Genomic DNA, 230,686 nt, shown 5'->3' on the forward strand with positions numbered 1-230,686 from the left:
CAGGCAAATCAACCGATGATGCCAATGAATATGGGTCCACAGGCAAATCAACCGATGATGCCAATGAATATGGGTCCACAGGCAAATCAACCGATGATGCCAATGAATATGGGTCCGCAGGCAAATCAACCGATGATGCCAATGAATATAGGTCCGCAGGCAAATCAACCGATGATGCCAATGAATATGGGCCCACAGGCTAATCAGTCTATGCAATCAATGGCTCAAACGAATCAACAAATGCAAATGATGGGGCAAAGGAATCAACCAACGATGTATGGAACAAATGGACAAATGATGTCAGCTAATGATTATGAACAACTTCAACATCTTAATCAATATCGTGAAACTGATGATTATGAAGATTAATGATTAGAAGCAGCCTATTTTGGGGCTGCTTTTTCTTTTGATTTAATCATTTCGCTTATTATTTTCATTTCTCCCCAATAACTAACAGAGTAAAGTTAGATGATTTCAGCCACATTAATTGTTGAAAGGGGGAATTCAAAAATGAAAAAAGTAGCATTGACGGTTGCCGCAGCAACAATGATTTTAAGTAGTATGACTGCATGTGGTACAGACAATCAAGCTAGAACCATGAACAACAATTATCAAAATACAGGTTTTGAATCACAAGACATGAGTGGTGCTTATACAAGTTCACGTTACGGTGGTCAAGGTCCAGTTACAGATATGATGACACCTGATAATCGTCGTGCTGGTGGCGCTTATGGAAGACTCGATCAACCTGCAGGACAAAGAACACGCACACATTTAAACAACTATCAAACGCGTGACAAAGGGTTCCAATCTGCAGGACGTGATGGGTACCGTGCTAACCAAACTCGACCTGGAATGGGACGAGCAGGTATCACAGGGAATGATCGACCAGGTATGGTTGATGAAAATGGATTGTTACGTGGCCATGCCAATACGCGCTATGGTACACAAAATCGTCAAGGAGGAATGAACTTCTTTGGCTTTGGGCAACGCGGTACGATGAATCGTACAGGTGAAGGTCTAGGAATGACAAATCGTGGTGCAGGAACAATGGAGCATGGTGTTCGCCGCGGAGCTGGAGCGCTTGAACAAGGAGTGCGTCAAGGTGCTGGTACTCTTGGTCAAGGAGTGCGTCAAGGTGCTGCTGCACTAGAGCATGGTGCAAATCGTGGAATGGGTGCTGCAAGACGTGGTGCGGAATCATTAACGGGTCAACGCACAACTACGGCTAATTACCATAAAGATTACGACGGGAAAACGGCTCAACAATTAGCAAATCGAGTCGATGATATTGAAGGTGTTGAGGACTGTCGTGTCATTGTACATGAAAACGACGTCGTAGTAGGTGTTCAAACAGATGCTAACAAAGAAAAGATCAAGAATCGTGTCCAAAAGGTCGTTCAACAACAAGTTGAAGGAAAAGATGTACGCGTTGTAACAGATAAGAATACAGTAGGGCGCATCCGTACAATGGATGATGAATTACGTACTGGTGCTGCTTTTAATGAAGTTGGAGCAACATTTAATGACATGCTACAAGATTTAGGTCGCGCTGTACAACGTCCGTTTGAGCGTTCACGTTAATACAATACAACCTTAATTAAGACAGGGGATCCTCCCTGTCTTTTTTCAATTTTGAAGATTTTTTTAAGAGAGGAATGAAAACATCGATTTACGGAGAGACTGAACTTATAAATGGAAGTTTTTATCTATTATAGTGATTTCACTAATGAATTGAACGGTGGTGAACATGGTGAAAGTGCTTCAAGAAATAAAAAAGAAAAAGGGAAACACTATTCTCATCATGCTTCTGTTGATACTAGTTACAACCTTTACGTTACTATTTGTTCAAACAGAACGAGGGCATGTTCAATCTGATTCTAACGAGAATAATGCGTTTGAAGTCTTAGGTCCTACGACGATGAATGTGACCTTGCAATACCTTTACATGGACGGTGAAGTCATCGAAGAGCAGACTGAAGAAACAATTTGGGCAATGGAAGATTTCTGGGCTCAGTATGAGGAGTGGAATTTACTAACTCAATCTGAGGAGCGAATGGTCTTTCAAAAAGAAATTGATGATATCTCTCCAGATTTAAAAATGAACGGTTATTTTGGGATTACTGAAGATGGAATTTTATCGATTTTTGAAGGCGTTCCCCAAGATGAACAAGTGATTCAGTCGTTTTTTCAAGTCGATACAAAGAAATTGAAAAGTAAGCAACATTCTGAGCTCGCTAAAGGTATTCCTGTTGGAGATAAGGATCATTATGAAGAAGTGTTAGAAGTTTTTGCAGAGTATAAAGAAGCTGAATTTTAAGGCTGTCTGTTAAACAGGCGGCTTTTTTATTTTGAGCAGGATGCGATTATACGAAGGGAAGGGAAATATGCTAAAATAGAAATAAACGTTCGTATAATGGAGAGGGAGTTCAAAGTGATTGATTACATAAATGGAGTGTTAGTGGACATCGAAACACAATATGTCGTAGTGGACCACCAAGGGTTAGGCTATCAGGTCTATTGTCCGAATCCTTACCGTTTCCAGCGCCAATTAGAGGAGAAGATTAGGATTTTTACCTATCAACATGTGAGGGAGGATCTTCTTCGGTTATTTGGGTTTGAGACAAAAGCAGAGCGGGCTTTATTTGAGAAATTACTCAATGTATCAGGGATTGGTCCTAAAGGTGCATTAGCGATTCTTGCTTCAGGTCAACCGGAGCATGTGGTACGGGCGATTGAAGAAGAAGACGAGGCATTATTAGTGAAGTTTCCTGGCGTCGGTAAAAAGACAGCTAGACAAATTATTTTAGATTTAAAAGGGAAGCTTGATGAATTTGCTCCAAGTTTATTCACAGATTCAGACGGATTAATTTCTGGATCAAAACAAGCCGTTAACCAAGTAAATGAAGAGCTTGAAGAAGCGCTTGAAGCACTACGGGCACTTGGATATGTAGAAAAAGAATTGAAAAAGGTTCGTCCTAAGCTTGAAGAGGAAGCAATGGAAACGGATGCTTATATTAAAAAAGCTTTGAAATTAATGCTGAAAATCTAAAATGAGGAGGTGGAGATGAATGGATGAGCGTATGGTCTCTGCGGAAGCTCAAGGTCTAGAGGAATCACTTGATCAAACCATTCGCCCAACGGATTTAAATCAGTACATTGGGCAAGAAAAAGTAAAGCAAAACCTGCAAGTTTTTATAGAAGCTGCCAAAATGCGTGAAGAGTGCCTTGATCATGTGCTTTTATATGGGCCACCTGGTCTTGGTAAAACCACTTTATCTGGTATCATCGCAACAGAGATGGGAGTACAAATGCGAACCACTTCAGGTCCAGCAATTGAGAGGCCAGGTGATTTAGCAGCTATTCTTACAGCGCTTGAGCCTGGTGATGTTTTGTTCATTGATGAAATACATCGTCTAAATCGCATGGTTGAGGAGGTACTTTATCCAGCAATGGAGGACTTTTGTTTAGACATTGTGATTGGAAAAGGCCCAACCGCCAGGTCCGTTCGTCTAGACTTACCACCTTTTACCCTCGTAGGAGCAACAACTCGAGCAGGGATGCTCTCAGCACCGCTACGTGATCGCTTTGGAGTAATGGCACGTTTAGAATATTATACAGAAGCGGAACTTGCGGTCATTGTAAAGCGAACAGCAGCTATTTTTGAAACGGAATTAGAAGAAGCTGCCGCAGTAGAAATTGCTAGACGTTCAAGAGGAACTCCTCGTATTGCGAATCGTCTGCTACGGCGAGTAAGGGATTTTGCGCAAGTTATGGGCAACGGCACGATTTCTGTTGAACTTGCAGCAGATGCTCTAGAGAAATTACAAGTTGACCGTCTAGGACTTGATCATATTGACCATAAATTACTAATAGGGATGATTGAAAAATTCCGAGGTGGTCCTGTTGGCCTTGAGACAATCTCTGCGACTATAGGAGAAGAGTCTGAAACGATTGAAGATGTATATGAGCCCTATTTATTACAAATTGGTTTCTTACAGCGCACACCGAGAGGAAGAATGGTCACACCTGCTTGTTATAAACATTTCAATCTTAAGGAGCCGACTAAATGAGTACAATATCGAAAGTGTTGATTGGGATTGGGATTATTTGCATTGTGGTTGGGCTGTTATGGCCGCTACTCTCAAAAACATCAATTGGCCGCTTGCCCGGAGATATTTTAATCAAACGAGAGAATTCCACGTTTTACTTTCCGATCATGACCTCGATTGTCGTAAGTATCGTTCTTTCTTTGATTTTATTTTTATTTGGACGATTCCGGTAAGCGAGATGAATTTCCCTTGCTTAATAAAACAAGGTTCGGTATTCTAGAAAAGATGTCTTAGAACGGATGAAAAGGTGAATTTACATGGATGTACGTGATTTTGATTTTTATTTACCAGATGAATTGATCGCACAGACGCCGCTCCTTGATCGAACGGCGTCTCGTTTGCTTGTTTTAGATAAAGAAAATGGCTCGATTAAGGATGATGTCTTCTCTTCAGTAACCGACTATTTGAAGCCAGGTGATTGCTTAGTATTAAATGATACAAGAGTGTTACCAGCTAGATTGTACGGTGTGAAAAAGGATACCGGAGCTAAAATTGAGTTGCTGTTATTAAAGCAGCTTGAAGGTGATAAATGGGAGACTCTTGCGAAGCCTGCAAAGCGAGTGAAGGTTGGTACAACGATTGATTTTGGAGATGGCCTTCTCACTGCTACTTGTGTAGCTGAAAGCGATCAAGGTGGACGAGTAGTTGAGTTACAATACGACGGGATTCTTCATGAGGTTCTTGACCAATTGGGAGAAATGCCTTTGCCACCTTATATTAAAGAACAACTTGATGACCAAGAACGTTATCAGACAGTTTTTGCTAAAAATAGAGGATCTGCAGCAGCTCCAACGGCAGGGTTGCATTTTACAGAAGAACTGCTGCAAACTCTACAAGATAAAGGTGTTCACTTAGCCTTTATCACTTTGCATGTCGGGCTTGGAACATTTAGGCCGGTTAGTGTGGAGGATGTTGAATCCCATGAGATGCATGCAGAATATTATCAAATGAGTGAAGGAACCGCACGCTTACTTACAGAGGTTAAAGAGAATGACGGCAAAGTGGTAGCAGTCGGTACCACTTCAGCTAGAACACTTGAGACAATCATGAATGAACATGGTGCGTTTTGTGAGGCATCTGGTTGGACGTCCATTTTTATTTACCCAGGTTATACATTTAAAGGGATTGACGGATTGTTAACGAATTTTCACTTACCTAAGTCTACGCTTGTCATGCTTGTAAGTGCTCTTGCGGGAAGAGAGCATATCATTGGGGCATACAACCATGCGGTTAAGGAACGGTATCGTTTCTTCAGCTTTGGTGATGCAATGTTTATTCGTTAGATAAGAAATGAGAGTGACAAGGAGGATGGGACGCTATGGCAGCAGTCACCTATGAATTAATTAAAACGTGTAAACAATCAGGTGCTAGACTTGGGCGTGTACACACACCACACGGTACATTTGAAACACCCATTTTTATGCCTGTTGGAACACTTGCAACAGTTAAAACAATGAGCCCGGAAGATCTTTATGATATGAACGCTCAGATTATTTTAAGTAACACCTATCACCTTTGGTTACGTCCGGGGCATGATATCGTCAAAGAAGCAGGCGGCCTTCATAAATTTATGAACTGGGATCGTCCAATTTTAACGGATTCTGGTGGATTTCAAGTATTTAGTTTAAGTGCTTTGCGTAAGATTGAAGAAGAGGGTGTTCATTTTCGCAACCACATGAGTGGGGAGAAACTTTTCTTAAGTCCTGAAGGTGCAATGGATATTCAAAATGCGCTTGGGTCAGATATTATGATGGCATTTGATGAATGTCCTCCTTATCCTGCTGAATATGACTACATGAAAAAATCGGTTGAGCGTACGAGTCGCTGGGCTGAACGTTGTTTAAGTGCTCATAAACGTCCAGAAGACCAAGGTTTATTCGGAATTGTACAAGGTGGGGAGTACGAAGAGCTGAGAAAGCAAAGTGCTAAAGACCTCGTATCAATGGATTTCCCTGGTTACGCTGTTGGTGGGTTATCAGTAGGCGAACCAAAAGATGTGATGAACCGTGTGTTAGAGTTTACAACACCTTGGTTACCAGATGACAAAGCCCGTTATCTAATGGGAGTTGGATCTCCTGATTCACTAATTGATGGTGCGATTCGTGGGATTGATATGTTCGATTGTGTGCTTCCTACTCGTATTGCTAGAAATGGTACTTGTATGACAAGTGAAGGTCGCTTAGTCGTCCGAAATGCAAAGTTTGCACGCGATTTCCGTCCTCTTGATGAGAACTGTGATTGTCATGTTTGTCAAAACTATTCAAGAGCGTATATTCGCCATTTAATTAAGTGTGACGAAACGTTCGGATTTAGGCTTACGACTTATCATAACCTGTATTTCCTGTTAAACTTAATGGAGCAGGTAAGACAAGCAATTCGTGATGATCGTTTGCTTGACTTTAGAGAAGAGTTTTTTGAACAATACGGCTTCAACAAGCCAAATGCAAAGAACTTCTAATCATATAGCTTGTAAAGTAAGGAAAGGGGGGAAAATGAATGGAGATTCTTGGTACATTATTACCACTAATTCTAATGTTTGCGATTTTTTATTTCTTGCTTATTCGTCCACAACAAAAGCGTCAGAAATCAATTCGTGACATGCACTCAAACCTTCAACGTGGTGACAAAATCATCACAATTGGTGGCATACACGGTGTAATCGATGCAATCGATGAGGATGTACTCATCGTTCTTGTAAACGATAACCGCAAACTAACGTTTGACCGTGCAGCAGTCCGCGAAGTAGTCAACCCAGATTGATAAAAGAAAAGCGGAGGTGACTGTTCTGGCATGCGGTAAAATAAGGGGGAGCGATATGAAGTCGCAGTTTGACTTCATTCGATGCACCATTTTTACCCGCATGCCAAGGAGCCGAAGCTAGACAAGAAAAGCGGAATGATTCGTTTAGATATGAGGAGGCTGGAGGTTTGGCAATGAGAAGCGCTTTTGCTTCGTTTGCCAAAGTGACGCGGACGATTATCTGAGTCAATGAAGCTAGACATCAGTCATACATAAGAAAGCACAGCCATTTGGCTGTGCTTTCTTTATTTTTGTGAGTTGCTTGCTATATTCACTCCAATGATGCCACCTAATGCTGCGAGTAGCAGGTAGGCGCCGTGAAAGGCGTACTGTCCAGTTGTGAATACCTCGTTGTAGCCAAGGAATTGGACAAGAAAAGTTATTATTGTAAATAACAAGGCTGTTAGAGCACCTGCCATCCAACCTCTTGACTTTGCTTTTGCTCCTGACATAAACCCGCCAATAAACATTGATAAGCACGCTACTCCAATGATAAGCCAGCCGATTGATTCCTCCGTATAAGAAGTAAATGTTAAAAATAAGGAAGTAAGTAAACTAAAAGATAGAGCAATTACTAAAATTGCACTTAATCCCCAAAAGACAGCTGGGAGAAAACTTCTAGAAGCCAATTTTTCACACCCCTTTGTAATGTATTTAACCTCTTTTTAAAGCTTATTCAGGCTTGTATAAAATAGACATAAAAGATTGGATAAGCAGAATAAAGGACATGTTTAAATCAAGCGTGTCATAGGATGATAGAAATGTGGACGAGAGGAGTACAAACATGGCAGTAACCTTTGCGTTAATCATTTTTATCATCAGTTATTTCTTTATTATGACCGAAAAACTGAACCGGGCCGTGGTCGCTTGTCTAGGTGGCGTGTTGATGCTTGTGTTCGGTGTATATGAAATAGAAGCTGCCTTTTTGCAGCATATCGATTGGCATACGATTACCCTTTTACTGGCAATGATGATTTTAGTTTCCATCACAAGTCAGAGCGGTTTTTTTGAATATGTTGCTGTCTCTATGGCGAAATGGGTAGAGGGCAGACCCATCCCTTTACTTATTGTGATCTCAACTTTTACTGCTTTTGGCTCTGCTTTTTTAAACAATGTGACTACGGTGCTTTTAATTGTACCGATTATTTTTACATTAACCTCTCTTTTAAAGCTCAATGCGGTTCCGTTTTTATTATCCATTGTCATGGCGTCTAATATTGGTGGGACAGCTACATTAATTGGAGATCCTCCTAATTTAATGATTGGTCAGGCAGTTGGGCATTTAAACTTTAATGATTTTATCGTGCACTTAAGTCCAGTTGTTATCATCATTTTTTTATTAGTGATGGCAGGATTGGTTTTTTATTACCGAAAACAGCTTTCGGTTAAAGTTGAGCATCAGACGAAGTTAAAAATGCTCCAACCTGCAGATTTCATCAAAGATAGAACCTTGTTAATTAAATCGGTTACTGTTCTAGGAGCAACTACTGTTGCCTTTGTGATTCAACCTTTATTACATATTGAGTTGACTAGTATTGCAATGGTAGGGGCTTTATTATTGATGTTAATTACTCAAGATGAGCTAGATGTAGAGGAAGTATTCAAGTCGGTTGAATGGGTAACTCTTTTCTTTTTTATTGGACTATTCATGCTAGTTGGTGGATTAAAAGAGGTCGGGATCATTGATGAGTTTGCAAAGGCCATTATATATTATACGGACGGTGATTTGCCTAAGACGGCGATGTTTATTTTATGGGGATCTGGCATCCTTAGCGGATTTGTAGATAATATTCCATTTGTAGCGGCAATGATTCCAGTCATTTTAGAATTTCAAGAGTATGGAATGACTAATCTTGATCCATTATGGTGGTCGCTTGCTCTAGGGGCTTGTTTAGGAGGAAATGCAACCATTATTGGAGCGACGGCAAACGTGATTGTAGCTGGAATGGCTTTAAAAGCAAAGCAACCATTCAGCTATCTGGAATTTTTAAAAGTAGGTGCACCGATTGCTCTTATTTCTTTTATTATATCAAGCATTTATATTTATTTACGCTATTTAATTTATTTTTAACTGAGTTCTCTTTCCAAAAGCTTCAATTCATTAGCTCACAATCTCTGCACATACTACTCATTAAAGACTGAGTTTGAGATTGAGGGGGCGTGAGCGATGGACTTTGTGACAATCATCCTTCGTACAGTTTTGGTGTATGTCATTATTCTACTTGTCTTACGCTTGATGGGTAAACGAGAAATAGGGCAATTATCGGTTCTTGATTTTGTTGTATCAATCATGATTGCTGAACTTGCGGTGATTTCGATTGATAACTTTCAAGCGCCGATGATTCATTCATTAATCCCCATTTTTGTGCTGTCCATCATTCAAATTACGTTTGCAGTTATCTCGTTAAAAAGTGAAAAATTACGTGACTTATTAGATGGGGAGCCTTCTGTATTAATAAAAGAAGGAAAGATCGATGAACATGAAATGCGTAAGCAACGCTATAACTTTGATGACTTACTTGTGCAGCTAAGACAGAACAAGATAGGAAAGCTTTCTGATGTTGAATTTGCCATTTTAGAACCTTCTGGCAAACTTTCCGTTATTGAAAAATCAAAGGATGCTGACAAGAAAGGTTCCAATCTCCCCTTACCCCTTATCCTAGATGGGAAGGTTCAAGAGGAGCATTTGAAAAAAATCGAAAAAACACCGTTATGGTTAAGGCAAGAAATGAGAAAAATTGGATACAGAGATATTAAAAAGATATCGTATTGTGCTTTAAGGGATGATCAATCGTTTTTTGTAGATCTTAAAGACGAACAATAAGCTAAAACTAGTTATAGGTGGAGACATGCTTTTTGGTTTGTTCATATCTTATATATGAACGACAAAAAGGAGGTTCGCTTGTGTCTAACTATTATGAGCTTGCAAAAGAACATCAAGGTCAGCGAGTGACGATTACAGATGTTTCGGGAACAACTTATACAGGGAAATTAGTCAACGTTGATTCGGGCCATGTTTACTTGGAACTTGAACAAGCTGGGGAGCAGGAATCATATGATCGTAGCGGAGGGTATGGTTATGGCTATTACCAGCCACCTTATCCACCATCCTGTTGTCCATCTAATAATGTGGTCCCAATTGCGCTTGCCGCCATTGGAGGATTTGCCCTCGCTAGTGCCTTTTTCTTGTGGTAAGATCCTGAATATTTGAAGCTAATCTTGAGAAAAAGGTTAGCTTTTTTCTATCGCTTTAAAAACTTACTATTCTGAATATATCGTTAATCCTTGTTTTCTAAAAAAAATTATGTAAAATAGCAATATACATTTGTTCTTCTTAGAGAGACAATTCGGAGGGTAGAAGATGAAACTTTTAGCAAAATTAGTCATTGGTATTATTGTCGGTATTTTAATTGGATTGTTTTTTCCGGAATCAGTTGTGCGAGTGCTAGTTACATTTAAAAGCTTATTCGGAAGTTTTATCACATTTATTGTTCCATTCATTATTTTATTCTTTATCGCAAGTGGGGTAGCAGGCCTTGGAAAGAGTTCAGGAAAATTAGTGGGAAGCACAGTAGGACTAGCCTATGTATCAACCGTTATTGCTGGGTTGTTTGCCTTTGTTGTCGCATCTCTCATTATCCCTCAATTAACGACTCCAAATGAAGTTGTAGAGGAAGCTGGTGGACTTGAACCATTTTTAAATCTTGAGATTGAACCATTAATGGGCATTGTGACAGCTCTTGTTATGGCCTTTGTATTTGGAATTGGGGTTTCGAAAACAGGCAGTGAGAAGATCAAAGCGTTCTTAGATGAAGGTAGAGATATTATTGAGCTTGTGATTGCAGCTATTATTATTCCTCTTCTTCCTTTCTATATTGCAGGGATCTTCTCAGAACTTGCATATGAAGGAACAGTCTTTAAGACGCTGAGCTTGTTTGCAGTCGTTCTTGTGCTAGCCATTTCTCTTCACTTAATATGGTTAGTGATTCAATATTCAACTGCAGGTGCGCTTCGTAAACAAAATCCATTTAAGCTTTTAGCAAATATGGCACCAGCTTATGCAACGGCCATTGGAACAATGAGTAGTGCAGCAACGATTCCAGTGACGTTGCAATCGGTGAAAAAAAACAACGTAAAAGAAAATATCGCCAACTTCGGAGTGCCATTATGTGCAACGATCCATTTATCAGGAAGTGTGATCACGATCGTCACATGTGCAATGGCTGTAATGATGATTACACCAGAACTAGCAACACCAACGATTGCAAACATGTTGCCGGTAATCTTCATGCTTGGACTCATTATGGTAGCCGCACCTGGTGTTCCGGGTGGAGCGATTATGGCGGCCCTTGGTGTGTTAACATCAATGCTTGGATTTAGTGAAGCGGCAATCGGGTTAATGATCGCCCTCTATATGGCCCAAGATAGCTTCGGGACAGCAACAAACGTAACCGGAGACGGAGCGATTAACCTGATTATCGATCGATTTACAAAATGATAAAAAAGAAAAGCGAAGGCGACTGGACTGGCATGCGGAAAAATAAGGGGGAGTAATATGAAGTCGCTCTTTGACTTCATTTGATTCACCGTTTTTACCCGCAGGACAAGGAGCCGCAGCTAGACAAGAAAAGCGTAATTGGCTCGTTTAGGTATGAGGACGATGGAGGTTTGGCAATGAGAAGCTTCTTTTTGCTTCGTTTGACAAAGTGAAGCGACCGATGACCTGAGGCAATGCAGCTAGACAAGAAAAGCGAAAGGAGCTTCAGCCACTATAGCTGAAGCTCCTATTCTTTTATTTAGCTTTTCGGTACAAATTTTGCGATTGTTTGGCCGATGAATGGAAGACGTTTTAATTCATCGTGTTTGATAAGGCCTAATAAGATCATGAGAATGCTATAGAAGGTCGTTGTAATTGCAATGCTTAGTAACGTTTTTGTAAGCAATGACTGATCCAAGAATGCGTGATGTAAACAGAGGTACCCAATCCAAGTAGATGAACTGATTAGTAAGATTACTTTAACAATTAATTTTACGTTGATGGTGAAACTCACTGTTTTAACGACGGTTGCAAAATGGAGTAGGGTGACTAAGATAAAGCCAATCACAATAGCGAGTGCCGCTCCCATGATTCCAAATTCAGGACGGGTTGCTAGAGCAAAGATTGCTCCAATTTTCACGACTGCTCCAAACAAGCTATTCATCATCGCGGCTTTCGCTAAATCGAGAGCTTGTAGAGTTGCTTGAAGTGGGCCTTGGAAATAAAGGAAGATGCTAAAAGGAGCCATGACTTTAACGTATGTTGCAACAGATGGTGCATTGTACATCAGGTCCATAATCGGTTCGGCATACACATACAAAATAACGACTGAAACCCCTCCTGAAATAAGGGCTAATCGAAGGGCTTGCCCGAGTCTATGATGAATCGTTTTGTATTGTTTTTTTGCCGCTGCCTCACTGATAGCAGGAACCAACGAAACAGACAAAGAAAAGGTGATAAAAGTTGGTAGAAGTAAAAGTGGAATAACGAAGCCCGCTAATTCACCATACTGCTGAGTAGCCATAACGGTTGCAACCCCTGCAATAGCCAAACTTTGTGCAACAACGATCGGCTCAAAAAATAAGGAAAGAGAACCGATTAGCTTACTGCCAGTTGTCGGTAAGGCAATTCTCATTAAATCATTAAATGTATGTTTTCCTTCTTTTACGTAACCAAAGAAGCCTGAACGAATTTTGAAGCGTTTATTGGTCTTGAACATGAACACCATATAAAGAAGTGAAGCTAGCTCACCAAACACAACTGAAATCATGGCCCCAGCTGCTGCATATTCAACGCCCATTGGTAGAAAGGCACTTGTCATTACTGCAACTAATGTAATGCGGACAACTTGCTCAATCACTTGCGAGTAAGCAGTCGGCTTCATATTTTGTCTACCTTGGAAATAGCCGCGCATGACAGAGGAGAGAGCTACAATTGGGACAATTGGTGCAATTGCAATCAATGGGTAATAAGCCCGTGCATCTGTTAAGAGGGTTTTTGATATAATGGGAGCGAAGATGACCATGGCTGCTGTAAAAATAATGCTTAGTGTTCCTGTTATGGCAATGGAGACAATCAAGATTTTTTTAATTCTGCCCCGATCCTTTTTCGCTTCGGCTTCTGCCACAAGTTTAGAGATGGCTACAGGAAGTCCGAGTTGAGTGATCGTAATAACAAGAAGCAATGTTGGCACGGCCATCATGTAAAGGCCGACTCCTTCTGCACCCATAATTCGAGCTACCACAATTTTATTAACAAAGCCTAAAAAGCGCGTTATAAGTCCCGCTATGATCAAGATGAACGTCCCTTTTAGAAAGGTCTGTTTTGACATGTGCAGCCCTACTTTCATAAAAAATAATGGATATTTTCCGCTATTATTTATATGCTTAGTAGTGGGGCAAGCATGACAAGATGTTTTATCGCATTTGGTAAAGAGAGAGGAAGAGTTTAAGTGAAACACACTATTGAACAGTTTTTAATTGATACGTTTGGCTTTTTGCCACCTGAATTATTAGTCATTGTGATATCAGCAATGCCGATTTTGGAGTTGCGTGGAGGAATTCCGCTTGCTCATCAACTAGGCTTTTCGTTCAGTGAGGCTCTATTCTATGGGATGCTTGGAAACTTACTACCAATTATTCCAATTCTGCTATTATTCCGTCCTATTAGTAAGTGGATGCTTCGTTTTTCGGTATATAAACGCTTCTATGATTGGCTTTATAATCGTACGATGAAAAAGAGTAATAATGTTGAGAAGTTTGGTGCGCTTGGCTTGATATTGTTTACAGCGGTACCGCTTCCGACAACAGGAGCTTATTCTGCAAGCTTAGCAGCGATCTTATTTTTTATCCCTTTACGATCAGCCTTTTTAGCCATTGCAACAGGTGTGGTTATTGCTGGTGTTGGGGTTGCTGCTGTGATGTATACAGTCTTTTAGAGGTAAGAAGGAACTTAATAGAGGGGAGCATGATACGATGGAAAGACAGCAATTTGAAAGTTGGAGATACGATGTAGAGCCGGCACTTGCTTCAAAGGTCGAGGAGTTTCATTTTCTAGGTTATGACCGAGTAACTGTGGATCAAGTGTGGGCTTGTGTGATGGATCGTTTGCGAAAACAAAAAGAATTTATTCATCTTCATGCTTTTGTTCAAGTCATTCTTACATTAAAAGTTCAGGATTATATGACATGGGTAACAAAAGAAAGTTACCGTGAAGGCGAGAATTGGTTTAAAAAACAAGAATCGTTTGGGTAGGTCGCATGAATACATAATGTGATGTTTAAGTGAGAATCTTCTAGATGAAATTGACAGGATTTTTCATGAAAAGCTATAATAAGACTATTGTGTAAATGCTTGTCTCTTAGTAGACAAGCATTAGTGCGTTAATAGGAGGAGGCATTTGAGCAACATGGTGAAAAAAGGCCGAATTATTGCTTTTTTTCTCATCGTACTCATCTTCGGAGGGCTGATTAGCCAGACGGTTATGGGAATTACGAAGGAAATCAAGCTAGGACTCGACCTTCAAGGCGGATTTGAGATTTTGTATCAAGTTAATCCCGCTAATGAAGGAGATGTAATTGATCAAACAGCACTAAGTGCGACGGTTAGTGCGCTCAATCAACGTGTAAATGTGCTCGGTGTATCAGAGCCGAATATTCAAATTGAGGGCGACGACCGCATCCGTGTGCAATTAGCTGGTGTGGAAGACCAACAAACGGCACGTGACCTACTTTCTACAGAAGCGAACCTAACATTTCGTGATGTAAATGATGAAGTGTTATTAGATGGAAGTGATTTGCAGCAAAATGGGGCAAATTCTTCTTTTAAAGACCAAACGAATGAACCGATCGTGACACTCACTCTCCGTGATGCACAGCTTTTTGGTGATATTACAAGAGAGATTTCAAGCAGACCACCTGGTGAGAATTTACTAGTCATTTGGCTTGATTTTGAAGAGGGTGTTGATTCATACGAAGCTGAAATGATGAGTGACGACCCTAAATATTTATCTGCTGCATCCGTACGTGAACCGATTAATTCACGTGATGTGATGATTGAGGGTAACTTCGCACTTGAAGAGACTCGTATTATTGCAGAAGTATTAAATGCAGGATCATTACCTGTAAAACTAGAAGAAATGTACTCGAATTCAGTCGGGGCTTCTTTAGGGGAACAGGCGATGGAGAAAACGATTTATGCTGGGTTTATCGGAATTGCGTTAATTTTTATTTATATGCTGTTTTATTACCGTTTCATGGGTGTGATTGCTCTTGTTACACTCTCCGTGTACATCTATTTAGTACTTCTTATATTTAACTTAATGAACGCGATCCTGACGTTACCGGGTATTGCAGCATTAATCTTAGGCGTAGGTATGGCAGTGGATGCCAACATTATTACGTACGAACGAATTAAAGAAGAGATTCGTTCTGGAAAATCGATTATGTCTGCATTTAAAGCAGGTAGTAGACGCTCTTTATCTACGATTTTAGATGCAAATATTACAACCATCCTAGCGGCCGGTGTGTTATTTGCCTATGGGACAAGTTCTGTACAGGGATTTGCTGTGATGTTGATCGTTAGTATTTTAACAAGTTTCTTAACGGCTGTTTATGGTTCACGTTTATTACTCGGTCTATGGGTGAATAGTCGTGCACTCAATAAAAAGCCACGCTTGTTCGGTGTGAAAGAAGGTGAAATCGATGAGCTTTAATTTTCAAAACCGCGAGATCGATTTTGTTCAACATCGTAAGAAGTTTTTTATGTTCTCCCTTTCTTCAATGCTCATTGGTGTCATTCTTTTACTTACAATGGGATTGAATTTAGGGATTGATTTTCAGAGTGGTTCTCAAGTTGAAATCTTATCAGAAGAACCATTGACGGCAGAAATAGTTGAAGAAGAATTCGCTCAAATTGGTGCGGGGTATACACCTGATGACATTACCTTAGGTGGAGATCGCAATGAATTAGCTACGGCAAGATTCATTGTTGTACTAGATGCTGGTGAAATTGCGGAAATTCAGTCGCATTTCGCGGAGCAATATGGAGCTGAGCCAAATATCGGAACAGTATCACCAACAGTCGGTCAAGAGCTTGCTCAAAATGCTTTGATTTCTGTACTGATCGCCTCTGTGGGGATTATCATTTATGTGACAATTCGTTTTGAATTCTTATATGGGGTTGCTGCGATTGTGGCACTCTTACATGATGCCTTTTTCATTATTGCAGTGTTCAGTTTGCTTCAAATCCAAGTAAACGTGCCATTTATTGCAGCCGTTCTAACGATTGTCGGGTATTCTATTAACGATACAATCGTAACGTTTGACCGAATTCGGGAGAACATGAAACTAGCTAAGAAAGTGAAGGGCTTTGATGATTTAGCTGCAATCGTCAATAAAAGTTTAGTTCAAACACTTGCTCGTTCCATAAACACCGTCTTAACTGTGGTCTTTGCAGCTGCCGCCCTATTCATTTTTGGAGGAGAGGCAATTCGTTCATTTGCTCTTGCTTTGTTAATTGGCCTCGTAGCTGGAACGTATTCTTCTATGTTCCTTGCTTCTCAACTGTGGTTAATTTGGAAAGCGCGTCAGCTTAAAAAGCAAAAATTTAAAAGCAAGCAACAACCAGAAGAAGAACCACCGGTTTAGTATTGGAGGAAATTAAGATCATGGTGCATACCATGATCTTTTTTTTGGAACAATAACGTGGAGCGGTGGCAGGTTTTGGTATATTATGTAGAGAGTGGGGTGAGCATATGGAAGAAGCAGATATTCGCTACCGAAAAGTACGCTTTGCTGCCTGGGTTGGAATTATCGGCAATATTATCTTAGCTATTATTAAAGCCATTATTGGTTTTATGGCAAATAGTCGAGCATTAATTGCAGATGCTGCTCACTCAGCATCAGATGTCGTCGGATCTGTAGTGGTGTTGATAGGAGTACGCGCTGCAAAGCTCCCACCAGATGAAGATCATCCTTATGGTCATGGAAAAGCAGAATCGGTTGCTGCGATCATTGTTGCGGTACTGTTGTTTCTTGTTAGTTTTGAAATCGCACTTACTGCATTCAAGTCCTTTTTTGAGCCAGTTGTTGTCCCGAAAATGATTGCGATCTATGCTGTAGTCTTTTCAATTGTGACAAAGGAATTAATGTTTCGATATAAGTATCAATTGGGTAAAAAATATAAGAGTGAAGCATTAATGACTGATGCGTGGCATCACCGGTCAGATGTGTTCTCCTCAATGGCTGCGCTTGTAGGGATTGGGGCTGCGATTTTAGGTGGAATGTTGAATATTTCTTGGCTTTTGTATGGGGATGCACTAGCCAGTGCCTTTGTCGCCATTTTGATTGGTAAGATGGCATGGAGCCTTGGGAAGCAATCGATTCACAATGCGCTCGATCATGTTCTTCACCCAGAAGATACAGTAGAGATGAAGCAAGCTGCAGCAGAAGTAGAAGGTGTGTTAAATATTGATGAATTCTTTGCTCGTGAACACGGTCACTACGTCATTGTTGATATTAAAATTGGCGTAGACCCGTACATTACGGTAGAAGAGGGTCATGCAATAGGGAAGAATGTGAAAATAAGGCTCATGGAAGAGAAGAATGTTCAAGATGTACTCGTGCATATTAATCCATATAGAGAAAAAAACTAATTGAGGAGGTTTATGGGATGAGGGGACAATGGAATATTATTTTAGGATTGTTAGTGGCGATTATTATTGCCATCTTTGCCGTCATTAATGTAGACGCGGTTCGTGTAAATTATTTATTTGGGGTGGCGGAGTGGCCGTTGATCCTAGTTATTCTTGGTTCGGTCTTTATGGGGGCAATCGTTGCTGGTGCCCTAGGGATGGTAAAAATATACCGTCTCCAAGCAGAACTTAAGAAGCTAAAAACATTAAAAGGCCATCAAGAAGCTGCTGCAACATCAAAGCATGATGTCGATACAGTTGATGGTGACGAGAACACCGTCATCAACGATACTACATTAGATCAAGATCCCAAATAAAGACAGCGATCATTATAAACTCAGACATTGTCACCCCTTGGCTGCTCCTGTATAATAGGAGGGTCAAGGGGTGAACTTATGTTAAAACCTAAGGCAAGATGGAAAATACAAGAGCAAGATGATAACAAAGTAGAGAGTCTTGTCAACGAGCTAGGTGTAGATGTACTTGTTGCGCAATTATTAATTAATCGTGGCATTGATACACCAGAAGCTGCAAAAACGTTTTTAAACAGTGAAGAAATGACTTATCACGATCCGTATTTACTCTCGGGTATGAAAGAGGCCATTACACGTATAAATGAAGCTATTACCAATCAAGAAAAGATCCTGATTTTTGGAGATTATGATGCTGATGGAGTGAGTAGTACCTCGGTCATGATCTACACGTTAAAAGAGCTAGGGGCTATTTTTGATTATTATATTCCTAATCGGTTCACAGAAGGCTATGGTCCTAATGAGCCGGCTTTGCGCCGTGCAAAAGAAGAAGGCTATACGCTTGTTGTAACAGTAGATACAGGAATCTCTGCTGTTCATGAGGCCAATGTGGCAAGAGAAATTGGGCTTGATTTTATCGTAACCGATCACCACGAAGCACCACCGACACTGCCTGATGCGTATGCGATTGTAAATCCGAAAAAGCCTGGATGTACGTATCCATTTAAAGGGCTAGCTGGGGTAGGGGTTGCTTTTAAAGTAGCTCAAGCTTTACTTGGAAGAATACCAAAAGAGTTGCTCGATATTGTGGTGATTGGAACGATTGCTGACTTAGTTCCATTAGTGGATGAGAATCGATTAATGGCAAAAGAGGGCTTAAGAGCTCTGCAATCCACATCAAAACCAGGCTTACGTGCGTTAATGAAAGTATGCGGCGTTGGTCAAGATGCCTTAAATGGAGACCATGTCGGCTTTGGCATTGGTCCGCGTATTAATGCAGCCGGACGACTAGATTCAGCTGATCCAGCAGTGGAATTGATGATTACAAATGACCCTAGCGAAGCTGAACATTTAGCAGCTGAAATTGACGCTCTTAATAAACAACGCCAAAGTATTGTGAATGCTATTACAGAAGAGGCAGTAGAAATCGTTGAAACGACATATCCACCCTCTGAAAATGACGTTTTGATTATTGCCAAGACAGGCTGGAATGCAGGGGTTATTGGGATCGTAGCATCACGTCTTGTAGAACGCTTTTATCGTCCGACTATTGTGCTTAGCATAGATGAAGAAAAAGGGTTAGCTAAAGGTTCGGCAAGAAGCATCGAAGGCTTTGATATGTTCTCAGAGTTATCAAAGAGCAGAGACATCCTTCCTCACTTCGGCGGGCATCCGATGGCAGCAGGGCTTACGATGAAAGAAGCCGACTTAGATCTGTTACGCGAACGGTTAAATGAACAGGCAAAAGAAGTGTTAACGGAAGAAGATTTCAAGCCTCTTACAAAAATAGATCTTGCAACAAGTGTCGATCACATATCGTTATCGGTTATAAAGCAACTTGAAGCACTGGCACCATTTGGGGTGAGTAACCCAACACCTAAAGTTATGATTGAAAATGTTCATATTGATCAGATGCGTCGAATTGGTAGTGAGGCGAATCACTTAAAAGTAAGCTTCGCTCAAAATGGCGCTAGTCTTGATGGCATTGGCTTTCATTTAGGGCACTTGCATGATGAGATTAGCCAAACAGCTAAACTATCTGCGATTGGGACGTTATCCATTAATGAGTGGAATGGACATGTGAAACCACAAATGATGCTAGAGGATCTCGCTGTTAATGAATGGCAACTCTTTGATTGGCGCAGTATTCAACAAAAGCGATTAGACGATCGATTGTTGGAGATACCAGTAGAGAAACGAATCATTATTTCTTTTCAAGAAGAATCGGCGAATCAACTTGGCTTGCATTGTGAAGATATTGGAAAGGCCGAAGAAGTCTTTCGTGCTACGGGCTTGTTTGAAGATAAATATGTGATTTTACTAGATGCTCCGAATACAAGGGATGAGTTAAGACGTTTATTTACGGGCCAAGGAACACCTAGTCGGGTTTATACGATTTTTCATCAGCAAGAGGACTCCTTTTTTACAACGAATCCTAACCGTGATCAATTTAAATGGTTTTATGCGTTTTTGCTGAAACGTAAAACATTTGATTTGAAAAAGCATGGTTTAGATTTAGCGAAACATAAAGGTTGGTCAAAACACACAATTGATTTCATGTCACAAGTGTTTTTAGAGCTCGGTTTTGTTACAATAGACAATGGTATTCTCGCGCTTAGTGATTCACCTGAGAAAAAAGGGTTAGATGAATCTAAAAGTTATTTACGAAAACAAGAACAAGCAAAAATAGAAAATCAATTCGTTTATTCTTCCTATGAGGAATTAAAGCAATGGTTCAACCGCGTAATTCTTCCGACTGAAATAGATGAACGACAGACCAAGGAGACGGTGTAAAGATGGATTTTAAACAGTATATTACAATTGTAGAAAACTACCCTAAAGAAGGCATTCGTTTTAAGGATATTACGACGTTAATGCAAGATGGTGCGGCTTACAAAGCAGCAATCGATGAGATGGCTGAATTTGCAAAAGACAAGGCAGTTGATCTTGTTGTCGGACCAGAAGCGCGCGGATTTGTTGTTGGTTGTCCAATTGCTTACTCACTAGGAACTGGATTTGTACCTGTTCGTAAAGCTGGAAAACTACCACGTGAAGTCATTTCAGTTGACTATGGCTTAGAGTATGGAAAAGATAGTTTAACAATCCACCGCGATGCGATCACAAAAGGGCAACGTGTTTTAATTGCTGATGACCTACTTGCAACTGGTGGAACGATTGAAGCAACAATTAAAATGGTAGAAGAACTTGGCGGCATTGTTGTAGGAATTGCATTCATGATTGAACTAGACTACCTAGCTGGTCGTGACCGTCTTGATGGATATGAGCTTTTCTCACTAATGACGTATAAATAAACGATTAGAATAACAGAGTACTCATAAATTATGAGTGCTCTTTTCTACTATTTAGTTAAGAAAAATGAAAAAAAGGGAGGACGTTGGAAATTATTTTCAATGCTTCCTCGACATTTTTCGCCTTTATCTCTTTACATCGTGTGGAAACTTAACGATAATAAGAAGAAATCGAATCGTGAATAGGTGATTTCATGACCATAGATCAAGTGTTAGAAAAAGCAAGTCAATATCTTAGTGAGGATGACATTGCTTTTTTACGTAAGGCGTATGAATACGCTGAAAAATCTCATACTGGCCAGTACCGCAAGTCTGGTGAACCATATATTTTACATCCCATTCAAGTTGCAGGGATTATTGTAGAACTTGAGCTTGATCCAAACACTGTGGCCGCAGCATTTTTACATGATGTTGTAGAGGATACAGATGTGACCGTAGAAGAAATTGAAGCTGAATTCAATGATCAAGTCGCGATGCTTGTGGATGGTGTAACGAAATTAAAGAAATTTAAATACAAATCAAAAGAAGAACAGCAAGCAGAGAATCACCGTAAGATGTTAGTTGCGATGGCAAAAGATATCCGAGTGATTTTAATTAAGCTTGCCGACCGTCTTCACAATATGCGTACATTAAAATACATGCCGCCAGAAAAACAACGCATCACTTCAAACGAAACACTCGAAATTTTTGCACCACTTGCTCATAGACTAGGTATTTCAACGATTAAGTGGGAACTTGAGGATACAGCTCTCAGGTATTTAGATCCGCAGCAATATTATCGAATCGTTAACCTAATGAAGCGTAAACGTGCTGAACGAGAGCAGTATTTATCTCAAGTAATGGATACGATTAATGAACATTTAACAGATGTGAATGTTAGGGCTGAGCTAAACGGTAGACCGAAGCATATTTACAGCATCTATCGCAAAATGGTCCTCCAAAACAAGCAGTTTAATGAAATTTATGATCTATTAGCTGTTCGTATTATCGTACGAAATATCAAAGACTGTTATGCTGTTTTAGGTGTGATTCATACATGCTGGAAACCGATGCCTGGTCGATTTAAAGACTATATTGCGATGCCTAAGGCGAATATGTATCAATCACTTCATACGACGGTTGTCGGACCATTTGGTGATCCACTCGAGGTTCAGATTCGTACAGAAGAAATGCATCGAGTTGCTGAATTTGGAGTTGCTGCTCACTGGGCATACAAAGAGGGTAAATCTGGTTCTTCTAAAGACTCATTTGAAGACAAACTTACATGGTTCCGTGACATTATTGAATCTCAAAATGAGACCAATGATGCACAGGAATTTATGGAATCTTTAAAAATGGATCTGTTCAGTGATATGGTCTTTGTCTTTACGCCCAAAGGTGACGTTCTAGATCTCCCACGTGGATCGGTTCCGCTAGACTTTGCTTACCGTATTCATAGTGAAATCGGGAATCGCTGTATTGGTGCGAAGGTGAATGGAAAAATGGTTCCGCTCGACCATGAACTGAAAACAGGAGACATTATTGAGGTGATGACCTCAAAACATTCCTATGGGCCGAGTCAAGACTGGTTGAAGATTACCCAATCTTCACATGCGAAAAATAAAATTAAGCAATGGTTCAAAAAAGAACGTCGCGAAGAGAACATAGAAAAAGGGCGCGAGATCGTTGAAAAAGAAATTCGTGCACTTGAATTTGAACCAAAAGAAGTATTAACACCTGAAAACATTCAAGAAGTAGCAAATAAATTTAGCTTTGCTGGTGAGGAAGACATGTTTGCGGCCGCTGGTTATGGTGGTATTAGTGCAAAGCAAATTGTGAACCGTATGACCGAGAAGCTTCGTAAACAGCTCGACCAAGAACAAGAAGAGCAATCTTTGGCAAAAGCCATTTCTGAGATCCCGTCCTTTACACCAAAAAAGAAGACAAGCTCAGGAGTTCGTGTAAAAGGTGTCGATAATTTACTGATCCGTCTTTCGCGTTGTTGTACGCCTGTACCTGGTGATGACATTATTGGCTACATTACTAAAGGTCGAGGCGTCTCCATTCACCGTGCAGATTGTGCCAATGTGAATACTGAAGAGGCGAAAACACGTTTACTTCCTGTTGAATGGGAAGGCAGTCAGCAGCAATCAAAGTCATACAATGTCGATATCGAAATTAGTGGATATGACCGTAATGGCTTATTGAATGAAGTATTACAGGCAGTAACAGAATCAAGAACGATGATTAATGCAGTCTCTGGCAAGAGTGATCACCGTAACAAAGTAGCAACGATTAATATGACTATCTTAATTCAAAATATTGATCACCTTCATAAAGTTGTGGAGAAGATCAAACATTTACAAGATATTTATTCAGTACGTCGAATTATGCATTAATTGAAGTAGAGGTGTGGGTAGTGCGAGTTGTGTTGCAACGATCAAAAGAAGCGTCCGTAACAGTTGATGAAGAAGTAGTTGGCAAAATTGATGCTGGACTAGTATTACTTGTTGGAATCACGCATGAAGATACAAATGAAGATATGGAGTATGTGGCTGATAAAGTCATCAACCTTCGTATTTTTGAAGACGAGGAAGGGAAGATGAATCATTCCCTTCTAGACGTAGGCAAAGACATCTTGTCGATCTCTCAATTCACCTTGTACGGTGATTGTAAAAAAGGGCGTCGCCCGAACTTCATGAATGCAGCGAAGCCCGATATTGCAAACGAACGCTATGAATATTTTAATCAAGTGTTACGTGATAAAGGTATTCATGTTGAAACAGGAACCTTTGGTGCGATGATGGATGTATCATTAATCAATGACGGACCAGTCACACTGATAGTTGAATCTAAATAAGAAAAGTGGAACCGAATGTTCTGGCATGCGGTAAAATAAGGGGCAGTGATATGAAGTCGCACTATGACTTCATTCGATGCACCGTTTTTATCCGCAGGACAAAGAGGTGAAACTAGACAAGAATAGTGGAACCGCCTGACTTTGTGATCATAAAAACAAAATGATCATTTCTTGAAAGTTTTTGATGAAATTGGGTCATGCTAGAAGTAGATAAAATGAGGAAGGACGATTTTATATGCGCTCTAGCATGCGGCAATTATCACTGCATCAACAGTCAGACCAAATGTTTCATGTTGATTTTCATAACTTTGTGGAAAAAGAACAGGCTAATTCAAATCTAGAACTTGCTTCAGAATTTGGGTTGTCTTTACGCGATGTTCGCACATTAAAGCAAAAGCTAGGTCGAAATTAGCCTATTGACAGAGATGAGTTTCATTCGTATAGTAGTAAACAAACCAATTACAAATTTACATTATTCCGGTGACGGGGCATAGTAATCAAGGTAGCAAGTTAATCAGAGAGGAGAGGTCTTGGCTGAGAGCCCTCCAAATTTGTCTTGATGAATGAACACCTTTGAGGATCTTCTCTGAACATGTATATAAGTAGGAGATGACGTATACAGGCGTTAACTGTTGAAAAGTGGAAGTCGTAATTTAGGCTTCAATTAGGGTGGCACCACGGGTATATAACTCTCGTCCCTGATGTATTAAACATCAGAGGCGGGAGTTTTTTGTGTGGATAAAAGACCGAGTAAACAAGTAGGAGGAACAGTGATGAGTATTCAAATCCCACGCGGTACACAAGATTTATTACCAGGTGAAATTGAAATCTGGCAATACATTGAACAAAAATCAAAAGAAATATGCAGTCGTTACAATTACAAAGAAATTCGCACTCCTATTTTTGAGCATACAGAAGTGTTCGCGCGTGGCGTAGGGGAAACAACGGATATCGTCCAAAAGGAAATGTACACATTCACTGATCGCGGTGAAAGAAGCTTAACGCTACGTCCTGAAGGAACGGCTGGTGTTGTGCGTTCATTCGTTGGAAATAAACTATATGGTGAAGCAAGTCAACCGACAAAGCTTTTCTATACAGGACCCATGTTCCGTTATGAGCGTCCTCAAGCAGGTCGCATGCGTCAATTCGTTCAATTTGGTGTTGAGGCATTGGGCAGTAAAGACCCAGCTATTGATGCGGAAGTGTTGGCCTTAGTAATGAGCATTTATTATGAGCTTGGCTTAACTGATATCAAGCTTGTCTTAAATAGTTTAGGTGATAAAGAAAGCCGAGATGCACACAGAGAGGCGCTTATTAATCACTTTAAACCAAACATCAGTGAGTTTTGCTCTGATTGCCAAAGTCGTTTAGAGAAGAATCCACTGCGTATTCTTGATTGTAAAAAAGATCGTGAGCATCCATTAATGGCTACAGCTCCTTCGATTCATGATTACTACACAGAAGAATCAGCGACTTATTTCGAACAAGTAAAGGCACATCTTGATCAGATGGGCTTACCATATGTCATTGATCCAACATTAGTGCGTGGACTTGATTATTATAACCACACTGCATTTGAAGTAATGGCAGAAGGTGAAGGCTTTGGGGCGATCACGACATTATGTGGAGGAGGACGCTACAATGGGCTTGTACAAGAATTTGGAGGACCTGAGACACCAGGAATTGGATTTGCCTTTAGTATTGAACGATTAATCATGGCGCTAAAAGCTCAAGGGAAAGTGCCTGATTTCGGTAATCAACTCGATTGCTTTGTCGTGACTTTAGGTGATGCTGCAAAGGAAAAGTCGGTTGAGCTTCTATACCAATTACGTCAAGCAGGCATTCGTTGTGATAAAGATTACTTAGATAAAAAGATGAAAGCTCAATTTAAGGCAGCTGATCGTCTAAATGTACGCTATACAGCCATTCTTGGTGATAATGAACTTGCTGAGAATCGTATTAATGTTAAGAACATGGAAACAGGTGAGCAAGTCGAGGTTGCACTTGATACCTTTATCACATATATGAAAGAGCAAGTTGAGGGAGGCAAATAAGATGATAGGTAGAACGCATCATTGTGGAGAGTTAAGAGAAGAGCATGTAGGTGAAGTGGTACAACTAAAAGGATGGGTGCAAAAGCGTCGTGATCTTGGAAATGTCATTTTCCTTGATTTCCGTGACCGTTCTGGTATTGTTCAGGTTGTATTTAGCCCCGAGGTAAACAAAGAAGCATTAGAAATTGCTGAGCGTGTTCGTAATGAGTATGTTCTAGAGATAGAAGGAACAGTTGTAGCCCGTGAGGAACGTACAGTAAATGATAAACTTCCTACAGGGAACATTGAGATTCATGTAACAAAGGTTGAAGTTCTAAATGCTTCAAAATCACTTCCGTTCCAAATTGAAGCAGATACGGATGCTTCTGAGGATGTTCGTCTACGTTACCGTTACTTAGACTTGCGTCGTCCTGATATGCAAGAAACATTTAAGCTGCGCCATAAAACGACGAAACTAATTCGTAACTTCTTAGATGATGAAGCATTCCTTGAGATTGAAACACCAATGCTGACAAAGAGTACACCAGAAGGGGCACGTGATTATCTTGTTCCAAGTCGCGTGCATCACGGTGAGTTCTATGCGCTGCCACAATCACCACAAATCTTTAAGCAGCTTTTAATGGTGTCAGGCTTTGAGCGTTACTACCAAGTCGTTCGTTGTTTCCGTGATGAGGATTTACGTGCGGATCGTCAACCAGAATTTACTCAAATTGATATTGAGACATCTTTCATGGATAAAGAAGACTTGCTTTCAATGACTGAGAAAATGATGGCAAAAGTAATGAAAGAAACAAAAGGCATCGATATTTCTCTTCCCATGCAACGCCTAACTTATGATGAAGCAATGAATCGTTACGGTTCAGATAAGCCAGATACTCGTTTTGAAATGGAACTTGTTGAGCTTTCTGAGGTTGTAGCTGACTCTAGCTTTAAAGTATTTACTAGTGCAATCAACAGCGGTGGCATTGTAAAAGGGTTAAACTTAAAAGGTGGAGCAAGTAAAATGTCTCGTAAAGAGATTGATGCTCTAACTGAGTTTGTGAAGCCTTATGGTGCGAAGGGTCTTGCTTGGTTGAAAGTAGAAGCTGAAGGTCTTAAAGGTCCTGTGGCTAAATTTTTTGAAGGCGAGCAAGCAGAGAGTTTACTTGAAGCAATGAACGGTGAAGAAGGAGACTTATTATTCTTTGCTGCTGATAAAAAACAAGTTGTATTCGATAGCTTAGGTGCTCTTCGTCTGAAGTTTGGTAAAGAGTTTGACTTGATTAACAAGGATGTATATAACTTCCTATGGGTGGTTGATTTCCCGCTCGTTGAATATGATGAAGATGCAAAACGTTTTGTCGCTCTTCACCATCCATTCACAAGTCCGAAGAAAGAAGATCGTGATCTTCTTGCAACGGATCCTGCAGCAGTCCGTGCTGAAGCCTATGACCTTGTCTTAAATGGATATGAGCTTGGTGGTGGATCACAACGTATTTACGAGCGTGAGATCCAAGAGCATATGTTCAGAGCACTTGGTTTCACAGAAGAAGAAGCAAAAGAACAATTTGGCTTCTTACTTGAAGCATTTGAATACGGTACACCTCCACATGGCGGTATTGCGCTTGGACTTGACCGTTTGATCATGCTACTTGCAGGTCGCACAAACTTACGTGACACGATTGCATTCCCGAAAACAGCAAGCGCAAGCTGCTTGTTAACCAATGCACCAAGTGAAGTAAGTCTTGATCAATTAATTGATTTAAACTTATCGGTCATTGGAAAGAAGTCTGATAAAGTAAAAGCTTAATAAATAGAGCCCCGCTAAAGCGCATCCCGCGCAAGCGGGTTTTTTTTTTATGTGGCAATCGCATTACGTTTTCGCACAAACGAAAAAAACCATTGACTCTTCAATTCGTGATGCGTATAATCAGTTTTAATAGAAAATTCGAAACAATATGAGATAGAGATCTCATCCTTATCAAGAGTGGTGGAGGGACTGACCCTATGAAACCCGGCAACCGGTTTGTATGCCATACAAACAAAGGTGCTACGTTCAGCAGAATGTATTCATTCTGGTAGATAAGGGAAGGCAGAAAAACCTTTCCTTAGTGAAAGGTTTTTTTTGTTTAATTCTAGATATAAAGCTAAGACGAGATAGATAAGAGGCGAGGAGAGAGAGTTATGTTAAAAGTAGCGATTCTTGGATTTGGTACAGTAGGTGGAAGCGTATATGGACGGCTAGAAAAAAGCCGTAAAACCATTGAGGAGCAAATAGAGGAGCCGTTTCAAATCACAGCCATTTTGGTAAAAGACCGTCAAAAAGATCGTGCCAATCTTAAGGATGTCTTCATCACGACTGAGTGGGAACAGTTTAAAGCTCATCAAAAGTACGATATCGTATTTGAAGCGATTGGAGGTATTGAACCAGCCTTTACGTACACTCACTATTTTCTCGAGCAAGGAATTCCAGTTATCTCCGCAAATAAAAAGCTTGTGGCGCAAAAAGGTGAAGAACTTGAAAAAGTAGCGACTTCAGGTGGAGCTTTTTATGGTTACGAAGCGGCTGTGGCGGGAGCTGTTCCAATTGTAAATGCTCTTCGTGGAACACTTGCAACGACAGCTATTAATCAAGTGAGAGGGATTTTAAATGGAACGACTAATTATATGTTGACGGAAATGATTCAAAAAGGACGCAGTTTTGCGGATGTGTTACTTGAAGCCCAGCAGTTAGGTTATGCTGAAAGTGATCCTACTGATGACATTGAAAGCTTTGATGCATGGTATAAGTTAATCATCTTAAGCCGACTCTGTTTTGGGAAGTGGGCTGACCCTGAGCAGATAAGCCGTTTCGGAGTGAGTGAGATTGAAAATTGGCATGTAGAGGTGGCAAGTGATATCGGCTGCCAAGTTAAATTAGTAGGAGATTCGAGGCTTGAAGAGGGAGAGATTAAAGGCATTGTATCGCCGGCATTTGTGGTGAACGAAGAACTGTTAGCTTCCATTAATGGCGTTACAAATGGGGTGGTTATTTACGGCGAAGATATTCATGAATTAGCTTTTGTCGGGCCTGGGGCTGGAGGTGCTGCTACCGCTAATAGTATGGTTGAAGATTATCTTTTTCACAAACGCTACAAAGGAGATCGAGTTGTTATAGCAGAAAGTAATTCAAAAGAGAGTGCTAGTTATGATGTGGTGTTTGTCAATCAAGCAAGCTACGGAGAATGCTTGCACTGGGCTGAGGCACATTCGATCAACATCATTGAATCCATTCCTCATGCAGAGGGAGAGGCATGGATTGTGAAGGATGCTGCAGTCGATTACCTCCATCAGCCTGTTTATCAATTATGTGGTGACCTCAATAAAGTGAAAAGTCGTCAACATAGTAAGGTGCTCTAATCACACTAGGGTTTAATGAGATTTCGATAAGCTTCAATGAGAGCAGTAGGTTCTTCTTTAATATAATAAGTCCTTACTCCGCGGCTTGTGTGAAGATACAAGAAGCCCATCGCATTTTTTTCGGGTTTCTTACGATATGAAATATCAAATATAGATTGAATAGGGTAATGATCATCTTTTACTGTTAACTGATCTGGAAAAAGCATCATATCATACGAGGTTTCAACAATTCTCTTTTCAGTCCAACCAATTTCTTGACTAATTTCGATACAACGTTGGGTGGCAAGTGCTTTTTTCATAACTAGATGAAGCCTCCTAAATAAGTTTATATCTACCGTACCACAGGAGTAAAAAAAGAACAAAAAAACAAATGACAGAAAATTAAGATAAAATACTTGCATGTCGTTTTCGGTCATGTTATATTTAGTTCAACAGATAAGAATCCTACGTTGTACGTAAAAACTGAGTGTTTTGAGCCAACACTTTTGAAAAGGGAGCAAGTAGTTGTTTGTTGGATTACATGCCTTTGTGTACTCTTGGAAGGAAGTAAGATAATAAGCACTGTGCACCCACCTGTGAGAGCAGGTTCAAAGCGTAAGTCAAATACGGCATAGTTGGGATTCTTATCCTACATAACTGGGAAAAGAAGCTAAATTGTTCAATTGAACAATTTAGCTTCTTTTTGTGACGAAACGCCTTAGACTTTTTCATCATGCTGTGATATATTCAAATCCGACAATCGATAGCTTTTTAGTATGCTACTAAAAGGGTATACTAGCTGGTAAATAAACCTTTTGCTTGGAAGGAGAAACGATACATGTTACATCAATTTTCACGGAATGAATTAGCTATTGGTCATGATGGATTAGACCAATTAAAAAATAGCACAGTAGCGGTACTAGGTATTGGAGGAGTTGGGTCTTTTTCAGCTGAAGCACTTGCACGATCTGGTGTTGGCCGTCTTGTATTAGTAGATAAAGATGATGTAGATATTACTAATGTCAACCGTCAAATTCATGCTTTGCTCTCTACTGTAGGACGCGAGAAAGTAGAGTTAATGAAAGAACGGATTGCAGATATAAATCCTGATTGTGAAGTTATTGCTCTAAAAATGTTTTATACAGAAGAGACCTATGAACAGTTCTTCAGCTATGGACTTGACTATGTTGTTGATGCAAGTGATACGATCTCTTATAAAATTCACCTCATGAAACAATGCTTAGAGCGTAAAATCCCTATTATCTCAAGTATGGGTGCCGCTAATAAGATGGATCCTACTCGCCTTCGTATTACGGATATTTCTAAGACAAGCTATGATCCTATGGCAAAAGTGATTCGCACAAAGCTACGTAAGGATGGCATTCATAAAGGAATCGAAGTTGTCTTTTCTGATGAACAGCCTATTAAAATACGAGAAGATATCCGTAAAGAAATTGTTCCACAAAAAGCTGAGGAAGGTCCGATTCGTAAGGCGAAGATGCCACCTTCTTCAAATGCATTCGTTCCATCTGTTGCTGGCTTAATTATGGCTGGTCATGTTATCACGAAATTATTAGATGGCATTGAAATCAATCGTTAATCAATAAAAAAACATGCTCCCACTCATAGGAAGCATGTTTTTCTCTATTTTGCGAGCTTTTCTAAATTTCCATTCTTGTCCATTTTAAAGGAGGCACTAGAGAGCGCTTCTTCATCTTCTAAGATTGCCATTCTTCGTGCTCTATTCATGATTTGAATGAGAGACTGGTAATCTTCTTCAATGATCGAACTATCTTGTTTTAGCTTTTGAATTTCACCTTCAAGCTCACGATTACGGTTAATGAGCTCTAAATTCGTCTTAATCAAAGCTGCATTTTCCTCTTCTAGAGAAGATGAGTCTGACTCGAGCGAAAGATTTTGTAAATAATGAATCACCGAATCTAGTGACATCTCTTTTGGTGCTGGTTGTAGTGATGGTTGTACATTTATGGTTGGTGGTGGACTCCACAGTGGCTTTCGTTGAGTGAAATAGGAATAAGACATCGCGCGCTTTCTTTCTTTCCGTTCTTTTTTTGCTTCAGCAATTTGTCTTACATAACGTTGCCTAACGACAGCATTCCATCTAAATCCACAAGCAGCAGACGTACGATTCAATTCATCTCCGACTTCTTCAAACGCCTGCAGTTGTGTGCTGCCTTCGCAAATATGTTTAATCACCGTTTCAGCCAGTAATACATCATCTTCATGAGACCAAGCATCTTGTCTAACTTTCATTCTGTTCAACTCCTAATCCATAAATAGTTTTTGTTACTAGCTACTATGGTCAGAATAAGAAAGGTTTATACAAGGCTCATAGAAAAATGTGGAGATATCCTTCGATCTTTTTAAAAAAGAAAGCCTAATCATTATGAAAAAGTATGAAAGAACCTTTTTTTATATGGGGGAAACGTGTAAGATATAGAAGGTAAAATTATTTGTTAGTTTTCGACAAAATTCGAGGGGTACAAAATGATAAAAACCTTACGAGCAAAATTATTGTTCTTCTTCTTTTTTGCGACGTTACTGCCTTTATTATTTGTAGGCTATATTACATTTCAGTCGCAAAAAATCGATATGAATGAACAGCTTCATCAAACGATGTATACAATGACGGATAACTTCGCTGTTTCTATAGAGAATATTGTAAATGAACGAATGAAAGATGTTATTATTCTAGCAAACAATCCAACGCTTCGAGATTCGGAGCAATCAAGAGAGTTGATTCGTGAAGAATTACGATTATTTGTGAATGCACACTCGGTATATTACGGGGCAATATTTGTGAATACAGAAGGAATTGTCACTGTAGACCTGGATAATACCATTGTAGGAACGGATGTCAATGATCGTTCTTGGTATCAAGAAACGATTTCTGGGAATGGCATTTATTTTTCTGATATTTTTTATTCAGATGTGATTAATCAGCCTGCGCTTGTCTTAACACACGAAGTAAAAGGGAGTGAAGGAGAGACATTGGGTGTTGTCTCCGCCATCTTTGATGTAAACTTTTTATGGGAACGTTTGGCTCACTTTGGTAAGCAACAAAAAAGTCATGGATTAGATGGGTATGCTTTTTTAGTGAATGATCAAGGAAATCTCATTGCACATCCAAATGAGAACTTAATCCTTTCATATAACTATTTGGAGCAAAATGAATTAACAAGTGAGGCCTTATTAGGCTTGGTCCAAAACCGAAACTTATTTCATAGTAAGAGCAACGATATGATTCAAACCTTTGCAAGAGTCGCTAAAGCTCAAGGATTTGATAACGAATGGTATGTTGGGGTCTCTGTTCCACAGGATCGTATTAGTTCTCCAGTAAATGAACTCATTATTAAATACTTGATCTTATTTGGTTGCGTGCTTCTTATTACTTCCTTTGCTGTATTAAAGTTATCATCTTATATCGTAAAGCCGCTGCAACGACTTGTTTTTGCAACGAGTGACTTTGCATTTGGGAAAAAAGTCTATCCACTTGCACCTGATGCTTATCATGAGGTTGATACGTTAACTAGAACATTTAATATGATGACAAGGCGCTTAGTGGAAAGAGAGAAAAGTCACCGTAAGTCTACGCTTATATTAGAAACAACGGACAATGGTGTGCTTGCTTTTCAACAAAGTAGTCAGCGAGTTACGACGTTTAATAGACAGTGTGAGCAGTTGTTTGCGCTTGAAAAAGAGCAAGTCATTGGGTCAACACTTGATCAAGTAATTGAGACGAATAAGGCATTCGAGCAATTTATTGAAAACTCAAAGCTAGCTGATGTGCTGCATAATAAAGATTTTAATAAGAAGTATGAGTTTGAGTTTTATTTTAATGGTCAAAAACGAATCTTCTTTGCAAGTGTCTCAACCTTGCCAAAGCTTAATAACAAAGAAGAGTTAGAAGATGTTTTATTGATTTTCATAGATATTACAGATAAACGCAAAATGGAGCAAGAGCTTGTACGCTCAGAAAAGCTCCAATTAGTTGGTCAACTAGCAGCAGGTTTCGCTCATGAAATTCGTAACCCGCTGACAACCATTCGTGGATTCATGCAAATTTTCCATCAATCTGATGCGACAAAGGGTGAGCATAAGGTTCATTACGATGTGATCATTAAAGAGATTGACCGAGTGAATTCGATTATTGGTGAACTACTGCAGATGGCTAATCCAAAATCGGTCTCCACCAAATCGGAAACGAATATTGGTGAGCTTTTAACTGATATTTATACGTTGTATAAACCAGAAGCAACGGAGAAAGAGATCGCAATGAAGTTGCATCTAGAACCAATGCCAACGGTGTATCTCGATCGGAGTAAGCTTCATCAAGTTGTCATGAATCTTGTCAAAAATGGACTTGAAGCGATGGATGGAAGTGGAAAGTTAATTCTAAATGCTACTGAGAATAGTGAAAGAGAAACGATTGAAATCTCCATTGAAGATACGGGTGTCGGAATGGATGAGAAAACAGTTGAAATGCTTGGAACACCTTTCTTTACAACAAAAGAAACAGGGACAGGCTTAGGGTTGATGACCTCCTTCCGTATTGTTGAAGAACTGGGTGGAGAGATATCTGTGAGTAGTATTGAGGGAGTTGGTACAACATTCACGATTCAATTACCCTTACATGCAGTGAAAATGTATCAATAAAAAGTCTGGCTGCATCATGCAGCCAGACTTTTAACGTTGATCGAGTTTTGTGTAAATATCAGCTAATGCTTGTTCGAACTTGCCCGTTCGTTTTGGTTCGAAATAGCGGGCCTTTTTTATTTTGTCGGGTAAGTATTGCTGTTTTACCCAGCCATGCTCAAAATTATGTGGGTATTGATATTCTACGCCTCTACCTAGTTGTTGTGCCCCTTTGTAGTGGGCATCTTTCAAGTGCTTAGGAACATCACCAACGGCTCCTTGGCGAATATCAGCAAGTGCGGCATCGATTGCCGTATATGCAGAATTCGATTTGGGAGAAAGACATAGCTCAACGACAGCATTGGCAAGTGGAATCCTGGCCTCTGGCATCCCGAGTCGTTCGGCAGCCTCTATTGCCGCAAGCGTTCTTGCACCAGCTTGAGGATTAGCGAGGCCGATATCTTCATAGGAGATGACAAGAAGCCGTCTCGCGATACTTGTGAGGTCTCCTGCCTCAAGCAACCTTGCTAAATAATGAAGTCCAGCATTCACATCACTTCCCCGAATCGATTTCTGGAAAGCGGATAACACATCATAATGGGCATCGCCATCTTTATCGTGATGAAAACTTTTCTTTTGGATACACGATTCAGCGGTTTTGAGAGGGATTTTTTTAACACTCTCCTCGTTTGCAAATGTAGATTTAACAGCTAACTCTAATGCATTTAGGGCAGAGCGTACATCTCCTCCACACATATGAGCGAGGTGGGTGAGTGCCTCATCTGTGATCTCAATTTTTTCTTTGCCAAAGCCTACTTCCTGATCGTCTATTGCTCGTGTTAAGGCAACTTTTATGTCCTCAGGCGTTAAAGGCTCAAGCTCAAATATTTGACAGCGACTACGAATCGCTGGATTAATAGAATGATAAGGATTAGAGGTAGTGGCTCCAATTAAGATGATCAAGCCTTTTTCTAGATGAGGCAGAAGGAAATCTTGTTTTGCTTTATCGAGCCTGTGAACCTCATCTAAGATCACGATCAGCTGACCGTGCATTTTTGCTTCAGCAACAGCTACTTCCATATCTTTTTTATTATGAACAACTGCATTTAGCAATTTAAAAGGAGTATCTGTACTCCCTGCAATGGCTGTAGCAATTGATGTCTTGCCGATACCAGGCGGCCCGTATAAGATCATGGATGAAAGTTGACCAACGTCCACCATTCGACGTAGGAGCATTCCTTCCCCAACGAGATGCGTTTGACCGATTATATCTTCCACTTTTTTAGGGCGCATTCGATATGCAAGAGGTTCTTTTTTCATCTAATCATCTCCATTGCACGCAACATTTCTCTCTAGTGTAGCGGATTGATTGTAAAAAGCCAATGAAACCGATTAGCAAGTAGATTAGACACCAATCTACTCGGAATTCATGCTATAATTACAAAGAATTAGCAGGAGAGAAGGGGTAACCTTTGAGCGGAGTCGAGAAAAGTAGAAAGCCAAGTAAGCTTTTTGTTCGTTGGGCGGTATTTATGATTGGTCTAATCATCATGTCGTTTGGGATTTCGATGATGATTCGGGCTGATTTAGGAAGTGCACCGTGGGATGTCTTGCACATTGGATTAACGATGCAACTAGGGTTAACAGTTGGCTCATGGTCGATCATCATGGGTTTTATTATTATTGGTCTTACAAGCTTACTAACAAAAAAATGGCCACAATTTGGCGCTTTCATTAATATGGTGTTAGTCGGAGTTTTCATTGATATCTTTTTGTGGATTTTACCATCACCTGAAGGTTTCTTGTTGAAACTGGCTATGCTAGTAATAGGAATTATAGTGATTGGGTACGGGATTGGCTTATACATTGCGCCACGTCTTGGAGCAGGACCACGTGATAGCTTAATGCTTGCTCTTACATTGCGCACAGGCTGGAAGGTACAATGGGTTCGAAGTTCCATGGAAGTGATTGTACTCTCATTTGGATGGTTACTCGGTGGGCCTGTTTTTATAGGAACATTATTATTTTGTTTTGGCATTGGATCAGTAGTAGGGTTTACGATGCCACAATGTCAGCGAATCGTCGATATTTTGATAGAAAGAGGGTCAAGAAATGAAAATTTCAACCAAGGGACGCTACGGACTCACCATCATGATGGCATTAGCTAAAAAATCAGGTGAAGGTCCGGTTTCATTAAAGTCAATAGCAAAGGAATATAACTTATCTGAGCATTATCTTGAGCAGCTCATTTCGCCGCTTCGAAATGCAATGTTAGTGAAAAGTGTACGTGGGGCGTATGGCGGCTATATGCTTTCAAAGGATGCAAAAGAGATTACAGCCGGAGACATTATTCGCGTGCTAGAAGGGCCGATTAGTCCTGTTGAGGTCATGGATGATGAGGAGCCAGCAAAACGTGATCTATGGATAAAAATTCGTGATGCAGTAAAAGATGTACTTGATAACACGACATTGGATGATCTGGCGAATTATGAAGACAAAGGCAAACAAGAATATTATATGTTCTACATTTAACAAATAAAGAAGGTGATCAACGATGGAGTCTATCTATCTTGACCATGCAGCAACGTCGCCTATCGACCCTCGTGTGGTTGATGCGATGTTGCCGTATTATTATGAGCATTTTGGAAATCCGTCAAGCATTCATCATATCGGACGTGCTGCACGTCAAGCAGTTGATGAAGCCCGCCAAACAATGGCTGAACTTCTTCATACTAAGGCGAATCAGCTTACGATTACGAGTGGAGGAACGGAAGCTGATAATATGGCGATTCTAGGCTATGCTACTGGGCATGAAGCTAAAGGAAAACATATTATTACAACAATGATTGAGCATCATGCGGTCGGACACGCTTGCAAGGAATTAGAACAACGTGGTTTTGAAGTGACGTATTTACCAGTTGATGAGGCAGGGAAAGTTCATCCGGCAGCAGTTGAGAGTGCACTGCGTGAGGATACGATTCTTGTAACGATTATGTATGGAAACAATGAAGTAGGAACGATTCAGCCAATTGTTGAAATTGGTGAATTGTTACGTGATCATCAAGCTGTGTTTCATACAGATGCGGTTCAAGCTTGCGGTTCTATGGAATTACAGCTTGATGATCTTCCTGTAGATATGGTGTCCTTATCCGCTCACAAAATCAATGGTCCAAAAGGAATTGGCCTTTTATATACGAAAAAAGGAATCACCTTAAAACCGTTATTATTTGGGGGAGAACAAGAGCGTAAGCGAAGAGCTGGTACGGAAAATGTAGCAGCTATTGTTGGCTTTAGTAAAGCGTTGGAACTAACGCTAGAAACTGCCAGCGAAAAACGTGAGCGTTATCTTCGCTATTCACGTGTCTTTTTTGATACATTTACAAACATGAATATAAGCTTTGTGATTAATGGAGACCAAAATGATCGTTTGCCGCATATTTTAAATGTGAGTTTTCCAGGAATTCAAGTAGAGGCACTGCTCGTTGCACTTGATATGGCACAGATTGCAGCGTCAAGTGGCTCCGCATGTACAGCAGGTTCGCTTGAGCCATCTCATGTGTTGCAGGCTATGTACGGGGAGAAAGGTCAGGAGCGAGTCAACTCCGCTGTGCGCTTTAGCTTCGGTATAACCAACACAGACGAGGAAATAGACTTCGCTGCAAACGAAATAGCGAAAATTGTGAAGAGGCTCCAAGATCAACAAGCATTCATAAGCTAGGAGCATTAGGTGGTGGAAAAGATGAAGAAAAGACCAGAAGATACAAAGGTCGTTGTCGGGATGAGTGGTGGAGTTGATTCATCTGTGACAGCTCTTGTTTTAAAAGAACAAGGCTATGATGTAATCGGGATCTTCATGAAAAACTGGGATGATACAGATGAAAGTGGTTTCTGTACAGCTACAGAAGATTATGAGGATGTAATCCGTGTATGCAATCAAATTGGCATTCCATATTATGCCGTTAATTTTGAAAAGCAATATTGGGATAAAGTGTTCACTTATTTCCTTGAAGAATATAAAGCAGGTCGCACGCCAAACCCAGATGTGATGTGCAACAAAGAAATTAAGTTTAAAGCATTTTTAAATCATGCGATGGCTCTAGGTGCTGATTATGTCGCAACTGGGCATTACGCACGTGTTGAAGAAGTAGATGGTGAATTCAAATTGTTACGCGGAATCGATAACAATAAGGATCAAACCTACTTCCTCAATGCCTTATCTCAGCAGCAACTATCGAAAACGATGTTTCCAATTGGCCATATGCCGAAAAAAGAAGTCCGAGAAAAAGCACTCGCAGCCGATCTTGCTACGGCAAAGAAAAAAGATAGCACAGGGATCTGCTTCATTGGGGAGCGTAACTTTAAAGACTTTCTCAGTGAGTTTTTACCAGCGCAACCAGGTGAGATGCAGACACTTGATGGCGAAGTGAAAGGCAAGCATGACGGGTTAATGTATTACACGTTGGGCCAACGTCAAGGTCTTGGAATTGGTGGAGCTGGAGAGCCTTGGTTTGTTATTGATAAAGACCTTGAGCGTAATGTATTACTAGTTGGACAAGGGTTCCATCATAAAGGCCTTTATTCAGAAGGGCTAGAGGCGATTAAGATGAATTGGATTTCATCGAATCACCCGACTGAAGAATTTCGTTGTACTGCTAAATTCCGTTACCGTCAAGAAGACCAAGGGGTTACGGTTATTCCTAAAAGTGATGGAAGCGTCCTTGTGAAGTTTGACGAGCCAGAACGTGCCATCACTCCAGGACAAGCAGTTGTCTTTTACGATGGAGACGTCTGCATGGGCGGGGGAACGATCGATCGCGTGATTAAAAAGTGGGAAAATGCCTAATTGGTATTTTCCCTTTTTCTCTGTGTGTAAGAGTGAGATAATAAATGCAATGAAAAGGTATGGAGAGGACGTGCAAGCATGAGTTGGAATGAAAAAGGAATTGCCTATATGAATGAGCAAAATTATGAGGAGGCAGCTAAAGCCTTTAATGCAGCAATTGAAGAAAACCCCAAAGACGCTACAGCGTTTATTAACTTTGGCAATTTACTCGGAGCAGTCGATGAGAATGAGCGAGCGCTAATTTTCTTTGATAAAGCGATTGCTCTTGATGAAGAGGCGGGTACAGCTTACTACGGAGCAGGAACGATTTATTTTAAGCAGGATCAATTTGAAGAAGCGGCGAAAATGTTTAAGCAAGCACTTGTTCATAAGCTAGAAGAAGCGGATGTGTTTTTTATGCTTGGTATGAGCTATTACCAGCTTGGAGCCCTTCCACACGCAATGGCTAATTTTAAACGGGCTGTAGAGCTAAATGATGCAGATATTGATGCTCGCTTCCAATATGGATTATGCTTGGCACAAACTGAACAAATTGAAGAAGCTGTAAATGAACTTGAACGAGTCGTAGAAGATGCGCCTAATCATGCGGATGCGTATTTTAATCTTGGCGTAGCGTATGCATACAAAGAAGAAGCAAAAAAAGCGCTTGGGGCGTTTGAAGAGGCATTACGTATCCAACCAGATCATGCGCTTGCAGCAAATGGTAAGAAGACGGTTGAACAAGCCTTGCAATAAGGGTGATAAATGATGACGGATGAACAGCTAACTCTTGCAGAAGAGAATGGAATAGAGCGAGGCTATATTAAAGGTGAGGTATTGCACCTTGTATTTCGTAATGAAGAAAATGCGTACACAGTTGCCCTAGTACGTGTCGATGAGACAAATGAGGAATTAAAAGATAAAAAAATAGCGGTAGTAGGGATCCTCCCTCAGCTAGATGTAGCCGAGACCTTTTTATTTTTTGGAACCGTGACAGAGCACCCTCGATTCGGAAAGCAGTACCAAATTGATCAATTCAGGCGTGATCTGCCACAAACAAAAAGCGGGATTATTCTATATTTAGCAAGTGATCGTTTTCCTGGGATCGGCAAAAAAACAGCTGAAGCCATTGTTGATACATTAGGAGAGCGGGCGATTACACGGATCGTAGAGGATCGTGCTGTTTTAAAAGTGGTACCAAAGCTCTCAAAAGAAAAAGCGGATCAATTGTATCAACAGCTTGTTGACCAACAAGGGGTCGAGCAAGTGTTGATGACGCTCTCTAAGCATGGTTTTGGTCTGGAGCTTTCAATGAAAGTATATCAAGCGTATGGGTTTCAGGCACTCGATATCATCCAAACGAACCCGTATCAATTAATCGCTGATGTCGAAGGGATTGGCTTTCGTAAAGCGGATCTACTCGGCGCTGCAATTGGATTAACTGGTAGTCATCCTGAACGAATTCGAGCGGGGCTTTTATTTGTGGTACAAGAATTGTGCTTACAAGACGGCCATGTGTTTTTGGACAAGGATTCGCTTATTCCCCATGTGAGAAGCCTATTATCCTCTCCTGGGGATGTCATTACTGCTGAAGAAATTGAACATGAGCTTCTTTCAATGGAAGAAGATGACGCACTTGTAATAGAAGACAATCGTGTCTATGTAAAGTCATTGTATTTTGCTGAAAAAGGAATCGTCTCGAGTGTTCGGCGCCTAGCAGCTAATGAGGTAAAAGATGAATTTCCGGAATCAGAGTTTCTTAAAACATTGGGTCAGCTTGAAGAAGAGCTGAAAATTGAATATGCGCCTCAGCAAAAAGAAGCCATTCAAACAGCTCTTTCTTCTCCGTTTATGCTATTAACAGGAGGGCCTGGAACTGGGAAAACAACAGTTATTAAAGGGATTGTTGAAACATATGCCAGGTTAAATGGACTATCGCTTGATCCTAGAGCTTATTCAAAGTCTAATCCTTTTCCGATTCTGTTAGTAGCTCCGACAGGTCGAGCAGCTAAACGAATGAGTGAGGCCACCGATCTCCCAGCTGTCACGATTCATCGTTTACTCGGTTGGAAAGGGGGAAACGGAGGCTTTGAAAAAGGAGAGCATGAACAGCTTGAAGGAGAATTGATCATTGTTGATGAGGTATCAATGGTAGATATATGGCTCGCAAATCAACTGTTAAAAGCAATTCCTAAGGGTATGCAGATTGTTTTTGTTGGAGACCAAGATCAATTGCCATCGGTAGGTCCTGGCCAAGTATTAAAGGATTTTCTCGATTCAGAGGTCGTACCAACCGTTCCGTTAACCGCTATCTATCGCCAAAAAGAAGGCTCCTCGATCATCGAGCTTGCCCATGAAATGAAACAAGGGAAAATGCCAAACGATTTATCTGAAGCAAAGGCTGACCGCCGTTTCTTTCCTTGTACAAATGATCATGTCCAACATGTAGTCACTCAAATTTGTGAAAATGCGATGAAAAAAGGGTATTTGGCAAGAGACATTCAAGTTTTAGCCCCGATGTATAAAGGTCAAGCTGGGATTACAGAGCTTAATCGGATTTTGCAGGAGCTATTTAATCCTAAAACTGAGCAAAAAAGGGAGCTTTTATATGGTGATTTAGCCTATAGAACAGGTGATGTCGTCTTACAGCTCGTCAATAACCCTGATGAGAATGTGTACAACGGCGACCGTGGGGAAATAGTCGCGATTTTTTATGCGAAAGAAAATACCGAAAAACAAGACCAAGTCGTCATTAGTTTTGATGGAACCGAGGTCGTTTATAACAAAAAGGATTTAAATCAAATTACTCACGCATATTGTTGCTCCATTCATAAATCACAAGGAAGTGAATTTCCGATTGTCGTCATGCCAGTCGTTCGGAATTATTCGAGAATGCTTAGACGGAATTTACTTTACACAGGCATCACTCGTGCGAAAAAATTTCTGCTCTTATGTGGAGAATTGAAATCCTTTCATACGGCAGTGACAAGAGAAGATGAATTAATTAGACACTCGATGTTAAAGGATAAGCTTGTCGCTTTAAAAGAAACGCAGTCTGACTTTCAAAATGGAAATGGTCGACTAACATAACGAATGATGTAAGCCACATACTAAGACTGTTCGGAAAGGTGGGGAGTACTTTGCGAACTTTTTCAACCATAGAAGGACTACCTGTGATTGAACAGTCTTCTGGAATAGAGTGTGGTCATGTCCTTGATCTCTTAATGAATGATCAAGAGCGGATTGAGGGGTTTGTAGTCGATCGAAAAGGGTGGCTAAATCATCATCTTTTTCTTCCTGTTGAAGCGGTTATGAGTTTTGGTTATGACGGCGTAATGGTGAGGAGTGAAGAAGACCTCTCACGTTACAACAGAAAAGACCACCACTCTCATTCTTTAAAATTGGGAAAGAGACGTCTTCAAGGCCTAGCTTTACTAACCACTGAAGGGGAGAAGGTAGGACTGGTAGAAGATGTATATTTTGAAGAAGAAGTGGGGACAATCGTAGGGTATGAAGTGACCGATGGATTGGTGGCTGACTTAGTAGAGGGTCGAAAGGTGATTAAAGCCAAAGGACCTCTTATAGTTGGCAAGGACAAAGCCATCGTGTCGATTTAAGGAGGCCCTACGTATGCAATGTCCAAACTGTAAATCAAAAGATATCGGTAAAATAGGCACAAACCAATATTATTGCTGGAATTGTTTTGTTGAGATGAGCTTGCTAAAAGGGAAGCTTTCTTTGCATCAAGTCGAGGAAGATGGCTCGCTCAGTTCTTTAGATGATTTGTTTGAAGATCAGGATCTGCATGTTGGAATGTAATCCAATATAAAAGGTGGTGTCATCCGATGAGGAAAGCTTTTACGTCTCTACTAGCTGTTGGAGTGGGAGCTGCTGCTTATTCGATGAGTAGTCGCCAAAACAAGCGGAAGTTTGATCAATTCATTCAACCGATTAAAGAGTTGGATATGAATAAGTATTTCAACAACCGAACATGGAAAAAAACGAAGAAACAATTAGCGAAACGTTTCTCGTAGGAAATGCGACAAGCTTGTCTACTTTGTAGGCAGGCTTTTTTGTTTGAACTGATAAACAAACTCAAATTGTACACACTACAAGTAGAGAAGCCCAAGGAGGTGTGTATAGTGGAGAAACGGCTGAATGAGTATAAGTGGATCAACAAGCTCGTGCTTGTGTTATTAGTGCTGCTTATTGTCTTTATGGCAGTTCAATTACTTCCTTTGCTTGAACCGATTTTCAAAGTCATAAAAGCTCTCCTTCTCCCACTTACCTTAGCGGTTCTCTTTACATACTTTCTCCATCCACTTGTTGAAGGATTGCACGATTGGGGGCTACCACGTTCAGTAAGTGTACTAGTTGTTTTTTTAATCCTTCTTTTAACAGTAGGATTTTTGATTGTATGGGGAGCTCCAGCTTTAGTTGAACAAATACGTCATGCGATGGAGAGATTGCCTGAACAAATTAGAGCATTAGAGGACTTCATGTTTCAAATTCAAAGTGAGGTGCGAACACTTCCCTCTCCCATTAGAGTTCACATTGAAGAATGGTCCACTCAAGCAGAGCAACTCGGAGCCAGGGCATTGGACCAAACAGAGGCTGTCGCCTTATGGGTGATTCAATCAATGTTTAGTTTGATCGTTATTCCATTCTTGGTGTTTTATTTTCTGAAAGATTTTGATCTTGTCCAAAAGGTTGCTTGGTATCTAACACCGAGAAGATGGAGAGGTAGATTAAAACGTTATGTAGAAGACGTGGACCATACATTTGGCAGCTATATCCGTGGACAGCTTCTTGTTGCGCTTGCAGTAACGATTATTTCTAGCCTGGGCTTTTGGCTTATTGGAGTGCCGTATCCCATTTTATTAGGAATTTTTATGGGAGCGACTGAGATGATTCCTTATTTCGGGGCTTATATTGGAGCTGTACCTGCTGTGGCCGTCGCCTTACTTGAATCTTGGCAACTTGCTCTTATCACTTCGGTTTTTATATTAATTTTACAACAAATTGAAGGTAATGTACTTTCCCCTGTAATTGTAGGAAGGACTTTGCATATGCATCCCATCTTGATCATCCTGGCGTTAGTAATTGGGGTTGAGGCAGGTGGTGTTATCGGGTTATTGGTAGCTGTTCCCCTCCTTGCGATTTTAAAAGTCACGTTACTGCATATTCGACTATATTTCATCAGTCATTGACAAGAGTATTACCGCTTTTCTATAATAAGAGACAAATGATCGATTAACGAACACGTTGACGGAATGAAGTACGAATCAGTCCCCACCAAGAGAGGTGACCCCTATGGCTGAGAGGGTTGCTGTGTGAAGGGATTCGGAAAGCTACTCCTGAGTGCAGGCAAAAACCTGCCGTTCGCCGCGTTAAGGCTTCGAGTGATGGATGAATGATCATCCATAATTAGGGTGGCACCGCGTGAATACAACTCTCGTCCCTTCTTTTTGGGATGAGGGTTTTTTTGTATGTAAATAAAAAGGAGATGACGATGATGAAATCACTAACTTCAGCACAAGTACGCCAAATGTATCTTGATTTCTTTAAAGAAAAAGGACATGACATAGAGCCAAGTGCATCACTTGTTCCGCATGAGGATCCATCTTTGCTTTGGATTAACAGTGGAGTTGCAACACTTAAGAAATACTTCGATGGCCGTGTCATTCCTAGTAATCCTCGTATTACAAATGCTCAAAAATCGATTCGTACAAACGATATTGAAAACGTAGGAAAAACAGCTCGTCACCATACGTTCTTTGAAATGCTAGGAAACTTCTCAATCGGTGATTATTTTAAAGAAGAAGCAATCGAGTGGGGTTGGGAGTTTTTAACGAGTAAAAAATGGATTGGGTTTGATCCTGAAAAATTATCCGTAACTGTTCACCCTGAAGATAATGAAGCCTATGACTACTGGGCAGAGAAAATTGGCGTTCCAGAAGAGCGTATTATTCGTCTTGAGGGGAACTTCTGGGATATCGGAGAAGGCCCAAGTGGTCCTAATACCGAGATTTTCTATGACCGTGGACCATCTTATGGTAATGATGAAAACGATCCAGAGCTGTACCCAGGTGGAGAAAATGAACGCTACCTTGAAGTGTGGAACCTTGTGTTTTCACAGTTCAACCATAATCCAGACGGTACATACACGCCACTTCCTAAGAAAAACATCGATACAGGAATGGGTCTTGAGCGTATGGTATCTGTTATTCAAGATACGCCTACAAACTTTGAGACTGATCTATTTATGCCAATTATCCAAGCAACAGAGCAGTTAACACCAGTTAAATACAATGCAGACATAGAAACTGATGTCGCATTTAAAGTCATTGCTGACCATGTACGTACTGTCACATTTGCTGTTGGAGATGGAGCACTTCCATCAAATGAAGGTCGAGGCTATGTTCTTCGTCGCCTTCTTCGCCGTGCAGTACGTTATGCAAAGTTGATTCAAATTGATCGTCCATTCATGTATGAACTTGTTCCGGTTGTTGGCGAGATCATGGTTGATTTCTACCCAGAAGTAAAAGAAAAAGTAGACTTCATCCAAAAGGTAATGAAAACAGAGGAAGAGCGTTTCCATGAGACGTTAAACGAAGGCCTTGGCATCTTGGATAAGATCCTGACTGAAGCAAAAGCAAAAGGTGAAGACGTCATTTCTGGGCGTGATGTATTCCGTTTGTATGACACATATGGCTTCCCGGTTGATCTAACGGAAGAATATGTAGAAGAAAAGGGCTTGACGATTGATCGAGCTGGCTTTGAAGTAGAAATGGAACAACAACGTAACCGCGCTCGTGCAGCTCGTCAAGAATCAGGATCGATGCAAGTTCAAGATGAGCTATTAGGTGATATTAATGTGAGTAGCACATTCGTAGGCTATGATCAGCTATCAACGCAATGTACTGTGAGCGTATTAATCGCAAATAAAGAACGTGCAAACAGTGTACCTGCAGGTGAGACGGCTCAATTAATTTTAAGTGAGACACCTTTCTATGCAGAAAGCGGTGGACAAGTAGCCGATACAGGAACGATTGTCGGTGAGGGAGTAGTAGCACGCGTAACAGAAGTAACAAAAGCTCCTAATGGCCAGCATCTTCACAAGGTAACAGTTGAAGAGGGAGAGTTAACAGAAGGTGTGACGGTAACAAGTACAGTTGAGGAGACTGCTCGTATTGGGATTGTCAAAAACCATACAGCAACGCACCTATTGCACCAAGCACTTAAAGATGTCCTAGGAACACATGTGAACCAAGCTGGTTCTCTCGTATCAGAAGAACGTCTGCGTTTTGATTTCTCTCATTTTGGTCAAGTAACGAAAGAAGAGCTTACGAAAATTGAAGAAATCGTCAATGAGAAGGTTTGGAATGCGATTTCGGTAAACATTAGTGAGAAAATGCTTGCTGAAGCAAAAGAAATGGGTGCGATGGCGTTATTTGGAGAGAAGTACGGTGAGACGGTTCGTGTCGTACAAGTTGGAGACTACTCTCTTGAGCTTTGTGGTGGTTGTCATGTAGCCAATACAGCAGAAATCGGGCTATTCAAAGTCGTATCTGAATCTGGTATTGGAGCGGGGGTACGTCGTATCGAGGCGGTCACAGGCCAAGGTGCTTATGAATTTATGAACGATCAATTACGCTTACTTTCAAAAGCATCAGATCTAGTGAAAGTGAAAAATGTGAAAGATGTACCAACTCGTATCGAAGCACTTCAGCAACAAATTCGTGAACTGCAACGTGAAAATGAATCAATCTCTGCAAAATTGGGCAACATGGAAGCTGGAAACCTAATTGACGAGGCAGTAGAAGTAAATGGTGTTCGCGTTCTTGCAAAACAAGTCAATGCTAGTGATATGGACGGTCTCCGTGCAATTGTCGATAAACTAAAACAAGACCTTGATTCAGGTGTGATTGTTCTCGGTGCAGTGTCTGGTGAAAAAGTGAATCTAGTTGCTGGTGTGACAAAAGATTTAATTAGCCAAGGGCATCATGCTGGAAAACTTGTAAAAGAAGTCGCAACACGTTGTGGCGGCGGCGGTGGTGGTCGTCCTGATATGGCACAAGCAGGCGGTAAGAAGCCAGACCAGTTAGCAGATGCTCTAGCATATGTTCCTGAATTCGTTAAAACAATTTCCTAATTTGAACAATTTCGTGTACAATAGAAGAAGACAACCTTTTTGTATGCATGTAGTCAATAAAGGTAAAGAAAGAGAGAGGTGTTTGTGATGGGCTCTATGGACAAGACAATGCAATTTAACTTTCCTGATGATTCCGTTGACGTTAACGTCCAAGAGGTATTACTTTCGGTATATGAGGCACTTGAGGAAAAAGGGTACAACCCGATCAATCAAATTGTAGGCTATTTACTTTCTGGTGATCCGGCGTACATCCCTCGTCACAAGGATGCTCGTGCACTTATTAGAAAGCTTGAGCGTGATGAACTGATTGAACAGTTAGTGAAGTCTTATTTGTCACAGCACCGTAAGGAGAATGAATGAGAGCTTTAGGACTTGATGTAGGAACCAAAACAGTTGGAATTGCCCTTAGTGATGAATTAGGTTGGACAGCACAAGGTCTTGAAACACTTCGTCGCAACGAGGAAGACCCTGATGATGATATGCAAAAGATCGCTGCTATTGCCAAAGAACATAAAGTGGGTACAATTGTGATTGGTTTGCCAAAAAACATGAATGGCTCCATAGGACCAAGTGGTGAACGTTCGCAGGAATTTGCAGAATCGCTCAAAAAGCATTATGATTGTGAAATGGTGATGTGGGATGAGCGCTTGACAACGGTTGCTGCTGAGCGAATGCTTGTCAGTGCTGATGTGAGTCGTAAGAAACGTAAAAAAGTAATTGATAAAATGGCTGCTGTGATGATTCTTCAAGGGTATCTTGATCGAAAAAGCATGTAGCATGAATAGAAGAGGTGTAGACGTATGTCACAAGAAGAAAAAGAACGTATTGTAATTCCAGATGAGAATGGTGATGAGCATCTATTTGACGAGCTTTTCAAATTTACTGTTGATGAAACAGGTAAAAGCTATATCTTAGTCACTCCAGTTGGAGAAAACGAAGATGATAGTGATGAAGAGGAAGTTGAAGTATTTGCATTCCGTTATGAAGACCGTGAAGACGTTGATAATGATATCGCGTTGTACCCAGTTGAAACAGACGAAGAGTGGGAAATGGTTGAGGAAATGCTTAACACATTCTCTGGTGAAGAAGAAGAGTAAGTTTCGCATAAAGACAAGCCCTTTTGCTCAAGCTGAGCAGAAGGGCTTTTTGGAGGTTTTAGTACCGTTTTTTCAATCTGACGCAAAAGTGTCACATTTTTGTTTGCTATGCCTTATAGATAATGACTTCACCTATAACTTGGTGAAAATTCCCACCTATTTACTCACATGCAGGCGAGCTTTTTCCCCTCTTAAACAATTTGTTTACTGACAGACGCTTGAAATATAGTATAATGGGACGGTGGAAGGGGGAGAACAATGTCTGATTCCAACGAAAAACCACGAAATGATGTATATGAAGAACGGGTATCAGAGGCGAAAGTGGTTCGCAAAATCGTCTTATATAGTGTCATCGGCTTAGCTGTTATGACCTTAATAGCCATTATAAGTGGTTATTTTTATTTTAAAAATGCTCTAGGGCCAGTGGACTCTGGTGAAGGGGAAACCGTTGAAGTAACTATTCCAATGGGGTCTTCCTCCTCGCAAATTGGCCAAGTTCTTGAAGAGGAAGGTCTTATTAATAACGGAACGATCTTTCGCTATTATGTCCGTTATAAAAATGAATCAGGTTTCCAAGCGGGAAATCATACTCTCTCTACTTCAATGACGATCGATGAAATAATCGAAGAGTTAAAAAAAGATGGGAATCTACACGCAGAGCCTGAACTAGTGTTCACGATTCCAGAGGGCAGATGGTTAGAAGATGTCGCGACGATGATTGCCAATGAAACAGGGCATGAAGCGGACGATGTGATGGAAGTGTTGAATGATGAGGAGTATCTAGAAGAACTCATTGGTAAGTACACGATGCTGACAGAAGACATTTTACAAGAGGATATTCGTTATCCACTTGAAGGGTATTTATTTCCGGCTCGTTATGATTTTGAAGAGGAGCAGCCTGAAATTAAAACGGTAATCGAAATGATGTTAAGTCGTACTCAAGGAATTATTGAACAGAACGCATCTGCTATTGAAGAAAGTGGTTACTCAGTCCATGAGATTTTGACACTTGCTTCAATTATTGAACGAGAAGCGCAAACTTCAGAGGATCGTTATAAGATCTCAGGAGTCCTATATAATCGCCTCGATGACGAGATGAGGCTAGAAGTGGATCCTACTGTCGCTTATGCGATTGGTGAGCATAGATACATGACTTCGTTCAATGACCTTAACGTTGAATCTCCTTACAATACTTATCGAAATGTAGGAATTCCAATTGGACCAATTGCCAATCCAGGTGAGGATTCAATTAAAGCTGCACTCGCTCCAGAAGATACAAATTACTTGTTCTTCTATGCACGCTATAACGGTGAAGTCATTTACAATGAAACGTACGAAGCACATAATAGAACACACCAACAGTATCGTCAAGAGTGGGTAGACGCTGCACAAGACGAAGGTGAAGAAGAAACAGAGACAGAGTAGGACAAGCAGAGGGGGATGTGGCGTATGCACACTCCCTCTCTTTCTACGTGAACGAATGTGAGGTGTCAGGCAATGATTAAAGCCGAAGTAGAAGAATATTTAAAGTCACTCGTACCTACAAGAGAGCCACTTGTTTTGGAAATGGAGCATTATGCCAAAGAGCATAACGTGCCGATAATGGATTTAGTAGGGATGGAGAGCTTACTCCAACAACTGAAGCTGATTCAACCAGCTCGTATTTTAGAAGTTGGCGCAGCTATTGGGTACTCGGCGATTCGGATGGCACAAGCTCTACCGAGTACAACAATTGTGACAATCGAACGAGATGAACATCGATATCAGGAAGCATTGGATAATATTCGCAAAAATGAGTTAACAGACCGAATTCAGGTACGATTTGGAGATGCACTCGATTTAGCCGAAACACTTGAATCAGAGCCCCTTTTTGATGTATTATTTATTGATGCCGCAAAAGGGCAATATCAACGTTTTTTTGATTTATACGGAAAAATGGTTAAGCCAAATGGCGTCGTATTTTCAGATAATGTTTTATTTAGAGGTCTAGTGGCCGAAGATGAGATAGAGGAAAAAAGACTGAGATCGATTGCCAAGAAGCTACGCATATATAATGAGTGGTTAATGGAGCATCCGGAGTATGAAACGAGAATTTTACCTCTTGGTGATGGTCTTGCAGTAAGTATTAAGAAATGAAGTGGTAGGAAGGTGTGATCACATGAGTAATAAGCCAGAGTTGCTTGCTACACCAAAAGATGTAGCAGCTGCAGAGCGATTACTACATGCAGGAGCAGATGCGTTAATCATTGGCGAACAGCGATATGGTTTACGTCTTGCAGGTGAATTTACAAGAGCGGATGTTGAAGCTGTAACAGAGCTTGCACATGATGCGGGGAAGAAAGTATATGTGGCTATGAATGCTCTTCTACACAATGATACAGTAGGTGAGTTAGCTGACTACATTACCTTTTTAAAAGAAGCAAAAGTTGATGCGATTGTCTTCGGTGACCCAGCTGTTTTAATGACGGCTAGAGAAGTGGCACCAGAGATGAAACTACATTGGAATACAGAAACAACGGCAACCAACTGGTTCACAGCTAATTATTGGGGCCGTAAAGGAGCTAAACGTGCTGTACTTGCACGCGAGCTGAATATGGATTCGATCATCGAGATCAAGGAGAATGCAGAAGTAGAAATAGAGGTTCAAGTTCATGGGATGACCTGTATGTTCCAATCGAAACGTACATTAATTGGCAACTACATGACATTCCAAGGCAAAAACCTTGCTGTTGAGCGTACGGATCAATCGCGTAATATGGTTTTATTCGATGCAGAACGTGATGCGAAATACCCAATTTTTGAAGATGAAAATGGTACACATATTATGAGTCCAAATGACATCTCGATTATTGATGAACTTGAAGAAATGATTGATGCAGGAGTCGATAGCTTTAAGATTGACGGGATCCTAAAGTCAACGGAATACATGGAGAAGGTTGTAGCGATTTATCGCAAAGCAATCGATTTATGTGTGGATGACCGTGATGCCTATGATGATAAAAAAGATGAATTTGTCGAACAAGTTGAAGCAGTTCAACCAGATAATCGCAAATTAGATACAGGATTTTTCTTTAAAGAAACGGTTTATTAAGGAGGGAATACGTGATGCAGACGATTGCAGAACAAACAAAAGAAGGCAAACGCATTATTGTCAAAAAGCCTGAACTTCTTGCACCAGCTGGTAGCTTAGAGAAGTTAAAAGTCGCTGTACATTACGGTGCGGATGCGGTCTATATCGGCGGACGTGAATTTGGGTTACGCTCGAATGCAGACAACTTCTCGATTGAAGAAATGCGTGAAGGTGTTCAATTTGCAAGTAAATATGGAGCAAAAGTATATGTGACAACAAATATTTATGCTCATAACGAGAACATGGACGGACTTGAAGAGTATTTACGTGACTTGCAAGATGTCGGCGTAACTGGAATTATTGTTGCTGACCCGTTAATCATTGAAACATGTAAACGAGTCGCGCCTAAAGTAGAAGTTCACTTAAGTACTCAACAATCTCTATCAAACTGGCTAGCTGTGAAGTATTGGAAAGAAGAAGGTCTTCACCGTGTTGTATTAGCACGTGAGGTCAGTCTTGAGGAAATGCTTGAAATGAAGAAGAATGTTGATATTGAAATTGAAACATTCGTTCACGGTGCAATGTGTATCTCTTACTCTGGACGCTGTGTGTTAAGTAATCACATGACTGCTCGTGATTCAAACCGCGGTGGCTGTTGTCAGTCTTGCCGTTGGGAATACGATTTGTATGAGACAAATGAAAACGGCGAAAAAGCATTATTCAATCCAGATGATGCATCGTACACGATGAGTCCAAAAGATTTGAATCTTGTTCAAGCCATTCCAAAGCTTATTGAAGCAGGAATTGATAGCTTAAAGGTAGAAGGACGTATGAAGTCGATTCACTACGTGGCGACGGTAACGAGCGTTTATCGTAAAGTGATTGATGCTTATTGTGCAGACCCTGAAAACTTTGTAATTGATAAAGCTTGGATGGACGAGCTTGAAAAATGTGCAAATCGTGACTTTGCCCCACAATTCTTTGAAGGTAAGCCAACCTATGAAGAGCAAATGTATGGCATTCATCCAAAACGTACAAAGTTTGACTTTGCTGGCCTTGTGCTTGATTATGATGCAGAGACGAGGATGGTGACATTGCAACAACGTAACCATTTTAAGCCTGGTGATGAGATTGAATTCTTTGGTCCAGAAATTGAAAACTTTGTACAAACGGTAGGAACGATCTGGAATGAAGACGGAGAAGAGTTAGATGCAGCTAGACATCCACTTGAGACGATTCGTTTTAAAGTGGACCGTCCAGTATACCCTCAGAATATGATGCGTAAAGAGGTACGATAAATGGTGAAGAAACCGATAATTATTGGTGTAGCAGGCGGAACAGGTTCTGGGAAGACCACTGTAGCAAAAGAAATTTTTCAGCAATTTAATGAGCAATCAATTGTGTTAATTGAACAAGATGCTTACTACAAGGATCAAAGTCATCTCGAGTTCGAAAAGCGTCTGCAAACAAACTACGATCACCCTTTTGCATTTGATAACGATTTGTTGCTTGAACATTTGCAAATGCTCGCTCGAGGCGTCGGCGTGAATAAGCCAATCTATGATTACAAAATTCACACACGCTCTGAAGACGTGATCGTAATTGATCCAAAAGATGTTATCATTTTAGAAGGTATCTTAATTTTAGAAGATGAGCGTTTGCGTGATATGATGGACATTAAGCTATTTGTTGATACCGATGCTGATATTCGTATCATTCGTCGTTTAGTTCGTGATATACAAGAGCGTGGTCGTTCAATTGAATCCGTGATTGATCAATACACAACCGTGGTAAGACCAATGCATCTTCAATTCATTGAACCAACAAAGCGATATGCGGATGTGGTTATTCCTGAGGGTGGACAGAATCGTGTCGCAATTGATCTAATGGTGACAAAAATTCGCACAATTATTGAAGAAAAAGCCATTTTGTAATAGCATAAGGAAAGCGAGGTTTTTATACCTTGCTTCTTTTTCTACATATGTATAGAATTTCTTCTAGTAGATGGGAATACTATATACAACTGATATTGGATATATGACGAGGAGTGAAAGTCAATGGCAGAAGAAAAAAAGCATTATATGACCGAAGAGGGTAAGCGTAAATTAGAAGACGAATTAGAATTTCTAAAAACAGAGCGACGTAAAGAGGTCGTAGAACGTATAAAGATTGCACGTAGTTTTGGGGATTTATCGGAAAACTCCGAGTACGATTCTGCTAAAGAAGAGCAAGCATTCGTTGAAGGACGTATCATTCAGCTTGAGAAAATGATTCGTAATGCTGTTATGATTGAAGAAGAAGCTGGCTCATCTCATGTTGTATCACTAGGTAAGCGTGTAAAGTTTGTTGAACTTCCTGATGGTGACGAAGAAGAGTATACAATTGTAGGTAGTGCAGAGAGTGATCCGGCAGAAGGTAAAATCTCGAACGACTCACCAATGGCTCAAAGCATCCTAGGCCGCTCAGTTGGAGATAAAGTAACCGTACAAACACCAGCTGGCGATATGTCGATTGAAATTCTAGAAATTAACTAATGAGATTCATGAAAACCGTCACAGATGTGGCGGTTTTTTGTTGGAATAGAAAAGCCCTCTACTCATTACGAATAGAGGGCCCTAATTGGATAATTAGTAATTAGCGTTCAAATGCCTCTTTTGCAAGCTGTATGACGGTCATATCGTCCATTGGCGGGTTGTGAAGCCCTGCGCGTACGTCACGGTAATAACGCTGCAATGGATTGTCATGAAATAAACTATTGGCTCCGACTACACGCATGGCTTGATCGACCACTTCATTCGCCGTATTAACGACCATCATCTTAACCGCTGCTAACTCGGGTTTCATGAATGCGCGCTCTTCTATTGTCGCATCATCCCATTTTCTTGCGACCGAATGAAGAAAATACCTACTCTGCATTAACTTTGCTTCATTTTCACCAATACGTTGTTGCACATTTGGAAGTTCACTTATGGTTCCGTTAATACTATTTGGTGAATAAGTCTTAGCATAGTCAATCGCCGTTTGTTGAGCTGCCTGGGCAATGCCTAAATAGCAGGCAGGAATATGAAGTAACCAGCCCATTGCAGGCTTCGCACCACCAGTGAATCGTTCTAATAAATAACGAGCAGGGACACGTACATCTCTTAGAATCAAGTCATGACTTCCGGTTGCACGCATGCCAACTGTATTCCACGTCTCCTCAATCGTTACACCCTCAAGTTGACGAGGGATGAGAAAGTTTGCGATTCCATCGTCCTCATTATGAGAGGCCGTTACGATGAAATAATCAAGGACGGGTGCCATCGTCGTGAAGGTCTTCTTGCCATTTATGACCCAGTCGTTCCCATCCCGTGAAGCAGTTGTTTGTGGCTTACCACCACGGGTAGGACTACCGGTATCTGGTTCAGTGGCAGCAGCATTGATTAATTTGCCATCTCGCAACACTTCTTCAGCGATCTCTTTAAATAAATTCGGGTCCCATTTTCCTTGTTCTCCTAAATTTTTTATGATCCCCATATGCCAACCAATTGAGAGGGCTGTAGAACCATCACCTTGGGCTAATAGCTCTTGAAGACGTACGAACTCATATAACGATATATCAGCTCCACCGTAACGTTTTGGAACAGTTAGACTTGTGTAGCCGATTTGTTTTAGTTCTTCTATATTTTCAAAAGGAAAGCTTTGTTCTTGATCATGCTTAGCAGCTCGTTTATGAAATTGAGTGATGAGTGGTTGTAGATCTTTTTTTCGATCGTTTGATTGCTTTAATAATTGAGACACGGATATCCTCCTCATTCATTGAATCATACAAGTAGGATACGCAAAGTTAGATTAAAACGCAAAAGGAAGACCTTAAACCTTTCATTGATCTAAATTTTGATTCAGTCGTGAAAAAATATGTAGATTTTCGTTAAATTCCCAACGAAGATGCGACGTTTGCTACTATAGAGTAGGTAAAGCAAATAGGCGCAATAAATTTGTCCATTTTTATAAAAAAGGTAAGACTGATTAGCCTTTTTGTTTAAGATTTTGTATAATACTTTCATAGATTAAGAGAGAGGACGTGACTCGTGTGCAAGGAACACGTTTTGAACATCGAAAAAAGAAGCGCATGAATACGGTTTTAAACGTAGCTATAGGATTAGTTGTGGTCCTAATTATCGTGTTTGCTGCGCAAATATTCCTCGGCTCTTCTGATACAGAAGATGTAGCACTTGAAATAGATGAAGAATCAGAAGAAAGTGTAGAGATCGAAAGTGAATCTGAACCTGCACCAGAAACAGATGAAACGACTGAAGCACCTGAAGAAGCACCTGATGAGGATGCTTTAGAGGAAGATGAAGACGAAGAAGGTACAGAAGACGATGACTTAGAACCAGCAGAAGATGGTGAGTGGGAGCCAGTTGGTACAAATCAATCAGGTGACTTTTCACATGACTTTACAAGAGGTGGCACGAACTGGAATGAAATGGAGCGTGCACTTAGATATGCAACAGGTCTTGGAGAAGACATGATTACATGGCGTTTAGAAAATGGCGGTCCTACCTCTGTGATCGGAACAGTAAGTGCGCCTGATCAGCAAACGTCGCCATATCAAGTACGTCTTGAGTGGGTAGATGGACAAGGCTGGCAACCCGTATCAAAAGAACAATTATCAAACAATCCATACAGAAGAGGATAATTTGAGGAACCTGAGTCTACATTGACTCAGGTTTTTTGTTGTTAAAGACGTAATTAGACTGGTAAAACATCCCACTAAAAACTTTTAAGAAAGCTGTTTATCTTTTGGGAATCGAGGGAACATAATATCTAAGCACAGAGAGAGAAGAGAGGATGAAAAAGATGCTTAGAACAATTTTAATGATTATTGGTGCAATTGTAGTTATTAGTTTAATTATGTCTTTACTGTAAGACACATAAAAGGAAAGCCTGCTTCTTTAAATAAGAAGCGGGCTTTCCTTTGTTTTGATTGAACTTTTTTTCTAAATAAGAAGGGAAAGGCTTTTAATAAACAGAATAGTATGTATATAACAAACATACTAAACGGTTAGTATTTAAAATGTTATATGAAAGCGTATACATAAAAGGGGGAGAAATGATGTTAGAAGCGAAACAAGAAAAGCTGAAACCTGCTCAAGCAGTAGAAAGACCGGGTACTAAGGAAATGTTGAATTATGGTTTAGGTTTCTTTGGAATCATCCTTGTTTGGACGTTGGTAGGCTCTTTTCTAACCTTTTACTATACGGACGTGGCAGGGATATCCGCTGCGGTAGTTGGTACATTGATGCTTGTAGCTCGTCTATTTGACGGGGTAACAGATATTGGGATGGGAACGCTTGTTGATCGCACCAAGTCAAAGCATGGGAAAGCTCGTCCTTGGATTATTTGGATGACACTTCCGCTGGCAATTGCGACGATCATGCTTTTTACTGTGCCAGATATTAGTATGACCGGGAAAATCATTTATGCCTACATTACATATATCTTATTAATTTTAGTGTATACAGCGATCTCGATTCCTTTTAAAACTCTTCTTGGTTTAATGACTCAAGATCAACAAGGCCGTTCAATGACAAATGTATATACAGGAATTTTCACGATGTCGAGTACGCTCCTTGTGATGACAATGGCTCAACCATTAGCCTCTGCAATTGGTGGACAACTCGGGTGGACGGTTGTTGCTGCACTAGCAGGGATCATCATTGTGACGACAAGCATCATTGCTTTTAGAGCGACAAAAGAACGTGTAGGAACTGCTAGCACACAACCAAAAGATGATGTCCCGTTAAATCTGGGTTTAAAAGCGCTTATGACCAACAAATACTGGTTAATCATTACGGGTTATTGTGTCGTCACTTACACAGTGAATGCGCTACTTACAGGAGCAGGACTGTATTATGCCATTTATGTATTAGGAAGTGGAACGTATTTTTCTTTAATAAGTTTAGCATTGTTTATACCGAGCATCATCTGCTTCTTCTTTATTGCCCCATTGATTAAGCGATATGGGAAACGAAATATCGCACTAGTTGTCTCAGTTATTGCTATTTTTGGTCCACTTGTGAAGCTTATTGATCCGACTAATGCTACAGTTTTTCTAGCAGGTACAGTGATTCAAGGTTTTAGTTTGATCCCAGTCCTGACCCTGCTCTATGCGATGATTAATGATACAAATGAATACGGTGAATGGAAAAATGGTTTTCGGACAGAAGGACTAATCAATAGTGCAGCAAGCTTCGGTATGAAAGTCGGAACCGGGGTAGGGAGTGCATTAATTGGGTGGCTGCTAGCATTTGGCGGTTATGTTGGGGCAGCTAATGAGCAATCAACAATGGCGATTACGATGATTCTTACCCTCAATATTTACCTGCCACTCGCGTTATGTTTTCTACAAGTATTCTTACTGTGGATGTATAAACTTGATCGAAAGTATCCGATTATTTTAGCTGAGTTGGAACAGAGGAAGGTGTAAATGGTATAAAAAAGGTTAGCTCAAAACGTTGATGCTTATATGAAAGGAAGAATAGCTTATCAAGTTGAGGAGTTAATTGAAGAAGAGGTTAGTCAGTATTTGAGTGTGTGAGTAAATTTGAATGAAATAAAAAGAAAAGGACAATGTTCCGTCATTGTCCTTTTTACTATTTAACTTCCAAATATGGCTCGGACAACTAAGAAGAGAATGGAAGGTGCTAAGAGGCATCCTAAGCCCGTATAAAATGTTGCGGTCATAGCCCCGTAAGGTACAAGCTTAGGGTCTGTAGCAGCCAGTCCACCTGCAACACCACTAGTGGATCCCATTAATCCCCCATATACAATCGCTGATCGCGGGTTATTAAGCCCAATGTATTTTGCAATGAAGGGAGTTCCGATCATAATAAGTATCGCTTTAATTAACCCTGCTGCAATACTTAATGCAATCACTTCAGAGCTTGCTCCTACTGCCGCCCCCGTTACTGGGCCAACAATATAAGTAGTTGTTCCGGCACCAATTGTGGCAAGGCTGGCTGCATCTGTGTATCCAAAGGCTAGTGCAATCACAACCCCAACGATAAAGGATGACATAATCCCAACAAAAAGAGCTAATATTCCACTTAATCCTGCCTTCTTCACTTCTTCAAGATGAACCCCAAATGCAGTAGCAATGATGGCAAGGTCTCGAAGCATGGCTCCACCCATAATACCAATCCCTGCAAATATTGGTAGATCTGCTAGTCCCTTATCTCCACCGGTGGTAATGCCGCCAAAATAAGCAAGAGTTAGACCTAGAATAATCGCAATGGCTGAACCATGTACACGTCCTCTCGTTAATACCTTAGATAAAAAGTAGGAAATGTACATCATAATTCCAATCGCTGCAAAGGCTGTTACTAATCCGTTTTTTTCTAGTACTGAAATGACTGCATCTATCATTTAGTTACCCCCCTTTTTTTTATGCATCATGAGTATGATCAAAAGTGTCATTAGAATCTTTACCGACCTTACTAATAACAGGAACTAATGCGAAGCTTACAATAACAGCTAATGTACCGGATAAAATAGCAACAGGACCACCTGCTATAGCTGAAACAACATTTTGTTGTGCTGCCATAGCGACTACTACGGGAATATAGATCGCACTCCAAAACTTAATGCCTTCTTCAGAAGGAATATCGAGTTTCTTTTTTCTACGTAAATAATCAATCACTAAGACTAACAGTACCATTCCAATTCCTACGCCCCCGACATTTGCACTCACACCAATTAAGCTACCGATCAGATCTCCAAATAAGACTCCGACTAACATACAAACCGATAACAAGGCGACTCCATAAATAACCATTTGTTCATCTCCTTCTTTTAGTTATAAACCTTAGATTAGTAGTTCATGGTGTGAGAAAAATTGAATTGAAGAGTTATGAGAGGACTAAGATGATAACGCTTACAAAAAGTGGTAAAGTCAACAGTCGACTATTCTATACCTCATATTAGTGAACAAGTTCTTAAAAAGCAAGATAAAATTTTAAATATTCAAAAAACATTGAATTTAAAACCTGATCTGTGTATAATGAAAATCGACAGTCGACTATTTACAAGTTAAGTTATTTTGTTTTTGAAGGAGATATTCCTAATGGAGCCAATTAAATTTAAAGATAATTCTTTATCCACTCAAATTGCTAAGAGAATTACCCAGCAAATTATTTCAGGTGAATTACAGCCAGGAGAGAAGTTGAGCGAATATATGTATGCTGATGAATTTGGAACGAGCAGGGCTCCAGTTCGCGAAGCTTTATATCTATTAACAATTGAGGGGTTGGTAGAGAGGATCCCTAGAAAAGGGGCATTAGTAAAAGGATATACCTCTTCTGAAATTTGTGATTTGCTTGAAATTAGAACGATGCTAGAAGAGCTCTCTATGAAAAGAATAGCAGAACATGGCGTGAGGGAAATAAGCTTAGAAAAAATGAAAACCATTTTACAAAAGATGCACACTGAACAAGATAGTAAGCAATACACTCAACTTAATCATGATTTTCATATGTGCTTAATCGAAATGAGTGGAAGTGAAATCATTAGTAAAATGTATGAACGATTAGAAATGCCACTATTATCGATTCAAAACATGTCTTTTTCAGCTGTAGGAAAAATTGAAAAATCAATTCGAGAACATAAGTTACTTTTACAACTGCTTGCAGAAAATCAAGTACAAGTAGCTGCGGAACTTTTAAATAAGCATAACCGAGATGTGATCAAGAGTATCCAAGAGCAAATCATTGAACAGCAACAAAAAGAATAGAGACCTAACTATAGCGTTAGGCCTTTCTATGAAATTATAGTCGACAATCGACTAAATGAAGGAGGTGATGTTGTTTTGAGTGTCGCGTATTTATTTCCAGGGCAAGGCTCTCAATTACCATCCATGCTTCATTCACTACCAGAACATTCTACTATTACAAACACGATAGTAGAAGCAAGTGAAGCAATAAAAGAAGATGTATTAACACTCGACTCACCACTAGCCCTACAGTCAACGATCAATGTACAAATTTGTTTACTCACTGCTGGAATAGCTGTTGCTAGAACGTTAAAAGAAGAAGGAGTACACCCGCTTTTTGTAGCTGGGCACTCTGTCGGCGCATTTGGTGCGGCAGTAACTTCAGGTGTGTTAGAGTTCTCAGAGGCAGTTAGGTTAGTAAAATTACGAGGAACCTTAATGGAGGATAAAACACCTTCAGGGTACGGAATGGGGGTAATAGTAGGCTTGTCAGAGAAAAAATTGGCCTCTATTATTTCGGGTATTCATTCAGAGACATCACCAATCTATTTAACAAATCGAAATTCTCCTGATCAAATGACCATTTCTGGTTCAGATCAAGCGGTGAAACAGGTACTTTTGATAGCAAAAAATGAAAAAGCTAGAAAAGCCGAACAGCTAGATGTAAACGTCCCTTCTCACTGTCCTATCTTTTCACATGTAAGTGACCTCTTAGAATCACACCTACAGAAGTTAAAAGTAAGTGATCCACTCATTCCTTATGTCTCTAATTTAAAAGCAAGAAGGTTGATAAAAAAAGAAGAGATTATAGCAGATTTAGCCCAAAGTATATCTTCACCAGTATTATGGCATGACGTCACGACGACTCTCTATGAATTGGGGGTTAGACTATTTATTGAAATGCCACCAGGTCAAGTGTTGACGGATTTGTCTAAGCAATCATTCCCAGAAGCAAGGTCCATAGCAGTTTCGATGAGTGGTTTAAAAACAGTTCAAGTTTTAATGAAGCGTGAACTGAATTACTAAATGCGAATGAATTTAAGGAGGATTATTATGGCGAAGTCACATTTATCTGTTGCAAAACGTTCATGGACAACCAAAAGAGAGGCAAAAGCGAGACGGTTAGATAATGTAAGAAGATTAACGACCACAAAAGTGATACCGACCGAATCCGTTGTTGAAGCACTTGAATTATTAGTCAATCCTCATGATCGAGTCGTAATGGAGGGGAATAATCAAAAGCAAGCCTCGTTTCTATCAAAAGCTCTGTCCTTAGTTAACCCTAGTAAAATACATGATCTTCATATGATCATGTCGAGTATTTCAAGACCGGAACATCTTGATATTTTTGAAAAGGGGATCGCCCATACCGTTGATTTTGCATATGCAGGACCTCAAAGTTTAAGAATTGCACAAATGGTAGAAGATGGACAACTTAAAATGGGTGAAATTCATACGTATGTTGAGCTGTACGGACGACTGTTTATTGATTTAATTCCAAATGTTGCTTTAGTAGCAGCAGATAAAGCAGATTCAAACGGCAATCTTTATACAGGGGCAAATACAGAAGAGACACCAACTCTTGTGGAGGCTACAGCTTTTAAAGATGGCATTGTCATCGCCCAAGTAAATGAATTAACGGATGAACTTCCACGAGTAGACATCCCTGGTTCATGGATTGATTTTGTGGTGGTAGCAGATAGCCCATATCAACTCGAACCTCTATTTACAAGGGATCCCAGACATATTACAGATATCCAAGTATTGATGGCCATGCTCACCATTCGAGGCGTTTATGAACGTCATCAAGTAGAGTCCTTAAATCATGGTATTGGGTATAACACAGCAGCAATTGAACTTCTTTTACCAACGTTCGGTGAATCATTGGGGCTAAGAAATAAAATTTGTAAGTACTGGGCATTGAATCCGCATCCTACGTTAATTCCAGCGATTGAAAGTGGTTGGGTGGAAAATATCCATTCCTTTGGTGGGGAAGTGGGGATGGAACCATATATTGCTGCGCGCCCAGATGTGTTCTTTACAGGACGTGATGGGAGCATGCGGTCAAATCGTACTCTTTGTCAGCTCGCAGGCCAATATTCAGTTGATCTATTTATTGGTTCAACATTGCAAATGGATCCGGAAGGGAATTCCTCAACGGTAACATCAGGTCGATTAGCCGGTTTTGGGGGAGCTCCGAATATGGGGCATGATCCTGGTGGTAGAAGACATTCGAGTCCAGCATGGTTAAATATGATTCAATCCGATGATCCATTAGCACGAGGCAAGAAACTAGTCGTTCAAATGGTTGAAACACACCAAGCGGCCAATAAACCTGTATTTGTTGAATCCTTAGATGCAATTGATGTGGCAAAGGATGCCAGTCTTGCAACTACGCCAGTCATGATATATGGAAAAGATGTCACGCATGTTGTAACAGAAGAAGGGATTGCTTATTTATACAAAACAGATAGCGTTGAGGAACGTCGTCAAGCTATCGCTAGTGTAGCTGGTGTGACACCAATTGGCTTAGATCGTGATATGAAAACAGCGAAAAAGTTAAGAGACCAGGGCATTATTGCATTGCCAGAAGATCTAGAAATCCGAAGGTCTGATGCGTCCCGCTCATTACTAGCAGCTAAAAACATTGAGGATTTAGTTGATTGGTCAGAAGGTCTGTATGAACCCCCTGCAAAATTTAGAAGTTGGTAAGGAGGAAGAAGATGGATATTAATGATATTCAAATTTGTAAGCGTTTTCTAGCCGGATGTGCTGTTCAAGCACTAATTGATGAACTGCGACTTACACCCAAACCAGGCCTCGTTGATCTTAATGATACGGGAGTTCATGACGATTTAAATGTTTCGATTATGATGCGATCTGCAGAGTCCTTGCGTGAAACATTTGAAAAGATGGCAGTAGTCTCTTTCAACGAAGAACCTTCTCAAACGCTTAGGGAAGAAATCGCATATATAGGTCGACAAGGAGAGCAAGAGATGTTTCAAGCTACAGGGGGGACCAACTCTCATAAAGGAGCGATTTGGTCATTGGGATTACTTGTTTCAAGTGCCTCCATTTATCGAGGTCATGTAGAAGCTTCGCAGTTATTAGAAACGGCTGGGAGGATCGCTAGATTTGAAGACCGTTATGTCCCACAAGAGGTGACAAACGGTTCGGTCGTGAAGAGAAAGTACAAAGTCAACGGAGCGAGAGAAGAAGCTGAGTTAGCTTTTCCACATATCAAACATTTTAGTTTACCCACGTTATTAAGTGGGAGAGCAAGAGGTATTAATGAAGAAGATGCTAGGTTGAATGCTCTGATCTCTCTTATTGCAAATTTAGATGATACATGTATTTTGCACCGGGGAGGCAAAGAGGCTTTAATAGATGCTCAAAGATTAGCGAACCTCATTTTAGCTTCAGGAGGAGTATCGACCAGTGAAGGTTTCCAGACCCTGAGCAATTTAAATTCTTCCATGCATACACATAATGCGTCACCTGGTGGATGTGCTGATCTATTGGCTGCAACCCTTTTTGTAGATCGAATTTCTACTTATTCAGATCAAGTCATGAATAAAAAGCTTGATATGGCAATCATTTAAATTTTAGCGGAGGTGGCTAGAAATGGAACGTCTTGTATTTGAATATCCCGCGACAACTCAACTTACAGAGTGTTCACATGTTGGAGTAGTAGGTTCTGGGGACTTAGAAATTATTATGGTCCCCAATGATAAGAAACTAGTAAGTGTTGAGATTAATACGAGTATTGATGGTTTTGCAGATATCTGGAAAGCAGTACTAGAACGTTTTTTTGAAGAGAATGCTCATGCGATGAATTTAAAAATAAATGATTTTGGTGCGACGCCTGGTATGGTGACTATGAGATTAGCTCAAGCTTTGGAGGTGACTAGTTCCCATGAATACGCTAAAAGATAGTTTAGTTGAACGCTATGCAAGGGATCGAGTAAAAGCTTTATTAGATGAAGGGAGCTTTAGGGAATTAATTGGTCCTTATGATGGGGTGGAATCACCTCACCTAGCAGATCAACAAATTGTTCCACAAAGTGATGATGGAGTTGTGGTAGGTAAAGGTACGCTTGAAGGAGTTCCAACAGTCATTATTGCGATCGAAGGGAACTTTCAAGGAGGGGGCATTGGAGAAGTATCTGGTGCAAAAATCGCTGGCGCTCTAGAATTAGCGATAGAAGATAATAAAAAAGGGAAGAAAACGAGAGCAGTCATTGTTTTTGATACTGGTGGTGTACGACTACAAGAAGCCAACTATGGTTTAATTGCCATTTCTGAAATTGGTTCAGCAATCGTTGAGCTTCGGCAATACGCTCCGGTTATTGGCATTGTCCCTGGAAAGATAGGTTCCTTTGGGGGGATGTCGATTAATGCTGGTCTGTTAAGTGCGATCATTGCTACAAAAGAAGGGCGAATTGGATTAAATGGTCCAGAAGTTGTTGAGCTTGAAGCAGGAATCGAAGAAATTGATTCTCAAGATCGACAAAGCATCTGGGGAATGATCGGTGGAGAACAACGTTTGGCTATGGGTTTAGTAGATCATCTTGTTGACGATGACGTAGATCAGATAAAGAATTGTTTACACCAAATATACAAAGATGGATTGAGCCAACCTCGCAGCTCTCAAGTAGAACGTTATCTCTCTTTATTAAATTCCATTTCTCTTGAAGAAAAGGTCTCTCCCTTGAAGGCAAGAGAACTTTGGAGTGAGTCAGATGAGGTGCATAGTGGCTTTGAAAATGATGCAAGCTCTCAATCGGAACAAACGAGAGGAGCAAAATGGTTTAACTTGCTTACAAAAGGAGCAGAGTCTTATAAGAGAGACGCTGAATCTGTCTTATGTGCAGATCAAGATGGGATACGTTATTTATGTGTGACAGCGCATCCAGAAGCCTCCTTTTATAGAGCTCGGAACGGAGAGCTTGGTCTGAAAGAAGGGTGGATGTTAGCAAAATACATTCGTGAAGTGATCGAAGCGGATAGAAACGGAGAGAAAAGGCCAATTGTGGCGATTGTGGATGTTCCTAGTCAAGCATATGGTTATCATGAAGAATTGTTTGGGATTCACCAAGCATGTGCAGCTAGTGTTGATGCATATGCCACAGCTAGACAGAAGGGGCATCCGATTATCAGTCTTGTAGTAGGAAAAGCTATCTCTGGAGCGTTTTTAGCGCATGGACTTCAAGCGAATCGAATTCTAGCATTAGATGATGAAGGAGTAAACATCCATGTTATGTCAAAGCAATCAGCAGCTAAAATTACAAGACGGACGATTCCAGAATTAGAAGAAGCTACAAGTAAGGTTCCTGCTATGGCATATGATATTGGTTCATTTGCAACATTAGGGACGCTCGATGAATTAATAAAAGACGTACAGGCAGATCAACCTACGAATGATCAGGTAAAACGAATTGAAGAAAAAATCTCCTCTACAATCGACTTAGTTCGAATGAGCCAACATGATTTCAGTCATCGACTAAAATCAGACATGGCAGTTGAAAATCGCGTAGCTTCTATTAAAGTAAGAAAGTTGTTAAAAGAACAATGGTAAGAGTTCATGACCTAATCGAATTAACAAATGTGGAGGGTTTTCTTTTAAAGGGAACCTTCCCCGATTGGGTGCGTCAGTCATTAAGAGAGCTTCCATATGTTGTTGTACGGAGAGCACCGATTATAGATGGGCTCATCCCTATAGGTATAAGGGGAAAGCACCGAAGTGAACGTTGTGCAAGTACGATCTCAATTTCATCTATTAAAAAAATCTATACTCCGGAGTCCATTGATGTAAGTAAAGTACAAACTCATACTCCTCCTATAAAAGAAGCGTTGAAAGCAATTGAGGAAATGATGGCTGAATATCCATTAACATGGGGGCCGACGGGAAGTGTCGGTTTTGAATTAATTACAAGGAATCCTACTACTCATTTAAAAAGTGACATTGACATGATTATTAGAAGCGACGTGACCCTACAACGAACAACAGCTGAAACTCTTATAAATCAACTATCAAAACTTCCTGTAAAAGTTGATATTCTTTTGGAACGTGATGAAGGAGGATATGCCCTTTCTGAATATGCAAGCGGGGCGAAGAAACTCGTCATGAGATCAACAGAAGGACCAAAGCTTGTAACCCATCCTGTGTTACAGCTTCTGCATGATGGAGGGAAGTATGATGATCATACAGGGACATAAATGAAAAAGGGTGATTCTTGAGGTTGTATGATCAAACCTCTGAATCACCCTTTTGAGTTGAATCCCCATCCTTACATTTGCTCTTATAATAATCTCTCTCTAGCTTGTAAATTTGTCTGCGCATCGCATTCCAATCTTCATTTCCTAATGAAGATTTTCGTAATTCATCCGTGATGGTTTCTAATTCATCCATGTTAATGTCTTGACCGTTCTCAATTCGATGTCTCATTTCTTGGATATCATCTTCAAGCTTTTGTAAGCAATGATCCCAAGTGAAATAAAAATCGACCGGCTGCATTTCCTCAGATAAGATATGTTTTACTTCACAGACTTCTTGTCGTGGTCCAACAATCGAAATATCAGTTGCATGAACGGTGATCTCGACTTCATTTTCTTCAAGCGTTGCAGTGATGTATTTCATCTTTTTTGCAATCGTAAAGTTGAAAATATGTTCGAGTACATAGGAGAGCATCATGAAGTTTAACATGACGATCTTTTTTGGATCGTGAACATGAGTTTTAATGTTGTGTTTTGATAAGGTATCATCAACTTCTTTTAAAACATCATCATATTTTCCTTTATGAATCATGATGGCAAATTGTTGCTGTGAATGCATCTTTAAAACATTCGGTAGCTTAATGATAGGAATCAACACAAGCAGAATCATCGATATTCCGCCAAGAATCAGTGTATAAGGATAACCCATTAATGTCTGCTTGATTTTGGAACAAGATGGATCTCGGTTCTTCATTTTAGTGGAAGTGTATCCGTTCACGAGTGGAATCAACACAATTAAAACAATCGAGGCAATCCGGACAATTGTGTCGTCCTCAGGCATGAGAGGGATAAAGGTCTCCGCTAAATCTGGAAAAACAGTTGTCACAAGGATGTATATCCAATAAAGAGACAAAAGACCCATGAAACTTACTTTAGAATCATCTTGTGAGGGAATGCGACCAAAGAATGTCAGAGTCGCCATGCTGAATACTTTGCTTAGCATCTTGGCTATTCCAGTTAATATTATGCGAAAATAAGGCAACCCCTTCACCTACTTCTATGAAATTTTATATGCGTAAAGTTTACTATTCCCTTATTAATGCGGGTTAAACGCAAATGACAAGGATTGGCGGACCTAGCTTAAACGAGGTATGCTATGATAGATAAAAGACTATTCTTATAAAGGATGATCGAGCCTTGACGACTGTACTTAGTGAATTTTTGATTCGACAATTAGCCTCAAGTCAAGCAACGTATACACGCGGGGTAGAGTATTACCAAGCAGGCTTAGTGGAGCATGTCCATTACAATGAACTTTATAATTCGTATGAAGCTGATGTTGTTGGCACCCATATATATGAAGTAGAAATAGATATCGAAGAGGATGGAAGCCTTGATTTTTCTTGTGATTGTGAGGCCTCTTATTCGTATCCAGGAGCATGTAAGCATGTTGTTGCCACATTGCTTGAACTACAAGAACGAGGGGCAACATTTACGAAACAAAAACAAACAATTTCTAAAAAAAGCTCGCTCCTAACAGAATTTAAATCGGTTCAAAAATGGAAGCAGCCATCGCTTAAAAAAAAGCAAACCTTACTTGTAGAATTTGAAGTGAATATCATGGCAGCTGGTGGTTATTTTCAACATATGGTTAACTACATTCAGTTAGGAATGAAAGTCGGTGAGAACCGTCTGTATGTTGTAAAAGATCTATACGCCTTCTTAAAAGCGGTCAAAGAAAGTCGTCCTTATGCGTTCACTAATAAGTTCGCCTTTCAACCAGAGGAGCATGTGTTTAAAGAAGAGGACGAAGTAGTGTTTGACCTTATTTTTAGGTTGTTAGCCGTTGAGGAACACCATACAAGAAATACATACGGTCACAAATCAACAAAGCGCCATCTCCTCATCCCAGCCGTCTATATGCATCAATTTCTTGATGTCCTAGCACCACAGGCTACGGTTTTGCATGTGGATAGTTTGACTGAATATAAAGAAAAGCTTAACGTGTCAACCTTTGAAAAAACAGATAAGCTTTTTACGTTCACACTAGAACAAGTAGAAGATATGGTTGAACTTCAAGCGCATCTTCTACCTAGAGTTTTATTTATTGATGAAGAATTTAAATGTGTGTTAAAAGAAGATACAATCTATAAGCTGACAGAGGAACAAGCAAAAACACTTGAGATCTTGTCAAAGGAATATGAGCCCGATGAGCCACTAGATTTCATTCCAAATGAGCAGTTAGAGTCTTTTTGTTCTGAGGTTCTTCCGGTCCTTTCTCATTACGGAACCGTGGAAATGGAAGAACGACTAAAAGAAAAAATCGACCAAAAACCGCTTCAAGCCTCGTTGAAAATTGACTATGAGGACGAAGAGCTTTTCATTGATGTTTCCTTTCGATATGGACAAGAAGTGCGGAATCCTTTTACAACCAATGAAACAGAAACAAATCAGACCATTATCGTCCGAGATGTGGAAAAGGAACAGACGATTTTACACGTGCTCGACCAGTTTCCGTTTGAAGTCGAAGGGCAAAAGCTCGTCTTAAGCAGAATCGATACAATTGTCGAATTCCTTTATGAGCATTTGCCACAATTAAAACCCTATGCAGATATCTTTTTAACGCGTGATGCGAAAAAATTATTGTTCCAACCTGCTGCAACACCATCTGTAACGGTTGATGTGGAGAGTGAGTCGAACTGGTTAGATGTGACTTTCTCAATAGACGGAATTTCAGATGAAGAGATTATTGACGTCTTACGCGCTCTATACAATAAGAAGAAATACCATCGTCTCTCAAACGGAGCTTATATTCATCTTGAGGAAGAACAATATACGACGGTTAGTAAGGCCGTTCAATCCCTTGGAACCTCGGCAAAAGACTTGAATAAAAGTATGAATGTCCCACTTCATAAAGCGTTCTCTCTTGATGAGAGCCAAGCAGGGTTAAAATTATCGAAAAAAATTCATCGTCTGATTCAAGACGTTCAATCACCGGAATTTAGTGAATGGACGATCCCAACTCGCTTACAAGCAGACCTGAGAAGCTACCAAGAAACAGGATATAGATGGTTACGAACCCTTGCAAAATCAGGCTTAGGCGGAATTCTTGCTGATGATATGGGACTTGGAAAAACATTGCAGACCATCACACATTTACAAGCAGAAAAAGAAGCCAATACAAACGGTAAATCGCTCATCATCGCACCAGCATCGGTTATTTACAATTGGGAAAAGGAGATCAAACGATTTGCGCCCGAGCTCGATGTGGTGGTCATTGCTGGGGTCAAGTCAGAAAGAGATCAAGCTCGCGCTCACCTAAAGGCTGATGTCTGGATTACCTCCTACCCCTTGATGCAGCGCGATTTCAAAGCCTATGAAGAGATTACCTTTGAATCACTTGTCCTAGACGAAGCTCAAGCGATCAAGAACGAACAAGCAAAAACAACGAAAGCCGTTCGTGCAATTAAAGCTTCAAGCCGGTTTGCATTAAGTGGAACACCGGTTGAAAATCGCCTTGATGAGCTTTATACGTTAATGCAGACGATCTTGCCTGGCTTATTTGGGACGAAAAAGCAATTTAGAGACCGGTCGAATGAAGAGATTGCAAAGCGGATTCGTCCGTTCATTTTAAGACGACTAAAGAAAGAGGTACTAAAGGAACTACCAGAAAAAATGGAGTCCGTTCAATACACTGACCTCTTACCAGAACAAAAGAAGTACTATTTAGCGCAAGTGAAGCAGCTAAAATCCGATGTTGATAATGCAATCTCAACGGATCAATTTCAAAAGAAACGAATTGAGATTTTGGCTGGTTTAACGAAGCTTAGACAGCTCTGCTGTCATCCGAGATTAGTAGTAGAAGATGATCAGGTAGAGTCAGGAAAGTTGCAACGACTGTTGGAATATGTGGAAGAGGGAATGGAAGCTGGTCAACGAATCGTCATCTTCTCACAGTTCACTTCGATGCTATCGATTATACGAACAGAGTTTAATGAGCGAGGGTGGGAGTTTTTCTATTTAGATGGACAAACGCCAGCTCAAGAACGCTTGAAGCTTGCTGATCAATTTAATCAAGGAGAGAATAGTCTGTTTCTCGTCTCACTAAAGGCAGGCGGAACAGGGCTTAATCTCACCGGAGGAGACACCGTCATTCTCTATGATACGTGGTGGAATCCAGCGATAGAAGAACAAGCAGCTGACCGAGTGTACAGGTTTGGTCAAACAAAAAATGTACAAGTCATTAAGCTGATTGCTAATGGAACAATTGAAGAGAAGATCCTTGCTTTGCACGAGAAGAAAAAAGCACTGGTTGATGCCGTGATTCAACCAGGAGAACAACAAATCTCATCCTTATCAGCAGCTGAAATTAAAGAATTACTAAACTTTTAATTCAACTCCGCCCTCCTAGTGGGGTGGAGTTTTTTAGTGGTGCCTGATTCCGTACATAAAGTGTGGATAACGCACGTAAATCCTAGATTTCGCACCTATAGTCTCGATTCCGCGCATAAACCCCAGATTCCGTCCATATCGTCCAAATAGCGCACATAAATACCTAATGTCGCACATAAGGCCATCTTTTTAACACATCCGAAAACGAACTTTTGTTCGCTGACACAAGTGGGACAACTTAATGTGTTAAGCTAGTTAGGTAAATAGATAGAGGATTATAGGATTGTGTTACAGAATTTAGTAGATACGACCAATGTAAAAGTAAGGGGGAAGTGTAAAATGGCTAAAAAAGGAATGATTGTAGCTGCGGTCACGACTCTATTGGTGGTGGGAGGGGCAGTCTCTTATTATATGTTTGGAACACCAACTGAAGAAGAGGTAATCGTTCAAGCAGAAGAACAGGTAGAAGAAGTCATTGAAGACGATGAAGATGGTGAGTATGATCAAAAGCCTGTTGAAATAAGTGACCATCCAGACCCAGAATTGATGGCACAAGAAGCGGACTTTCTAGTGACTTTACAGTACGGAGAGTATGAGGAAGCGATTGCTTATCAGCCAGGGCAAGAAACGAAGGCAAATAAAATCATCGCAACACAACATACCTACTTAAACAAATTAGCAGGGTGGGGTAGAGCGGATAGTTTAAACTACGAGTCAACGATCTCTGAAGAAGAATGGAATCAATTAAGAGATGATATTAATTGGTTATATAATGAAGGCTTTGCCGACTCACATGTTAAAAATGATATGAAGAATGCTCGTGCGTTTATGTATGTCGCAGAAAGTCGAGATGCGATGGCTCTGCGCTATTTACATCGAATCTTCCATGACCTTGATGCAGAGATTAATGGAAATGAAGTCGATAAAATTTGGCAAGTCACTCATTCCTTTGGAAAATCATCACAGCATAAGACCCTGCACAATTACTTAAAAGGAAGCTAGATGAATACAAACAAGCAGGATGGGCTATAAGGCTCCATCCTGTTTGTTTTTTTTTGAAGCGAGCGTAAGGGACGTCCATTCCTTACGAGTCTTTATTTAATAATTCCTCATTCGTCCAGTCTGTGATAAACATATGCCCTGGTGCATGGGTAATCATGATCGGAAGCTTAGCGTTTTGAGCTGCTGCTTGTGGAGTGACACCGCATGCCCAAAAGATTGGTACTTCATCGTCTGCAATCTCAACATATTCACCGTAATCCGGCTTCTCTATTTCACTAATGCCAATTTGCGCTGGGTCGCCAATATGGACGGGGCCACCATGCATTTGCGGATACTTCTCAGTAATCGAAGTAGCGAGTTGAACAAGCTCTTTTTTTATGGGTCTCATTGATACAACAAGTGGTCCAGAAAAAGGTCCAGCGGCAACGGTTTCGATATTTGTTTGATACATGGCGACGTTCTTTTGTAATTCGATGTGTTTAAGTGGGATGTTTGTTTTAATCATTTCACTCTCAAATGTAAAGCTGCAGCCGATTAAAAAGGAGACGAAATCATCCTCCCAAATAGCTTCAATCGATTCCACTTCCTTTTCAAATGTTCCACCTTCATAAATGTGATATTTCGGGATATCTGTACGAATATCAGAGGCTTTCGCTAGAAGAGATTCTACTTGGCCTGGCTCTAGAACATCAATGACGGGACAAGCTTTCTGATTTCTGAATGTATAAAGGAAAAAATCGAATGCATATTGTTTCGGGACGATAACGAGATTGGCTTGTACGAATTCTTGGCAGTAGCCTGCTGTACTTGAGGTGAATTGTTGCTCTCTAATTTGTTGTCTAAATGCTACAGGGGTGATCATGAGTACTCGCTCCTTCTTTAACTTTTTCTACGAATGACCCTTCTATACCACAATAAAGTAGGGAGGAATTTTCGTCAAATTATTCTGTCAGTTAGTTCTGGGTCATTATGCCTAGGTCTATAGATTTTTATTTAATATGTGCAGATCAGGGATATTACGCGTCATACAAGCCTATCAACCTATTTTTACCATCATCACTTTACATCCAGAGAGAATAGCGATAACGTACTATCTTGTAATAGAAAAATATGGATTATCTCTGTATGAATAAGGGTACTATACCTTATCAATGTCAGAAGAGGGGGGAAGAGTTGAATGAGTGAGGTTACTGTTTCCAATGAAGAGTTGGGCCAAAAGGACGATCAACTTGCAGTATATGTAGGGAAGAAATACTCGTCTTATTATGAGAAGAAATGGGCAAAAATTGATGAAAAGAACAATCAAACGTCATGGAATTTTGCCGCTTTTTTCTTAAGCTTGTTCTGGTTAGGCTATCGTAAAATGTATGGGAATGTCTTATTAATCATCGGAATTTTTCTCGTGATCGACCTGTTTATTTTTTTAGTAGCAGATCCAGGAAATGAAGCGTTGATGTTGAGGTTAAATAACTCTGTCGGACTCGGGATGGCAGTGACAACAGGACTCTTTGGCAATTATATGTATCGTCACCATGCTAGAAAACAAATCGAAAAAATCACATCAATGGACTCAAACCGCGAGCAACATGAAGAAATCTTACGCAAAAAAGGCGGAAGAAGCTGGTTAGGTGTATTTTACACTATACTCATCGTAATAGGGTATGGCCTTGTATCGACTGTATTGTTTGGATTCTAATAGGTAGAAAAAGTGCTAACTTACGATTGTTAGCACTTTTTTTGACTGAATAAAGGGGATCTTTAGTACACTTAGAGTAGGAATATAGAAGAAAGGAGTGGAGAAATGAATGGCAAATGGAAGGCATTAGTGTTGATAGCCACTGCTGAGTTATGTGCATTGAGCTTATGGTTCAGTGGCTCGGTTGTAGCCCTGGAGCTGATCAACGTTTGGAAGGTCGGGGATTCTGTTTCAGCCTGGATGTCAGCTGCTGTTCCAGCTGGCTTTGTGATTGGTGCACTGATTAGTGCGTACTTTGGATTGGCCGACAGATTTAATGCGAGAAAGGTCTTTGCATTATCAGCCCTAATTGGTGCGGTATTAAATGGGTTATTGCTCTGGACGGACCATGCTGCAATCGGAATCATCGTGAGAGTACTGACGGGGATGACATTAGCAGGCGTTTATCCAACGGCGGTGAAGCTATTGTCTCAATGGTTTCCGACAAAAAGAGGTCTTGCGATCGGCGTTTTAATAGCGGCTTTAACAATTGGCTCTGCTCTCCCACAGTTTTTTGTCACGATCTTTTCTGCTGTTAATTGGAAGCTCGTCATTATGACAAGCTCTTTCCTTGCATTAGCGGCAGCAGGTATTGTCTACTGGCTATTGGAAGATGCTCCGGTTGCACAAAAGAAAGCATCTTTCTCCTTTCATTTATTAAAAAAGGTCATCAAAAACAGACCAGTTATGTTAGCTAACTATGGCTACTTCGGTCATATGTGGGAGCTGTATGCGATGTGGACCTGGCTTCCACTGTTTTTGGCTGCTAGTTTCCTAACTAATTCACCGACAACTTCAACCGCCTTTGTAGCTTTTGCTTCATTTCTATCGATCGGAATTGCTGGTGCAATAGGCAGTCTGATTGGGGGACTTGTTGCTGATAGGGTTGGGAGAGGTCCTTTAACAATTTATTCAATGGCAATAAGTGCGGCTTGTTGTGTGGCAATTGGATTTACATTCGGTCAATCGATTTGGCTAACGTGGATAATCGCGCTCATTTGGGGAGCTTCTGTGATCGCCGACTCAGCACAATTTTCAGCAGCTGTTTCAGAATTTGCCGATGTTGAATACATAGGAACGGCTCTTACCTTTCAAATGTGTGTCGGGTTTTTGATCACCATTTTCTCTATTAATCTCATTCCATACGCACAGCTTTTCCTCGGATGGGAGTGGGTGTTCATCCTTCTTGCGATTGGTCCTATCTTAGGGATCATTTCTATGATTCGCTTCAACCACTATGAGGCGTGAAGAGGTTTAACCCTAGCTTGCACTGCCTATACTATTAAAATGAATCACTATTTAAAGTTGGTGGTGAATAGATGAAAGTTTTAATAGTATTTGGTATAGTTCTTGTTCCGGTTCTTATGCTAATTGTAGATCGTTTTTGGTATGTAGGGAGATTGGTGTTTAATGGTGCAGCATATGTAGCGTTTGTTACGTTTGGCTTTATTACAGCAAGTGCAATACATACGATCTTAAGAGATCATGAGGTGTTTATGACAAGCATTCATGGCATTTTTTTAAATCCTTGGTTTTTAGTTACAGGCGCTTATATTGGTTGGTATACACTTTTTCGGGTGTTAGTAGCCACGACAACAGAAGGGAATCTACATAGAAAGAGCACCTGAATCTTCAGGTGCTCTACTTTTGTCTCCTAGCCTTTTGTCACGTTTATCGCATCTTCGTAGATATCGACGGAAACAGCTCCAATACTTTCGTCATCTAATAGGAGATCGGTAATTTGATCTTCTAAGTGCTCTTGAATCACGCGACGTAGCGGACGTGCTCCAAATGCTGGGTGATATCCAAGCTCAGCGATTTTTTCTTTTGCCGCTTCGGTCACAGTGATCGAGATTCGTTGTTCCGCTAATGTGTTTTCTAAGTCAGTGAGTAAGAGGTCCACAATCTTCACAAGGCTTTCTTTGTCGAGTTGATTAAATTCAATAATCGCATCAAATCGGTTTAAAAATTCAGGCTTGAAGTAGGCTGATAGCGCATCTAGAATCGATGTTTCAGTTACCGCATCGCTTGCGTCAAAGCCAAGTGGTTTCTTCTTCACACCGACTCCTGCGTTACTTGTCATGATGATCACGGTATCTTTAAAGCTTACTGTACGACCTTGGCTGTCCGTTAGGCGACCATCCTCTAAAATTTGTAGGAACATATGTTGAACATCTGAGTGCGCTTTTTCAATCTCGTCTAACAAAATAATAGAATACGGGTTGCGACGAACTTTCTCTGTTAATTGACCGGACTCATCATGTCCAACATACCCTGGAGGTGAGCCGATTAGTTTAGAGACAGAGTGCTTTTCCATGTACTCACTCATATCAAGACGAACCATCGCTTCTTTTGTTCCGAATAGTTCCTTCGCCAATGACTTTGTCAGCTCCGTTTTCCCGACTCCAGTTGGTCCAACAAATAAGAACGAACCAATTGGACGGTGCTTCGCTTTAAGGCCAGCGCGAGAACGACGAACAGCTTTCGCTACTTTTTGAACAGCCGTTTCTTGTCCAATGACGCTTCCGGCTAAGTGATCAGCAAGGTGTTTCATTTTCTCTTGATCATTCGCTTGAAGCTTCCCAACCGGAATGCCTGTTTTCTTTTCAATGATCGTTTCAATCAGAGCAGGTTCAACGACTGCTTTTGACTCATCCGTATCATTCAGGCGGGCAACGAGTGATTCTTCCTCATCACGTAATGTAGCCGCCACTTCGTATTTTTCTTCTTTTAAGGCTTGATCTTTCTCTTTGGTAAGCTCAGCTAAACGAGCTTCGATATCCTCGTGACTTGTTACACCTGCTTGTAGATTCAATTTTGATCCTGCTTCATCCAGTAGATCGATTGCTTTATCAGGTAAGAAGCGGTCTTGAATGTAACGATGTGACAAGCTCACACATGCGTTAATTGCCTCTTCTGTATAGCTTACTTTATGATAATCTTCGTATTTCCCTTGAATGCCTTTTAAGATCTCAATTGCAGCTTCGACAGTCGGCTCATTGACCATCACCGGTTGAAAGCGACGCTCAAGTGCCGCATCTTTTTCAATCTCGAGGTACTCCTTAAGTGTAGTTGCCCCAACAACTTGTAGCTCTCCACGGGCGAGTGCTGGCTTTAAAATATTTCCTGCATCCATCGATCCCTCTGCAGAACCAGCCCCGACCAGTAAGTGAATCTCGTCAATGAAAAGCATCACATTTTTACGTTGTTGCAGTTCGGCAATCAACTGATTCATTCGTTCTTCAAATTGACCACGAATCCCAGTGTTCGCGACAAGGGAGGCAACATCTAATAAAATCACTTCTTTATTTAAAAGTTTTGAAGGGACGTTACCTTCTACAATTTTTGATGCTAATCCTTCTACAATCGCCGTTTTCCCAACACCTGGCTCACCGATTAACACCGGATTGTTTTTATTGCGACGATTAAGAATTTCAATAACACGTTCTACTTCCTCATCACGTCCGATGACTGGATCAATTAAGCCTGCTTTTGCTGCGTGAGTTAAGTTTCGACCAAATTGATCTAAGAAACCGCCACCTTTAGTGCCACCACCCATCGCTTGTTTATTAGGGGCGTGTTGTGGAGGCTCCTGTGCATTCATCGAAGGATTCGTGAATTGTTTAAAGAGATCATCGAAAGGCATATGAGAAAATCCATGCCCGAATCCTGTTGGAATCCCGCTCTGTGTTTTTATTTCTTGATAGCATGTTTGACATAACTTAAATTGCTTTTTCTCTTGATTAAATTGAAGACTTACATTCACGCTTGCTTGACGTTGTTCGCAGTTTTGACATTTCATTTTACATAACCTCCTCGATTTTTATAGTTCAGATTAAGTGAAGACTGTTTTTAAGTTTTTAAATTGATAAAAGAAAGGTCAGAGTTTGACTTTGACTTACTTTGACCTTTGTTGACTTTATTATACTTTGACCTTTTCTGACTTTCAAGTATTTTGCTTCATTTTTTTAATGGATCAAAATGGACTAAAGACATTAGAGAGTGAAGCTAATATGATTTACAAAAAGGAGGGATTTTGTTGAAAAATATTCTATTATTTACCTTTATCTTGTTATGGATGGTGAGCTTTAATCCTTCTATAAACCTAGCAGAGGAAGCCGGTGACCCAGCTGCTCAGTTGGCAGTAGACTTGATCGGCCCTAATGATCAAGGATTTATCACTTCAGAATTTGTTCAGTATGTGTATGCTAAGTCGAAAAATATTGACCTTCCACGCTTTGCACGAGATCAAAGGTTGATTGGAATGGAGATTGAACGTGATGATTTAGTTGCTGGTGATGTGCTCTTCTTTCAAGGAAGCTCGTTAATGTCAGGTATTTATATCGGAAACGGTCAATTTGTGGTTGTGACAAGTTCAGGGATAGCACAAGTGAATCTGAACAGCAGTAGTTATTGGTCTGGAATTTATATCGGAGCTAATCGATATATGAAAGACTCCATTACGATAGAGGAGCCTGTAGCGAAACTAGCGTTAGACATGGTTGGAGTCAATGAACAAGATTTTATAACCTCAGAGTTTGTCCAATATGTTTTTAATGAAGCAAAAGGATTCGCGCTTCCAAGAGCCGCTAGTGATCAATGGCTTCTTGGAGAAGAGGTGAATCAAGATCAGTTACAGCCTGGTGATGTGGTCTTTTTTCAAGGGACATATTTAATGTCAGGAATTTATATAGAAAATGGCCGCTTTGTGATTGTAACAAGTGAGGGAATAACAGAACGAAATTTAATCATGAGTGAGTACTGGTCTAAGGCGTTTGTTGGTGCCAAACGCTATACCGAAGAAAATCTCACTCCGCCTTCTTCATCAAACGAAATTGTAAAGAAAGCTCGTTCTTTAATTGGGAGTCCTTATAATAGAAGGGGAGATAATCCAGAAGATGGCTTTAATACAGGGTCATTTGCTTATTACGTCTATCGGGAAGTAACAGGGAGCTGGCTCTCAAAGCTTTCGTTCCCACAATTTGAGGCCGGTCTTGAAATTGAACGCGATGAGCTTCAAGAAGGAGATCTTGTTTTCTTTTTAAATAATGAGGAGTGGCTGACCGGTATCTATACGGGGGATGATCAGTTCATAACCGCTACTTCAGAAGGGGTGCAGGAACGTCATCTAGAGTTTCATACCTATTATGCAGATCGTTATGTGGGGGCAGTACGTTACACCGAAGAAATTCTAAAAAAATCCAACCCTGAAACGTATGTAGCTCATGAAAATCCAGTCATCCAAGAGGCAATGAATTATATGGGGACTCCTTACCTTATGACTGGGAGCACACTAGATGCATTTGATTGTTCTTTCTTAATTCAAACGTCCTTTAGAGAAGCAAAAGGAATATACCTCCCAAGAATCAGCTATAAACAATGGGAAGTAGGAGAAACGATTCTATCAAAAGGCACAAATATAGAAGATGTCTCCCTTGATGACTATATCAGACCTGGAGATGCTCTTTATTTTTCAGGCACATGGCAAGAAGGGATCTCACATGTCGCTATTTATTTAGGGGACGATTATATGATTCATGCAACTGGTGAAGAAGGAATGACTACGATTTCCTATATGAATTCGTATTGGCGTGAACATTTTACAGGGGTTAAGCGTTTTGATAATCTTTCAGTCCGCCTAGATAATCCAGCTATTTATGAGGCTTATCAAGTACTTGGAAGCCATTATCAATTAGGGGGAGCTGATCCGGATCAAGGGTTTGATACAGGAGGACTTGTCCAATACATCTATAAACAGGCATATCAACTTGAGCTTCCTCGCTATGGTAGCCAGCAATGGCAAGAAGGCAGCGAGATCTCGCTTGAAGATGCGGAGGTAGGAGATCTATTATTCTTTGAGGGGTCCTCATTAATTCCTGCTGTCTATATAGGAAATAATCAAATGGTGATCGCAACTCAGGCAAACGGAGTGACTATTGTTGATCTGACTGTGAGTACGTATTGGCCTCCGAGGTTCTACGGGGCAAGAACATATGAAAAAACGAACGGAGATCTTGAAGCCGTGGCAACCCTAACGGAAAGATTTATCGGGGTATCATTTACTGGATCTTCTATTGAATTTGTTCAAAGTGTTTATCAAGAAGCTGCGAACATTGAATTATCAGGCAACCTGCACACTCTTCGTTCGAGCGGGGATTGGATCCACATTGAAGAACTAGAAAGAGGCGATATGATGTTCTTCAGCGAAGAGCCAGATGGAAGCAGGGCGGATTTTGTTGCCATTTATTTAGGAGAAGGAGTATTTGCAACAGTGATGGATGATGTAGTAGTCACATATGAAATGAATGATGATATTGCATGGATTAATCGTCTAATTGAAGCTAGAAGATATTAAAAAGTACTAACAAAGGAGTTGCCTATGGCAGCTCCTTCTTTTCATTTTAAAAAGGATATTAGGGTAAGTAAATCGAATGTATAAAAGAAGACTATACATCCTGGGAGGACAAGTATGGATATTAATCAACTTTCAAAACGATTTATTATTTTTGCCAATGTAGAATGTGCGGGCCGAAGTGTACTATATGAGACATTATCAAAAGAAATTGCTAAAGACGAAGCGTTATTAACACTATGCTCACATGCAAGAGCTGGCCAGCCAGTTCCTAACCTTCTCTTTGGAGCAGTTCATTATCTTTTGTTAAGTGGAGAGAAGGATGTACTAGCAGACTATTACCCGAGCTTAGTTGCCCAACCGAAACGTACAAAAGAGGCATTCATTCCTTTTAAAACGTTCTGTGAGAACCATAAAGAACAAATACAGACACTTCTTCAAACAAAGTTGGTGCAAACGAATGAAGTAAGAAGATGTAGCTATTTGTATCCGAGTTTTTCGGCAATTTATGAAAAGGCGAAACGTCCACTTGCTTTAATTGAAATTGGTACGAGTGCTGGTTTGCAGTTATTATGGGATTATTATCGCTATTCCTATGAAGAAACAGAAGAGTTTGGCAACCTAAACTCACCTGTCCATATTCATTCACAAGTAAAAGGCGAGAATGTACCGGCGTTGCTTAAGGATCGTCCGCAAATTGAGGCTCGATATGGGATAGACCTTCACATTAATGACCTAACAAATGAAGATGATTATCTATGGCTTAAAGCTCTTATTTGGCCTGAGCAACATACGAGAAGAGCCTTATTCGATGCTGCAGCAATGTGTGTAGCGGAAAATAAAGAGTCATTGCATTTAATAGAAGGAGATGGAGTAGAATTGCTCCCATCCATCGTGGCTGACATATCGGATGATGCTGCCATTTGTGTATTCCATACTCATGTTGCCAACCAAATGCCACAAGAGGTCAAGCAACGTCTACAAGTAACAATAAAAGAAATCGGTCAACGACGTGATATTTACCACTTGTACAATAATATGAGTGATGGCGATCTTCATCTGGATTCCTATCAAAACGGTACGTTCCAGAGTGAAAGAGTAGCCGAAACAGATGGTCACGGAGAATGGTTTAGTTGGAAGCGGAGTTCAAAAGTAACCTCTTAAGGGGCTTTGAAAAACTTACAAAAACTCGATGAAATGAAATCGCTTCCTATAATTTTAGAAGGATTCAAATAAATAAAGTTGATAAATGAAACAGTTGTGAACCCACAACAAAAAAAGGAAAAGCATCTTACGGCATGTAAGGTGCTTTTTTAGGAGGGATTTTACGAGAGGATGTTGAAGTGAGTAATTAGTTTGAAATTTTAGATAAAGGGGCATTGAGATGCATAAAGAGAGAAGAAAAGCTTATTGGCAAGTGTTAGCTTGGGCTTTGATTGTTTTTGCCCTTATAAATATATGGTGGTTCTTTCGATGAATGCCTATTGTAAAAGTGCGCTTCATCAAATTCAGATTGCGATCAATTCGATCATTGCCATCATGCATGAGCTTAATAGCGATGATTTACAAAGTCGCCCAACAGACATGAAATACTCGATTGGTGAATTACTTCAGCACATCTCCCTCCTCCCTAAGGCAGACTATAAGATTAGTAATGGGGCAACAGAAGAGGAGATGTCAGCGTTTTACAGTGAACATTCTTTTCATACGATCAAAGAAATAGAAGGGGCGCTTATTAATCACTATCAATTTTTAGAAAAGAGGTATCTGACGTATACAGATAGAGAGTTGCAAGAGAAGATGGTTTCGTATTGGGGAGCGACTTATTCAAGATATGAATGGCTTCTTCAGATCGTCGCTCATCTGTACCACCATCGAGGCCAACTTCATGCGATGCTCGTTCATTGCTGCCGGAAAGACCCTCAAATCTCCCTTTTCGAATAAGGGTACCTTGATAATTTTCATACATATTGGAAAGAATAACGGCTATAAATCATTTAAACTAAGTAGGCTAGCCAACCCACTAGATGGAGGGCATACAATGAAAAAAGAAATCGAAATGAAGATGAAAGGTGAGCTTTCTAGGCTAACCAATCGAACTTTTAAATTTGATAAACGAATCAAAGAAGGATGGTATTCAGCCGTCTATTTTTTAAAAACAAAAGAAATAGCTAAGAAGTACAAGCCTGATAAAGTTGTAACGATGCAGTTTTTTCAAAAAGAGGAAGCCGTTCTATGTGGGATTGATGAGTCAATTGCTCTTTTACATACGTTTGCTGAAGATCCAGATGAGCTAGAAATTCATGCCCTCCATGATGGTGATCAGATTAGGCCATTTGAAACCGTCTTAACTATTCGAGGTTCGTATCATAAATTTGGCTACCTTGAAGGCATTATCGACGGTATTTTAGCAAGACGAACGAGTGTCGCAACAAATGTGTACAGAGTTGTATCAGCAGCTAAACATAAACGAGTTATTTTTATGGGAGACCGGGATGATCACTTTAGCAATCAAGCAGGAGATGGCTATGCTGCCTTTATTGGCGGGATGTCCGCTCAAGCGACACATGCGATGAATGAGTGGTGGGGCGAAAAAGGTCTTGGCACGATGCCTCATGCTTTAATTCAATTGTTTAACGGAGATGTCGTAGAAGCGTCGAAGGCATATCATGCCACGTATCCAGAAGATGATCTGATTGCGCTTGTGGATTATAATAATGATGTGATTACAGATTCTTTAAAGGTCGCTCGTGAATTTGGTGAGACACTAAAAGGTGTACGGATTGATACATCAAGAACAATGATTGATCAATACTTCATTCGTAATCAGCATATTTTAGGTAGCTTTGACCCACGAGGTGTGAATATTCCACTCGTTAAAGCATTACGAGAAGCATTAAATGAAGAAGGCTTTCATCACGTGCAAATTGTCGTCAGTGGTGGTTTCTCTGCTGATCGCATTAAAGAATTTGAAAAGAATGATGCGCCCGTAGATGTGTACGGTGTTGGCGGGAGCCTCTTAAAGCTCACGATTGGCTTTACAGGGGATAATGTGATGCTAGATGGTGAACCAGAAGCGAAAGCAGGCAGACGTTATAACCCGAATCCACGGATGAAGAAAGTAGAGCTGCAGGTATAAGTGTGCTTGAGATCGTGAGATTTTAATAATTGACTGGTGGCTTTAGGTGAGATACATTCTACACTCATTATTAAAACCAATAAGGTAACTCTGTCCCATTTGAAAAATATATCATTTGTAGGCTTGTTTACTTCGGGGAAATAAGATATCATAATTTTCAGATATCCATTTACTCTGATCACATATAAGCAAAGCTTCCTGTGATCAATCAGTAAGTGGCAAGTAGGTGAAAATCATGTTTGATAAAGATTCGATTTATCTAGTTGGAGAAGCAAAGTCCCCATCAAATAATCCGATAACAGAACAGTATAAAGTTTTCTTTATCGGGTTTGTGGTCGATCGCACTACTGGTAAAATCATCGAGGCTGAAGCAACGTCGATTTTATCTATCACGAGTTCATTTATAAGACATTTATTTGTTGGAAAGAATATGCGTGATACTGATCAAGTGATACAGGCAATTGAAGAAAGTTATCACGGATCTTCTCAGAAAGCTGTAATTGTTTCTTTTCGTCATGCAAGCCAAAAGTTTAATCAAATACATACTTTGTAAGCTGCTTTGCCCCTTACAGGATAAAATCCAGCTAAGTTCTCTCCTAGAACTTAGCTGGATTTTTTGTTCTATAATCAACTATTCCGTTAAGAGGGAGGGGCTCAAAATGAAAATTTAACAAATAAATGAAGCAAGAGCAATTGCAGACCAGACATTGCTCAAACCGTAAGAATGCCTTGTATGGTTGGCAGCATGATGGATTCACATCTTTTGCTTGCTCCGATCACAGCTATGGCCAGTGCCCACTCGAATATTACAATGGTGGAACTAGATGCCCCGCTTTGGTTAAAAGAGGAAGACAACCAAAGCAACTTGTTTTATGAAGGTTGGATTGTTTCATGCCGCAAGTCAGCTGAGTCAAGGCTTTCACTATAAATAAAAATTGAGAGGGGTAAAACAGATGAGAAAATGGTTGCTTATGCTTTTGATGGTCATGGTCGCTGGATTTGTTCTAACACCACCTGGTTTGGCAAAAGAGGTAAAAAAAGGGGATATTGCTTTTGTTGATGTATCGGTGTTAACTGTGTGGGCACAGCCGAATCTTGATCGTCCGATTGATGCACCAGCAGTGTCTAATCCAGTGGATCATTGGAAGTGGACAAATGATATGTCATATGAGGAGAAACTTTGGTTAGTCGGGAAATTAGAAACACAAGCTTCATATGGAATGAGAGTAAATGTATTAGAAGAAGATGGTGACTGGGTAAAGATTTCAGTAGAAGGTCAACCGACCCCTCGTGAAGAATCGGGCTATCCGGGATGGGTTCCTAAAGGACAGCTGACAAAAAATGAGCGTTTAGAAGACTTATCAAACCGTCCTTTTGCGACAGTGACCACGGCAACTGCTTCTCTGTATGAAGATCGTTCGTTATCAAAAGAATTCATGGAAGTGAGCTTTAATACAAGACTTCCGGTCATGATCGAGCAAGGAGATAAAATCCTTGTAGGTACCCCATCTGATGGGAATAAATGGTTTGATCGTGCAGATGTAGAAATTTATGAATCAGTGGATGATATTCCTAAGCCGACAGCGGATGATTTACTTGCTACAGGTGAATTATTCTTAGACTTACCATACTTATGGGCTGGCGTGTCTGGTTTTGGATTTGATTGTTCAGGCTTTACACATACGATCTATAAAGCACACGGCATTACAATACCACGTGATTCCAGCATCCAAGCACAATATGGTACATTTGTAGAAAGGGAAGACCTGCAACAAGGAGATCTTGTATTTTTCGCACGTAATCACGGAACAGGAGCCGTTCACCATGTTGGAATGTACATTGGAGAGGGCCAGATGATTCATTCACCTAATACAGCAAGTACAGTTGAAGTCGTCAAAATCGATGAATCTAGTTATGCATCAAGCTACCATAGCGGACGTCGGTATTTGGACAATTAATAAGCGGAGAACCTATCCAATGAATAAATGGATAGGTTTTTATAAATTTTAATCTGTAGGGGTTTACTAGTTCAAACGGGTTTGCAGTTGCAGTTTTCTTATTAATAGGGATGGGGGAAGTGACGCTATTTATGGTTGACTTAGATAAGAATAGGTATGGTGAAGAAGGTAAATATGTTGCGTTAACTTTTGATGACGGAACACATCAAAAGGTTACACCAGAAGTACTTTACATTTTAAGGGAATATGAGGCGAAAGCGACATTTTACATGTTAGGCATACAAGCAGCAAATGACCATGCACTTGTTAAACAAGTCGCAAAAGAATGACATGAACTAGGCAATCATTCCATGAATTGACAAAGCTCGGATATGAGCAGATAAGAGCAAAACTTTAAGAGTTAAATAATCGAATTACTGAAGCATAAGCGTACCAGCATTCACAATGTGACCTCCTTACGGTGCTTATGATCAGAATTTGGTCAAGGTCGCAAGTAATCTAAGGTCCCATATTATCCTATGGTCCGTTGATTCACTTGATTGGGAAAGTAGAGATGCGGATTTAATTAATAAAACAATCATGGACGGTGTGCATAACGGGGCCATAGTGTTAATGCATGATATTCACCAAGCAACAGCAGAAGCCTTACCTGAGCTGTTAGAAACATTAGAGAAAGAAGGATATCAATTTATTACGGTTTCTGAGCTTCTAAACTTACATGAACAATCTGATATTGGGCCATATAGGAGAAGATAAAAGAAAGAGCGTGGATTATCCACGCTCTTTCTTGTTATTGCTGAATGGCTGCTAATGATTGTACTAATCCATTCCCATATTGTGTAGAGGACCCTAGATTGATCGCTGTTTCATTCAAAAGGTTACGAAGCTCAACATTTGATAAATGTGGCTTAGCTTGCCAAACTTGTGCTGCAACTCCTGCCACATGCGGAGAAGCCATTGATGTTCCGTTAAAAGATGCATAATTGTTATTTGGAGTCGTGCTAAGAATTCCTACTCCAGGAGCTGAGATCTCAACTGCTGGACCTGTGCTTGAGAACGTTGCACGCTGGTTATTTTGATCTGTAGCAGCTACTGCGATTACTGAATCATATTTAGCAGGGTAGCCGACTGTGTCGTTCCTACCACTGCGTGTGCCACTGTTTCCAGCTGCAGCGACAACAAGCACTCCCTCAGCATATGCTAGATCACTAAACTGTTTTAAAATAGCAGAACTTTGCGAGCCACCAAGGCTCATATTAATGATGTCGATATCATTATTGATTGCCCACTCGATTCCCTCGGCAATACCAGCATATGAACCACTACCCGCGTTGTTCAATACTTTTACCGCATAGAGAGAAGCTTCGTTTGCGACACCAATAACACCAATATCATTGTTGACTGCCGCTACAGTCCCAGCGACATGAGTACCGTGTCCATCACCATCAAAAAATGGATCCGCGTTAGCTGAATCAGTGAAAACAGAATGTCCACCTTTTACGTTGGCTGATAGATCAGGATGATTGCGATCAATTCCCGTGTCAAGAATCGCTACCTTTACACCATTTCCTGTGAAGCCTGCATCTTGTGCAGCAGTCCCTTGTACACGAGGAATGCCCCACGGAGTCGTTTGAGCTAATTTAGTTACCTCAGCATTTTCTTCAACCATTTGAACATGAGGATGATTTTGCAGACCACGAGCTTGATTTTCTGTTAAATTCAGATGCATGACCGGAAGGAGGTCATATTCGTGAATAATATCTTTATTATCAATACCAAAAGCTTGTACTAACCCTTTCTGTGCTGCACCATCAAATTGAACTAAATAATCTTTTACCTCTGCGTTCGCATTTCCTGCTAATACAGCTTGTCCAGGTACTGCCATCAAGATTACAAGTAATAGAGCTAAAAATAATCGTCTCAAATAGGTAGCCTCCCATAGTAATAGATTTTGTTCGTTACATACCATTCACTAAGTGTAAAGCCTCCCTTCAAAAATCGAATAGTTTGTTTTAAAGAAGCTTGGTGTGTAATCTAAGAGGTTGGGTTATTAATAGAAAATTCTTTCTATTTAAGGATAATATTAACATTGAGAATATTCAATAAATTTTTATATAAACATACTAATAGGAAGTAATTTGGAAGCGGGTGAGAGAGCTCTATTATTTAGAAATATGTGGTAGAATTGAGAGGTTATATGTTGTAGATAAATCAGTAGGATGTGGGTCATATGTCAGTAAAATGGATTGGCTGGGTCGGGATTTTTCATGTTTTGTTTATTGTGGGGTGGATCGTTTACAATTTATCTCATCACTTGATCTATCCAGCTCCTCTATTAGGAGAAGATCAGTCATTAGCAGAACTAGGAATTCTTTATTATAGCGAGCATAGAGGTTTGCTAGGATTTGATCATGGGAGTAAATCATTGATGATGCTTTTATCAATTGTTTTACCAGTTGGAATCTTTTATATCCTAAAAAGAGATTCAGCATTCGACCTACTAAACATGCTTGCATTAGTGGCTGGAGTGGTAGGGTTTACTCTCTATAGCTTATCTTTAATGTTACAGGCAGTAACGGTTGAATATGCATTTCAGTTGTTCATAAATAATAATGATGCATCAGCGCAAGCTTTTTGCGACATTGATTTATGACTGGACGATGTTACAAGGCGGATTCTCCGTAAGTATTTACATTCTAGCTAATCTATCTATAGCCACATGGTTACTTATTCATTCAAAAAAGATTGCTAGAGATTTTAAGACGAAAGCATTTGGTGTATTTGGGATGACTGTAGGATTTCTTCATATAGGGGGCTATAGTGTATCATGGTTTTTTCTCATGCAAGGCTCTCAAGTGATGCATGAAGTTAATGAAGCCGTGGGGATTTTATGGCTCATATGGCTGGCGTGGGTAAGTTTTTACATCATAAGCGGTAAGATAAATAGGAGTGAAATCAACTAGTAGGGCTCACAAGAAGCACTCATCGTATTTAATGGGTGCTTCTTTTTAAGATGGTTTCTCACGTGCATTTAGAAAGAATACGAGCAAGGTCATAACAAAGCCAGTACCAAACGTTTGTAATGCAGTCACTAGAGCAGCTGTTTGATAAAACTCTCGAGTAAGGGAGCTAAAGAAAAAGCTTAATGAAGAGAGGTAGAAGAATACGTGAAGAAAGGCTAAAACTGTTGCGAATATCACCTTTTTAATCGATTTGAGAGCGAGAAAGCTCGTGTGTAAAAAAGGGATCGTGACGAGTGCCAAGCTTGATAGTAATAACGAGGGCATAAAGCCAGGACCACCAATGATAAAACGATAGATATTTAAGACAAGGTATAGTGGAATAGCAACGAAAAAACCACTATATAACGAGGCGATAATGAAAGGAATGTACCTTAAATCAAAAATAAATCCGTTACCGATTGGAATAGGGAAGGTCATACAGAGCATTAAGATAATTGCGGCTACTATTACTAAGAGGGCCTGATTTCCCATTTTCGTCTTTTTATATTCGATTAAAAGGAGATAAATAAACATCCCGAATAGCAAAAAGAGAATGTTAGCTAATAGAGTTTCGAACATCTTCATCGTTCCTTTCGCATCTTTTCAATCGAACTTTTTTGAAAGTGAATCTCACTCATTTTAGCATAGGTCATAGAAAAATAGGTAAAAAAGCTATATTACTATTAAGACTTTATTCATAGAGAGATGCTTATGTATACGTTACCGCCTAGAGGTGGGTTTCAAACGTCTACTTACTAAGACCTAAAAAAACATGAAGCTCTGATTAAAGAGAGCTTCATGTTTAAGTGTTGCTTACTTATCTTTCATGAACCAAAGTGGTGTTTCATCATCAACCTCACCGTTATAGTTAATAAATATTTCTTCACCTGCTTTAATATCACGGTACGCATAGTAATCAAATGTATGTTGGTCAAAGTTAATATCATACGTAGCATTTGGAGTGAACGAATGATTAAATAACATCCCGTACCCAAGCACAACAGCTGAATGGTTCTTTCCGTATTCATACACATAATCCGCTAAGGCAGTTTCTTGGATTAAAATATGCTCGACATTTGGATAAGGTACTACGGGAGCTTCATGAATCAATGTTCCTTTGGGGATATCTTCTGTTGCGAAAACCCCTCTATTAAATTCTCCCTCACTAATCGGGGAGGTCATAACTTTAATCATTTACGTCACCTTCCGGGTCTCTAAAGTTGCAAAAATGCATCTCTCTAAGCTTGACAGTTGTTGATAAAGAAAGCAACTGTCAAATGATTGATTATTAACGTAAGGACTTTGCTAATGTTCTTTTCTCTCGCTTAAGATTAAGCTTGAAAAAAGCTAGTGCATATATAAAGGTGAAGAATAGGTAACCTACACCAACCGCTGAACTCAACATTCTCGGGCCAAAAGCTTCCACAAGTAAACCGCCAATCCCCATAGTGACTCCAAGAGTTGTATTAGAAATCATTGTTGTTAGACCAAAGAACATACCTTGTCTTGGTTTTGGTATTACTTTCATCATGATGGTGCTAAGACAGATATTACTAATACCACCGACAAATGTGATAAACAACACAGATAAGAGTGCTAAAGAAAAGGTAGGAGCGACACTTAAAAATAGATGACCAACCCCTTCTAAAGCAATAAAAGAAACAATGAATGCGAGTAAATTTTTGTTCAAGAAAGGAGAGAGTAAGGAACTTAAAACAAAGCCTAATCCAAGAAATCCATAAATCAACCCCACTCCAAGCTCTCCTTTATCAAATACATCAAGTGCATATACACTCATGAGGACATTATCAATTCCATTGGCTAGGGGCATCGTACATTCGATCATTAGGAAGGTCATTACGGCAAATGAACTTACAATCCAATGAATGGAAGGAAGTTTCGGAGTGGGGGGTTTTGATTGAATCGATGAATGAGAATCCTTAGTAAAAGTGATTGTCCGTAAGAAATAAGCAGACAATAAAAATGATAAAGCATTAAGGGAAAATGCAATCTCTAAGCCGAAAAGGTAAGCAACCATTCCGCCAGCAGTAGATCCCACAATGAGCACGACACCGACCATGATTTGTTCAATGGCATTTACGTATAGTAACTTCTCTTGTTGAACCAATATCGGTATAGAGGACATTCGTGTAGGCGCATACAATGCATCTCCACTAGCTAATAGAAAGGCACTTACATAAATAATCCACAATTCTCCTGGCTCGTTAACAAGTAACGGTGTAAGTGCAAATGGTATACGGCAGAGGTCGATACCAATAAGCAGTGCTTTTTTTGGAAATTTATCAGCGAGAACCCCGCCCAAAGGGGCAATTAGTAAAAAAGGAATCATTCGAATTAGAAATAACAGTCCAATGGCCGCTCCTGAGCCAGTCACTTGATAAAGGAGGGTTAGAGCCGCAACTTGAGTAAAGCGATTTCCAACCCCGTTCACCACTCCGGCTAGGAAGAGTTTCCGATACTCTCTTTCTTCTTTCCAAACACTCCAATTGGTCATAACCTCACCTACTTTCTTTGTTTAATGCAAGCTAATTAGATATATATCTAATTAGTATGAGAAAAGAAAAGCAGCTCATCATCACACAAGCCACATTTCCTCTGGATTCAACTGATACAGGCCTTTATCTCTGTGCATAAACTGACACATCACAAATTCGCGGCGAATCGTAGCGAAGTCTTCATGGAATTGCTTAATGAACTCATTGATCTCTTTCTCACTATAGATCGTCCCAACCTTCAGTTTGCTTGCAAGATGCTCGAGGATGATAAGCTTCTTCTTTCGCTGTGCAGGAATCGTTTTTAAGCGACCTGCCTGATCAAAAAAGTTCTGAATGACTTTGTACTTCTCAGCATCTTCTACTTTAAATGGATCCACTTCCTTCTCACTTCCAAGACGAGTGATGGCTCCAGCCATTGATTCAAGCTTCTTTTCATCTAAATGAAAAAAAATTGTGTTCTTTTCCCGACGTTGATAGACGATGGCAATGTCTCTTAGTTTCGTTAGATGATGAGAGATTGTAGGGGGAGTTAAGCCTAGCTTTCCGGCGATCGCTTGACCATGAAGAGGTCCATCTCTTAGAAGAGCAATGATTTGGATGCGTGTTTTATCCCCAAGTGTTTTGTGGAAGTTTACTAATCGATTTAATTGCATGACGAAAACTCCTTTAATGTTTATCTAATTAGATAATAATCTAATTAGTAGGATATGGCAATAGGCAAATAACTAAAGGGATGATATGTAATACGACGAATTAAGTAGAAAGGAAGTAGGTGATACAATGCATCCTCTAACAATTCTAGAATATGGAATAGCAGGGGTGGTGGTCTTTGGTTCACTCTTAATTTCACTTTTTCTCCCTTATAAATGGAAACGAATTGGATTCATAACAGTGCTTGTGGTATTTATCTTTTTAATAACATTCTTTTTCGCGAGACCTTATTGGATAGATTGGCAAATCGAGAAACGATCCCTGCTATTAGACAATTATCTAGAAAATCGTTATCCTAGTGAAAACTGGGATATAGGAGCGATTGACCATCGGACCTATCCACAATATCATCCATATCATTTGAGAGTGACATTTGAAGATGAACCTGGTTTTATTTACCATTATCATGTTGATGGAAAAGGAAGAATTCGTCAGATTGGATATGAAGTGAGTGAAGATAAGACCCATTCAAAAGGGAACTACATAGAAGAAGATGATCATTAAAAGGTGTGTGAACGATGCAACGAGATGAACAACAGCTAATCATGAAAAGTCAGGACGTGTTAAAGGTAACACATGTCTGGTATGCAAGCTATGGGTCAAACATGAACCCTCAGCGTTTTTATTGTTATATTCAAGGTGGAAGACCTGAAGGCTCAACGAAAACAGAAAGAGGATGCCGAGATAAAGAATTACCAACTTCGATCAAGACATTGAAACTGCCTTATGAAGCGTATTTTGCCCATTACTCAGATCGTTGGGGAGGGGCACCGGTATTTATTGATCCTGATAGGGGAGAAAAGCAGTCAAATTTTGTCTGCTATTTAATTACGATGGAACAATATTTAGATGTGATGGCACAAGAGAATGGATTGCTAGAAGTAGAAAGTGAAATGTCTCGTTTGGTAAATGACCAAACTGCCACTTTGAATGGTTTATATGGGAAAATGATGAATGTAGGAACAGTGGAAGGCTTCCCGGTATTCACATTTACCAACCCAAAGAGACCAGTGGTAGAGACGGAATTCCCACCGTCTATTCCTTATTTACAAACAATTATGAAGGGGTTAAAGGGTCAATGTGATTTGAATGCAAAGGAAATTGCGGAGTATCTGCTTCATTTAGAAGGGGTATCGCCTGCTTATTCGTATGATGAATTGGTTCAAATAGTTAATAGATTATCACAATAAAAACGTAGCTGCTTAAGCAGCTACGTTTTTATTGTGAATTCTTATAGAGAATAGGAATCATTCTTATTTAATTATTGACTTTTGCACTTCCTTGTTCATATAATCGTAATAATTACGATTTGAATCAGTAGAAAGGGAGATTAATAGAATATGAATAAAATCACTTGGTATACCTTAATTGTTTTATTGTGTACGCTAGCGCTTGTAGGGTGCTCAACTAATGAAGAAGCAGCGATAAAAAATGAAAGGGAAATTAGTGAGAACGCAGAAAAATCACTATCATTACTATTTAGTTTCCCATCCTCCACTCTCGATCCACATTACGATTGGATGGGAGTTCGTGCTGGAATTGCAGAAACGCTCGTTAAAATCAATGAAGAGCTAGAAATTGAGCCATGGTTAGCTGAGTCGTATGAACAAGTGAATGATAATACTTGGGAATTTACGATTCGTGATCATGTAACGTTTCATGATGGAACAAAAGTAGATGGTGAGGCGGTTAAAGCTTCCTTTGAGCGATTACTTGAAGTGAATGATTCTGTTAATTCGATGTTGAAAATTGAATCAATTGAAGCAGAAGGACAAACTGTCACTTTTCAGACAGAGGAGACCTTCCCTGCCTTCTTATCAGAGCTCGTACATACAAACGCATCTATTGTGAAAGTTGATATGGATGATATGACCGAACAACCAATCGCAACCGGCCCATTTAAAGTTAAATCGTTTACTCCTGAATCAAAGGTTGAATTAGAGCGTTATGAGGAGTATTGGGACGGGGCAGCTAACTTAGATAAGGTAAACATCACCTTTAATTCTGATGCAAATGTTCGCGCATTAAGCTTACAGTCAAATGAGGTAGATATTGCTTATCATTTACCTCCAGAAGCATTAGAGCCCATTGAGAGTAGTGACGACCTACGAGTAGAGTCTGTTCCGAGTTTGCGTGCGCATTTTGTCCTTTATAACCAATCTAAGCCTTTATTGCAGGATCAGAATGTGAGAAAGGCGTTAGACCTTATTACAAATCGTCCTGTTATGGTAGATGAGATTATGAGCGGTCATGCAACAGCTGCAACCGGACCATTTAATCCTGATTTTGCTTTTGCAAGTCAAAATGACCCCGAAGAATATGATCCAGAACAAGCGAAGGAATTACTGAATGATGCTGGTTTTGAGATGAATGAAAATGGCATCCTTGAAAAGGATGGAGAGCCATTATCTTTAACGATTGCGACCTATCAAGGGCGTCCGGAGCTACCGTTAATGGCGCAATATTTACAAGCTGAAGCATCAAGCATTGGGATTCAGCTTGATATAGTGACAATTGAGAACATTGATAGTTATTTATTTGAGCAGCAAGATGAGTGGGATCTCGTTACATACAGTAACTTAACAGCACCTAGAGGAGACGGGGGATACTTTTTGAATGTCGCCTACTTACCTGATGGCTCACTGAATCCAGGACAAATCGATATCACTGAATTAAATGAGTTAACCGAACAAATCAATCAAACAATTGATCAAGAGAAACGTGAGGATCTACAACAACAAGCTGTAGAGATCATTCAAAAAGAAGTGCCTCAATCGTTCATTTTGCATCCCCATATTATTGTCGGAGTGAATGAACGTGTAACCAATTGGGAGCCTGGTTCTGAAGAATACTATTTAATTACCAATGAGATGGACGTAAAGGAATAAAAAGTGGAAGCATCGATTCTCGGTGCTTTCACTTTTCTACTTCGCTATTAATATGAAAGGAGGGACATTTATTTTATATGGGAACCCTCACCCGAACTCTTTTAAAAGTAGCATTCAATCGATTGTTGCAACTTGTCATCATGATTCTCGTACTCTCATTTATAACGTTTCTATTAATGAAGGTTACACCAGGAGATCCAATTAGGACCATTTTAAAAGTAGATGAGATGGTGACATCGACCACGGATGAAGCCGTTCTTCTTGAAGAGTTTGGCTTTGATCAGCCCATATATATTCAGTATGGTCAGTGGCTGTGGAATGTCATGCAATTTGATTTAGGTGAATCACTAATTACTAAGAAGTCAGTTTCACAAATGATTTTCAGTCGGTTACCCGCAACCTTGGCTCTTGCTTTTGGAGGTTTAGTGGTCCTCCTATTGATATCGATCCCACTCGGAATGCTCGGTGCTATTTACGAAAATAAGTGGCCAGATTATATGAGTAGAATACTTGCATTTATAGGGTCTTCGATTCCAAGTTTTTGGTTAGGGTTACTTTTAATTTACTTTTTTTCACTAAAATTAAACGTTCTACCTGTATCAGGAAAAGGGACGCTTGCTCATTATATACTTCCATCCATCACACTAGGAATTGCAATGGCACCCATGTATATACGCCTCTTAAGAGAACGGCTAATCGGTATTCAAACTAGTTCCTATATCGAAGCTGCGATGGCCCGCGGCATTTCTCGATCACGTATTTTTTGGTTTCATACATTTAGAGGAAGTTTGATCCCGATTCTCACCTTATTTGGTCTTTCGATCGGAAGTCTACTTGGTGGAATCACCGTGGTCGAGATCATTTTTTCATGGCCTGGGATGGGTCAGTTGATTGTTGATGCAATCATGCAAAGAGATTATCCCGTCATTCAAGGTTACATCTTAGTAGTGGGGCTGCTCGTAGTTGTGACGAATATGATGGTGGATTTTATTTATACAGTGGTCAACCCGCAGATGAAACAGTGAAAGGAAGCGCATTAAATGGAGAGTATCTACCAAGCAAAACACCGTTTGATCCAATGTCCTACTCTAACAATCAGCTTGTTTTTAACAGTGATTCTTTTGATCATGTTGATTCTTGGTCCGATCATTGTGGCTCATGACCCTTTTCAAATTGACATGACGAATCGTTTACAGTCTGCATCTATGAGTCATATATTGGGGACAGATCAGTTAGGGCGAGACCTCTTTTCAAGAATCTTATATGGTGGAAGGTTAACTGTTGGATTGGGATTATTCGCTATCTTTCTGGCCTTATTGATTGGTGTTCCCATTGGATTAGTCTCTGGTTATATCGGCGGCAAGTTAGATGCCTTTTTCATGAGGATCGTAGATGGAATTATTGTTTTTCCTGACTTTATTTTAGCGATTGCCATCGCTGGTATATTAGGTCCAAGTTTAACCAATATTGTCATTGCGATGGTCCTTGTTAAATGGATTGTTTATGCCAGGGTTGTAAGAGGACTTGTTATGGCAGAAAAAGAAAAAGAGTTTATCCTCGCTGCGAAGATTTCTAATTCAAGCACAGGTAAAATCATTCGCAGGCATTTGTGGCCACAAATTATCCCTGATGTGATCGCTATGGCGGCGATTGATGTTGGAAAAGTGATTTTAATTATCTCGACACTTTCTTATATCGGGGTTGGGGCCCAGCCTCCTATTCCTGAATGGGGAGCTTTATTAAATGACGGACGAGGGTACTTTCAAGTCCATGCATCCTTAATGATCTATCCAGGTTTAGCTATAATGGCTACTGTACTATGTTTCAATCTTTTAGGGGACGGTGTGAAAGAGTACATGGATACAAGGAAAAGGGGTGAGTCATGATGAATGTACCATTACTAGAAATACATAATCTCGAAATCACTAGGAAAATTCAAAAAAGTGAGTTGTCCCTCATAAAAGGGATTAACCTTAAGGTCGCTAGAGGAGAGATTGTAGGTCTGATTGGAGAAAGTGGTAGTGGGAAGAGCCTAACTGCAAAAGCGATTCTCGGACTATTGCCTGAGTCAGTAAAGGTATCTGAAGGGTCAATTATGTTTAAAGAAACGAATGTGTTGACTCAATCCAAAAAACAGCGTTACAGCCTACTTGGCAAACAGATGGCCATCATCTCTCAGGATTATAGAGGGAGCTTTACCCCTTATATAAAAATTGGGAAACAAATGGTGGAGACAATTCAGAGCCACAGTTCATTAAGTAAAAAAGTGGCGAAACAAAAAGCATTCGACATGCTTGGCCATATGGATTTGCCTGAAGAACGAATTTACAACAGCTATCCCTTTCAACTTAGTGGAGGGCAAGTGCAACGTGCTGCGGTTGCTACTATCATGGCCTTGCAACCATCATTCATTATTTGTGATGAAGTGACAACGGCTCTAGATGTCATTAATGGAGAAAAAGTGATGAATTATATAGACATGATTAGAAGAATGACCAATTGTGGTGTATTAATGATTACTCATGACCTCACTCAAGCGTTCAAACGCACAGATAGGCTCTATGTGATGTCACAAGGAGAAATTGTAGAAGAGGGACCAACAAAGGAAATTAGAAGATTGCCTACTCATGCATACACAAAGTCTCTTTACGCCTCTTTACTACCCTTGCCAGATAAACAAAGAGAAACGTCTGCAAGGAGAGTCGTTGATCTATGAACATCATTGAATTAACAGACGTATCTAAAACATACGAACGAAATGTCAAAGCGCTTAAGCAGTTCTCGTTATCTGTTCAAGAAGGTGAATGTGTAGGGGTTATTGGAGAGAGTGGCAGTGGGAAAAGCACTCTTGCAAAATTGCTTGTCGGCTTAGAAAGGAAGGATCAGGGGGATCTCTCTATTCTCGGATCAACAGTATCTCTACAAAATAAAAAAGAAAAAGCGTATTTTCGCCAGCATGTTCAAATGGTGTTTCAAGATGCAACAAGTGTTCTAAATCCAAAGTTGCCGATATGGAAAAGTGTGATTGAACCGCTTGAAAACTTTAAGAAATTAAAGCCTCGTTATCTAGATAAATCTCCGGACTCCGCACTCGAAATCGCAAAGGTTTTACTTAATATGGTCGGGTTAGATCAACAATATCTTCAAGCGTTTCCGGATGATTTAAGTGGAGGACAAAAGCAACGTGTGGGCATCGCAAGGGCCATCAGTCTAAGTCCAAAATTGTTAATATGCGATGAACCTACTTCTAGTCTTGATGTGACGGTCCAAAAGCAAATTCTATTATTACTAAAAGAATTACAACAAAAAAACCAGATGTCCATCGTATTTATTTCCCATGATATACGTGCGGTCGTGTTTATGTGTGAAAGAATCATAGTATTAAAAGACGGAGAAAAGGTAGATGAGTTTCTGATAGATGACATTTATTCAAATGAACGGCACCCATATACCAAAATATTAATCAAAGCAGCAAGTTATAAGTGAAAGGAGCGTGTGAAATGGGTCATCAACAACAAGCTCCGGCACTTTCTGGTCAACCTTCTCTATCGAATAAACAGTACCTCACACTGGCCATTCCTTTAACCATTTCCACTATGACAACCCCATTACTTGGAGCAGTAGATACAGCCGTGGTAGGGCATCTTCCTGATCCGGCTTATATAGGGGGAGTGGCTGTAGGGAGCTTGCTTTTTAACACATTATATTGGGTCCTTGGATTTTTACGAGTCAGCACATCTGGATTTACCGCTCAAGCATACGGAGCGTGTAACGAAAAAGAATTATTTTATTCGTTTATACGCCCATTATTAATTGCAGTTTTATTTGGTCTCCTATTTATCGTTTTACAAGATCCGATTAAAATAATCGCCATGCAGCTTATTCAACCCACAGCAAGTGTAGCTGAACAAGCTATGATCTATGTCGATATTCGTATTTATGGAGCACCGTTTGCTTTGGTCAATTATGTCATTTTAGGTTGGCTCATTGGGTCTTCTCACGTTCGAATGTCTCTTTATCTACAAGTCGGTATGAATGTATGCAACATCTTCTTGAATTTATTTTTTGTTCATGGTCTGAAATTTGGTGTAGCAGGTGTAGCCACTGCAAGTCTGATAGCGGAAATAGGTGCTGCTGTTGTTGGGATCATACTTCTTTATAAACTGAATGTAATCAAAAGAATACCGATTGAGTGGAGAGCGTTATGGGAAAAGACGATTTTCATGAAAATGGTTAAAGTGAATCGTGATTTATTTATCCGCACTGTTTGCTTGCTCGTAGTATTCACCTTATTTACATCTAAAGGTGCACAAATGGGTGATACACTCCTAGCTGCAAATGCAATCCTTTTTCAGCTTCACTTTATGATGGCGTATTGTTTAGATGGTTTTGCCAATGCGAATAGTATTCTAGTTGGAAGGTCAGTAGGAGAGAAAAGTGAATCTCTTTACCGGCAGACACTTAAACAATCATTTAAATGGGGCTCCTTAATCACTGTAGCTACCTCATTAATTGTCTTAGTGTCCTCTCCATTAATATGGCCGTTCTTTACTTCAATAGTGGAGGTACAAGTATTACTTAGTCAGTATCTAGTGTGGGTTGTTCTCTTCCCGGTGTTAGCAGCTTGGGGTTTACAGCTTAATGGAGTTTTTTCAGGAGCAACAGAAGCTGCACCTGTTCGGAACTCACTGATCATCTCAATGATGGTGTTTTTAGTCTCTATTTATTTTTTGATTCCAAGTTATCAAAACCACGGTTTATGGATCTCCTTTTTATTGTTTACATTAGCAAGGACGCTCGTACTATCGGCATACCTGCCTAGTTTAACTAGATGTTTATTTAAATCTGATTAATAAATATTTTTGATTAGAGGTTTTTACAGGAGAGGACGGTAGCTAGTTGACACCTCTTCTTTTTCACTTTATTAATCCTAATGATTACGATTAATAGTGGTTGGTTGTTATATTACTAGCATAAGTGGTTATAAATAGATATTAAATCGTAATGATTACGATTAAGGGAGGATTCAAATGGCGACATGGGATTTAAGTACGACAAGGCATCATGTTTTATTTTGCAACGGAGGAAGCTGTAATAATTGGGGAGCAGAAGAGGTCACTCAAGCAATTAGGAACGAGATATCGAAAAGAGAGTTAGATGATGTAATACATACAACGAGAACACGTTGTAATGGACGTTGTGATGATCGTTGTGTGGCTGTTGTTTACCCTTCCGGTGAATGGTACAAGAATTTAGTACCTGAGGATGCAAATGCATTCGTGAACTCACTTATTCTAAACCGGGACATGACCGGTAAAGTAAGTCACACATTTGCAGGTGAGGGGTTTAAACGTCAAGAAGGAATTTCAACGGGCATTGCTAAGAATCGGTCAAAAGTAGAAAAAGTTTCTAAACAATTTTAAGAGGGTGTTAGATTTGGTATTTCAAAAGCGAAAAAAGATTCCAGTCACCATATTAACGGGTTATCTGGGTGCAGGTAAAACAACATTACTTAATCGAATTTTAACAGAAAAGCATAGTAAGAAAGTTGCTGTAATAGTGAATGAATACGGTGAAGTAGGCATTGATAACCAACTAGTAGTAGATTCTGAAGAGGAAATTGTGGAAATGAACAATGGCTGTATTTGTTGTACAGTGAGAGGGGACTTAATTCGAATTTTACGCACTCTCATTTATTCTATGGAACAAGGGAACGTTTCGTTTGATCAAATCCTCATTGAAACGACCGGCCTAGCCGACCCAGCACCTGTTGCTCAAACCTTTTTTGTTGATGAGGTTTTATCTGAAGCATTTGAAGTTGATAGTATTGTCACCGTAATTGATAGTAAGCATATTTCAAAACACCTAAATAAAAAAGATGAAGCACAAGAACAGATTGCCTTTGCTGACGTGATTGTTTTTAATAAAACAGATCTTGTGAATGAGAACGACCTTAAGCAAATTGAAGCTAGGGTAAGTCAAATGAACCCTACCGCCAAGCGCCTTTTTGTCGAACATTGCCAAGTATCTTTAGGAGACATTCTTAATATCAACACATTCAATATTGATCATAAATTAAATGTAAATCCTCATTTTCTTGATGATCACCATCATCATCATGATGACCGAGTCTCATCGATTGCTTTTCAAGAAGAACGACCACTTGATATGACTAAAGTTGATAAATGGATGAGTTACCTCGTCCAAGAAAAAGGGGAAGATCTTCTTCGCTATAAGGGGATTCTATATGTAGAAAATAGGAAAGAACGGATTGTCTTCCAAGGGCTGCATATGCTCTTTTCCGGAAGACCAGATCGCAAATGGCAAGAAGGAGAAACGAGAAAAACAGAGCTCGTCTTCATCGGCCGTAACTTAGATAAAGTAGAGCTTGAGAAGCAATTTAATGAGTGTATTGTTGGTTAATGACTAAAAGGGTTACGCCAGTAGCCCTTTTTATCACTCTGATCAGTTTTTATTTACGCTAGCTATTTTCAAGGAACAGAGTTAATGGTAAGATCTATTTTATAAATCGTAATCATTACGATTTATAAAATGAGTAGGGGGGATTATTAATGGAATATTGGTATAAAGAGCATTTTAATGAAGATTATTTATTGATCTATAAACATCGGAATGATGCACGAGCTCAATCGGAGCTTAAAAGTTTGATGAGTTTTATCCCTTATCATAAAGACCAAAAAATATTAGATTTATGTTGTGGTGCAGGAAGACATAGTCGTTGGTTTTGGGAAAATGGGTTACAAGTTACTGGTGTTGATTTATCAAGTACGCTGTTAAATGAAGCTGAAAAATACCAACAGAGTAGGGATATTCATTATATTCAAAGTGACATGCGGAATATTGATTTTGATGAGGAGTTTGATCTTGTTGCGAACTTGTTTACTAGCTTTGGATATTTTCAAGAGGATATTGAAAACGAGCAAGTATTAAAAAATGTCTACAAGGCTTTAAAGGAAGATGGGTATTTTCTATTTGATTATTTAAATCCGGCATTTATTAAACAGAATCTCATTCCCTTTTCTAAAGAAGTCATTGAGGAGACTTCTATCTTTCAATATCGCACAATTGAAAATGATACAGTCGTGAAAAAAATTAGAATTGAAGATCATAGTTCTCGCAGAACATATGAGGAGCGGGTGAAACTCTATTCAAGTGAGCAATTGAAAATGATGTTAGAGAAAAACGGCTTAAAAGTCATTCATACGCTTGGTCATTATGATGGGACACCATACGATGAAAACCACTCTTCTAGGCTGATCTATATATGTCAAAAATGATGATGAGGTCGTAATAGAGTGATGAAAACTATAGAAAAGAAATGCAATCAGAGAACTCTTAAATCCGTAGTAGAACCTACTACTAAAAAGGGTAAACTTCATAAAATTATATATCCCCTCCTTTTACTAGGTCTTCTTGCTACGATGACCTTCGCTATTATGCTAGGACCGATTACCATTTCACCTTCTATTGTTTGGAAAATTGCGTTGTCTAAATTGCCACTTCTCGAACCTTATCTAATTAATGATTGGACGAGGTCACAAGCACAAATTATTTGGGAAATACGATTTCCAAGGGTGATACTAGCAGCAATTGTCGGTGCAAGTTTAGCAATTGTCGGTGTAGCTATTCAAGCATTAGTTCGAAACTCATTAGCGGATCCATATATTTTAGGTGTGTCCTCCGGGGCATCTGTGGGGGCAACGCTTGTCATTATATTTGGAGCTTTTAAATTCTTTGGTCACTATGCTCTTTCCTCCGCAGCTTTTATAGGAGCGTTATTATCTGTACTACTTGTCTTTCTAGTGGCTCAAGTAAATGGAAGGATCTCTACAGTAAGGCTATTACTTGCGGGGATTGCTGTATCAATGATGCTTTCAGCAGTGACAAGTTATATTGTCATTTCTGCACCAAGAGAAGAAGGAATAAGAAATGCTATGTTTTGGATGATGGGAAGTATAGCTGGTGCAAAATGGGATCAATTACTTATTCCCTTTTTAAGTTTATCAATAGGGGTTGCGATCCTGTTTTTTCTAGCAAGGCCTCTTAATTTAATGTTAATGGGCGAAGATACGGCTACAACTTTAGGGTTGAATAGTAATTTCTTTAAAAAACTATTACTCTTACTAACAGCGTTATTAACTGGAGTGGTTGTTTCAGTTAGCGGCGCAATAGGATTTATTGGCTTAATGGTACCACATACGGTTAGGTTGATCGTTGGAGCCGATCATCGTCATGTATTGCCTATGAGTGCTTTGGTTGGCGCAATCTTTCTGATCTGGGCTGATTTCGTAGCGAGAACGATTGTTGCGCCGCAAGAATTACCAATTGGTATTATTACGGCATTATGTGGTGGACCTTTCTTTATTTGGCTGCTAAGACGCAGAACATATTCCTTTGGGGCAGGTGGGACGGAATGAAATTGAAAGTTGAAGAACTTACAACGACAATCGACCAGAAGAAGATTATTGAGTCTGTAAATCTATGTATTCAAGAAGGAGACTTTGTAGGTATAATCGGACCAAATGGAAGCGGGAAATCAACTTTACTTAAAACAATTTACCGAATTCTTGAACCAGATGCTGGGTTAATTTCCTTAGACCAAGAAAATATTCAACATCTCTCTCATCGAGTATTCTCACAGCGTTTGGCAGTAGTTAGTCAAGAGGGGTCTGTGCCTTTTGATTTCTCAGTAAAAGAAATTGTCTTAATGGGAAGAAGTCCCCATAAGAACTACTTTGAAAGAGAGACAGCACAAGACTTAGAAAAGACTACTGAAGCCTTATCAAAAGTTGGGCTAACAGGATATGAGGAACGAAGCTTTCCGACCTTATCAGGAGGAGAGAAGCAACGAGTGTTAATTGCCCGAGCATTTGCGCAAGACGCTTCTTTTCTTGTATTAGACGAGCCAACCAATCATCTAGATATTCACCATCAGCTACATATGTTAGATGTTATTCGAGCATCAAATGTTACTATACTTACTGCCCTACACGATTTAAATTTAGCTGCAGCTTATTGTGATAAGCTTTTTGTCATGAAAGATGGAAATCTAGTAACTAATGGAACTCCTAAACAAGTATTAACTGAAGAGTTATTACAAGACGTATTTCAAGTGAAAGCGAAGGTTCTATCACATCCAGAAACGAATAAAGTTCATCTGATGTATATTTCAGATGGGATGAGTGAGGATGTTAGGTATCAAAGATTTAAACAATTTCTTCAAAACTAAGGTTATTGAGTTTAATAGATTAATAAGAAAGAGGGAAAGTTGTGAATAAAAAGCTAAAAGTATTAGGGATTGGTCTATTTAGTTTGCTATTGGTTGGTTGCACAGGAGGTAGTGAAGCGCATCTAGTAAGCGGAGAAGAAACGAATTCAAAAGAACTTGATCAAGTAGTGGAGATAGAGAACGGGGATCATACTCTTACCTTTACAGAAGTCCCGACACGAGCTATTTCACTTAATCAACATGTTACAGAAGTTATGCTTGCGCTTGGGTTAGAAGAACGTATGGTGGGCACAGCTTATCTTGATGATGAGGTATTACCAGAATTTAAGGAAGCGTATGATGGCATTCCAGTGATTGCTGACCAATATCCTTCACAAGAAGTTTTCTTAGATAAGGAGCCAAACTTTGCTTATGCAGGATGGGGCAGTGCATTTCGTGAAGATAATATTGGAACGGTAGAACAATTAGCAGCCATTGGAGTCCAAGCATATTTGCACCAATCCTCTACATTAGTAGGTCCAGAAATGGATGATATTTTTCAGGATATTCGAAATGTAGCAAAGATTTTTGACGTGGAAGAGCGTGGAGAGGAATTAATTAATTCTATTGAGCAAGAGCTCACTAGTCTTCAAAAAGAAATCCCTGTGAGTGAAGCGAGTAAGCGTATTTTTGTCTTTGATAGTGGTGAAACCGCACCGCTTACAGTAGGCCGTAATTTTTTAAATGAAATTATAACGATGGCTGGTGCAACCAATATCTTTAAGGATCTTGATAAAAATTGGGGAGAAGTGAGTTTTGAAGAAGTGGTGGAACGTGACCCGGAAGTCATTGTCGTTATGGACTACGGTGAGACAACAGCTGAAGAAAAAATAGAGCAATTAATGCGTCACCCAGCGTTAACAGCTGTCACAGCGATTAAAGAAGAAAACTTTATAGTTATGCCACTCTCTGCTGCGGCTGAGGGGGTAAGGGTGGGATCTGCACTTCGGATCATGATAGAGGGGCTTTATTGATTAAAGAAAATGAAGTATACTATTTAAATCGTAATTATTACGATTTATTATAAAGCTACATGAAAGGAAGTGAGCTTATGCTACAAGATCTTTACCGAAAAGTCGTGATGGACCATGCAAAATACAGACGTAATACAGGTGTTCTTGAAGGGGAAGATGTGAGAAAAATCCATTACAAAAACCCGACATGTGGAGATGTCATTACTCTATACGTAGTTATTGATGATGAGCAACTACAAGACGTCTCATTTGAAGGAGAAGGCTGTAGCATCAGTATGGCTTCATCCTCTATAATGACGGAGTTAATAAAAAATAAAGATATAACGACTGTAAGTTGTCTCCGTAACGAATTTGAGCAACTGATACGAGATGGGAAACAAGCACATGAAGAGATTGATCTTGGGGATGCTTTATCGCTTGAAGGAGTCCATAAATTGAGAGCACGACATAATTGTGCACTAATGGCATGGCAAGCCCTTGATAAAGTATTAGCTGATGTCGAGTCATATAATTGGAAAAAGTAAGTAGCAACAGGGAAGGAGTTACAATTTTGAATGCTTCAAAGATAGAGCTTGTCATACTTAGTGGTTTTCTTGGCAGTGGAAAAAGTACATTATTAAAAAAGCTAATCGAGCATGAAAAGAAAAAAGAGCGCTCGATTGCCGTCTTAATGAATGAATTAGGACATATAAGCATTGATTCAGCTAGTGTACCTGCAAATGTACCGTTAAAAGAAATGCTAAATGGGTGTATTTGTTGCACGATGCAGGGCGAATTAGGTGTCCAATTAAAAGAGTTAACAGAGGAGCATGATCTTGATGTGATCTTTATTGAGGCAACTGGGGCTGCTCATCCTCTAGACGTGCTAGATGCCTGCACTCATCCATTATTAGTGGATAAACTTGAGATAAAAGCAGTAATCACGGTTGTGAATGCAAAACAATGGTACGAGCAGAAACTGAGCAATATGTTGAAGAAGTTATTACAGCACCAAGTTAAATTCGCTGATATTGTATTGATTAACAAAATCGATCAAATAAACGAAAGTGGCCTAATGTCTGTAAGAGATTCAATCAAAAAAACAAATGGACAGGCGAAGATTCTTTCAACGCATTACTCAGAAATGGATTGCGCGTTATTAGATGGGGGTCTTTCAGAACAGTTGACACAAAAAAATACGAAAGATAAAGAGACGGATATTGAACATCTACACCTTCAAACCTGTGCAATCCCGATAAATCATTCAATTGATCGAATCAAATTAAATGAATGGTTAGAAAAAAGCAACCAATCCATCCTTAGGGTGAAAGGTTTTATTCAACTTGCGGAAACCCCAGGTATCTACTTATTTAATTACTCATACGGTCATCCAACCTTTGAGAGGGTCAAACAAAGTGTAAATGTTGAATCTGTTCTAGTCTTTATTGGAGAAAATCTAGACAAGAAAGCCCTAGAGAAAGAACTGGAAGAAGTAGTGGGTGATTTATCAATGAAAAATCAGTAGGAACGATTTTAGTTTCTTTACTCGAGCAACGGCTTTTATTTTACGAACAGCTTTGGAATAATAAGTTGCGAAAACTAGGGATGTAGCTGAGAACGGGGAAGAAACAGAGTAAAGTATGTGGAAGCAAGGAAATTATTTTCCTTGCTTCTTTCTTTTGGAAACTTTGGTAGACTATAGAACGTATACTTAATAAATTCATGTTATTAAAAGGAGAGTGAACATATGAACGAAATTATCGCAGAACTTGAGCAGATGAATCTGGCAGTGATCCTACCTTTTTTCATCATTCAACTCATTCTGATGGTCATTGCACTAGTTGATTGGTTTAAGATTGAAAAGACAAATGGTCCTAAGTGGATGTGGCTCTTTATTATTCTGCTCGTGAATATAATTGGCCCGATTCTTTATTTTATGATTGGTAGGAGGCAAGAATAATGCCCTTTTTTCAAGTAGAACAATTAACGAAAAAATTTGGTGAAACTACAGTGGTCGACCGTGTTTCTTTTAGCTTAGAAGAAGGACGCTGTGTAGCATTGCTTGGTCCAAATGGGGCTGGGAAAACGACTACCCTGAAGATGCTTACTCAATTACTTAAACCAACGAATGGGACGATTCAAATGGATGGATATGAGCAAAATGCTGATCTCAGGGCAAAGATCGGGTATTTACCACAATATCCTATTTTTCATAATTGGATGAGTGGAAAAGAGTTCTTAGAATATGTCGGAAAGCTGACACATCTCACACCTACTGAGGCAAAGATGCGAGCAAGTGAACTTCTTGAAATGATGGGGCTAGCTGATGCTGCAAATCGACGCATTGGAAAATATTCTGGTGGGATGAAGCAACGGCTAGGTATTGCTCAAGCGATTATTCATCGGCCGAAACTTCTCTTGTTAGATGAACCAGTTTCAGCTCTTGATCCATTTGGACGGCGTGAAGTGTTAGAACTGATTCGTGAATTGAAAAAAGATACAACGATTCTATTTTCGACACATGTCTTAAACGATGCCGAGGAAGTAAGTGATGACATCATTATTATTAACCAAGGGGAGATCAAGGTTGCTGACCGCCTCCATACCCTTCAAGAACAGCATCAGCAGCCGATGATTTCCTTGCAAACAAAAACTCCTATTCAACCATTAATTAAAGAGTGGGAAGACTGGAATGGGGTCACAGAAATCATCTGCGAGGAGTATGTAGCTAAAGTAGTCGTAACAGAAATGGAGGCAGTTAAGAAGAAAATGCTCGCCGATATTGTCGCAAAAGATATTCCCCTCATCGCTTTTGAAGTTCAGAAATCATCGCTTGAAGATTTATTTGTTAAGGTGGTGAGAGGATGAGACAATGGCTCGTATTATTTCAAAAAGAACTATTAGAGATGGCCCGTAACTTTAAATTAATTTGGCTTCCACTTGTATTCATCTTGTTAGGCATGATCGATCCTTTAACGACTTATTATATGCCTCAAATCCTCGAGATGTCAGGTGGCTTACCAGAGGGAGCCGTTTTTGAAATGCCACTTCCTTCTGCGCCAGAAGTATTAATGATGACGGTGTCGCAACTGAATCTGTTAGGAGTTCTCATCATCGTTTTAGCTTCGATGGGGACGATTGCAGCTGAGCGAAAAAGTGGTCTAGCTGGCATGATTTTAGTGAAACCGATCCCTTATTCCTCCTATGTAACAGCAAAATGGGCTGGACTAAGTGTAGTTGGCCTTGTATCAGTGTTTTTAGGATATTTAGCAGGTTGGTATTATGTCACGCTCTTATTTGAACCAATTTCTTTTGGGGTATTTTTGCAAAGTTATCTCTTGTTCGCTTTATGGTTTGTATTTATTTTCACGCTTACGATTTTCTTTAATACGGTTGTCAAAGTACCGGGATTGGTCGCATTTGTCACGATCGCAACCATTATTGTTCTCTCTGTGCTTACGAATACATTTGAAGCGTGGATGATGTGGAGTCCAGTCCAGTTAACTGGTAATGTTGGCTCGTTGTTAGTGGAGGGGAAAACACTTGAGGAGCTTTGGCTGACGGTAACAGTGACGCTTATTCTTGTAGTTTTGTTAATTGTCAGTGCCGTTAACATCTTACGTAATAAAGAGTTAGCTGAATAGCTTCTAATGCTTTTGGCAAAATAAGAGTAGGAACCAAATACTCTTTTCAGTAAGGTGGGATTGTAGGTGTCACAGTCAAAATCACAAGAAACGCGTCAATGGCGTCAACGTAAAGAAACGCAACATCCGCACGGTAAAGTAAAATCATTAAAAACTCTTTCAGAAGAAACGAAGAAAGAGTAGTCTTGAAAAAAAAGCAAAAACCAGCTACGTCGATAACGATGATAGCTGGTTTCTTTCATTACCATAAAACCTCTAACACATTTCCATCGAACCAATTCGTATCAATGTTGCATGTTTCGGCGTCTATCCCGTATTGCCAACCACCAATCAAGCCACCTTCAGGATATTCAGGGTTGTATTCAGGTGCATTCGCTTCTGTTGTAATGCCTTCATTAGGTGAAGCAGTCCAAATATACAACTCATCTAAAAGATTGCTATTCTCCTCGGCTGCTGTTTCATAAGCGACATAAAGCTCTTCGCTCCGATCGAAGATACCATATATACCTGAGCTATATTCAGAATCGCTCATTGCATCATGCCAGCCTAAAATAAACTGTGCATCAATAGGATAGATTGGCTCGACGTTTGCAAATAATGCAACGCCTTCTGGAACTCCAAAATCTCTGGCCATTTCAATTGCAGCATTCGCTTCACTTTGCCCTTTATCGTACCCAGTCGCATCGATGAATTGATTCCAAATGACAAGAATTTGAATATCATTGGACTGAAGAAGATTGACTTCTTCTTGGGTCAGCCCAAAAGAAACGTCATCTTTATCTCCAAGATAACGGCCCCATACTTGTGGCTCCCCAAAATTATCACGTACACATGCTAATAATTCATCATCGGTCAAACTAGCAGAATCGACACCCCATACGATCTCAGGCGTATCTTCCCCATTTCCATTCGAAGCACGTTTGCCATCGATATCGACATTGTTTGCAATGGCATTCGTTACTTTTACATCGACACTGACATGAATATCGTTTAAAACCTCATTATCAATTGCATGTTTTTCTCCGTTCGTCACATTGTTCTCGATTGAATTCTCAACCGTGGCATTCTGAGAATCAACATCATTTTGAATGTTGTTTTTAATCGCCGCATCACTAGTTAACGAAATGGAATCAGTTAGAATCTTACTTTGGCTAATAATTGAGATGGTTAGTACAAATAAGATTGAAAGAGTTGCGATCATAAAAAGCATTAGATTGGTCCTTGTATTCATAACTCCACCACCCTGAATATACTCGAATTATTGTATGTGAGGGCAGAGGGGGATGTGAGGGAGATAGGCGAGGGGAAACTTTAGCTTTAAAACTGAAGTAGAGTGGATATTGGTATAGAATGGAATAGAATAATAGACTTTATAACCTATAAATAGGGGGCTTCTGATATGAATCTGGAAGAAGAATTAAACAAAATACTATCTCCTGAACAAGTAACAACCAATCAAACGATGCGCGAGCAGCATAGTCGTGATGAGAGCTATCATACGCCTAGCTTGCCTGATGTGGTTGTCTTTCCTAAGTCGACTGCTGACGTGCAGCAAGTTGTATCTTTTGCCAACAAGCATGAGATTCCGGTTGTTCCTTTTGGTCTAGGGACAAGTCTTGAGGGCAATTCGATTCCGTATCACGGTGGCATTTCATTGGATTTATCATTAATGAATCAGGTTCTTGAAGTGAGGCCTGGAGACTTTTTGATTAAAGTGCAACCGGGAATTACACGAACCCAGTTAAATAAAGAGTTGAAAAAGCATGGATTGTTTTTCACGGTGGACCCTGGGGCTGATGCGACTTTAGGTGGGATGGCTGCAACAAATGCAAGTGGAACGACCTCTGTTCGTTACGGAATTATGAGGGATCAAGTACGAGATTTAGAAGTTGTCCTAGCAAATGGTGACGTGATTCATACAGGTGGCTTGTCAGCTAAATCTTCTTCAGGTTATAACTTAAATGGATTGATGGTAGGCTCTGAAGGTACACTTGGTGTCATTACAGAGTTAACGTTAAAAGTACATGGAATACCTGAGTGTATCATGGCAGCACGAGCGGCGTTTCCTGATGCGAATTCGGCAGTTGAGGCCGTTACAAGCATTTTAGCTGCCAATATTCCTGTTGCAAGAATGGAATTTGTAGACGAGTATTCGATTCATCAAGTGAACCTGTCAAACGAAAGTAACTATGAAGAAAAGCCGACCATATTTTTAGAGTTTCATGGAAACGAAGCAGGGCTCAAGCAAGATGTAGAGTTCATGAAAGACATTGTGAGTGAGCTAGGGTGCAAGGATATTTACTTCGAACTTGATACGAAATCACGTGCATTGCTTTGGGAAGCTCGTCATAACTTAGCTTATTCCTTTATTCATGGATTTCCTGGTAAAAAACTGATGGTAACAGATGTGAGTTTACCCATCACAGAACTAAGCGGGGCTATCCTGAATTCAAGAAAAGAAATGGATGAGCTCGGGTTAATAGGAGCACTTGTTGGTCATGTGGGTGACGGCAATTATCATGCACTTGTTATGGTTGATCTAACGGATGAGGTCGAATTGAATAAAGCAAAGCAATTGAATGAACGTATTGTTCATTATGCTCTAAAACGTGGTGGAACGTGTACAGGTGAACATGGGGTTGGTGTAGGTAAGATCATGTATCAACAACAAGAACACGGGGCTGCTTATGAAGTGATGAAAGCAATCAAAAAGACACTAGATCCAAAGGGAATTATGAATCCTGGAAAGATTTTTAGCAAAGAGTAATTCGCTAACATGGGGCTGGGACATATCTACGAGGTTTAACTCAGGATACGAACGAAGCGCTAAATGATCGGATGAAACATACGTAGACCTCCTGCGGGATGAAAAGCAGAGGTGATGCCCCACAGTGCGTAGCACGAGGAGGCTCACCAGCTTCCCGTGGAAAGCGAAGTATATTTTTGGAGCAGTATACATAGACCGTATCAGTAATGTTCGATTTTCCATAAGTTAAAATACGTTTGTCCCAGCCTCAAAAAATAACTAGAAAAATAGCAAAAAAAAAATGAAATACTTAGAAAGGTGTCGAAAGAAAGAGTAACAAGAAGAATGGGCAGAGAAATCTAGTGAAAATAACTTATCAGAATATTTACAAAAAGTAAAATAATTAGTTATAGTAAGAACAAGCAAGACAAGCAAGACAAGCAAGTAGAAACACCCCAACACCCTAAAGGAAATAATAAAGAAAGGGGATAGGCTATGTGAGATAAGAAGCTACACCAAATTGGGAACTTGAAGGGACTGATTCCAATGACGTAGCGAAAGCGAAGTGTATCAAGGAATGTGATACATGGGAACTCACCAGAAATAAATACATGATAAGGGTATTGTATTAGAAAGGAATTAACAAGTACATGAATGAGGAATCGATAGTATAGCGACCTTTTATCCGTAGGAAAGATGGATAAAAGGTCGCTATTAATGTTGGTCGAATAATTTATTTTTCTGCTCGGTAGTCTCCGTTTTTTCCACCTGTTTTACTTAGGAGGTAGGTTTCTTTAATCACCATACTCTTATCAACCGCTTTACACATATCATAGAATGTGAGAGCAGCGGCAGAAACTGCTGTTAGTGCCTCCATCTCAACTCCTGTATTTCCCTTGCATGTCACCTCAGCTTGCATCATCAACTCATAGCCATCGCCTATTTGCTTGTATTCAAAATGAAAATCGACTCCAGTCAGTTGAATCGGATGACACATTGGGATAATATCAGGCGTTTTTTTCGCAGCCATAATCCCGGCAATTTGGGCAACTTGTAGAGGATCTCCTTTTTTAATTTCAGCATTTTGGATAGCGTCGTATAATTCTTTTTTTAGTAGAATCGTACTTTGAGCGACAGCACTTCGTTTTGTTTCATTTTTTTGAGAAATGTCGACCATTTTTGGGCGACCCACTTCATTCCAATGGGAAAATTCACTCATGTTCTTCTCTCCTCGTCCTTCATCCTTTTCCAATCACTTTCGTAGTTAATATTCGTAAATTCTACTTGATTGTCTGGAAATTGAATATACTTTACTTTTCTTTTTTGTAACAAAGGTCGCATGCTTTTTTGATTGTTTTCAAGAAGCTCCACAGCAATCGGCAAGCAGCGACGATGATACATAGCGATCAGTGGTTGCTCTTTTTCACCGGCAACAGGGACGATCGCATCTATGGTTGGATCAGTTGTATGAGCTATTAACGATTGTACCAGCTCTGGTGTGATAAAAGGGATGTCTGCTGCTAAGACAATATACCAGTCAGCCTCTTTAATAGAGTCCATTGCAAAGGTTAAAGCAGCTAAGGGGCCTTTATGAATCTCTTTTTCAATCAGCAACTTTGCATCCGTTTGATCAAAATCCATTGAAAGTTGTTCATTTGTGATAATATACACAGACTCACTTCCGCTTCCTGTAAGTGCATTTACACAATGGCGGTAAAATGGAATTCCTTTATATTGTTCGAACATTTTTGGCTTACCATATCGGGAGGATTGTCCCCCTGCTAATATCACTCCTGATATCATCATTTTTTGACCAGTTCATCTGCAAAATGAGACATCGTCGGCAAAATTAATTTCTCTAATGCAAGCTTTACCGCGTTCGTTGAGCCAGGCAATGCGTAGATAGCTGTTGAGCTTTTACTTCCAGCTACTGCTCTACTAAATAAAGCTTTCGGCCCAATTTCCTCATAGCTTAACATTCGAAATAACTCTCCAAATCCATCCATTTGCTTGTCTAATAATTGGGAAACGGCTTCGTACGTAACGTCTCTCGGCGAGAAACCTGTTCCGCCATTTAAAATAATTACCTGAACCTTGGTGCTTTCTACCCAATTTTGAATCTCGTCCTGAATGAGAGAATGTTCGTCTTTTACAATTTTATAATCAATAATAGCATGGTCGTTGGATTGCAAGAGGGATTGAATGGCTTGGCCACTGCGGTCATCGTCCTTATTTCTCGTATCTGAAATCGTTAATATAGCAACATTTAAAACTTTGGACGTATCAATCTGATGCATAGTAGTCAGTCACCTTCCTTTTTTTGTGTTAGAATGATTCATTATATCTTACCAATAGTAACAGCTTTTTTAAAATACAACCAAATGAATTGTCGATAAAGGGTGAGGTAAGTAACCATAGAGGAGGTATGGACATGGAAATCAACCAGGTGAAAGACAAATACTTTCGGCCTTTACAAGATTTGCGCGTATCCATTATGGACAAGTGTAATTTCCGTTGTTCCTACTGCATGCCAAAAGAAGTTTTCGGAGATGATTATGTATTTATGCGAGAGGAAGAACTACTCTCGTTTGATGAGATAGAACGCTTGGTTTTACAATTTACGAAATTAGGAGTTAAGAAAATCCGCCTGACCGGGGGGGAGCCGTTACTTCGTAAAAATGTGCCTGATTTAATTCAGCGATTGTCACAAATAGAGGGAATTGAAGATATTGCCTTAACAACAAATGGCGTACATTTAGTTAAGCAGGCTGAGGCGTTAAAACAAGCTGGTCTCATGCGTGTAAATGTTAGTTTAGATGCCTTGTCGACTGATATTTTCCAAGAGATGAATGGCAGAAAAGTCACGTCAGCTGTCGTTTTAAAAGGGATCGATGCTGCACATGCTGCGGGACTGGAAGTGAAAATCAATATGGTCGTAAAGAAAGGCTTGAATGAAAGCGAAGTTGTGAAATTAGCTCGTTACTGTAAAGAACGAGACATTACATTGCGTTTTATTGAGTTTATGGATGTTGGTCAAACAAATGGCTGGGATTTCTCGCAAGTTGTAACAAAAAAGGAATTGCTAGAAAAAGTGTCAACGATTGCTCCTCTTGAAGAAGTCGACCGAGAGTTGGGGGAAGTCGCTACAAGGTATAGATATAAGGGAACAAATACAGAGGTTGGAATCATCTCATCTGTGTCGGATACATTTTGTGGAGATTGTACGCGTGCTAGAATCTCTGCAGACGGAAAGTTGTTTACTTGTTTATTTGCCGAAGAGGGATACGACCTAGGAGAGTTTGTTCAATCCGGTGCAAGTGATGCGGAGATTGAATCGAAAATTACGGAGATTTGGACTGGCCGTACCGATAAATACTCAGAAGAGCGTACAGAAGAAACCGTTAAAAATCGAAAAAAAATTGAAATGTCCTACATCGGTGGTTAGAATAATGCAAGGGATTCCCCTTGCATTATTTATTTTTGTTTGGAAAGATAAAATAAGTAGTTTTCGAAATATTATAAAACGGAGTGAGTGCTATGGTAGAGAAGCGAAAGCCGATCCCGGTTGAAGAAGCAGTACAAAAAGTGATGGAACACACAGTTGTTCATCCACAAACTGAAATGGTTTCAATTGATGAGAGTTATGGTAGGTTTTTAGCTGAAGACCTGCTAGCGTCTCACGATGTACCAGCGTTCGATCGATCCCCGTATGATGGTTTCGCCATTCGGGCAGAAGATACGAACGAAGCTAATTCTGAACATCCCATTTCGTTTGAAGTGGTGGGAGAGATTGGTGCAGGGTATGTGTTTGAAGGGGAAGTCAAACCGTTCCAAGCAGTAAGAATTATGACTGGAGCACCGATTCCAACGGATTGTAATGCGGTCGTCATGCTTGAATTAACGAAGGAAATAAGTGATAAAAAAATAGAAATCAAACGTGCATTTAAAGACGGAGATAACATTTCCTATCAAGGTGAAGACACGAAAAAAGGGACGGTCTTAGTTGAAAAAGGGACGCAAATTAACCCTGGAGTGGTCGCTTTGTTAGCCACTTTTGGGTATCATCAGGTCACAGTAGCTAAAAAACCAGTCATTGGTGTGATCGCAACAGGAAGTGAGCTGCTAGATGTCGATGAACCCCTTGCTCCGGGGAAAATACGTAATTCCAATGCCTACATGATTATCGCTCAAATCGAACGCGCAGGCGGGGAAGCCTTGTATGTAGGAAAGCTCGACGATGATTTGGAAGCATGTCTAAACGCGACAAAAGAAGCTCTTTCCAAAGTTGATATGCTGATTACAACAGGTGGTGTCTCAGTAGGCGATTATGATTATGTCCCTGCGATTTTAAATGATTTAGGAGCTGACGTGCTTTTTAACAAAGTAGCGATGCGCCCCGGCAGTGTAACGACTGTGGCAACGGTAGGTGAAAAAGCATTCTATGGTCTTTCAGGAAATCCATCTGCTTGTTATGTTGGGTTTGAATTATTTGTTCGTCCGATAATTCGCAGGTCTTTATTTTGCACCCATCCTCATCTTCAAAAAGTAACTGCTACTCTTGGCGTCGATTTCCCAAAAGTCAATCCATTTATGAGGTTGGTTCGAGCAAGAGTCAGTTATGTGGATGGTGCACTGATCGTTTCCCCTTCTGGTGTCGACAAGTCAGGAATCGTCAGTTCCTTAGGCGGAGCGGATTGCTTGCTTTTATTACCAGGAGGAACAAGGGGCTACCAAAAAGGGATGTCGGTTGATGTGTTATTACTTGAGAGTACTCAAGGAAGTGAATGGCCATGGAACAATATTGTCCCGTCTTACAGGTAGTCGGCTATCAAAATAGTGGGAAAACGACTTTGATGGAAACCTTGATTCAACAATGCAGTGCGTTAGGAAAACGTGTAGCGACGATCAAGCATCATGGTCATCACACCCCGCAAAAACAAGAGAGTAACTTAAAAGATAGTGAGCGTCATCAACAGGCAGGAGCCGAAATTACTGCTGTTGAAGGGGGCGGTTCCTTGCAAATTCATATTAAGAATCAATCTTGGTCCCTAGAACAAATGGTGAATCTGTATAAGAGCTTTTCACCCGATCTTATTTTGGTAGAAGGATTTAAAAAGGAATCATACCCAAAAGTTGTGTTGTTACGGGATGAGAAGGACCTTGCCCTTTTGGATGAGGCAAGCGATATCATTTGTGCGATTATCTGGGAGAAAGAATTAAAGGTGGTGGAGGTAGATTATCCAATCTATCATCTTGATGACTCTGTAAGTTACAGTGAATTTATTTTAGAGAAATTGAGTGATGACGATGAGTGAACGTTTATTTGATATACAAGACACTCCTCTTTCGATGGAGGAAGTCGTACGTAAAGTAACGAGAAGAGAGTGCGGCGCAATCGCAACGTTTATCGGAACGGTAAGAGAATTAACACATGGCAAGAGAACATTAAAGCTAGAGTACCAAGCATATAAACCAATGGCGATTAAGATGCTAGAGCAAATTGGGCAGGAGGTAGAGGAGAAGTGGCCAGGTTCTACGATTGCGATTACCCATCGTGTCGGTACATTGGACATTACGGAAATCGCTGTAATCATAGCTGTGTCGACTCCTCACCGCAAGGCTGCTTATGAAGCAAATGAGTATGCGATGGAGCGAATTAAACAAATAGTACCCATTTGGAAGAAAGAGTTTTGGGAAGATGGAACGAAATGGGTCGGTGATCAGCTCGAACAGACACCTTATCCAAAAGGAAAGCCAGACGTAAAGGGGGAAGACAATGATTAGACTATTGCTGTTTGCTGAATTTCAAGAACAAGCTGGAACAGATCAGGTTGAGATTGATCAAGCTGGATTGACGGTTGCGGAATTAAAATCTTGGCTTAAGCAGGAATACCGTTTTACATCGCTTGATCAGACGATGATTGCCATCAATGAAACCTATGCCAATGAAACAGACGTCTTAAAAGATGGAGACGTCATTGCCCTGATCCCTCCTGTAAGCGGAGGCTAACCAACAGAAAAGATCCCCTGCCTAACGAATGAGGCAGAGGATCTTTTTTTATGGCTTCGTAAGCTTTGTGATTGATTCATTGCGTGATTGTTGCTCTTCCGATGAGGATAAGTCGTATTTCTTTAACAGGTGAAACAACTCATTTAACTCAAGCTGACTTGGCTTCGTCTCTAGAAAACGTTGGCATGATGCATATAGATCAGCGGGTAAAAAGTCTTTTTGTGAGTCGAGCTTTTGGTAGACATCTTCTAGTGGATGATCTAGTTTACATGAACTCATGATGATTCCTCCTTCGTTTCATTCGTTTGATCAAGAACTATTCGCTCTGGATGTGAGTAGATATTAAAGGACGAGCCGCGAATAAATCCGACAGCCGTAATGTTTAAATCTTCGGCCAACTGAATAGCTAAGTCGGTCGGGGCTGATTTAGATAAGACAATACCAACACCAATTTTAGCTGCTTTGGTCAAAATTTCAGATGAAATCCGTCCGCTGAAGACGAGAATTTTATCTCGAACGGCTATGCCGTTTAACAAAGAATGACCGTATAACTTATCGAGTGCGTTATGTCTTCCAATGTCTGAACGATTCACAATCAACTCATCTGCTGAGCAAAGCGCTGCATTATGAACACCGCCCGTATTTTTGAAAACGAGGCTTGAATCCTGCATTTTTTTCATTAAGCTAATGCATTGTTCGGCCGTGATTGTGGTAGAAGACATGGATGTTTTGGCAGTCCGAACATCATTTTGAAAATAAAATTGACGACTTTTTCCGCAGCATGAACCAATGAATCTCTTTGAGAAATATTGCTGATTCTTAATGTCAGTTGAATGCAACTCTACATAAGCAAATCCGCGATCTTCATCAATTGTCAGATCTTTAATTTCTTTTTTGAAGCGAATGACGCCCTCAGAAGCTAAAAAGCCAATCACCATTTCTGCAAAGTCTCTTGGACTACAGACCATTGTAGCGAATTCCTCGTTATTTATATAAATAGTCAAAGGGAACTCAATCACTATTTCATCCTCTAACGTAGAGAACTGTTGCTGGTTGTACTTGACAATGGACCTCGTCGAACTAAGTGAATCAGTCAATCCATCCCCCCCTTTTTTACTCAATAAAAAGCATGAACGATTTTAATATAAACATAATGTTGCCCCCTTTCAAGACATATGGGAGCGATTGGTAAGAAGTTAATCATAAGTAAGTTATTTTTACAATAGAAAAAAATTGAAAAAAGATTGAATTCTTTTAATAAACAAGGTATGATTTATTTGCATTCATAAATCTGTAACATTTAAGGATCGAGATAGCGACCCTGTCTTCGGTATTAAGTGTTCCGAGATTGTAAGCGATTACTATTGGTACGAGAGTAGCGAAACCTGCTTAAGACTAATCGTCGTATTTCTTTAAGGAATGGTTTTTTCCTTTGAGAAGAACGTCGATTTTTTTTGTTTAGAGAAGAGGAGTGATGACATGAGGGAAGCACAGGGGAAATTAAAGAATCGTTGGTTGATTGCATTAGCAGCTGTTGGGATCCACATTTCCATTGGTTCGGTTTATGCTTGGAGTGTTTTCACCAACCCGATTAGAGAACAACTTGGATGGGATCTGAGTGCAGTATCTTTAACGTTTAGTATTGCGATCGTCTTTTTAGGATTATCAGCAGCCTTTATGGGCCATTTTGTTGAAAAGTATGGTCCGAGAAAATCAGGTTTAGTAGCAGCCTCATTTTTTGGGATTGGACTAGTTGGTGCAGGTTTTGCGATTAACATGGAGTCGATTTGGCTTTTGTACTTTACATACGGTGCACTTGGCGGGATCGGTCTTGGTGTAGGGTATATTACACCAGTATCCACTTTAGTAAAGTGGTTTCCAGACCGCCGCGGATTAGCAACGGGACTTGCGATCATGGGCTTTGGTTTCTCGGCAATGATTGCCAGCCCGATTATGGCAAATTTAATTAATTCAGTAGGGATAGCGAACACATTCTTCACGCTAGGTATTCTTTATTTTGTGATTATGCTTGCTTCAGCACTATACATTGAGCGTCCGCCTGAAGGATATATGGCAGATGTTCAAACGACTGGCAAGAAAGTAGCAGCAGATCTATCTCAATTAACGGCGAATGAAGCTGTTAAGACACGAAGATTCTGGTTCCTATGGGTGATGCTTTTTATCAACGTAACATGCGGAATTGCGATCTTGTCTGTTGCTTCACCAATGGCACAAGAAATTGCTGGTCTCTCAGCAGCTGCAGCGGCCACAATGGTTGGTGTGATGGGAGTATTTAATGGCTTAGGGCGTATTGGTTGGGCATCGATTTCTGACTATTTGGGACGAGCAAATGTTTATACAGCGTTCTTTGCGATTCAAATTGTGACATTCTTTGCTTTGCCGAGTATTACACACGCAATTTTATTCCAGGTCGTTTTATTCTTAATCCTTACGTGCTATGGTGGTGGATTTGCAGCCATTCCAGCATACATTGGCGATTTATTTGGAACAAAGCAGCTTGGCGCGATTCATGGCTATATTTTAACAGCTTGGGCACTAGCTGGTTTAGTTGGACCGATTCTAGCATCTTGGATTCGTGAAACAACAGATAGCTATGCGGGAACGCTCTATATCTTCGGATTTATGTTTATTGCTGCTTTGATTGTATCACTCCTTATTCGTATTGATATTAAGCAATTAAAAGAAAAAAATAAATCTGCACGTTTAGCTAGTTAAACCATTTGACATTTTCAGACACTCGCACTACTCTTTTAATAAGTAATAGAAAATGAGGGTACGTGAATGAATAAATATGAAGCGGAATTCAGCAACTTAGTACGTTCCTTTCGAAAGAAGCATATGGGAAAAGGTCCGAGCAAAATCAGTACAACCTTTTGCAAGAAATGGGCAATATGCGAGATGGAAGGCAACCTATCACCTGTTGAGAAATTTATTGCAACAGCTGATGAGGGCAAGCAGATGCTAAAGGCTGCTAGAACGGAAATGGTAAAAGAAATGTACCGTAAAAATCCGCCTGTTGAAATGGAAGAATTTTTGCAGTGTAAGTTCGTAGACTTGTTTGTAGATATCGATATTGAGAGAGACTTTGGTATTTCAGTGTTTGTTTTTGATGAAGATATTGAAGAAAAGTTTTCATCAAAGTAAGGTCATTGCAATATTACCTTTGGAGAATTGTATAACTGGTTTGGTACTTAGTAGCGATCCTGCCAAAGACTTAACCACCGTTATTCCCTTTAGATCAAAGGGTTTTTACGGTGGTTTTTTTATTGAAATGAGCATAAAGAGTAGTAAGTAGTATTAATGGGAGTGAGAACTATGGGAAAAACAAAGCACCAAGGCCCTATTAAAGCAACAAAAGCACCTCAACCAAAACATTGGGTTAGTCCAATTCCGTTTGGCTTAGGAAAAGTTAAGCCGAAGCATATTCGAGATACGATGAAAATTGCATGGGATAATAAAGATAATTTAGGTTATGCATCACGCATTTTAACAAAAGGTGTATGTGATGGCTGTGCACTAGGTGTGTCAGGCTTGCAAGACCAAACGCTAAAAGGTCCACATATGTGTACAACACGATTAAATGTCCTTCGCCTAAATACTGCACCGGCGATTAAAGAAGAAATTTTACATGCTGATATTGATGAATTAAAAAAATATGATAGTACAGAGCTAAGAAAATTAGGACGGATTCCATATCCGCTTATCAGACGTAAAGGCGAGAATAAGTTTTCACGCCTCACATGGGATGATGCGATGGATATAATTGCAGAAAAGATGAAGCAATTAGATCCAAAGCAATATGCATTTTATCTCACGTCTAGAGGGATCACAAATGAATCCTATTATGTTGCAGCTAAAGTGGCGCGTTTCTTAGGGGCAAATCATATTGATAATGCAAGTCGTATTTGTCACTCTCCAAGTAAAACGGCATTAAAACGTTCGATTGGAGTAGGAGCATCTACTTGTAACTATCAAGATTGGTTCGGAACAGACGTCCTCTTATTCTGGGGAAGTGTTGCCTCAAACGCATCTCCTGTTTCATCAAAATACATGTTAGAAGCAAAAAAACGTGGCGCGAAAATTATCGTCGTAAACCCATATAAAGAGCCGGCAATGGATAAATATTGGGTGCCATCAAATGCTGAGTCTGCCATCTTCGGAACGAAACTTGCTGATGATTTTTACCAAGTAAACATTGGTGGAGATATTGCTTTTATGCAGGGCATTATGAAGCACTGGTTTGAAATGGAGGCAACCGCTTATGGTTCGGCGATTAATCATGAATTTGTTCGAGATCATGTCAATGCGTATGAGGAACTGAAAGCTCATGTAGAAACGCAATCTTGGGATGAAATTGTCAAATCTTCAGGTATTACAAGAGAGAGAATTATCGAGTTATCAGAGCTATTAGCTAACAGTAAAAACGCAGTCTATGCGTGGGCGCTTGGGTTAACAATGCACGCTTTCGCATCAGATAATATTTCACAAGTAGCAAACCTTGCTCTTCTTCGTGGACATCTAGGACGTAAATACAGTGGCTTGATGCCATTCCGTGGGCACTCCTCTGTTCAAGGTTCAGGTGAAATGGGTGCTGATCCATTCGTCTTGCCAGGCGGTGATTTCGTTGAAGAAAACATTCAACGTATGGAAGGTATTTGGAAGTTTGATATTCCAAGATGGCAAGGCGATGTAGTTGGAGTTACATTAGAAAACATCGTTCTACCAGAAGATCATGAGCGCAAAATTAAAATGTACTATATGTCAGGTGGGAACTTCCTAGAGACGATGCCTGATCCGAATTTCATTGAAAAAGCATTGTCTGAATTAGAGATCCGTGTTCACCAAGATATCATTTTGAACACGTCAACTTTAGTAGAAGCAAAAGAAGCGGTTATTGTTCTTCCAGCAAAAACACGTTATGAGCAAGATGGTGGTGGAACGTCTACCTCAACAGAACGTATGGTTTACTATTCTCCTGAAATTGAAGGAAATAAAAATCACATTGAAGAAGCTCGATCAGAGTGGAAGATCTACATTGATCTTGCGAAACGTGTGAAGCCTGATACTGCTCATTTAGTCGATTTCAAGACCGGCCAGGAAATTCGTGATGAAATGGCGATTGCGAACCCGAATTATGAGGGAGTACAGCATTTGAAAAAGCAAGGCGATGTCTTCCAATGGGGCGGAGCTTGGTTGTGCGAAGACGGCATTTGTCCGACTCCAGATGGTAGAGGAAATCTTCTTCCAGTCGATATTCCTGATATGGGTAAGAAGGAAGGGAACTTCATCCTGACGACTCGTCGCGGAAAGCAGTTTAACTCGATGGTTTATAAAACAACGGATCCATTTAATAATGCAGAGCGATATGATGTATTAATTAACACAGAAGATGCGCACGAGTTAAGCATTGCTGAAGGGGAAGGAATTGTCATCCATAACCGATTTGGTGTATTCCAAGGGAAAGCGAAGTATGCTGATATCACTAAAGGGAATTTAGGAGTCCACTTCCCAGAAGGAAACTTCTTATTACCTAAAGGAAGATATGAAAAACTAGCAAAAATCCCTGATTACAACGTAGCAGTTAAAGTAGAAAAAGCAGATCGTTATAATGCACGAAAAGATACAAAATATGTTGAACGCAAAATAGATGATCTAGAAATGTCTGCTCCGGGTTAAGGCGTAAGTGGCACTGTAATGGTTGTGAATTCAACTGTTACAGTGTCTTTTATTTAGAAGCAATTAAACCTTCCATTCTTTTGTCATCACCTGTACAATGAACACGAATCTTAAATTCTATCAATAATTACCAAGAAAGGAAGATTTGATGTCTGAACGGTTAATTCGTCTTCTACGAATCATCATCTTAATTCAATCAAGTCCTGGAATTACGGCAAAAGAATTAGCCGACCGTTGTGAGACGACTCCTCGCACGATTTACCGTGACTTAGAATTATTAAGTGCAGCCCAAGTACCGATCACAAATGAAGGATATGGTAAAGGATATGAATACATAGGGAATTTTTCCATCTATCCAATCGACTGGACGGACAAAGAAGCCGTTGCTTTTGGCATGCTGCCAAATGTAATTGATCAAATGACGCATCTGTTTCCACCAGACTTTTATTCAGCCTATGAAAAAGTTATGGCGACCCACCAAAAGGAAAAGAAAGAGTTACAAGATGTGCTGCAGAAAATGGTTTCTATTATTCAAATGGGGACACCGGCCTTCCAAGAAGAGCAAAATAACTTTTTATCTCCCGTGATTGATTCGATACTAAACTCACGTACGATAGAAGTAGTCTATCATACGCAAAGCCGAGATGTGACAACGTCTCGCGCACTAGATCCATATTACTTAATTCCGCGCGATCATAGATTCTACTTAATTGCCTTTTGTCATGAGAAGCAAAAAGTACTAACCTTTCGCATGAGCCGTTTCCTTCAAGTGAATCAAACCGATCAAACCTTTGATATGAAAGATTTTAATTTGAAGAAGTACTTCAAAGACACATGGTCGATCATTCAAGGCAAAGATAAAATTCATTTTAAAGTGCTATTTAATAAAGAAGTAGCACGCTATATAAAGGAAGAAGAGTTATTTGTAAATCCAAGACTGACTGAAAATAAGGATGGAAGCTTATTGTTTGAGGTTACTCTGAATCACGACCGCGAATTCATGCAATGGCTGATGCAATACGGCATGGACGCAGAAATTCTTGAGCCAGTCGAATACCGTGAAAAAATGAAAGAGAAGCTGACAAAATGGATGAGCGTGTACGAAACGTCATAAGGAAGCAGGTAGCAACGAGGGTTGCTGCCTGTTTTGTAGGTTCGAACAGTATATGGATGACCTGGACGACGAGTTTCGCACATATAGAACACTTGGGAAGGCGGCTCGCACATAAAACGTAAATAGCGCACCTAAATGGGTGGGTACCGCACATATATCATGATTCTCACACATAACTGAGTCGCAGTCGCTCATAACCATTCAAAATTAGCACATACAACTAATTAAAGTCGAAACATAGATACATAATTTATTGTTCACTTTTTCCAGGTTGATTCGTCTTTATTATGAAAAACAGAAGAGAGCTTCTTAGATGGGAGGGCAGGGATGAATGACGCACAAATAGGTGAAATGCTGCAAGAACAACTGAGAATCGTGCGTTCCTATTTGCTGAAGATGGGGGCTACAAAGGAAGATGCAGAGGATATCATTCAAGATACAGCTTATCAGTTTCTTCTATATATAGACTCCGTTGATATTCATAACGTTGAGGGGTGGCTATTTCGAGTTGCGATCAATCGATATTATGATTTAACGCGAAAACAAACGAGAAGAAGAAACATTCTGCTCACCTTTAATGTTCAACAGTTGATGGAGGAGGTAACACCTGAGTCTACCTTTATCAGGCATGAGGAAGGGATGGAGGTAAGAACGGCTCTAATGGAATTAAAGAAGTCGTATAGTGAGCTACTCATATTAAAGTACAGCACGGGATTGCGAATCCAAGAGATTGCAGAGTTATTAAATATGAAAGAAGGTACGATAAAAACGAATCTGTACCGAGCTAGAAATCAATTTATGAAAGAATACAGGAGGCTATCCGATGACAGATGACAAGTTATTTTCAAGTAAGAAAGACTCGGGGCTTGGTGATCTCGTAAAAAAAGCTAGACGAAAATCGCTCATTAAGACGATCAGTATATCGTTAGTCGTAAGCATAGTGGTTTTGTTCTCCTTGTACTGGACGGGAAGCTACGTGATTCAAAGACAAATCAATCAATCTACGGATGATGCTTTATGGAGTATGGTTAGAGGAGCTAATGTGGAAGGGACTGGGGCTTCCTACACGTATTCTTTTACTTCAGCTATTGAAACGCGTGATCTGGTGAAGAAGATCGGGGGCGTGTCGCTTGCTTGGGGAGCAGAGGAAACAGAGTATACAATGTTTGGCACAAAAAAACTCCTCTCATCTGTTACATCTATTCATATATCTCAAGAAGCAGGAGAGCGGGCAATTCCTTATTTCCAAGGAGAACGAGTGATTGAGTTTTATCATCCAGAGGTTGAATATCAAGAAGTTTATGATGATCGTCCATTACTGGAGAATATCCCAGAATACATGGTTGCGGAGATGGCTTTTTCGTTTGATCAACCATATTCGCTTCAAGAAGTGGTTGATGTATTTGGCGATCAATTAGAATGGTATTGGGTCGACGACTTTTCTAAAGAAGACGTAAAGGATCATAACGAAATGAACCGAGTAAGAGAAGATGAAGAATACCATTTTAACCATTTGATTATGGGGAATGGAACATACGGGTTTCCTTTTTACGAAGGATCAACTGCAAAAGAATCAGCACAATCATTCATTCACACCTTAGAATATGTCAAAGAACAATCGAATGAATATGAATACGAGGTCGATCAAGTCATCAACGCTATTACGAATCATGGAGACAAGGACTTAGCTCCCGAAAATGTAGAAGTTATTGGAGTGGTCGTAACGGGTACTGCAGAGGAATTAAGCCAGTTTGATAATGTTGAGATGGTACGAGGGTCAACGCTTGGAGCGACGGCTAAAAGGTTTGAGTAAAGAAGGCGGAGGCCTTCTTTTTTGTGATCTGATACTAACGGCTTATCATAAATATTTTCATCCCTAAATAAAATGGAAATGAGACATACAATAGGGGGGGGAATTTATGCTTAATCGAGTAGCTGATCGTTTCTCACGTGTTATCCAGAGGTTTTTGCCAGATGCTTTTGTCATTGCGGTGCTTCTAACAATTATTGTCCTTGCTGTTGCCATTATGTTTAATCCAAGTGAACCAGTTCAAATTTTTCAAGCGTGGGGTGACGGATTTTGGACATATTTAGCGTTTACGATGCAAATGGTCCTTTTGTTATTAACAGGAATGGTGCTAGCATCGATTCCGTTTATTAGTAAGGGGCTAAGATCATTAGCGAACTTCGCAAACACTCCTACAAAAGCGTATTTACTCACATTCATCGTGGCTGCAGGTGCGTATTATATAAACTGGGGTCTAGCTGTTATCGTAGGTGCGATCATTGCGCGTGAAATTGGGAAACGAAATAAAAAAGCACATTTTCCACTGCTTATTGCAGCAGCGTATGCTCCAACCGTTCTCTATACTGCTGGATTTTCAAGTTCAATTGGATTAACAATTGCAACAGAAGGTCATTTTCTAGAAGAAACGATGGGTGTGATACCCACTTCAGCAACGATTTTTCATCCATCAACCGTTATTATCTTTTTAGTATTAGCCATCACTATGCCCCTTTTTATTATTCTTATGGCTCCTAAAAAAGGTATTACGTCTTATGCACCACCAGCTCGATCAACAGATTTTACGTTTGATAAACCAAAAAAAGATTCACTGAATCCTGCGCAAAAATTAGAATATACACCTATTTTAGGAATGCTTATTGGTGCGATTGGAGTCGTGTATACAGTTGGAGTGTTTGCAACAGGGCGTGACCTTGATCTAAATCTTATTAATCTCTTTTTCCTCTCCGCTGGTCTCTTTTTCCATCGTTCACTTGGACAATTTGCACAAGCATTTAAACACTCAGTTACCTCCATTTCACCTATTGTCCTTCAATTTCCTTTCTATGCAGGAATCATCGCAGTATTAGGTGGTTCAGGTTTAGGTGATGCCATTATTAATGGAATGGTCTCCGTTGCAACACCTGAGACATTTAATGTATTTAGTTACTGGGCAGCTGGATTTATTAATATACTAGCTCCTTCAGGTGGAGGACAATGGGCATTGCAAGGGCCGCTTCAAATTCCTGCAGCAATCGAGCTTGGTGTTGATCCAGCGATGACTGCCATGGCTGTTGGATGGGGAGATGCATGGACAAATCTCATTCAACCATTCTGGGCATTACCTATTCTTAGCGTAGTAGGTCTACACATCAGACATATTATGGGGTATTGTATTTTATTAAGTATTTGGGTAGGTGTGATTACGAGTGTGTTAATCTTTTTCTTGTATTAAATTTCTGGTAAGAGTGAAGATGGTTGTTTTCATTTTCACTCCTACTAATCTACAAAAATAAACCAAAAAACACCTGTTCGCTGACAAATATATGTCATTTCTCCTTGGTATGATCTAGGTATATCAAATCAATTGGAGGGATTAGACATGAAAAAGGCAAGTTTTTTTGTATCATTTGTAGCAGCAGCAATGGTGGTTACCGGGTGTGGGGAAGAGTCATCAGTGGAGAGAGTAGACGAAACGGAAGAGGCTACAGAGGTAACGGCAGATGCTGAAGTAGAGGCAACTGAAGAAGAGAATGAAGAAGCAGCGGAAGAAAGCGTGGAGAACAGAAATGTTGGAACTCGTGACAATCCACTAGTAATAGGTGAGCGAGTGACGGTTGAGTACAATGATTTGTTTTATGGAAATGTGAGTTTGGATGTGGAATTGCTTGAAGTCATTAGTGGAGACGAAGCGGCAGAACGTGTGCAGGATGGCAACCCATTTAATGAAGAAGCTGGTGAAAACGAGGAATATGTATTAGCGAAGTTTTACGTAAAAGCACATGAAATTGAGGAAGAGCCATTCGACTTGAATCATGCTCAATTTGACGCGGTAAGCAGTACGGGTAATGCTTATGATGAGTTTATCTCGGTATCAGGGCTTGAGCCAGACTTAAGCAATGAGCTATATTCTGGAGCTGAACGTGAAGGCTATACGTACTTTTTAGTTGATAAAGATGATGAGAATCCACTCGCAGCCTTTAAGAGAAGAACCAATGCAGAACTGTGGTTTGAACTAAGAGAAGAATAATCTAAAAAGGTCGATCCACCAAATAAGGGGGTCGACCTTTTCGTTTACTCCTCCTCGCGTTTTCCAAGGATTCCGTAAAAGAAAATATTCGTGATATCTTCTGTGAGAGGGAGGATGTTTTTGTAGACATCTTCACGCTGAACATACTCTTTTAGCATTTGGATATAAAAGATAATCGCTTGATCAGAGAGGTTCGGATCAACATACCCTTGTTCTTTTCCTTCTTTAAAAAGATGAGTGAAGTAAGGAAGAGCCTTTTCTACATAAATTTTCTCAATATAGTTGCCTTCAGCTGTGTATTCCTTCATTAAATAGTGATAAAACTCTTCATTGATCTGTTTGGCGACTTCTTTTTTATTGAAAATGAGTTTCTTAATTTTATCTGGAAATGGAATATCAGAGAAGACCGTCTCCTCAAACGTGGCAGAAGCTTGGTCGACATAATAAATAAAGACATCATGAATCAATTTATGTTTGCTTTCAAAATAATTGTAGATCGTAACTTGTGAAACATTCGCTTTTTTAGCTATTTCAGCAATGGAGACTTTTTGAATACCATACTCCATAAATAACTCTAAGGAAGCTTCTAATATATGTTGTTTCTTTTGTTCGCGCCTACGTTCAAAACCGTCCATCTCGTTCACCTCTCTTTATAGTTTAATCAAATTTATGTAATAAAACAAATAAATTAGTTCATAAACTCTTGTCAGGGTATTCTTTTTTGTATATTATGAACTAAATGAGTTAATAAATTTCATAATTTTCAGAGTAGATGGTAGAGAAACTGAGGAGGAGCTTAGATGACCATTTTAGAAACGAAGAACTTATCGAAGAAGTTTGGGAAGTTCACGGCATTAAATGGTGTGCATTTAGAAGTAAATAAAGGGGAAGTGTATGGTTTTATTGGGCCGAATGGTGCAGGGAAATCAACGACGATTCGAATCTTACTTGGTATCTTAAAAGCAACAAGCGGGGAAGCGACGATCTTTGGAAAGGATGCATGGAAGGATGCTGTGGAGATTCATAAGCGTCTCGCCTATGTGCCAGGGGATGTGAACCTTTGGCCGAATTTAACAGGCGGTGAAGTAATCGATTTATTTATGAAGTTACGTGGTGGTACACATAAAGGACGACGTGATGAATTAATTGATACATTCAAGCTTGATCCCACAAAAAAATGCCGTACGTATTCAAAAGGAAACCGACAAAAAGTTGCGCTTGTCGCAGCTTTTGCGTCAGATGCAGATCTCTACATTTTAGATGAACCAACCTCAGGCCTCGATCCGTTAATGGAAAAAGTGTTTCAACAATGTGTAGTTGATGCGAAAGAGTCTGGAAAAAGTGTGCTGTTATCGAGCCATATTTTATCTGAAGTAGAAAGACTGTGTGACAAGGTCGGAATCATTCGCGAAGGCGAAATGATTGAAACAGGCACATTAGCTGAGCTCCGTCATTTAACACGTACTCAAATGTTCGTAGAGTCTAAGCAGCCGATTGTTGATTTAGCTACTCTTAGCGGGGTTCATAAGATTGAACAAAAAGATCAAGGGCTTTCCTTTCAAGTGGATGCCAATGAGTTGGATCTCGTCATGAGGCATATTAGCCAGTTTGGACTAGTGAAAGTAGAGAGTGCACCGCCGACATTAGAAGATCTGTTCATGCGTCATTACGAAGGATCAGCTAGTCGTGGAGGTGAGTGACCATGTGGAAGAAACAGTTCAGTCAAACAGGAAGAATGACTCGATTTGTCTTAAGACGTGATCGAATTCGTCTTCCGATTTGGTTGATTTCAATAGTGCTGCTCACCATTGTAACAGCAACCTCTTTTACGGATTTGTATCAAAATGAACAGGAAAGACAAGCGATAGCGGAGACAATGAAAAACCCTGCGATGACTGCGATGGTTGGGCAAGGATATGGACTTGATAACTACACGGCAGGGCCTATGATGGCTCATCAAATGCTGTTATTTACCGCCATTGTCGTGGCGATCATGAGCATTCTTCTCGTCACTCGACATACGAGAGTGGATGAAGAAGAAGGACGAATTGAATTGCTTCGTTCCTTACCAGTTGGCTCATTAGCTAATCTTAGTTCAACGATGATTGTCTTAGTCGCAGCCAATATTCTGTTAGCTTTAAGTGTGGGATTTGGCTTAGCTAGCTTACAAATTGAGAGCATGGACTTAGGGGCATCGCTTTTATACGGAGCAGCTCTAGGGGCAACAGGGGTTTTCTTTGCTGCTGTTACGGCTCTATTTGCTCAGCTATCTGAGAATTCAAGAGGAACGATTGGTTATTCCTTTACCGTGCTTGGCGTTGCTTATTTGATCAGGGCAGTAGGAGATGTGAGCAACGAAACACTATCATGGTTCTCTCCGTTGGGTTGGATTTTAGGAACAGAAGTCTATGTGAACAATTACTGGTGGCCGATTGTGTTAACGATTGGTGGATCATTTGTGGTCTTACTAATTGCTTTTTACTTAATGACAATTCGTGATCTAGGTTCTGGCTTTCTGCCATCGAAGCCAGGTAGAAAATATGCGCCTCGTTCCTTATTAAGTCCATTTGGTCTAGCACTAAGACTGCAGCGAACCGGGATCATTGCCTGGGCAATCGGAATGTTTGTCTTAGGAGTATCCTATGGTTCTGTATTAGGAGACTTGGAATCGTTTTTCTCGAATAATGAGATGTTAACGGAGATGCTAGCACCAATAGAGGGAGTAACGTTAACGGAGCAATTTTTAACGATGTTAATGGCCGTTATCTCGATGATCTGTACGGTTCCGGCATTGCTCTTTATGCTAAAGCTAAAAGGGGAAGAAAAGAAAGGACAGACCGAACACTTATTAACACGTGCCGTTTCAAGAAACCAAGTGCTCGGAAGTTATTTACTCCTTTCCTTCCTGTTTGGCTTTGTGATGCTTTTTCTTGCATTAGTCGGCTTATGGAGTGCCGGAAATGCTGTGATGGAGGAAGCGATTTCGTTTTCATTAATGTTTAAAGCCGCGATGGTTTACTTGCCGGCGATTTGGGTGATGACGGGTCTAGCCGTCTTTGCGATTGGGTGGCTGCCGAAAGTAACGAGCTTGAGCTGGTTATACCTTGGTTACTCCTTTCTCGTTGTCTATTTAGGAAGCTTACTCCAATTCCCAGAGTGGATGGGGAAAATCTCACCATTTGGTCATATTCCTGAATACCCAGTGGAAGAGATCGGTTTCGTGACCTTATTTGTTCTCACAATGATTGCTGTAGCTCTCATAATTGTCGGTTTTATCGGCTATCGTAAACGTGATATAGAAGGATAGATGAAGAGGTCGGCTGCGGATGTGGCCGGCTTCTTTAATTGCTATAATAAACATAACAATACATAGGGAGCTGAACCGAAATGAATCCAACCATCCAACGCTATTTTACCGATCTAGAATCACCCGATAAACAAGCTCAATATGAAGCCTATCAACATCTGATTGAAGCGACCCGTACTGAAGTGGACTGGGCGTATGAAGTGTGGGATCAATTGAAGGAAGATCTAACAAATAAAGATGCTCATAAACGCTCAAGAGCTGCACAATTTCTCAGTCATTTAGCGATCAGTGATCTTGAAAAAAGAATCATAGACGATTTCCCGAAAGTATGGGCCGTCACGAAAGATCCTAAATTTGTGACGGCTAGGCATTCTCTTCAATCCATTTGGAGAATCGCTTTAGCTGGAGCCGAACAAAAACAGTTAGTCATGACTCATCTAGTCGACCGTTTCAAGAATTGCTTAGATGAAAAAAACTACACATTGATTCGATTTGATATCCAACAAAATTTCCGTCATCTTTTTGATCAATCGGGGGATGAGAAATTGAAGCAATTAGCTATAGAGTTAATTGAGCTAGAGGAAAAAGCGAAGTATCAGAAGAAATATAAGACGGTGTGGAGATAAGGAATGATAATGTGATGTAGGAATTAGACCGACTCTCATAGGAGTGGGTCTTTTTCAACTGGGATAATATGTTAAGATTAGCAGGGTGAGAGGTTTTGAATTTCTGCTTGGAGGGATTTGATGGATTTACCTGTATGTTGGTCTTGTCACCAGCGTTTTAAATGGAGAGAATTAGTATTAATGGTTGAAGGGAAAACGAAATGCTCGAACTGTATGGAGACGCAATATTCAACGACACACTCTAAATGGAGGATGGGTGTGCTTTTTCTTCCGCTCCCATTTTTGGCGATCATCCTAAAATTATTTTCGTTTCCCTTCCTTGTATAAGGGGCTATCGTTTTAGCATTAACATTAATTCTTTATCTATTTGCACCTTTTCAATATCGATTTAACGATAAACGACAACAACTTTTTTAATGAGGAAGAAATGTATATAACTAGCGAATGTTGGATGATGAAACGTTTTATAATGTTAGGTGTACCGGTAAGAACCGGGTGCTTATTTATGAAGATGAAAAAACCGAGTAGAATGGGGATTCCTTCTTACTCGGTTTTATTTTATTCAACCCCGAAATTTTGCATGAATTCTGGTAAGAACATGGTAACTTGTGGAATGTAGGTAATAACAATTAATACTGCAATTAAAATGAGTATTTGAGGAATGAGATACGGAAACATAGCGGGAACTTTGATCTTTGCTATTTTAGCTGTAACAAATAAGCAAACACCTAGTGGCGGAGTAACCATTCCAATTGTTAAGTTTACAGCCATAATGATCCCAAAATGAACAGGGTCAATGCCTGCAGCAAGGATGAGTGGTAAGAAAAGTGGTGTAAAAATTGATACCGCACTAATTGTATCAATAAAGGTTCCTGCAATTAATAGGATGACGTTTATTACGAGTAATAATAAAATTGCATTATCTGCTACGGGACCTAACATCTCAATCATTTGTTGAGGAATTTGATGATAAGTTAATAGCCAAATGAATAATGCCGCATTACCAATTAGAAAGACAATACTAGCAGTTGTTTTAGCTGTATTGAGCAAGATTATACTTAAGTCTTTTAACTTCAATTCCTTGTAAACAAGTGTACCAACAATAATTGCATATACTACCGCGATGACCCCAGATTCTGTTGCAGTAAACACACCAGAGATGATTCCTCCCAAAATGATTAGAGGCATAATCAAAGCTAGAAGGGCATCTTTAAACCCTAATAAGAATTCCTTCATATTCGGAAGTCCCTCACGTGATTTATTGCCATTTTTTATCCCAATAATTAAGCAATAAACCATCAAGCCTACACCCATCAAGACACCTGGAACAACCCCGGCGATAAATAAATCACCAATTGATACACTGGCCATTACCCCAAATAGAATTAAGACGATACTCGGTGGAATAATCGGACCTATTGTAGCAGAGGTGGCTACTAAACTAGCAGAAAAGCGATCATCGTAACCTTCTTTTCTCATAGCAGGAATCATCATTCCTCCAATTGCAGCAGCGGCTGCAATCGCTGTACCTGTTAAAGCCGAGAAAAACATACTAGCAACGATAATAACCATAGCGAGGCCACCTGGTAGCCAGCCAACGATCATTTGTGAGAAGCGAATCAATCTTTGAGATATTCCACCTTTTGTCATGATTTCCCCAGCTAAGATAAACAATGGAACAGCTACAAGTGTGAAACTATTAATCCCACTGAAAATCCGCCTTGGAATATTAACGAGTAGGCCTGGGTCAGTAAGCATAATTCCTACCATTGATACAAAACCAAGAGCAAAAGCAATTGGAACACGAATTAAGATTAATAAAAATAAGAAAGGGATTAACCAAATCATTTTACCACCTGCCTAACGTGAAAATAGAGCATGAGTAAACCACTTAATGGAATAGCCAAATAGACATAGGCAGATTTTATTGGTAATAATCCAACGATCTGTCCAGATTGAAAGTTTGCTTGAACTAATTGCCAGCCGAAGTAAATCAGAACGACAATCATGATCAACACGACAGTGAACTCTAAAGTAGAGATGATTTTTTGCGCCCAAGCAGGTGCTTTTTCTAACATATCGACTTGTAAGTGTTCACGTTTATAGATGCATAGCGCAGCACCAAACAAGACTGAATAGACAAAGCAAATTAATAGAGCTTCTTGAGACCAACCTAGTGGCTGCTCGAGAACGTATCGAAAGAAAACTTGGAGCAATGTAATAAATACCGTTAAACCAAGGAATACCACAATAATCAATTCGGTTAGTTTCTCAAGAATATAATCGACCTTAGTCATAATCATAAATAGACTCTCCTTACCCTCTGAATATGAAGAAAACCGTTGATTGAACTTGTAGAAATCTATTCAAATCAACGGTTTTTAAATTAATTATTCAACATTAGAAATGTCTTCAATGAGCTCTTGTGGTACTTGTTGTGAAAGAACCTCAGCTACATTTTCTGTAGCAACTTGGAAAGCTTCACGATCTGGATCTTCTATAACAGTTACGCCACTATCTTTAATTGTTTGTAAAATTTCTTCTTCCATATCAAGTAGAGCATCACGTTGATAAGATGTTGCTTCTGCTACTGCTTCACCAACAGCAGCTTGTTGGTCTTCACTTAAACCGTCCCATGCACGGTTACTCATGACAACAATTGCAGGAGAGTAAGTATGAGCAGTTAGAGATACGTGATTTTGAACTTCGTAGAATTTCATTGAGTTAATCGTAGGTAAAGGATTTTCTTGGCCGTCAACTACACCTTGATCTAGAGCTGAGTATAATTCATTAAAGTCAACTGGAGTAGGGTTCGCACCTAGCTCACGCATATGAGCTTCCCAAACTGGAGAAGGTTGAACGCGCACACTTAGTCCTTGTGCATCTTCTGGAGTGTGTACTTCACGTACATTATTCGTTAAGTGACGGAATCCAACTTCCCAATAACCAACACCAACCATATTTCGCTCATTAACATCATCAAGTAGAGATTGTCCAATGTCACCATCTAATACATTGTAGATATGATCACGATCTCTGAATAAGTAAGGGATCCCGAAGACATTCATAGCGGGAACCGTATTCGCAAATGAGCTATCAGCTGCAACGGTTGTCATATCAATGCTACCATCAAGAATTTGCTCAACGACTTCACCTTCACTACCCAAAGTTGCATTTGGATAAATGTCTACACTTACGGAGCCGTCTGTTTTTTCTTCTACTAACTCTTTGAACTTCTCAGCAGCAATATGATATTGATGAGATTCTGAGCCGCTATGAGCTAAACGAAGAGTTGTGCTTTCACCGCTACCTTCTGTTTCAGAAGCTTCATTGGATGTTTCACTTCCCCCACATGCTGACAGTACCATCGCTAATGACAAGCCTAAAGCAAGAAATGATTTTTTCATAATACCTTCCCCCTTATTAAAGTGATTTATAGAAATCTGGTGTACGACTTTTGAATACTGGTACGTTTTCTCTTACTTCTTTTACTTTTTCTAAATCAAGTGAAGCTACAATCGTTTCTTCTTGATCCTGTGTGGCAAAATGAATGAAATCCCCCCAAGGATTAACAATCATCGAGTTCCCACAAAATTCAACACCATCGTATTCTCCAACTCGGTTAGAAGAGACGATATACATTTGGTTTTCAATCGCTCTCGCTTGTTGAAGAACTTTCCAGTGATTGCTTCTTGCTTCAGGCCATTCAGCCACAATGTAGACAGCTTGAGCACCTTCAAGAGCAAGTCCTCGCATCAATTCTGGGAAGCGCAAGTCATAACAGATGACGATCCCCATTTTTTGGCCATCGAGTTCAAACGTTTCGGCACTGCTTTGTCCCCCCTCTAAGTAGAGATGTTCATTTAACATCGGCACAAGATGCATCTTGTCATATTGATAGACGAGATTTCCTTTGCGATCAATCACAACTGCACGATTAAAGATCTTATCGTTTTCTTTTGTTGCAAAAGAACCACCAACGAGGTTCACTTGCCACTTTTTTGCTAACTCTTTTATGAAGGTAAGAGTTATTTCTGATTCGTCTTCAGCAAGGTCATGAAGATCATCAAGGGTGTAAGCGGTGGTCCACATTTCCGGCAATACGAGTGTGTCTGGCTTGTCTGTTTCACATACCTCATTAATCCATTTAGCTACTTTCTGGCGATTTTCTTCAGGATTACCAGGTATGATATCCATTTGATAGATTGCAAGTTTCATTTAAATACCTCCTAATCTCTTATCGTTGTCACGCCATATTCACATGAAAGGCGTTGGTCAGTTACAGGGTCAATCAACTCTAGTTTGTAACCGCTACCATAAACAAATCCATTAATTAAAGGAACCGTTCCAGCGAATACAATGGTATTTTTCAGTGCAACCTCTTTCTTCTTTAAATAGGCTAGAATATCTTCTAGTGGTAAAATCGATTTCAAAGTTTCATTTTGGTAAGGGATCCACTCATCTGTGTCGCTTTTTACATAGGATGATAATGTTAACTCTTCCCAATGATCTTTTACGGAAGCAAGTGGCCAAGCCTTGGTAGCGAGTGGCTTATCACATACTTGCTTTGACTTATTAATATCTACCGTTTCTAATCCACGGTCAGTGTGATCACTTCCAACAGATACGTAAATCTCATCTTCTGAATCCCCAAATAGAAGAACAATTTCAGCTTCACCGGATGTTTGAGTTCCGATTACTTCCATTTCTTCTCCTGTGTAAAGGGACGTTTTTCGAACAGGGTAGAGCATTGGAACATCTTCTGGAGCTGGAATACCAAGTTCAGCTAATTCCACAATATGCTCTTTTACTTTTTCTTGGTTGCGACCAGAGTATCCGATGCAATATACAGATTGGACATCTAATGTTACTTGATCTTTTTCAACTTTTACTGTAAATGTATTCATTTATTTTCCCCCTCGGATGAACTCTCTTTTACGTTCTCTAATAAAATCGATTGACTATTCTCTAGATGAATTTTAATAGCCTTAACAGCATCTTCTGCTAAGCGGTTTCTTAATGCAATCAGGATCGCTTCATGTTCTTTTAACGCTTCTTCTTTACGGTTACTATTTTCAACTAAGCGGATACCTAGTCGAATCATTTGTTCACTCAAGTTATCAATAAATTGGCATAAGCGCTTGTTATTAGTGAGTCTTGCTAAATAGTTATGAAAGGCATGGTCTTCGTGAATGAACTCTTCATTAGAACCATCTATGTGAGTTTTCATTTTCTCATGGATACCTTCTAAGACTTGTAAATGACTATCCTCAATAATCGGTGTAATCGTTTCCAAGACGAATCGCTCATTAGCAAATCTACACTGGAAAACCTCTATAACGTCTTGTTCATGAATTCCTTTCACGATGACACCTTTCCAAGGAATCGTTTCGACCCAACCTTCAAACTCTAGTTTTTTTAAGGCTTCTCTAACAGGAGTTCGACTAACACCGAGATTCTCAGCAATACTCCTTTCCTGTAATAGTTCATTTTCGGGGAACTTCCCGCTAATAATTTCTTTTTTTAGCAGTTCATACACTTGGTCTGTATAGGATATGAACTTTCCAACTCTCCCCAAGTAAAACACCCTTTCCATTACAAAAGATGGTATGTGGTATGTGGTATATCACTATATTAAAGATAAAACAATAATATTAATTAGTCAAACAATTTAGTAAATTATTTAACAATGTTTATGATTTAAAAAATAAATTTAGGTGCTTATGTACAGACAAAAATAGCTGCTCTACTTATAAAAGTGAGCATGTTGGCGTGAAAGGATAAAATGATCAGTAAAAAAAGCGCAAAGGAGCGATTGCTCCCCTTGCACTTTTTAGGTTACCTAGATTATGCTCCATAACTTCATTACTTACATAAAACGGATAGAAAGAACAGATAATACAAAATATAACTATGAAGTTAAAGGTGTGATTATTTTGCATGAATTTGCTGATCGTGTATTAAGCTCTTTACCTCCAGGTGTGGTGTTTTGGTCAGCTATTGCGACAACGATTTTTGCTGCCCTTACTCAAAAGTTCTTTAACTGGTATGTAAAGAAAGCTGAATTACCCTGGATGAGAGAAGAGAATCAACAGAATAAAGAGAAGTTGATAGCAGCGACTAAACAACAGCATCAAGGTCAAAGCGAAAAAGAAGGCAACTGATGAAGAGTCCGCTTTCTTATTCTATTACACCAGGTGAGATGTGTTTGACCTTGGTTTCAATGATTGTTGGGGTTGGGATTCTAACATTACCAAGAGCATTAGCATCAGAAATAAATCTAGCTGATGGATGGATATCGATCATATTATCTGGTGGCATTATTGTACTCTTTATCACTCTTTATGTACGGTTGCAACAACAGTTCCCGGGCGAAACATTGTTAGAGTATATTGGGAGAGGGAAGGTTGGAAAGTGGATTGCAAGAGGAATATCGCTATTATTTCTTATCTATTTTTTATGCTTAATGGCTTACGAAGTGAGGGTCTTGTCATTACTGATGAGAATGTATTTGCTAGATCAAACGCCCTCAGAAGTGATAGCTGCTTTAATGCTCTTATGTACCACATATGCTGTCTCAAAAGGCACGCAAGGGATAGTCCATTTAAGTCTTATGTTTTTACCCATTGTGGTATTTGTGTTGCTTGGGCTAGTTTCATTTACCTCTATTAACGCAGACTATACGAATCTCCTGCCAATTATGCCTGAAGGGATTTTACCAGTCCTCACTGCAACAAAAGTGACGTTACTTTCGTTCTTGGGCATTGAAATCTTATTTTTCTTAATGGCTCGCATGAAAAAAAGCGATCTTAAAGTTTTCCCTCTAATTACCGGAATCATGTTGATTGCATCGCTTTATTTGGTAGTTACAGTCGTTACATACGCGAATTTCACTGTTGATGCCGTTATCCAACTTGCGTTTCCTACTGTGGAACTAGCTAAACAACTCGAAATACCCGGGGGTTTTTTTGAACGGTTAGAATCCCTGATGATAACAGTGTGGCTCATCACCATTTTTAACACGATCTCCATACTCCAATTAATTTTTGTTCAATTAATTAAAAAAAGTTTTATGAAGAAGAATGCTAAGGCGAATTATATACCGGTGATCAGTATCTTCTTTATTCTTATCGTTGCGTTCATTCCTGATTCTATTACAGAGGCCTTTATGTTTGGCGAGTGGATTAGTTGGTTGGGTACATCTTTGTACGTATTGAGCTTAGGGTGTGGTTACCTTTATTTTTGGATTAGAAAAAAGAAGAACGAAAAGGAGGGGTATCCTTCATGAAAAAAATCATGCTTATTTTCGTTCTCCTCTTAATGTCTCTAACAGGTTGCTGGGATCGGGCTGAGCTTGAAGAAGTCGGATTTGTTATAGGATTAGCATTCGATCCAAATCATGATAACCCTAAAACATTTGATACTACTTTTCATGTTGCTATTCCTTCTGCTTTTAGCGGAGGGGCTGCAGAAGGCGATTCTGGTGGAAATTCTCCATTTTTCAATATAACCTCAACGGGTGTAACAAACTTTAATATGATACGTGACATAAATAAACGAAGAAGTAGGTCTTTAAACTTTGAGCATCTGAAAGTAATTGTGATTAATGAAGAATTAGCAAGACAAGCATTTATCACCGGGGTATTAGATTTATATACCAGAGATCATGAAATGAGAAGAAAAACACATGTTTTAGTCTCTAAAGGGGATGCAAAGGAAGTTTATATGGATAAATTACCTTTAGAAGATATGCCGGCAATATCAATTGAGATGATTGAGGATAATTCTCCGCAAGTTCTTGAGATGATAGAGACAAGAGACATTGGGACAATTTCCGAAAAAATGAATGCAAATCAAAGCTATTTAATTTCTGGTATTAATAAGGAGCAAAGAGAAGATATGAAAATTTCAGGTGCTGCTCTTATGAGGAGCAAGGATAACAAAATGATCACCTGGTTAAGTGAGGAAGATGTTAAAGGATACAATTGGGTAATGGGAAAAGCTGAAAATGGAATTGTTGAAGCTACAGCAGAAGAAGGAGAAAGTTTCGTTTTTGAAGTTACGTCACACGATACAAAAGTGCATTATATAAGGGAAGATGACGAAAACCTATTTAATGTAATAATAAAAACGGAAGGTACATTTAGTGAAAGTTGGATTCCTGGATTGGAAATTGATAATGCCGAAACGATTAAAAAAATGGAACAGATCATATCCGAGAAAATAGAAAATCAAGCTACTACCCTTATTAACAAAATGCAAGAGGAATGGTTTTGTGACGTTTTCTATTTTGGCTCCCTTATAAAAAGAAAAGAGTATCAATATTGGAAGCAAATTAGGGAAGATTGGGAAGGGGAGGCAGGGCTATTTAAAGAGGCTAATGTTGAGGTAGACGTAGAAGTGAAAATTAGCCACTATATGACGCAAGAGAAAACAAGCTAGTAAGTTGGAATTTGTTATGATTAGAAAATTTGACATCTTCTTAGTGTGGGTGATCCTTTGTATAAAAAATTGCTAAAGAAATCAAAAATGAAAACATTAACGACTAGTTACGATGATCAATTTGAGGTTACTACTGATTTATCTAAGATGGTGGAGTTTATCCAAAGTGCTCTTTACGAAAGTAGTGACATTGTTCAGCGTGATGTTAAAATAGCCGGTAAGATGAAGGCAACTCTTTTTTATGTAACCGGTTTATGTAAAATAGAATTGTTAGATAACAATGTGATAAGGCCCCTTATGCAAGTCACACCTGAAGCAATTGATGGCTTTACTTATGATGAAATCTTAGATGAAGTAACTCAACATATGGTGAATGTTTCATCAATCAATACGTATGATTCATTAGATCAAGCGATGCGCTCCTTAATGTCAGGGAATACTTTACTCCTTATTGATGGAATAGATAAACTACTCCTATTAGGGACACGAGGGTACGAAAAAAGAGGGATAGAAGAACCTAAAAGTGAAGTCGTGATACGAGGACCTAGGGATGGTTTTATAGAAGATTTACAGACGAACATGGTTTTATTACGAAGAAGAATCTCTAATCCGAGTTTTATTTTACAAACAGGAGAAATTGGACACAGGACTAAAATACAGTATTGTCTCGCATACATGAAGGGAATTGCTAATGAAAAATTAGTGGATGAAATTCGTTACAGGATTTCTTGCATAGATATAGATGAAGTGTTAGAGACGGGTACATTAGAACAATTAATAGAAGACAATGTAATGTCACCTTTTCCCCAACTGATGCATACAGAAAGACCTGATAAAACAACCGCTTCCTTAATGAATGGACAAGTTATTATATTGGTTGATGGTACGCCTTATTCATTAATTGCACCTATTACGTTTCAAGAACTGTTAAAATCACCTGAAGATTACTACGACCGATGGCATATAGGGACATTAATACGTATTATCCGGTACCTCGCTGCGTTTTTTGCTCTTTTTCTACCTTCCTTATATATTGCTATGGTGACCTATCATCATGGCATGCTTCCAACTACGCTTGCACTCTCGATTGCAGGAACACGCGAGGGTGTACCTTTTCCAGCTGTCTTTGAAGCATTTCTTATGGAAATAACAATTGAGTTGCTTCGTGAAGCAGGGATACGATTGCCACGAGCAATTGGACAGACGATTGGAATAGTAGGAGGGTTAGTCATTGGTGATGCAGCTGTTAGAGCTGGCTTTGTCAGTCCTGTAATGGTTATTGTCGTAGCAATTACTGCGATTGCGTCCTTTGCCATTCCTTCTTATAGTTTTAGTATTGCTCTACGGATGCTTCGCTTTTCGTTTATGATAGCAGCATCAATTTTCGGTTTATATGGAATTGTCATCTCTTATATCTTAATTAATATTCACTTGGTTGGATTGCGGAGCTTTGGTTCTTACTATACATCTCCATTTGCCCCATTTAATTATAAAGATTGGTTAGATTTATTATACAGAGCCCCACTCTCTCTTTTAAGGTCAAGAACAGATGAACCCAAAACCTTGGATGATAAAAAGCAAAGTTAAGAAACACACCGAAAAAATGGCGTGCATAAGACGCGATCGGAGCCTCTCAGCAAAAAATCCTAAGAAAAGGATGAAGCTTAGTGTTATTAGAAATTGGTTCGGAGCATTTGACAACGCTGTAGAGGCATTAGCTGAAATGGAGGGGCTAGTTGAAGAGAAAGAATAAGGGGAGCTGTCTTAGAATAGGTTCATAATTAGTTACAGTAAAGTCGACCAGTAGCGGGTGGTCGATTTTTTTTATTGAAAAAACATTTACCATATGTGCGTACTTATGTTCATTCAAAAGAATGGGAAGAGGTTCATAATCTCTTACACTCTGAGGGATACTACCCTATATAGATAAGGACGTTAGTAAGGGAATAGGTCATTAATATAGGGGAGTAAAGGGTGGGAAGGAGGATATAATTTGGATTTACATTTTATATGGAAAGCGATTGTTATTGTATTTGGTGGGGTTCTTATATTGCGATTGGCTGGAAGAAAATCGATTTCTCAATTGACGGTTGCTCAAACCGTTATGATGATTGCCGTTGGTTCATTAATTATCCAACCAGTGGGCGATAGAAATATTTGGATTACCTTGGTGATTACATTAATACTTGTGCTTACACTGATTGTAATTGAATATGTCGTATTGAAATCCGATACTCTAGAAAAATTCTTTTACAGCAAATCGATAATGGTCGTTGAAAATGGAGAAATTAATGAAAAAAACTTATCAAAACTACGTTTAACGGTAGATATGCTTGAAGTCCGTTTGAGACAGCAAAGTATTCAAAAAATTAGTGATTTGCAATGGGCGACAATAGAATCAAATGGACAATTGGGATACCAGCTAAAACTTGAAAAACAATATGCTACGAAAGAAGATATTCAAATGCTAGTCTCGTTGATTCAAGCAAAATTGCCTAATTCACCGATTCATACACCAAGTACTGAATCAAAGGATACAAATAATCTATTTAAGGAAGTTAAATATAATAAGCATGGAGAAGAACCTCCAGATTATTTGAAATGAGGTATAAAATGGGTGTGAAAAATAAGGATAAACCATTTATTTTAACCCTTTCTAAATGGATAATATGGGGAGGTCTTATCGGTGTCTTTGTAGGCTCTACAACGGCTTTTCTATTAACAACAAATGACTTTCTTGGGGAGACACGAGAACATCATTCTTGGGTTATCTATTTTTTACCTCTAGCTGGTGTACTCTTAGGTTACATATATATGAAGTATGGCAAGAACGCCGGAAATGATTCTGCTAAAGGTAATAATCTAGTTATAGAAGCGGTTCATGGCAAAGCCAAGGTGGTACGCAGAATGGGACCTATCGTCTACTTAGGAACATTTCTCACAGTCTTATTTGGCGGATCCACAGGAAGAGAAGGTGCAGCTATTCAAATGGGGGGGAGTATTGCAGAAACAGTAAATCAGTACTTTAAAGTAAGTCTACTAGACACGAAAATTCTACTTATGAGTGGAATAAGTGCAGGGTTTGGTGCTGCCTTTGGTACCCCTATCACAGGAGCTATTTTTGGAATGGAGATGACTGCTTTAGGGAAAATGAAATTTGAAGCATTAGTCCCATGTCTTGTAGCTAGTTTTGTGGGTCATTATATAACTGAGTCAGCTTGGGGAGTCGAGCATGAAACATTCACTATCCATACAGTTCCAGAGACTTCGCTTACTGTGTTCGGCGTGGTTATCCTCTTATCCATTACCTTCAGTCTTTTAAGTGTGTTCTATTGTCAATTGAGACATGGTATTCAAAGCTTCTCTGAAAAGTATTTTAAGAAAAACCATATGATTAGAGCCTTTGTTGGGGGAAGTCTTATTATCGCGTTAACGCTAATCCTAGGTACTGAGGAGTATAATGGGCGTAGTTTAGACATGCTTGAACAATCTTTTGAAGAGGATGTCCCTCCCTTTGCCTTTCTTGCTAAGCTAGTATTTACAGCCGTTACCCTTGGCAGTGGCTTTGTAGGAGGGGAAGCTATACCGCTATTTTTTATGGGAGCAACTTTAGGGAATAGCTTGTCCACATTCATTGATTTACCGTTGTCCTTTCTTGCTGGTCTTGGTCTGGTCGCTACCTTTGCTGGTGGTGCCAACACGCCGATTGCGGCATTCCTTTTAAGTATTGAGATGTTTGGAGGAGAAGGTATTGAATTCTTCTTTGTTGCTTGTTTGACGAGTTATATCTTTTCTGGGCATCATGGACTTTGGCCATCTCAAACAATATATGAACCAAAAAGTCGATTATATAATCTTGCTTCCGGAGATTCTATTGGCACAATCGAGAAGAAGAAAAAATAGCTTCTTCTCCCCAATCTAATCAAAAAGCAGGGTGGGGAGCCCTGCTTTTCCTCCGTCAACCAACTCTAAGTCAGCTGCTGCTCGGCAAATTCTCGGTACAAGTCGTGTGAGTTCACCAACTCTTGATGAGTGCCGATTCCAGTGATTTTTCCTTTTTCTATGAAAATGATTTTATCAGCATGAACAATTGTTGATAATCTATGGGCAATGACGAAGGTTGTGCGTCCTTCCATCAATCGAGTCAGTGCTTGTTGGACGATCCCTTCTGACTGGCTATCAAGACTTGCGGTTGCCTCATCCATCATTAAGATCTTTGGATCGCGCAAGAACGCACGTGCAATTGCAATTCGTTGTCTTTGCCCACCCGAGAGCTTCACACCTCGTTCACCAACCTCGGTGTTGAGCTGCTCTGGGAATTCTTTAATGAATTGATCGGCATACGCCATTTTTGCGACTTCCCATAGTCGTTCATCTGAAATCGTGTCCGCATCTTCTAACCCGTAGCAAAGGTTCTCGCGAATCGTTCCGGCCATCATGGGACTATCTTGCGAGACATATCCAATTTGCCTTCTCCACGATGCCATTGATAATTCCTTGATTGGTGTATGTCCAATACGAATTTCACCTGAAGTTGGCTCGTAAAAACGCTCAAGTAAGCCAAACATCGTCGTTTTTCCTCCGCCACTTGGTCCTGCAAAAGCGACCATCTCACCAGGTTCAACATCGAATGTCACCCCATTTAACACAGGTTCATCCTCACTGTAGCCGAAGTATAGGCTTTCTACGTGGATTGGCTGATTCGTAATGTCCGTATCGACTCCTTCTTGGCCTTCTTCTAAAGGAATCTCAAGGATATCAATAATACGCTCCGTTGCTCCTTTTGCTTTTTGAAGCTGAGTGAAGAACATTGTAAAGGAAGTGATCGGGAAGATAATTTGAAACAGATAAAGTAAAAAGGCGACAAGGGAGCCGGTTGTCATTGTACCTTCTGCGACACGAATCCCACCATACCCAATAATAATGACGATCACCACCATGATCACTAAATAAATCAGTGGTCCAATCATCGCGAAGATGCGAGACTCGCGTAAGCCGAACCCTAATAATGTATTGATGCCTGTTAAGCCTTTTGCTTCTTCCATTTTTTCAGCGTTGGATGCTTTCATTAAACGAATTTCACTTAATGTTTGCTGTACACTTCCTGTGAACATTGCTGTCTCGTCTTGGAGACCGCGTGATATTTTCGCCATTTGCCGGCCGAGCGGGATAAGAATCGCAGCCGTAACAGGAACCGAGATGAACATTAATAACGTCATTTTCCAATCCATAATAAACAAGATAATAACTGCCCCAATAATGGTGATGATCCCTGAGATAAAATTAGGGAAGTGTTGTGAAATCAAATCCTTCACAATTCCAGTATCATTAACAACGCGACTGACTGACTCCCCGCTCGTTTTCTTATCAAAATAATTCACAGGCAATCGTAGAAGCTTGAACCACATCTTTTCTCGTAGTTTTGCAACGATTTTTTGCCCGACATAGGCAAGTAAGTACATCGAAAGCCCGTCGATCACCGCTTGCAGAATAAAGACAACTCCAAGAATGACAATGAGAACGACACTAATCGAATCGACTGAAAATCCGTCTACTAATTCTCTTGTTAATAAGGGAATAGAGAGACCGATTAATGTCGTAATAAGACTTCCGATTAGGCCTAGAGTTAGTGCTAGCTTAGGGATTTTTGTAGATAGAATAAGAGAAATAAAGGGCTTGAGGTTCTTTTGTGGTTCATTTTTCATTCAGCGTGACTCCTTAATAAAGATCATCTTTTTTTGAAGATACTTCCATTATCCATTATCTTAACACTTCTTACTAACTTTCAATACAATTTCGAAACCATTCATCTATATGTCAGAAAAATAAAAAAATATAGCGATACCTTTTAAATATGGTTTATACTTATAAAAAGTATTTCTAAAACCGAAATATATTCAAAGTCTTACATAAGAGGTGGATCACATTGACGAAGCGCGGTATCACAGCAGAGGATTTATATGAATTAAAATCAATTAAAAACCCGGAGCTATCTCCGGATGGAACTCAATTTATATGTGTTCAAACAGTCTAACGATTAGCATGACTACCACTCTCATTTATTTATCGAAGAGGTTGAGGGAGGCATTCGTCAGTGGACGTTTGGTGATGTGAAGGATAGTACGCCAAAGTGGTCACCAGATGGAAAAACGATTGCATTTTCATCGAATCGTTCAGGAAGATCCCAGCTCTATCTAATCAGTGCAGAGGGCGGAGAAGCAAGACAGCTCACTTTTTGTGTGAATGGAGCGAAGAATCCGATCTGGTCACCAAGTGGAGCACATCTCTTATTTGAAGCAGCAGTCGCACCGGATCAGCATTTAACAGATGAAGAGGCGCAAAGCGAAAACGAAACGAAGTTGAGCCCAATGATCGTTGAACGGATTCGCTACAAGTCAGATGGGGTGGGCTTTTTAGATGATAAGAACCAGCAGCTCGGTATCGTGTCGGTTTCAACAGGTGAAATTACGCAACTAACAGAGGGAGACCGGGATTATACAGCTGGCTGCTGGTCGCCAGATGGTCAGAGTATTGTTTACTCAGCTAACTTAGGCGAGGAGCCTGATCATGATCTCTTAACCGATGTCCATATGATGAAGCTTGAAGATAAGCAAGTAACTACGATTACGACTGGCAGAGGGGTATTTGGAAGTCCAAGCTTCTCACCAGATGGGAAGTATCTCACCTTAAGTGGTCATGAGCGAGACTATTTAAGTGCGACGTTATCTAGACTCTGGTTGTATAGCGTAGAGGATGAAGAGTTAATCTGTTTAACAGCGGATATAGATGTTCAAATTGGCGATGTTGCGATAGGGGATTTTCATTCAGGGACAGTGAACCCAGGTGCGTTTTGGACCAAAGATAACAAAGGGTTTTATTTCTTAATGAGTGATCAAGGAAATACAGGTGTGTATTACGGAACCATTGAAGGTGAAATGTATCCAGCGATTCTGGACGAGCAGCATGTGTATGGATTAAGTGTTGATCCAGTGTCACATAAAGCGATTGTGGCCATTAGTACACCGACACATCCTGGAGATCTGTACAAAGTAAATCTCTCAACAGGAGAAAAGAGTCAGCTGACGAATGTTAACGAAGAGTTTCTAGCAGAAATTGAATTATCAACTGCTGAAGCGATTACGTTTAAAGCTCCCGATGGGTGGGACATTCATGGCTGGGTGATGAAGCCTGTTGGGTATGAGGAAGGAAAGAAGTACCCGACCATTATGGAAGTCCATGGCGGACCGCATGCGATGTATGCGAATACGTACTTTCATGAATTTCAAATGCTTGCCTCACAAGGCTATGTAGTTGTGTTCACCAACCCTCGAGGCAGTCATGGATACGGGCAAGCCTTTGTAGATGCCGTTAGAGGAGATTACGGCGGCGCGGATTATCAAGATGTAATGGCGGCTACAGATTATGCGGTAGTGCATTTACATTATGTCGATGAGTTAAATCTTGGCATTACAGGAGGCAGCTATGGGGGCTTTATGACCAACTGGGCTGTCAGTCATACAAACAGGTTCAAAGTAGCCGTTACGCAACGCTCGATTTCAAACTGGCTTAGTTTCTACGGTGTGAGTGATATCGGCTATTATTTCTCCGAGTGGGAAGTAGGAGGCGACCTTGTGCATAATGCTGAGAAGCTTTGGAAGCACTCACCGATTGCCTATGTTGATCAAGTGGAGACGCCACTTTTAATATTGCATGGGGAAAAGGACTACCGTTGCCCAATTGAACAAGCGGAGCAATTATTTGTAGCCTTAAAAAAACAAAAGAAGCCAACAAAATTTGTTCGCTTCCCAGAATCAAACCATGAATTATCAAGAAGCGGCAATCCGAGCCTACGAGTAGAGAGACTGAACCATATTAAAGGATGGTTTGTTGAGCACTTAGACTAAACTTAACGAAACAACCACTTTATCTAAGATGAGTGGTTGTTTTTATGAGTAGATAGGAGTGATTCAAATGAAATTTCAAGAGCATTTTGTGCAATCCGTTCATCTATATTTGAAAGAGGATGCGAAGCAGTGGTTGGGGCAGATTCCTTCGATCATAAAAGCTTGTGAGGAGAAGTGGGCATTAACAATAAGAGAGGCATATGAACTTTCCATTAATTATGTCGCAACAGCCACCACAAAAGAGGGCACAGAAGTTGTGGTGAAAATTTGTATTCCTGGAGGGGGCTTTGATTCTGAGGTAGAAGCGTTAAAGCTGTTTGCAGGAAGAGGAATCGTGAATGTTATCGATATAGATGAAGACATGCAGGTTATCCTCCTAGAAGAACTCAACCCTGGATACACATTAGCGACTAGCTCAGATGATGAAAAAGCATGCTTAGCTGCAGCGGGCGTCATGAAAGATCTCATCACGACTGCTCCAACAGAGACAAAAATTCTAACGACCAAAGCTAGAGAAGAAAATCTAAGAAATATCATCGACAAGCATGCAGAGGGGGTAGGTCCCCTATCCAAGCAAATTCTCGATCAGGCGGCTAAGATCTTTACATACATGAACCAAACAACCAAAACGCACTATCTTTTGCATGGAGATTTTCATCCCTATAATATTTTGAAAAGTGAAGATGGGTGGAAGGCCATTGACCCGAAAGGATTAATTGGCGAAGTCGAATATGATCTCATTCAATACATGTTAAATGTTCTTCCTGAAGAGGGCATAAAAGAAGTGACTAAAGAGCGAGTTGACCTTTTTACAGAGAAGCTCACATTAAACAAAGAGAGACTATTACTTTGGGGGTACTGCCACACAGTCTTAGCAACGGCTTGGACGGTGGATGAGGATGGTTCATACAATAAAAGCTTTTATCAGATGATTGAAGTGTGGAAGGAGCTTTATAAGGAGCAGTATGGGGAGCCTAGTCTATAGAATGTATTTAAAGTAAATCCTTTTTTTATATTCTTCTTTTATTAGAGCAAGCTATAAAAAAAGAAGGATGTGTAAATGATATGAGTCATCTAGTTGATAAAATAACTGCTTTTTCACACACGATTCGAAATGAGTTCCACAAACACTTTCCAACTGAAAAGACGCACAAGATTAACATTCAGGAGCTCGCGTACTACATTCGTAAGCATTCAGATGCAAAGAAGAAGTCGAATGAATGGCTCGGTCTGGTATTAAATGAGTATCGACTATCTGTAGGCCTTGTGGACTTCACACTGGAAACGAAAGGTCATAAGGATGAAAAACTAATTAAAGTATCAACAACAGAAAAAGGTGTCGATCTGTTTAGCTATGCATCTTATGACGATAAACAAGCAGTGACCGACGATCATGCATTGCCTCAATATGCATACGAATTTTTAACGAAAGGGTAGGAAGTGTTTGCACAGAAACAAGGTGACTCTCAGATGGAGTTATCTTGTTTTTTTTATGGGACTTTTTGGATGTTGATTCGTATATAAGAGAGAAGTTATGTAACGAGGAGGCGGGGGACATAGAGCGAGCAATGGAAGCTACGACCGTTAACACAGAGAAGCTATTGTACATGATTGGGTTCATCATCTTTGGTGGCATGTTTTTAAGTTCGATCATTGATGCAAACTTTTATATTGAAGAGTATTCGCCAGCTAGGTTGTTGGAGTTTCGTTTATTTGCAGGAGGAGGAGCGATTGTCTATTATGCACTCGTTTTCTTGATGAATAGGAAACAGAGTAGGTACAGATGAAAAGCCATACGAAACGAGGGAAAGCTCTATTTTGGTTAGGGTTTCTCTGTTTCTTATTCGGCTTTACCTTTTAATCTAAGGTGTGGGAAGGTTTATCAGAGTAGGAGGCGATGCTTTTAAAGTATCGTTTTTTGTTCACTGGTATTTTTAAAATGAGGATACCTAAGAGCGGAGCTTGATTAAGGGGACGACTAGCATAAAGTCAACTTAAGTGGGGAGATTAAAGGTATTACTACCTACAGGAGGCCTCATCATGCAAGAACCTCTCGTTGTCATCGTTCGAGCAGTTATTACCTTTTTCACGATACTTTTATATTCCAGATTGATTGGAAAACAGCTTATCGGCAATCTTACGATGTTTGATTACATAAATGGTATTACGATTGGCTCGATTGCGGCAACTCTAGCTACGGATATCTCTTCTAAAGCACTGGTCCACTGGATCGCATTAACGGTCTTTTTGGTATTAACCATTCTTCTACAGTTCATCGGAGTGAAAAGTCGCTACCTTTCAAAAATTCAAGATTCAGAACCGGTTGTATTGATGCAAAGAGGAAATATGCTAGAAAAAAATTTAGAAAAAGCACGGATTACAAAAGATGAGCTTATGCAGCAGTTACGATCTAAAAATATTTTTTCTCCTATTGAAGTAGAAGTGGCCCTCCTAGAACCAGATGGAACGGTTTCGATTTTACCTAAGTCACAATACCGTCCTGTAGAACGAGGTGATCTAAACCTCCCACTTCAACCATCTAAGCTAACGACAGAATTGATTTATGATGGGAAAATGATTGGACAGAATTTAGAACAGCGAAAGAAAAGCAAGGACTGGTTAATGAGTCAATTAAAAATGCATGGCATCGATTCGCTAGAAGAAGTTTCTTACGCAGCTATCCTACCAAACGATCAACTGTATGTCGATAAGTTTGATGATCATGTTGCAGACGATATGAACATTAGTGACTATGAAGGTCCTTACTAAAAGAGAAAAAGAAGGGGGCTATTTACGTATGAAAAAGTTTTTACTCTATTTGATTCCAAGTTTATTTGTTCTTGCTTCTTTCCTGATGATGATTGGTGGTGGGTGGTTAAAAGGACCTTTTGGAGATGATGATGATCTTTTATCATACGTTGAAAAGATTGAAATCTATGTAAAATCGGAAAAGTGGGAAGAGGCACAACAAGAACAATGGAAAGCTGAAAATGCCTGGGAGAGGATTTCTAAACGCGTTCAATACAGTGTAGAACGTGATGATATGATGGCTATTGCAGAAGCCTTACATCGTATAAAGGGTGGGATTGAAGTGCAGGATGCTACTACTGTTTTCCCCGATATTTATTATTTTTATGGAATTTGGAATGATTTTGGTTGATGTCGGATAAAGATGAGATGCTCTCCTATGAGCATCTTTTTTTTCGTCTAGTTGGAAATGATTTGGAGCTCAGCTCCTAAAACCAAGCAAGCCTTCTATGTCGTGTTGGCTTTCACAAATATCAACATGTAGGTTGGGATGAAGACATGAAATCTGTTGCGATTTATCGCTGCGAACGTTGTAGGGATGAGAAAAAGGTTATGAGGTCGGTCTAAATAAAGGAGGTTTCTCTTGTCTAAAGAAGAAACCATCGCACTGACAAACAAACAGAAATGGGAAATGTATCTGATACGGCCTTTATTGATGAGTATGGGTTCTTTTATTCTTCTTCATCTATTGGAGGGAGGTATACCTAACCCAAATAGAATGATTGGCATCACAATTGGCTTTTTCATAGGGTCTGTGATACTAATGAAATTTTTTCCTGATCTTGCGATGAACAAGGGAACGAAGCATCCTACAAAAAAGCAAAAGGTAGGAAGAATCGTTCTCTACACGCTTGTTTACGGCTTTCTGCTATTTGCTGTAGTACGCTTTTTAATCAGGCTTTAATGCCCAAAAAGGCACAAGAATCTAGAAGATTCTTGTGCCTTTTGAGAGCGATTAAGCTGATTTGAAATGAGCTAAGGCTTTTTTGACCGTACTCATCGTTTTAATCGAATGAAGTTCCTCGCCCATTACTAATGCCTTTTGGGCTAATTCAGGTCGGATTCCAGTGAGGATCGGTTGAACACCGAGCAACCTCATAATCGAATCAATTTTAAGGATAAAATCTATAACCAACTCATCCATATTGTAAATCCCTGAGAAATCAATAATGATGTCTGTTAAGTCCGTTTCCGATTTGATCTTTATTGGTAAGGTGTTAAGAAGCTGTTCTGCCCGATCAAAATCAATTGTCCCAACAAGAGGAATAACCGATAATCCATCCAAAACTGGTACGATCGGGGTTGAGAGTTCATTCACTCTTTTTTGCAATTCCCATTCGATTTCTTTTCGGCTCGTAATGTTTCGTAAAACAGAAAGAATCGCTCTTTTATCATTATATATAAAAGGATGACACGATAATTCCACTTCAATTAATCTACCATCTAACGTAATGATGGCTTGTTCAATGAGTTCTCCAACAATTCCTTCGCTTAGACCTCTTTCAATTCTATCTGCAATTCTCTCTTTTGCATCAACTGGAAAGATATCGAGTACCGGAGCTCCTATAAGATCTTCTTTTTCTGCACCTAATAACTGTGCAGCAGCTTCGTTTACATACAATACTTCATAATCACTGTGAACAATGGTTGATTCGAATGTACCTTCTACGATTTCCTTATACAAATCGGTTTCGGTACTAATAAATGTTTGCATCATAAGCTGCCCCCTAAGATCTTTCCATACACTATAACATACACGTATAAGTATAGATGGGATATCTTTACTTATCTGCTCCTTTAATAGTAAAAAGTGATGAATTGTTCAATAGTTACTGAGCATAACGTCAGTAATGTTACAAAACATATAGTAAAATGATAATTAAGTAACGTTCATTGAGGTGGAAAATGGAATATGTAGAGCCGATTAAAGAAATCGAGTTGATTAAGCGTATTAAAACTGTCCTTAAAGAAAAGTCGAAACGAGATTATGTGTTGTTTGTCTTTGGGATTAATACAGGTATCCTCATCAGTCATTTACTCCAAATAAAAGTGAAGGATGTCTATGATGGGCAATCGATTAAGGATTATTATCTTTTGCAGGAAGCTAAAAACGTAGAAGAAAAACTCTTCTATATTAATCAAAAGGTAAAAGAAGCCCTCTTATCCTATATAAAAGAAGCCCGCCTACAACAAGAAGACTTCCTTTTTAAGTCGCGAAAAAATGACCAACCGATCACGCGTCAGCAGGCGTATCGAATCATCAATACAGTCGCAAGAGAAGTAGGGATGAGAGAAAAAATAGGCACGCATACTTTGAGGAAAACATTTGGGTACCATGCTTATTGTGGTGGTGTTGCGATTTACTTGCTGCAAGCGATTTTTAATCATTCAACGAAAGCTGAAACGCTGCGTTATATCGGGATTGATAAAAAGAATGTGAAGGTAAAGATAGATGTTAATTTATAAGAAATCTCACCAAAACTAATGGAGGGGGAAAGCCATCAATGCTCGAGTATGTAAATATTGATTATTTTATCTTACTAACGGCTTTATTGCTGATTATCGGGGTATTAACAACGAAATTCTCGACCCGTCTGGGCGTACCTGCTCTAGTCTTGTTCTTACTTGTTGGGATGGTGATGGGAAGTGATGGATTAGGATTTATTCCTTTTAATAATCCAAAGATCGCTCAACTGGTAGGAATTGTTGCTTTAGTCGTGATTTTATTTGAAGGTGGTTTGCAAACGAAATGGTCTTCTGTAAAAGTGGTGGCCAAACCATCCTTGTCACTTGCCACTTTAGGGGTTTTATTAACGACCATCGTTGTGGCAGTTGCAGCTAAATTAATCTTTGATATTTCTTGGCTAGAAGGCTTTTTATTTGGAGCGATCGTTGGCTCAACGGATGCGGCTGCCATTTTTGCTGTATTAAAAGGACAGAATATTAGAGATAAATTAAGTTCTATCTTAGAAGCAGAATCAGGTACGAATGATCCGATGGCGGTCTTTCTCACATTAGCACTTATTGAATTATTAACAGTCGAGAATTCATCCTATTTCTTACTCCTGGGCTCTTTCTTCTGGCAAATGGGGATTGGTCTTGCATTAGGATACTTATTTGGACGGATTGCCAGTTTTGCTATAAATCGAATTAATCTTGATTCGAGTGGTCTCTATCCTATTTTTGCGCTAGCTTTTGCCCTTTTAACCTATAGCTTAACCGATTTAGTTGGAGCAAGTGGATTACTAGCTGTGTATGTAGCAGCGCTTGTAATAGGGAATCGTGATTTAACGTATCGCCACTCTATTTTTAGATTTAATGAAGGATTTGCCTGGATGATGCAAATTTTAATGTTTATCATTCTTGGTTTATTAGTATTTCCTGCGCAATTTTTATCCTTTGATATCATTGTAAAAGGGTTCTTGCTCTCGATGATTTTAATTTTCATTGCACGTCCTATCGCGGTTTTTCTATCAACATTCAAAATGGGATTCAATGTTAAGGAAAAAGTCTTTCTTTCATGGGCTGGTCTAAAAGGGGCCGTGCCGATTGTTTTAGCGACCTTCCCGATGACGATGGGGGTAGAGAACAGTCAATTATTCTTTAATGTCGTTTTCTTCGTTGTCTTAACGTCAGCCCTGATACAAGGGTCGACGATCTCCATTATTGCAGAGAAGTTAGGGTTAAATGGCCCTGAGAAAGTAGAGGCACCACATTCCCTAGAGCTGGTTTCAATTGGAAAAGCGAATGCCGAGATTATCGAATTTGTTGTCCCTTTGAAAAACAAATTGGTCGGTCAAGCATTAAAGGATATTGAGTTCCCGAATGATGTGCTAATTAGTGCCATTATTCGAAAGGGAGATTTAGTCACACCACATGGAGAAACGATCATTCAACCAGATGACATTCTCTATATTTTAGTAGCTAAACAAAAAATTAAGATATTAAAGTCGATGATCAATGAAGTTTCATAAGCAAAAAGCGTTTCTGTGATTAGCAGGAACGCTTTTCTTCTTAAGCTAGTACCTTTGTGGATTCTGACAAGCTGGGAAGCCATGAATGTCTTGAATCGTCGCATAATCATATTGCTTAAGGGCGAATTGTGAATGGTACAAGTATTCGAGTACATATAATGTCCGGTCCGTTGCATCGCATAACACGCCAGAAGTTCCCGTCCCATTTGCAAAAGAGACGCCGATGGGCTGATTCAGTAAGTAAGGAATTTTTTGTTGCCACTGCATAAGATCACTCCTTTTACTGCATCATATGTTCAGCGCAAGGGAGAGTGCCTATTAAGGTACGCACAAAAGAGCCCTAGCTGTAGGGCTTTACATGATTATTTCAGAAAAAATTGAGAGTATTTATGAACGAGGTAATAAGGAATAAGATAGGAGATAAACGTTTTATTTAGCGTCCACCCATTGCCATAAGTCGCTCGTCCAAAAAGCTTCATTAAAAATTCCAAAATGGTTGTCAGACAAGTAAACGTTAAAATCCATGAAGAGGCACTTTCCTTCGTTTGTTTGATCAAGTACACCATCAGAGTAGAAAGAACAGGGTATAGACCTAAGGTAAGGGGCATCGTCGTCATGACTTGAAATTTTTTTAAGTTTGGCTTAAACACCCAATACCTGTGATAGTCACCCCATAAACAAACGGAAGTGGATAGAAGGGAACTAAAAGGGAATAGGCCCCTAAAGAGCCTTTTCTGCCCTCTAAAAAAGATCGTTGCAATTAGCCAAGGAATAATAAAGAACAAGAACGTATTCATGCGCATTTCAATCACCTCATTCCTATCATTTCACAGCAAGTTTATCCTATTCTTTGGAATTTAAATGGGAATGAGTAAGAGTAAGGTAAGAACCCTATTGCTTTATTAGGCAATAGGGTCGCTTACTATATGGAATAAAAGGAAGGGGGATCCTTTCGTTCTTATTGAATTTGTGTAGCGATCTCGATTAGTTCTTCTTTCGATAGAGCATCAGCATCTGTCATCAGTTCAATGTGCACCTCATCTTGTGACCAGAACAAGAAATGCATATCGAACATGTTCATATAAGAGCCTTCGAAATCCTCTGTGGAAACAGCTTCTGTCTCGTCAAGCATCTCTGTTTTATCTGTTGTGAGAGATAAAACTAAGTAATGCTCCTCATCACTAAAGTGCATGGTCGCCATATCCATCTCTTCAAAGTAATTCGCTTCTTCAAATTCAAAATGATCTGGGATCGCACTTAAGTCAGGAATATCAAACAGTGCGACTTCTTTTAATTCATCTAGTGATAGCGAGTCAACCATAAAGTCATCCATTGTTAGTACTTCGGCATCCTCTGGAATGTCAAAAGTGAAAAGAGCCTCATCAATATCGATGTTGTATTCAATATGCGTATATTCAACAACAGATGAGAAGTCCTCACTAATCCACATCATTTTTAGTGGCATATACGTTTCTTCATCAACCCAAATGTCATAGCTTGTGTCACCTAAAAACTCTTCTTCACCCTCTTTGGCAGAAACGGAGAGATGAATCGTTTTACGATCGGCAATCGTTTCTTTTCCATTGACGACTACATCTGTAGATTCAAGCATTTCAGTTAACATTTCGCGAATGATCTCGGATTCACTCGGCATTTCTTCTGTAAGGTCGTCTGACGTATCAAAGACTGTCACTGTATTTTCAGCTTGATCATAGGACCATGACTCCTCGCCATTAGTAATATGGAGGTACCCATCTTCCATTTCTGTGCGATATTTATCCGGCTTTACGTTCCATTCCTTATACGTTGAGGATTCATTTTCTCCGTCATACTTAAATGTTGAGGAAACCTCAGCATAGTAGCTCTCAAGATTCTCTTGTGCTTCTACCGCATTTTCAATAATTTGTTCCGTGTCCTCGATTGAGCAAGCAGTTGAGAATAGGAGGACGCCAGCTAAGCCTAATAAGGCTGTTATCTTTTTCATCAGTTTCTTCACCTCGTTATCGATTTGTCTTTCTTACTTTCACTATAAGCAGCAATGATAAAGAAAAAGAAATGAATTTATAAAGAAAGTATGAAGTCGTAATCAGGTCTTTCAGCAAGACAGCGGATTGACTATAATAGAAAAATAAGGAATAAACGTAAATGAAGTAAAGGGAATGAAGCAAATGAGAGAGCAAATACTCGTCATTGAAGATGACATCGAAATTAGCAATATTATTCGTGACTACTTAAAACGAGAAGGGTATGGCGTCATCGTCTCTCATGACGGGGAGGCAGGTCTCAATCATTTTCGTGATTCGGCGCCGATGCTTGTGCTCATTGATTTGATGCTGCCAAAAATAGATGGGTTTGAAGTGTGTAGGCAGATTCGAACAAAAAGCGAGGTGCCGATCGTAGTCGTGAGTGCAAGGCAAAGCGACATTGATAAGATTCATAGTCTCGGACTAGGAGCAGATGATTACATAACGAAACCATTTAGCCCGCTTGAACTCGTTGCACGTGTGAAGTCGCAACTTCGGCGCTACAATCGGTACATAGGAAAGCAAACAGAGGATGAAGTGCTCACCTTTGATGGGTTACATATAAATTTAAATCAACGTACTGTTGAAAAAGATGGCGTCAGACTGACATTTACGATGAAAGAATTTGCCTTACTCTGTGTGCTTGCACGCTCACCGGGACAGGTCTTTTCAAAGGAACAGCTTTATTATCAAGTATGGAAGCAAGACGATGCGGATGACATTCGTACGGTGACCGTACATATTAAAAATGTTCGTCGAAAGCTAGGGGAAGGCAGTCGACACCCGCGTTTTATTGATACTGTTTGGGGAATTGGTTACAAATTTATTGGACAAAAACATGAAAATACGTAATTGGTTGCTGCTCCTTATCTTTGTGGTGATGCTTGTTCCATTTGTTTCAACTTACTTCTTTATAAGTTACATCAATGATTGGTATGAACAACAGCGATTATCTGAGTATGTCCACACATCGATTCGGATTCATCAGCTTGCGTCGACTTTAAAGGACAACCCTCGTTTGTATCAATATCCTTCTGTAGGAGAAGAAGCTCTAGCTGATGAGGTATATGAAGATGAAGTCCTCCATATTTATTCTAAAGATCGTCAAGTTCTTTTAAACGTGAATGGGGAACCACTCTTATCAAATAGGGTGAATAGAGTACCAGCAAGTGATTTAATGAAAGGTCTGTATGAAACGAACGAAACGCTCTCTCATTTTATTTACAAGGAGCCCGTCTATTATGAGGGAGAACTGATTGGTTATTTTGAAATAAAAAAAGAACGAATCGAACTGAAAAAAGAGATCGAGAGGAGCTCTTTTTTTACAGGGTTCTTCATCGTCATGATGCTTCTTGTGACATTAGTCATCACTCATTTACTTGTGAAAGGTCGAATTGTTAAACCTGTTACCCAATTAGTTGGAGAAATGAAAGCAGTTGGTGCAGGTAACTTTCCGACTGAGCGAAAGCAAAATCGTGCAAACGATGAAATTCGAGAGCTTCTAGATCACTTTTATACAATGAGCGATGAGCTTGAAGAGGTCCAGCAATTAAAGCAGCGTCTTGTTGCGACGATTTCACATGATTTAAGGACTCCGCTCACGTCGATAAAAGCCTATGCAGAAGGTCTCAAAGATCACCCTGAAAAGCAAGATGAGTACCGAGATGTCATTGTACGTAAGGCTAATTATATGGAGAAGCTTGTAGAGGATCTGTTGCTCTATTCAAGGTTAGAAATGAATAGTTTAGAGCTCAACTGTCAATGGGTTGACGGTGAGGAGCTGGCGGATGTGTTAGTCGATGGATACGAAGAAGTGTGTAACAAACATGGTAGAGTGCTAGAAACAAGGATGCAAGTTGGACCATGCCAGGTTTATTGTGATGTTGATCGTCTGATCCAAGTGATGGATAATCTTGTTACAAACGCACTCAGACATACGAAAAGCGGCAAAAAGATCGAGCTTATTGCTACAACAGAGCGAGATATGCTCCCAGCGGATCTGCCTTGGCAGGAAGGTTACTTGTATTTTGCGATTCAAGATGAAGGGTCTGGAATCGCTGAGCAGGACCTGAATAAAGTATTTCAGTTGTTTTATCAGGCAGATGAGGCAAGGCAGAAAGATAGTGGCAAAGGGGCAGGTCTCGGCCTTGCCATTAGTCAGCAGTTAATCGAAAAGCATGACGGCTTTATCGGGGTGACCTCAACAGAAGGTGAGGGAAGCTGCTTTTATTTCGCCCTGAAAAAGCATGTGTAGAAGTGAAGGTGGGGATGAGATGAAAAAGAAGATGATATTGTTTGTCGTGATCGCTCTTATTATGTTAAGTGGCTGTCAGATGAGAGGTTTAAGTGGTACGGAGGTAATGGCGAGTATGATTGAGGCAGATCCATCAGCTAAAGCTTATTACATGGAGACTGCTTACGAAGGAAATGAAAATGATCCGTTCACGATGAAGGAGTGGCGGATGTCAGATGGAAGGTATCGAATGGAAATGTATGAGGGGGAGGAGCTTGTTTATGTTTCTCTCTATAGTGATGAAGGGTCCGTTACACTCGATTATCAAGAGAAACAAATCATAACGCATGACTCACCAGAAGCCGCAACGTATCTTGCTCAAACACCACGTGAGTCAACGATGCAGATGCTTGAAGCGATGTATGATCACTATGAGATCGAGGTGAAAGAGGAAACGACTTTACTTGACCGCGACGTATTCGTTCTTCAGTTAAAAGCAAAGCAAAGCAACAACGATGAGATGGAGATCTGGGTTGATAAAGAAGATTGGGTACTCCTCAAAATGGATTTAGCTTTCGACGAGGAATGGATGACGAGTGAGGCTGTTGTGTTTGAACTTAGTCCAAAAGTGGAGGATTCATTTTTTGTGATCGATGAGTCTCTTGACTTTGAGAAAGTCTCGCTTGATGAATTATCAGCGATAGAGCCAATCGAGCTCTCTCAGGCACAAGAGATGGCGAACTATTCCTTTTTAACACCAAGCGATGAGTATCATATTTATGAGGCGAGTACGTACCCTAGACAAGATGATGAAATCGGGATCAATCTAACCTACAGCGATGAAAGTGGGCAAATCCTCTTTTCCTATGAAGTGTTTAAACGAAGTGATCCGCTCGTGGCCGTTTTTGGAAATGAAGAAGAGGTCGAAATTCGAAGTGAGGAAGGGCTGATCATTTGGGATAAGTCTTTGAATATGATTTCTTGGCAGGAAGATGGCATTCAGTATAGCTTTTATCCTGAAGCCCCCCTTTCAAAAGGTGAAACGATTGAGATCATTGAAGGGATGAACTAAGTATAGGTGAATTGAATGTACAACGAAGAGCGATTACTCCACAGTGGTCGCTCTTGTTTCTTCTAATCAGGCAAAAGAGCAAAGTTTAATATGGTATAATTTAGAATATTTAGAACATATATGTCAAGGGGGAGTTTCTGTTGGAATTGACTCATACGCGTTTGCTTGTCGATCAATATAGAGAATGCTTTTTGTTTTACCGGGATGTTTTAGGATTTGAGGTGTCATGGGGAGATGAACAATCCTTGTATGGACAATTCAAGGTTGGTTCATCTCAACTTGGGTTGTTTGAGAGAAAACAAATGGTTGATGCTGTGGGTGCTTATTATCAGGATGATGATACGAAGGTCGACCGAGTCGCATTAATCTTAAAAGTAGATGATGTAGAAGCAAAGTACAGAGAACTTAAAGATAAGGTGAATTTTATCACAAAACCGAGAGAACAAGCTGATTGGGGACTTAAGGTAGTTCATTTCAGAGATCCAGATGGTACTCTTATTGAATTGTATGAGAATCTACTTTAGCTTGAAATGTGGATGGTAGATGAGCACCATATATACCTTCATACCTGGTTGTTCGACTAATAGACTATCTGAAGCTAATCATCAGAAGTATTCGATGCTTTGTTGATGAGGAAGAACCGAGGGAGGGATAACGACTTAACATGAAAAACTTCATTATGAAAATGGTGTTGGATAAGTTCCACTTTTTAAAGGTTCCTGAGTTAGATTTACCTCCACAAGCCATTCAAGAGTTTGATGAAATGTATGAAAAACATATTTCGGTTGAAAAATGTCATTTAATTCCATATAAAAGTGAGTATCCTAAGTACTTGTTTTTACATTACCTCATTGAAAATAAAAATGTGCTTTTTCATGGCTCAAATGACTCAACGATACGTAAGTTAGAGCCAAAGGTGCAAACCCTTTTTAATGGCAAACCAGTTAGAGCGGTTTTTGCTGCATCGGATGGAGTGTGGTCGATGTTCTTTGCTGTTATGAACAAAAAAGGTTATGAAGGTTCTGTCAGAAATCTCTGCTTAACTCTTCCGACAAAAAAAGGAATCAAACGATATTATTATTTTTCTGTAAATAAAAATCAGGAGGATAATTGCTGGATCGATGGAACAATCTACATTCTGCCGAAGGACCGTTTTAGCCAAGGTGGAATCAAAGACGAATGGATTTGTGAAAGCACTATAGAGCCTATTTCAAAGTTATCCGTGACTCAAGATGATTTCCCTTTCTTAGATAAAATCAGAAAGCATAAAGAAACAGAATCCATTGTAAAAACAATAGCAAGAGCGCTACTTATTAAACCTAGTTAGGAACTATATTAATCCAAAGGAGCTGCGATGAAGTTATACGGTGAATTTTCAAAGCAAGATTGGCTACATGTATTTGGAATAGAGGAAGATAAAGTTCCTGCGTCTTTTATTATCCACGGGGAGTGGGAACATACTGAAAATATTATTCTCTGGAAGCATACACTTGAAAATGAAATGTGGCTACCAAAATGGAATACAGTGGTTGGATCTTACGAAGGAACCAGTATTGGCTTTGCGAATGTATATGGGAGTCCGATGGCATCTACTATCACTCATCAATTTGCCTCAATTGGCACCGAATCCTTCATTCAGACAGGATATTTTGGAGGGTTAACCCAAGATATGAAGTATGGTGATATTCTGATTGTTAATGAAGCTCTCATGCAGGATGGTGTTTCTCATTGGTATTTACCAAATGAAACAACCGTAAAATCTGACGAAACACTCGTAAATGCGGCAATAGAATATTGCGAAAAGAAAGGCTATCATTATATTGTAGGAACCATTCTTTCAACAAGTGCGATGCTTCTTGAAACGAGAGAGATGATTGATGATTGGTCCAGAAGTGGATATGCGGGGGTGGACATGGAAACGGCGACCACCTTAGCAGTAGCAAAATACTTTAATAAAAATGCAATTGGACTCTTAAACCTGTCGGATCATCTAATAGCAGGGGACACCATTTTTAGCTACACAGAAGAACGTGAGCAGATCGAGAGTCAAACAGATGAAAAAATAAGAGAGGTTGCACTCTATTTAGCAACTCTCACAAATAAACGTTAATCAGAGGGGGGAACGGCTTGGATTTGTTTTTCTACATTACCATTATTGTCGCACTATCTCTTATGTACTATGCTTATGATAAGAAGAAAAGTTATGAAATTAGAAGACTTGAAGTAGAATTGGAGCATAAAAAAGTGGAATTAGAGATGAAGAAAATCGATCAAGATCAGGGGCGAGCTCAGTAATCTAGAGAAATGAAAGGGCAAGATGCACATACTAGCATCTTGCCCTGCTTTATATTTAAATAGAATTAGAACAAAGCTAGTTGCTCTTGTTCTGGTTCAGGCGATTTTTTTGATTTCGTTTTTTTAATAGGTTCGCCCACGACTTCCTGAGGAGGTTCAATTTCAACTGGTGTGATTGGGACTTGTTCCTGTGCAGAATAGGAGTGCTTTTCATTACATAAAGGGCATGTGTAAATGGTGTTGGGCAGACGGGACATAGCCAATTGAATGCGTTCTTCTTTTGTCATGTTCTCCTGTTTCGAACAGGCTCCACAAATTTTATCCATATCTTCACCACCCTTTTTTACTTCGTTTACCTTACCAACGAGATACTCATTTTTCCATTGTACCATTTCTACTGAAAATTAAAATGCTATTTACCATCTCAAATTGATCAAAGAGGAGAGAATTGTATGAGAAAAGTTAAGATAGCTTTACTACACTTACTGCCGATTGCAGGAGACATTTCATATAATCAAAAATTGATTGAAAAAGCTGTTAGGTGTGCTGCAGTTAAAGAAGTTGATTGGATTATCACACCAGAGCTCGCTGTGAGTGGGTTACAGTTCTCAAGAAAGATTGGAACGCACTGGATTAATCAGCAACCAGATGAATGGATGACTCGATTTATGGACTTGGTCAAGTCTCTTCAGGTCAATGTCTTTCTCGGTTGCCCTGAAAAATCAAAAGAGGACAAGTACTACAATTCCGTCTTCATTATTGGGAAAAATGGACAATTGCTAGGAACGCAAAGAAAGATCTCAAGCGTGACAGATGATTGGTCGACATCGGGTGAATTTGTTGAACCTATTAATGTGGATGGAATAAAGGTAGGGCTCTCAATTTGTGCTGATTCTTATACCCCCGCAATAGCGAATACGTTGCTTGAAAAGGGGAGCGAGATTCTCATAGCACCCTCTGCCTGGGGACCGGGCTTACACGGACCAGATGGGGAATGGGAGCAAAGGTCTATCGATACAGGACTTCCTTTATTTGTTTGTAACCGAACAGGAGAAGATGAAACGGTACTGTTTTGGGAAGCGAAGAGCCTAGTGATTAAGAATGGCGAGCATCTATTATCTCACTCATCAAAACAATCGGCGGTCTTAACATTTGAATGGAACCTTGATGAGAGGGACGTGATCTCAGACCAGTTTGATGTTGAATATTTAAAGTGAAGAATGAGGAAGATATAGGAAAGTGCATGTTTGATATTAACATTGGGGTTGAGGGGCTTGTTAGATCAAGAAACGAATAAAACTGTTTTCCATGACACGTATCAGAAGTCCGTTACCGTTATCGGGGCTGGTATTTCTGGGTTAAGGGCGGCTGGAATTCTTCATAAAGAAGGCTTTCAAGTCAAACTTTTGGAAGCAAGTGACTACATTGGCGGCCGACTTAAAACGAACAGAAGCTTAAGTAATTACGCTTTTGATGAAGGTGGATGCTGGATTCATACACCAATAGGAAATCCTTTAACCGAAATGGCTCAAAAATTGGGTGTAGAGACGGTGGTGACCGATGATAACTGGATCATCGTTTATGACGAAAATGGTGAAAAGATACCGAATGAGAAGTTTGAACGAGAAAAGGAGCATTTCAATAGTGTGCTAAAGAACGTGAGTCGATTTGGTGAGGTTGGAACAAGTTTTGAACATATCTATAAGCGTGAGTATGCAGAGGATATGAGTTTAATTCAGCAGTTTCTGTTCTCCACGTATTTGACTTCTGAGACAGGAGACCTGAATCAATTATCTTCAAAGTATTACGATATAGAAGAGAGTTTTGAAGGAACAGATACAATAGTTAAAGATGGTTACGATTTGTTGATCAGCTATTTAGCTGAAGGGTTAGATATTGAATTAGATCAACGAGTCCGCTCCATTGATTACACAGCAGCGAAGGTACGTGTAAAAACCGATACCAAAGAGTATACATCCGATTATGTGATTGTCACCGTTCCACTTGGTGTGTTGAAAAAAGGATCGATTTCTTTTACGCCTTCATTACCAAAGGGGAAACAAGAAGCGATAAAAAAGATTGGTGTGAATCAAGTAAATAAATTTTTTGTGGAATGGGAAAAATCATTTTGGGATCCTACCCAATTTATTGGCTATACGAACGCTGAGAAGCATAAGTTCAACTATTTTTTAAATGTGAAAATAGTTAAACCAACTGTAAATGGATTAATTACCTTTGCGTTTGGGAAAGAAGCAAGCAGGCTCGAGAATAAAGAAGATCATGAAGTGATAGAAGAGATAATGAAATCCTTACGTGTTATGTATGGCTACAATATTCCGATGCCTAAAAACATACTACGAAGCAAGTGGGTTCATAATGAAAACACGTTTGGTTCTTATTCCTATGCCTCTTTGGAAACGAGGCCAGAAGATTTTGATAGGATGGCAAAGTCTATTGATGGGAAGCTATTCTTTGCTGGTGAGCACACCATTAAAGAGTATTTTTCTAGCGTTCATGGTGCATACTTAAGTGGTTTTAGAGAAGCAAACAAAATTCTCTCACTTACGAAAGGGAAATGAATGATAGGATTGTAAGCTTTATACGTGCATAAACAGAGATAGGTGGAATAGTATCCATCTATCTTTTCGCTTTATCCAATAATTTATAGTTGATTGATTATTTTTTAATTGAAGTGAAACCTTTTTTAAAGTGAAACGTAAGTACAGATGGAGTGCTCATAGCAGCTACGTGAGATGGTAAGTTTCTTTCATGCGTAGTGAAAGGAATTCATGTTAAACTAGTACATATAAACATATTGGAGGCTGAGAAATGGGTAAACGATTGTTGCTTTTTATTGGAACGAATATTCTTGTCATGACGACGATTGTGATTGTTTGGTCGTTGATTACGACATTTACGAATATTAATGGGTCTTTCCAAACAGGTGGTCCTGGACTTGGAATTGACTTTGTCGCTTTAGGGGTATTTAGTTTAATTGTCGGGTTTGCAGGTTCATTTATTTCACTTGCTATGTCACGCTGGGTAGCGAAAATGATGATGAAGGTGAAAGTACTAGACCCGGATGGTCAACTGACACATGAAGAACGTGAAGTAGTGGAAAAGGTACACCGCTTCTCTCGTGCTGCTGGGTTAACGCATATGCCACAAGTGGGGATTTATCCTTCGGCTGAGGTAAATGCATTTGCAACAGGTCCTTCAAAGAAACGCTCACTTGTAGCTGTTTCACAAGGCTTGTTAAACACGATGGATGATGATGCAGTGGAAGGTGTTATTGCCCATGAGGTCGCGCACGTTGCGAACGGAGATATGGTGACAATGACCTTATTACAAGGAGTTGTGAATACATTTGTTGTGTTCTTCTCACGTATTGCAGCGATTATCGTGTCACGCTTTGTACGTGCTGAACTACAATGGATTGTTCAGTTTGCAGCCATTATTATTTTCCAAATTCTATTCTCGATCCTTGGAAGTCTTGTTGTCAGTGCGTACTCTCGTCATCGCGAATTCCATGCTGACAGAGGTGGGGCAGATTTAGCGGGCCGCGATAAAATGGCTCATGCCTTGCGTTCATTAAAAACATATGTGGACCGTGCAAAGGTTCAAGACCGTACAGATGATAGTGCCGTTCAAACGATGAAGATCAGCGGAAAAGGTGGAATGATGAAGTTATTCTCGACTCACCCGGATCTTGATGAGCGAATTGCACGATTAGAACAACGTTAATCAATGAATGAATGAATGAATAAGAAGGCTGGAACAAAAGGTCGTCACGAAACGATCTTTTAGTGACAGCCTTTTTGTATGCAATCAGGTTTCATTCACCTAATTTAACCTAGGCAAATATATATAAGGGAGGGTAAATAGGAGGGGGAATGGGAATGGAGCAACAAGTTCAAAGGGAATTACCACCCCAAATAGGTGATCGTCTTCCAACGTTTAACGTTCAAACAACACAAGGAAGAAAGACATTACCGGAAGATTATGCAGGAAGTTGGTTCATGTTATTTAGTCACCCAGGAGATTTTACGCCTGTATGTACAACTGAGTTTGTCTCTTTTGAAGGAAATCAACAGTCATTTCAGGGCTTGAATACGGAACTAATTGGTCTTTCCATTGATACAGTATTTGCTCATATGAAATGGATTGAGTGGATCCAGGATAACCTCGGTGTCGCAATTACGTTTCCTATAATAGCCGATGAATTAGGGATGGTAGCAAACCGTTTAGGCATGATTGCACCTGAAGCAGGTACTCGCGCGGTTCGTTCCGTCTTTATTGTCGATCCAACTGGGCATATTCGTATTATTCTTAACTACCCCGCAGAAGTAGGGCGAAATACAAATGAATTACTCCGTATACTGGAAGCCTTACAACTTGCTGATGGCTATGACGTAAAAATGCCAGCAAATTGGCCGGGTAATGAATTAATCGGTGATAAAGTGATATTAGCACCACCTACTGATGTGATGAAAGTACAAGAGAGGATGGAGCAAGCAGAAGCTAATGAAATAGAGTGTTTTGACTGGTGGTTTTGTTATAAGGATCTTCCTGAATAATGATTGCTGACATTACTTCGAGACGAAGTAATGTCTTTTTTTGTCAAAAAAACTGCCATAACCCAGTGGGCATGGCAGCTTCGTTTTGTAGGTTCATTAGCGAGAAAGCTTATTGTTTAATTCTTTCTCAAGCTCTTTATTTTTTTGATAATCTTTTTCGCGTGCTTTTTCTACTTCTATTTTCTTATCTAAGTCATGGAGGTATTCCTGGTGACTAATTCCATGTGATTGTTGCAGGCCTTTTTCCATTACTTCTGGTATTTCTTGTTCCCTTTTATTTGTCAATTTTGACACTCCTCTAAATTTGCAGTTGTATAAAAGGTTCCCTTGGAGGGGAGTGGTTAAACGTAGAATTTTAATTTTCGATACGGTTCTTAATGGAAAAAAGTATGGGGGAGCTTTCCTCATGATACACTATAAGAAGAAAATGGAAACTGTTTAATGTAGGTTTACGTATAGAAAAGATAGGAGCGGATCTTATGACGGAATTAACAGCAATTGATCAGGTCGATCCATTTATTGAAGAGAACAAGTTTAGTTTTATTTATGTATCACGGACGAATTGCAGTGTATGTCATGCACTACTGCCACAAGTGAAAGAAGTACTCTCACAGTTTCCAAACATTCAATTGGGGTTTGTTAATGCAGATGAGCTTGAAGAAATTGCTGGGAGATTGTCGATCTTTACAGTGCCAGCCCTTCTTTTCTTTGTAAAAGGAAAAGAAGTGATCAGAGAAGCACGCTTTGTACAGATAGAAGCTCTGAGAGAAAAGATCGGTCGGATTTATGAGATGAATGCGGAAGAGTAGGAGGGGAAGTTATGCTTGAGTTTATTTTCAGCAATTTATTTTTCTTACTGCCGTTATTCCTATCATTAGGCTTATTAATTTGGATGGCAAAAGGAAAGTCATCACACAACCAATCGAAGTAAATGATTAAATACCCCCGTCCGTTCATATGGTAAACTAGAAACAAATTTAATAGGTGTGCTCGATTGAGGGGGAATGGCAAGATGAGTAGTTTAATACAACATAATCAACCTGCATGGATCGAGGATTACATTGACTCACCAGAAAAGCAGCGGAGACTGTACAAAAGGACGCTAATCATCGTAGTCCTTTCACAAATTTTCGGTGGTGCCGGATTAGCAGCTGGGATTGCTGTGGGAGCCCTTCTAGCTCAGGAGATGCTCGGAACAGATAGCTTTGCAGGCGTTCCAATTGCCTTGTTTACTCTTGGCTCTGCGGGGGCCGCACTCGTTGTAGGACAGCTGTCGCAACGATTTGGACGGCGTATAGGGTTAGCAGCAGGGTTTTTAGCCGGAGGATTTGGGGCAGTGGGGATTATCGTCGCAGCTGTGATCGATCATGTACCTTTATTGTTCCTATCCTTGGTGATCTACGGAGCGGGTACCGCAACAAACTTACAAGCGCGTTATGCAGGTACAGATTTAGCAAACGCCAAACAACGCGCAACAGCCGTCAGCATCGCCTTAGTAGCGACGACTTTTGGGGCTGTAGCAGGACCAAATTTGATAGAAGTTATGGGTGAGTTCGCTTTATCGATTGGCGTTCCCGCTTTGGCTGGTCCGTTTATTTTGGCAGCGGCAAGTTTTATTTTGGCTGGCTTGGTGTTACTAGCATTACTTCGCCCTGATCCATACATTCTCGCTAAAGCAATCGCAGAGAGACAGCAAATTGATGAAGGTAATCTAACTAATGCTGAATCAGAGCCGATGGTTAACCGTAATCGAGGGATTATGGTTGGCGCTGTGATCATGGTTTTAACGCAAATGGTGATGATTGCGATCATGACGATGACGCCTGTTCATATGGGCCATCACGGTCACAGTATGAATCAGGTCGGTTTGGTGATTAGTCTTCATATTGGAGCGATGTTCCTTCCGTCCCTGCTGACAGGCTATCTCGTTGATAAAGTAGGTCGAACAGCGATGGCGATCGCCTCAGGGGCGACTCTTTTAGCATCAGGAATATTGGCGGCTGTAGCTCCTCCTGAATCGATGCTAGGTCTTACAATTGCGCTTATCCTTTTGGGACTAGGCTGGAACTTTGGCTTAATTAGTGGCACAGCCCTTATTGTTGATGCAACAACGCCGTTTAACCGTGCCAAAATTCAAGGGTCAGTTGATGTATCAGTTGCATTATCTGGAGCGGCTGGTGGTGCAATGTCTGGCATCGTCGTTGCACATACTAGCTTTATGTTTCTTTCATACGCAGGAGGCTTTCTTGCGCTTTTACTTATCCCAGTTGTTGTTTGGGCGAATAGGAGTGCCAAGGAGGAAACAAAAGATGCAAACAGAATGAATGCATAAAAAAAAGACTTACTTCCACAAAAGGGAGTAAGTCGTTTTTATTCTCTACACGCGATCAAAGCCTTCTGCTTCTAAGTAATTCGCTGCTTCTCTATAAGAATTAAATGTACCATCAAGGCTATCGTCGTCGGCATACACATTCCAAATATCTTCTTCTTTTAAGATCGTTAACGTGACGGTGTTTTCATTGATCCACGTTTCTTCTGTTGGGTCGTTTGTCGGTGCTTCTTCCTTTGGTGTTAAGGAAAGGATCGATTTACGAACTGTCGCACGAAGCGCTTTTTCAGTGAAATCACGAATATTGACCATCCCTTTGTCATTTGTCTCATAGCCAGTCATTCTTCCGGCATAGACAAAGCCATTCCCATTTGGGTGCAAGTGATAGACAACATTTTTATTATCATAAGAGCTCTCATTATAATGGAAATTCACTCGGCCTAACGAGACATCTTTACGCTCAAGCTCTGGGAATGATTCAATAATCGCTAATTTTTCTTCAAATGTTAACATGGTACCTCCAATAAATCTTCTAATGTGTTGATGCCTCATTATACCATACTTTGATGTTGGGATTTTATTCCAAAATGAGCTCAATAAACTCCTTTTTACGATAACCCTCTTAGAAAGGTTCCGATTAAACGAGGGATGAACAAGACGATATCGCCTGCAATGCCAATCGTTGTACTCAAAAGCATGTCTTTGTCTTCGCGCTTACTCTCACTCACGCATCATCACTCCTGCTTTTTGTTAAATTATACCATAGTGCATAGGAGCACTACAATCTTGCTTTCCTAAAGCCATCAATCGTTGAAATGATAGCCACAACTATGAGGGTAATGATCGCTGATGCAAGGATCCAAGTGAAAAATTGTTCAACAGTCGTGCTCATGGAATCAGCGAATACATTCGTCATATAGCTCACAAAAGTAGGCTCAAATAACGAAGGAGTCGTGAGGATGATGATAAATAAGACCGTATAAAGCACATTGTAGAATGAATTGAAGAGAGCTAACTGCATTGTCCATTGTCCACTCACCCATTTTATAATTGATAAAGCAATTTCTGCGGCAATGATTAACATTATGACCGGCCAAAACGTCAGTAGCACTTCTTTTGAAAAGATCGATGTCACAAGCTCTAATCCGCCACCTTCACGAGGTGTGTAGATACCAATTAAATCGATTGCACTAAAATACAAAGCTCCCCAAATTGCGGTCCAGACTAATGTGGCAAAGACCTCAGCTTTTGAAATCGCCTTTTTCTTCGGAATTGGTTCAATCTCCTTTAATTCTTCTGGTGACCATTCCTTTGCAGTTGGTCTCACTAAATGAGGGGCTACACCTGCCCGTTCCACAATGACAAATACGAGAGTCACCCAAAATAACACATGAATCCCCGTTCCAAGTGCCATCCATATACCTTCTCCTAGTAACCCAATTATAAAGGGAAAAAAATCTGTGCCGTTGTATCGTAAAAAGCTTGTAGCGACAAAGGTGAGGAGGATAACGGCTAACACGATCGGCATAATCATGCGAACGGTACTGAGGTAGAGCTCATAATATGCGGGCCCTATTAAATATGATGTACCTTCATGGTACTCATTTGCTAGTTTTATTGGGTCACCGAGCTTAGCGAGAACGGTGAGTAGTTCCTCTTCTGTATAATCCTCTGGTAGCATGTCTTCAATTGTAGAGCGCAGTTCAAGTCCGATATCCGCTCTCGTTTTCGCTGGCAGCCGTTTGGTGACTTCCTGAATATAGACATCTAATAGATTCATCACTCCTCACTTCCTTTCATCAGTTGATCGAGTTCATGTGTTGTTTTTTCCCACTCTCGTTTGAGCTCGCTTAAGATTTCGATCCCAAATTCACTCAGAACATAATACTTACGTGGTCTTGTATCTGAAGTATCCCAGCTGCTTGTGACAAGCTCTTGTTTTTCTAAACGCCGAAGTAGAGGGTAGAGGGTGCTTTGTTCAATCGTGATTCCGGATGTCTCAAGCCGTTGTACTAAGGAATAGCCATATTGAGGCGTACGCAATTGACTCAATACAGCAAGGGTTAACGTTCCGCGCCGTAATTCTGTCGTTAACGATTGTAATAAGTTGCTCATCAGCTCACCCCGGTTTCTTTATAGTGTATATCATACAGTATTATAAAATGAATAACAATATGGGATGGAAGGCGGAAATTCCGTACGAAGAAACCATTTGACAGATTTACAGCTCCTAGTATAAGGTAAAACTAATTACAAAACGGAAGGGTGAACCAATTACATGAAGTACTAATCCTATTAAGAAAGCAATCAATTAAAGGCACTTTTTAAGCAGGTAACAGGTAACCGTCTCTGCTTTTTAAGATTGCCCTCAATTGACCCTTTCAGGATAGGATTGGACTTCTATAGTTGGGCCTAAAAAGAGTCGTCTCTATTTTGGCATGTCCACCTATATGTATGCTTCCTATTCTGAATCCAGATAGGAGGCTTTTTTTGTCTCCAACACTTAAGAAGAATGGGGATGAGTCAATGTTATTGGAAGCGACAACTATCAAAGTATCTATTGGCGATCGATTATTGATCGATGTCGGGCACCTCGACATTCAAAAAGGCGATCGGATTGGCTTAGTCGGAAAAAATGGAAGCGGGAAAACGACGTTATTAAAAGGATTAGCTGGAGACATTTCGTTTGAGGGCGGGGTGGTTGCGACGTATACCACCTGCGAGTTATTACCGCAGCTAAAGCGAACAGATATAACAAAAAGTGGAGGAGAAATCACGCAGGAATATATTAATAAAGTTCTTATGAAGGAACCAGAACTATTATTTGCAGATGAGCCAACGACCAATTTAGATACCGCACATATTGAATGGCTCGAAAAAAAATTGAAGAATTGGAAAGGAGCATTCGTTGTAGTCTCTCATGACCGTGCCTTTTTAGATGCTCTTTGTACGAAGATCTGGGAGATCAATAAAGGGTCAATAACAGAATATAAGGGGAACTACACCGCTTATTCAGAACAAAAAAAGATCGAACAGGAGCAAGACTTAGCAGCCTATGAAAAGTATGAGAAAAAGAAGAGACAGCTAGAGGAAGCATTAAAAGCAAAAGAACAAAAAGCTGAACGAGCGACGAAAACACCTAAAAATGTAAGTAAGTCTGAAGCGAGAATCACTGGTGCCAAGCCCTACTTTGCGAAAAAACAAAAGAAGCTTCAGAAAACGGGTAAAGCGATTGAAACTAGATTAGAAAAGTTGGATCAAGTAGAGAAGCCAAAAGAAGCACCTCCTCTGAAAATGAACCTACCATATCAAGAAACATTTACAGGAAGGATTATGCTTAGAGTAGAAGACGTCTCTGGAATGGTGGGCAAGCGTGTTCTGTGGGAGAAAACGAGCTTTTATATTCGTGGCGGTGATAAAGTAGCGATCATTGGACCGAATGGAAGCGGGAAAACAACACTCGTGAAAAAAATCATTAACGAAGAGGAAGGAATCATCCTTTCTCCGTCGATGAAAATTGGCTATTTTAGTCAGAACTTAACAATCTTAGATCCAGACAAAACAATCTTAGAGAATGTTCGTTCCACCTCTATTCAAGATGAAACCCTCATTCGTACGATACTTGCGAGGCTTCATTTCTTCAGAGAGGATGTTCATAAGCCAATCCATGTTCTAAGTGGTGGTGAGCGAGTAAAAGTAGCTTTGGCTAAATTATTTGTGAGCAATTGTAACACCCTCATTTTGGATGAGCCGACCAATTACTTAGATACCGAAGCTGTTGAAGCTTTGGAAGCCTTACTAACAGAGTATGAGGGGAGCGTCATCTTTGTCTCTCATGACCGACGCTTCATCGAGCTTGTGGCGACCCGAATTGTATCATTCGACCATAAAAAGCTGGAAGTATTTGAAGGGACGTATCAGCAATATCAGCAGCATCAGCCACAGGAAACAAGAGATCAAACGGAGGATGCACGAATGATTCTAGATACGAAAATATCAGAAGTACTAAGCCGGCTAAGCATCGACCCATCCGATGAGTTAGAAAAAGAGTTTCAGAAATTGTTAGAAGAAAAGAGGAAATTATAGTAACTGATACTGCCATCTTGAAGCATTCTTTGTTACGATAAAGAAGAGAGAAGCAAATTAAGATTTATAGGAGTGGAACCATGACAGATAAAAAAATCATTTTCTTTGATATTGATGGAACGCTGTTAGACCATGATAAGAAGTTACCGCCCGCAACAAAAGAGGCGATCCAAACCTTACAAAATGACGGCCATGAAGTGGCAATCGCAACTGGTCGTGGACCTTTTATGTATGAAGATTTGCGCGAGGAATTAGGGATTCAAAATTTCGTCAGCTACAATGGGCAATATGTCGAAGTGGAAGGCGAAATGATTTTCGGTAATTCACTTAACCAAGACAAATTAGAAGAACTAACAGAACTCGCAGCTACACAAGATCACCCGCTTGTCTATATGGGGAAAAAGGAAATGAAAGCGAACGTAGAGCATCATAATCATATTGTGGAAAGTATTGGTACGTTAAAAGTAGAAGCCTTTCCAACACATGAGCCCGAGTATTTTAAAATGGAACATATTTATCAAACGCTCTTGTTCTGTGAGCGTGATGAAGAAACACTTTACGAGCAAAAGTTTGAAGCATTTGATTTCATCCGTTGGCACCCGCTTTCAGTCGATATCTTGCCAAAAGGCGGTTCAAAAGCAAAAGGCATTGAGATGATGATTGCTAAATTAAACATCAAACCGGAAAATGTCTATGCATTTGGTGATGGATTAAACGATATCGAGATGCTCTCAACTGTTGCACATGGTGTGGCGATGGGCAATGCTCATGACGAAACGAAAGAAGTAGCCAAATACGTGACAAAAGCAGTTGATGAAGATGGGATTGTGCACGGATTGAAGATGGTAGGATTGTTGAAATAGAAAACATATAAAGGCCATTCAGCTCAAACTGAATGGCCTTCTCTTATGAATAATTCTTCATTCTTACTTAAGTATTTTTTCTTTTCCGAGTGGTTCGGTTGTTTTGCGAACAGCGATGTATTCTGGTCGTTCTCCTGCACCTGCAAATGGTTCAACGAGTTTATTTTCGACACTGTTGTACACCATGAACAAATTGTTACGTGGGTACGGGGTCATATTGCTTGTTGAAGCATGCATTGTGTTCGATTCAAAAATAGTAATGGTTCCTGCTTTTCCAGTCGCAACAGATAGACCGCCACCTTGGTCGACTAACCACTTTAAGCTATCATTATCTGGGACACCCACTTTTTGAGTTTTCAGTGATTCTTTGTAATTGTCTTCAGGTGTTGCGCCTATACAACTCACATAATACTTATGAGAACCTGGTACGAGCATCAGTGGTCCGTTGTGTACATAGTTGTCTGATAGGGCAATCGACATGCTTAATGCACGCATTCTAGGCATCCCGTCTTCTGTATGCCACGTCTCAAAATCCGAATGCCAATTAAACTCCTTACCTGAAAATCCTGGCTTATAGTTTATTCGGGATTGATGGACATATACGTCACTTCCGAGTAGATGATTGACGATATCAAGTAAGCGCTGATCAGCTGCAATGTCCTTGAAGTAATCGTCATCTTGATCCACTGCAAAAATCGATCGGATTTCATTGCTATTAGGCTCACGAATCATTTTCTCAGATTGTACGCAGCTATTTGATTCCTGTAATTCGAAAATCGCTTTTTGCATAGCAGCTACTTCCTTATCTGAGAAGAGATTTTCAATTTGTAAAAAGCCATTCTCCTCATAGAAATCAAGCTGGTCTTTCGTGAGTGGAGCCTCGTGATCATGCTTTCGGTCGGTATGAATCACAGGGTCTCTACGCTTCATGATCTGCGGTTTCTCGCTTATTCTTGAAGGGTAAAAGTCTTCCATTCTTCAAACACTCCCATTATCTTGATCTCAGATATCTGCTTAATAGCTATATCTGGCTCACTCACACTCATACCACTCAAATTTTCTGAATAAACATAAATTTCAAAAAGGAGAAAAATAAACGTATCACTTTACTAGTGGTAATCGAACATTTACATGGTTTCGCTTGTTTAGAGTGGTTATGTGATAAATTTAAATTGTAACTAAACTTATTCACATAATTAATTCAGTGGGGAGGTGTACATGATGGATTTTCTCTGGCTTGCTCTTGGTATCGCTGCAGCTGGTTTTTTTATCGGTGAAGGGATTCGTAATATAAACAATCCAAACCCAAAGAACATGATGGACTATCTAAATGAAGAAGAGGATCATGAATTAATTAAAGAAAAGCATGTTCATCACTTTTTAGGCGTGTCAAAAGAAGATGCGACAAAGCTTCTTGAGGAATACCCAAGTGTCCCGCATATTCGTTTGAATGGGACCATCTATTACCCAAAAGAGAAATTACGCAATTGGATAAAGGAAATTAGGGTATAGGGAGAAGAAAACATACTACATAGCTTGAAAGGGTGAGGCGAATGAGCGATTATTCAACAACGACGGTAGAAATGACGAGATTGATTCAAGCACCTGTGGAAATGGTATTTGATGCATGGCTGAATCCTGATGTCATGAGAAAATGGTTGTTTACAACCGAAGAAACTAACAAGTCAGCCACGAATGAGCCAGTTGAAGGTGGTACATGGGAGATCATTGATCACAGAGAGGGCACAGACTACAGAGGAATCGGTTCTTACGTTAAAATGGAACGCCCAACAACGCTTGTTTTCACGTTCAAGATGCCTCAATTTAGTGAAAGTGAAGATACGATTCAAGTCACATTTGCCGAACAGGAAAATAATTGCCTCATGACATTCACCCATGAAATCATCGTTCCCCATGAACCCGAATGGACCAGAAAGGATATTGAAAAAGCTTTACATGAATACAACCTCCAAACTGAACAAGGCTGGAGCATGATGTTTGATAACTTGAAGCAGATTGTGGAAGTGAGTTATTAACTGATTGAACGAGCGATTTACTTTTAATCAACACTATTCTCATAGGAGGATAGTGTTTTTTATGTGTGCGATCCAATATAAAAAGACTTATATTAAGATGAAAAAAGTGAAATAAAAGATTAGTAGTTGGCGTATAAATAAAGAAGTGTTCAAATTTCTAACTACATTTAAATTGACTAGATCAGTATTTATGAGGATTTTTTTAAAGTTTTAATTTCTTTGTTTAAAAATTATACGCAGTTCAAAAAAATGTTGACATTCAATATTTGGGCTTTATAATGAGGATTAATAGAGTGAATATTAGGAAAATTATAAAAATATGAGAGATTGGGAGTGTGATCTGTGAAGGCTCCATTTCTAAATGAAGAACATGAGCTTTTTAGAATATCATTACGGAAGTTTTTGGATAAAGAAGCGTATCCTTATTTCAATCAATGGGAAGATAATAAAGCAATTCCGAGAGAGTTTTGGTTGAAAATGGGGGAGAATGGATTTTTCTGCCCGTGGGTGAGCGAAGAGTATGGGGGGTTAGGACTAGATTTTTCATACTCAATGGTTCTCCATGAAGAACTAGAGAAGGTAGGTCAAGGGGTAGCAAGTGGAATGTGTTTGCATTCTGATATTGTCACTCCTTATCTATCAACACTAGGAACAGAAGAACAAAAGAAAAAATGGCTACCTAAATGTATAAGTGGTGAGATTATTACAGCGATTGCCATGACTGAACCTGGTGCAGGGTCAGATCTTGCAGGAGTAAGAACTACAGCTATACGCGAAGGTGATCACTATGTTTTAAATGGTGAAAAAACATTCATTACAAATGGCATCAATGCTGATTTAGTAGTTGTAGTATGTAAAACAGATCCTACTGCTAGTCCCGCGCATAAAGGAATAAGCCTGCTAGTGATAGAGAACGGAACAGAAGGATTCACAAGAGGTAAAGACCTGAAGAAAATTGGAATTCACAGTGGAGATACAGGTGAGCTCATTTTTGATAATGCGAAAGTACCTGCCAGAAATCTACTAGGTGAAGAAGGTAAAGGTTTTTATTATCTTATGGATAAACTTCAACAGGAACGATTAATTGTTGCGATCCAATGCCAAGTTGAAGCTGAGGTTATGTTAGACATAACGATCAATTACGTTAAAGAACGAAAAGCTTTTGGACAATCGATTAGTAAATTCCAAAATACTCAGTTCAAAATCGCTGAGATGGCTACTGAAATCGACATTGGTCGTAATTACATCAACCAGTTAACAGCAAGACATATACAAAATGAAGATATCGTTAAAGAAGTATCGATGGCTAAATGGTGGATTAGTGAAATGGCTAAGCGAGTTGCTGCAGAGTGTCTACATCTCCATGGTGGATATGGTTATATGGAAGAATATGAGATTGCTAGAAGGTATCGTGATATTCCGGTTGCAAGTATTTATGCGGGCACAACTGAGGTCATGAAATCAATTATTGCTAAAAAATTACACTTGTGAAAATGGAGGAGGATTCATGAAGCTTTCGGAAAAGAAGGCATTAAAAAAGAAAGAAGAAATTATCTTATCAGCAGTAAAGATCATGAATCGCAAAGGGTATCACGGGGCGACTATGGAAGATATTGCAGCTGAGTTATTAATGACAAAAGGAGCTCTCTATTACTATTTTAGAAACAAAGAGGATATTATCTTTAAATGTCACGAGCTTGTTTTAACTCGTGCTATAGAGGAATTAGAAACCTACCTTTATGAAGATAGCACGAATGAAGAGAAGTTAAGGAAAATGATCTACACTCATATCGATTATGCGATTGGTGAAAAAGAAACATTTAATATGATCTCAAAGCCAGATCATACGTTTTCTAAAGAACAGCTCAAACCGATTTTGTCCAAACGAATTGCCTATGCAAGTGTCTTTGATCGAGTGATTCAACAAGGGATCGAATCAAAAGAATTTACAGTAGATGAACCGAAATTTGTACGGATGATTCTGCTTGGAGCCATGAACTGGATTCAGCAGTGGTATAATGCCGAAGGAGGAAAAAGCATAGAAGAATTACAAAAGATTTATGCAGACTACTTACTAAAAGTAGTTAAATAATAAAAAAGTAAAATTAAAGCGCTTACATTATTTTAGGAGGGTTAAGAAAACATGATGATCTCAGAAAAGTTAGCGTTATGTGCAGAGCAGAACCCATCAAAAGTGATTACGATTTATAACAATCGAGAGACAACGTATGCCAAGTTCTATCAACAAGCTCAAAATCTAGCAGGATACTTTCAAGCGAAAGGGTATCAAAAAGATGATATTATCGCTGCTTACTTACACAACTCCGATTATTTTCTAGTGTGCTACTATGCTTGTCAGATTGGTGGATTCACGATCTTACCAGTTAATAATAAATTGACGGCAAGAGAGATTCATTATATCTTTACCCACTCAGAAGCTAAAGCACTCATTTATGATGAACGGTTTCAAACGGTAGTAGAAGAATTACAAGAAACGATTAACAACATGGATGATCTGCTAGTAGTTGGTGAAAAAGAGAATACGTTAGACGACGTGATAAATGGACCCGCACTTCCGGTAGAAAAGAAGGGTAATCGAGGCAATGATACTGCGGTTGTCTTTTATACATCCGGCACAACCGGTAAGCCAAAAGGAGTGATGTTATCGGCTTCTAATATTGAAGCTTCAACAAGAATATGGATCGAAGCGATGGAGATTACAAGTGACGATCGCATGCATATTGTAGCGCCGTTATTCCACTGTGCAGCTAGTAATGTATTTAGTTTACCTGTCATCTACGCAGGTGGAACGGTTATTATCGAAGAAGCCTTCTCACCTGAGCAAACACTTCAAACGATGGAAGAAGAAAATGTAACGATTTTCTTTGGAGTCCCAGCCATGTACAGCATCCTGCTAAATACCCCTAAGATGTCTACTTTAGATTTATCAAGCTTACGATTATTCACGTACGGGGCAGCGCCAATGCCTTATGAGTTAGTCAAAAAAGTAAAAGCACTCTACCCGAATATAAAAGTACAAAATTTATATGGTCAAACGGAAAACTCTCCTGCTGCCACTACGTTAAAAGACCATTATGCTCTTGATAAGGTAGGGTCTGTAGGCGAAGTTCTACCTCAAACAGAAATTCGTGTCGTCGATGAATTCGGTGAACCAGTTCCAGTCGGTGAAGTTGGAGAAATTATTGTAAAAGGTCCACAAGTAATGAAAGGGTATTTAAAAAATGAGGAAGCAACGAATGTAGCTTTAAAAGATGGATGGCTCTACAGCGGTGATCTTGGGCGATTTGATGAAGACGGTCTTCTCTATATCGTTGATCGAAAGAAAGATATGATTATCCGTGGTGGGGAAAATGTGTATCCTGTTGAAATTGAAGAAGTTCTCTATGAGATCCCAGAGCTACTAGAGGCTGCGATTGTAGGCGTACCAGATAAAGTGCTAGGTGAAGTGCCGAAAGCTTATGTTGTCCTAAAAGAAGGAGCCGATGTTGAAGAAGAGGCGATCTTACAGTTCTGTAAGAAGAAACTTGCTACTTATAAGCTACCAAAAGAAGTGGAATTCATTGATAGTTTACCAAGAAATGCGAGTGGAAAAGTGTTAAAAACATCGCTACGTAACCAATAAGGGGAGGTATGATTTGGCTCAATCTGTTTTATATACCGTAGAGAACCAGATTGCTATGATCACATTAAATCGACCTGAAAAGCTCAATACTCTTTCAAGGGAGCTCGTAGTCGAATTAACGGAAGCGCTAAATCGTGCGAAAGTCGATGATGAAGTTCGAGTGGTACTCCTTTCTGCAAACGGGAAATCATTTTGTGCAGGAGGCGACCTTGAGATGATGAGTGAGCTCTCATCGGAATCCCAAGCTTTAAATTGGATGCAAGAAGCTTCAGAGTTAACGCTTAACATTCGTTCTCATCCCAAATATGTCGTCTGTGCCGTGCAAGGTTTTGCTGCAGGGGCTGGATTTAGTTTAGCTTTAGCTTCTGACTTTATAGTGGCAGAAGCGACGGCTAAATTCACGCTTAGTTTTGCAAAAGTGGGCTTAGTTCCTGACCTAGGACTCTTTGGACTTCTCCTAGAAAGAGTCCCGATCAACCTTTTAAAAGAATGGATTGCTTTTTCTACAGTCTTAAGTGCTGAGGAATTACATCATAAAGGAATTGTTAATCGAGTGACGACGAGCGAACTAAAAGAGACAGCGTATGAATTTTCGGAATGTTTAGTTAACGGTAGCCCTTTTAGTCAATCCTATACGAAATCGATTCTCAACGAATTGGTTCACCAAAAGCTTCGACAAAGTGTTTCAGTAGAGAATGGGGTTCAAGCGATGCTTTTACAAACGAAAGATCATAAAGAAGGAATTCAAGCATTCTTTGAAAAAAGAGATCCAGTATTTACTGGTCACTAATAAAAAAAAGGGGATCATTCAAATGAAAAAAAATGTATTTGGGATTTTATGCGCTTCGGTCATGCTCTTTTTAGCAGCTTGTGGGGGAGAAGAGACATCTACAGCTGAAGCTGAAACAGACAACGCTAGTAATACAGTAATAGAAGCTAAGAACTTACGAGCGTCTTCAGGGGTTTCTGACAAACACTTCTGGCACCGAGGGTTTTTCCAACCACTAATGGACCGCGTTGAAGAAGAGACAGATAACCAAATCACATTTGATGCATTTACAGCTGGGGAGCTAGTAGGACTTGGAACCGAGTATGATGCTTTGCGTCAGGGATCAATTGATGTTGCTCTAACATTTATGGCTCCATATGATCCGCAACGTTTCCCTTATACAGAAGTGGTTATGTTACCTTTGCTTGAATCAGATGCCAATATTGCAGCAACAGCAATGGTTAATATGATGAAAAGTGATCGTGAAGTTCAAGATGGAAAAACATATTATGATCTAGAGTTTGGAGATAAAGGTCTAGTAGCATTCGCTAACCCTCCAACAGAACCTTACGTCATATCAACAACAGATCACACGTTTGATTCAGTTAGTGACTTTAATCAACAAATCAGAATTCGTACCGCTTCGCGAGTACATGAAATTCTAGCTTCAAAGCTTGGAATTACCTCTTTATCGATGCCGATTACAGATGCGTATGATGCGCTAAGCCGTAACGCTCTTGATGGATTGTTCTACAATGTTCCAGATTGGATTGCAATGGGCTTTGATGAGTTAATTAACCACACAATTGAAGGTGCAAACCTTGGACACTTTGTTGGTCATACGGTGATGACTGAAGAAACATGGGAAAGTTTAGCTCCAGAAGTTCAAGAACTTTTTGCGACAGCATCTGAAGAAATCATTTTTGATGGGGCAGCACTTGCGATGAGTGAGACGGAGTTAAACGTTGAGAATAATATTGAAAAAGGCGGAGAGTTTACACACTTAAATGACCTACCTGCAGAAGTTAACCAACATTTAACAGAAGCGATGGTAGACACATGGTTTGATTGGATTGATAACTTAGAAGGACAAGGAATTGCAGGTAAAGAAATGGCGATGTTATGGCGCGATATGTTAGTAGAAGCAGGTGCTGAGTTGCCGCAAGAAATTTTAGATATTAACTAATAAAAGTTGAAGAGTGGAGCTTTATATTATGTAAGGCTCCCTTTTTAATTCACAAGAGTGGGGTGAATGAGGTGTTTGAAAGTATAGTCATTACGGTCGTGCTCCTACTATTTTTGTATCTACTTGTGATGGGGCAATTTATCAGTTCACTCTTACTTACTGTAGGGATGATAGGTATTTATCTGCTTGGTGGGCTCCCTTTACTAGACGGCTTCATTCAAAGTGAGCCTTTCAACCGGGTTGCGAGTTATTCACTGACAACCATCCCTTTATATATTTTAATGGCTCAATTTATCCTACAAGCTGGCATTATTAAAGATTTGTATAATTTGGTATTTCGCATCTCGCGTGGAAAGCAGGGAGTTCTAGGCGTATTAACCGTATTTATTGGTGGACTGCTTGGTGGTGTGTCTGGCTCTGGTACAGCTACGTCTGCAGCTCTTGGGCAAATTGCCGTTCCGGAACTTAAAAGGCGTGGATATCCTGATGGACTCGCTGGTACTCTCGCTGCTGTATCTGGTTCACTATCAGCAATCATCCCACCAAGTGTAATCTTGATTTTATATGGAGTGGTTGCACAAATATCGATTGGTCAGTTGTTTGCCGCTTCTATGATTCCTGGTATTTTGCTGATGATTTCTTTTTCATTAATTACTATCGTATATTTACGTATTTACAGCAACAAAATGGAAGCTCCAGCAACCTATGAAAAGGACGATGATACACCTATATCTAGATATGTCATTGTTGTTTTAGCTGGCTTTTTTATCGTCGGTTCGATTTTTGGTGGGATTTACACAGGAACGTTTACACCGACAGAGGCTGGTGCAGTTGGGGCATTTATTAGCTTAATTGTCGCCGCAGTTCTTGGTAAAGTGAATAAAGCTTTCTTCATCAAATCGATCTTTGAGACTACAAAAGTAACTGTAATGGCGATGTTTATTGTAGTTGGTGCTTCATTATTTGGGAGATTTATTTCTCTTTCTTTAATTCCTAGAAAGATTATTGACCTATTAGGACCATTACTAGACTATCCAGTGTTGCTTATTATCATCATTATGGTGTTTTATTTCTTCTTGTTTATGTTTATTGAAGGGGTGGCGGTCATATTAATGACGGTCCCAATTATCTCTCCTTTACTTGCAGCCATAAATGTGGATCCGCTTTGGTTTGGGATCTTACTTGCCATTGTTTGTACGATCGGCATGATCACTCCACCAGTTGGGATTAGTGTGTATGCCGTCGGAGGGGTCTCGGGAATATCGATAGAGAAGTTATTTAGGACATCGACGGTATTTGCGATTATTGCATCAATTATAGTCATTGGTCTATTAATCTTATTCCCGGAACTTGTGACGTGGTTACCAAGCCAGATGAATTAGGGTACCAGAACACTTAAAGGAAAGTAGTTGATTACAATGGAGGATAAACTTCAAAAGGTAATAAAGATTCATGAAGTCCTAAAAGTAAGCGGTGTTTACGTAAGCGGGATTGCAGTGATTGGCATGATGCTTTTAATTGTCACAGATGTCGTCCTAAGGAATGTCTTTAGTTCACCGATCTCTGGTACTTATGAAATTGTTCAATATTATTTAATGCCACTTGCTATTTTTCCAGCTCTAGCTTTTACGTATAGCTCGGGAGTTCTTCCTAGGCTATCCGAAGTCGTTGAGAAGCTACCGAAGAAATTCAATCAAGTGAATCGCATATTAATATACGTGATTGAAATGGTGATTTTTACATTCCTAACAATCTATGGATGGAAATTTGCGATGTCAGGTTTGGCAGACCAAATGGCGATTCCGGTCAGTGGAAATCTCATCCCGCTTTATCCTATTTACTTTTTAGTTCCAATTGGATTTGCATTAGTCCTTATGGAAGTCTTACTAGCTAATGCGAAGAAATTGCAGGAAAAAAGAACACAAAAATTAGAGGAGGCAAAATCATGACAGCTTATTTAATAGAAGGAGCACGTACAGCATTTACTAGTTTTGGAGGGTCTTTTGTCAACACATCTGCGACGGAATTGGGTACTGCTACAGCTAAGGAGGCCTTAAAGCGTGCCAAGGTTGATGCTGAGAAGGTCGATCATGTCATTTACGGGAATGTCATTCATACTGATGTGAATGCTTCCTATCTATCAAGACATATTGGACTTCAAGCAGGTGTACCCCAGGATCGACCAGCCTACAACGTTAATCGATTATGTGGTTCCGGTACGCAAGCGATCGTTTCTGCTGCTCAACAGATCTTATTAGGAGAAGCCGAGCTTGTCTTAGCAGGCGGGGCTGAGAACATGTCGATGTCACCACATGCTAATTTCACAAGTCGCTTTAATCCCCAAAAATATGGTGGACTTAAGTTTGAAGATATGTTGTTACAGACGTTAACGGATCAATATACCGGAAATGGAATGGGAATGACTGCTGAAAAGCTTGCTGAGCAATATTCGATTTCAAGAGAAGAGCAGGATGAATATGCTCAACTTAGTCAAGAACGTGCGACTCACTCTGCCGAATCAGGTATCTTCGAGAAGGAGATTGTTGGTGTGAAGGTTCAGTCTAGAAAAGGATCTACTTTAATTTCAGAAGATGAGCATATCAAAAAAGATATGACCTATGAAAAGCTTGCTACCTTAAAGCCGTCCTTCAAAAAAGAGGGAACGGTAACGGCAGGTAATGCAAGCGGGATTAATGATGGTGCAGCTTCAGTCATTATAGCCAGTGAGAAGGCCGTAAGTGAAAACGGTCTGAAGCCACTCGCGAAGATTGTGTCATGGGGTGTGGTTGGTGTGGATCCTACGATTATGGGAATTGGACCTGTGCCTGCTATTAAACAGGCGTTGAAACGTGCAGATCTAACAATTGACGAGATGGATTTAATTGAAGTAAATGAAGCCTTTGCTGCCCAATACTTAGCTGTTGAAAAAGAGCTTAAATTAGATCGGGCGAAAACCAATGTGAATGGAGGAGCGATCGCATTAGGGCATCCAGTAGGTGCAAGCGGAACGAGAATTGTCCTCTCACTAGCTTATGATCTAAAAAGAAAAGGATTGAAATTCGGGGTGGCTAGTTTATGTATTGGGGGCGGTCAAGGGATTGCCTTAATTATTGAAAATGAGCAAATGTAGGAGGAAGGTAAATGAATGAAAAATGGAAAAAAATAATGGATGGTGTCTCAATACCAGTGATTGCGGCTCCAATGTTTTTAGTATCAAGCCCCGCTCTTGTAATCGAGTCTTGTAAAAAAGGAATCATCGGCTCGTTTCCTTTATTGAATGCACGAACCTCAGACTTATTAGAAGAGTGGATACTAGACATTAAACAGCAATTAAATGCCTTTCAAGAAGAAACAGGCAAACAAGCAGCGCCGTGGGCTGTAAACTTTATCGCTCATTCCTCGAATAAACGATTAGAGAGTGATCTTGAACTAATCAAGAAATACCAACCGCCTATTGTCATCACTTCCTTAGGACATCCTGGAGCTGTGTTGGAGGTTGTGCATTCGTATGGAGGTCTAGTCATCTCAGATGTGAGTAACTTAAAACACGCTAGAAAAGCTGCTACTACGGGCGTAGATGGATTAATTCTAGTGTGTGGTGGAGCTGGAGGTCATGCAGGTGAGATTAATCCGTTTGCTTTTCTAGGAGCTGTTAAGAAATTTTGGGATGGTGTAACCATTCTTGCTGGTTCTATCTCTACAGGGAAAGATGTTCTAGCTGCTGAGGTCATGGGAGCAGACTTCGCTTACATGGGAACGAGGTTTATCTCGACGAAAGAAAGTGTGGCAACTGATGCATACAAGGAAATGCTTGCTACGTCTTCTTTAGAGGATCTGATTTATACTGATGCGTTTAGTGGAGTACGTGCAAATTACTTAATTCCTAGCTTGGTGAAAGAGGGGATTGATCCATCTTCATTAAAGAGTAAGCAAACGGTTGATCTAGATCATCTCGTGGATGCGAAGGCTTGGCGTGATATATGGTCAGCTGGTCAAGGGGTTACCGTGATTGAAAAAGAAGAAACGGTTACCGAGTTAGTAGACGGATTAAAAAGAGAATATGATGAAGCTCTCCACTCGATGAATCGCTGAAAAGGAGATTAGCATATGTATAAAACATTGAAGGTCGAGTTAAAGAATCGTATCACTACTATTACGTTGAACAGACCAGATGTGTTGAATGCTTTTAACACACAGATGCTTGAGGAACTCCTTCTCACTTTGGATCAGGCAGATAACGATGATGAGGTACGAGTCATTGTCATTACAGGTGAAGGACGTGCTTTCTGTGCAGGAGCAGATCTTTCTGCAGGAGATGGAGCCTTTGAAGGAGACAACATTCAAACTGAAGAAGCTAGAGATACTGGTGGTATTCTTAGCTTGAAACTTTATCAAATGAGAAAGCCGATCATAGCTGCGATCAATGGAGCTGCTGTAGGAGTAGGCATAACGATGACTCTACCAATGGATATTCGGATCATTTCAAATGATGCCAAAATCGGTTTTGTCTTCACAAGAAGAGGGATTGGACCAGAAGCATGCAGTGGCTGGTTCCTTCCGAAAATTGTTGGAATTGCAAAGGCCAGCGAATGGGTGTTAACAGGACGAATGATCACACCAAGTGAAGCACTTGATCACGGACTTGTACACGGTGTTGTACATAAAGAAGACGTCCTCACAAAAGCTTACGAGATAGCCAGTGAGATTGTCCGGAATACCTCCGCAGTATCGGTAGCCTTTTCTCGTCAACTGCTCTGGAATATGGTTGGTGAAAATGACCCGAGGAAATCTCATTTACTGGAATCGGAATTTTTGCATTGGGCAGGTTCTAGAGCAGATGCAAAAGAAGGAGTTCAATCCTTTTTAGAAAAACGAGCACCACATTTTTCATTAAGTGTGACCAAAGATATGCCTTCATTCTTTGATGATTGAGAGGGGGACGATGGATGATGCAAGAGGTACTGATAATCGAAGAGGAAAATGGTGTTTTTACAGCTGTTTTAAATAATCCACCGATGAATACACTACATGCAGAGCTAATTGATGCATTAGCGGATTTAATAGATACGCTTAGTGCTTCATCGACGACAAAAGCCCTCATCTTAACAGGGTCCGGTGAAAAAGCTTTTGCAGCTGGTGCTGATATTAATGAATTTTTAACTCTTGATTCAGCAAGAGGGAGGGAAATGTCGAAAAAAGGACAAGACATTTTTGATGCTCTTAGTTCTCTACCATTTCCAGTTATATGTGCATTAAATGGATATACACTTGGGGCAGGACTTGAGCTTGCTCTTGCTACGGATATACGAATTGCTGAAGAACAAATAAAGCTTGGGCTTCCTGAAGTGAATCTTGGAATTATTCCCGGATATGGAGGAACTCAACGACTATCTCGTCTGATTGGAATTGGAAAAGCAAAAGAGTTTATTTTCTCAGGGGACTATCTTAATGCAGAGGAAGCCTTAAGACTTGGGGTGGTTGAGAAAGTAGTGCCGAGGGGAACGGCATGTGAAGCAGCAAAAGAGTTCGCGCAATCTTTAGCTAAAAAGCCACCTTTGGCGATTGCTGGTGCGAAAAAGGCCATCAATCAAGGGATCGAAATCTCATTAAGTAAGGGTCAAGAACTGGAGAGAAAAGTATTTGGAGAATTATGCGATAGTGAAGATGCCAAAGAAGGAGCGAATGCTTTTCTAGAAAAACGAAAGCCACTTTTTCGTGGTGTTTAATACTTAAGGAGTTGAAGATATGACGAAGGGTACGATTGGTGTGATCGGTTGCGGGACAATGGGGAATGGAATCGCTCAAGTATGTGCGATGGCAGGCTTCAATGTGGTAGTGAGAGACCTTGATGAGAAGATCTTAGAACAAGCTAAGGCCACCATTGAATCAAATGTCAGAAGAATCGTCAAAAGGAAACAACTTAAAGAATCAACTGTGGAAGAGACATTAAAGAGAATGTCTTTTACAACAAATCTTGAGGAATTAAAGAATACAGATATGATCATAGAAGCGATTATTGAAAACATGGAGATAAAAAAATCTCTATTCCGCGAATTAGATGACTTATGTGCAAGTGATACGATCTTAGCAACGAATACATCTGGACTTAGTATTACCGAATTGGGTGGAGCTACAAAACGTCCGGATAAAGTTGTCGGTATGCATTTTTTTAATCCGGTACCTGTGATGCAATTAGTAGAGATCATTCGCGGAGAAGAAACATCTGATGCAACGTACGAGAAAGTTCAATCATTAAGTGAGCAAATCGGTAAGCAAGGAATTACGGTAGAAGACTCGCCTTTATTTGTTGTAAATCGTATCCTCGTACCAATGATCAGTGAAGCGATTTTTGTACTAGGGGAGGGGACGGCTTCAGCAGAGGATATTGATAAGGGAATGATGTTAGGAGCCAACCATCCCATCGGTCCACTTGCTTTAGCTGATTTAATTGGACTTGATACTTTGTTATTTGTGCAAGAAACATTATTTGAAGAATCAGGAGATTCTAAATATCGAACTCCTCCACTTCTTAAAAAGTTAGTTCGTGCAGGGCATTTAGGTAGAAAAAGTGGGAAAGGGTTTTATATGTATTAGATGAGTAGAAATGTCTCGTTCTAAGAACTCTTAGGTGCGAGGCATTTTTGTGTTGTATTGAGTTTTCTTAAGAATGACTTTGCAATGGGTGGTGGTTATCTGAGGTGTGTTTACAAAGGGTGTCAAGTTAAGAGGTTCTTGATGACGGGACCCATATCGCCGGCAAGGTTCTTGCCTTGATAAGAGGTCTTAGTATGTATTAATGTGATTTCAAACGGTTATATTTATTTAAACAAAGATCTAATCGTTGGCTAAGTTTGATTGTTTCAGGGTGCTGAAGCCCTTTTGCAAGACCAATCTTAATCATTTCTTGACGTGTTGCTTCAATCCGACTCTCTAATGTGTGAATAAGGGAATTTTTAGTCATCATTTTAAAGCTCCTATCTGATTTAGCCAGAATCCAATGAATTGGTAAATGGCAATCCTTTAGTAGTTTAAATCAATTTAGGTTTTATGTTAAGGGGTTCGACAAAGATTGCAACAATGTTACATGATTAGCAAGAATTCTTCGAGAAAAAACCGACTCTACAAGTGACGAGATCACATGCAGAGTCGGTTTTTCAATACTAGTTGTTTAAATTTCAAACTGGAACAGTGAAACCGTCCAGTTCAATTCATCTTCAACAACAGCGAAATCTCTATTTTTGTTTTTGTACCTGCCTTATCGACCACTTTTATCGCTGGCTTCACACCTGGCGCAGGTTGAATTCTCCCCTTAATCGTTTGAATCGCATTGTTCTCCCAGTAATGGATCGTCGCTTCTTCTTGATCGTTCATTTTCTCTTGCAAGGCATAATGCAATTCCTCTAGTGCTTGCTGATCTAGCTCTGGTTTTTGCGGGATACTTCGCATTGTTCGTTCACGACGAATCATGTCCATGTGTTCCGGAATAGCCAATTGTGTCCACTTAATCATCCCTCGGTACTGTTGCATGTCATCACTTCCTTTATTTTCCTCTTTATAAGAACGTGTGTTCTGGTTATAATAATCATAACGAGTAAAGCCAGCGAAGGCAAGGAAAGGATGAAAATCAATGTTTAATTATGAAGCATTCCCCAAACAGTCCTATTTATGTTGTGATTTGAAAAGCTTTTATGCAAGTGTCGCGGCTGTAAAAAGAGGTCTGCATCCTTTTGTCTGCAAACTAGCTGTAGTAGGAGACACGAAGCGTAATGGGAGTGTCGTGCTCGCTTCTACCCCTAAGCTTAAAGAGATGGGGATCAAAACAGGGTCAAGGCTGTATCAAATTCCAAAGGACCCAGATATTATCGTCGTCAATGCTGAAATGGAGGAGTTTTTAAAAATCTCTACAGAAATTACCTTGCATATGGAGCAATATGTTCCTCCTGAGGATATTTTTGTGTACTCGATTGATGAAGCGTTTATTAAATTAACGTCAAAACGACATCAAGGAGAGGAGAACCAGCGAGAGTTTGCCGAAATGCTGCAACGGTCGATTAAAGATTGCTTTGGGCTGACCCTGGCTGTTGGTTCTTCTTCTTGTAATATGTTCCTCTCAAAAGTGGCCCTAGACATCGAAGCAAAAAAGCGAGAGGATCATTTTGCTCATTGGGATTACAAAGATGTTGAGACAAAATTATGGTCAATTCAGCCGCTTTCTGAGCTTTGGGGAATTGGTGGACGTATGGAGAAAACGTTGATGAACATGGGGATTCGCACAGTTGGACAGCTTGCTAACGCTGGTTTGGAAAGGCTTGAATTTAGATTCGGAAACGTGATTGGGCAGCAGTTGTATCAGCATGCGTGGGGGATTGATGTGAGTGATATCCATAAGCCTGCCAAAGTTAAGTCCAAAAGCTACTCAGTCGGACAAATTTTACTGAGGGATTATGTCGGCGAAGAGGAGCTGATGACGGTCATTCTTGAAATGTGTGAGGAAGTTGTGCGGCGGGCTAGAGCCAATCAGGCAGTAGGTCGAACGATTAGCTTAGGATTAGGCTATAGCCGAAATGAGGGTGGAGGAGGCTTTTCAAGGCAGCTGACCATAGCGGCCCCGACGAACCACACACTCGATATTTACGAAGCATGCAAAAAACTGCTGCGCAAACATTACCGCGGTGAAACGGTTCGGCAAGTGTATGTTAGTCTTTCCAAAGTAACCCCTGATACAGAGCGGCAATTATCATTATTTGAAGATGAAGAAAAAGTGACCAAAAAACGCGAGCTCGGATATGTGATGGATGCGATTCGGCAGAAATACGGTTCCACCGCGATTCTTAGAGCAAGCTCCTATACAAAAGGAGGCACGACAAGGCACCGGAGTAAGTTGATTGCGGGGCATAAGAAGTGAGAAGACGAGAGTATTTGTTAAAAAAAGGGGAGCGATTCGTCGCTACCCCCGTCTGAAATTCCCTAAGACCTCCATCGTCTCGTTAATGCTGACAAAAGCATTCGGGTCGACTTCTTTAATTATCGGTTTGATGATCGCTAATTCATAACGAGAGATGACGGTGTATAGCACCTGAAGCTTGGCCTTAGAATAAGCTCCTTCACCATCAATGACTGTAATCCCGCGATATAAATTTTCTAGCATCGCATTCTTTAACTCGTCTTTACGACTAGTGACAACAACAAGGCTCAATTTGATATGACGTGTATGGATGCGATCAATGACTAACCCAGTAATGTAAATCGAAGCCATTGTATAAAGGGCCAAGTCCCATGCAAATATAAAGCCTGAAATAAACACGACCACACTGTTTAAGGCAAAAATAAGGGTACCTAGTGGGACATCCCGTTTTTTTGTGAGGATAAGCCCGATCACATCAAAGCCACCTGTAGACCCATAAAAACGAATGATAAATCCAATCGCAGCCCCTGCAATCACGCCTCCAAATACGGAAGATAATAAGGCGTCATCTGTCACTTGAACGATTGGAATATACAACATGGCGATCGAAGTCACCATTACAGAAAATACACTATTGCCGATAAAGGTTTTTCCAAGTCCAAGCCAACCTAAAATAAAGATCGGGATGTTCAGTACAAAAATCCAAATCCCAGCGTTCACGGGGGTTAATAAGCCAAATACCATGGCAAGTCCTGTTACGCCACCCGTTAATACTTCGTGTGGCAGTAAGAATAAGTTAAAGGCAAACCCCAGAACAATAGAAGCAACAAAAATTCCGATCAATCGATATACATTGCTCATTATGACACTCCTTACTTAAATCAATTCTTCCACCTGTTTACCCGAAAATACAATGAAAGAAAAGTAATATTTCTGTTTGTAATAAAGAGGGAGGGACAAAAGTAGTAAATGTGTTCCCAATACCCTCATATCAGAAGTCTAATGGTATAATTTACAAAAGCAGTAATGGGAAGGGGTTAAGATGGCAGAAAAGAAAACGAGGCAGAGACTAACCATACTTTCAAAAGAATTAAATAACTTACTAAATAAACTCCATGAACAATCAAAAACACATAAACCATTAACGTCTGCTCTTCTATTGAAAAATGCCCTTATCTTCTTAGTAAGAAAAGCACAGACATTCCTTTCATTACAAGGGCTCTTCAACGTTCTACTGATCATCATTCCTAGCTATATCATCCATGAAACCACCACCGCGTTTGAGCAGATTCTTGCATTACCACTCAGTTCACTCAGCTTATTACTAGGAATAGGATTGGTCCTTCTTTTCTTATACATTCGAACGCTTGTGTTAAATGAGATGAGTAGGATCGGCAGTGACCTGTTTCACATCGAAGTCTATGAAAAGCGAATGAAAGCCGAATACAACTCGTTAATTTCGTTAGCGCAGGAGAAGGATTTTATCGAACTACTTAAAGAAGAAGTGTTCCTAGAATTAGAGCAGAGAGTGGACAATGGCAGCATCAATGAGCTTGAAGAATGCAGAGCCCTATTGAAGCAATTAGAGCTAGACATTGGCAAAAAAGATGACGCCATTGAATCGTTGCTCGTTCAGCTAGAAGAAACAGAAGAATCGGCTGAATTATTTAAAGAAAAATACGATCTCTTAATTGAATTTATCTACCAGCTCAAGTCTAAATTGAATTTGCTTGTCACCGATCAATTTAATTTGGATAACATCGATTTTGGCACGAGCTATTCGCTTTATCAGGTTGATGAGGACCAATTAGTTTTTATTGATTCGTATGGAATCAATAAAGCAGAGTTAGACGTTTTTATTCCGATTAGTGAGGGTAAAAATAAGTATGTAAGGTCAATTGATAAGACGCAAAAAGACCCGCTTATTTTGCCAGACTTCATCTCCTGGAAGAGAATTCTGCAAGATGGATCTGAATGGATTATTTCCCTCCACCTTGACCATTCGAATCGAAGCAAGTTGAATGTCGAGGATGAAACTGGTAAGCTAAACTTAACAATAACGCAAGAACTTCTATGGATTTGCTGCGAACTCCTTAACAAGTTTGCGACGTATCCAAAAAAGAAAGGGGAGCATTAAAATGAGACAAGCCTCACAAGTAAAACCTTACTCAAAACAACTCTCCGATCATTATCTAAATAAGCGCAAATTAAAAAATAAACGGGTGCGCGAAGAAGCGTTAAAAGCCCTCCAAAACGATCATCGTCTAACTAAAAAGAACCTAGAAAAAGCTGGCACATAAGTGTCAGCTTTTATTTGTTTAGTGCTTTATTTGCTTTTTCTTTTGCTTCTTCATTTCGGCGTTTTACATCATTCATCATTTGGTCCATTTGCTTGGATGACTCTGATTTACTCACGTTCATACCCTCCTACACCTGCTTTTGTCACCATTGTTTCCTAGATAGATTGGATGTATACAGGTAAAGTGGGGGTGAGTGAGTATTTTGATTAGCTAATTTAAGGTCATGTAACTATAAGAAATATTACATAATTTCCTTAGAGTAACTAACAGAATGAACCGGATATGTATAGTAGAATAATTTATGTTTGATTGATTATATGATAAAAAGGAGTAAGAAAATGAAAAAAATGATCGTTTTACTGTGTATGTTAGGAATGGTATTGGTAAGTTGTTCAAATGAGGAAGGAAGCGATGAACCGGAATTGAATCAAGAAACAACAAATGTTGAGAAAGCAGCAAGTGATGAATCAGAGGAGACAAATGAGTCCTCTTTAATGGAGTATATAGAATATGATATAGTGGCAGAGCATATTGATCTGGATACCTATTCACCAAGAATAGAAACAGATAATCATGGAAGTCGAGTTATTTTGTATATAGACGATCAAGGGAGCGAGCAATATAAAAGTGTATATATTAAAGAAATTTCACGTCTAGAAATTATTGAGTTTAATGAGAATGGAATGATCTTTGAAGGCACGGTTAATTAGGGTACATCAAGTCCTGTAGGTTATTAATGAGAATCAGCGGGAGTGGAAACCCTGTTTTTTTTTTTTGAGGATATAACAAATTCGTTTCGATTATTCCTTAAGTTTCTTCTAGTTTAAACTGAAATGATCTTTATAAACCAACAGTCCACGGTACTTTTTTCCAAGCATAGTTCTCTTTATCAAGGCCATAATAGTATGTGTACGTTTGCTACACACACTTTTTAGGGGAGGTTTTCTACATGGGCTTTTTTGATTTATTTGCAGAGGAAGAACCGAATAAGGAAAAACAAAAAGAAGTTCGTAAAGAAGGCCAAGATACAGAATTTGCTAATGAAGCACATTTAGATCTACGTCAAGAAGAGTTGGATATTCATAAACAACGTGTCGAAACGGGCGATGTCGAGCTTCACAAGGAAATTGTGGAGGAAGAAAAGGAAGTAAATGTTCCGGTTGCACACGATCAAGTGATTATTGAAAGAAAAGCAGTTGACCGTGAACCATCAGAAGAACCTATTTCAACAGAAGAGACAGTTCACATTCCTGTTACAGCTGAAAAAGTGGATGTAGAGAAGCATACGGTTGTTACAGGAGAAGTGACAGCTCATAAACGTTCAGTTGAGGAAACCCAACAAGTTCATGACGTGCTTCATAAAGAAGTGGCAGATGTTGAAGGCCATGGAGATGCAGAGATTATTAATGAGGATTAATTAGTCATTCTCACTCCTCCCTACTTAGCTTTTGTTAAGTAGGGATTTTTTTCATATTTATTCCTTCAATAGCTCAAACTAATCAAAACATATCAAGGAGGAGTGTTAGGTGGGAAAGTTTATCTTAATTGGGGCAGTCATAGGAAGTCTAGTGGGTATGCTCATGAATATCACTATGGCAACGGGAATCATAGTTGGTGCCATTATTGGGGGGATCATTGGTACTTGGACTAAAAAGAATCAATCATCAGAAGCGAGTAACAATCACGAAACCATGCAGCTTCGAGAAGAAGAACTCGATATCAAAAAAGAACGTGTGCAAACGGGTGAAGTAAAGATCCATAAAGAAGTAGTGGAAGATCAAAAAACAATTACTATTCCGGTCAGACGTGAAGAGATGGTAATAGAAGCTGGAAGTGAGGAAGAGCTTCGAATCCCTCTTAAGGAAGAGGAAATAGACATTAGCAAACACCCTGTTCAACTGAATGAAGTGATAGTTAAGAAGCATCAAGTCGAGGACGTGCAGCACATAAAAGAAAATTTGAAAAAAGAAACGGTAGTTGTGGAATCAGAAGGACAAGCGGAAGTTGTGGAGGAAGAGAAGCAGTGAAAGAAAAGGAATCTCCATGCATAGAGGTTCCTTTTCTTTATTTTGTCACCCATACGTGTAATAAACAGAGTATCTCCGCTTATGCGCATCTTGATAGAAGCGTTGCGACCTTATTTGAAATTCTGGTACAGAGAACAAAAGATGCTCGTGATTAGTAGAAGTAGAAATACGTTCATATTGATTTGAAAAGGATAGGAGTGAGTCGATGTAGTCACCAGATTGCGATTCGATTAGTTGTTTGGCTTGATAAATAGTATGATTTGCTTCTTCATTCCGCTCAATTATCTTTTTGAAGCGATTCGCCTGGTCGTCGACAAGGGGACTTGAATGGTTCGTAAATGTATGAGTACGGCGAAACATATGGACTCACCTCGCATGGATTCCGATTGAACTGGCAATCGATTGGTCTGTATCAAACATTTCATTGTACGTCGCCTGAAACGACGATAAGAAGGTTTCTAAGTGATTAATCTCATTTTCAACTTGCACAATCACGTCGTTAATAGGGTTTGTCATCGACTCATCAATCGGTTCAAAATAACGATCAAACTCCACACGTTCAACCGTTCTAAATTCAGAAAGACTTCCACCGAGCACTCCTCCAGAATAGCTTCTTTTGGGAGTAGAGACCAATGAACCTGGAGAAGCTTCTAAAGCCTGCATTTTCGTTTGCAAATCTCGTTTTACGCTATCATATAAGTCATCTAACTCTTGATGGATAAAGGCTCTAAGATCTTGAAGGATCTGATATTTTTGCTCAATAGCATGTTCATATCGTAAACTAAATTCCTTCAAGTCACTTTTGTTTAACATCACATACTTACCAGAGATCGCGTCTTGTACTTGGAATAAGGTTAGCTTCTCGTGCATTTGAGCATTGTAGTAATCAATGAGGGTTGATAAGCTGTGATTGTGAACAAGGTCGAAATTAGACCACACGTCATAGGCTTGATACCAAGTGCCTGGACTCTGTAACACACTAGAAGCTCTATTCTTTAATTCATGTGCTCTAACAAATAGCGCAAATCGTCCTTCTGGTCTTTTAGCTGATTGAGAAAGTACCTCTTTCCAGTTGGTCATTGTATACTGAACACCCTCCATCCCAACACGTTGATCCGTCTCTCGTATCATCCAAAAGAGAGCGCTCACGTTTGATTCATAACGTAGCTTATCTAAGTAATGGATAGGGGAATATTTAGCGAGATGCGTCAATGGGTATTCACCTATATTGGGGAAATCCATGATATCCAAATCACCTACATAATGAATCTGCTGGCCAATATATAATTTCCCAGGAAAGCTTTGCGCATAGAGAGGATCCCCCTTAACACGCGTATGGCTAATGACCTTGGATTGCTCTTTATAAAAATCCCGAGCAAGAGCAATGATTGTTTCTTCTTTGATGTTGTGGGGGGCGACTTCGCCTGTATGAACTCTTAGAAATTCTGCGAAATCTAAATCGTATCTTCCCATCTGGTATACATTAATGGGAGCATCATTTAATCCTCTTGCATCAGAGAAGGCCTTCGTTTTTAATGCTAAACTTGTTACGAGGTGACCACCTAATGAGTGCCCATCTCCGTACAAGTTTTGACCACCTTTTGGCACTTGAACTTGTACGGTATCAAAAAATTCTTCTGCATCTATAATTTGCTCGTTGTTAGAAGCTGTAGCTATACCTGTAGCATTATAATATATATCTTCAAATTTAGCTGTGCCACGGAAAATATAATAGACCTCATTAATATTTTCTTCTTTGTTATAAAGGTGAATAGCAGACCCATCAAAGCCGGACTCATTCCCTATGCCCATTTCATTACTGTGATAAATCTTTAAGTTTACTTCATTTAAATCGAAATCCATCTGCTCTTTAATAATGGATTTCACATCGTCAACAGTGAACCCATCAGTATACTGCAATTCAGTCAAATAGTTTCTCGTTTGATTATCAATAATTGGTTTGCTCATCACAGATCCTCTTAATCCAAGAATTTTATACTCTTCATTAGATTTAAAGCAAGTTCATATTGTTGTGCGGGGTTTAATTCACAGCCAAGCTCTTCTTTATAACAAACCGTAGAATAAACGAATTCTACCGAACGATTAGCTTTTGGGTCAAGTACAAGTCCAAAAAAGCGATTTGCGTCAAATTTACTTGGATCTTTTTTATCTCCACTTGGATCACTAGAATCCCAAAAGGATGAACCGTGATAAATGAGAGTTTCATTTGTTTCAAGCTCTTCGTATTGATTTTGATATGAGTGGCTTTCAAGCATAATATTTAGACGTGTCCTAGATAAATCTGCTTCGGACTCTCTAAACATAACTCGGAACTCATAACTGATTCCATCATTAGTTTCATCATAAATTAAAGCGCTCCAAATTTCGAAGCCATTCCCTCGTCTCCCATAATACTCCGGAGGGTCACTTATCATCTGAAATTGGTCTGGAAACAACATCCTGTATTGTCCGGTCTTCGATTCAAATAAATGAAACTCATCCTCGACCCATTCTTCTGCAATGAACTCTTTTGTAAAGGAATCATTTAAGGCAGTCGCTTCTCCATTCATTGCTTTCACTACAAAAAAACCTCCCAACGCGAGTAGGAATATCAAGCTGATTATAACGATTCTCTTCTTCAATTCCATCACACCTAGTCTTTAAAATCTTAACAGAACAAATAATATCTTTTTTAATTTACCATAAAATCACAATTGATATAATAGATAGGAATATTTATAGAATAAAATGGAGAATTTGAACTAAAGAATAGAAGGGAGGGGGAAGTTTATCTAGTTAAATAGTTACAGGTGATTAGAGAATTAAATTGTATTACGTACCTTCATTCACTAAAGAAATTCAATACTCTTCATTAATTTCAAAGCAAATTCGTAATGATCTTCAGGGTTTAATGCACACCCAAGTTCTTCTTTAAAGCAATTGGTTGAGTAAAAGAATTCTACGCTTCTATTAGAATGTTGATCCAGTACAAGTCCAAAGAATCGGTTCGCTTTGTGTTCCTTTGAGTCTTTAGTTGTTGCTGTAATACCATTTAAAGATGAATGAGACAGCCCATGGTAAATGGTTGTATCATCAAGTTTCATTTCCTTGTGTTGATTTTCATAAGCATAATTAGTTAACATGAGGCTCAGAATGTTATCAGATAAGTCAGCTTCCTCATTTATAAACCTTATCTTCATACGATAACTGATACCATCTTGTGTGTCCTCATAAATTTGAGCAGCCCACTCTTCAAACCCATCACCCTGCCTCCCATAAAACTCCGGAGGGTCACTTATCATCTGAAATTGGTCTGGAAACAACATCCTGTATTGTCCGGTCTTCGATTCAAATAAATGAAACTCATCCTCGACCCATTCTTCTGCAATGAATTCCTTTGTGAAGGAATCATTTAACGCAGTTGCGTCTCCACTCATCGTTCTAACTATAATAAGTCCAACTAAGGTGATTAGGATAACCAAACTGACAATGAGCGTTCTTTTCTTCAATCTCATCACACCTAATCTCTAATATGTATTTATTGTTTATCCAAGAATTCAACACTTTTCATTAGCTTTAAAGCAAATGAAAAGTGTTGTTCACTGTTGAATTCACAGCCAAGTTCTTCTTTATAACAAATGGTTGTATAGACTAATTTTATGGTGCGATTTGAATGCTGATCCCGTATTAGTCCGAAGAAGGTATTGGCATCATTTTTATTTGGGCTATTAATAACACCTCTTGTTTCACGAGCAGCCCAATGAGAAGAACCGAAGAAGATAATCTTATTATTTAACTTGATTTCTTCATATTGTCCTTGAAAAGAGTGGTCATCTAGCATCCTATTTAAATCAGTTTTAAAATGATCAACTTCATTTTCTCTGAATCTTAGCGTTAAATAATAACTGATTCCATCCTTGGAATCACTAAAGATTTGAGCAGCCCAATGTTCATAATAATCTCCTTGTCTCCCATAAAACTCCGGAGGCTTACTTATCATCTGAAATTGGTCTGGAAATAACATCCTGTATTGTCCGGTCTTCGATTCAAATAAATGAAACTCATCCTCGACCCATTCTTCTGCAATGAACTCCTTTGTAAAGGAATCATTTAATGCAGTTGCATCTCCACTCATCGTTCTAACTATAATAAGTCCAACTAAGGTTAAGGTGACTAGGATTACCAAACTGACAATAAGCGTACTTTTCTTCAATCTCATCCCGCCTGATCACTAATATATGTTTATTATTCATCCATAAATTCAACACTTTTCATAACCTTTAAAGCAAATTCATACTCTCCCTGAGTATTTATTTCGCATCCCCGTTCTATTTCAATACAATCTAGTGAATAATATATCTCTACCGTTTTCTTTGAATGTTCATTACTTATTAATCCAAAGAAGGTATTGGCTTGGTTAAGGTTGGGGTCCTGTATGGTTGCTTTAGGACCTTCAAAGATCAAAGAGGAGGAACCGTGATAAATAGTTTTATTGATTAAATTAATTGTTTCATACTGGTCATTGTAAGCATGGTTGTTTAACATAGAATGTAATTGATTTTCTGTTAAATCCGCTTTTTCATCTTTAAAAGTTACCTTAAATGAATAGGCTATTCCTTTGCTGTTATCATTTAAAATTTGACCAACCCAGTGCTCATAAGAATCCCCCAGTCTCCCATAAAACTCCGGAGGCTCACTTATCATCTGAAATTGATCTGGAAACAGCATTGTGTATTGTCCAGTCTTCGATTCAAATAAGTGAAAACCATCTTCGACCCATTCTTCTGCAATGAATTCCTTTGTGAAGGAATCATTTAACGCAGTGGCTTCTTTATTCATTGCTTTCACTACAAAAAAAGCTGCCAACCCGAGTAGGAATATCAAGCTAATTATAATCAATCTTTTCTTCAATCTCATCACACCTAATCTTCTAAACGTCTATCCCACTAAATAGATTTTAGTTAAATTTACCATATAATCTCTCGTCTTATAATAGAAAACAGCTATTTTAATGGTTTTAGGAGGGATTCGGCTTAAAAGGAAGAATTCTTTAGTAAAAGAATGCAGAGTTATAAGAGGGTTGGTGAATGGGATGTATCAAACAACAATTGTACCGCGTGTCTCAGAGACGGATGGGGCGGGGCATATTAATAATACGACTGTACCCGTTTGGCTAGAGGCGGGGCGCCATGAGCTGTTCAAGTTATTTACACCTGATCTATCCTTTGAACATTGGAAAATGATCATTGTCAAAACGACGCTCGAATATGTGAGTCAGATTTATTATGGTCGGGACGTGGAAGTGAAGACATGGGTAAAGCGAATTGGAAACAAAAGCTTGGAGCTCTATGAGGAAATCCATCAAGATGGTGAGGTATGTGCGAAAAATGAAGCGGTCTATGTGAATTTCAATCTCGAAACCCAGCAGTCAGAAGAGATACCAGATGAGATCAAAGAAGAGCTAAAACAACATTTTTATGAAAAGTAGTAGGTAGCAAGCAGGGAGTTTCCTGTTTGCTTCTTTTGTTCTAGAGGCTAATTTGCTATGATAGACTGATTAAAAAAGTCATTTTTGGTATGTAGATAAATAGTAGTGAAAGGGTGGAGAGTATGCAATTGTATTGGGTTTGGCTCGGGCTTCTTGGTGGGGCTTGGTTTTTTGCTCTCCATCATCTAGCTGCACCGAGTGATGAGATGCCGTTGCGGATATTAGGCAGTGCCGTTTTTTTTGCTTTGCTTTTTGTTTCTACCCTTTTTAAAAAGAATCAGCTTTATTTTATGCTGATCCTAAGTGGAGTAGCCATTGTTGCGATGCTTGTTTTATGGCCGCAGCAAGAGGGAGCTGCGAATCCTTATACGTTGCTGATTTTTTCATTGCTTGCAGGGAAAGCGCTGCTCCATCTTTCTCCTTGGTTTGCTAGTGGATTTGGTCTTCTTTTATTTGTAGCTTCCCTTACCCCGCAGTTCTTTGGGTATTCTATTTTTCCTCCTGTATTTTTAGCTCTCTATACTCTCAGCTTTAGCTTTGCTTTTATTGCGTTTTGGAAATTGTATCGTGATAACAGAGAATTCACTGATAGAAATGAGGCGCTTATCAGTGAATATCGCAAATTAAAGCGACGTATTGCAGCAGATGAAAAGCACGCTAGGCAGGAAGAACGAACTCAAATTGCTAGAGATATCCATGATTCAGTCGGTCATAAGCTCACAGCTCTTTTGATGCAGCTAGAAGTTTCAAGATTGCAAGCTGATGAACCCACTGCTTCTCAGCTGCAAAAGCTAAAAGAATTAGCTAGTGAAAGTTTAGAAGAGACAAGAAGTGCGGTTAAAACATTAAAGCAAGATGAGGTCGGAGGGTTGGCAGCGATTATTAACTTGATTCGCAAGTTAGAAGCTGAAAATTTTCTCCGCATTCAATTTTCCCTTAAGCCTGGTGCTCTTACTGTACCGCTTCGGAATGAACAAATGATAGCTGTCTACCGTGCGGTTCAAGAAGCGCTGACCAACATGATGCGGCACAGTCAAGGACGAGAAGTAACGATTATGTTTGAAGCACCTGCAGGAGAGGTGTTTCGATTTGAAGTCATAAATCCAATTAAAAATGAAATACCCTATACAGAAGGTTTTGGACTTCAAGCTATGCGGGAGAGAATCGAGCGCTGTGGCGGACAACTTGAGGTATATCAGTCGTCAAGTCAATTTGTTGTACGTGGAACCTTGCCAATACAGGATATAGAGGAGGGAGAAACATGATTCGGATTTTACTAGCAGAGGATCAGGGAATGGTTCGTGAAGGTTTGAAAATGATGATTGAAACAGATCAAGAGTTACGTGTGACTGGAGAGGCAAGTAACGGTAAAGAAGCAGTCACACTGTGTGAGACGCATCATTTTGATTTAATCATCTTAGATATTCGCATGCCTGTTATGGACGGGTTGGAAGCAGCTCGGATTATCCACACACGCTGGCCAGAGAGAAAAGTCCTGATACTCACCACATTTAATGATGATGAATATGCCCTTGAAGCACTACGAAATGGAGCGAGGGGCTACATGTTAAAGAATGCTGAACCAAAAGAGTTGATCCGGTCTATCCGTATCTGTTTAGCTGGTGGTTTATCTTTAGAAGAACATGTTGCCGCAAAAGTACTTCCAAGGCTGATGAAACAGTCAGATCAGGTTGAAGTGGATCCTGCGATTACACCTAGAGAGTTAGCGATTATGCGGCTCATTGGCGAAGGACGTAGCAATAAAGAAATAGCCTTGGAGCTTGCTTTATCAGTTGGAACGGTCAAAAATCATATCAGTGTCATTTTAGATAAATTGGATTTACGAGACCGGACTCAGCTCGCTATCTATGCGATCAGACATAATGTCGTGTAACAAAAGTGACTTGAGTCATGAATTCATACATAAGTGATGACGGAAGACAGTGGGGGCACTGTCTTTTTCTTTATATACTTTTCCTATCAGAGACGAATAAGGAGGAATTGTTCATGCTTGAAACAGAAGCATTAAAAAAAGTATTTAACGGCAAGCCGGCAGTGGATGAGGTGAGCTTGTATTTAGATAAAGGCGAGTCTGTTGGATTACTTGGTCCAAATGGAGCTGGTAAATCGACGACAATTTCGATGATTTCTACATTGATTAAACCGACTTCTGGAGATGTATTTTTACGAGGAATGAGTGTCAAAAAAGATCCTGTGAGAATGAGGAAGGTCCTTGGAATTGTTCCACAGGAAATTGCCTTGTACACAGAGCTGACGGCCTATGAAAATTTGAAGTTTTTCGGAAGGATTTACGGGTTGCGTGGAAAGAAATTAGAAAAACGTATTCAGGAAGTACTTGAGATTGTCGGGCTAGATGGCAGACAAAAAGAGATTGTCAGCACCTATTCAGGGGGCATGCAGCGACGAATTAATATGGCCGCTGCCATGTTACATGAGCCAGAAATCTTAATTATGGATGAACCGACGGTAGGAATTGACCCACAATCGAGAAGTCATATACTAGAAACCGTTCGTCGCCTCAATCAAGAAAAAGGGTTAACGGTTCTCTACACAAGCCATTATATGGAGGAAGTTGAGCGGCTCTGTGATCGTGTCTACATTATGGATCATGGTCGTGTGATTGCTTCTGGTACAAAAGATGAATTGAAAAGCATCTTATCAGGAGAGGAAACGATTGTGATTGAATTAGATCGGCCTTATCCAGGTTTTATAGGAGATTTGAAGACACACCCAGGAATTCGACAAACGATCGAAACAGAAAAGGGATTAAAACTAATTGTTCCTAAAGGAAGCAGATTGTTGGCAAGTGTTTTTCAAACAGCCGAACGTCATCAAGCTCATATCTTAAATGTGAACGTGCAAATCCCTACTTTAGAAGACGTCTTTTTACATTTAACTGGACGCAAGCTGAGAGATTAGGGGGGATATAATGGGTACATTTTTGAAAAAAGACATCCTTGTTCTTATACGCGATAAAAGCGAATTAATCGTTCTGCTTTTAATGCCGCTTATTTTATTATCCATCCTTGGATTTGCATTAAAAGGATTACTTGGGGGAGATACTGAGGCATTAAATATGACGGTTGCACTCGTTCAACAGGATGATGAACAGCAAGGCATAACAGAATTTATTGAGGAGCTTGAAGAAAGTGCCATCCCAGAAGAAGTCATAGAAGGCTTGATTGAAACCGCAAATGAGTATAGTCCCTTGCAATTACTCCACCAAACTTTAGGAGCTGAGGGCATTGAACAAATGATCGAGGTCAAAGAAGTAGATGAGCAAACAGCGAACGAAGAGCTACAAGAAGGGAATGTAGCAGCAGTTCTTATTGTCCCAGAAAACTTTACGTATCAATCCCTTCAAAAGATGCTCCTCAATCAAGGTGCCGGCAGCGAGCTATCGGTTATCGTTGACGATTATTCCTTGCAGGCAAATGTCTTTCAAAATGTCATCGATCGCTTTGTAGATACGTTAAATTTTGAGGTGGCACTATCCCTTGCAGCAGGCGATGAGGGACCAATTGAGGCTCCAACGATTGATAGAAGCGATGTGGGTGGAATTGAAACGATCTCTACAAACGAGCCAATCACCTCTTTTCAATATTACACGATCGGGATGGCTGTGATGTTTGTCTTATTTGTAAGTTCAACGATCTCAAGTAAGGCTCATGTGGAAAAAAAGCAGCACGTCTTTAACCGCATTATCCTAACAGGGACACGGCCATTGCATTATTTAAGTGGGAAATTTCTATCTGCTACGGTGATTGCGTTTATTCAATTAGTTATTTTGTTTAGTTTATCCTCACTCCTTTTTCAGCCATTTCCATTAGCATCTCTTACTTTTTGGTTAGGGATGGCAACCATCTCACTTGCATTATCTTTATGTGTGGGAGGATTTGCAGCATTGTTGACGGCGCTAACCGTTAGATGGGAAACAGACACGGTTTCGCATACCTTCGCAGGTGGAATTGTGACCATCCTAGCATTTGCTGGAGGGAGCTTCTTTCCTACGACGGCCATGCCAGACATGATAAAAGAGTTGGGGAATTGGACACCAAATGGAGCTGCCTTAACAGCATACCTTCAATGGATGCAAGGGTTTGGAGTGGAAGGGTTAACCCCTCTCTTACTAAGAATCATTGGAATGACGGTTGTATTATTGATTCTTAGTCTGCTAGCATTCCCGAAACGGAGGTCGATTTAAAGATGAAATCTGTCTTTTTATTACAATGGCAAAGATTTAGGCGCTCTCCAGTTCTGGTCCTCTCCTTCTTTGTGTTAACGATAATTTTTGTAGCCGTGTTAGCAGGGTTTGGTGGAGAGAGTCAGATGAAGGTATCGACCTTTACAGATGATACATTAAGTGAGGAAGATCGAAACACTTGGATCAATCTATTAAATGAATCCGATGCCTATGAGTTTGTCTTAATGGAGGAGGAAGAGGCAAAACAATCTGTGGCATTAGGAGATAAAAGCTTAGCCTTACAATTACTAGAAGATGACTACCGAATACTTGTGGCAGCTGAGGAGCCGAGTCGACTTTTTATCGAAGCGTATGTTCATCAAGTTTATATGGAAGAGTTGCAATTAAAGCAAATAGAACCATATGTAGAAAGCGATGCGTTTCGGACAGAGGTAAATGACTTCATGAATGAGCCGGTTCTCAGTGTTATGACGTCTTCTCTAGAAGGAAGTACAGGGTCATTTGAATACAATGAGCAATTACATGTGTTATTTGGGATGACATTATTCTTTGCGATCTACACGGTTATGTTCAGTTTAATGAATGTAGCAGAGGAAAAGCGATTAGGCACATGGGAGCGTATGGTTATCTCCCCCCTTAGAAAGTGGCAAATGTACATGGGACATCTATTGTACTGTTTTATAGTAGGTTACTTGCAAATTTTACTCATCTTTCTTTTGTTTCAGTATGCCTTTGGTTTTGATTTAGGAGAGCGGCTAGGAACGGTTTTGATCATTATTGGTTGCTACGCTTTTACTATTGTAGCTGTAGGAATTCTTCTGTTGGGGTTAGTAAGAACGAGCCAGCAACTTCAAGCGATCATCCCTATTGTTGCATCGGCTATGGCCATGCTTGGAGGAGCATTTTGGCCGATTGAAACGGTTACCAATGACATCTTATTGACGCTGTCAAAAGGAATGCCAATCTTATATGGATTAGAAGCTCTAAAAGGAGCCACTATATATGATCGTGGTTTCCTAAGCTTAATGGAACCACTTTCGATCCTGTTATTAATAGGCGTGCTTTGTATGGGAGTTGGGATGAACTTGATGGAGAGACGCGGGTAATCAAACAAGCGAAAACCAAATTTAACGTATGTAAATCTCCTAATCGTGCTACAATGGTTTGTAACACATTTTTTACTAATAAGGTTCGACCATAAAGGAGATTGGATAGCTTGAGTAATCATAAAGTAAAAACAGAAGTACCTGAGAATTTAAATGAATTAAAGAAATCGGTAAATAGAACAGCGAACTGGAGAGAGCGTCTAGATGCTGTAGAAGAGTTAGGCCAATATAAAAGCAGAGAGACGATCGAATTATTGAACCATGCCATGAAAGGTGATTCGGTGTATCTTGTGCAAGAAGCAGCCTATCGTCAGCTTAAGGGACTTGGTGAAAATGTAACAATGCCTCCTCGCAAGGATGAGGACGCAGTCAAGGGCACTAAGAAGATCTTTATTCGTATCAAGAAAAGCTTACCAAAGGATCACTCTTATGCTGATTTCAAAGAGAAATTGAAGAAAATGAGAGTTGACGTCTATGATACGTACGAAGGCGACAAAGGTTCTGACTTTGATAAATGGCTAGAAGAAACATGGGCAGAACTACCTAGTAGATAATGAAACTAAATAGTTTGACGTGGACCCCTGTGATGGTGCAGGGGTTTTTAGTGCTAAGGGATTCATTAACACTCATTCCCACCTTCTTATTGATATATCATATAATGGTAAAGAGGTGAGGAAGTTCCTTAAGATAATTTTGAGGGTGTTGGGTAAGGAGACTTTTGAGGTATCGGTGTTGAAGAGAAGGCTTGGATGGTAAGTTAATAAGCTTAAAAAAGAGGAATTCTATGGTACACACGCCTTTACTATTCACGCTAAACCTTAAAACGATTACAGTAAAATAAAATATCGACAGGCGATTGCCCTTTTAAAATAATTTAGAAGGAGGTCCTTCCTTGCATAGGAAGACCTCTTTTAAATATTTTGGTGAATTAAATTTGACCCAATCAATTAAACTTAGATATCATTCTTCTTATGAAATCCCTTTTTTCAGAGGAGGTTGATGCATCGATACTGCTTCATGTTTACGCCGTGAAAGGAAAATTGATCCCGCTATAATCAGCGCACCTCCTAGAATGGAAATAAACGTTAGCGTCTCTCCCCAAATAAGGAATCCCCACATCACATTAAAGAAAATCCCTATATATCGGACTACCTCTACAACCATAACATTCTCATGAGTGAAAGCACTAGTTAAGACGATTTGGCCAATTAATGATACAATCCCAATACACAGTAAGTAGATCCAACCCATAAGTGTGGGGATCACGAATTCATGCCACATAAGCGGAATTGATATAAGCGTCCCTGTAGCAAGAAAATAAAATACAATTTCATATTTATGATGTGACTTGCTCAAAAAACGAATACTTGTGGCAGCCCCCGCAGCTAATAATGCACTAAGCACACCTACAAGCGCATAGACTGTATAGGAGTCATAACTGAAAGGATTGATTAAGAACATTGCCCCCAAGACAAAGAGTGGAAGAACAATGATAATACGTTTATTGATTTTTTCCTTCAAAAAAACAGCAGATAGTAAAATGGCAAAGAAGGGTGAAAGATGAGCAAGAATACTAGCGTCACCTAATGGGATATGGGCAATCGTATAAAAATAGGCAAGCAAATATAAAGCCCCTAACATCCCCCTTACGACTAACATCGGAACACCTTTCCTTGAAAAAGATACAGCTGCCTTTTTCATTAAAAACAATATAATAATCGTGCCTATTACACTACGAAAAAACACAATTTCAGACACCGGAATTGTCTCACTAGCTGCCTTTACGAAGACATTCATTACACTAAAAATAAAAGCTGATGCAACAGCAAGGATTACACCATTTTTCACTACATAACCTCCTACATTGAGTTAAAGACATTCATTTTATGTTTGTATAGGTTGGGTGTGATTTAGTATAGTTGTCAAATCACGGTCTAATTGCTTTTGAAAAACATCCATATCAAAATGTAATCGATGCTTTTCGCTAAATAAGGAAACAACCTCTTCAAAGTTTTCTACTAATTCATTAACTACGGGAAGTTCTTGATTGACTCGATATGCTAACTCTGACATTAGCTTTAGTTTCTTGTAATCTTCTAATGGTACACGAGGAATTTCCCATCTACCTTCTACACGTTTCACTCTTTCTAGAGGAACGCGTGAGAATTCGAAATACCTTCCTTCTTGATCAGGTTTTGAAAATGGATCAATCAGTAGCGCCGTATACCTCACATATAAAAGGTATTCCTGCTTGATACGATCTACATTCATAAAATCCTCTATGCTTGTTCTTGATAGCATTTCTTCTGGAACCGGATAATTGTCGTCATTTAGAAATTTCAATAAGTTAAAACGCTTGATGTCAAATGATTGTAAGAAACCTGTAATCTCTTTCCACACTGATAATAGATTACTCATCACCATAGGTGTAATCGGTCCTTCAGGATAGAGCTTGTACATGCTTTTCTGGGGGCCTTCTCCAAAGAAAATATCTGTTAAAGCGATCTTATTTAAAAAGAGGGGTGGATGAACATACGTCGTGATGCTTCTCCCCTCAGCAGCTAACGCACTAGGCAAGATTGTGCATATAACCCCTATCTCCTTGATCACTTCCTTCAAATAGGAACAAGCTGATGAAGCTTCTTTCGTTGAGCCAATAAAGATTCGTTTTTTAATGGCTTTTGTCACGCAAATTTTCGTTTTACGATCATTTCCCTTCCATTTCGTCGCAGCAAAATAAGTAGATAGACTGATTATCTCTACATCTTTATTTAGTAGTCCTTTGATTAATAAATTGGCTCCAATGCTTGGTGACATGAGCACAATCGTTTTTCTCGGGACAAAATCTCTTTATTTAGCTCTTCTGTAACTGTTAAGTAGGCATCACTTGGTGTGCAGTAAAAAACAGTATCCCATCGTTGATTAACCTCTTCTAAATGAAGATAAAAATCGGTCAACTTAACCTCCCCAATAACTCATAGCAAGTTGACTTCTCCTTAGAAAGAATAATCAGCTCTTTGATTTCAAACTCTAATGATTTTAACCCGATTATAAAGCTATACTTCTCTTTTTCATTCAAAGCCTCCACCTCACTTCACTCTTTATCTTATTACAAATCGTAATTATTACGATTTAAATCGTATACCAAATCGTCTGCTTCTGTAAACATGTACATTGACCCCTATTTTAAAATGAATTTGTTGACTCGTATCATTTCTAGTCCATTATCATCTATTTTATTCAAGCCATATCCAAAGCATAAAAGATTCATTATAAAGAGAAAAAGAGTAGGGTTTAACATATAACTTCCTATTCATTCCTACTTCTTACTGGTATATCATAAAATTATAAAGAAGGTAGTAAGAAGGGTTTTACATAAACACTCAATTGCATGTGGATAGTAGGAGGGGTGACATGGAGGAAGAGATAACGAGTAGAGGAAGAAATAGTAGAGCAATTGTTTCTATTATATGTGGACTAGTATCCATTGTAAGTTTAATCGTGTATCCATTAGTAGTGCCGGTGTTTAGCTTAGTTGGAATCGTTTTTGGAATTGTCGGGTTAGTAGAAATGAGCCGCACTGGGGAAAAAGGAAAAGTGATGGCAATAGCCGGTATTATCATAAGTGCGGTCGTTTGGTTATTGTTGATTGGATTTATAATAGAGACTATCGTTAAGGTCATCATGTGGATGTTGGGTAAGGGGACTATTTGACTTGAAAAAAAGAGATGATCCCTACTCAAGCCTTGCTATAAGTAGGGCTGAACCTAGCAATCGGCCCCTTTGCTTAAAAAAGCTATTCTTATTTTGCAAACAATTTATGATAAAGACCCTCCATATATAGTGTGGGCAGGATGGGTCTCTTTTTCTTATGAATTTTGCTCAGCATTGTAGAGCCATTACTAACTACTCTTTGTTTCTACGATACGTATATTTCCTCTCTGGTCGACCAACTGTCCCGTGTTGAATGGAGATCTCAACTACTCCTTCACTAGCTAGGTACTCTAAGTATCGTCTTGCGGTTGAATGACTCATCTTAAGAGATTGAGAAAATTCATTTGCATTAAAGCTCGTTGTTGTTGAACTCAGTTGATCCTTTATCCGAGTAAGGGTGAATTTATCAATCCCTTTAGGGAGGTCAGTTTGATTCTCCATCTTTAGTGGAGTACGTTTATTTTCTCTTGAATAAAAGAGCGAATCGACGTCGGATTGTTTGATTAGCTCGGTTTGATTAAGTGTTTTAGTGGTGTGTTCATAGTGCTTTAAGGTATCTAAGAATTTGTTCATCATCACAGGCTTGATAATGTAACTAAAGGCTCCGCCCCGTATGGCTTCTCTTACCGTTTCAGCCTCATTCGATGCGGTAATAAGGATGATATCAGTCGTACGATAAAGCTTTCGAATATGCCAAAGTAATTCAATGCCGTGTGTATCAGGTAAGTAGATATCTAGTAAAATCAATTGAGGTTTGTATTGATCAAGTACATTCTTCGCTTGTTCTCCTGTATTCGCAATATATGTCACTTTAAAGTTATCAAGTTTTCCAATGAACTCCGCATATATATTAGCCGCAAGTTCATCATCTTCAATGATCATGACTTCAATATGATTGGAATGAATCGCTCCCATGTATATCCACCTCTCATGTTGTATGCTATTAGTCTAGTAAAGGCTTTTTTGGAATGGTAAGAGTAATGCTAGCCCCACCTAAATCGCTTTTTGAAATGAAAAGTTGACCATCTAATGAAGTGAGTGTATTCTTCACAATCGATAATCCAATTCCATTATTTAATGATGCTTTAGTAGTATAACCTTCCACAAAGATTAGCTCTTCTTCCTCTTTAGAAATTCCTTTTCCGTTATCTTCAATATCAAAGACAATGTCTGGTCCTAAGTCGGTAAAAGAAATCATCACTTTTGCTTCTTCACCTTTTTCTCTCACAGCTGCTTCCATCGCATTATCAATTAAGTTACTGATGATTGTCATGACATCTTGTTCATTGATACTTTCAGGGAAAATGTCTAATTCACTATTCTCATCAATAATGAAATCGACCTTGAGCTCTGAAGCGCGACTTTTCTTTCCAAGCAGGCAGGCAGCAATGAGTGGGTTTTTAACGGAGTACATTAAAAAGTTTGTGAACTCTTGTCGTTGCTCGACTTCTTGTGAAATTAATTGTAGTGCTTGATCATTTTTACGAAGTCTAATTAAGCCATAAATCGTATTTAATTTATTTTGGTATTCGTGATTTTGAGCTCGCATGTTATCTGTAAACGTCTTAATTTTCGTGACTTCACCAATTAAATCTTTTAATTCTGAGTAAGGGTGGAAAATGAACACAACTCCAATTAATTTTTCCTCTTGATTAATAGGAGAGCAATTCATAATGTAGACTTGATCGTCAATTAAGATTTTAAGATTATTTTCATGAAAAGCATGTTCTTTAATGAGGTTCAGGCAATGAATCAATCTAGGGATCTTTAATTGATCATCAATCTTTATATCTTCAAAAAAATGAATGTCCCTCGCTTTCTTATTGACTGAAACAATTTGTCCATCTACATCTACTGCGATTAAAGGATCATTGATCGACTCTAGAATGGCCTCCTTTTCCTTAAATAGATAGGAAATCTCTGCTGGTTCTAATCCAAAAATCATCCTTCTTACACTACTAGAGATCAAAAAGGCTCCAATCAGTCCCAATAAGAAAATCAACAAGTAATAAGGGAGCGTGGCATTGTTGAAACTATTAATTTTACTTTGGAGGTCATCGTAGTAGAATCCAACTGTTGAAACACCGATAATATTTCGATTCCGGTCATAAATAGGGGTCTTAGCAATGGTTGCAGCACCTTCATATCCTTCTCCTTGGAAGATGACTGAGATTTCCTCTTGAATAATATCTTCAGAATTAAAATCCATTCTCTTACCGATCTCACTTGGCTTATGATGAGAGTATTGGATATTGTCTAAGCTTGTTACAATGATATAACTTGCTTCTGTTACTTGCCTCGTACTCTCAGCAATTGGTTGAATATATAAATGAGGTTCTTCCTCATAAAAGGCTCTAACGATTTCTGGGTCACTAGCGATTAATTTAGCAACAATCATAGCGCTTTCACCATAATGTTCATTAACTGCTGAGTTGAATCGTTCTGTAATGCTGAGTTTAGCTAGTGTTAAACTTAGACCGACAAGGATGGTCACAAGCAGAACAATTTTCCATACCAAACGTACCTTTTTCAACATGTTAATACACTCCATCACCATAACTGATATCATTCATTCTACCATTATAAATCATAAGATTAATGATAATTGTCAAAAAAATCAAAAGACAATAAAATAACTTACATAAAATGTAAAAACAGAAAAAATCATATTTATTGGCAGAAATGAAAAAAATAAGATAAATGTTCATAATATTTAAATAATTTTAAAGGGGAGCTATACTGAAGAAGAATTAATGAAGGCGCTTACAAGGCTAATTCATTACTAGGTTTGATTATAGAAGCATCCTAGAGTAGGAGAGTGATAGTATACTCATTCAAAAGACGGTAGAAGGTTTATTTATCTAAACTTCAATTATAAGGAGGTCCCTATGAAAAAGATGATAGTAGGATGTGCATTTGCTTTGGTCAGTTTGTTAGCTGCTTGTAACACGGATACAAGCGGTAGTGCAGAGGACTTAACGAAGGATAATTTTTATGAAGGTAAAGATACAGAAATCATTGTTCCTTTCGGGGCAGGTGGTGGAACAGATTTATTCGCAAGGTTTTTAGCGCCTTATTTCAGCGAAAATATCTCTGGAAACCCCTCAGTACAAGTCGTTAACATTCCAGGAGGGCAGACAATTACGGGAACAAATGAATTCTTTTATATGAGTGAGCATGATGGGCATAAACTTCTTACATCTAGTGCATCAGTTCACACGCCATATTTATTGGGGCAAAGTGCAGTTAAATACGACTTAAGAGACCTAGAGCCGATTATCGGAGCACCAACAGGCGCCGTTGTGTATGTCTCTCCTCAAACTGGTATCGAAACCGGTGCAGACTTAGGCGAGCAGGAGGAAGAATTAGTTTTTGCAGGAATTAGTGCGACAGGGTTAGATTTAGTCACACTATTATCCTTTGAGGTACTAGATTTAGATGTGAAATCGATTCTTGGTTATGAAGGAAGAGGACCGGCGCGTGTGGCGTTTGAACAAGGTGAGAGTACGATTGATTTCCAGACAACGTCTTCCTATATCCAAAACATTGAGCCTTTGATTGAAAACAATGAAGCGATTCCTCTTTATTCATTAGGCCAAATTAATGAAGATGGCGACCTCGTTCGCGATCCTGTATTTGAAGACATCCCTACAGTGGAGGAAGTCTATATTGAGATTCATGGAGAGGCTCCTAGTGGTGAAGCGTGGGAAGCTTATAAAGCATTTGTTAATTCATCCTACACAATTCAAAAGCTGATTTGGACTCATGGGGATGCGCCACAGCCAGCGATCGATGCTCTTCATGAGGCAGCAGAACAATTTGCTAATGATCCACAATTTACTGAGCATGGGCAAGAGGTGTTAGAGAACTACGAACCATATACCGGAGAAACCTTACAAACGATGATTGATAATGCGTTCAATACCTCCCCTGAAATTCTAAATTGGGTACGTAAACTACTTGAAGAAAAATATGAGGTTACGATTGATTAATTAAATGAGAAGTAATCGAAAGGGGGGATAAGTATGTTTGAAATAGCAATAGAAGCGTTAGTGACTGTTCTTGATCCATCTAGAATCGGGTTCATGTTGTTAGGGATATCACTTGGGATCTTGGTAGGTCTATTACCTGGTCTAAGTGGGACTGTAGGAATGTCACTGTTGTTGCCATTTATATTTGGAATGGATCCATTTACTGGAATGGCCCTTCTTATTGGTATGGTGGCTGTTGTCCATACAGCAGATACTTTCCCGTCTGTTTTGCTTGGGATACCGGGGTCATCCGGTTCCCAAGCAACAATCATGGATGGTCATCCACTAGCAAAGAAAGGTCAGGCTACACGGGCACTAGGAGCCGCTTTCTTCTGTTCGATGGTCGGTGGAATAATCGGTGGAATAGTCCTGTTTTTAACAATTCCAATTGTCCGACCGATTGTCTTAAGCTTTAGTTCGCCTGAGCTGTTTATGCTTTCTCTATTAGGATTAAGTATGGTCGGATTATTATCTGGCAAATCACCGATGAAGGGGATTATTTCTGGTTTATTAGGCTTAGCACTAGGATCCATTGGGGCGGCACCAGCTGTAGCGGAGTACCGTTATACTTCAGACTTTATCTACCTATTTAATGGCATCCCTTTTGCAGTTGTAGCTCTTGGATTATTTGCCTTCCCGGTCATGATCGAAATGCTATCTGACAATCGAAGCGTTTCAAAAGGAAATAAGATTGTGTCAGGTGGGCTATTAACTGGAATAAAAGATGCTATTAGAAATAAGTGGTTAGTATTGAAGAGTGCCATACTAGGCTCGGTGGTCGGATTTATCCCCGGACTTGGAGGCAGTGTAGTTGATTGGTTAAGTTATGGATTCGCTCAAAAAACGGTGAAAAACAACCATTTTGGAAGTGGGGATATCCGAGGTGTAATCGCCCCTGAGAGTGCGAATAATGCCAAAGAAGGCGGCGCATTAATCCCGACACTAATGTTTGGGATACCAGGAAGTGGAACAACGGCTATCTTACTAGGAGGCTTAACATTAATGGGGCTTCAAGCAGGTCCTAATATGCTTACCAGTGGTCTACCTGTGACATTATCGATAATTTGGACGCTAGTTATTGCGAATATTTTCGGTGTGTTACTTTGTCTCCTATTAACAAGACCAATCTCTAGAATCAGTACGATACCAGCAAATAAATTAGTACCGTTTCTCTTCATTATTTTATTAATAGGTTCCTTTCAAAGTACAAAATCTTGGGGAGATATCCTATTCTTTGTCCTGATTGGCTTATTGGGACTTGTCATGCATTCACTTGATTGGCCAAGACCACCATTTCTAATAGGGTTTGTGCTTTCTTTATCGGCAGAGCGGTATCTATGGATCTCGATGGATCGCTACGAGTTTGCTTGGTTAACTCATCCAATTGTCATTGTGATTGGTGCCTTAATCGTAGTCTTTCTATTCGGTGGGTATTTTGTAAAACGTATCAGTCAGGCGTATGAAAATAATAAGGGTGTTGATGTATGAGTAGATTATTAGCTTCTACACTATTCTCGTTTTTCTTGTTTGTGTTTTTTGCACTGTTTGCCTTGGAGGCTTCAACTTTTTCAAGACTAGCACAGTTCTTCCCATATTATATTTCGATTGCAGGAGCGGTTTTGTCGTTCATATATACAACTATTCAGATAAGAGAACTAGTAAAAAATAAAAAAGTTCAAGAAGAATTAGCTACGCTCAACATGAAGAGGCCTTTAAAGTATCTAGCATGGTTAATCGGATATGTTGTTCTCATTTATGTTTTAGGAATCATTGTAGCATCAATTCTTTTCCTAGCAAGCTTTCTCTACATCGAATCAAAATTTACGGTACTCAAAACTGCAATGTCTATTTCCATTGTTGTTGTCGGATTGTTGCTGTTTAGTAATGTCATGAATCTATATTGGCCGAATAATTTAGTAGGGTTTTAACTATAAGGAGGTTCGTTAAATGAGAGACTATGAGAAAATTCATGCAACCATTATGCGCGGTGGAACAAGTAAGGGAGTATATATATTGCAAAATGAACTACCACATGATCCATTGACTAGAGATAAAGTAATTTTATCGATCTATGGCAGTCCAGACTCAAGACAAATTGATGGCCTAGGAGGAGCGAGTCCTCTAACGAGTAAATTTGCGATGGTTCGTATTTCCAATCGAGCCGATGCCGATGTGGAGTATACATTCGGGCAAGTAAGCGTCAATCAAGAACATATTGATTACAGTATTAATTGCGGGAACATCTTATCTGGAGTAGGACCTTTTGCAATTGATCATGGATTAGTGCAAGTAAATGAACCACTTACAATGGTACGAATTTATAATGTGAACACGAAAAAGATCATTGTAGCAGAAGTCCCAGTGAAAAATGGAAAAGCTAAAATAGATGGTGATTTCCACATTAATGGTGTGCCTGGGACAGGTGCAAAGATCATGTTAAACTTCTTAGATGCAGCTGGAGCTCGTACAGGAAAACTATTGCCAACTGGAAATGCAAAAGATGAGATTAGGTTAGGTAATGGAGAGGTGCTAGATATAAGTATTGTTGATGCTGCTAACTTATGCGTATTTGTGAAAGCTGCTGACATCGGATTGAGTGGTAGTGAGTTACCTCAAGACCTTACGATTAAAAACAAAGAACGATTAGAAGAAATCCGTGCGACAATTGCGGTGAATCTAGGGTTTGCTAATACGAAGGAAGAAGCTTCCCTACAATCACCAGCTAGCCCCAAAATCATTTATGTAGGTTCAAAACATTCCTATACATCATTAGAAGGAATTCAGGTCGAGGAGAAGGATATCGGATTTCTAAGCAGAGCTATCTCAATGGGAACCTTACATCAAGCCTATCCCGTTACGGGGGGCATTTGCACAGCTGTTGCCTCACTCATTAAGGGAACCGTTGTACAAGAAACATGTGATATAGAGGTATCGGATGAACAGAATATAGTGAATAAAACCATACGATTTGGCCATCCATCAGGCATTATTGAGTTTGAGGTGGAAATTGATTACCTGGAGGGCACTCCAAAATTAAACTATGCAGCAGTTGCTAGAACGAGTAGAACACTAATGGAAGGACATGTGTATATTCCGAGTGATGTCTATTGGGGGAGCAGCGTGGTGTAAATGGAGAGAGGTAGTAGTGGGTTTACTGCCATTGAGTCTACCTAGTGACTAAACTAAATTACTTTACGTTAAACTCGACATGTGCGTAGCACTTGTCGAGTTTATTTTATTGATCGAACGAGCTCATTTCTATTTAAAATTGTATCTAATCGTCTGCTTGACTTTAGCGTATCTGGATGACACAGTCCCTTAACAAGGCCACTATTGATCATCTCTTTACGAATGCTCTCCATCCGATTTTCTAGTTGTCATCACTAGTTCTTTTTATATAACCATGTCAAAACTCCTATCTTATTTGAGAGTGTGCGTCGTTAATAGAAAAAAAGTAACTGGTATTTAGTTTAAGTTATTTACTATTATAAATTAAGAGATTCGACAATATTTTTACTCATATCCCTTAAAAATAGGACTTTTTTTAAAAGGTTTCCAGTATGATTCAATATAGGGGAAGAGAGGTGACCGTATTGGTGAAGAAATGGATCTTTTGGCCGGTTATTGTGCTGTTTACATTTGCCCCGTTTTTATTAATGATTTTTTTAGAAAGGCTCACCGGTACCATCTTTCATTTTGTCTGGTCCCTTTATCTTATCCCAACGATTTTCATCATTATGATGTATCCAAAGTGGAGAATAATTATCACGACTGCTTTGTTTTTTAGTCTCTTGAAATATACAGCAGAGCTTACTTTTGTGACCTTTTTAACGAGAATGGATGTCATTGTTCTCATCCTATCAACACTCATCAACTGGGCGATCATCGTGATAGTTGCTTATTTTAGAATGAAGTATGAGCAAATGTTCCTGCAGGTAAGGGCTCTGACATTAATTGATCCTTTAACGAATTTATACAATCGACGATACTTTGATTTATTGCTAGAAAATGCTATTCCTCATAGTGAGAGAGTTGATTGCCCACTTACACTTCTTCTATTAGACATTGATCATTTCAAGAAAGTAAATGATACACATGGGCATGTATGTGGAGATCAAGCGCTTCAACATATATCACAACTCATCAAGGATAACGTCAGAAGCTCTGATGCGTACGTTCGTTTTGGAGGCGAAGAGTTTGCGATTATTATGCAGGATACGAGTTTAAATGAAGGCAAGGTGGTCGCTGAACGCATTTGCAAACAAGTCGAAAGCTCACCCTTTATCTATAAAGGGAAAACTATTCATTTAACAATAAGCATTGGAATTGCGCTGTATGTTGGAGAGAAAAAGGAAGAATTTATTGAGCGCGCAGATAAGGCTTTGTATGAAGCGAAGAGGGGGGGCCGGAATCAAGTGGCTCTGTATGAAACGATTTCTTGTTAAATATGCAAACACCGACTTCCTTAATGAGAGTCGGTGTTGTTTTTGCCCCTATATTTCCAAATAAATTACTGTTAAAATATTACATGGTCATTGTCAATAAATAATAGGAGTCATTTTGATGGAAGTAAAAGCAGAACAAACGATTGCAACTACCTTCCCACGCAAAGACAAAATCATTTTTCTATATGAATTACTGATGGCGGTATTAGCTTTGATTTCAGTCATTTATCTGGAATGATAGCCATTGGGTTAAAAACTTTAATACGGTTGATTTTTGTAGTAGATGTTTCGGTACGCTTAGCTAGAAGTGATAATAAAATCCAATATCTGAAAAAGAACCCTCTTGATCTTATTGCGGTCATCCTGTTAGATAGCATCTTTCGATTGGCAAGATTAGCGCGTTTGGTCCGTGTTTTACGAGCACTGGCAATCTTAAAACAATATATGCAGCCTCTTCATGCTATTTTAAAAACGAATAATTTAGATAAAGTAATCATCTTTTTAGTGATTGTTATTTTTATAAGCTCTATTCCTATTCAGTACTTAGAACCTTCTATTGAAACATACAATGACGCGGTATGGTGGGCGATTGTTACATCTACAACAGTCGGTTACGGCGGCCATTAACTTCGCGATGATTCAACCGTTCGATATGATATCAAATCTTGAAAACCATCGCAAGACTTTTAGAAAGACGAAAGGATTTGCTGAGGTGAAAGGGTTTATGTAAGTGGGAACACTAAGATATCTGTATTAGTGTTATTTGTGGTTTGTTGGAATTAGGCGGTTATTTCCCATTTTTTACTGCGTTTGCTAGAATAACTTGATACTATGCTAGAATTAATTCGAGATATGTTAGAAAAACCTCTCAACTTACTCGAATGAGCTTTAAACATGCTAGAAATCGTTAATAGCCATTAAAAAAAGACGCCCCGTAAGGCGTCTTTTATGCGTATTGCGGCGAGTGACAGCACTCCACATAGTGCATTGCCTAAAAGGCGCGTCAATCTCGTCTTATGCAATTTAGCTCATCGCTAGAATAGTATATCACTGTTTAGGTTGAAAGAGAAGGAAAATCATCAGAAAATCATTACAATATCTAAATAAATTAGTGATTGACAACATCAGATAACAGGAGTAAATTAAACTCTATGAAAACCGTATATCGCGCCTTTTAATCGCTTAAACTGTTTAGGGAATTAACCTTAAACCGTGCGGGGGACCCAATGAAACTGACAATTCATGTCTTGGGGTGAGTCTTCATTTGAAGAAGGGATACTCTCAGTTCCTAACCCGACAGCTAACTCCGTAAGCGTTACGTTAAAAGAGGGAAAGGTCTTACATACAGACCATTTCTTAGTGATGGTTTTTTTGCATTTAAAAAGGAGTGGTAAAGATGGCTAAGAAGAAAAAACAGTTTGCTGTAATTGGTTTAGGACGATTTGGTGGTAGTGTATGCAAGGAATTGTATCAAAGAGGGCATGAGGTGCTGGCGGTTGATAAGGACGAAACTAAGGTTAATGAATATGCGGCTTACTCAACTCATGCAATGCAAGTAGATACAACCGATGAAAATGCAATGAGACAAATTGGGATTGGGAATTTTGAGCATGTCGTCGTAGCGATTGGCGATAACATCCAGGCAAGCATTTTAACGACTCTTGTCTTAAAGGAAATGGATGTCCCGATCGTGTGGGTCAAAGCTCAAAATAGTTACCACCATAAGGTACTCGAAAAAATAGGTGCCGATTACGTGGTTCATCCTGAATCTGACATGGGACGTAGAATCGCTCATAATATGTCTTCTGAAAAAGTCATTGATTTCATTGATCTTTCGGATGAATACAGCATTGTGGAGCTTCGGGCAACAGAAAAAGTCCACCAAAAGACGTTAGTGGCCTTAAATGTCCGTGCCAAATATGGTGTGACGATCCTTGCGATGAAACGTGGCGAGGAGATGAACATCTCGCCAATGCCAGATGATCTCATTCATAAAGGCGATATGCTTGTTGTGATGGGTCATAAATTAGATATTAACCGCTTTGAAGATGAGGCACTCTAAAATGAGAGGCGCTCGGCGTAAATTCATCAATATGTCGCCGCCCCAAGTTTTAGCTTTAGGATTTCTCGGGGCGATTATCATAGGTACGATCTTATTACTATTGCCGGTTTCAACAACTGCACCGATTACCTTTATAGATGCTCTTTTTACAGCTACTTCTGCTACAACCGTTACAGGATTAGTCGTTCTTGATACCGGAACAGATTTTACTCTATTCGGCCAAGTGGTCATTATGGTGCTGATTAAAATTGGTGGACTTGGTTTAATGACTTTTGCGATCTTGATTGTCTTGACGCTAGGCAAAAAAATTGGTTTGAAAGAGCGAATCCTTGTGCAGGAGTCTTTTAACCAAACTTCTCTTGGTGGGATGATTCGATTAGTAAAGATGCTGCTTATCTTTGCTTTTTCAATCGAAGCACTCGCAACCATTTTACTTGCCCTACGTTGGGTCCCTGAATTTGGCTGGAGATACGGATTATTTACGAGTTTGTTTCATTCCATTTCAGCTTTTAATAATGCTGGATTTTCCTTGTGGTCAGATAGTTTGATGGGGTTTGTCGGCGATCCGGTCATCAATATTGTCATTACGATGCTATTTATTACGGGGGGAATTGGATTTACCGTTTTATATGATTTAACTGAAAAGAAGAATTTCCGTCAATTGACGCTTCATACAAAGATCATGTTAGTAGGAACACTGATTTTAAATGTTGTGGCGATGCTCGTTATCTTCTCGCTAGAATATGGGAACCCTGCAACACTTGGGTCGCTCTCGTTGTCTGATAAGCTATGGGGAGCATACTTTCAAGCCGTTACCCCTAGAACTGCTGGCTTTAACTCACTCGATATTGGCAGTATGAATCCAGGGTCCATTACATTTATGCTTGTTCTAATGTTTATTGGAGCCGGAAGCGCCTCAACGGGTAGTGGAATCAAGCTGACGACGTTTGTTGTAATTTTACTAGCTGTCATCACCTATTTAAAAGGGCGCAAAGAAACGGTCGTATTTGAACGGACAATTGGCGATCATATCATCATGCGTGCTCTAGCGATTGTCGTGATCAGCTTAATGGCCGTCTCATTTTGTATCTTCTTGCTCGCCATTACGGAGGATGCTCCATATATATCAATTGTGTTCGAGGCATTTTCTGCTTTTGGTACAGTAGGACTCTCGATGGGCATAACAGATGAATTATCAACAATAGGCAAGCAAATTATTATTGTGTTGATGTTCATTGGGCGAATCGGACCTGTTACATTAGCCTTTGCCCTTGCGAAATCAAGACCAAGCAATGTTCGTTATCCAAAAGGAGATGTATTTACAGGATAGATTTATAAAATGAAGAAGGATCAAGCTTCTGTTGCGAAGTTTGATCCTTTTTTATGGATTACTTAGTGATTCCAACATAATCTTCCCTTAACATCCCATAAACAGCTAAATCAAAATATTCTCCAAATCGATAAATATGCTGCTTTAACGTGCCTTCGTATGTCAGGCCGATTTTCTCCATGATCCTCCAAGACCCACGATTACTAGTGAAGGCTTGAGCATAAATCTTGTTTAACTTAAATTTCTTAAATCCGATTGCCAGTACCGCGTTTGCTGCTTCCGTACCATAGCCTGTTCCCCAGAAAGGCTTTCCTATCCAATAACCTAATTCACCACGGTTATTTGCTTGGTTCACATGTATATTAATAAGGCCTACTATTTCATGGGTGCCTCTTAAAGTAATAGCGAAAATGACAAGCTTTCCTTTGTTCGCAGCTTCCAACACATGAAGAATAAAATCTTTGGCAGATCCTTTGGGATAAGGGTGAGGGATGGTGGATGTTGTTTTGGCTACATCATAATCACCTGCTAGCTCCTCTATTCGCTCAGAATCCCCTACCGAAAGTGGTCTTAGACGTAATCTTTTAGTTTCTAAAATCATAAACGAACGCCCCTCTTTCACTTTTAATTAATGGAGCATCTCTGTTTACAACATGATGGTAATCCAACTCAAGGAAATACATCGCTTTACTGAGGCGGTCATAAAAGAAAGGGAAAAATTCCAGCTCATTAAATATATAGACATCTATGGATTGATCTTCACTTTTAAATGCTTCATTTATCCGGTGATTTCCATTGATACAGTAAGGTTTATTGTCGGTTAGAAAATGGCTTTGAAGGACCATGACAGGATTTTTATGGTTAAGCTTTATTTGTGTTTGGTCTTGGTTGATATTGCCTTGTTCAACCGCACCGATAATTGTTGTTGGGGAGAAGCGGCTTGGCTCAAGGCGCTTCTTTTTAATCAGAGCAGTGGCTCCATCAATGTCTAGGGCATACTCAAAAACGCCTGTTGGGTAGTCCGCATACAAGGAAAATGTTTCTTGTCCAATAGGATGAATCACTGGGTACGTTTCCTTAACCAGCCGTTGGTCCAAGAGGTTTTTCCATGTTGACGCAATTTCAGCTCCAATCGCTGAATGCCCCTCCATTTCTTGAATACGCGATTTAATATGGGTAGAAGGATTAAAAACCCGTGATTTCTCTTCATACTCTTTAATTGTATGGACCATAAAACATTCCCCTCATTCTCGATCTTTTTTCGACTTTAAGTATGCTCTTAATAAAAAGACAATCACTAAAGCAATCCCTGTAGCATAAAGAATAAATTCAGCTATGTAGTAAAACAAATCTTTTTGCAAAGTTCCCGACACTCCTCCACCACATGTTTATTATTTAAATCTTACCATCTATCAAGGGATATGTGGGGGAATGGGTTTGAAAAATCATAAAGCAACTACAACTTGGGGCATACTAAGGCTAAAATGATCCCTATGGTTGGAGGAATGTAAGGTGGAGACAAATGAGAATGGTTTATCGATTTATGGCTTAGGTGGAATGCAAGAAATCGGCAAAAATATGTATGCGATTCAATATGGGAATGAGATCGTAGTCGTTGACTGTGGGAACAAGTTTCCGGATGAGAGCTTGTTAGGGATTGATTTGATCATTCCTGACATTCAGTATTTAGTTGAAAATCAGGATAAAGTGAAAGCGCTCATTGTAACTCATGGGCATGAAGACCATATCGGAGGCATTCCATTTTTCTTGAAAAAGTTAAATGTACCTGTCTATGCGACACGATTCACATTAGGATTAATTGAGTTGAAGTTAAAAGAACATAAACTTCTCAGAGAAACGGAATTGATAGAAATAAACGCTGATTCAAACGTTCAATTTGAGCAAATGAACGTTGAGTTTTTCAAGGTGAATCATAGTATTCCAGACTGTTTAGGGATTGTATTTCGCACACCAGAGGGCACGGTTGTACATACAGGGGATTTCAAATTCGACTTAACCCCGGTTAATGACCAACATTCGGATATTCATAGGATGGCGGAGATCGGCAAGGAAGGGGTCTTGCTGTTACTATCTGAAAGCACAAATGCAGAACGTCCTGGCTTAACGCCATCAGAGCAAATGGTTGGTCATCATTTGGAAAAAGCATTTATGGATGCAGAAGGTAAAATCTTTGTATCCACCTTTGCGTCAAATGTGAGCCGTGTGCAACAAGTCATCCATGCTGCCGCAAAAACGAATCGAAAGCTTGCTCTTGTCGGAAGAAGTATGGTGAATGTAATAGGTGTGGCGATTGAGAGAGGGTATGTAACGGTTCCAGAAGGGATGCTAGTTGATCAAAATAACATAAATGAACATGCTCCTGAGAAGGTAGTCATCCTTTGTACAGGGAGTCAAGGTGAACCAATGGCTGCGCTTGCTAGACTCGCTACAGGAAACTTCCGCGGAATTGATGTGTTGCCAGGGGACACCGTTATCTTAGCGGCTGGTCCTATTCCGGGGAATGAACGCAGTGTTACAACAATTGTTGATAACTTATACGCCCTGGGAGCTAACGTGATTTACGGATCAGGTGTGACAACAGGCATGCATGTATCAGGACATGGGTATCAAGAGGACTTGAAGCTAATGCTTAGTTTCATGCGACCGAAATACTTTATTCCGATACACGGTGAATACCGGATGTTAGTTCAACATCGTTTGTTAGCCGAAGCGGTCGGAGTGGAACGAGGCCATACTTTCATCATGAAAAATGGGGATGTTGTTGATATTGCTCACCAAGAAGCAAGCCATACGCGAAAAGTACCAGCTGGAAATACGTATGTAGACGGAATCGGTGTCGGCGATGTCGGCAACCTCATTCTCCGAGATCGGAAACAACTTTCTGAGGACGGTATGCTTGTTATAGTATTAACGATGAGTAAAGCGAAAAAAGACCTGATTTCTGATCCGGATACGATTTCTCGTGGATTTGTTTATGTGAGAGAGTCTGAGGAGCTCCTTAATGAAGTAAATCGTCGCATCAAACAGACGATTAACGAGCTAAAAGAGGAGAATAAAATGGAATGGAAATCGATTAAACAACAAATCAAAAAGTCAGTTGGGGAATATGTATACTCTAAAACAAAGAGAAAGCCGATGGTTGTCCCGATTATTATTGAGATTTAAAGAACATCATAATCTCTCTCAAAAGGCACTGCTTCCATAAGAAGTAGTGCTTTTTTTCGGTTGGATTAAAATTGTAAACAAATTGAAACATTATCAATTGCTAAGAAGGGTATCCATCAAATATCACTACTGATGAAAAGTATTTAATTGGAGGGATGCAAAATGAAATCATCAACCATGAATATGATAGTCGGATCAGCTCTTTCTGCAGGCGGAGTTTTGTTAGCGACGAAGGCTTATAAACAAAGACAGCAGGAATCGGCTAAAGTAATTGAAGATCGAGACACATGGGAAGCCGATCGCTTCGAAAGTGTAGATGCTGATAAAGTACCAGAAGAAAAAGGTCTCACTCAACTGGATTCTGCGCACAGAAATGATTGGGTCGCAAATGGATTTCCACGGACACACGAGGAGCGAAGAAGGCTAGAAGAGGAAGCAAAATGGGTCGATTCTTACCCTCATAAAACGACCTAACATTCGATGAAGGGAGCTGCCAATTTAGGCAGCTTTTTTTATTTTGGCTAGTTAGGTAGGAGCCTAATCGAGGTGAAGTTTTGTAATTGGAGTTGCATTCTCAATACATGGGCATATGATGCTTTATCACACCTTAAAAGGGGATGAACACTTTGCATGATGAAACAAACGGGAATTCATATCCTTATTACACGAATACAGGGGTCAGAAATGAGGACAGAACAGAGCAAGAAATGGCGGCTGAAGCCTTACTTGTAGCTATGAAAAGAGAAGCTTCAGCGATTGATCTTTATAGCCGATTAGCCGAGGCTGCACCAGATCTTGATCATCAAGAAAACCTTTTTTATGCATTAGAAGTAAAACAGGCACATTTGGATCATTTTACGAATCTTTATACGTATCTTACAGGAACAGAACCTACCTATCAGATTGATCAGCTCTCTGCTGATAGCTATCAAGAAGGCTTGCAAAAAGCATACGAAATGGAAATAGAGACTGTAAATGAATATCACAGAGCTAGTTTACTTCCACAGAATCCAGACGTTCATAATAGCTTTCTATGGGCTTTAGAAGGTGAACAAGAAAATGCGGAACGACTAAGTTCCCTACATGAGGACGTTCAAAGTCGAATACAAGATTACGGACCAGAGCCTTTTATTATTGATATTGAAGAGGTGACTAAGGAAAATACAAATTTCCGGACTGCCCTATGGACGGGAGAGCATTTGCAAATCACCTTAATGAGTATTGAGGTTGGGGACGATATTGGCTTAGAAACGCATCCGAACCTTGATCAATTTATCAGAATTGAAGAAGGGCAAGGAATCGTGCAAATGGGGGATGCTCCAGATAATTTATATATCGAGCAAGAGGTTTTTGATGACTATGTGATTGTCATTCCGGCAGGTAAATGGCATAACTTAACGAATACAGGTGATACCCCAATCAAGCTATATTCGATCTACGCACCACCAGAGCATCCATTTGGCACCGTTCACGAGACGAAAGAAATCGCGATGGCTGCTGAAGAAGATTATCATTATTAATCATCGCGTTTGTAGAGGAGAACACATCATTAAAATAGATGTGTTCTTTTTTAACATATTGAGGGAAAAAAGGTAGATAGTTAACTCCCCATTACAAGTTAGTAGGGTTGTTTTTCTTTTTAATTTTCTCTAAAAGAGAAGTAGCTCGTTTTAATGCTGCTTCTGTATCTTTTTTTAAAATATTTATTTTAGCTATTTGGGCATTTTCGGTAAAAGCGAGTTCTAAAAGATCTCCTTCTTTTGCATTTAAAGGTAACTCATTTACAGATAACATTATTTCTATTGATTCATCTTCTTTTAATAATAGAACAGCTATTTTCCTGTCTACAATACGATCTAATGTGTATGTTGGCATAGCACTCCCCTTTATCCTACTGTAATTTCATCTTTCATTCTCTCAAATGATACATCTCCAATACCACTAACATTTTTAATTTCTTCGATTGAAGTAAAGCTTCCATGAATAGTACGGTAATCAATAATTCGTTGGGCAATGGTTGGACCTACGCCGGTAATGTATTGAAGAGTCTCAAAGTCAGCTGTATTGATATTAATGGGATACATAACCTCGTCCTCAGGAGGCGGCTTAGGTGTTTCATCTCTAATCAGATTTCCTCCTGACACCTCAAAATCTTCACCATTAGAGACAAGGACTACATCTCCGCCTGCTGTTCCATAAACACGTTCCACCCCTACAGCAGTAAGTAATTCTAACACCTCTGGATGCGGGTGACCATAACGGTTGTCCTCGCCGTAGCTGATAATAGCAACTTTAGGCAGAACGTTCTTTATAAAATAAGGGGTTGTGCTTGTTCTTGAACCATGGTGCCCCACTCGAAGGACATCAGATTCTACTTGAAATTGTTCTACGATTCTATGTTCGGATTTTTCTTCGGCATCACCCGTTATTAAATAAGTAAATTCATTATAAGTTAGATGCAAAGCGACAGAACCGTCATTTAAACGATCACCAGGCATTCCACTGTTTACAATTTGAATGGTTAATGCAGGATCTAGATTAATAGAACCTCCAATCGCGGCAACCTCAAATGGGATATCATGATCATCAATATACATTAAGTAATTTAAATAGGTTTGTGTGGTGTGGGGGATACCGCTATCAAGCACTAAGCTGACATCAAAATTCTTCATTACTTCCACGGCCCCTCCAACATGATCAGCATGAGCATGGGTAATGATTAGTTTGTCAATCGAGCTGACCCCTGCTTGTTTTAAGTAATACACCACTTTTTGTCCAGCAGATTGTGTACCTGCATCAATTAAAATTGTTTTACCATTAGGGGTTAAGATGAGAGTGGAATCCCCTTGACCGACATTTAAATGATGAATCTCTAATTCCCCATTAGCTGGCTGATAGGAATCATCTAAAACTCGTGCAAGGAATGCTGAGAACTGTGCTCTGCTCATTGAATCATTAGGGCGATAGGTGTTGTCCTCTGCATAACCCTTTACAATGTTATTGGCAGCGAGAGCTTGAATCTCATCATAAAAGCTATGACCTTCTCTAATGTCGCTAAATTCATGACCAGAGTGCCCCTCTAACTGAAAAGCTCTCTTAAAAATGGCCGCCATCTGGCCTCGAGTTAAAGGGGCATTTGGCGTAAATTCTCCGTCACGGTCGGTGATGATTCCCTCATCTGCTAGAGCGGCAATTACGTTATAGTCAGGATCATCTTCGCGGATGTCAACGAAGGGGGGAGCAGGTCTATTCTCTAGATCTAATTTAAGTGCTCCTGAAATCATCGTCGCAGCTTGTGAACGTGTAACAGTATGATTTGGGCGAAAGGTCCCATCCTCGTATCCCTTAATAATCCCATTTTGATATAAGTAGTTAATTTCATCTTTTGCCCAAAAATCATCTCCTACATCTGAAAATGGATGGCTTGCTGCAACTGAATTGGTTGAAAAAGAAAGAACCATCAGTAAAGGTAAAATAAAGCTTATTAATCTCAAAATCTAGCACCTCCTATAAATTTTTTCTTCCTTACTATACCCTTTTTATAAAAAGTTGAATTATCTGACTTGGTGGTCCTCTTACTAAGGAAGCAAATGCACTTAATATTGACAAACTTTTCTAACATTTAATAAAATAGGTTCTATTACCTTCAGATAATGATAAGCGTAAGAAATTTTTTGGTTTGGAATGATTGAAGGAGGATGAATGTGAAGAAGGTTTGGGGAAGTGTAATCGTAACTCTATTCTTGTTAATAACAGGGTGCGGTAGTGCAGATGAAGGAACAGAGGAGATCAGTGAGGAGGTATTACAAGATGATCGAGTGCTAGCTTCAGAGCCACTGGATGTAGGACCTCTTATTATTTATACGACCGTCTATGCCCTAGAAGATTTCACAGAGAAGATTGGTAGAGAGTTTGTCCAAGTTGAAAATATCATACCTGCTGGGGCTGATGCTCATACCTATGAACCTACGATTCGATCTATGATTGGGATAGGAGACGGAGATGCGTTTATATACAACGGTGGGGGAATGGAAGGATTTGTTGAAACACTGATTGACACAATGAGTGAGGAAGAACTCTTACTCGTAGAAGCATCAGAAGGAATAGAGTTTATAGGGGGAGGGCCTGAACACGACCATAGTCATTCACATGATCATAGTGAGAAAGATGGTCACAGCCATGATTATGATCCTCATGTGTTTATTGATCCTGTGCGCTCCATAACATTAGCTCAAAATATAAAGGATGCCCTCATTGAACTAATGCCTGAGGAAGAAGAATTATTTCAAGCGAATTTTGAATTGTTGAAAACAGATCTAGAAGCAATCGATCAAGCGTTTCGTGATATGGTGGAAAATGCCGCTAAGGAAAAGTTTTTAGTCGCGCATGCTGGGTATACGTACTGGGCGGAACGATACGGTTTAGAACAAATTTCGATTACAGGCTTCTCGCCGACAAATGAACCTTCCTATCGGCAACTTGAAGAATTAATGGCTTTTGCGAACGAACACGAGATTGAATACGTGATATTTGAGAAAAACTATACGATTCCAATCGCAGAAATGTTCTTAAGGGAGGTCAATGCCGAGCCGTTATACTTTTATAACCTAGAAGCCCTTACGGCCGAGCAACGCCGCGAGGGGAAAGATTATATAAAGATGATGAGTGAAAATATTAAAACATTGGAAACGGCATTAAATTAAATAGAGTAAATGAAAGAACTAAGGCTTAGGCCTTGGTTCTTTTTTGATTGGAAAGCTACTTGAAATGAATTAGAGGGGCAAAAATCATGTAAGGAAACCTTACATACCATTTGAAAATGTAAATAGTGGTTCGTATACTAAGACTTACCAGAAGAATTTTAAATAGTCAGATAGTTAGTTTGGTTGAAAGGATCGTAAAAAGATTATCTACAACATAGCACTCATTGGAGGAGAGATTATGTTATCGACAACAACGGGATATTTGATTTTATTTATTTTTGGTAGTTTTTTTACCGTCCTTACAATTGTGATGCAGAGAAGACGGAAGACAGCTATGACGGCAGAACAATTTAGCACGGCCGGAAGAAATGTTGGAGTAGGGCTTGCGAGTGCATCTATTATTGCAGCTTGGACATGGGCAGCCACATTGATGATGTCTTCCTCGACAGGCTTTCAATATGGAATCAGCGGGCCTTATTGGTATGCAGCAGGTGCATGTATTCAAGTCTTGCTGTTTGCCATCGTAGCAATCCATTTAAAACGAAAAGCACCAAAGGCTCATACGTTTCTCGAGTTTATTGGAAAGCGATTTGATAAAAAGAATCACAAGCTGATGATGGTCTTCGCTTTAATGACTAATATCATTGTTACTTCGATGGTGATCTTAGGGGGAGCGATTGCGCTTAACTCTCTCACGGGAATGAACATTTACGTTGCTGCATTCTTGATCCCCTTAACGTTTACGATTTATACGATGATTGGCGGCTTAAAAGCTTCGTTTATCGCCGATTACTTAAACACAACGATGATCTTTGTGATTCTAACGATCTTTGCAGCAGCGGTGTACATGAAATTCGGTGTTACAACGGTATATGAAGGCCTTCGTTCTCTTCCGGAATCACAACAAATGTTAACGATGGCGTCCATCCCTGGTTTGCTGTTTGGAATGATTAATATCATCGGAAATTTCGGGACCGTATTTGTTGATCAGTCTTACTGGCAGCGTGCTATCGCAAGTAAAGACAGTGCCGCTTCTAAAGCCTACATATACGGGGGGATCGCGTGGTTTTCAATCCCCTTTGCTATTGCCACATTCTTAGGAGTAACGGCAGCTGGTTTGGGACTGAACGTTGGAGACCCGGACGCCTCAGCTCCATTAATGGCAGCTCATGTTCTTGGCACGGCTGGTTCAATTCTGTTTTTAGTCATGCTCTTTATGGCGGTTATGTCTACGGGTGCTGCTGAATTAACAGCGATCACAAACATCATTGTGACAGACATTTACCGGAAATCCATTAACCCCTTAGCGAGCAGTGCCAAGACATTAAAAGTATCACGTCTTGTCACGCTAAGTTTCGGGTTAGCGATGGGGGTTTTCTCTGTTTTGTTATTCAGTGTCGGGATCGGATTAGGATTTGTGTATATGGCGATGGGGATCTTTGTAAGTGGGGCGGTGATTCCGCTGACGATTGGATTGCTGTGGAAGAGGGCGACCAATAACGGTTGTTTTTACGGTGCCTTATTCGGAATGATTTTTGGTGTGACCGTGTGGAATCTCTCTGCTTATATGATGTATGGCCAAATAAATGTCGAGTCTCTTGGCCAACTGCATTCGATGCTGTTTGGTAATATCACCGTCTTCCTCGTCAGCGGCATTATATCGATCGGCCATGCCCTGCTTTCGAACGAAGAATTTGATTTTGAAGCGATGAAAGACTCGTTTAAGAGCTTTGATGAAGAACAGGAAGAGTATATCCCAGTTGCTGAGAAGGAGGTTGTGTAGCAGATGGATGACAAGCAGTTGTTAAAAGATGCCAAGCTCTGTACGCGCTGGGCTTTGTGTTTAACTTTTGTGTTTATCTTTGCATTT

The 230,686-nt window shown here is 39.7% G+C and carries 240 protein-coding genes, 1 other RNA gene, 1 pseudogene, 2 riboswitches and 2 other annotated features (1 of these 246 cut by a window edge); of the genes and pseudogenes, 184 read left to right on the top strand and 58 right to left on the bottom strand.

Annotation, left to right across the window (positions count from 1 at the left end):
* From RYX56_RS16150 to yajC, 9 genes are all read left to right on the top strand, one after another.
* Positions 1 to 369 (top strand): hypothetical protein (locus tag RYX56_RS16150; protein WP_439108504.1); only part of this gene is annotated, 369 nt, incomplete at its 5' end.
* Between the two features lie 141 nt (positions 370 to 510).
* Positions 511 to 1,584, top strand: a complete 1,074-nt coding sequence (locus RYX56_RS16155) for a YhcN/YlaJ family sporulation lipoprotein (RefSeq protein WP_317123080.1) — start codon at positions 511 to 513, stop codon at positions 1,582 to 1,584.
* A gap of 166 nt (positions 1,585 to 1,750) precedes the next feature.
* Positions 1,751 to 2,320 (top strand): BofC C-terminal domain-containing protein, encoded by a 570-nt coding sequence (locus tag RYX56_RS16160; protein ID WP_317123081.1) that lies wholly within the window; start codon positions 1,751 to 1,753, stop codon positions 2,318 to 2,320.
* A gap of 114 nt (positions 2,321 to 2,434) precedes the next feature.
* A complete protein-coding gene (ruvA, locus tag RYX56_RS16165; protein WP_317123082.1) occupies positions 2,435 to 3,052 on the top strand; it encodes a Holliday junction branch migration protein RuvA in 618 nt (205 codons plus the stop codon).
* Between the two features lie 19 nt (positions 3,053 to 3,071).
* Complete coding sequence (ruvB, locus tag RYX56_RS16170; protein WP_317123083.1) at positions 3,072 to 4,073, top strand: Holliday junction branch migration DNA helicase RuvB; 1,002 nt, start codon at positions 3,072 to 3,074, stop codon at positions 4,071 to 4,073.
* The gene (locus tag RYX56_RS16175) at positions 4,070 to 4,285 is read left to right on the top strand and encodes a DUF2905 domain-containing protein (protein WP_317123084.1); all 216 of its coding nucleotides are present in this window, start codon (positions 4,070 to 4,072) and stop codon (positions 4,283 to 4,285) included. Before ruvB ends, RYX56_RS16175 begins: the two co-directional genes overlap by 4 nt.
* Before the next feature lie 84 nt (positions 4,286 to 4,369).
* Positions 4,370 to 5,395: a tRNA preQ1(34) S-adenosylmethionine ribosyltransferase-isomerase QueA gene (gene queA, locus RYX56_RS16180; protein WP_317123085.1), complete on the top strand. Its 1,026-nt coding sequence runs from the start codon at positions 4,370 to 4,372 to the stop codon at positions 5,393 to 5,395.
* A gap of 35 nt (positions 5,396 to 5,430) precedes the next feature.
* Positions 5,431 to 6,570, top strand: a complete 1,140-nt coding sequence (gene tgt / locus RYX56_RS16185) for a tRNA guanosine(34) transglycosylase Tgt (protein ID WP_047972879.1) — start codon at positions 5,431 to 5,433, stop codon at positions 6,568 to 6,570.
* A 38-nt stretch (positions 6,571 to 6,608) separates the two neighbouring features.
* The gene (yajC, locus tag RYX56_RS16190) at positions 6,609 to 6,872 is read left to right on the top strand and encodes a preprotein translocase subunit YajC (RefSeq protein ID WP_317123086.1); all 264 of its coding nucleotides are present in this window, start codon (positions 6,609 to 6,611) and stop codon (positions 6,870 to 6,872) included.
* A 284-nt stretch (positions 6,873 to 7,156) separates the two neighbouring features.
* Here the strand turns inward: yajC and RYX56_RS16195 are convergent, their stop codons facing one another.
* Positions 7,157 to 7,540 carry a TIGR04086 family membrane protein gene (locus RYX56_RS16195; protein WP_317123087.1) on the bottom strand — a complete coding sequence of 128 codons (384 nt, stop codon included), beginning with the start codon at positions 7,538 to 7,540 and terminating at the stop codon, positions 7,157 to 7,159.
* Between the two features lie 155 nt (positions 7,541 to 7,695).
* Between RYX56_RS16195 and RYX56_RS16200 the strand changes: the two genes are divergently transcribed.
* The 4 genes from RYX56_RS16200 to RYX56_RS16215 all read left to right on the top strand — a co-directional run bounded on the left by RYX56_RS16200 (position 7,696) and on the right by RYX56_RS16215 (position 11,409).
* On the top strand, positions 7,696 to 8,982 hold the full coding sequence (locus RYX56_RS16200; RefSeq protein ID WP_317123088.1) for an ArsB/NhaD family transporter: 1,287 nt from the start codon (positions 7,696 to 7,698) through the stop codon (positions 8,980 to 8,982).
* A 96-nt stretch (positions 8,983 to 9,078) separates the two neighbouring features.
* Positions 9,079 to 9,735 carry a DUF421 domain-containing protein gene (locus RYX56_RS16205; protein ID WP_317123089.1) on the top strand — a complete coding sequence of 219 codons (657 nt, stop codon included), beginning with the start codon at positions 9,079 to 9,081 and terminating at the stop codon, positions 9,733 to 9,735.
* 80 nt (positions 9,736 to 9,815) lie between these two features.
* Positions 9,816 to 10,106, top strand: coding sequence for a hypothetical protein (locus RYX56_RS16210; RefSeq protein WP_317123090.1), 291 nt, complete (start codon positions 9,816 to 9,818; stop codon positions 10,104 to 10,106).
* A 166-nt stretch (positions 10,107 to 10,272) separates the two neighbouring features.
* Complete coding sequence (locus tag RYX56_RS16215; protein ID WP_317123091.1) at positions 10,273 to 11,409, top strand: dicarboxylate/amino acid:cation symporter; 1,137 nt, start codon at positions 10,273 to 10,275, stop codon at positions 11,407 to 11,409.
* A gap of 298 nt (positions 11,410 to 11,707) precedes the next feature.
* Here the strand turns inward: RYX56_RS16215 and spoVB are convergent, their stop codons facing one another.
* Positions 11,708 to 13,279, bottom strand: coding sequence for a stage V sporulation protein B (gene spoVB, locus RYX56_RS16220; RefSeq protein ID WP_317123092.1), 1,572 nt, complete (start codon positions 13,277 to 13,279; stop codon positions 11,708 to 11,710).
* A 120-nt stretch (positions 13,280 to 13,399) separates the two neighbouring features.
* Here spoVB and RYX56_RS16225 point away from each other — a divergent pair, with 120 nt between their 5' ends.
* The 14 genes from RYX56_RS16225 to RYX56_RS16290 all read left to right on the top strand — a co-directional run bounded on the left by RYX56_RS16225 (position 13,400) and on the right by RYX56_RS16290 (position 29,191).
* A complete protein-coding gene (locus RYX56_RS16225; protein ID WP_317123093.1) occupies positions 13,400 to 13,885 on the top strand; it encodes a COG2426 family protein in 486 nt (161 codons plus the stop codon).
* 37 nt (positions 13,886 to 13,922) lie between these two features.
* The gene (locus RYX56_RS16230; RefSeq protein WP_317123094.1) at positions 13,923 to 14,201 is read left to right on the top strand and encodes a post-transcriptional regulator; all 279 of its coding nucleotides are present in this window, start codon (positions 13,923 to 13,925) and stop codon (positions 14,199 to 14,201) included.
* Positions 14,202 to 14,355: 154 nt separating this feature from the next.
* Positions 14,356 to 15,660 (top strand): protein translocase subunit SecD, encoded by a 1,305-nt coding sequence (gene secD / locus RYX56_RS16235; protein ID WP_317123095.1) that lies wholly within the window; start codon positions 14,356 to 14,358, stop codon positions 15,658 to 15,660.
* On the top strand, positions 15,650 to 16,594 hold the full coding sequence (gene secF / locus RYX56_RS16240) for a protein translocase subunit SecF (protein ID WP_317123096.1): 945 nt from the start codon (positions 15,650 to 15,652) through the stop codon (positions 16,592 to 16,594). Before secD ends, secF begins: the two co-directional genes overlap by 11 nt.
* Positions 16,595 to 16,701: 107 nt before the next feature.
* Complete coding sequence (locus RYX56_RS16245; RefSeq protein ID WP_317123097.1) at positions 16,702 to 17,601, top strand: cation diffusion facilitator family transporter; 900 nt, start codon at positions 16,702 to 16,704, stop codon at positions 17,599 to 17,601.
* 17 nt (positions 17,602 to 17,618) lie between these two features.
* The gene (locus RYX56_RS16250) at positions 17,619 to 17,957 is read left to right on the top strand and encodes a LapA family protein (protein ID WP_047973374.1); all 339 of its coding nucleotides are present in this window, start codon (positions 17,619 to 17,621) and stop codon (positions 17,955 to 17,957) included.
* A 78-nt stretch (positions 17,958 to 18,035) separates the two neighbouring features.
* Entirely contained in the window at positions 18,036 to 20,405 is a 2,370-nt protein-coding gene (recJ, locus tag RYX56_RS16255) for a single-stranded-DNA-specific exonuclease RecJ (protein WP_317123098.1), read from the top strand.
* Positions 20,406 to 20,407: 2 nt separating this feature from the next.
* Complete coding sequence (locus tag RYX56_RS16260; protein ID WP_317123099.1) at positions 20,408 to 20,923, top strand: adenine phosphoribosyltransferase; 516 nt, start codon at positions 20,408 to 20,410, stop codon at positions 20,921 to 20,923.
* A 191-nt stretch (positions 20,924 to 21,114) separates the two neighbouring features.
* Positions 21,115 to 23,298 carry a RelA/SpoT family protein gene (locus RYX56_RS16265; protein WP_317123100.1) on the top strand — a complete coding sequence of 728 codons (2,184 nt, stop codon included), beginning with the start codon at positions 21,115 to 21,117 and terminating at the stop codon, positions 23,296 to 23,298.
* Between the two features lie 20 nt (positions 23,299 to 23,318).
* A complete protein-coding gene (gene dtd / locus RYX56_RS16270) occupies positions 23,319 to 23,759 on the top strand; it encodes a D-aminoacyl-tRNA deacylase (protein ID WP_317123101.1) in 441 nt (146 codons plus the stop codon).
* A gap of 235 nt (positions 23,760 to 23,994) precedes the next feature.
* On the top strand, positions 23,995 to 24,171 hold the full coding sequence (locus RYX56_RS16275) for a hypothetical protein (RefSeq protein WP_317123102.1): 177 nt from the start codon (positions 23,995 to 23,997) through the stop codon (positions 24,169 to 24,171).
* A 59-nt stretch (positions 24,172 to 24,230) separates the two neighbouring features.
* Positions 24,231 to 24,462, top strand: a binding site (T-box leader).
* Between the two features lie 70 nt (positions 24,463 to 24,532).
* Positions 24,533 to 25,813, top strand: coding sequence for a histidine--tRNA ligase (gene hisS, locus RYX56_RS16280; protein ID WP_317123103.1), 1,281 nt, complete (start codon positions 24,533 to 24,535; stop codon positions 25,811 to 25,813).
* Position 25,814: 1 nt separating this feature from the next.
* Complete coding sequence (aspS, locus tag RYX56_RS16285) at positions 25,815 to 27,602, top strand: aspartate--tRNA ligase (protein WP_317123104.1); 1,788 nt, start codon at positions 25,815 to 25,817, stop codon at positions 27,600 to 27,602.
* Positions 27,603 to 27,767: 165 nt separating this feature from the next.
* A riboswitch (SAM riboswitch) is annotated at positions 27,768 to 27,881 on the top strand.
* A 95-nt stretch (positions 27,882 to 27,976) separates the two neighbouring features.
* Positions 27,977 to 29,191, top strand: a complete 1,215-nt coding sequence (locus RYX56_RS16290) for a homoserine dehydrogenase (protein ID WP_317123105.1) — start codon at positions 27,977 to 27,979, stop codon at positions 29,189 to 29,191.
* 5 nt (positions 29,192 to 29,196) lie between these two features.
* On the opposite strand, the gene RYX56_RS16295 is transcribed toward RYX56_RS16290, so the two are convergent.
* A complete protein-coding gene (locus RYX56_RS16295) occupies positions 29,197 to 29,490 on the bottom strand; it encodes a hypothetical protein (RefSeq protein ID WP_317123106.1) in 294 nt (97 codons plus the stop codon).
* Between the two features lie 139 nt (positions 29,491 to 29,629).
* Between RYX56_RS16295 and ssrS the strand changes: the two genes are divergently transcribed.
* Both ssrS and RYX56_RS16305 read left to right on the top strand, forming a co-directional pair.
* Positions 29,630 to 29,816: non-coding RNA, 6S RNA (gene ssrS, locus RYX56_RS16300), on the top strand.
* A 192-nt stretch (positions 29,817 to 30,008) separates the two neighbouring features.
* The gene (locus RYX56_RS16305) at positions 30,009 to 30,770 is read left to right on the top strand and encodes a tRNA threonylcarbamoyladenosine dehydratase (protein ID WP_317123107.1); all 762 of its coding nucleotides are present in this window, start codon (positions 30,009 to 30,011) and stop codon (positions 30,768 to 30,770) included.
* A 44-nt stretch (positions 30,771 to 30,814) separates the two neighbouring features.
* Here the strand turns inward: RYX56_RS16305 and RYX56_RS16310 are convergent, their stop codons facing one another.
* The gene (locus RYX56_RS16310; protein ID WP_317123108.1) at positions 30,815 to 31,444 is read right to left on the bottom strand and encodes an RsfA family transcriptional regulator; all 630 of its coding nucleotides are present in this window, start codon (positions 31,442 to 31,444) and stop codon (positions 30,815 to 30,817) included.
* A gap of 234 nt (positions 31,445 to 31,678) precedes the next feature.
* On the opposite strand from RYX56_RS16310, the gene RYX56_RS16315 reads away from it, so the two are divergent.
* Entirely contained in the window at positions 31,679 to 33,847 is a 2,169-nt protein-coding gene (locus RYX56_RS16315; RefSeq protein ID WP_317123109.1) for an ATP-binding protein, read from the top strand.
* A gap of 30 nt (positions 33,848 to 33,877) precedes the next feature.
* Here RYX56_RS16315 and RYX56_RS16320 read toward each other — a convergent pair whose 3' ends face one another.
* Positions 33,878 to 35,146 (bottom strand): replication-associated recombination protein A, encoded by a 1,269-nt coding sequence (locus tag RYX56_RS16320; RefSeq protein ID WP_317123110.1) that lies wholly within the window; start codon positions 35,144 to 35,146, stop codon positions 33,878 to 33,880.
* Between the two features lie 152 nt (positions 35,147 to 35,298).
* Between RYX56_RS16320 and RYX56_RS16325 the strand changes: the two genes are divergently transcribed.
* The 20 genes from RYX56_RS16325 to greA all read left to right on the top strand — a co-directional run bounded on the left by RYX56_RS16325 (position 35,299) and on the right by greA (position 53,504).
* Positions 35,299 to 35,994: a YczE/YyaS/YitT family protein gene (locus tag RYX56_RS16325; protein ID WP_317123111.1), complete on the top strand. Its 696-nt coding sequence runs from the start codon at positions 35,299 to 35,301 to the stop codon at positions 35,992 to 35,994.
* Positions 35,939 to 36,358: a cysteine metabolism transcriptional regulator CymR gene (cymR, locus tag RYX56_RS16330; protein ID WP_047973769.1), complete on the top strand. Its 420-nt coding sequence runs from the start codon at positions 35,939 to 35,941 to the stop codon at positions 36,356 to 36,358. The genes RYX56_RS16325 and cymR overlap by 56 nt, the downstream gene beginning before the upstream one ends.
* 22 nt (positions 36,359 to 36,380) lie before the next feature.
* Positions 36,381 to 37,544 carry a cysteine desulfurase family protein gene (locus RYX56_RS16335; RefSeq protein WP_317123112.1) on the top strand — a complete coding sequence of 388 codons (1,164 nt, stop codon included), beginning with the start codon at positions 36,381 to 36,383 and terminating at the stop codon, positions 37,542 to 37,544.
* A 21-nt stretch (positions 37,545 to 37,565) separates the two neighbouring features.
* Entirely contained in the window at positions 37,566 to 38,669 is a 1,104-nt protein-coding gene (gene mnmA, locus RYX56_RS16340) for a tRNA 2-thiouridine(34) synthase MnmA (protein WP_047973767.1), read from the top strand.
* A 78-nt stretch (positions 38,670 to 38,747) separates the two neighbouring features.
* Positions 38,748 to 39,404, top strand: a complete 657-nt coding sequence (locus RYX56_RS16345; protein ID WP_317123113.1) for a tetratricopeptide repeat protein — start codon at positions 38,748 to 38,750, stop codon at positions 39,402 to 39,404.
* A gap of 9 nt (positions 39,405 to 39,413) precedes the next feature.
* Positions 39,414 to 41,738 carry an SF1B family DNA helicase RecD2 gene (gene recD2, locus RYX56_RS16350; protein ID WP_317123114.1) on the top strand — a complete coding sequence of 775 codons (2,325 nt, stop codon included), beginning with the start codon at positions 39,414 to 39,416 and terminating at the stop codon, positions 41,736 to 41,738.
* 50 nt (positions 41,739 to 41,788) lie between these two features.
* On the top strand, positions 41,789 to 42,265 hold the full coding sequence (locus RYX56_RS16355) for a PRC-barrel domain-containing protein (protein ID WP_317123115.1): 477 nt from the start codon (positions 41,789 to 41,791) through the stop codon (positions 42,263 to 42,265).
* 13 nt (positions 42,266 to 42,278) lie between these two features.
* Positions 42,279 to 42,467 (top strand): YrzR-like zinc ribbon domain, encoded by a 189-nt coding sequence (locus RYX56_RS16360; protein WP_317123116.1) that lies wholly within the window; start codon positions 42,279 to 42,281, stop codon positions 42,465 to 42,467.
* Positions 42,468 to 42,493: 26 nt separating this feature from the next.
* Positions 42,494 to 42,682 carry a DUF3918 family protein gene (locus tag RYX56_RS16365; protein WP_317123117.1) on the top strand — a complete coding sequence of 63 codons (189 nt, stop codon included), beginning with the start codon at positions 42,494 to 42,496 and terminating at the stop codon, positions 42,680 to 42,682.
* A 108-nt stretch (positions 42,683 to 42,790) separates the two neighbouring features.
* The gene (locus RYX56_RS16370; RefSeq protein ID WP_317123118.1) at positions 42,791 to 43,858 is read left to right on the top strand and encodes an AI-2E family transporter; all 1,068 of its coding nucleotides are present in this window, start codon (positions 42,791 to 42,793) and stop codon (positions 43,856 to 43,858) included.
* Positions 43,859 to 43,904: 46 nt separating this feature from the next.
* Positions 43,905 to 44,114, top strand: a binding site (T-box leader).
* Positions 44,115 to 44,163: 49 nt separating this feature from the next.
* Positions 44,164 to 46,803, top strand: coding sequence for an alanine--tRNA ligase (alaS, locus tag RYX56_RS16375; RefSeq protein WP_317123329.1), 2,640 nt, complete (start codon positions 44,164 to 44,166; stop codon positions 46,801 to 46,803).
* A gap of 87 nt (positions 46,804 to 46,890) precedes the next feature.
* Positions 46,891 to 47,163 (top strand): IreB family regulatory phosphoprotein, encoded by a 273-nt coding sequence (locus RYX56_RS16380; protein ID WP_317123119.1) that lies wholly within the window; start codon positions 46,891 to 46,893, stop codon positions 47,161 to 47,163.
* Positions 47,160 to 47,579 carry a Holliday junction resolvase RuvX gene (ruvX, locus tag RYX56_RS16385; protein WP_317123120.1) on the top strand — a complete coding sequence of 140 codons (420 nt, stop codon included), beginning with the start codon at positions 47,160 to 47,162 and terminating at the stop codon, positions 47,577 to 47,579. Before RYX56_RS16380 ends, ruvX begins: the two co-directional genes overlap by 4 nt.
* Before the next feature lie 24 nt (positions 47,580 to 47,603).
* Positions 47,604 to 47,900 (top strand): DUF1292 domain-containing protein, encoded by a 297-nt coding sequence (locus RYX56_RS16390; protein ID WP_317123121.1) that lies wholly within the window; start codon positions 47,604 to 47,606, stop codon positions 47,898 to 47,900.
* Between the two features lie 258 nt (positions 47,901 to 48,158).
* Positions 48,159 to 49,325, top strand: a complete 1,167-nt coding sequence (gene mltG, locus RYX56_RS16395; protein WP_317123122.1) for an endolytic transglycosylase MltG — start codon at positions 48,159 to 48,161, stop codon at positions 49,323 to 49,325.
* 72 nt (positions 49,326 to 49,397) lie between these two features.
* On the top strand, positions 49,398 to 50,036 hold the full coding sequence (locus tag RYX56_RS16400; protein ID WP_317123123.1) for an O-methyltransferase: 639 nt from the start codon (positions 49,398 to 49,400) through the stop codon (positions 50,034 to 50,036).
* Positions 50,037 to 50,058: 22 nt separating this feature from the next.
* Positions 50,059 to 50,991 carry a peptidase U32 family protein gene (locus tag RYX56_RS16405; protein WP_317123124.1) on the top strand — a complete coding sequence of 311 codons (933 nt, stop codon included), beginning with the start codon at positions 50,059 to 50,061 and terminating at the stop codon, positions 50,989 to 50,991.
* 14 nt (positions 50,992 to 51,005) lie between these two features.
* Positions 51,006 to 52,268 (top strand): peptidase U32 family protein, encoded by a 1,263-nt coding sequence (locus RYX56_RS16410; protein WP_317123330.1) that lies wholly within the window; start codon positions 51,006 to 51,008, stop codon positions 52,266 to 52,268.
* The gene (gene udk / locus RYX56_RS16415; protein ID WP_317123125.1) at positions 52,269 to 52,904 is read left to right on the top strand and encodes a uridine kinase; all 636 of its coding nucleotides are present in this window, start codon (positions 52,269 to 52,271) and stop codon (positions 52,902 to 52,904) included.
* Positions 52,905 to 53,027: 123 nt separating this feature from the next.
* Positions 53,028 to 53,504: a transcription elongation factor GreA gene (gene greA / locus RYX56_RS16420; RefSeq protein WP_047973541.1), complete on the top strand. Its 477-nt coding sequence runs from the start codon at positions 53,028 to 53,030 to the stop codon at positions 53,502 to 53,504.
* Between the two features lie 100 nt (positions 53,505 to 53,604).
* On the opposite strand, the gene RYX56_RS16425 is transcribed toward greA, so the two are convergent.
* Positions 53,605 to 54,765 carry an acyl-CoA dehydrogenase family protein gene (locus RYX56_RS16425; RefSeq protein WP_439108505.1) on the bottom strand — a complete coding sequence of 387 codons (1,161 nt, stop codon included), beginning with the start codon at positions 54,763 to 54,765 and terminating at the stop codon, positions 53,605 to 53,607.
* Between the two features lie 268 nt (positions 54,766 to 55,033).
* Here RYX56_RS16425 and RYX56_RS16430 point away from each other — a divergent pair, with 268 nt between their 5' ends.
* The gene (locus tag RYX56_RS16430; protein ID WP_317123127.1) at positions 55,034 to 55,651 is read left to right on the top strand and encodes a YrrS family protein; all 618 of its coding nucleotides are present in this window, start codon (positions 55,034 to 55,036) and stop codon (positions 55,649 to 55,651) included.
* 414 nt (positions 55,652 to 56,065) lie between these two features.
* Complete coding sequence (locus RYX56_RS16435) at positions 56,066 to 57,442, top strand: MFS transporter (RefSeq protein ID WP_317123128.1); 1,377 nt, start codon at positions 56,066 to 56,068, stop codon at positions 57,440 to 57,442.
* Between the two features lie 170 nt (positions 57,443 to 57,612).
* On the opposite strand, the gene madM is transcribed toward RYX56_RS16435, so the two are convergent.
* Positions 57,613 to 58,380, bottom strand: a complete 768-nt coding sequence (madM, locus tag RYX56_RS16440) for a malonate transporter subunit MadM (protein ID WP_317123129.1) — start codon at positions 58,378 to 58,380, stop codon at positions 57,613 to 57,615.
* Positions 58,381 to 58,399: 19 nt separating this feature from the next.
* On the bottom strand, positions 58,400 to 58,789 hold the full coding sequence (gene madL, locus RYX56_RS16445; RefSeq protein WP_317123130.1) for a malonate transporter subunit MadL: 390 nt from the start codon (positions 58,787 to 58,789) through the stop codon (positions 58,400 to 58,402).
* Between the two features lie 288 nt (positions 58,790 to 59,077).
* On the opposite strand from madL, the gene RYX56_RS16450 reads away from it, so the two are divergent.
* From RYX56_RS16450 to RYX56_RS16480, 7 genes are all read left to right on the top strand, one after another.
* Positions 59,078 to 59,743: a GntR family transcriptional regulator gene (locus RYX56_RS16450; protein WP_317123131.1), complete on the top strand. Its 666-nt coding sequence runs from the start codon at positions 59,078 to 59,080 to the stop codon at positions 59,741 to 59,743.
* 75 nt (positions 59,744 to 59,818) lie between these two features.
* Positions 59,819 to 60,748 (top strand): ACP S-malonyltransferase, encoded by a 930-nt coding sequence (locus tag RYX56_RS16455; protein WP_317123132.1) that lies wholly within the window; start codon positions 59,819 to 59,821, stop codon positions 60,746 to 60,748.
* A gap of 27 nt (positions 60,749 to 60,775) precedes the next feature.
* The gene (gene mdcA, locus RYX56_RS16460) at positions 60,776 to 62,434 is read left to right on the top strand and encodes a malonate decarboxylase subunit alpha (protein WP_317123133.1); all 1,659 of its coding nucleotides are present in this window, start codon (positions 60,776 to 60,778) and stop codon (positions 62,432 to 62,434) included.
* Positions 62,435 to 62,445: 11 nt separating this feature from the next.
* A complete protein-coding gene (locus RYX56_RS16465; RefSeq protein WP_317123134.1) occupies positions 62,446 to 63,324 on the top strand; it encodes a triphosphoribosyl-dephospho-CoA synthase in 879 nt (292 codons plus the stop codon).
* A 22-nt stretch (positions 63,325 to 63,346) separates the two neighbouring features.
* Entirely contained in the window at positions 63,347 to 63,658 is a 312-nt protein-coding gene (locus RYX56_RS16470) for a malonate decarboxylase subunit delta (RefSeq protein ID WP_317123135.1), read from the top strand.
* Positions 63,639 to 65,300 (top strand): biotin-independent malonate decarboxylase subunit beta, encoded by a 1,662-nt coding sequence (gene mdcD / locus RYX56_RS16475; protein WP_317123136.1) that lies wholly within the window; start codon positions 63,639 to 63,641, stop codon positions 65,298 to 65,300. Before RYX56_RS16470 ends, mdcD begins: the two co-directional genes overlap by 20 nt.
* Complete coding sequence (locus RYX56_RS16480) at positions 65,294 to 65,941, top strand: malonate decarboxylase holo-ACP synthase (protein WP_317123137.1); 648 nt, start codon at positions 65,294 to 65,296, stop codon at positions 65,939 to 65,941. The genes mdcD and RYX56_RS16480 overlap by 7 nt, the downstream gene beginning before the upstream one ends.
* A gap of 31 nt (positions 65,942 to 65,972) precedes the next feature.
* Here the strand turns inward: RYX56_RS16480 and RYX56_RS16485 are convergent, their stop codons facing one another.
* Positions 65,973 to 66,941, bottom strand: coding sequence for a hypothetical protein (locus RYX56_RS16485; protein ID WP_317123138.1), 969 nt, complete (start codon positions 66,939 to 66,941; stop codon positions 65,973 to 65,975).
* A gap of 194 nt (positions 66,942 to 67,135) precedes the next feature.
* Between RYX56_RS16485 and RYX56_RS16490 the strand changes: the two genes are divergently transcribed.
* Positions 67,136 to 70,330, top strand: coding sequence for a DEAD/DEAH box helicase (locus tag RYX56_RS16490; protein WP_317123139.1), 3,195 nt, complete (start codon positions 67,136 to 67,138; stop codon positions 70,328 to 70,330).
* Positions 70,331 to 70,669: 339 nt separating this feature from the next.
* On the top strand, positions 70,670 to 71,332 hold the full coding sequence (locus RYX56_RS16495) for a hypothetical protein (protein ID WP_317123140.1): 663 nt from the start codon (positions 70,670 to 70,672) through the stop codon (positions 71,330 to 71,332).
* Between the two features lie 82 nt (positions 71,333 to 71,414).
* Here the strand turns inward: RYX56_RS16495 and RYX56_RS16500 are convergent, their stop codons facing one another.
* Positions 71,415 to 72,194, bottom strand: a complete 780-nt coding sequence (locus RYX56_RS16500) for a putative hydro-lyase (RefSeq protein ID WP_317123141.1) — start codon at positions 72,192 to 72,194, stop codon at positions 71,415 to 71,417.
* Between the two features lie 315 nt (positions 72,195 to 72,509).
* Here RYX56_RS16500 and RYX56_RS16505 point away from each other — a divergent pair, with 315 nt between their 5' ends.
* From RYX56_RS16505 to RYX56_RS16515, 3 genes are all read left to right on the top strand, one after another.
* Positions 72,510 to 73,028 carry a DUF2628 domain-containing protein gene (locus tag RYX56_RS16505; RefSeq protein WP_317123142.1) on the top strand — a complete coding sequence of 173 codons (519 nt, stop codon included), beginning with the start codon at positions 72,510 to 72,512 and terminating at the stop codon, positions 73,026 to 73,028.
* 105 nt (positions 73,029 to 73,133) lie between these two features.
* Positions 73,134 to 74,315 (top strand): MFS transporter, encoded by a 1,182-nt coding sequence (locus tag RYX56_RS16510; protein ID WP_317123143.1) that lies wholly within the window; start codon positions 73,134 to 73,136, stop codon positions 74,313 to 74,315.
* A 71-nt stretch (positions 74,316 to 74,386) separates the two neighbouring features.
* Positions 74,387 to 74,695 (top strand): transposase, encoded by a 309-nt coding sequence (locus tag RYX56_RS16515; RefSeq protein ID WP_317123144.1) that lies wholly within the window; start codon positions 74,387 to 74,389, stop codon positions 74,693 to 74,695.
* Positions 74,696 to 74,721: 26 nt separating this feature from the next.
* On the opposite strand, the gene RYX56_RS16520 is transcribed toward RYX56_RS16515, so the two are convergent.
* Complete coding sequence (locus RYX56_RS16520) at positions 74,722 to 76,869, bottom strand: ATP-dependent Clp protease ATP-binding subunit (protein ID WP_317123145.1); 2,148 nt, start codon at positions 76,867 to 76,869, stop codon at positions 74,722 to 74,724.
* Positions 76,870 to 77,106: 237 nt separating this feature from the next.
* On the opposite strand from RYX56_RS16520, the gene RYX56_RS16525 reads away from it, so the two are divergent.
* From RYX56_RS16525 to RYX56_RS16565, 9 genes are all read left to right on the top strand, one after another.
* On the top strand, positions 77,107 to 79,422 hold the full coding sequence (locus tag RYX56_RS16525; protein WP_317123146.1) for an NlpC/P60 family protein: 2,316 nt from the start codon (positions 77,107 to 77,109) through the stop codon (positions 79,420 to 79,422).
* Positions 79,423 to 79,536: 114 nt separating this feature from the next.
* Positions 79,537 to 80,583: a DUF2332 domain-containing protein gene (locus RYX56_RS16530; protein WP_317123147.1), complete on the top strand. Its 1,047-nt coding sequence runs from the start codon at positions 79,537 to 79,539 to the stop codon at positions 80,581 to 80,583.
* 309 nt (positions 80,584 to 80,892) lie between these two features.
* Complete coding sequence (locus tag RYX56_RS16535; protein ID WP_317123148.1) at positions 80,893 to 81,363, top strand: DinB family protein; 471 nt, start codon at positions 80,893 to 80,895, stop codon at positions 81,361 to 81,363.
* Positions 81,364 to 81,460: 97 nt separating this feature from the next.
* Positions 81,461 to 82,558, top strand: coding sequence for a nicotinate phosphoribosyltransferase (locus tag RYX56_RS16540; protein ID WP_317123149.1), 1,098 nt, complete (start codon positions 81,461 to 81,463; stop codon positions 82,556 to 82,558).
* 235 nt (positions 82,559 to 82,793) lie between these two features.
* Entirely contained in the window at positions 82,794 to 83,111 is a 318-nt protein-coding gene (locus RYX56_RS16545) for a DUF3870 domain-containing protein (RefSeq protein WP_317123150.1), read from the top strand.
* 180 nt (positions 83,112 to 83,291) lie between these two features.
* Positions 83,292 to 83,486 (top strand): hypothetical protein, encoded by a 195-nt coding sequence (locus tag RYX56_RS16550; protein WP_317123151.1) that lies wholly within the window; start codon positions 83,292 to 83,294, stop codon positions 83,484 to 83,486.
* A 25-nt stretch (positions 83,487 to 83,511) separates the two neighbouring features.
* On the top strand, positions 83,512 to 84,516 hold the full coding sequence (locus RYX56_RS16555; RefSeq protein WP_317123152.1) for a C40 family peptidase: 1,005 nt from the start codon (positions 83,512 to 83,514) through the stop codon (positions 84,514 to 84,516).
* 119 nt (positions 84,517 to 84,635) lie between these two features.
* Complete coding sequence (locus tag RYX56_RS16560; protein WP_317123153.1) at positions 84,636 to 84,845, top strand: polysaccharide deacetylase family protein; 210 nt, start codon at positions 84,636 to 84,638, stop codon at positions 84,843 to 84,845.
* Between the two features lie 148 nt (positions 84,846 to 84,993).
* Positions 84,994 to 85,272, top strand: coding sequence for a polysaccharide deacetylase family protein (locus RYX56_RS16565; protein WP_317123154.1), 279 nt, complete (start codon positions 84,994 to 84,996; stop codon positions 85,270 to 85,272).
* Between the two features lie 34 nt (positions 85,273 to 85,306).
* Here the strand turns inward: RYX56_RS16565 and RYX56_RS16570 are convergent, their stop codons facing one another.
* Entirely contained in the window at positions 85,307 to 86,440 is a 1,134-nt protein-coding gene (locus RYX56_RS16570) for a S8 family peptidase (protein WP_317123155.1), read from the bottom strand.
* 306 nt (positions 86,441 to 86,746) lie between these two features.
* Between RYX56_RS16570 and RYX56_RS16575 the strand changes: the two genes are divergently transcribed.
* A complete protein-coding gene (locus RYX56_RS16575) occupies positions 86,747 to 87,169 on the top strand; it encodes a hypothetical protein (RefSeq protein WP_317123156.1) in 423 nt (140 codons plus the stop codon).
* A gap of 355 nt (positions 87,170 to 87,524) precedes the next feature.
* On the opposite strand, the gene RYX56_RS16580 is transcribed toward RYX56_RS16575, so the two are convergent.
* From RYX56_RS16580 to RYX56_RS16595, 4 genes are all read right to left on the bottom strand, one after another.
* On the bottom strand, positions 87,525 to 88,103 hold the full coding sequence (locus RYX56_RS16580) for a LytS/YhcK type 5TM receptor domain-containing protein (protein ID WP_317123157.1): 579 nt from the start codon (positions 88,101 to 88,103) through the stop codon (positions 87,525 to 87,527).
* A gap of 228 nt (positions 88,104 to 88,331) precedes the next feature.
* Positions 88,332 to 88,712, bottom strand: a complete 381-nt coding sequence (locus RYX56_RS16585; RefSeq protein ID WP_317123158.1) for an SET domain-containing protein — start codon at positions 88,710 to 88,712, stop codon at positions 88,332 to 88,334.
* 94 nt (positions 88,713 to 88,806) lie between these two features.
* Positions 88,807 to 90,033 carry an MFS transporter gene (locus RYX56_RS16590; protein ID WP_317123159.1) on the bottom strand — a complete coding sequence of 409 codons (1,227 nt, stop codon included), beginning with the start codon at positions 90,031 to 90,033 and terminating at the stop codon, positions 88,807 to 88,809.
* A gap of 81 nt (positions 90,034 to 90,114) precedes the next feature.
* A complete protein-coding gene (locus tag RYX56_RS16595) occupies positions 90,115 to 90,687 on the bottom strand; it encodes a DUF2087 domain-containing protein (RefSeq protein WP_317123160.1) in 573 nt (190 codons plus the stop codon).
* A gap of 127 nt (positions 90,688 to 90,814) precedes the next feature.
* Here RYX56_RS16595 and RYX56_RS16600 point away from each other — a divergent pair, with 127 nt between their 5' ends.
* The 20 genes from RYX56_RS16600 (at position 90,815) to RYX56_RS16695 (ending at position 107,702) form a co-directional block, all read left to right on the top strand.
* Positions 90,815 to 91,249 (top strand): DUF3139 domain-containing protein, encoded by a 435-nt coding sequence (locus tag RYX56_RS16600; RefSeq protein ID WP_317123161.1) that lies wholly within the window; start codon positions 90,815 to 90,817, stop codon positions 91,247 to 91,249.
* Between the two features lie 14 nt (positions 91,250 to 91,263).
* Positions 91,264 to 91,935, top strand: a complete 672-nt coding sequence (locus RYX56_RS16605) for a hypothetical protein (protein WP_317123162.1) — start codon at positions 91,264 to 91,266, stop codon at positions 91,933 to 91,935.
* A gap of 150 nt (positions 91,936 to 92,085) precedes the next feature.
* Complete coding sequence (gene nikA / locus RYX56_RS16610; RefSeq protein WP_317123163.1) at positions 92,086 to 93,633, top strand: nickel ABC transporter substrate-binding protein; 1,548 nt, start codon at positions 92,086 to 92,088, stop codon at positions 93,631 to 93,633.
* Positions 93,634 to 93,710: 77 nt separating this feature from the next.
* Positions 93,711 to 94,658 carry a nickel ABC transporter permease gene (gene nikB, locus RYX56_RS16615; RefSeq protein ID WP_317123164.1) on the top strand — a complete coding sequence of 316 codons (948 nt, stop codon included), beginning with the start codon at positions 93,711 to 93,713 and terminating at the stop codon, positions 94,656 to 94,658.
* Positions 94,659 to 94,673: 15 nt separating this feature from the next.
* Positions 94,674 to 95,519 (top strand): nickel transporter permease, encoded by an 846-nt coding sequence (nikC, locus tag RYX56_RS16620; RefSeq protein WP_317123165.1) that lies wholly within the window; start codon positions 94,674 to 94,676, stop codon positions 95,517 to 95,519.
* Positions 95,516 to 96,349 carry an ATP-binding cassette domain-containing protein gene (locus tag RYX56_RS16625; RefSeq protein ID WP_317123166.1) on the top strand — a complete coding sequence of 278 codons (834 nt, stop codon included), beginning with the start codon at positions 95,516 to 95,518 and terminating at the stop codon, positions 96,347 to 96,349. Before nikC ends, RYX56_RS16625 begins: the two co-directional genes overlap by 4 nt.
* Positions 96,346 to 97,119 (top strand): ABC transporter ATP-binding protein, encoded by a 774-nt coding sequence (locus RYX56_RS16630; RefSeq protein ID WP_317123167.1) that lies wholly within the window; start codon positions 96,346 to 96,348, stop codon positions 97,117 to 97,119. Before RYX56_RS16625 ends, RYX56_RS16630 begins: the two co-directional genes overlap by 4 nt.
* Positions 97,120 to 97,133: 14 nt before the next feature.
* Complete coding sequence (locus tag RYX56_RS16635) at positions 97,134 to 98,486, top strand: MATE family efflux transporter (protein ID WP_317123168.1); 1,353 nt, start codon at positions 97,134 to 97,136, stop codon at positions 98,484 to 98,486.
* A gap of 177 nt (positions 98,487 to 98,663) precedes the next feature.
* Positions 98,664 to 99,056 carry a (2Fe-2S) ferredoxin domain-containing protein gene (locus RYX56_RS16640; RefSeq protein ID WP_317123169.1) on the top strand — a complete coding sequence of 131 codons (393 nt, stop codon included), beginning with the start codon at positions 98,664 to 98,666 and terminating at the stop codon, positions 99,054 to 99,056.
* 13 nt (positions 99,057 to 99,069) lie between these two features.
* Positions 99,070 to 100,056 carry a CobW family GTP-binding protein gene (locus RYX56_RS16645; protein ID WP_317123170.1) on the top strand — a complete coding sequence of 329 codons (987 nt, stop codon included), beginning with the start codon at positions 99,070 to 99,072 and terminating at the stop codon, positions 100,054 to 100,056.
* A gap of 149 nt (positions 100,057 to 100,205) precedes the next feature.
* On the top strand, positions 100,206 to 100,931 hold the full coding sequence (locus tag RYX56_RS16650) for a class I SAM-dependent methyltransferase (RefSeq protein WP_317123171.1): 726 nt from the start codon (positions 100,206 to 100,208) through the stop codon (positions 100,929 to 100,931).
* A gap of 144 nt (positions 100,932 to 101,075) precedes the next feature.
* On the top strand, positions 101,076 to 102,071 hold the full coding sequence (locus tag RYX56_RS16655) for a FecCD family ABC transporter permease (RefSeq protein ID WP_317123331.1): 996 nt from the start codon (positions 101,076 to 101,078) through the stop codon (positions 102,069 to 102,071).
* Complete coding sequence (locus RYX56_RS16660) at positions 102,068 to 102,883, top strand: ABC transporter ATP-binding protein (protein ID WP_317123172.1); 816 nt, start codon at positions 102,068 to 102,070, stop codon at positions 102,881 to 102,883. Before RYX56_RS16655 ends, RYX56_RS16660 begins: the two co-directional genes overlap by 4 nt.
* A 41-nt stretch (positions 102,884 to 102,924) precedes the next feature.
* On the top strand, positions 102,925 to 103,896 hold the full coding sequence (locus tag RYX56_RS16665; protein ID WP_317123173.1) for an ABC transporter substrate-binding protein: 972 nt from the start codon (positions 102,925 to 102,927) through the stop codon (positions 103,894 to 103,896).
* Positions 103,897 to 103,973: 77 nt separating this feature from the next.
* Positions 103,974 to 104,420 carry a Fe-S cluster assembly sulfur transfer protein SufU gene (gene sufU, locus RYX56_RS16670; RefSeq protein ID WP_317123174.1) on the top strand — a complete coding sequence of 149 codons (447 nt, stop codon included), beginning with the start codon at positions 103,974 to 103,976 and terminating at the stop codon, positions 104,418 to 104,420.
* A 26-nt stretch (positions 104,421 to 104,446) separates the two neighbouring features.
* Positions 104,447 to 105,400, top strand: a complete 954-nt coding sequence (locus tag RYX56_RS16675) for a CobW family GTP-binding protein (RefSeq protein ID WP_317123175.1) — start codon at positions 104,447 to 104,449, stop codon at positions 105,398 to 105,400.
* Between the two features lie 222 nt (positions 105,401 to 105,622).
* A complete protein-coding gene (locus RYX56_RS16680; RefSeq protein WP_317123176.1) occupies positions 105,623 to 105,835 on the top strand; it encodes a PLD nuclease N-terminal domain-containing protein in 213 nt (70 codons plus the stop codon).
* Positions 105,835 to 106,743 carry an ABC transporter ATP-binding protein gene (locus tag RYX56_RS16685; protein ID WP_317123177.1) on the top strand — a complete coding sequence of 303 codons (909 nt, stop codon included), beginning with the start codon at positions 105,835 to 105,837 and terminating at the stop codon, positions 106,741 to 106,743. Before RYX56_RS16680 ends, RYX56_RS16685 begins: the two co-directional genes overlap by 1 nt.
* Positions 106,740 to 107,519 carry an ABC transporter permease gene (locus tag RYX56_RS16690; protein WP_317123178.1) on the top strand — a complete coding sequence of 260 codons (780 nt, stop codon included), beginning with the start codon at positions 106,740 to 106,742 and terminating at the stop codon, positions 107,517 to 107,519. The genes RYX56_RS16685 and RYX56_RS16690 overlap by 4 nt, the downstream gene beginning before the upstream one ends.
* Before the next feature lie 66 nt (positions 107,520 to 107,585).
* Entirely contained in the window at positions 107,586 to 107,702 is a 117-nt protein-coding gene (locus RYX56_RS16695) for a DUF6254 family protein (protein WP_241773410.1), read from the top strand.
* A gap of 58 nt (positions 107,703 to 107,760) precedes the next feature.
* On the opposite strand, the gene RYX56_RS16700 is transcribed toward RYX56_RS16695, so the two are convergent.
* Positions 107,761 to 108,750, bottom strand: a complete 990-nt coding sequence (locus RYX56_RS16700) for a glycoside hydrolase domain-containing protein (RefSeq protein ID WP_317123179.1) — start codon at positions 108,748 to 108,750, stop codon at positions 107,761 to 107,763.
* Positions 108,751 to 108,918: 168 nt separating this feature from the next.
* Here RYX56_RS16700 and RYX56_RS16705 point away from each other — a divergent pair, with 168 nt between their 5' ends.
* Positions 108,919 to 110,286 (top strand): FAD-binding oxidoreductase, encoded by a 1,368-nt coding sequence (locus tag RYX56_RS16705; protein ID WP_317123180.1) that lies wholly within the window; start codon positions 108,919 to 108,921, stop codon positions 110,284 to 110,286.
* 712 nt (positions 110,287 to 110,998) lie between these two features.
* Here the strand turns inward: RYX56_RS16705 and moaC are convergent.
* Genes moaC through RYX56_RS16720 form a run of 3 tightly spaced genes read right to left on the bottom strand, consistent with a single transcriptional unit; the run spans position 110,999 to position 112,562 of the window.
* Positions 110,999 to 111,484 carry a cyclic pyranopterin monophosphate synthase MoaC gene (gene moaC, locus RYX56_RS16710; RefSeq protein ID WP_317123181.1) on the bottom strand — a complete coding sequence of 162 codons (486 nt, stop codon included), beginning with the start codon at positions 111,482 to 111,484 and terminating at the stop codon, positions 110,999 to 111,001.
* A complete protein-coding gene (gene mobA, locus RYX56_RS16715; RefSeq protein WP_317123182.1) occupies positions 111,481 to 112,071 on the bottom strand; it encodes a molybdenum cofactor guanylyltransferase in 591 nt (196 codons plus the stop codon). The genes moaC and mobA overlap by 4 nt, the downstream gene beginning before the upstream one ends.
* Positions 112,068 to 112,562 (bottom strand): MogA/MoaB family molybdenum cofactor biosynthesis protein, encoded by a 495-nt coding sequence (locus tag RYX56_RS16720; RefSeq protein ID WP_317123183.1) that lies wholly within the window; start codon positions 112,560 to 112,562, stop codon positions 112,068 to 112,070. Before RYX56_RS16720 ends, mobA begins: the two co-directional genes overlap by 4 nt.
* 134 nt (positions 112,563 to 112,696) lie before the next feature.
* On the opposite strand from RYX56_RS16720, the gene moaA reads away from it, so the two are divergent.
* The 5 genes from moaA (at position 112,697) to moaD (ending at position 116,275) form a co-directional block, all read left to right on the top strand.
* On the top strand, positions 112,697 to 113,710 hold the full coding sequence (gene moaA, locus RYX56_RS16725) for a GTP 3',8-cyclase MoaA (protein ID WP_317123184.1): 1,014 nt from the start codon (positions 112,697 to 112,699) through the stop codon (positions 113,708 to 113,710).
* A 92-nt stretch (positions 113,711 to 113,802) separates the two neighbouring features.
* Positions 113,803 to 115,086: a molybdopterin molybdotransferase MoeA gene (locus RYX56_RS16730; RefSeq protein ID WP_317123185.1), complete on the top strand. Its 1,284-nt coding sequence runs from the start codon at positions 113,803 to 113,805 to the stop codon at positions 115,084 to 115,086.
* A complete protein-coding gene (gene mobB / locus RYX56_RS16735; protein ID WP_317123186.1) occupies positions 115,056 to 115,580 on the top strand; it encodes a molybdopterin-guanine dinucleotide biosynthesis protein B in 525 nt (174 codons plus the stop codon). Before RYX56_RS16730 ends, mobB begins: the two co-directional genes overlap by 31 nt.
* The gene (locus RYX56_RS16740) at positions 115,573 to 116,049 is read left to right on the top strand and encodes a molybdenum cofactor biosynthesis protein MoaE (RefSeq protein WP_317123187.1); all 477 of its coding nucleotides are present in this window, start codon (positions 115,573 to 115,575) and stop codon (positions 116,047 to 116,049) included. Before mobB ends, RYX56_RS16740 begins: the two co-directional genes overlap by 8 nt.
* Positions 116,042 to 116,275, top strand: a complete 234-nt coding sequence (moaD, locus tag RYX56_RS16745) for a molybdopterin converting factor subunit 1 (protein ID WP_317123188.1) — start codon at positions 116,042 to 116,044, stop codon at positions 116,273 to 116,275. Before RYX56_RS16740 ends, moaD begins: the two co-directional genes overlap by 8 nt.
* Before the next feature lie 48 nt (positions 116,276 to 116,323).
* Here moaD and RYX56_RS16750 read toward each other — a convergent pair whose 3' ends face one another.
* Together RYX56_RS16750 and fdhD are read right to left on the bottom strand one after the other, a co-directional pair.
* Positions 116,324 to 116,554 carry a hypothetical protein gene (locus tag RYX56_RS16750; RefSeq protein WP_317123189.1) on the bottom strand — a complete coding sequence of 77 codons (231 nt, stop codon included), beginning with the start codon at positions 116,552 to 116,554 and terminating at the stop codon, positions 116,324 to 116,326.
* The gene (fdhD, locus tag RYX56_RS16755) at positions 116,551 to 117,372 is read right to left on the bottom strand and encodes a formate dehydrogenase accessory sulfurtransferase FdhD (protein WP_317123190.1); all 822 of its coding nucleotides are present in this window, start codon (positions 117,370 to 117,372) and stop codon (positions 116,551 to 116,553) included. Before fdhD ends, RYX56_RS16750 begins: the two co-directional genes overlap by 4 nt.
* A gap of 382 nt (positions 117,373 to 117,754) precedes the next feature.
* On the opposite strand from fdhD, the gene RYX56_RS16760 reads away from it, so the two are divergent.
* The 8 genes from RYX56_RS16760 (at position 117,755) to RYX56_RS16795 (ending at position 127,120) form a co-directional block, all read left to right on the top strand.
* The gene (locus RYX56_RS16760) at positions 117,755 to 119,011 is read left to right on the top strand and encodes an L-lactate MFS transporter (protein WP_317123191.1); all 1,257 of its coding nucleotides are present in this window, start codon (positions 117,755 to 117,757) and stop codon (positions 119,009 to 119,011) included.
* A 66-nt stretch (positions 119,012 to 119,077) separates the two neighbouring features.
* On the top strand, positions 119,078 to 119,440 hold the full coding sequence (locus RYX56_RS16765; RefSeq protein ID WP_317123192.1) for a Na-translocating system protein MpsC family protein: 363 nt from the start codon (positions 119,078 to 119,080) through the stop codon (positions 119,438 to 119,440).
* 171 nt (positions 119,441 to 119,611) lie between these two features.
* Positions 119,612 to 121,972, top strand: coding sequence for an FdhF/YdeP family oxidoreductase (locus tag RYX56_RS16770; RefSeq protein WP_317123193.1), 2,361 nt, complete (start codon positions 119,612 to 119,614; stop codon positions 121,970 to 121,972).
* A gap of 148 nt (positions 121,973 to 122,120) precedes the next feature.
* Positions 122,121 to 123,086 carry a helix-turn-helix transcriptional regulator gene (locus tag RYX56_RS16775; protein WP_317123194.1) on the top strand — a complete coding sequence of 322 codons (966 nt, stop codon included), beginning with the start codon at positions 122,121 to 122,123 and terminating at the stop codon, positions 123,084 to 123,086.
* A gap of 327 nt (positions 123,087 to 123,413) precedes the next feature.
* Complete coding sequence (locus RYX56_RS16780; protein WP_317123195.1) at positions 123,414 to 123,920, top strand: RNA polymerase sigma factor; 507 nt, start codon at positions 123,414 to 123,416, stop codon at positions 123,918 to 123,920.
* Complete coding sequence (locus RYX56_RS16785; RefSeq protein ID WP_317123196.1) at positions 123,910 to 124,899, top strand: anti sigma factor C-terminal domain-containing protein; 990 nt, start codon at positions 123,910 to 123,912, stop codon at positions 124,897 to 124,899. The genes RYX56_RS16780 and RYX56_RS16785 overlap by 11 nt, the downstream gene beginning before the upstream one ends.
* A 106-nt stretch (positions 124,900 to 125,005) precedes the next feature.
* The gene (locus tag RYX56_RS16790) at positions 125,006 to 126,325 is read left to right on the top strand and encodes a short-chain fatty acid transporter (protein WP_317123197.1); all 1,320 of its coding nucleotides are present in this window, start codon (positions 125,006 to 125,008) and stop codon (positions 126,323 to 126,325) included.
* 147 nt (positions 126,326 to 126,472) lie between these two features.
* Complete coding sequence (locus RYX56_RS16795) at positions 126,473 to 127,120, top strand: hypothetical protein (RefSeq protein WP_317123198.1); 648 nt, start codon at positions 126,473 to 126,475, stop codon at positions 127,118 to 127,120.
* Between the two features lie 44 nt (positions 127,121 to 127,164).
* Here RYX56_RS16795 and RYX56_RS16800 read toward each other — a convergent pair whose 3' ends face one another.
* Complete coding sequence (locus RYX56_RS16800; RefSeq protein WP_317123199.1) at positions 127,165 to 127,755, bottom strand: TetR/AcrR family transcriptional regulator; 591 nt, start codon at positions 127,753 to 127,755, stop codon at positions 127,165 to 127,167.
* A 165-nt stretch (positions 127,756 to 127,920) separates the two neighbouring features.
* On the opposite strand from RYX56_RS16800, the gene RYX56_RS16805 reads away from it, so the two are divergent.
* From RYX56_RS16805 to RYX56_RS25830, 4 genes are all read left to right on the top strand, one after another.
* Complete coding sequence (locus RYX56_RS16805; protein WP_317123200.1) at positions 127,921 to 128,820, top strand: ABC transporter ATP-binding protein; 900 nt, start codon at positions 127,921 to 127,923, stop codon at positions 128,818 to 128,820.
* Between the two features lie 2 nt (positions 128,821 to 128,822).
* On the top strand, positions 128,823 to 130,427 hold the full coding sequence (locus RYX56_RS16810; protein WP_317123201.1) for an ABC transporter permease: 1,605 nt from the start codon (positions 128,823 to 128,825) through the stop codon (positions 130,425 to 130,427).
* Positions 130,428 to 130,507: 80 nt separating this feature from the next.
* Positions 130,508 to 131,053 (top strand): hypothetical protein, encoded by a 546-nt coding sequence (locus tag RYX56_RS16815; protein WP_317123202.1) that lies wholly within the window; start codon positions 130,508 to 130,510, stop codon positions 131,051 to 131,053.
* A gap of 120 nt (positions 131,054 to 131,173) precedes the next feature.
* On the top strand, positions 131,174 to 131,380 hold the full coding sequence (locus RYX56_RS25830) for a TIGR04104 family putative zinc finger protein (protein ID WP_369293551.1): 207 nt from the start codon (positions 131,174 to 131,176) through the stop codon (positions 131,378 to 131,380).
* A 231-nt stretch (positions 131,381 to 131,611) separates the two neighbouring features.
* Here the strand turns inward: RYX56_RS25830 and RYX56_RS16820 are convergent, their stop codons facing one another.
* The 6 genes from RYX56_RS16820 to RYX56_RS16845 form a co-directional block, all read right to left on the bottom strand.
* On the bottom strand, positions 131,612 to 132,901 hold the full coding sequence (locus RYX56_RS16820; RefSeq protein WP_317123203.1) for a TRAP transporter large permease: 1,290 nt from the start codon (positions 132,899 to 132,901) through the stop codon (positions 131,612 to 131,614).
* Positions 132,898 to 133,356, bottom strand: coding sequence for a TRAP transporter small permease (locus RYX56_RS16825; RefSeq protein WP_317123204.1), 459 nt, complete (start codon positions 133,354 to 133,356; stop codon positions 132,898 to 132,900). The genes RYX56_RS16820 and RYX56_RS16825 overlap by 4 nt, the downstream gene beginning before the upstream one ends.
* Before the next feature lie 87 nt (positions 133,357 to 133,443).
* On the bottom strand, positions 133,444 to 134,460 hold the full coding sequence (locus RYX56_RS16830) for a DctP family TRAP transporter solute-binding subunit (protein WP_317123205.1): 1,017 nt from the start codon (positions 134,458 to 134,460) through the stop codon (positions 133,444 to 133,446).
* Positions 134,461 to 134,476: 16 nt separating this feature from the next.
* Positions 134,477 to 135,271 carry a carbon-nitrogen family hydrolase gene (locus tag RYX56_RS16835; protein WP_317123206.1) on the bottom strand — a complete coding sequence of 265 codons (795 nt, stop codon included), beginning with the start codon at positions 135,269 to 135,271 and terminating at the stop codon, positions 134,477 to 134,479.
* A gap of 11 nt (positions 135,272 to 135,282) precedes the next feature.
* Complete coding sequence (locus RYX56_RS16840; protein ID WP_317123207.1) at positions 135,283 to 135,960, bottom strand: DUF2848 family protein; 678 nt, start codon at positions 135,958 to 135,960, stop codon at positions 135,283 to 135,285.
* Entirely contained in the window at positions 135,957 to 136,631 is a 675-nt protein-coding gene (locus RYX56_RS16845; protein WP_317123208.1) for a GntR family transcriptional regulator, read from the bottom strand. Before RYX56_RS16845 ends, RYX56_RS16840 begins: the two co-directional genes overlap by 4 nt.
* A gap of 271 nt (positions 136,632 to 136,902) precedes the next feature.
* Between RYX56_RS16845 and RYX56_RS16850 the strand changes: the two genes are divergently transcribed.
* The 6 genes from RYX56_RS16850 (at position 136,903) to RYX56_RS16875 (ending at position 143,398) form a co-directional block, all read left to right on the top strand.
* Positions 136,903 to 137,217, top strand: coding sequence for a hypothetical protein (locus tag RYX56_RS16850; protein WP_317123209.1), 315 nt, complete (start codon positions 136,903 to 136,905; stop codon positions 137,215 to 137,217).
* Complete coding sequence (locus RYX56_RS16855) at positions 137,217 to 138,341, top strand: GerAB/ArcD/ProY family transporter (protein ID WP_317123210.1); 1,125 nt, start codon at positions 137,217 to 137,219, stop codon at positions 138,339 to 138,341. Before RYX56_RS16850 ends, RYX56_RS16855 begins: the two co-directional genes overlap by 1 nt.
* On the top strand, positions 138,338 to 139,495 hold the full coding sequence (locus RYX56_RS16860; protein WP_317123211.1) for a Ger(x)C family spore germination protein: 1,158 nt from the start codon (positions 138,338 to 138,340) through the stop codon (positions 139,493 to 139,495). The genes RYX56_RS16855 and RYX56_RS16860 overlap by 4 nt, the downstream gene beginning before the upstream one ends.
* A 57-nt stretch (positions 139,496 to 139,552) precedes the next feature.
* Positions 139,553 to 141,082, top strand: coding sequence for a spore germination protein (locus RYX56_RS16865; RefSeq protein ID WP_317123212.1), 1,530 nt, complete (start codon positions 139,553 to 139,555; stop codon positions 141,080 to 141,082).
* 406 nt (positions 141,083 to 141,488) lie between these two features.
* Positions 141,489 to 142,100 carry a DUF421 domain-containing protein gene (locus RYX56_RS16870; protein ID WP_317123213.1) on the top strand — a complete coding sequence of 204 codons (612 nt, stop codon included), beginning with the start codon at positions 141,489 to 141,491 and terminating at the stop codon, positions 142,098 to 142,100.
* Between the two features lie 8 nt (positions 142,101 to 142,108).
* On the top strand, positions 142,109 to 143,398 hold the full coding sequence (locus RYX56_RS16875; RefSeq protein WP_317123214.1) for a voltage-gated chloride channel family protein: 1,290 nt from the start codon (positions 142,109 to 142,111) through the stop codon (positions 143,396 to 143,398).
* 65 nt (positions 143,399 to 143,463) lie between these two features.
* Here RYX56_RS16875 and RYX56_RS16880 read toward each other — a convergent pair whose 3' ends face one another.
* Positions 143,464 to 145,200: an ABC transporter ATP-binding protein gene (locus tag RYX56_RS16880; RefSeq protein ID WP_317123215.1), complete on the bottom strand. Its 1,737-nt coding sequence runs from the start codon at positions 145,198 to 145,200 to the stop codon at positions 143,464 to 143,466.
* Positions 145,201 to 145,605: 405 nt separating this feature from the next.
* Between RYX56_RS16880 and RYX56_RS16885 the strand changes: the two genes are divergently transcribed.
* The 7 genes from RYX56_RS16885 to RYX56_RS16915 all read left to right on the top strand — a co-directional run bounded on the left by RYX56_RS16885 (position 145,606) and on the right by RYX56_RS16915 (position 151,111).
* Positions 145,606 to 147,399: a S9 family peptidase gene (locus tag RYX56_RS16885; RefSeq protein ID WP_439108506.1), complete on the top strand. Its 1,794-nt coding sequence runs from the start codon at positions 145,606 to 145,608 to the stop codon at positions 147,397 to 147,399.
* A 67-nt stretch (positions 147,400 to 147,466) separates the two neighbouring features.
* A complete protein-coding gene (locus tag RYX56_RS16890; protein ID WP_317123216.1) occupies positions 147,467 to 148,384 on the top strand; it encodes an aminoglycoside phosphotransferase family protein in 918 nt (305 codons plus the stop codon).
* A gap of 80 nt (positions 148,385 to 148,464) precedes the next feature.
* Positions 148,465 to 148,836, top strand: a complete 372-nt coding sequence (locus RYX56_RS16895) for a hypothetical protein (RefSeq protein ID WP_317123217.1) — start codon at positions 148,465 to 148,467, stop codon at positions 148,834 to 148,836.
* A gap of 44 nt (positions 148,837 to 148,880) precedes the next feature.
* Positions 148,881 to 149,186 (top strand): hypothetical protein, encoded by a 306-nt coding sequence (locus RYX56_RS16900; protein ID WP_317123218.1) that lies wholly within the window; start codon positions 148,881 to 148,883, stop codon positions 149,184 to 149,186.
* A 253-nt stretch (positions 149,187 to 149,439) separates the two neighbouring features.
* Entirely contained in the window at positions 149,440 to 150,168 is a 729-nt protein-coding gene (locus RYX56_RS16905) for a YetF domain-containing protein (protein ID WP_317123219.1), read from the top strand.
* Between the two features lie 28 nt (positions 150,169 to 150,196).
* A complete protein-coding gene (locus RYX56_RS16910; protein WP_317123220.1) occupies positions 150,197 to 150,559 on the top strand; it encodes a DUF4363 family protein in 363 nt (120 codons plus the stop codon).
* 231 nt (positions 150,560 to 150,790) lie between these two features.
* Positions 150,791 to 151,111, top strand: a complete 321-nt coding sequence (locus RYX56_RS16915; RefSeq protein WP_317123221.1) for a hypothetical protein — start codon at positions 150,791 to 150,793, stop codon at positions 151,109 to 151,111.
* A gap of 51 nt (positions 151,112 to 151,162) precedes the next feature.
* Here the strand turns inward: RYX56_RS16915 and RYX56_RS16920 are convergent, their stop codons facing one another.
* On the bottom strand, positions 151,163 to 151,924 hold the full coding sequence (locus RYX56_RS16920) for a PAS domain S-box protein (RefSeq protein WP_317123222.1): 762 nt from the start codon (positions 151,922 to 151,924) through the stop codon (positions 151,163 to 151,165).
* A 188-nt stretch (positions 151,925 to 152,112) separates the two neighbouring features.
* Between RYX56_RS16920 and RYX56_RS16925 the strand changes: the two genes are divergently transcribed.
* Together RYX56_RS16925 and RYX56_RS16930 are read left to right on the top strand one after the other, a co-directional pair.
* Positions 152,113 to 152,673, top strand: coding sequence for a tyrosine-type recombinase/integrase (locus RYX56_RS16925; RefSeq protein WP_317123223.1), 561 nt, complete (start codon positions 152,113 to 152,115; stop codon positions 152,671 to 152,673).
* A 38-nt stretch (positions 152,674 to 152,711) separates the two neighbouring features.
* The gene (locus RYX56_RS16930) at positions 152,712 to 154,181 is read left to right on the top strand and encodes a potassium/proton antiporter (RefSeq protein ID WP_317123224.1); all 1,470 of its coding nucleotides are present in this window, start codon (positions 152,712 to 152,714) and stop codon (positions 154,179 to 154,181) included.
* A gap of 45 nt (positions 154,182 to 154,226) precedes the next feature.
* Here the strand turns inward: RYX56_RS16930 and RYX56_RS16935 are convergent, their stop codons facing one another.
* The 3 genes from RYX56_RS16935 to RYX56_RS16945 form a co-directional block, all read right to left on the bottom strand.
* Entirely contained in the window at positions 154,227 to 154,448 is a 222-nt protein-coding gene (locus RYX56_RS16935) for a hypothetical protein (RefSeq protein WP_317123225.1), read from the bottom strand.
* 95 nt (positions 154,449 to 154,543) lie between these two features.
* On the bottom strand, positions 154,544 to 154,984 hold the full coding sequence (locus RYX56_RS16940) for a CBO0543 family protein (RefSeq protein ID WP_317123226.1): 441 nt from the start codon (positions 154,982 to 154,984) through the stop codon (positions 154,544 to 154,546).
* Between the two features lie 155 nt (positions 154,985 to 155,139).
* Positions 155,140 to 156,165, bottom strand: a complete 1,026-nt coding sequence (locus tag RYX56_RS16945) for a LolA family protein (RefSeq protein WP_317123227.1) — start codon at positions 156,163 to 156,165, stop codon at positions 155,140 to 155,142.
* Positions 156,166 to 156,340: 175 nt separating this feature from the next.
* Here RYX56_RS16945 and RYX56_RS16950 point away from each other — a divergent pair, with 175 nt between their 5' ends.
* The 7 genes from RYX56_RS16950 (at position 156,341) to RYX56_RS16980 (ending at position 161,805) form a co-directional block, all read left to right on the top strand.
* A complete protein-coding gene (locus RYX56_RS16950) occupies positions 156,341 to 157,057 on the top strand; it encodes a response regulator transcription factor (protein WP_317123228.1) in 717 nt (238 codons plus the stop codon).
* The gene (locus tag RYX56_RS16955) at positions 157,044 to 158,459 is read left to right on the top strand and encodes a sensor histidine kinase (protein ID WP_317123229.1); all 1,416 of its coding nucleotides are present in this window, start codon (positions 157,044 to 157,046) and stop codon (positions 158,457 to 158,459) included. Before RYX56_RS16950 ends, RYX56_RS16955 begins: the two co-directional genes overlap by 14 nt.
* A 19-nt stretch (positions 158,460 to 158,478) precedes the next feature.
* Positions 158,479 to 159,510 (top strand): LolA family protein, encoded by a 1,032-nt coding sequence (locus RYX56_RS16960; RefSeq protein ID WP_317123230.1) that lies wholly within the window; start codon positions 158,479 to 158,481, stop codon positions 159,508 to 159,510.
* Between the two features lie 140 nt (positions 159,511 to 159,650).
* Positions 159,651 to 160,034, top strand: coding sequence for a VOC family protein (locus RYX56_RS16965; RefSeq protein WP_317123231.1), 384 nt, complete (start codon positions 159,651 to 159,653; stop codon positions 160,032 to 160,034).
* A 140-nt stretch (positions 160,035 to 160,174) separates the two neighbouring features.
* The gene (locus tag RYX56_RS16970; RefSeq protein ID WP_317123232.1) at positions 160,175 to 160,837 is read left to right on the top strand and encodes a hypothetical protein; all 663 of its coding nucleotides are present in this window, start codon (positions 160,175 to 160,177) and stop codon (positions 160,835 to 160,837) included.
* Positions 160,838 to 160,864: 27 nt separating this feature from the next.
* Complete coding sequence (locus tag RYX56_RS16975) at positions 160,865 to 161,620, top strand: nucleoside phosphorylase (protein WP_317123233.1); 756 nt, start codon at positions 160,865 to 160,867, stop codon at positions 161,618 to 161,620.
* Between the two features lie 17 nt (positions 161,621 to 161,637).
* Positions 161,638 to 161,805 carry a hypothetical protein gene (locus tag RYX56_RS16980; protein WP_317123234.1) on the top strand — a complete coding sequence of 56 codons (168 nt, stop codon included), beginning with the start codon at positions 161,638 to 161,640 and terminating at the stop codon, positions 161,803 to 161,805.
* Positions 161,806 to 161,870: 65 nt separating this feature from the next.
* Here the strand turns inward: RYX56_RS16980 and RYX56_RS16985 are convergent, their stop codons facing one another.
* Positions 161,871 to 162,131 carry a hypothetical protein gene (locus RYX56_RS16985; protein ID WP_317123235.1) on the bottom strand — a complete coding sequence of 87 codons (261 nt, stop codon included), beginning with the start codon at positions 162,129 to 162,131 and terminating at the stop codon, positions 161,871 to 161,873.
* 126 nt (positions 162,132 to 162,257) lie between these two features.
* On the opposite strand from RYX56_RS16985, the gene RYX56_RS16990 reads away from it, so the two are divergent.
* The 4 genes from RYX56_RS16990 to RYX56_RS17005 all read left to right on the top strand — a co-directional run bounded on the left by RYX56_RS16990 (position 162,258) and on the right by RYX56_RS17005 (position 166,382).
* Positions 162,258 to 163,022: a carbon-nitrogen hydrolase family protein gene (locus RYX56_RS16990; RefSeq protein ID WP_317123236.1), complete on the top strand. Its 765-nt coding sequence runs from the start codon at positions 162,258 to 162,260 to the stop codon at positions 163,020 to 163,022.
* A 57-nt stretch (positions 163,023 to 163,079) separates the two neighbouring features.
* Positions 163,080 to 164,384: a flavin monoamine oxidase family protein gene (locus RYX56_RS16995; protein WP_317123237.1), complete on the top strand. Its 1,305-nt coding sequence runs from the start codon at positions 163,080 to 163,082 to the stop codon at positions 164,382 to 164,384.
* A 250-nt stretch (positions 164,385 to 164,634) separates the two neighbouring features.
* The gene (gene htpX, locus RYX56_RS17000) at positions 164,635 to 165,549 is read left to right on the top strand and encodes a protease HtpX (protein ID WP_317123238.1); all 915 of its coding nucleotides are present in this window, start codon (positions 164,635 to 164,637) and stop codon (positions 165,547 to 165,549) included.
* A gap of 155 nt (positions 165,550 to 165,704) precedes the next feature.
* Positions 165,705 to 166,382 carry a peroxiredoxin gene (locus RYX56_RS17005; protein ID WP_317123239.1) on the top strand — a complete coding sequence of 226 codons (678 nt, stop codon included), beginning with the start codon at positions 165,705 to 165,707 and terminating at the stop codon, positions 166,380 to 166,382.
* A gap of 96 nt (positions 166,383 to 166,478) precedes the next feature.
* Here RYX56_RS17005 and RYX56_RS17010 read toward each other — a convergent pair whose 3' ends face one another.
* Positions 166,479 to 166,667 (bottom strand): YuzK family famiily protein, encoded by a 189-nt coding sequence (locus RYX56_RS17010; protein ID WP_317123240.1) that lies wholly within the window; start codon positions 166,665 to 166,667, stop codon positions 166,479 to 166,481.
* 194 nt (positions 166,668 to 166,861) lie between these two features.
* Between RYX56_RS17010 and RYX56_RS17015 the strand changes: the two genes are divergently transcribed.
* Together RYX56_RS17015 and RYX56_RS17020 are read left to right on the top strand one after the other, a co-directional pair.
* The gene (locus RYX56_RS17015) at positions 166,862 to 167,191 is read left to right on the top strand and encodes a thioredoxin family protein (RefSeq protein WP_317123241.1); all 330 of its coding nucleotides are present in this window, start codon (positions 166,862 to 166,864) and stop codon (positions 167,189 to 167,191) included.
* A gap of 203 nt (positions 167,192 to 167,394) precedes the next feature.
* Complete coding sequence (locus RYX56_RS17020; protein WP_317123242.1) at positions 167,395 to 168,714, top strand: MFS transporter; 1,320 nt, start codon at positions 167,395 to 167,397, stop codon at positions 168,712 to 168,714.
* A gap of 45 nt (positions 168,715 to 168,759) precedes the next feature.
* Here the strand turns inward: RYX56_RS17020 and RYX56_RS17025 are convergent, their stop codons facing one another.
* From RYX56_RS17025 to RYX56_RS17035, 3 genes are all read right to left on the bottom strand, one after another.
* Complete coding sequence (locus tag RYX56_RS17025) at positions 168,760 to 169,224, bottom strand: hypothetical protein (protein WP_317123243.1); 465 nt, start codon at positions 169,222 to 169,224, stop codon at positions 168,760 to 168,762.
* Between the two features lie 265 nt (positions 169,225 to 169,489).
* Positions 169,490 to 170,491, bottom strand: a complete 1,002-nt coding sequence (locus tag RYX56_RS17030; protein ID WP_500660515.1) for an HAAS signaling domain-containing protein — start codon at positions 170,489 to 170,491, stop codon at positions 169,490 to 169,492.
* The gene (locus RYX56_RS17035) at positions 170,491 to 170,826 is read right to left on the bottom strand and encodes a PadR family transcriptional regulator (protein ID WP_317123245.1); all 336 of its coding nucleotides are present in this window, start codon (positions 170,824 to 170,826) and stop codon (positions 170,491 to 170,493) included. The genes RYX56_RS17030 and RYX56_RS17035 overlap by 1 nt, the downstream gene beginning before the upstream one ends.
* Positions 170,827 to 171,237: 411 nt before the next feature.
* Between RYX56_RS17035 and RYX56_RS17040 the strand changes: the two genes are divergently transcribed.
* Positions 171,238 to 172,797: a Vga family ABC-F type ribosomal protection protein gene (locus RYX56_RS17040; RefSeq protein ID WP_317123332.1), complete on the top strand. Its 1,560-nt coding sequence runs from the start codon at positions 171,238 to 171,240 to the stop codon at positions 172,795 to 172,797.
* A gap of 80 nt (positions 172,798 to 172,877) precedes the next feature.
* Positions 172,878 to 173,660 (top strand): Cof-type HAD-IIB family hydrolase, encoded by a 783-nt coding sequence (locus RYX56_RS17045; RefSeq protein WP_317123246.1) that lies wholly within the window; start codon positions 172,878 to 172,880, stop codon positions 173,658 to 173,660.
* Between the two features lie 63 nt (positions 173,661 to 173,723).
* Here RYX56_RS17045 and thpD read toward each other — a convergent pair whose 3' ends face one another.
* Positions 173,724 to 174,635, bottom strand: a complete 912-nt coding sequence (gene thpD, locus RYX56_RS17050; RefSeq protein WP_317123247.1) for an ectoine hydroxylase — start codon at positions 174,633 to 174,635, stop codon at positions 173,724 to 173,726.
* 243 nt (positions 174,636 to 174,878) lie between these two features.
* On the opposite strand from thpD, the gene RYX56_RS17055 reads away from it, so the two are divergent.
* From RYX56_RS17055 to RYX56_RS17120, 14 genes are all read left to right on the top strand, one after another.
* Positions 174,879 to 175,172, top strand: a complete 294-nt coding sequence (locus tag RYX56_RS17055; protein WP_317123248.1) for a DNA-binding protein — start codon at positions 174,879 to 174,881, stop codon at positions 175,170 to 175,172.
* Positions 175,173 to 175,213: 41 nt separating this feature from the next.
* On the top strand, positions 175,214 to 175,696 hold the full coding sequence (locus tag RYX56_RS17060) for an SRPBCC family protein (protein WP_317123249.1): 483 nt from the start codon (positions 175,214 to 175,216) through the stop codon (positions 175,694 to 175,696).
* A gap of 342 nt (positions 175,697 to 176,038) precedes the next feature.
* The gene (locus RYX56_RS17065) at positions 176,039 to 177,187 is read left to right on the top strand and encodes an acyl-CoA dehydrogenase family protein (protein ID WP_317123250.1); all 1,149 of its coding nucleotides are present in this window, start codon (positions 176,039 to 176,041) and stop codon (positions 177,185 to 177,187) included.
* Positions 177,188 to 177,203: 16 nt separating this feature from the next.
* Positions 177,204 to 177,788 carry a TetR/AcrR family transcriptional regulator gene (locus RYX56_RS17070; protein ID WP_317123251.1) on the top strand — a complete coding sequence of 195 codons (585 nt, stop codon included), beginning with the start codon at positions 177,204 to 177,206 and terminating at the stop codon, positions 177,786 to 177,788.
* Positions 177,789 to 177,839: 51 nt separating this feature from the next.
* Positions 177,840 to 179,339: a class I adenylate-forming enzyme family protein gene (locus tag RYX56_RS17075; protein ID WP_317123252.1), complete on the top strand. Its 1,500-nt coding sequence runs from the start codon at positions 177,840 to 177,842 to the stop codon at positions 179,337 to 179,339.
* Between the two features lie 13 nt (positions 179,340 to 179,352).
* On the top strand, positions 179,353 to 180,129 hold the full coding sequence (locus tag RYX56_RS17080; RefSeq protein ID WP_317123253.1) for an enoyl-CoA hydratase/isomerase family protein: 777 nt from the start codon (positions 179,353 to 179,355) through the stop codon (positions 180,127 to 180,129).
* A 22-nt stretch (positions 180,130 to 180,151) separates the two neighbouring features.
* On the top strand, positions 180,152 to 181,294 hold the full coding sequence (locus RYX56_RS17085) for a TRAP transporter substrate-binding protein (protein ID WP_317123254.1): 1,143 nt from the start codon (positions 180,152 to 180,154) through the stop codon (positions 181,292 to 181,294).
* A gap of 71 nt (positions 181,295 to 181,365) precedes the next feature.
* A complete protein-coding gene (locus RYX56_RS17090) occupies positions 181,366 to 182,676 on the top strand; it encodes a TRAP transporter large permease (RefSeq protein ID WP_317123255.1) in 1,311 nt (436 codons plus the stop codon).
* A gap of 36 nt (positions 182,677 to 182,712) precedes the next feature.
* Positions 182,713 to 183,243, top strand: coding sequence for a TRAP transporter small permease (locus RYX56_RS17095; RefSeq protein WP_317123256.1), 531 nt, complete (start codon positions 182,713 to 182,715; stop codon positions 183,241 to 183,243).
* On the top strand, positions 183,237 to 184,424 hold the full coding sequence (locus RYX56_RS17100; RefSeq protein WP_317123333.1) for an acetyl-CoA C-acetyltransferase: 1,188 nt from the start codon (positions 183,237 to 183,239) through the stop codon (positions 184,422 to 184,424). The genes RYX56_RS17095 and RYX56_RS17100 overlap by 7 nt, the downstream gene beginning before the upstream one ends.
* A gap of 11 nt (positions 184,425 to 184,435) precedes the next feature.
* Positions 184,436 to 185,386: an NAD(P)H-dependent flavin oxidoreductase gene (locus RYX56_RS17105; RefSeq protein WP_317123257.1), complete on the top strand. Its 951-nt coding sequence runs from the start codon at positions 184,436 to 184,438 to the stop codon at positions 185,384 to 185,386.
* 15 nt (positions 185,387 to 185,401) lie between these two features.
* Positions 185,402 to 186,226, top strand: coding sequence for an enoyl-CoA hydratase-related protein (locus RYX56_RS17110; RefSeq protein WP_317123258.1), 825 nt, complete (start codon positions 185,402 to 185,404; stop codon positions 186,224 to 186,226).
* 14 nt (positions 186,227 to 186,240) lie between these two features.
* The gene (locus RYX56_RS17115; RefSeq protein WP_317123259.1) at positions 186,241 to 187,020 is read left to right on the top strand and encodes an enoyl-CoA hydratase/isomerase family protein; all 780 of its coding nucleotides are present in this window, start codon (positions 186,241 to 186,243) and stop codon (positions 187,018 to 187,020) included.
* A 19-nt stretch (positions 187,021 to 187,039) separates the two neighbouring features.
* Complete coding sequence (locus tag RYX56_RS17120; protein WP_317123260.1) at positions 187,040 to 187,888, top strand: 3-hydroxybutyryl-CoA dehydrogenase; 849 nt, start codon at positions 187,040 to 187,042, stop codon at positions 187,886 to 187,888.
* Positions 187,889 to 188,087: 199 nt separating this feature from the next.
* Here RYX56_RS17120 and RYX56_RS17125 read toward each other — a convergent pair whose 3' ends face one another.
* Both RYX56_RS17125 and RYX56_RS17130 read right to left on the bottom strand, forming a co-directional pair.
* The gene (locus RYX56_RS17125) at positions 188,088 to 188,258 is read right to left on the bottom strand and encodes an aspartyl-phosphate phosphatase Spo0E family protein (RefSeq protein ID WP_317123261.1); all 171 of its coding nucleotides are present in this window, start codon (positions 188,256 to 188,258) and stop codon (positions 188,088 to 188,090) included.
* Between the two features lie 239 nt (positions 188,259 to 188,497).
* A complete protein-coding gene (locus RYX56_RS17130) occupies positions 188,498 to 188,821 on the bottom strand; it encodes a YolD-like family protein (protein ID WP_317123262.1) in 324 nt (107 codons plus the stop codon).
* 100 nt (positions 188,822 to 188,921) lie between these two features.
* On the opposite strand from RYX56_RS17130, the gene RYX56_RS17135 reads away from it, so the two are divergent.
* A complete protein-coding gene (locus RYX56_RS17135; RefSeq protein ID WP_317123263.1) occupies positions 188,922 to 190,199 on the top strand; it encodes a Y-family DNA polymerase in 1,278 nt (425 codons plus the stop codon).
* A gap of 42 nt (positions 190,200 to 190,241) precedes the next feature.
* Here the strand turns inward: RYX56_RS17135 and RYX56_RS17140 are convergent, their stop codons facing one another.
* A complete protein-coding gene (locus RYX56_RS17140; RefSeq protein ID WP_317123264.1) occupies positions 190,242 to 191,060 on the bottom strand; it encodes a YitT family protein in 819 nt (272 codons plus the stop codon).
* A gap of 181 nt (positions 191,061 to 191,241) precedes the next feature.
* Between RYX56_RS17140 and RYX56_RS17145 the strand changes: the two genes are divergently transcribed.
* From RYX56_RS17145 to RYX56_RS17165, 5 genes are all read left to right on the top strand, one after another.
* Entirely contained in the window at positions 191,242 to 192,336 is a 1,095-nt protein-coding gene (locus tag RYX56_RS17145; protein WP_317123265.1) for a hypothetical protein, read from the top strand.
* Position 192,337: 1 nt separating this feature from the next.
* Entirely contained in the window at positions 192,338 to 192,499 is a 162-nt protein-coding gene (locus RYX56_RS17150; RefSeq protein WP_198530598.1) for a hypothetical protein, read from the top strand.
* A gap of 338 nt (positions 192,500 to 192,837) precedes the next feature.
* A complete protein-coding gene (locus RYX56_RS17155; protein ID WP_317123266.1) occupies positions 192,838 to 193,209 on the top strand; it encodes a hypothetical protein in 372 nt (123 codons plus the stop codon).
* A gap of 239 nt (positions 193,210 to 193,448) precedes the next feature.
* The gene (locus RYX56_RS17160) at positions 193,449 to 193,916 is read left to right on the top strand and encodes a YsnF/AvaK domain-containing protein (RefSeq protein WP_317123267.1); all 468 of its coding nucleotides are present in this window, start codon (positions 193,449 to 193,451) and stop codon (positions 193,914 to 193,916) included.
* 109 nt (positions 193,917 to 194,025) lie between these two features.
* Entirely contained in the window at positions 194,026 to 194,526 is a 501-nt protein-coding gene (locus RYX56_RS17165; protein ID WP_317123268.1) for a YsnF/AvaK domain-containing protein, read from the top strand.
* Between the two features lie 45 nt (positions 194,527 to 194,571).
* Here RYX56_RS17165 and RYX56_RS17170 read toward each other — a convergent pair whose 3' ends face one another.
* The 6 genes from RYX56_RS17170 to RYX56_RS17195 all read right to left on the bottom strand — a co-directional run bounded on the left by RYX56_RS17170 (position 194,572) and on the right by RYX56_RS17195 (position 199,437).
* Positions 194,572 to 194,886, bottom strand: coding sequence for a hypothetical protein (locus tag RYX56_RS17170; protein ID WP_317123269.1), 315 nt, complete (start codon positions 194,884 to 194,886; stop codon positions 194,572 to 194,574).
* Between the two features lie 6 nt (positions 194,887 to 194,892).
* A complete protein-coding gene (locus tag RYX56_RS17175) occupies positions 194,893 to 196,494 on the bottom strand; it encodes a DUF6792 domain-containing protein (RefSeq protein ID WP_317123270.1) in 1,602 nt (533 codons plus the stop codon).
* 11 nt (positions 196,495 to 196,505) lie between these two features.
* On the bottom strand, positions 196,506 to 197,096 hold the full coding sequence (locus RYX56_RS17180; protein ID WP_500660517.1) for a YvcA-related protein: 591 nt from the start codon (positions 197,094 to 197,096) through the stop codon (positions 196,506 to 196,508).
* A 279-nt stretch (positions 197,097 to 197,375) separates the two neighbouring features.
* Complete coding sequence (locus RYX56_RS17185; protein ID WP_317123272.1) at positions 197,376 to 198,035, bottom strand: YvcA-related protein; 660 nt, start codon at positions 198,033 to 198,035, stop codon at positions 197,376 to 197,378.
* 29 nt (positions 198,036 to 198,064) lie between these two features.
* Positions 198,065 to 198,739 (bottom strand): YvcA-related protein, encoded by a 675-nt coding sequence (locus RYX56_RS17190; RefSeq protein WP_317123273.1) that lies wholly within the window; start codon positions 198,737 to 198,739, stop codon positions 198,065 to 198,067.
* 32 nt (positions 198,740 to 198,771) lie between these two features.
* Positions 198,772 to 199,437, bottom strand: coding sequence for a YvcA-related protein (locus RYX56_RS17195; protein WP_317123274.1), 666 nt, complete (start codon positions 199,435 to 199,437; stop codon positions 198,772 to 198,774).
* A gap of 181 nt (positions 199,438 to 199,618) precedes the next feature.
* Between RYX56_RS17195 and RYX56_RS17200 the strand changes: the two genes are divergently transcribed.
* The 7 genes from RYX56_RS17200 to RYX56_RS17230 all read left to right on the top strand — a co-directional run bounded on the left by RYX56_RS17200 (position 199,619) and on the right by RYX56_RS17230 (position 205,899).
* The gene (locus RYX56_RS17200) at positions 199,619 to 200,014 is read left to right on the top strand and encodes an acyl-CoA thioesterase (protein WP_317123275.1); all 396 of its coding nucleotides are present in this window, start codon (positions 199,619 to 199,621) and stop codon (positions 200,012 to 200,014) included.
* A gap of 122 nt (positions 200,015 to 200,136) precedes the next feature.
* A complete protein-coding gene (locus tag RYX56_RS17205; RefSeq protein ID WP_317123276.1) occupies positions 200,137 to 201,279 on the top strand; it encodes a sensor histidine kinase in 1,143 nt (380 codons plus the stop codon).
* A complete protein-coding gene (locus RYX56_RS17210; protein WP_317123277.1) occupies positions 201,276 to 201,908 on the top strand; it encodes a response regulator in 633 nt (210 codons plus the stop codon). Before RYX56_RS17205 ends, RYX56_RS17210 begins: the two co-directional genes overlap by 4 nt.
* Positions 201,909 to 202,021: 113 nt before the next feature.
* A complete protein-coding gene (locus tag RYX56_RS17215) occupies positions 202,022 to 202,954 on the top strand; it encodes an ABC transporter ATP-binding protein (protein WP_317123278.1) in 933 nt (310 codons plus the stop codon).
* A gap of 10 nt (positions 202,955 to 202,964) precedes the next feature.
* Positions 202,965 to 204,239 carry an ABC transporter permease gene (locus RYX56_RS17220; RefSeq protein WP_317123279.1) on the top strand — a complete coding sequence of 425 codons (1,275 nt, stop codon included), beginning with the start codon at positions 202,965 to 202,967 and terminating at the stop codon, positions 204,237 to 204,239.
* Between the two features lie 2 nt (positions 204,240 to 204,241).
* Positions 204,242 to 205,345: an ABC transporter permease gene (locus RYX56_RS17225; protein ID WP_317123280.1), complete on the top strand. Its 1,104-nt coding sequence runs from the start codon at positions 204,242 to 204,244 to the stop codon at positions 205,343 to 205,345.
* A 110-nt stretch (positions 205,346 to 205,455) separates the two neighbouring features.
* Positions 205,456 to 205,899, top strand: coding sequence for a HEAT repeat domain-containing protein (locus RYX56_RS17230; RefSeq protein WP_317123281.1), 444 nt, complete (start codon positions 205,456 to 205,458; stop codon positions 205,897 to 205,899).
* 415 nt (positions 205,900 to 206,314) lie between these two features.
* On the opposite strand, the gene RYX56_RS17235 is transcribed toward RYX56_RS17230, so the two are convergent.
* Both RYX56_RS17235 and RYX56_RS17240 read right to left on the bottom strand, forming a co-directional pair.
* Positions 206,315 to 207,193: a DMT family transporter gene (locus tag RYX56_RS17235; RefSeq protein ID WP_317123282.1), complete on the bottom strand. Its 879-nt coding sequence runs from the start codon at positions 207,191 to 207,193 to the stop codon at positions 206,315 to 206,317.
* A 36-nt stretch (positions 207,194 to 207,229) separates the two neighbouring features.
* Positions 207,230 to 208,302, bottom strand: a pseudogene (locus RYX56_RS17240) (opine metallophore biosynthesis dehydrogenase).
* A gap of 457 nt (positions 208,303 to 208,759) precedes the next feature.
* Here RYX56_RS17240 and RYX56_RS17250 point away from each other — a divergent pair.
* The gene (locus RYX56_RS17250; protein WP_317123285.1) at positions 208,760 to 209,059 is read left to right on the top strand and encodes a DUF4190 domain-containing protein; all 300 of its coding nucleotides are present in this window, start codon (positions 208,760 to 208,762) and stop codon (positions 209,057 to 209,059) included.
* 192 nt (positions 209,060 to 209,251) lie between these two features.
* Here the strand turns inward: RYX56_RS17250 and RYX56_RS17255 are convergent, their stop codons facing one another.
* Both RYX56_RS17255 and RYX56_RS17260 read right to left on the bottom strand, forming a co-directional pair.
* On the bottom strand, positions 209,252 to 209,974 hold the full coding sequence (locus tag RYX56_RS17255; protein ID WP_317123286.1) for a response regulator: 723 nt from the start codon (positions 209,972 to 209,974) through the stop codon (positions 209,252 to 209,254).
* Between the two features lie 28 nt (positions 209,975 to 210,002).
* Positions 210,003 to 211,595 (bottom strand): sensor histidine kinase, encoded by a 1,593-nt coding sequence (locus RYX56_RS17260; protein WP_317123287.1) that lies wholly within the window; start codon positions 211,593 to 211,595, stop codon positions 210,003 to 210,005.
* Between the two features lie 352 nt (positions 211,596 to 211,947).
* On the opposite strand from RYX56_RS17260, the gene RYX56_RS17265 reads away from it, so the two are divergent.
* The 4 genes from RYX56_RS17265 to RYX56_RS17280 are packed head-to-tail and all read left to right on the top strand — an operon-like array spanning position 211,948 to position 216,219.
* Entirely contained in the window at positions 211,948 to 213,051 is a 1,104-nt protein-coding gene (locus tag RYX56_RS17265; RefSeq protein WP_317123288.1) for a Bug family tripartite tricarboxylate transporter substrate binding protein, read from the top strand.
* A 33-nt stretch (positions 213,052 to 213,084) separates the two neighbouring features.
* Positions 213,085 to 214,578, top strand: a complete 1,494-nt coding sequence (locus RYX56_RS17270; RefSeq protein WP_317123289.1) for a tripartite tricarboxylate transporter permease — start codon at positions 213,085 to 213,087, stop codon at positions 214,576 to 214,578.
* The gene (locus RYX56_RS17275) at positions 214,575 to 215,018 is read left to right on the top strand and encodes a tripartite tricarboxylate transporter TctB family protein (RefSeq protein ID WP_317123290.1); all 444 of its coding nucleotides are present in this window, start codon (positions 214,575 to 214,577) and stop codon (positions 215,016 to 215,018) included. Before RYX56_RS17270 ends, RYX56_RS17275 begins: the two co-directional genes overlap by 4 nt.
* Positions 215,019 to 215,037: 19 nt before the next feature.
* The gene (locus RYX56_RS17280; RefSeq protein ID WP_317123291.1) at positions 215,038 to 216,219 is read left to right on the top strand and encodes a 2-methylaconitate cis-trans isomerase PrpF family protein; all 1,182 of its coding nucleotides are present in this window, start codon (positions 215,038 to 215,040) and stop codon (positions 216,217 to 216,219) included.
* A gap of 101 nt (positions 216,220 to 216,320) precedes the next feature.
* Here the strand turns inward: RYX56_RS17280 and RYX56_RS17285 are convergent, their stop codons facing one another.
* Positions 216,321 to 216,452, bottom strand: a complete 132-nt coding sequence (locus RYX56_RS17285; RefSeq protein WP_317123292.1) for an aspartyl-phosphate phosphatase Spo0E family protein — start codon at positions 216,450 to 216,452, stop codon at positions 216,321 to 216,323.
* Positions 216,453 to 216,686: 234 nt separating this feature from the next.
* Between RYX56_RS17285 and RYX56_RS17290 the strand changes: the two genes are divergently transcribed.
* The 4 genes from RYX56_RS17290 to RYX56_RS17305 all read left to right on the top strand — a co-directional run bounded on the left by RYX56_RS17290 (position 216,687) and on the right by RYX56_RS17305 (position 220,927).
* Positions 216,687 to 217,535 (top strand): GGDEF domain-containing protein, encoded by an 849-nt coding sequence (locus RYX56_RS17290; RefSeq protein WP_317123293.1) that lies wholly within the window; start codon positions 216,687 to 216,689, stop codon positions 217,533 to 217,535.
* 234 nt (positions 217,536 to 217,769) lie between these two features.
* The gene (locus tag RYX56_RS17295) at positions 217,770 to 218,162 is read left to right on the top strand and encodes an ion transporter (RefSeq protein WP_317123294.1); all 393 of its coding nucleotides are present in this window, start codon (positions 217,770 to 217,772) and stop codon (positions 218,160 to 218,162) included.
* Between the two features lie 542 nt (positions 218,163 to 218,704).
* A riboswitch (cyclic di-AMP (ydaO/yuaA leader) is annotated at positions 218,705 to 218,866 on the top strand.
* Between the two features lie 65 nt (positions 218,867 to 218,931).
* Complete coding sequence (locus RYX56_RS17300) at positions 218,932 to 219,597, top strand: potassium channel family protein (protein ID WP_317123295.1); 666 nt, start codon at positions 218,932 to 218,934, stop codon at positions 219,595 to 219,597.
* A gap of 1 nt (position 219,598) precedes the next feature.
* Positions 219,599 to 220,927 carry a TrkH family potassium uptake protein gene (locus tag RYX56_RS17305; protein ID WP_317123296.1) on the top strand — a complete coding sequence of 443 codons (1,329 nt, stop codon included), beginning with the start codon at positions 219,599 to 219,601 and terminating at the stop codon, positions 220,925 to 220,927.
* A gap of 58 nt (positions 220,928 to 220,985) precedes the next feature.
* On the opposite strand, the gene RYX56_RS17310 is transcribed toward RYX56_RS17305, so the two are convergent.
* Positions 220,986 to 221,528: a GNAT family N-acetyltransferase gene (locus RYX56_RS17310; RefSeq protein WP_317123297.1), complete on the bottom strand. Its 543-nt coding sequence runs from the start codon at positions 221,526 to 221,528 to the stop codon at positions 220,986 to 220,988.
* A complete protein-coding gene (locus tag RYX56_RS17315; protein WP_317123298.1) occupies positions 221,512 to 222,159 on the bottom strand; it encodes a hypothetical protein in 648 nt (215 codons plus the stop codon). Before RYX56_RS17315 ends, RYX56_RS17310 begins: the two co-directional genes overlap by 17 nt.
* A gap of 280 nt (positions 222,160 to 222,439) precedes the next feature.
* Between RYX56_RS17315 and RYX56_RS17320 the strand changes: the two genes are divergently transcribed.
* From RYX56_RS17320 to RYX56_RS17330, 3 genes are all read left to right on the top strand, one after another.
* Entirely contained in the window at positions 222,440 to 224,113 is a 1,674-nt protein-coding gene (locus tag RYX56_RS17320; RefSeq protein ID WP_317123299.1) for a ribonuclease J, read from the top strand.
* 162 nt (positions 224,114 to 224,275) lie between these two features.
* Positions 224,276 to 224,587, top strand: a complete 312-nt coding sequence (locus RYX56_RS17325) for a hypothetical protein (RefSeq protein ID WP_317123300.1) — start codon at positions 224,276 to 224,278, stop codon at positions 224,585 to 224,587.
* Between the two features lie 143 nt (positions 224,588 to 224,730).
* Positions 224,731 to 225,633 (top strand): cupin domain-containing protein, encoded by a 903-nt coding sequence (locus RYX56_RS17330; RefSeq protein ID WP_439108507.1) that lies wholly within the window; start codon positions 224,731 to 224,733, stop codon positions 225,631 to 225,633.
* Between the two features lie 91 nt (positions 225,634 to 225,724).
* Here the strand turns inward: RYX56_RS17330 and RYX56_RS17335 are convergent, their stop codons facing one another.
* Entirely contained in the window at positions 225,725 to 225,988 is a 264-nt protein-coding gene (locus tag RYX56_RS17335; protein ID WP_317123302.1) for a DUF3006 domain-containing protein, read from the bottom strand.
* Positions 225,989 to 225,999: 11 nt separating this feature from the next.
* Complete coding sequence (locus tag RYX56_RS17340; RefSeq protein ID WP_317123303.1) at positions 226,000 to 227,607, bottom strand: S-layer homology domain-containing protein; 1,608 nt, start codon at positions 227,605 to 227,607, stop codon at positions 226,000 to 226,002.
* A 204-nt stretch (positions 227,608 to 227,811) separates the two neighbouring features.
* On the opposite strand from RYX56_RS17340, the gene RYX56_RS17345 reads away from it, so the two are divergent.
* The 3 genes from RYX56_RS17345 to RYX56_RS17355 form a co-directional block, all read left to right on the top strand.
* A complete protein-coding gene (locus RYX56_RS17345) occupies positions 227,812 to 228,816 on the top strand; it encodes a metal ABC transporter solute-binding protein, Zn/Mn family (protein WP_439108508.1) in 1,005 nt (334 codons plus the stop codon).
* Positions 228,817 to 229,054: 238 nt separating this feature from the next.
* Positions 229,055 to 230,599 carry a sodium:solute symporter family protein gene (locus tag RYX56_RS17350; protein ID WP_317123305.1) on the top strand — a complete coding sequence of 515 codons (1,545 nt, stop codon included), beginning with the start codon at positions 229,055 to 229,057 and terminating at the stop codon, positions 230,597 to 230,599.
* A gap of 3 nt (positions 230,600 to 230,602) precedes the next feature.
* Positions 230,603 to 230,686, top strand: partial view of a hypothetical protein gene (locus RYX56_RS17355; protein ID WP_317123306.1) — the beginning only. The gene runs 162 nt beyond the window's last position; 84 of the gene's 246 nt are visible here — the first part of the coding sequence; the start codon lies at positions 230,603 to 230,605; its stop codon lies off the right edge, out of view.

The organism is Alkalihalophilus lindianensis, assembly GCF_032843265.1.
GTDB lineage: Bacteria > Bacillota > Bacilli > Bacillales > Bacillaceae_D > Alkalihalophilus > Alkalihalophilus lindianensis.

Bases quoted from the DNA above. Each gene is read 5' to 3' on its own strand.
- RYX56_RS16260 (WP_317123099.1), top strand. From the start codon at position 20,408: ATGGATTTTAAACAGTATATTACAATTGTAGAAAACTACCCTAAAGAA.
- RYX56_RS17155 (WP_317123266.1), top strand. From the start codon at position 192,838: ATGAAAAAAATGATCGTTTTACTGTGTATGTTAGGAATGGTATTGGTA.
- RYX56_RS17345 (WP_439108508.1), top strand. From the start codon at position 227,812: ATGAATGTGAAGAAGGTTTGGGGAAGTGTAATCGTAACTCTATTCTTG.
- RYX56_RS17335 (WP_317123302.1), bottom strand. From the start codon at position 225,988: ATGCCAACATACACATTAGATCGTATTGTAGACAGGAAAATAGCTGTT.
- RYX56_RS16580 (WP_317123157.1), bottom strand. From the start codon at position 88,103: ATGAAGATGTTCGAAACTCTATTAGCTAACATTCTCTTTTTGCTATTC.
- mdcD (WP_317123136.1), top strand. From the start codon at position 63,639: ATGAATACGCTAAAAGATAGTTTAGTTGAACGCTATGCAAGGGATCGA.
- RYX56_RS16815 (WP_317123202.1), top strand. From the start codon at position 130,508: ATGAATCCAACCATCCAACGCTATTTTACCGATCTAGAATCACCCGAT.
- greA (WP_047973541.1), top strand. From the start codon at position 53,028: ATGGCAGAAGAAAAAAAGCATTATATGACCGAAGAGGGTAAGCGTAAA.
- RYX56_RS17175 (WP_317123270.1), bottom strand. From the start codon at position 196,494: ATGAGCAAACCAATTATTGATAATCAAACGAGAAACTATTTGACTGAA.
- hisS (WP_317123103.1), top strand. From the start codon at position 24,533: ATGAGTATTCAAATCCCACGCGGTACACAAGATTTATTACCAGGTGAA.
- udk (WP_317123125.1), top strand. From the start codon at position 52,269: ATGGTGAAGAAACCGATAATTATTGGTGTAGCAGGCGGAACAGGTTCT.
- RYX56_RS16390 (WP_317123121.1), top strand. From the start codon at position 47,604: ATGTCACAAGAAGAAAAAGAACGTATTGTAATTCCAGATGAGAATGGT.
- moaD (WP_317123188.1), top strand. From the start codon at position 116,042: ATGATTAGACTATTGCTGTTTGCTGAATTTCAAGAACAAGCTGGAACA.
- RYX56_RS16605 (WP_317123162.1), top strand. From the start codon at position 91,264: ATGCAACGAGATGAACAACAGCTAATCATGAAAAGTCAGGACGTGTTA.
- RYX56_RS17305 (WP_317123296.1), top strand. From the start codon at position 219,599: ATGAGAGGCGCTCGGCGTAAATTCATCAATATGTCGCCGCCCCAAGTT.
- madM (WP_317123129.1), bottom strand. From the start codon at position 58,380: ATGATAGATGCAGTCATTTCAGTACTAGAAAAAAACGGATTAGTAACA.
- RYX56_RS16275 (WP_317123102.1), top strand. From the start codon at position 23,995: ATGCGCTCTAGCATGCGGCAATTATCACTGCATCAACAGTCAGACCAA.
- RYX56_RS16835 (WP_317123206.1), bottom strand. From the start codon at position 135,271: ATGAAACTTGCAATCTATCAAATGGATATCATACCTGGTAATCCTGAA.
- RYX56_RS16590 (WP_317123159.1), bottom strand. From the start codon at position 90,033: ATGACCAATTGGAGTGTTTGGAAAGAAGAAAGAGAGTATCGGAAACTC.
- RYX56_RS16505 (WP_317123142.1), top strand. From the start codon at position 72,510: ATGAGTGAGGTTACTGTTTCCAATGAAGAGTTGGGCCAAAAGGACGAT.
- RYX56_RS16730 (WP_317123185.1), top strand. From the start codon at position 113,803: ATGGTAGAGAAGCGAAAGCCGATCCCGGTTGAAGAAGCAGTACAAAAA.
- RYX56_RS17045 (WP_317123246.1), top strand. From the start codon at position 172,878: ATGACAGATAAAAAAATCATTTTCTTTGATATTGATGGAACGCTGTTA.
- RYX56_RS16320 (WP_317123110.1), bottom strand. From the start codon at position 35,146: ATGAAAAAAGAACCTCTTGCATATCGAATGCGCCCTAAAAAAGTGGAA.
- RYX56_RS17130 (WP_317123262.1), bottom strand. From the start codon at position 188,821: ATGCAACAGTACCGAGGGATGATTAAGTGGACACAATTGGCTATTCCG.
- RYX56_RS16535 (WP_317123148.1), top strand. From the start codon at position 80,893: ATGAATGCCTATTGTAAAAGTGCGCTTCATCAAATTCAGATTGCGATC.
- RYX56_RS16790 (WP_317123197.1), top strand. From the start codon at position 125,006: ATGCTTAATCGAGTAGCTGATCGTTTCTCACGTGTTATCCAGAGGTTT.
- RYX56_RS17350 (WP_317123305.1), top strand. From the start codon at position 229,055: ATGTTATCGACAACAACGGGATATTTGATTTTATTTATTTTTGGTAGT.
- thpD (WP_317123247.1), bottom strand. From the start codon at position 174,635: ATGGAAGACTTTTACCCTTCAAGAATAAGCGAGAAACCGCAGATCATG.
- RYX56_RS16825 (WP_317123204.1), bottom strand. From the start codon at position 133,356: ATGATTATGACTAAGGTCGATTATATTCTTGAGAAACTAACCGAATTG.
- RYX56_RS17070 (WP_317123251.1), top strand. From the start codon at position 177,204: ATGAAGCTTTCGGAAAAGAAGGCATTAAAAAAGAAAGAAGAAATTATC.
- RYX56_RS16540 (WP_317123149.1), top strand. From the start codon at position 81,461: ATGAAAAAAGAAATCGAAATGAAGATGAAAGGTGAGCTTTCTAGGCTA.
- RYX56_RS16600 (WP_317123161.1), top strand. From the start codon at position 90,815: ATGCATCCTCTAACAATTCTAGAATATGGAATAGCAGGGGTGGTGGTC.
- RYX56_RS17060 (WP_317123249.1), top strand. From the start codon at position 175,214: ATGAGCGATTATTCAACAACGACGGTAGAAATGACGAGATTGATTCAA.
- RYX56_RS16200 (WP_317123088.1), top strand. From the start codon at position 7,696: ATGGCAGTAACCTTTGCGTTAATCATTTTTATCATCAGTTATTTCTTT.
- RYX56_RS16760 (WP_317123191.1), top strand. From the start codon at position 117,755: ATGAGGGAAGCACAGGGGAAATTAAAGAATCGTTGGTTGATTGCATTA.
- RYX56_RS16780 (WP_317123195.1), top strand. From the start codon at position 123,414: ATGAATGACGCACAAATAGGTGAAATGCTGCAAGAACAACTGAGAATC.
- RYX56_RS16925 (WP_317123223.1), top strand. From the start codon at position 152,113: ATGGAATATGTAGAGCCGATTAAAGAAATCGAGTTGATTAAGCGTATT.
- RYX56_RS17110 (WP_317123258.1), top strand. From the start codon at position 185,402: ATGTATAAAACATTGAAGGTCGAGTTAAAGAATCGTATCACTACTATT.
- RYX56_RS17205 (WP_317123276.1), top strand. From the start codon at position 200,137: ATGCAATTGTATTGGGTTTGGCTCGGGCTTCTTGGTGGGGCTTGGTTT.
- RYX56_RS16305 (WP_317123107.1), top strand. From the start codon at position 30,009: ATGTTACATCAATTTTCACGGAATGAATTAGCTATTGGTCATGATGGA.
- RYX56_RS17260 (WP_317123287.1), bottom strand. From the start codon at position 211,595: ATGTTGAAAAAGGTACGTTTGGTATGGAAAATTGTTCTGCTTGTGACC.
- RYX56_RS16945 (WP_317123227.1), bottom strand. From the start codon at position 156,165: ATGAAAAAGATAACAGCCTTATTAGGCTTAGCTGGCGTCCTCCTATTC.
- RYX56_RS16545 (WP_317123150.1), top strand. From the start codon at position 82,794: ATGTTTGATAAAGATTCGATTTATCTAGTTGGAGAAGCAAAGTCCCCA.
- RYX56_RS17085 (WP_317123254.1), top strand. From the start codon at position 180,152: ATGAAAAAAAATGTATTTGGGATTTTATGCGCTTCGGTCATGCTCTTT.
- RYX56_RS16850 (WP_317123209.1), top strand. From the start codon at position 136,903: ATGCTCCATAACTTCATTACTTACATAAAACGGATAGAAAGAACAGAT.
- RYX56_RS17300 (WP_317123295.1), top strand. From the start codon at position 218,932: ATGGCTAAGAAGAAAAAACAGTTTGCTGTAATTGGTTTAGGACGATTT.
- RYX56_RS16520 (WP_317123145.1), bottom strand. From the start codon at position 76,869: ATGAAATGTCAAAACTGCGAACAACGTCAAGCAAGCGTGAATGTAAGT.
- RYX56_RS16290 (WP_317123105.1), top strand. From the start codon at position 27,977: ATGTTAAAAGTAGCGATTCTTGGATTTGGTACAGTAGGTGGAAGCGTA.
- RYX56_RS16585 (WP_317123158.1), bottom strand. From the start codon at position 88,712: ATGATTAAAGTTATGACCTCCCCGATTAGTGAGGGAGAATTTAATAGA.
- RYX56_RS17255 (WP_317123286.1), bottom strand. From the start codon at position 209,974: ATGGGAGCGATTCATTCCAATCATATTGAAGTCATGATCATTGAAGAT.
- nikB (WP_317123164.1), top strand. From the start codon at position 93,711: ATGGGAACCCTCACCCGAACTCTTTTAAAAGTAGCATTCAATCGATTG.
- RYX56_RS16595 (WP_317123160.1), bottom strand. From the start codon at position 90,687: ATGCAATTAAATCGATTAGTAAACTTCCACAAAACACTTGGGGATAAA.
- RYX56_RS16805 (WP_317123200.1), top strand. From the start codon at position 127,921: ATGACCATTTTAGAAACGAAGAACTTATCGAAGAAGTTTGGGAAGTTC.
- RYX56_RS17280 (WP_317123291.1), top strand. From the start codon at position 215,038: ATGAGAGACTATGAGAAAATTCATGCAACCATTATGCGCGGTGGAACA.
- RYX56_RS16630 (WP_317123167.1), top strand. From the start codon at position 96,346: ATGAACATCATTGAATTAACAGACGTATCTAAAACATACGAACGAAAT.
- RYX56_RS17325 (WP_317123300.1), top strand. From the start codon at position 224,276: ATGAAATCATCAACCATGAATATGATAGTCGGATCAGCTCTTTCTGCA.
- RYX56_RS16495 (WP_317123140.1), top strand. From the start codon at position 70,670: ATGGCTAAAAAAGGAATGATTGTAGCTGCGGTCACGACTCTATTGGTG.
- RYX56_RS17210 (WP_317123277.1), top strand. From the start codon at position 201,276: ATGATTCGGATTTTACTAGCAGAGGATCAGGGAATGGTTCGTGAAGGT.
- RYX56_RS16990 (WP_317123236.1), top strand. From the start codon at position 162,258: ATGAGAAAAGTTAAGATAGCTTTACTACACTTACTGCCGATTGCAGGA.
- RYX56_RS17095 (WP_317123256.1), top strand. From the start codon at position 182,713: ATGGAGGATAAACTTCAAAAGGTAATAAAGATTCATGAAGTCCTAAAA.
- mobB (WP_317123186.1), top strand. From the start codon at position 115,056: ATGGAACAATATTGTCCCGTCTTACAGGTAGTCGGCTATCAAAATAGT.
- htpX (WP_317123238.1), top strand. From the start codon at position 164,635: ATGGGTAAACGATTGTTGCTTTTTATTGGAACGAATATTCTTGTCATG.
- RYX56_RS16500 (WP_317123141.1), bottom strand. From the start codon at position 72,194: ATGATCACCCCTGTAGCATTTAGACAACAAATTAGAGAGCAACAATTC.
- RYX56_RS17015 (WP_317123241.1), top strand. From the start codon at position 166,862: ATGACGGAATTAACAGCAATTGATCAGGTCGATCCATTTATTGAAGAG.
- RYX56_RS16660 (WP_317123172.1), top strand. From the start codon at position 102,068: ATGAAATTGAAAGTTGAAGAACTTACAACGACAATCGACCAGAAGAAG.
- RYX56_RS16840 (WP_317123207.1), bottom strand. From the start codon at position 135,960: ATGAATACATTTACAGTAAAAGTTGAAAAAGATCAAGTAACATTAGAT.
- RYX56_RS16795 (WP_317123198.1), top strand. From the start codon at position 126,473: ATGAAAAAGGCAAGTTTTTTTGTATCATTTGTAGCAGCAGCAATGGTG.
- mltG (WP_317123122.1), top strand. From the start codon at position 48,159: ATGTCTGATTCCAACGAAAAACCACGAAATGATGTATATGAAGAACGG.
- RYX56_RS16335 (WP_317123112.1), top strand. From the start codon at position 36,381: ATGGAGTCTATCTATCTTGACCATGCAGCAACGTCGCCTATCGACCCT.
- RYX56_RS16705 (WP_317123180.1), top strand. From the start codon at position 108,919: ATGAATCTGGAAGAAGAATTAAACAAAATACTATCTCCTGAACAAGTA.
- RYX56_RS16160 (WP_317123081.1), top strand. From the start codon at position 1,751: ATGGTGAAAGTGCTTCAAGAAATAAAAAAGAAAAAGGGAAACACTATT.
- moaA (WP_317123184.1), top strand. From the start codon at position 112,697: ATGGAAATCAACCAGGTGAAAGACAAATACTTTCGGCCTTTACAAGAT.
- RYX56_RS16700 (WP_317123179.1), bottom strand. From the start codon at position 108,750: ATGAATACAAGGACCAATCTAATGCTTTTTATGATCGCAACTCTTTCA.
- RYX56_RS16310 (WP_317123108.1), bottom strand. From the start codon at position 31,444: ATGAAAGTTAGACAAGATGCTTGGTCTCATGAAGATGATGTATTACTG.
- RYX56_RS16740 (WP_317123187.1), top strand. From the start codon at position 115,573: ATGAGTGAACGTTTATTTGATATACAAGACACTCCTCTTTCGATGGAG.
- RYX56_RS17115 (WP_317123259.1), top strand. From the start codon at position 186,241: ATGATGCAAGAGGTACTGATAATCGAAGAGGAAAATGGTGTTTTTACA.
- RYX56_RS16400 (WP_317123123.1), top strand. From the start codon at position 49,398: ATGATTAAAGCCGAAGTAGAAGAATATTTAAAGTCACTCGTACCTACA.
- RYX56_RS17125 (WP_317123261.1), bottom strand. From the start codon at position 188,258: ATGATGACTAAAAATTCCCTTATTCACACATTAGAGAGTCGGATTGAA.
- RYX56_RS16640 (WP_317123169.1), top strand. From the start codon at position 98,664: ATGGCGACATGGGATTTAAGTACGACAAGGCATCATGTTTTATTTTGC.
- RYX56_RS17330 (WP_439108507.1), top strand. From the start codon at position 224,731: ATGAACACTTTGCATGATGAAACAAACGGGAATTCATATCCTTATTAC.
- secD (WP_317123095.1), top strand. From the start codon at position 14,356: ATGGTGAAAAAAGGCCGAATTATTGCTTTTTTTCTCATCGTACTCATC.
- aspS (WP_317123104.1), top strand. From the start codon at position 25,815: ATGATAGGTAGAACGCATCATTGTGGAGAGTTAAGAGAAGAGCATGTA.
- nikC (WP_317123165.1), top strand. From the start codon at position 94,674: ATGGAGAGTATCTACCAAGCAAAACACCGTTTGATCCAATGTCCTACT.
- RYX56_RS17285 (WP_317123292.1), bottom strand. From the start codon at position 216,452: ATGGAGAGCATTCGTAAAGAGATGATCAATAGTGGCCTTGTTAAGGGA.
- RYX56_RS16785 (WP_317123196.1), top strand. From the start codon at position 123,910: ATGACAGATGACAAGTTATTTTCAAGTAAGAAAGACTCGGGGCTTGGT.
- RYX56_RS16800 (WP_317123199.1), bottom strand. From the start codon at position 127,755: ATGGACGGTTTTGAACGTAGGCGCGAACAAAAGAAACAACATATATTA.
- RYX56_RS16820 (WP_317123203.1), bottom strand. From the start codon at position 132,901: ATGATTTGGTTAATCCCTTTCTTATTTTTATTAATCTTAATTCGTGTT.
- moaC (WP_317123181.1), bottom strand. From the start codon at position 111,484: ATGAGTGAATTTTCCCATTGGAATGAAGTGGGTCGCCCAAAAATGGTC.
- RYX56_RS17035 (WP_317123245.1), bottom strand. From the start codon at position 170,826: ATGAGCAACTTATTACAATCGTTAACGACAGAATTACGGCGCGGAACG.
- RYX56_RS17075 (WP_317123252.1), top strand. From the start codon at position 177,840: ATGATGATCTCAGAAAAGTTAGCGTTATGTGCAGAGCAGAACCCATCA.
- RYX56_RS16910 (WP_317123220.1), top strand. From the start codon at position 150,197: ATGAAAAAGTTTTTACTCTATTTGATTCCAAGTTTATTTGTTCTTGCT.
- RYX56_RS16920 (WP_317123222.1), bottom strand. From the start codon at position 151,924: ATGATGCAAACATTTATTAGTACCGAAACCGATTTGTATAAGGAAATC.
- RYX56_RS16765 (WP_317123192.1), top strand. From the start codon at position 119,078: ATGAATAAATATGAAGCGGAATTCAGCAACTTAGTACGTTCCTTTCGA.
- RYX56_RS16315 (WP_317123109.1), top strand. From the start codon at position 31,679: ATGATAAAAACCTTACGAGCAAAATTATTGTTCTTCTTCTTTTTTGCG.
- RYX56_RS16985 (WP_317123235.1), bottom strand. From the start codon at position 162,131: ATGGATAAAATTTGTGGAGCCTGTTCGAAACAGGAGAACATGACAAAA.
- RYX56_RS16245 (WP_317123097.1), top strand. From the start codon at position 16,702: ATGGAAGAAGCAGATATTCGCTACCGAAAAGTACGCTTTGCTGCCTGG.
- RYX56_RS17295 (WP_317123294.1), top strand. From the start codon at position 217,770: ATGATAGCCATTGGGTTAAAAACTTTAATACGGTTGATTTTTGTAGTA.
- RYX56_RS16970 (WP_317123232.1), top strand. From the start codon at position 160,175: ATGAAAAACTTCATTATGAAAATGGTGTTGGATAAGTTCCACTTTTTA.
- RYX56_RS17020 (WP_317123242.1), top strand. From the start codon at position 167,395: ATGAGTAGTTTAATACAACATAATCAACCTGCATGGATCGAGGATTAC.
- alaS (WP_317123329.1), top strand. From the start codon at position 44,164: ATGAAATCACTAACTTCAGCACAAGTACGCCAAATGTATCTTGATTTC.
- RYX56_RS16425 (WP_439108505.1), bottom strand. From the start codon at position 54,765: ATGAGGAGGATATCCGTGTCTCAATTATTAAAGCAATCAAACGATCGA.
- RYX56_RS16895 (WP_317123217.1), top strand. From the start codon at position 148,465: ATGAGTCATCTAGTTGATAAAATAACTGCTTTTTCACACACGATTCGA.
- RYX56_RS17315 (WP_317123298.1), bottom strand. From the start codon at position 222,159: ATGGTCCATACAATTAAAGAGTATGAAGAGAAATCACGGGTTTTTAAT.
- RYX56_RS16950 (WP_317123228.1), top strand. From the start codon at position 156,341: ATGAAGCAAATGAGAGAGCAAATACTCGTCATTGAAGATGACATCGAA.
- RYX56_RS17225 (WP_317123280.1), top strand. From the start codon at position 204,242: ATGAAATCTGTCTTTTTATTACAATGGCAAAGATTTAGGCGCTCTCCA.
- RYX56_RS16720 (WP_317123183.1), bottom strand. From the start codon at position 112,562: ATGCATCAGATTGATACGTCCAAAGTTTTAAATGTTGCTATATTAACG.
- RYX56_RS16470 (WP_317123135.1), top strand. From the start codon at position 63,347: ATGGAACGTCTTGTATTTGAATATCCCGCGACAACTCAACTTACAGAG.
- RYX56_RS16360 (WP_317123116.1), top strand. From the start codon at position 42,279: ATGCAATGTCCAAACTGTAAATCAAAAGATATCGGTAAAATAGGCACA.
- mnmA (WP_047973767.1), top strand. From the start codon at position 37,566: ATGAAGAAAAGACCAGAAGATACAAAGGTCGTTGTCGGGATGAGTGGT.
- RYX56_RS16515 (WP_317123144.1), top strand. From the start codon at position 74,387: ATGAAAGTTTTAATAGTATTTGGTATAGTTCTTGTTCCGGTTCTTATG.
- RYX56_RS16905 (WP_317123219.1), top strand. From the start codon at position 149,440: ATGCAAGAACCTCTCGTTGTCATCGTTCGAGCAGTTATTACCTTTTTC.
- RYX56_RS16450 (WP_317123131.1), top strand. From the start codon at position 59,078: ATGGAGCCAATTAAATTTAAAGATAATTCTTTATCCACTCAAATTGCT.
- RYX56_RS17215 (WP_317123278.1), top strand. From the start codon at position 202,022: ATGCTTGAAACAGAAGCATTAAAAAAAGTATTTAACGGCAAGCCGGCA.
- RYX56_RS16975 (WP_317123233.1), top strand. From the start codon at position 160,865: ATGAAGTTATACGGTGAATTTTCAAAGCAAGATTGGCTACATGTATTT.
- RYX56_RS16410 (WP_317123330.1), top strand. From the start codon at position 51,006: ATGCAGACGATTGCAGAACAAACAAAAGAAGGCAAACGCATTATTGTC.
- RYX56_RS16960 (WP_317123230.1), top strand. From the start codon at position 158,479: ATGAAAAAGAAGATGATATTGTTTGTCGTGATCGCTCTTATTATGTTA.
- RYX56_RS16635 (WP_317123168.1), top strand. From the start codon at position 97,134: ATGGGTCATCAACAACAAGCTCCGGCACTTTCTGGTCAACCTTCTCTA.
- RYX56_RS16860 (WP_317123211.1), top strand. From the start codon at position 138,338: ATGAAAAAAATCATGCTTATTTTCGTTCTCCTCTTAATGTCTCTAACA.
- RYX56_RS17265 (WP_317123288.1), top strand. From the start codon at position 211,948: ATGAAAAAGATGATAGTAGGATGTGCATTTGCTTTGGTCAGTTTGTTA.
- RYX56_RS25830 (WP_369293551.1), top strand. From the start codon at position 131,174: ATGGATTTACCTGTATGTTGGTCTTGTCACCAGCGTTTTAAATGGAGA.
- RYX56_RS16485 (WP_317123138.1), bottom strand. From the start codon at position 66,941: ATGCTAAGCAAAGTATTCAGCATGGCGACTCTGACATTCTTTGGTCGC.
- RYX56_RS16510 (WP_317123143.1), top strand. From the start codon at position 73,134: ATGAATGGCAAATGGAAGGCATTAGTGTTGATAGCCACTGCTGAGTTA.
- RYX56_RS17135 (WP_317123263.1), top strand. From the start codon at position 188,922: ATGTTTAATTATGAAGCATTCCCCAAACAGTCCTATTTATGTTGTGAT.
- RYX56_RS17220 (WP_317123279.1), top strand. From the start codon at position 202,965: ATGGGTACATTTTTGAAAAAAGACATCCTTGTTCTTATACGCGATAAA.
- mdcA (WP_317123133.1), top strand. From the start codon at position 60,776: ATGGCGAAGTCACATTTATCTGTTGCAAAACGTTCATGGACAACCAAA.
- RYX56_RS17150 (WP_198530598.1), top strand. From the start codon at position 192,338: ATGAGACAAGCCTCACAAGTAAAACCTTACTCAAAACAACTCTCCGAT.
- RYX56_RS16265 (WP_317123100.1), top strand. From the start codon at position 21,115: ATGACCATAGATCAAGTGTTAGAAAAAGCAAGTCAATATCTTAGTGAG.
- madL (WP_317123130.1), bottom strand. From the start codon at position 58,789: ATGGTTATTTATGGAGTCGCCTTGTTATCGGTTTGTATGTTAGTCGGA.
- RYX56_RS16680 (WP_317123176.1), top strand. From the start codon at position 105,623: ATGAACGAAATTATCGCAGAACTTGAGCAGATGAATCTGGCAGTGATC.
- RYX56_RS16685 (WP_317123177.1), top strand. From the start codon at position 105,835: ATGCCCTTTTTTCAAGTAGAACAATTAACGAAAAAATTTGGTGAAACT.
- recD2 (WP_317123114.1), top strand. From the start codon at position 39,414: ATGATGACGGATGAACAGCTAACTCTTGCAGAAGAGAATGGAATAGAG.
- RYX56_RS17040 (WP_317123332.1), top strand. From the start codon at position 171,238: ATGTTATTGGAAGCGACAACTATCAAAGTATCTATTGGCGATCGATTA.
- RYX56_RS16690 (WP_317123178.1), top strand. From the start codon at position 106,740: ATGAGACAATGGCTCGTATTATTTCAAAAAGAACTATTAGAGATGGCC.
- RYX56_RS16230 (WP_317123094.1), top strand. From the start codon at position 13,923: ATGGAAAGACAGCAATTTGAAAGTTGGAGATACGATGTAGAGCCGGCA.
- RYX56_RS16625 (WP_317123166.1), top strand. From the start codon at position 95,516: ATGATGAATGTACCATTACTAGAAATACATAATCTCGAAATCACTAGG.
- RYX56_RS16405 (WP_317123124.1), top strand. From the start codon at position 50,059: ATGAGTAATAAGCCAGAGTTGCTTGCTACACCAAAAGATGTAGCAGCT.
- RYX56_RS16575 (WP_317123156.1), top strand. From the start codon at position 86,747: ATGTCAGTAAAATGGATTGGCTGGGTCGGGATTTTTCATGTTTTGTTT.
- RYX56_RS16155 (WP_317123080.1), top strand. From the start codon at position 511: ATGAAAAAAGTAGCATTGACGGTTGCCGCAGCAACAATGATTTTAAGT.
- RYX56_RS16940 (WP_317123226.1), bottom strand. From the start codon at position 154,984: ATGCGCATGAATACGTTCTTGTTCTTTATTATTCCTTGGCTAATTGCA.
- RYX56_RS17310 (WP_317123297.1), bottom strand. From the start codon at position 221,528: ATGATTTTAGAAACTAAAAGATTACGTCTAAGACCACTTTCGGTAGGG.
- RYX56_RS16435 (WP_317123128.1), top strand. From the start codon at position 56,066: ATGATGTTAGAAGCGAAACAAGAAAAGCTGAAACCTGCTCAAGCAGTA.
- RYX56_RS16530 (WP_317123147.1), top strand. From the start codon at position 79,537: ATGGATATTAATCAACTTTCAAAACGATTTATTATTTTTGCCAATGTA.
- RYX56_RS17170 (WP_317123269.1), bottom strand. From the start codon at position 194,886: ATGTTTCGCCGTACTCATACATTTACGAACCATTCAAGTCCCCTTGTC.
- RYX56_RS16345 (WP_317123113.1), top strand. From the start codon at position 38,748: ATGAGTTGGAATGAAAAAGGAATTGCCTATATGAATGAGCAAAATTAT.
- RYX56_RS16480 (WP_317123137.1), top strand. From the start codon at position 65,294: ATGGTAAGAGTTCATGACCTAATCGAATTAACAAATGTGGAGGGTTTT.
- RYX56_RS17025 (WP_317123243.1), bottom strand. From the start codon at position 169,224: ATGTTAACATTTGAAGAAAAATTAGCGATTATTGAATCATTCCCAGAG.
- RYX56_RS17120 (WP_317123260.1), top strand. From the start codon at position 187,040: ATGACGAAGGGTACGATTGGTGTGATCGGTTGCGGGACAATGGGGAAT.
- RYX56_RS16295 (WP_317123106.1), bottom strand. From the start codon at position 29,490: ATGAAAAAAGCACTTGCCACCCAACGTTGTATCGAAATTAGTCAAGAA.
- RYX56_RS16935 (WP_317123225.1), bottom strand. From the start codon at position 154,448: ATGCAGTGGCAACAAAAAATTCCTTACTTACTGAATCAGCCCATCGGC.
- RYX56_RS16655 (WP_317123331.1), top strand. From the start codon at position 101,076: ATGACCTTCGCTATTATGCTAGGACCGATTACCATTTCACCTTCTATT.
- RYX56_RS17160 (WP_317123267.1), top strand. From the start codon at position 193,449: ATGGGCTTTTTTGATTTATTTGCAGAGGAAGAACCGAATAAGGAAAAA.
- RYX56_RS16205 (WP_317123089.1), top strand. From the start codon at position 9,079: ATGGACTTTGTGACAATCATCCTTCGTACAGTTTTGGTGTATGTCATT.
- RYX56_RS16465 (WP_317123134.1), top strand. From the start codon at position 62,446: ATGGATATTAATGATATTCAAATTTGTAAGCGTTTTCTAGCCGGATGT.
- spoVB (WP_317123092.1), bottom strand. From the start codon at position 13,279: ATGTCAAAACAGACCTTTCTAAAAGGGACGTTCATCTTGATCATAGCG.
- cymR (WP_047973769.1), top strand. From the start codon at position 35,939: ATGAAAATTTCAACCAAGGGACGCTACGGACTCACCATCATGATGGCA.
- RYX56_RS17250 (WP_317123285.1), top strand. From the start codon at position 208,760: ATGGAGGAAGAGATAACGAGTAGAGGAAGAAATAGTAGAGCAATTGTT.
- RYX56_RS17180 (WP_500660517.1), bottom strand. From the start codon at position 197,096: ATGAATGGAGAAGCGACTGCCTTAAATGATTCCTTTACAAAAGAGTTC.
- RYX56_RS17055 (WP_317123248.1), top strand. From the start codon at position 174,879: ATGATGGATTTTCTCTGGCTTGCTCTTGGTATCGCTGCAGCTGGTTTT.
- RYX56_RS17270 (WP_317123289.1), top strand. From the start codon at position 213,085: ATGTTTGAAATAGCAATAGAAGCGTTAGTGACTGTTCTTGATCCATCT.
- RYX56_RS16890 (WP_317123216.1), top strand. From the start codon at position 147,467: ATGAAATTTCAAGAGCATTTTGTGCAATCCGTTCATCTATATTTGAAA.
- RYX56_RS16550 (WP_317123151.1), top strand. From the start codon at position 83,292: ATGGTTGGCAGCATGATGGATTCACATCTTTTGCTTGCTCCGATCACA.
- RYX56_RS16875 (WP_317123214.1), top strand. From the start codon at position 142,109: ATGGGTGTGAAAAATAAGGATAAACCATTTATTTTAACCCTTTCTAAA.
- RYX56_RS17140 (WP_317123264.1), bottom strand. From the start codon at position 191,060: ATGAGCAATGTATATCGATTGATCGGAATTTTTGTTGCTTCTATTGTT.
- mobA (WP_317123182.1), bottom strand. From the start codon at position 112,071: ATGATGATATCAGGAGTGATATTAGCAGGGGGACAATCCTCCCGATAT.
- recJ (WP_317123098.1), top strand. From the start codon at position 18,036: ATGTTAAAACCTAAGGCAAGATGGAAAATACAAGAGCAAGATGATAAC.
- secF (WP_317123096.1), top strand. From the start codon at position 15,650: ATGAGCTTTAATTTTCAAAACCGCGAGATCGATTTTGTTCAACATCGT.
- ruvX (WP_317123120.1), top strand. From the start codon at position 47,160: ATGAGAGCTTTAGGACTTGATGTAGGAACCAAAACAGTTGGAATTGCC.
- RYX56_RS16955 (WP_317123229.1), top strand. From the start codon at position 157,044: ATGAAAATACGTAATTGGTTGCTGCTCCTTATCTTTGTGGTGATGCTT.
- queA (WP_317123085.1), top strand. From the start codon at position 4,370: ATGGATGTACGTGATTTTGATTTTTATTTACCAGATGAATTGATCGCA.
- sufU (WP_317123174.1), top strand. From the start codon at position 103,974: ATGCTACAAGATCTTTACCGAAAAGTCGTGATGGACCATGCAAAATAC.
- tgt (WP_047972879.1), top strand. From the start codon at position 5,431: ATGGCAGCAGTCACCTATGAATTAATTAAAACGTGTAAACAATCAGGT.
- RYX56_RS16555 (WP_317123152.1), top strand. From the start codon at position 83,512: ATGAGAAAATGGTTGCTTATGCTTTTGATGGTCATGGTCGCTGGATTT.
- RYX56_RS16215 (WP_317123091.1), top strand. From the start codon at position 10,273: ATGAAACTTTTAGCAAAATTAGTCATTGGTATTATTGTCGGTATTTTA.
- RYX56_RS16365 (WP_317123117.1), top strand. From the start codon at position 42,494: ATGAGGAAAGCTTTTACGTCTCTACTAGCTGTTGGAGTGGGAGCTGCT.
- RYX56_RS16810 (WP_317123201.1), top strand. From the start codon at position 128,823: ATGTGGAAGAAACAGTTCAGTCAAACAGGAAGAATGACTCGATTTGTC.
- RYX56_RS16880 (WP_317123215.1), bottom strand. From the start codon at position 145,200: ATGAAAAATGAACCACAAAAGAACCTCAAGCCCTTTATTTCTCTTATT.
- RYX56_RS17030 (WP_500660515.1), bottom strand. From the start codon at position 170,491: ATGAATCTATTAGATGTCTATATTCAGGAAGTCACCAAACGGCTGCCA.
- ruvB (WP_317123083.1), top strand. From the start codon at position 3,072: ATGGATGAGCGTATGGTCTCTGCGGAAGCTCAAGGTCTAGAGGAATCA.
- RYX56_RS16380 (WP_317123119.1), top strand. From the start codon at position 46,891: ATGGGCTCTATGGACAAGACAATGCAATTTAACTTTCCTGATGATTCC.
- RYX56_RS16250 (WP_047973374.1), top strand. From the start codon at position 17,619: ATGAGGGGACAATGGAATATTATTTTAGGATTGTTAGTGGCGATTATT.
- RYX56_RS17200 (WP_317123275.1), top strand. From the start codon at position 199,619: ATGTATCAAACAACAATTGTACCGCGTGTCTCAGAGACGGATGGGGCG.
- RYX56_RS17275 (WP_317123290.1), top strand. From the start codon at position 214,575: ATGAGTAGATTATTAGCTTCTACACTATTCTCGTTTTTCTTGTTTGTG.
- RYX56_RS16855 (WP_317123210.1), top strand. From the start codon at position 137,217: ATGAAGAGTCCGCTTTCTTATTCTATTACACCAGGTGAGATGTGTTTG.
- RYX56_RS17145 (WP_317123265.1), top strand. From the start codon at position 191,242: ATGGCAGAAAAGAAAACGAGGCAGAGACTAACCATACTTTCAAAAGAA.
- RYX56_RS16770 (WP_317123193.1), top strand. From the start codon at position 119,612: ATGGGAAAAACAAAGCACCAAGGCCCTATTAAAGCAACAAAAGCACCT.
- RYX56_RS17105 (WP_317123257.1), top strand. From the start codon at position 184,436: ATGAATGAAAAATGGAAAAAAATAATGGATGGTGTCTCAATACCAGTG.
- RYX56_RS16650 (WP_317123171.1), top strand. From the start codon at position 100,206: ATGGAATATTGGTATAAAGAGCATTTTAATGAAGATTATTTATTGATC.
- RYX56_RS16175 (WP_317123084.1), top strand. From the start codon at position 4,070: ATGAGTACAATATCGAAAGTGTTGATTGGGATTGGGATTATTTGCATT.
- yajC (WP_317123086.1), top strand. From the start codon at position 6,609: ATGGAGATTCTTGGTACATTATTACCACTAATTCTAATGTTTGCGATT.
- RYX56_RS17005 (WP_317123239.1), top strand. From the start codon at position 165,705: ATGGAGCAACAAGTTCAAAGGGAATTACCACCCCAAATAGGTGATCGT.
- RYX56_RS16775 (WP_317123194.1), top strand. From the start codon at position 122,121: ATGTCTGAACGGTTAATTCGTCTTCTACGAATCATCATCTTAATTCAA.
- RYX56_RS16930 (WP_317123224.1), top strand. From the start codon at position 152,712: ATGCTCGAGTATGTAAATATTGATTATTTTATCTTACTAACGGCTTTA.
- RYX56_RS16750 (WP_317123189.1), bottom strand. From the start codon at position 116,554: ATGAGTTCATGTAAACTAGATCATCCACTAGAAGATGTCTACCAAAAG.
- RYX56_RS16830 (WP_317123205.1), bottom strand. From the start codon at position 134,460: ATGAAAAAATCATTTCTTGCTTTAGGCTTGTCATTAGCGATGGTACTG.
- nikA (WP_317123163.1), top strand. From the start codon at position 92,086: ATGAATAAAATCACTTGGTATACCTTAATTGTTTTATTGTGTACGCTA.